This window comes from Pseudomonas sp. ML2-2023-3, assembly GCF_037055275.1.
Classification (GTDB): Bacteria; Pseudomonadota; Gammaproteobacteria; order Pseudomonadales; family Pseudomonadaceae; genus Aquipseudomonas.
In genome coordinates this window covers 3,576,268-3,806,953 of record NZ_CP146343.1, presented here as the reverse complement: position 1 = coordinate 3,806,953, position 230,686 = coordinate 3,576,268, and the positions used below count along the sequence as shown (strand labels likewise).

Sequence of the window (230,686 nt, the reverse complement as noted above, 5' to 3'; positions counted from 1 at the left end):
TCGTCACCGGGGCCCTGGCCGTGGTGCTGGGCGGCGATGTGTTCTGGTCGTTGATCGGCCTGCTGATCGGCCAAGTGCTGGGTGGCACCATCATGGCGTTGCACGCAGCGCAGGGCCCAAAACTGGGATTGCCACAGATGATCTCCAGCCGGGTGCAGTTCGGTGTCTACGGCGCCGTGATCCCGATTGTGCTGGTGTGCCTGATGTATGTGGGCTTTTCAGCCAGCGGTTCGGTACTGGCCGGGCAGGCGGTCGGGCAACTGGTCGGGGTGAGCGATTCGTGGGGGATTTTGATTTTTGCGGCGCTGATCGTGCTGCTGACCGTTCTGGGGTATCGCACCATTCATATGATCGGACGCGTGGCGAGCGTGGTCGGGGTGTTGGCGTTTTTCTACCTGTTCTACACCTTGATTTCACAAAACGACATTGGCCTGCTACTCAGTAATAAACACTTTTCGCTGAGCAGTTTTTTACTGGCGATTTCGTTGTCCGCCTCCTGGCAGATTGCCTTCGGGCCTTATGTAGCGGACTACTCGCGCTACTTGCCATCGAACACCTCTTCGTTGAAAACCTTTTTGGCGGTAGGGTTGGGCTCGGTCGTCGGCTCGCAAATCTCGATGGTCTTCGGTGTGTTCGTGGCGGCGCTGGCAGGGAGCAAGTTTGCCGGGCATGAGGTGTCGTACATCGTTGGTATGGGCGCGAGCGGTGCAATGGCGGCGCTGCTGTATTTCTGCGTGGTGTTCGGCAAGGTAACCATCACCACGCTCAATGCCTACGGCAGTTTCATGTCGTTGGCGACCATTGTCAGCGGCTTTCGCGGTAACCACGACATCTCCAAACCCTTGCGCCTGTTTTACATCCTGCTGATGGTGGGCTTTGCCACCGCACTGGCGTTACTGGGGCAGCATTCGTTTCTCAAGGACTTCTCGGCATTTATCCTGTTTTTGCTGGCGTTTTTCACTCCGTGGAGCGCGATCAACCTGGTGGACTTCTACCTGATCAGCAAAGAGCGCTACGACGTGCCTGCCTTGTCTAACCCGAATGGCCGATACGGGCGCTGGAACCTGCGCGGTATTCTGGTGTACGCCTTTGGGGTGGTGGTTCAATTGCCGTTTATTGCTACCAGCTTCTATACCGGGCCTCTGGTGGAACAACTGGGCGGGACTGATATCTCGTGGATCATCGGCCTGACGCTGCCAGCGCTGGTGTATTACTTCGTGGCACGCACGTCGGGGCAGTCGGTGCCGGATCAACTGATTTTGCCCGTCGAACCCGCAACGGTTTAAGGGCTTTCCAATCAACACAGGTACGCAGTGCTGTTTTTTGTCGGCACTGTTCCTGTAGCCATAGAGGGAGAAACTATGAAGGTGCTGGCCTGTATCAAGCGCGTGGTCGATTACAACGTTAAAGTTCGCGTCAAGGCGGACAACTCCGGCGTTGACCTCGCCAACGTCAAGATGTCGATGAACCCCTTCTGCGAAATCGCTGTGGAAGAAGCCGTACGCCTGAAAGAAAAAGGTGTTGCGACTGAAATCGTCGTCGTATCCATCGGCCCGACCACTGCTCAGGAACAGCTGCGTACCGCGCTGGCACTGGGTGCAGATCGCGCCATTCTCGTCGAGTCCGCCGAAGATCTGACCTCGCTGGCCGTGGCCAAGCTGCTCAAGGCCGTTGTCGACAAGGAACAGCCTCAGCTGGTGATCCTGGGCAAACAGGCCATCGACAGCGACAACAACCAGACTGGCCAGATGCTGGCCGCGCTGACCGGTTTCGGTCAGGGCACCTTCGCTTCCAAAGTTGAAGTGGCAGGCGACAAGGTTGCAGTGACCCGTGAAGTAGACGGCGGTGCGCAAACTGTTTCGCTGAGCTTGCCGGCGATCATCACCACTGACCTGCGTTTGAACGAGCCGCGTTATGCGTCCCTGCCAAACATCATGAAGGCCAAAAAGAAGCCGCTTGAAGTGCTGACGCCAGATGCGTTGGGCGTTTCGACAGCTTCGACCAACAAGACCCTGAAAGTTGAAGCACCGGCTGCTCGCAGCGCGGGTATCAAGGTCAAGTCGGTGGCTGAACTGGTCGAGAAACTGAAAAACGAAGCGAAGGTGCTTTGAATTGGAGAGCCGAATCATGACTATCCTCGTAATCGCAGAACACGACGGCAAAGCACTGGCCCCGGCCACGCTGAATACCGTGGCTGCTGCCGCTAAAATCGGTGGCGACATCCACGTTCTGGTTGCAGGCCAGGGCATTGGCGCAGTAGCCGAAGCCGCCGCTAAAATCGCTGGCGTGGCTAAAGTGCTGGTCGCCGACAACGCGGCTTACGCCCATCAGTTGCCTGAAAACGTGGCGCCTCTTGTCGCTGCTCTTGTTCAAGTGGGTGGGGGGGCCGGTTACAGCCACATCCTGGCGGCTGCTACCTCCAACGGCAAAAACATCCTGCCGCGCGTTGCTGCGCAGTTGGACGTGGATCAGATCTCCGAGATCGTTTCGGTCATCAGCGCTGACACCTTCACGCGCCCGATCTATGCCGGTAACGCCATTGCTACCGTGCAGTCCACTGCGCCGGTAAAAGTGATCACCGTACGTGCGACCGGTTTCGACCCGGTGGCTGCAGAAGGTGGTTCGGCAGCGGTTGAAGCGATTGCAGCGGTTCACGATGCAGGGACTTCGTCGTTCGTGGGTGAAGAACTGGCCAAGTCGGACCGTCCTGAGCTGACCGCAGCCAAAATCGTCGTTTCGGGCGGTCGCGGCATGCAGAACGGCGACAACTTCAAGCATCTATATTCGCTGGCGGACAAACTCGGCGCCGGTGTGGGGGCTTCCCGCGCAGCAGTGGACGCAGGTTTTGTGCCTAACGACATGCAGGTCGGCCAGACCGGCAAAATCGTTGCGCCACAGCTGTACATCGCGGTGGGCATTTCCGGCGCTATCCAGCATCTGGCCGGCATGAAAGACTCCAAGGTGATCGTTGCGATCAACAAGGACGAAGAAGCACCGATCTTCCAGGTGGCCGATTACGGCCTGGTAGCGGACTTGTTCGAAGCTGTGCCTGAACTGGAACAGGCAATCTGACCCCAGAGGTGAGAGATGCAAAAAAGCCCCCGGAGATTGTCCGGGGGCTTTTTGGTACAGCAGGGGTTATCAGCTGTAGCTGTTAACTTTGACCAGTGCAGGCTCTGTTTGAGCCTTTTCCCAGGTCAGGGTCAAGGTTTGCAGGATGCGCGCCATGTAGTCGCTATCGGCGGCAGCCTTCTTGCCCACGTAGCCTTGGCCACGGCGGTACATTTTGAGGTGGGCTCGCATCTGTGGACGGTCCTCCTCGAAACTGGTTTCTTCCTTGCACGAAGTCACTGCATCGATACGAACATCACCGGCGTCACTGATCCACAGAATGTGATCGTTCAGCGTGTCTTTCTGGGCGGCGAAGAGTCGAGCCAGCTCGTTAACAGTCGGTTGGTTATTCAGGTTCATAGCTAACTCCTTGACCACTCGTTGATCTGTCTAATTGATTCGCGCAACTGCACCTGCAGCGCTACGTAGTGTCCATCTAAAGCAGATCTGTCTTGAGTTCGTCATATGTAGTCGTAAAACCCGGCACTACATAAAGAGCGTAAAGCGAGGGAGATCAGCGTGAACCAGGATGCCAGGGTGACATGACGCATCAGCCACAAGCTTCTTGAGGACGTTTCGCTAGCCTCTGTCGTCTTTGACGCGGACGATCAAGCCAGGTCAGCTTCATCAATTCTGCCTTGTGGGCAGTACCTATCCCGGAACAGCCCGACAGCTCGTCGGACATGCTTGCAACAACCCTTTCCAGCGCTTCCGGTGGGGAAGACGTCTGCATAATGCTGGGGGAAAATCGTGTCGTCAATACATATGTAGTGATTATTTTTGCGCACTACATATGTGACTGACGGGTCGTTTTTCAGCATGCCGGTCATCCCGTCAAGCCCGGGCACACGCAGCCCGCGCCGCGATGTTTCGCTGGGCGACGGGCTGCCTGGGGTTAGATCAGGTGGGGTGAGCCGGCGCGTTGAAGCGCCTGCAGAATCAAGCTAGAGGCTGCGCACCCGCCCCGGATAATTCATCACAAACTGCACATGGGCCTTTACGCCCGTGGCCAGGGTTTGGTCATCGGCGGTGAAGTAGGGGCTGTGGTTATTCGCCACTTTGCTCATGTCCTGGTCTTCAGGCGTGGCCCCCAGGAAGACGAACAGCCCCGGCACTTTCTCGGCGTAGTACGAGAAGTCTTCGCTGGGCGACAGGGATGCCTCCAGCCGTTGCACCTTGCCGGGCGCTGCGAGTTCAAGCGCCGGGACCATGGCCGCCGTCAGTTGCGGGTCGTTGGTGGTGACCGGCGCATGGTTGACCAGCAACAGGTTGGCTTCGGTCTCATAGGCGCTGGCAATGCCTTGCACCAGCGGCGGCATTTTTTTCAGCAGGGTGTCGCGCACCGCCGCGCTGTTGCTGCGGATGGTGCCGGTCATTTCCACGGTCTCTGGAATGATGTTGGCCGCCGAACCTGCATTGACGGTGCCGACGCTGATCACCCCCATCCCCTGGGTCAGGTCGGCGCGCCGGCTGACCAGGGTCTGCAGGCCGTTGATGATGCCTGCACTGGCCACCACGGGGTCAACTCCGCTCCAGGGCGCCGAGCCGTGGGTCTGCTTGCCCTTGACGATGATGCGAAAGCCGTCGCTGCTGTTGAGTACGGTACCGGCCTTGTAATACAGGTGGCCGGTGGGATAACCCGCCATCACGTGCACGCCGAAGATGGTTTCGACCTTGGGCGAGTCCAGTGCACCGTCGCGGATCATGGCCTGGGCGCCAATCAAGGCATCGGACTCGAACTCGTCCACGTCCGCCGCGCCTTCTTCTGCGGGCTGGAACAGAAATACGACCGTGCCCGCGACCTGATCACGGTGTTCGGCCAGTACTCGGGCTGCGCCCACCAGCATGGCGGTATGGGTGTCATGGCCGCAGGCGTGCATGACCGGAACGGTTTTGCCCAGGCGGGTACCGGTGGCCGTGCTGGCGTACGGCAGGCCGGTCATCTCCTTGACAGGCAGTGCGTCCATGTCGGCGCGCAGGGCCATCACCGGGCCGGGGAGTCCGCCCTTGAGCACGGCCACCACCCCCGTCTTGCCCACTTGGGTGCGCACCTGCAAACCCAGGCTCTTGAGCTGTTCGGCGACCAATGCAGCGGTCTTGAACTCCTGATTGCCCATTTCGGGGTTCTGGTGAAGGGTATGGCGCAGCGAGATGACCTGGGCGTTGACCGAATCGACGGCGGGATCGACCCAGCTCAGGTCCGCGGCCTGGCTGGCGGTGGCAGTCAGTGCGCTCAATAGCGCGAGGTACAGAGGGGCAGGGCGTAGACGGGCAAGCATTGAGCTTCTCTTGTTTGTTGTTTTTGGGCCGCACAGGGTATGTCGTCACCCATCGGAGTGGTTCGACCGGCTGGCTAAAACCGTTCGATTATCGAACATTGGCCAAGGGTCCAATTGATCTGCACCCATGAGCGGGCCTACTCTGGCGTACGTGACACCCATAAAAATGACAACACCGAGTACCTTGCCGATGGATAGCCGCCTGCTGAGTGAACGCAGTAGCGTGTTCCGACACGCGGACCCCCATGCCGTATCCGATTACGTGAACCTGCATGTGGGTCAGCACTGTATTGGCCTTTCCAGAACCACACGCCCCCTGGCGAGCCTCAATCACCGAAAATTCGCCGAACTTGACCTGTGCCGCATCAGTTACGGCGGCAGTGTCCGCGTGACGTCACCTGCGCTGGAGACCATCTTCCACCTGCAGGTCCTGTTGAGCGGCAATTGCCTGTGGCGTGGCCCGACCCGTGAGCACCATCTGGTGCCGGGCGAGCTGTTGCTGATCAATCCCGACGACCCGGTCGACCTGACGTACTCCCAGGATTGCGAAAAATTCATCCTTAAAATACCGGCCAGCTTGCTTGAATCGGTGTGTGACGATCAGCGCTGGCGGCGACCTGCGGGTGGTGTGCGCTTTATGCGCAATCACTATAGGCTCGATGAGCTGGAAGGCTTTCTCGGCTTGCTGGGCATGGTATGCCAGGAGTCCGAGGCCAGCGACCCGCTGCTGCGGGTGCAGGAGCACTACACGCAGATTATCGGCAGCAAGTTGCTGACGCTGATGCAGACCAACATCAGCCGTGAAAACCTGGCCTCTGCCAGTGCCAGTATCGAGCGCATCCTCGACTACATCGAACGCAACCTGAAGCAGGACCTGAGCGGTGAAGACCTGGCCGCACAGGCGCACATGAGTCCGCGCTCGCTCTACACCCTGTTTGAACGCCAGTTGGGCGTTACCCCCCTGCAATACATCCGCCAGCGCAAGCTCGAGCGTATCCACGCCTGCCTGAACGACCCGAGCTGCACGGTACGCAGCCTCACGGAACTGGCGCTCGATTACGGCTTTATGCACTTGGGCCGTTTTTCCGAAAGCTACCGTTTGCAGTTTGGCGAGCTGCCTTCGAGCACCTTCAAGCGCCGGCATTGCGTCGCCCTGTAGATACTCTGTTGCCAGCCGGCCTGTTCAGAGAAATGTGCTTCGCTAAAAAGGTCGGCCTGTAGGCCGCCTCGGCGGGCAGTTGATCTTGTTTTTGCACTGGTTTTTGATCTGCCTGCCCTTCGGGAGGCCGAGAGGAGGTTCTGCGTAGTGGGTCGACCGGCATGGATGCCGGGAGAGCCGTGTTGGGCCATGGATGGCCCGTCACGGCGTGCCCACGGAGCAGGGCCGGAGCGAGGGCCGTACGCCAGGGCAAGGCCTTTTTGGTTCCTTTTGTGGCTGTTTGACAAAAGGGACTCGCCGTAAGGGCGAAACCATCGTTTCAGTTAACCGCGAATGCTGGATATGTACCCCGTGTGACAGTTGTTTTGCGATGCGCCCGCACCTATGTCGAGTACATATCCATTCGATATGTCACGACTTTCTCGGGTTCCGCCCTTACGGCGTGTCACTTGTGCGCCCAGCATGGGCGCCATCCTAGAGGTGAAAGTCCTCTCTTGAGCTGGCCACAGCGAATGAAGCGAAGCGCAACTGCATGAGGGTGACCAAGTGTGGGAAGGAAGCGTGGAGCATAAACCGCGAGCCGAGGTACACAAACCGCATCTGAGGCATCTCTGGTCAGGGCGAGCAGGCAAGTGACTGCGAAGCTCTTGTGGCCAAAGCACCGGGGATGTAAATGCGGCGGTTGTGCGGTGAAGGATGGCGTTCTTACCTGGGGAGATCTCGCCTCATGCCTGAAAGGGCGACGGCGCAAGCCGGAGCGAGAAGTCAGCAGAGGCCGTAGTAGCTTCGTTGCAGTGAAGGGCCAAACGAGAAGGAGTGAGGTTCACCATGGCGATACAGCAGGCCTTGCATCAGATGCCCGGGAAACCGGGGCGGGACGGAGCTGCGACGGGTGAAACCCGACGCGAAGCGTCCAGCGATGAAGCCGGCGGTCCGCGTCATGACCCGAACCACATGGGGTCAGGACTTCTGCAAGAAGCCCTGACCAGAGAAAACCTGCAATTAGCGCTCAAGCGAGTCCGGTCAAATAAAGGTGCTGCGGGCGTCGACGGTCTTGGGATCGATGAGACGGTCGAGCATCTGTTAACGGCCTGGCCCGTGATACGGGCGCAGTTGCTGGCGGGAACGTACCGGCCAAGTCCGGTGCGTAGAGTTCTGATTCCCAAACCCGACGGAGGCGAGCGCAAGCTGGGCATCCCAACGGTGACGGACAGATTGATTCAACAGGCGCTATTACAAGTTTTGCAGCCTCTGTTGGACCCGGTATTCAGTGATCATAGCTATGGTTTTCGTCCCGGTCGCAGCGCTCATCAAGCGGTATTGGCAGCGCAGCAATATATTGATTCGGGGCGGGACACTGTGGTGGACGTTGATCTGGAGCAGTTCTTTGATCGCGTTGATCATGACCTGTTGATCGCTCGACTGAGCAGAAGGGTAACCGACCGAGGCGTTCTGCGTCTGGTCCGGGCCTACCTGAACAGCGGGACGTTGATCGACGGCATAGTGGTAGCCAGTAAACGAGGGACGCCGCAAGGCGGCCCACTCTCACCATTACTGGCCAATGTATTGCTGGACGAGGTGGACAAGGAGCTGGAGCGACGAGGCCATTGCTTCGTCAGGTACGCGGACGATGCGAACGTTTACGTACGCAGCCTGAAGGCCGGTCAACGGGTAATGGCAGTGCTCCGTCGCCTTTATGATCGACTTAGACTGCAAGTGAACGAGAGCAAGAGTGCGATTGCCAGTGCGTTTGGCCGCAAGTTTCTGGGCTACGGCTTTTGGCTGTCTGCTCAAGGCGAGGTCAAACGCTGGGTGGCAAGCAAAGCGCTACAGGCGTTCAAAAGCCGCATCCGTCAGCTGACTTCTCGTAATGGAGGACGAAGCATGTCGCAGGTGGTGGAAGGTCTGAGACTGTACCTGCTGGGTTGGAAAGCGTACTTCGGTTTATCGCAAACGCCTCGCCTCTGGCACCGGTTCGATGAATGGATCCGCCGACGACTCAGGGCTATCCAGCTCAAACAATGGAGAACCGGAAGGAGGACGTACCGTGAGCTACGCAAACTTGGAGCAGGACCTGACTTGGCAGCGGCGATAGCCAGCAACAGCCACAGGTTCTAGCACAACAGTGTCGGTCTGATCCATGGAGTGCTTACGGTGGCGTGGTCCGACCGGTTGGGTCTACCTCGACTCTGCTGACCTCAACTTCTCGAACCGCCCGGTGCGGACCCGCATGCCGGGTGGTGTGGCAGGGGCGCGGCCAGATGGCCGTCCCCTATGCCGATTTTCCAAACGCCGAAAAAGTAACCAAAAAGGCTTGCCCTACCATTCGGCCGCCTCGCCCAGGCTCGGTGGTTCCCTCACTCCGGCACTGTCATGGGGGCACGCCGCGACGGGCCATCCATGGCCCATCGCGGCTGGCGCGGCGTCCTGCCGCGCCACCCCCATAACAGCACCTGCGTTCGGCCTTCTGTGATGGGCATTCGCGTCGTCTGGACATACGTGTGGCTCCAGCAAAAGCAAAATGCATCGCAGACGCCACAGAGCCTTGCACAAAACGTTTTAGCGCCAACAAACAAGTCGCTGACGAGGAACGAAGGCTGCGATCGGCATGATCGCGGTGCATCTGAAGCATCGGATTGAATGGTTTTGCGGTCGCTGCGTGCCCGATCGCAGCCTCGCGGAGCTCGTCAGCGGCTACGTAGTGACAGAGCTCTGCGCACTAATCGGATAACGATCCGCAGTAAACGGATATTGCTTCTCGAATCGACTCCCTAACCTGACCAGGCCTGAACAATAACAACGGAGGCCCTGGCCATGTCCCTGGGAATCGATTACTTGAATGCCATGCTTGAAGAAGACAAGGACAAGGGCGTCTACCGCTGCAAGCGCGAGATGTTTACCGACCCTGATCTCTTCGAACTTGAAATGACCCACATCTTCGAGGGCAACTGGATCTACCTCGCCCACGAGAGCCAGATCCCCAACGTTAACGACTTTCTGACCACCACCATTGGGCGCCAGCCGATTTTTATCGCGCGCAACAAGGCCGGTGAGCTCAACGCTTTCCTCAATGCCTGCAGCCATCGCGGCGCCATGCTGTGCCGGCACAAGACCGGCAATCGTGCCAGCTACACCTGCCCGTTCCACGGCTGGACCTTCAACAACAGCGGCAAGCTGCTCAAGGTCAAGGACCCGAGCGCGGCCGGCTACCCCGAAGGTTTCAACTGCGAAGGTTCCCACGACCTGACCAAAGTTGCCCGTTTCGAGTCCTATCGCGGCTTTCTGTTTGGCAGTCTCAACCCTGACGTCAAATCCCTGGCCGAACACCTGGGTGAGTCGGCCAAGATCATCGACATGATCGTCGACCAGTCCGCCGATGGCCTGGAAGTACTGCGCGGCGCCAGTTCCTATATCTACGAAGGCAACTGGAAACTCGCCGCTGAAAACGGCGCCGATGGCTACCACGTCAGCTCCGTGCACTGGAACTACGCCGCCACGCAAAACCAGCGCACCCTGCGTGAAGCCGGTGAAGAAATCAAAACCATGAGCGCCGGTAGCTGGGCCAAGAGCGGTGGCGGTTTCTACTCGTTCGACCACGGCCATTTGCTGCTCTGGACCCGCTGGGCCAACCCCCAGGATCGCCCGGCCTACGAGCGCCGCGACGAGCTGTCACGGGACTTCGGCCAGGCCCGCGCCGACTGGATGATCGATAACTCGCGCAACCTGTGCCTGTATCCCAACGTCTACCTGATGGATCAGTTCAGCTCGCAAATCCGCATCGCCAGGCCCATCTCGGTCGACAAGACCGAGATCACCATTTACTGCATCGCCCCCAAGGGCGAAAGCAGTGAAGCGCGCACCAAGCGTATTCGCCAGTACGAAGACTTCTTCAACGTCAGCGGCATGGCCACCCCGGATGACCTGGAAGAGTTCCGCTCCTGCCAGACCGGTTACGGCGCAGGTCGCGGCTGGAACGATATGTCTCGCGGTGCCGAGCACTGGGTCGAAGGTGCCGATGCCGGTGCCCGTGAAATCGACCTCAAGCCCTTGCTGTCCGGCGTTCGTACCGAAGATGAAGGCCTGTTTGTGCTGCAACACAAGTACTGGCAGGAAACCATGCTCAAGGCCACGGCGTGCGAGCCTGGGCTGATCCCCGTGGAGGCCGTGCAATGAACAGCCTCTATGGAATGGTGTGCGAATTTCTGTATCGCGAAGCGCGTTACCTGGACGACGGCCAGTGGGATCAATGGCTGGAGCTGTACGCCGCCGATGCGAGTTTCTGGATGCCGTGCTGGGACGACAACGACACCCTGACCGAAGACCCGCAAAGCGAAATTTCGCTGATCTGGTACGGCAGCCGTGGCGGCCTGGAAGACCGGGTGTTCCGGATCAAGACTGAGCGCTCCAGTGCGACCATGCCCGACACCCGCACCTCCCACAACCTGAGCAATATCGAGATCGTCGACGAGGCCGACGGGCTGTGCCAAGTGCGATTCAACTGGCACACCCTGAGCTTTCGCTACAAGACCACCGACAGCTACTTCGGCACCAGCTTTTACACCCTCGACCTGCGCGGCCCCCAGCCGCTGATCAAGGCCAAGAAAGTAGTGCTCAAGAACGACTACGTGCGTCAGGTCATCGACATCTACCACATCTGATCAACGCTGTGATGCGTGCCTGAAGGTGCCTGCGGGCACCTGCGGCCCGGCATCGCCTGCGAGGTACATTATGAGCTTTCAAATTGCGCTCAATTTCGAAGACGGCGTTACCCGTTTTATCGAAGCCAACAGCCAGGAAACCGTCGCCGATGCGGCTTACCGCCAGGGCATCAATATCCCGCTGGACTGCCGCGACGGTGCCTGCGGTACCTGCAAGTGCTTTGCCGAAGCCGGGCGCTACGAGCTGGGCGACGACTACATCGAAGACGCGCTGAGTGAAGATGAAGTCGAGCAGGGCTACGTGCTGACCTGCCAGATGCGTGCTGCCAGCGACTGCGTATTGCGTGTGCCCGCTTCTTCGACAGTGTGCAAGACCCAGCAGGCCAGTTTTGAAGCGAGCATCAGCGATGTGCGCCAGCTGTCCGAGAGCACCATTGCGCTGTCGATCAAGGGCGAGTCCCTGAGCAGCCTGGCCTTCTTGCCGGGTCAATACGTCAACTTGAATGTACCGGGCAGCGACCAGTCGCGGGCTTACTCCTTCAGCACGCTGCAAAAGGATGGCGAGGTCAGTTTCCTGATTCGCAATGTGCCCGGCGGATTGATGAGCAGCTTCTTGACCGGGATTGCCAAGGCGGGCGACAGCATGACCCTGGCCGGGCCGCTGGGCAGCTTCTATTTGCGCCAGATCCAGCGCCCGCTGTTGCTGCTGGCCGGAGGCACGGGGCTGGCACCGTTTACCGCAATGCTGGAAAAAATCGCCGAGCAGGGCAGCCCGCACCCGGTGCATCTGATCTATGGCGTGAGCAACGACTTTGATCTGGTTGAAATGGACCGCCTGCAGGCCCTGAGCGCCCGCATTGCCAACTTCAGCTTCAGTGCCTGCGTGGCCAACCCGCAGAGTCAGCATCCGCTCAAGGGCTACGTCACCCAGCATATCGAGCCATGCCATCTGAACCAGGGCGATGTCGACGTGTACCTGTGCGGCCCGCCGCCGATGGTGGAGGCAGTCAACCTCTACATCCGTGAGCAAGGCATTACACCGGCCAATTTCTACTACGAAAAATTCGCCGCTGCCGCTTGATTCCTTTTTAACCGAGGTTGCCATGAACAACAGATTCGACAACAAGGTCGTGCTGGTTACCGGCGCAGCCCAAGGCATCGGACGCCGTGTGTGTGAACGCTTGCTGGCCGAAGGCGCGCAGGTCATTGCGGTGGATCGTTCTGAACTGGTTTTCGAGCTGCAGGGCGAGGGCGTGCTCACCCTGACGGCCGACCTTGAACAGTACACCGACTGCGCTCGGGTGATGGCTGAGGCGGTAAAAACCTTTGGCCGTCTCGATGTGCTGATCAATAACGTGGGCGGCACCATCTGGGCCAAGCCGTTCGAGCACTATCAGGTCGAAGAAATCGAGGCTGAAGTGCGCCGCTCGTTGTTCCCCACCCTGTGGTGCTGCCATGCGGCGCTGCCCTACATGCTGGAACAGGGCCGTGGCGCAATCGTCAATGTGTCTTCAATCGCCACCCGCAGTGTCAACCGCGTGCCTTACGGCGCGGCCAAGGGCGGAGTGAATGCACTGACTGCCTGCCTGGCGTTCGAGAACGCCGGGCGCGGTATTCGGGTGAATGCCACCGCACCGGGGGGCACCGAGGCACCGCCGCGACGTATTGCGCGCAATGACGCCGAGCAAACCCCGGACGAGAAAGTCTGGTACCAGCAAATCGTCGACCAGACCCTGGACAGCAGTTTGATGAAACGCTACGCCAGCCTCGATGAGCAGGTCGGCGCGATCCTGTTTCTGGCCAGCGACGAAGCCTCCTATATCACCGGCGTAACCCTGCCGGTCGGCGGCGGCGACCTCGGCTGAAGGGCCGGTATCAAGTACCTGACGGGAAGACTGAAATGAACCAAGTCCTGATTGAAAGCCTGACGACCCTGATCGTCGACCTGCCCACCATCCGCCCGCACACGCTGGCGATGCATACCATGCGCAAGCAGACCCTGGTGATCCTGCGCCTGCGTTGCAGCGACGGCATCGAAGGTATCGGCGAAGCCACCACCATCGGCGGCCTGGCCTACGGGTACGAGAGCCCGGAAAGCATCAAGGCCAACATTGATGCGCACCTCGCGCCAATGCTGGTGGGCAAGCCTGCGGACAATATCAATGCCGCCATGCAGACCCTGGACAAGATTGCCAAAGGCAATACGTTTGCCAAGTCCGGGATCGAAAGCGCGTTGCTGGACGCTCAGGGCAAGCGCCTGGGGCTGCCGGTCAGCGAGCTGCTGGGCGGTCGGGTACGTGACAGCCTGGAAGTGGCCTGGACCCTGGCCAGTGGCGACACCGCCCGGGATATCGCCGAAGCCGAGCAGATGCTGGATGTGCGCCGTCACCGGATCTTCAAGCTCAAGATTGGGGCCAACCCGCTGGAGCAAGACCTCAAGCATGTGCTCGCCATTAAAAAGGCCCTGGGCGACCGGGCCAGCGTGCGCGTCGACGTCAACCAGTACTGGGACGAATCCCAGGCCATCCGGGGCTGCCAGGTGCTGGGTGACAACGGTATCGACCTGATTGAACAGCCGATTTCACGGGTCAACCGCTCGGGCCAGGTGCGCCTGAACCAGCGCAGTCCGGCGCCGATCATGGCCGACGAGTCCATCGAAAGTGTCGAAGACGCCTTTAGCCTTGCGGCAGACGGCGCGGCCAGCGTATTCGCCCTCAAGATCGCCAAAAACGGCGGCCCTCGCGCCGTGCTGCGTACTGCGCACATCGCCGAAGCTGCGGGTATCGCCCTGTACGGCGGCACCATGCTTGAAGGTTCGGTGGGCACGCTGGCATCAGCCCATGCGTTCCTCACCCTCAAGCAACTGACCTGGGGCACAGAACTGTTCGGGCCGTTGCTTTTGACCGAAGACATCGTGACCGAGGCGCCCCAGTACCGGGATTTTGAGCTGCACATTCCGCGTACCCCGGGTCTGGGCCTGATGCTGGACGAAGAACGCTTGGCGCGCTTCAGCCGCTGACACTTGTCCTTTCCAAACCCGCATTAATGATTTTCAAGGAGCCCCCCCCCATGCTTTTCCACGTAAAAATGACCGTGAACCTGCCACTCGACATGGACCCGGCCAAGGCCGCGACGCTCAAGGCCGACGAAAAGGAACTGGCCCAGCGCCTGCAACAGGAAGGCAAGTGGCGCCACCTGTGGCGCATTGCCGGGCACTACGCCAACTACAGCGTATTTGACGTGGCCAGCGTCGAGGCCTTGCACGACACGCTGCTGCAATTGCCGCTCTTCCCCTACATGGATATCGAGATCGAAGGGCTGTGCCGCCACCCGTCTTCGATCCATGACGACGACCGCTAACCCTTTCATTCCCTCGCACAAGAACAAGATAAGGTGAGCCCCATGACCGTGAAAATATCCCACACTGACGGTATCCAGAGCTTCTTCAAAGAAGCCGCCGGCTTTGGCAGCGACAATGGCAGTCCGCGTCTCAAAAGCATCATCCTGCGAGTGCTGCAGGACAGCGCAAAAATCATCGAAGACCTTGAAATCACCGAGGACGAATTCTGGAAGTCCGTGGACTACCTCAACCGTCTGGGCGGCCGCTCGGAAGCCGGTCTGTTGGTAGCAGGCCTGGGCATCGAGCACTTTATCGACCTGTTGCAGGACGCCAAGGATGAGCAGGCCGGTCAGGTCGGCGGCACGCCTCGCACCATCGAAGGCCCGCTGTACGTGGCCGGTGCGCCGCTGTCCGAAGGGCACGCGCGGATGGACGACGGCAGTGAAGAGGGTGTCGCCACTGTGATGTTCCTCGAAGGCCGGGTGTTCGACACCCAGGGCAAGCCGCTGGCTGGCGCCACGGTCGACCTGTGGCACGCCAACACCAAGGGCACCTATTCGTTTTTTGACCAGAGCCAGTCTGAGTACAACCTGCGTCGGCGCATCATCACGGATGCCGAAGGTCGCTATCGCGCCCGCAGTATCGTGCCATCGGGCTACGGCTGCGATCCACAGGGGCCGACCCAGGAATGCCTGGATCTGCTGGGGCGCCACGGCCAGCGTCCGGCCCATGTGCACTTCTTTATCTCGGCCCCCGGCCATCGGCACCTGACGACCCAGATCAACCTGTCGGGCGACAAGTACCTGTGGGACGACTTTGCCTATGCCACCCGTGAAGGTCTGGTGGGCGAAGTGCAGTTTCGCGACGATGGCGCCCGTGATGTGACGGGGCGATATGCCGAACTTGCCTTCGACTTCCAGCTGCAGCAGGCCGCCGCCCCGGCAGCCGAGTTGCGCAGCCATCGCCCGCGGGCGTTGCAGGAAAATTGTTCGTCCAGCAACAGTTGAGCAACACCCAGGCGTGAATCCGGGCACTCCGGAGGCGGGTAATCCCCCCCGGACGAGCCCTGAATCCGGGCCCGCAAGGTGAATCGATACAGCGGCATGGTCTGTGCAATGTTCCTGAAAAAACACTTCAGGAACCACACCCATGCCTGCAACCGCTTCGAACAAACCGCTCATTCGTCGTAGCCGACTCTGGCAAGCCCTGACCCTGGCCGTCGTCAGTACAGGGCTTGCGACACTGGCCAGCGCCGATGACAGCGATGTCCCTTCGCTGGCCGGCAAACGCATCGCCATCAGCATGACGGGCACCAGTCATTATTTCGATGTGAAAGCCTTTGAAGCGCAGGTCGAGGAGGTCAAGCGCCTTGGCGGCACGCCGATCACCCTGGATGCCGGGCGCAATGATAAAAATCTGGTGACGCAACTGCAGACGGTGGTGACGCAAAAGCCGGATGCCGTGATCCAGACCCTGGGCACCCTGAGTGTGATTGACCCGTGGCTCAAGCGCATCAGCAAAGCCGGTATACCGCTGTTCACTATCGACGCACCCTCGCAATACAGCCTCAACAACACCACTTCGGACAATGTCGCCACGGGTAAAAACCTGGCCGGGCAACTGGTGGCAGACAGCGGTGGCAAGGGCAATATTCTGGTGTTCAACGGTTTCTATGGCGTGCCGGTGTGCGCGATCCGTTATGACCAGCTCAAGCTGGCCCTCAAGGATCATCCTGAGCTCAACATCATCGACCCCGAACTGCGGGATGTGATCCCCAACACCGTGCAGGATGCCTACAGCCAGGTCAGCGCGCTGCTCAACAAATACCCCAAGGGCAGCGTCACCGCGATCTGGTCCGCCTGGGATATTCCCCAACTGGGCGCCAGCAAGGCGCTGGTGGACGCCGGGCGCACGGAGATCAAAACCTATGGTGTCGACGGCACGCCTGAAGTGCTTGAGCTGCTTAAGCGCGAGGACTCACCGGTGGGCGCAGTGGTGGCCCAGCAACCGGCACTGATCGGTAAAACCGCCGTGCAGAATGTGGCGCGCTATCTGGCCGGGCAGCATGACTTGCCCAAGGAAACCCAGGTGCCGACGTTGCTCACTACCGCGGCCAACCTTGAGCAGGTGCAACGTCTGCGAGGCGACCAGTGACTCCCCCCGCGCTGCATCTGCAGGGTATCGCCAAGCGCTTCGGGCCTACCCAGGCGCTGGACGGCGTAGACCTGTGGGTCGAGCGCGGCTCGATTCACGGCCTGGTGGGTGAGAACGGCGCCGGCAAATCGACCCTGATCAAGGTACTGGCTGGCATCCACCGGGCCGACAGCGGCACCCTGGCGATCGACGGGCAGCCCTTTACTGCGTTGAGTCCGCGTCAGGTCGAGGCCTTGGGCGTACATTTCATTCATCAGGAGCGTCTGTTGCCCGCCCGTTTTACCGTGGGTGAAGCGCTGTTCTTTGGTCATGAACTCAGGTGCGGCCCTTTTGTCCGGCGCCGCGCCCAGGACCGTGAGGCGGCACGGCTGTTACGTGAGTACTTTGATCTGGAGTTCCCGGCGGGCGCACTCGTCAGCGAGCTGGACAGTGCGCAGCGTCAGATTCTGCAAATTACCCGGGCCTTGCTGGCCAAGCCCAAAATACTGGTGTTCGACGAACCCAGCGTGTCCCTGGTCAAGCGCGAAGTCGATCAGCTGTTGGCAATCATTCGTCGTTTGCGCGATCAAGGCCTGACGATTGTGTATATCTCTCACTACCTGCAGGAAATCGAAAGCCTGTGCGATCAGGTTACGGTGCTGCGCAATGGTCGGGCCGTGGCGGTGGTCGATCCGCGTACCACCTCGACCACGCAGATTGCCCGGCTGATGGTCAATCGCGACGTCGGCGAGATGTACCCCAAAGATGTGGTCAAGCCGGGTGAGGTGGTGCTTGAACTCAAGGGTTTGGGTTTTGGTTCTGCGTATCACGACATCAATGTGAGCCTGCGCCGGGGCGAGGTGCTGGGGCTGACCGGACTGGTGGGGTCCGGTGCCAAGGAACTGCTTAAAAGCCTGTTCGGCCTGGTGCAGCCCGACCGTGGCAGTGTGCACTTGCAGGGGCGCCTTGTGCGCCTCAAGTCCCCCCGCGACGCCGTTCGCAAAGGCATTGCGCTGGTTCCTGAAGAACGCCGCAGCCACGGGGTAGCGCCGCTGCTGTCAGTGCTTGAAAACCTGACCCTGGCCGGGCTTTCGCGGTTCAGCCGCTGGGGGCTGATGAACCCCGCGGCCGAGGCCCGGGAAAGCGAACGACTGATCGCTGAACTGGGTATCAAGACTGCGGGCCGCGACGCCCCGGTCCGGCAACTGAGTGGCGGCAATCAGCAAAAAGTCGCACTGGGTAAATGGCTGGGTCGCGGCTGCGCGGTGTACCTGCTTGACGAGCCCAGTGTGGGGGTCGACATCGGGGCCAAGGTCGAGATCTATCGCCTGATCGGCCGCCTTGCCCAGCAAGGCGCGGCAGTGCTGGTGCTGTCCTCGGACTTGCCGGAGCTGATGGGTATTACCGACCGGATTCTGGTGATGCACCGTGGGGCCCTGGCCGGTGAGTTCGATGCACGCCAGGTCGACAGCGACCGTTTGCTGGCCTGCGCCACAGGGGCCCGTGAGTTGTCCGCCCCGTGCCTTTCTTCCGAGCGGGAGCCTGAACATGCCTTCGTCTGAAATCCTCGCCCGGCCTTTAGTGCGCAGGCTGGGCCTGCTGGTGCTGCGCCGGGGTTCACTGCTGGCGTTCCTGCTGATTCTGGCGGTGTTCGCGGTCAGCGCACCCGACTTTCTCAGCCCGGGCAACATTGCCAACGTGTTTGCCCAGTCGGCGATCCTGGGCATCCTCGCCTTTGGCCTCACCTGCGTGGTGATCGGCGGTGGTTCCAACGTTGTTTCGGGCGGTCTCGATCTGTCCCTGGCGGCCAATCTGGGCCTGTGTGCGGCGGTCTACAGCAGCCTGAACAACGCGGGACTGCAGGCCGGGGAGGCTATTGGCCTGACCTTGCTCTGCGGGCTGGCCGTCGGTGCCCTGAACGGTTTTACCGTGGTGGTGCTGCGCCTGCCGCCACTGCTCGCAACCCTGGCGAGCATGAACCTGATTGCCGGGCTGGAGCTGGTACTGACCCAGAACAGCGTGTTGCCCACCGATTCGGCGTTGCTGGACACCCTGGCCAATGGCGAGTGGCTGCAGGTGCCTGCGCTGGCCTGGGTGCTGCTGGGTGTGGCGTTGTTGCTGGGCCTGCTGATTCAGCACAGTCCTTATGGATTGCGTTTGTACGCGGTAGGCGAATACCCCGAGGCGGCACGGGCCGCCGGGTTGGGGGTGGGCCGCTACGTGTTTTCCAGTTACCTGATCGCGGGGCTGTGCGCCGCCATTGCCGCCTTTTGCTCGGCCGCGTATTTCAGCGGCAGCACCACGGGTTCCGGGGAAATGCTGCTCTCGGTCGTGGCCATCGCTTTTCTGGGGGTGGTGTTTTCAAGGCGGCTGGTGGCGAACATCCCCGGCACGTTGTTGGCGACGCTGTTGCTGGGTTTTTTGATTAACGGTTTCCAACTGCTGAACATCGCCAGCTTCTGGGTCAATGGTGTGCAGGGGGTCCTTATTTTAGTGGTGGTGGCCATGTCCAGCGCCTTGCGCACAGAGGAGGGCGGACAATGACCACGCTCGCTGCAACGCCCGTGTCTACGCTGTTTTTATCCCGCGCATTGCGGGGGATCCTGCCGCTATTGATCGTCGTGATCGTTGGGTTTTTCGCGGCGACAGCGCCGGGGTTCTTGACCCTCGGCAACCTGAGCAGCCTGCTGCTGAACAATTTTGTGCTGCTGGCGATAATTGCCATCGGCATGACCTGGGCGGTGGCGGCAGGGGGGATCGACTTGTCGGTGGGCACGGCGCTGGACTTCGCCAGCCTGGCCTTTGTGGTGGTGCTTAATGGCGGTCATGGCCTGGCCATTGCGATACCCGCAGCCTTGCTCGCCGGGGTGCTGGTGGGCGGCTTCAATGCGGGGCTGATCGCAGGTCTTGGCATTACGCCGTTTCTGGCAACCCTGGGTACGTTGTTTATCGGCATCAGCGTTCAGCAATTACTGTCTGAAGGGGGGCAGCCGATCTACATTGCGCAGAGTGTTTTGCCGGGGCTCACCGGTATGACGTGGCTGGGGGTGCCGCTACCGTTGTGGCTAGTACTGGGCGTGGCGGTGGGGTACGGGGTGATACTGGCCCGAGGGCGACTGGGGCGAGAAATCCTGGCGGTTGGCACCCAGGTGCAACTGGCGCGCTACTCGGGGCTGTCGATCCGCGTGATCAGCCTCAAGGTGTTTATCGCCAGTGCGCTGGCCTGTGCCGTCGCCGGGATTGTGCTCAGTTCCACGGTCAACGCCTACGTGCCGATGTCGGGCAATGCGTTCTTGATCAATGCCATTGGAGCGGTGTTCATGGGCACCACCCTGAGCCGAACCGGGCGCGCCAACATCCCCAGCACGTTGCTGGGGGTGTTGTTCATCAATGTGATTGCCAATGGTCTGTTGCTGATTGGCTGGAACTTCTATTGGCAGCAGGTGGCGACCGGCGCGCTGATTTTGCTGGTGCTGGCGTTCAGTTTCGCCAGCCGCCGCCTGCAGTTGGGGCACTCGTCGTGATCTATCCGGCCTTGAGGCTATTGCCGATCTGCCACACATACAGTGGCTCAGTCCCGTTGACGGCCCAGTCACCGACTATCCGTGCCTTGTATATCCACGGGTTGTGGGAGGCTGCCGTGCGGGCATTGCGCCAATGGCGATCCAGCGCCTTGCTCACACTGACCCCTGAAGCCCCCAGGGCGTTGAACAGATCGCTGGTCGCCCGCAGGATCAACTCCGACACCACGACCTGAGCTTTTGACGTCTCGATTTCGGCATCGATGTTGGCCTGGCGCTCGGCGTCTGTGTCCTGGGCCAGTCGCGCTACATAGGCCCGTTGCAGAGGTTCCGCCGAGCGCAGGGTAGCCGCTTCGGCCGCATACACCTGGGCCGATATCTGCCCGACCACCTGCAGGATCTGGGCGTCGCCACTGGCGGTGTCGGCATTGCCGTGGCTGAACACCCGTTTGCGCTCGCGAACCTCTTGGGCAATATCCCGTTCCACGGCACGGCCAATGCCCGCCAGTACGGCCAGCAGCACCAATTGATAAAACGCCGTCTGGTATTTAAACCGCGTCTCGAAGGGAATCACGTGTTCGGCGCTCAGGGGGACATCCACATACTGCGAGGTGCCGCTGCCGGTGGTGCGCTGCCCGAAGCCGTCCCAATCATCGCTCTGGGTCACGCCGGGATGACTTGCATGCACCAGCGCAATCACGTCGGCGCCGTTGTCGGAGCGTTGGGCGTACACATCGATCCAGTCGGCAAAGATACTGCCGGTGCTGTAGTACTTGGCCCCGTTGAGCAGGTAGTTCTCACCGTGGGGGGTGATTTTGGTGAGGATTTCCCCCAGTTTGACCGCGCCGACCTCGGTCCAGCCATTGCCTACCAGTTCACCTGCCACAAAGCGTGCGAACCAGGCCCCGCGTAACGGGCCAGGAGGTGCATTGAGGCGGTCTTCGACAAACGCAAAATGGCCGCGCAGTGATTGTGGAATGTTGGAGTCGGCTTCGGCCAGCTCGATCAGCAACTGGAACAATTGACCGATGGACGCACCGGCACCGCCATACTCGACGGGCACTCTGATTGCGCCAAAACCGGCCTGTTTCAACCAGCGAATGGGCTCGTAGGGCAGCTCGCGAGCGTGTTCGCGTTCAACATTGCCGGCGGCGATTTTGCGGAACAAGGGACGAAAGCGATTGGCCAGGGTCTCGTAGTCGGTACCCGCGGACAGAGGTGAAGCGGTCATGGCAGTTCTCCTGAAATGGAAGATTCCTGTCATGGGGGATTGCATGGTTTGTGCCGTTGGCGACAAGCCCGCAAAGCCTGGGATTCGCTCAAGCCAACTGACTGCTGGCCAACAGTTAAAAGCCAAGGTGTACGAAAACAGCACAGCCACCCTCACGAATACCCCTGTGGGAGCGGGCTTGCTCGCGGGGGTATCGCCGCGGTTTAACTCAAGGATCGCGGCGCCCGTATCTCGACCAGGCCCGCTCCCGCAGAGCAGGCGTAGAACCGGCACGGCCTGTGCAACAGCGCCTGCAATGTGTAGCGTCAGGAGCAATTCGATGTCCCGTGAAATCCGTTTGAATGCCTTCGACATGAACTGCGTCGGCCATCAGTCCCCGGGCCTGTGGGCCCATCCCCGTGACCGCTCGTGGCAGTACAAGGATCTTGAATACTGGACCGACCTGGCCAGGATCCTGGAGCGTGGCAAGTTTGACGGGCTGTTTATCGCCGATGTGCTGGGGATCTATGACGTGTATCGCGGCAATGGCGATGCGGCGATCCGCCAGGGCGCACAGGTGCCGGTCAATGATCCGCTGCAATTGATCCCGCCAATGGCCCTGGTGACGGAGCACCTGGGGTTTGGCCTGACCGCGTCGTTGTCGTTCGAGCATCCGTACCCCTTTGCCCGGCGCCTGTCGACGCTTGACCACCTGACCAAGGGCCGCGCGGGCTGGAACATTGTCACCTCCTACCTTGAAAGCGGTGCCAAGAACATCGGCCAGCAAACCCTGACCGAGCACGATGCCCGCTATGACTATGCCCAGGAGTATCTGGAGGTTTGCTACAAGCTGTGGGAAGGCAGTTGGGAAGAGGGCGCCATCCTGCGTGACCGTGAACGGCGGGTGTTCAGTGACCCGAGCAAAATCCATGAAATCCGCCACGACGGCAAACATTTCCAGGTTCCGGGCATCCACCTGTGCGAACCCTCGCCGCAGCGTACGCCGGTGCTCTATCAGGCTGGCGCCTCCAGCCGGGGCAAGCAGTTCGCAGCCGAGCAGGCCGAGTGTGTGTTTGTGGCCGCGCCGTCCAAGGTGCTGCTGAAAAAAACCGTCGCCGATATTCGTCGACGTGTCGCCGAGGCGGGGCGCGACCCCTCGAAAATTCTGATTTTCAACCTGCAGACCGTGATCCTCGGCGAGACCGATGCACTGGCCAAGGCCAAGTTCGAAGAATACAAAAGCTATGTCAGCTACGAAGGTGCAATGGCCTTGATCAGTGGCTGGACCGGGATCGATTTCAGCCAGTTCAAGCCCGACGAGCCCCTCAAGCACGTGCACACCAATGCGATCCAGTCCGCCGTCGAAACCTTCTCCACGGCCGATCCGAACACCCTCTGGACCCCCAATGCGCTGGCGGACTGGGTGGGCATCGGCGGTTTCGGCCCGCTGTTTGTCGGCAGCCCTGAAACCGTGGCTGACCTGCTCGAAGAGTGGGTGGCCGAGACTGATGTGGACGGCTTCAACCTGGCTTATGCGGTGACCCATGAGACCTTTATCGATGCCGTGGATTTGCTGGTGCCTGAGCTGCAAAAGCGCGGTGTGTACAAGAAGGAGTACGCCCCGGGCACCCTGCGCGAGAAGTTGTTTGGCGAAGGTCCCCGCCTGGCTGAAGGACACCCGGGGGCGGGCTATCGCAACCTGGGCGAGCTTAATCGGGCCCAGGAAAAACAACGGGCCTGAAGCCCGGCGCTGGACACAGCGGGTGAGCTGAACGCAGCATGGGTGATCGATCCTGCGTTCAGCGCTTAATAACTTCAAGAACGAGTGAGTAACCATGAGTGAGCCGCAAACCGGACAGGCAACTCCTGCCATCCGTGAGGCCGATGTATTGATTGTGGGCGGTGGCCTGAGCGGCACCTTGTTAGCCATGCAACTGCTGCGCTTACCCGGCGCCCGGCGCATCGTGCTGGTGGAGCCCAGGCCCGAGCTGGGCCGGGGCGAGGCTTACAGCGCCACCGAACTGGGGCATACCCTGAACGGTAATGCAGCGCGCATGAGCATCGAGCCCGATGATGCCGATGACCTGACACGTTGGTTGCAGGCCCACCTTGATGACGGCGGCTGGCCGGAGTCGGGTGCCCAGGATCTACCGGCCAGCGAATTGTTCCCGCCCCGCGGGCTGTTCGGTGTGTATGCCCAGCAGCGTCTGGCGCAGGCACTGATCATCGGCGAGGCGAATGGCTCCAGCCTGACCCATGTGCGCGATGAAGTGATCGACCTGCAAACCCTGGAGCACGGCGTGAGGGTCACGCTCAAGGAGGGGGCCCGGTGGCAGGGCGCAGTGGCCGTATTGGCAACCGGCATGTTCCCGGCGGCCCGTACGGCCCAGCGCGAGTCCAGCGGCCTTAACGCCGCGGCACTGGACCCGTGGAATGTCGAAGCATTGCGAGCACTGCCGACGGATGCCCGGGTGCTGATCATCGGCTCGGGGCTGACCATGATCGATGCCCTGGAATCCCTTGACCAGGCGGGTCATCGCGGGCCGATCGACGTGTATTCGCGTCACGGCCTGTTGCCCCATGTGCGCCGTCAGCCGCCCGCCTGGGAGGATTTTCTGAGCCTGTCGCCGGAGCTGCGCAGCCCCTTGCAGTTGCTACGCGAACTGCGTCGTCAATGTGCGCTGGCGCAGGCGCAGGGTATCGACTGGCAGGCGCCGCTGGACACTGTCCGGGTGCACATTCCAAGGCTTTGGAGCCAGGCCAGTGATGCACAGCGCCGTCAATTTGTGCGGCATGCCCGGCCCTGGTGGGAAAGCCATCACCATCGTTCGCCGCCCCAGGGCAATGCCTTGCTGGAACGGCTGCTCAAGGAAGGTCGGCTGACGGTGCGTGCCGCGTCCCTGCAAGGTGTAGACAGTGCCGGCCTTCAAATTCGTCTGCGTTACCGTGGGCAAACTGAAGCGGTGTGGGTGCAAGGGGATGGGCTGATCAACTCCACCGGCATCGAGTACGACTGGCGCCGGGTGGATAAAGCCTTGCCCCGGCAACTGCTGCAGCGTGGGTTGATACGGCCCGGCAACCTGGGGCTGGGCATTGCCGCCGACGCGGGCGGAGCGGTTTTGAATGCCGACGGCGAGCCGGGACAAAGGCTGTTTGCGATGGGCCCGCCGTTGCGTGGCATGTGGTGGGAAAGCACTGCGGTGACCGACGTTGCACTACAAGCCAAGGCATTGGCCAATCGGTTGGCTATAGAGTTTTGACCTGACAGACCGCGTCGGCCGCATTCACTGTCTGGCACAAATACCTGTGGGAGCGGGCTTGCTCGCGATGGCATCTACGCGGTACGGCTGAAAGACCGCGTCCTCAGCATCGCAGGCAAGCCAGCTCCTGCAGGTCTTGCGCTAGCCCCTGAATCTGCGTCCCGGACATAGAATCGGACACGTACAATGGCCATATAAATCCCCTTTTGGCCTGCCTCCCTCTGTGATCGGTTCTGGCTGTCGGCAAGAATCAACCCCACCACTCAAATAACAACAAATCCTTTCGTCCTTACCCTCGGCCTTCTAAAGGCCTCTGCCGTGTACAGAACATAACAACTATCGATCTCACGCCGAACCTGGGGAACTGATCCATGGACACTCTGAAATGCTTACTGGGCGCCACTGTCTGTGGGCTCACGCTGCTGGCCACCAGCGTACATGCCGAACAGCGCGAGTTGCGGGTTTACAACTGGGCGGACTATATCCTGCCGTCCGTTCCCAAGGACTTCGCCAAACAGACGGGCATCAAGGTGACCTGGGATTCTTTCGACACCAATGAAGCCCTTGAAGCCAAGCTGCTGACCGGCAACTCGGGGTATGACCTGGTGGTGCCGTCCAATCAGTTTCTCGATACCCAGATCAAGGCGGGAGTGTTTCAGAAACTGGACAAGTCCAAGCTGCCCAACTGGCAGCACCAGGACCCGGCCCTGCTCAAGTTGCTGGACACCAATGACCCTGGCAACCAGTACGCGGTGCCTTACATGTACGGCACGGTGCTGATCGGCTTCAACCCGGCCAAGGTCAAGGCCGCGCTGGGCGAGAATGCACCGGTGGACAGCTGGGATCTGGTGTTCAAGCCCGAAAACATGGCCAAGCTGAAATCCTGCGGCGTGGCGATGCTCGATTCACCCTCGGAAATCCTGCCGTTGGCGCTGCATTATCTGGGACTGGACCCCAACAGCCAGAACCCGGCCGATTATGAAAAAGCCAAGGAGCTGATGCTCAAGATCCGCCCCTACGTGACCTACTTCAACTCGGCCAAGTACATGACCGATATCGCCAATGGCGACATCTGCGTGGCCATCGGTTATTCGGGCAGTTTCTACCAGTTCGGCAATCGCGCCAAAGAGTCGGGTAACGGTGTCGTGGTCGACTGGCGCTTGCCCAAAGAGGGCGCGCCGATCTGGTTTGACACCTTCGCCATCCCTAAAAGCGCGAAAAATGTCGAAGAGGCCCACGAGTTCCTTAACCACCTGCTGGAGCCCAAGGTCATTGCCGGGATCAGTGATTTCCTTGGCTACCCCAATGCCAACAAGGACTCCCTGGCGCTGATCAACAAGGACATCACCGCCAATCCGAACCTGACCCCAACCAGCGAGGCGTTGGAATCCCTGTATGTGGTGCAGCCGCTGCCGCAGAAAATGGAACGGGTGCGCACCCGGGTCTGGACCAGTATCAAGTCGGACAAGTAACCCCTCTGGGGTAGTGAATGGGGGTTATCGTCAAGTGCCTGCCGGGTTCCTAAACTGGGGGCACTTAATCGAACGACGAGAACAGCACCATGCGTATCCGAGAGCTTGGCATCACTATCGGTTCAGGTACCCCGGGCGTGTACAACGCCATCACCGACGTACCGGGTGTGCGAGTGGGGCATCACACGCTCAATGTTGAAACCGATGGGGTTTCCATCCATTCCGGTGTCACCGTGATTGAGCCCCGGGCCGGAGCCACCCATTTGCAGCCGTGTTTTGCAGGCGTGCATGTGCTCAACGGCAACGGTGACGCCACGGGGCTGGAGTGGATCCGGGAGGCGGGCTTGCTGACCTCGCCCATTGCCTACACCAACACCCACAGTGTTGGCGTGGTTCGCGATGCGCTGGTAGCTGCCGAGCGGGAGATGGGCAAGCAACATACCTACTGGTGCATGCCCGTGGTGCTGGAGACCTACGACGGAACGTTGAACGATATCTGGGGCCAGCACGTGACTGCCGAGCATCTGCAACTTGCCCTGCAAGCGGCCGAGTCCGGGCCTGTGGCAGAGGGCAACGTCGGGGGCGGTACCGGAATGATCTGCCACGAATTCAAGGGCGGGATCGGCACGTCATCACGGGTATTGAGCCCGGAGCAGGGGGGCTGGACGGTAGGGGCGCTGGTGCAGGCCAACTACGGCGTGCGTGAAGCCTTGCGGGTGGGCGGCTACCCGGTCGGCACGGTGCTGGATGACGTGCCATCGCCCTTCAAAAGCGGGGTCAATGTCGGCGTGCCGGGCATGGGGTCGATCGTGATTACCCTTGCCACCGACGCGCCCTTGTTGCCCCATCAGTGCACCCGTCTTGCACAGCGTGCCAGTGTCGGGTTGGCGCGGGTGGGGGGAGGAACCGAGGACTCCAGCGGCGATATCTTCATTGCCTTTGCGGTGGGCAACCAGAACTTGCCAGCGGCCAACTTCGGTCATCCGGGTGAGCCGACAACGGCGTTGCAGATGGTCAACAACGACTACATCTCGCCGCTGTTCGTGGCAGCGGCCGATGCGGTAGAAGAAGCCATTCTCAATGCCATGCTGGGCGCCGATGACCTGACAGGCTGTGGCCATACGGTGCTGGCGCTCAAGCCTGAGCGATTGCTGGCGGCGCTCAGGCAGGTGGGCTGGAAAGCACCTTGAGCCTGTAGTCGCTGCCGAGGCACGAAGGCTGCGAGCCTTTAGCGATATACATCGCAAATCGCAGCCTTCGTGCCTCGGCAGCGACTACGGCCGGGGGCGGGATATTGGTTCAGAGCTTCGGCAATTGCCCGACGCGAGCCATCATTTCGGTGACGATCTGCAAGTCCAGCATGAACTGCTCGACCGTCTTGAACTCGTTGTCGGTATGGCCGGTGTACTTGACGTTGGGCATGGCCAGACCGAACTGCACGCCATTGGGCAGTTCATGGACCGATGTCGCACCCGCCGAGGTGCCGAAGGTGTGTTCCATGCCGAGGTTTTCGCTGGCTACGGCCAGCAGCGCCTTGACCCATTCACCCTCCGGGTTGCGGTACATCGGTTCGGCGATGGTGTAGTCAAACGTCACCGCCACCTGCTTGCTCTTGCTCCAGGCATCCAGCTTCCCGGCAATCTGCTCCTTGAGCACCTGCGGGGACTTGCCCTTGGGCACGCGCAGGTTCACGGCAAGCTTGAGGGCCTTGTCATCCAGCCCGACAAACGTCAGTGACGTGGTCAGCGGTCCCATGAACCCGTCGGCAAAACCAATCCCCAACTTGCCACCTTCGTAGTCCAGGCCCCAGTTCTCGGCGCCATAGTGGGCGGCATCGGTAATGTGGTTGTGCTTGAGGGCGACCTGGCCATCAATGCTGCTGATGAAGTCCAGCATCCTTGCCACCGGATTGACCCCGGACTCGGGCTCTGAGGAGTGGGCAGACACCCCCGTGACGGTCAGCACGACATCCTTGCCGACCACCTTGGCGCTCACTTCGAAATTCCCGCCATTGCGCCTGGCGTAGTCGGCACCGGCTTTATTCAACGTTGCGGCCAGCTCTTCAGGCGTGTCCGTGACCAGGGTGGCGACCGAGGTCGACGGGATCTGATTGGTTGCCATGCCGCCCGTGAGCGAGATGATTTCCGCGCCCTGACCCTCGGCGTTACGCCGCGCAAATGTGGCCATGACCGTGCCGTAGCCTTTCTCGGCGATCACTACGGGGTAGCCGCCATCCAGCGCCAGGTTGTAGTTGGGGACCGGGTTGTTTTCGAAGTAATAGGGGATGGCGTCACCGGAGGTTTCCTCGGTGGTGTCGATCAGCAGCTTGAAGTTTCTGGCCAGCGGCAACTTCTCCTCCTTGATCACTTTCATGGCGTACATCGCCACCACGATGCCGTTTTTGTCATCCTCGGTGCCACGACCGTACATGCGATCGCCAATCAGGGTGACCTTGAAGGGATCGAGTTTTGTGCCGTCCTTGAGCACCCAGTTTTCCGGGGTTACCGGCACCACGTCGGCGTGGGCGTGAATACCGACCACTTCATCGCCACTGCCTTGCAGGGTGACTTCATAGACGCGGTTGTCGACATTGCGAAAGTTCAGGTCGAAGGCCTGGGCAAGGCCCTTGATCTTGTCGGCGATCTTGATGAATTGCGGGTTCTCGTACTGGGGCACGCCGTCCAGGTTGACGGTCGGGATGGCAACCAGCTCTCGCAGGGTCTGGGTGGCCTCCTTGCCGTATTTCAACCGCGTGTAGAGGCCCAGCAGACGATAGATTTCGTTCTGTTGCTCAGGGGTCAATGCCTTGTTGTCGAGAAAGGCGTTGAGGGTCGGCTGCAGGTTGTCGGCCCTGGCAAGGTCGCTCTTGGCCAGCGCACCCAGAAAATGCCTGAAGTCAGTGACCGGGGTTTCACTGAAGGTCTTGAGGATGGTCGCGCTCTGTTGCGGGGTGATGGTGGCGTGGGCAGCGGTGCTGAACGCCGCAAGGCTGGCCATCATCAATGTCGCGGCGGCCAGGTGTTTAAGTGGAAAGTGCATGGTGTGGGGCATTCCTTTGCGGGCAGTGGGGTGGAAATGGAGGCAAATGAAACAAAACATTTCCAAACTTACACTGCAAGGAAGTGCAACGGTAGGTGCTTTTTATTCCTGCGCCTGTAAAAACAGCGAGAACAGTTCGGACTGTGACTTGATTCCCAGCTTGCTGTACATGTGCTTGCGATGCACCTTCACCGTCTCTGCGGAAATCGCCAGTTTTCGGGCAACTTCCTTGTTCGAACAGCCGCTTAGCAGCAATAGCCCCACCTCCATTTCCCGTGCGGTCAAGGGTGTACTCAACTGCTCGGTAGCGGTTTCCAGGCGGCTTTGCCAGTTGGGTGTCAGCTCTGCTGCCTCCCTGGGTTCGCGCTCGAACACCAGGCGCTGGCGCATCAGTGCGGCCACCCAAGGCTGTACCAGCCCCAGCAATGCGGTCTGTTCCAGGCTGAACCGGCACTGGCTGCCCAGTGACAGGCTCAGGGTTCGTTCATTGTCGAGTTGCACATTGATATGCACCTCGTCGGTGACGATATTCAGGCGGAAGTAGCGCTGGTAGTAATCGGTCTGTTCAAAGCATTCCGGGGCCACGTCCTGCAGCCGGAACAGCCCGCTTTTCGGTGATTCGCGGTTGGCAATGTAGAACGGGTCCAGCAGGTACAGGCCCTTGAGATAATCCTGGAACAGTGAATCCATACCGCCGTCTTCGCCGGGGGATTCGGCCAGGACCTGCGGTTTTCCCGCGCTGTAGATCAGCACCACCCAGTTGTCCACGGGCACATAGCGGCCCAGCAAACGCACCAGCGCCGTCCAGAAATTGGGCTGGTCGAGGGTTTCGATCACCCGGCCCACTGCGTCATGCCAAGCCACATCCTGCAACGTCAGATTCATCTCACTACCCATTGGGTGTTACCCCATCGAAGTCATTTAAAGGCGCTGTGCCGCGCACCATACTCGGCTCATCCCTGGGTAAAAGGACCTGAGATGAACATTGAAATGGTGCAACTGGCTGGCCGTGACGGCGACACCGCTTATAACCTGTCGCGCACATTGAATGCCATCGCCACCTGCGCTGGCGATACGGATTTGCTGGTGTTTCCAGAGACCCACCTGACCGGATTTGTCGGCGGCCAACAGCTGGCGCAGGTGGCCGAGCCCCTGGACGGTCCGACTCTGCACGCTGTGTTGCAGGCCGTACGGGAGCGTGGTGTCGGTGTGGTGGTCGGGATTGCCGAGGTCCATGAGGGCACGTTCTACAACACCTCGGTACTGGTGACGCCCGAGGGGATCGCGCTGCACTACCGCAAGACCCATCTTTGGCCGTCGGAACGTGGCGACTTCTGCCCTGGCGACCGTTTTACCACCGTTGTGTGGCAGGGCGTTCGGATTGGCCTGCTGATCTGTTACGACATTGAACTGCCGGAAACCAGCCGGGCCCTGGCGCAACTGGGGGCCGAACTGATCATCGTCACCAACGGCAACATGGATCCCTATGGCCCTGTGCACCGCACGGCAATCATGGCCCGCGCCCAGGAAAACCAGGCATTCGCCGTGATGGTCAACCGCGTAGGGGCAGGGGACGACGGGCTGGTGTTTGCGGGTGGCAGCATGGCGGTCGACCCGTTTGGGCGGGTGCTGGTTGAAGCCGGGCGCGAAGAAAATCGCCAGGTGGTGGCGCTGGATTTTGATCAGCTGAAGGCTGCCCGCCGTGATTACGACTACCTCAAGGATCGCCGTTTGTTGCTGTCGGGCACACAGCTCGAACATGCAGACGGTCGTCGCGAACTGTTGATCGGAGCCTGAACATGAATAATAAAAACGGTATGCGCCTGGCCCTGGCCGCGGTGTTGAGTTGCAGCCTCGCGAGCGCGGTTGCGGCGGAACAGCAGGTGAACATCTACAACTGGTACGACTTTATTGCCCCCGACACGATGAAAAACTTTAAGGCCGAAAGTGGAATCGGCTCGATGTACGACGTGTTCGATAACAGCGATGTGATGCAAAGCAAGCTGATGGCCGGGCGCAGTGGCTATGACGTTGTCGTCGCCACCGGGGATCTGCTGCCCAACCTGATCAAGGCCGGGGTGCTCAAGGAGCTGGACCCCGCGCAGTTGCCCAATCGCTCACACCTGGACCCGGACATCCTGGCCAAGATGCAGAGTAACGATCCGGGTAATCGCTACGCCGTGCCTTACCTGTGGGGCACCACGGGGGTGGGCTATGACGTCGACAAGGTCAGGGCCGTGCTTGGGGCGGATGCGCCGGTCGATTCCTGGGACCTGATCTTCAAGCCCGAGAACCTGAGCAAGCTCAGCCAGTGTGGCGTGGCGATGCTGGACGCTCCCAGTGAAATCATCCCTATCGCCCTGCATTACCTGGGGCTGCCCTACAACAGCACCAACCCCCAGGACTACCAGAAGGCCGAGGCCTTGCTGCTGACGCTGCGGCCTTACATTCGCTACTTTGACTCGTCCAAATTCATCACGGACCTGGCCAATGGCAACGTGTGTGTGGTGGTGGGTTGGGCAGGCGGGGTGCAGGACGCCAAGACCGCCTCCCAAGTGGCCGGCAATGGGCGAAACATCCGTTACAGCATTCCTCGCGAAGGTGCGCCGATCTGGGTCGAAAGCATGGTCTTGCTCAAGGACGCGCCCAACCCGCAGCAGGGCCTGGCATTCATCAACTACATGCTGCGCCCGCAGGTGATTGCGCAGACCTCGACCTACCTCAAATACCCCAATGCCAATCAGGATTCCAGGGCGCTGATAGACGAAAAAATCCGTGACAACCCGGAAATTTACCCCGGCAAGGACGTCATGCAGACGCTGTTCCCGCTTGAGCCGCTGCCCCTGAAACTTGAGCGGGTACGGACACGGGTATGGAGCAAGGTTAAAAGCGGGACGTGAGCCTCACAAAACCAGAGCTTCATCATCACTGTGGGAGCGAGCAAGCCCGCTCCCACAGGAGTGCTACAGAATCGCCGTCTCGCGACAGACTTTGCTCGCCCTCGGCATCGCCGGCAGCACTGCTTCTTGCAAGGTCCGTGCTGCCGGGTGGGTAAAGTGCATCTGCGGGGTAACAGGCATGTCCTCCACCAGCTTGCCTTCGGCCAATACCACCACTCGCTGGCAAAAGCGCTGCACCAGGCTCAAGTCATGGGTAATCAGCAAAAAACCCGTGCCGCAGTCGCGCCTTACTTGTGCCAGCAAATCCAGAATCTGCACTTGCAGCACTCGATCAAGGTTGGACAGGGCCTCGTCGAGAATAATCAGCTGAGGCCCGATCGCCATGGCCCGGGCAATCCCGGCGCGCTGCAGTTGGCCGCCGCTCAGTTGCGCGGGGAGTTTGTCGATGTCCCGGGCCTCCAGCTGGACCTGCTGCAACAGGTGTTCAACCCGGGCCTTGCACGACTCGGTAGACATTGTGCTGAGATGGCGCAGAGGCTCGGCAATGCTCCAGCCAATGCTGCGCTGGGGGTTGAAGGCACTGAGGGCGTCCTGGAATACCATCTGCACGCTTTGCAAAAACGGCGGCTGGCCATTGAACACGATGCTGCCCTGATCGGCGGTTTCCAGGCCCATCAGCAGGCGCGCCAATGTGCTTTTGCCGCTGCCGCTGCCCCCCAGCAGGCCAAGGCTCTGGCCTTGCTCCAGGTCCAGATTCAATCCGTCGAGCACGTGCACTCGATGCCGTTTGCTGAAAAAACCGCCAGCGGTATAACCGTGACTCAGGTCGCGTACTTGAATAAAGCTCATGGCGCGCAGCCCTCCAGGGTCAATGAGTGATGCGCCGCCAGCAGCGTGCGCGCTTCCTTGCTTTGCGGTGCGTTGAACAGCTCATGCACACCGGCATGCTCGACAATCCGCCCGTTGGCCATGACGCTCACCCGGTCGGCGCAGCGCGCGACGACGCCCATGTCATGGGTGATCAGCAGCACGCCCAGGTTGCGTTGTTCCACCAGCCGCTCGAGCAGGTCGAGAAAGCGGGCCTGGGCCACAACATCCAGATCGCTGGTGGGTTCGTCGGCCAGCAAAAAACGGCTGTCGGCCAGCAGGGCCAGGGCAATCATCATCCGCTGCAGCATGCCGCCGCTCAGTTGAAAGGCGAATGAGTCGAGCACCCGCTGATCATCGTGCAAACCCACTTCGTGCAAGGTGGTCTGGATCAGCCGCTCGGCCTCGGCGCCTCCCAGGCCACGGGTCTGCAGGGTTTCGAGTGCGTGCTGGCGCAATGAGCGCACCGGGTTGAAGGCGCTGCGCGGGTTTTGCAGCACCAGCGCCACTTCACGGCCGCGCAAGTGCGTGGCTTCAACCGGGCGCCCGTCCAGCAGCAAGGTTGCGCCGCTGCTGTGGACACCGGGGGGCAATAAATCGAGGATGCCCAGGCTGGTCAGGGACTTGCCGGAACCGCTGGCGCCCACCAGCGCATGCACCTGGCCAGCCTTGAGGGTCAGTTCCACCCGGTCAACCAGGGTGCGTTGCTGGTGCTTGAGGGTCAGGTCGCGAATGGTCAATGTGTGCTTCATTCCTTGATCTCCGCCAGTACGCTTGGGTCGAGCCGGTCACGCAATGCATCGCCCAGCAGGTTGAAGGCCATGACCGAGATAAAGATCATCAGGCCGGGCCAGAGCAGGAGCTGCGGCTGGGTCCAGATAAACTCCTTGGCGTCGTTGATCATCACCCCCCACTCAGGCGTCGGCGGGCTGACGCCCAGACCGAGAAAGGACAGGCCCGAGACGTGCAGCATCATATGGCCGATGTCCATCGACGCCAGGACCAGCAACTGCCCCACGACGTTGGGCATCACGTGCTGGCGCAGGCGGGTCAGGCGTGAAGCACCGGCCAGTTGCGAAGCCAGTACATAGTCGCGATTGCGCTGGGCCAGGACCATGCCGCGTACCATTCGCGCATACCAGGCCCAGTGGGACAGGGCGATCGCGATGATGACGTTGGTCAGGCCGGTGCCCAGCAAGGCAATCAGAAAGAACGCCAGCACCAGAGTAGGGAAGGTCAGGAACATGTCGCAAAGACGCATCAGGAACATGTCCACCTTGCCGCCGACGATGCCCGCGATACCGCCAATGACCACGCCCAGCACCAGCACCAGCCCAAGCACCAGCACCACGCTGCCCAGGGACAGTTGCGTCCCGACGATGAGGCGCGAGAGCACGTCGCGCCCCAGGTGGTCGGTTCCCAGCCAATGGCTGGCGCTGGCGGGCAGCAGGCGGTCGTCCAGATTCACCAGGGTCGCGTCGTAAGGCGCCAGCCAGGGGCCGAGCAGCGCCATCACCAGCAACAGGGCCACCAGTACGTAACCGATGCGCAGGCCGTGTTTTTTGCGGGTATAAGCCGCAGCTATTGCGCTCATGCCATCACCCCCGACAGACGCGTACGTGGATCGAGCCAGGCGTAGCAGATGTCCACCACCAGATTGCACACCACCAGCAGCGTGGTCAGCAGCAGGGTGAAGCACTGCATCACCGGAAAGTCGCGATTGAGCACCGCGCTGACCGCGAAGCGCCCGACACCGGGCCAGGCGAAGATGGTTTCGATCACCAGTGCACCGCCCAGCAACTCGCCGATATGCATGCCCGTGGCGGTCACCAGCGGCATCCAGGCATTGCGCAGGATATGGTCGCGCCACACCCGTTTTTCATTGAGGCCACGGGCCCGGGCGTAAAACACATGACGATGCTGGCGCACGTCGAGCAGGCTGGCGCGCAGCAGGCGGGCGTTGATCGACATCGACATCAGCGCAATGGCCAGGACCGGCATCAGCAGATGCTGCGGGCTGCCCCGGCCCATCGGTGGCAACCAGCCCAGCCACAGGGAGAACAAGGCGATCAGCAGAAATGCCAGCCAGAAATTGGGCATCGACACGCCGATAAAGGTGATGAAACGCACCACCTGATCGGGCCAGCGTCCTTTCCAGCGGGCAGCCGCCAGGCCCAGAGGAATGCTCATCACCAGCGTGGTGAGCAGGGCCAGGCCACCCAGCTGCAAGGTAGCAGGCAGGTAATAGAGGATGTCGTCGAGCACCGGGCGCCCGGTGATATAGGAAATGCCGAAATCGAGATGCAGGGCATTCCACAGCCAGGTGAGGTATTGCTCGGGCAGGGGGCGGTCAAGGCCAAGGGCATGGCGCGCCTCGGCCAGAGCGGTGTCGGTGGGCGGGATCTGCGACAGGCGCAGATAGTCCAGTGCCGGGTCGCCGTTGCCCAGGTGCAGCAGGACAAAGACGATCAACGACACCCCCAGCAGCACCGGGATCAGCAGCACAAGCCGCAGGATGATATAGCGCAGCATGGTTATGGCTTCCCTGTGGTTGGGTGCATGACCTCGAACGGCACGTCAAACAGCGTGCTGCCGAATTGCACGTTGTCGACGTTGTTGCCGCTGACACTGATGGCCGTAAGGTGTGAGATCGGCAGGTACACCGCCTGATCGTGCAGGGTGGTGAGGATTTCGCGGTAATCCTCGGCGCGCTTGCTTTCATCCGTTTCGCCCAGGACTTCGGCGATTTTATGGTCGATGGCGTCCTTCATCGGCAGGCCGCGTTGGGCCATGTAATCCGCGTGGCCTGCGTAGCGCATGGAGCTGACAAATGAGTGGGGGTCATAGGGCGCGCCCCAGGTGTCGGCGAAAATCATGCCGAACTTGCCTTCACGCTGGCGCTGGACCAGGGCGCCGTCTTCTTCGGCGCGCAACTTGACCTCGATACCGACCTTGGCCAACTCCCCCTGAATGATTTCAGCGAGATTTTTTTGCAGGGCGCTGGGGCCCAGAAACACCAGGTCGGTGCTCAGTGGCTTGCCGTCTTTCTCGCGAATGCGTTTACCCGCAGGGACTTTCCAGCCAGCCGCCTCAAGGGTTTTTTTCGCCTGCTCGGGGTCATGGGGCAAAGCCTTGAGGCCAAGATCGGCGTACGGCATGTTACTGGCGAACAGCGCATCGGCACGGGGTTCCTGGCCATGCAGCACCTTGGCGATGATGGTGTCCTTGTCAACGGCCTGATTGATTGCCTGGCGCACCGCCAGTTCATTGGTGGGTGCCAGGCCAGTGTTCATTGCCACGGTGCGAGTGGCCAGTGGTGCGGAAATGGCGGCTTTGAAGCCTGAATCGCGCAGGCGTACGAAAGTGCCCGGCGAAATTTCGCCGTCGGCGCCCTGGATCAGATCGATTTCTCCGGTTTGCAGGGCGATGGCGCGGCTGTCGGGGTCGGAGATGACCTTGACCATGACCGAGTCATAGGCCGGTTTTGGCCCCCAGTAGTGCTCGTTACGGTCGAAGCGGTCGTATTCGCCGCGCCGGGTCTGGGCGAGCACCCAAGGCCCGGTGCCCACCGGCGTGCCCGGCTTGGCGTCGGGTGCGCCAAACCGCAGCGGGCGCACTTGTGCCAGCTCCATCAGGGTCGGGTAATAAGGGTGTTTGAGCACCAGCACCAGCGTGTGCTCGTCCGGCGCTTCGACGCGCTCAAGGGTGGAGACCAGCTCCATCCACTGGTGGCGTTTGCTGTTGGCCAGCACCGCATCAAGGTTGGTTTTGGCGGCACTCGCGTTGAAGGGGCTGCCATCACTGAAGGTTACGTTGTCGCGCAGGGTGAAGGTGTAGGTCTTGCCGTCCGGCGACACGGTCCAGTGAGTTGCGAGCCAGGGTTCCAGGGTGCCCTGTGCCGTGTACCGCACCAGGGGTTCATAGACCATTGCCTGGGCATACATCTGGTTGGGCGAGTAGCCTCGGGGGTCCAGCGGACCAGCATTGGTCGGCCATGAATAGGTCAGCGTGGGGGCCGGGGCGGCGGCCCAGGCAGTCGAGATGCCTGCGCTCAGGCAGGCTCCAATCATCCATAAAGCCAGCTGTTTTTTAGTCCGTGACTGCTTCACACTGCTTCTCCCTCAATTGATGGCTATTGGCCTGATCAGATGCTGGGTATGAAGTCTATGTCAAAAGTTCATAACTGCGAGGCTGATTGGATGCAGAGGGTCACTATTTCGCTGGACGATGATTTGTTGGCTGCCATTGATGCGCGTGTGGGCACCCACGGCTATCAGGGGCGCTCCGAGGCCATACGTGATTTATTGCGTGCCGGGTTGCTGGAACCGGAGCAGGGTGACCCTCAAAGTGCCTGTGTCGCGACCTTGAGCTACGTGTATGACCACGCTACGCGTGAGTTGTCCAAGCGTCTGAATACGGCCTTTCATGAGCACCATGACCTGACGCTGTCGACGTTGCATGTGCACCTGGATCAGGGCAAGTGCATGGAAGTCTCGGTGCTCAAGGGCACGGTGGGGGAGGTGGCGGAGCTGACGCGTCATGTGATGGCCGAGCGTGGGGTTCGGCATGGCAGTGCGCAGATTATTCCGTTGGGCTAGGCGGGCCGGGTACCAAAAGCACTATGTGGCGGCTTGCGCACGACCTGTAGTCGCTGACGAGCCGTGCGAGGCTGCGATCGTCTTGGTGCGCCACTGCGACGTAGCAGTCGTAAAGTCAGCTTCCTCGGTGAATCAGGGATACCGCGTTTACCGGTTTTGCGACCGCTTCGCGCTCGATCGCAGCCTCGTTCTACTCGTCAGCGACTACAAGGGGTAGGTGGCGAACTGTAGTCGCTGACGAGCCGTGCGAGGCTGCGATCGTCTTGGTGCACCACTGCGACGTAGCAGTCGTAAAGTCAGCTTCCTCGGTGAATCAGGGATACCGCGTTTACCGGTTTTGCGACTGCTTCACGCTCGAACGTAGCCTCGTTCTACTCGTCAACTGCTACGTAGAGGGCCGGATACATCGCGTTGCAGGTGTCGCCACACCAGTCGGCCCAGGGTAATGGACCAGTTGCACAAGGCAATCCCCAGGATTATCCAGAGCAGGGTGTGCATTCCGTAGTTAACGATGATCTGCCCGGCCAGCCAGGGGAAACCGAATACCCCGACAAAATACGCCAGGCTGAACAGCACCAGCGACTGTGGCGTCAGCCCGGTAGGTGCTTCGTTGGCAGCCAGGCCGTTGATTACTGAGTACGTCAGGCCGTAGCCGACCCCAAGCACAATGGCTGCCAATAAATAGATGAACCCGGAGCTGACAAAGAACATCAGCATCAACACCGAAACCACCATCAAGGCCGTCAGCAAGCAGGACATGACATAGGGGTCACGCCTGACAATCAACCCCGCAATCAGCAGGCGACAGGTGATTGCGGCACCCATGAAGCCCAGGAAGAAGAGTGAATAGTCCAGCTGGTTGAGTGTCGCGTAAGAGGTTTGAAAACTGGACAACCCTCCGAAGATGGCGCCGCCCAGGCCAACCATCATGATCGCGAACACGGCCTTGGAACGCAGCACCAGCGCAGCAGCCTGCGGCGTGATTTTGCAGGGGGCGACGGAGCCGGGTGTGCTGTGCTGGCGCTTGATTCCTGGGCCGATGACCACAAACATCAGGCCACCCAGCAGGCTGGCAACGGCCGCCACCAGGAACGCCGATTCCACCGGGTAACCCAGTGCCTGGGCTGCACGACCGAGCAAGGGGCCCGTGCCGATGCCGGTCATCATGCTGCCCGAGAGCAAGGCGAAGTGTTTCACCCGTTGCGCGGGCTCGATGAGCATGGCCACGACGATCGGCCCCAGGGTGTAAAACACTCCCCAGCCCAACCCCAGCAGCAAGCCAAAGATCAGCACCGCGGTGCCATGATCGGGCAAGGTAGCGAAACCCAGGCAGGCGGCGGCCAGCAGCAGGGAGCCACAGGCTATGGCCCTGGGAGCGCCGAACAGGTCGGTCAGGTGGCCGGAAAAAATCACTGCCAGGAAGGTACTCAGCATGGCGACCGAGATGATCGTGCCAGCCTGCGACTCACTGCCGCCGTGGGCGCTGAGCATCATGGCCAGTAAAAAAGTGGTGCCATAAGACAACGACAGCAGGTAACTGGCGAGGCAGAAGAGCCCGAAGACGCCCTTGGCCTGTTGGGGGGGAGTGGATGGCATTGCGGGTCGTCCCTGAAGTTCGAGTGTTGTTGTGCGGCACATCGAACGTTAATAACAGACAACCCCTGATCTCAGGATTCAAACCTTTGAATCCTGAGATCGGCAGAACCTAAACAAACACGCTGTCGAGACGCTTCAAGCCACAGAGCGCAGCCTTGGGTTACTGGTCAGCGGCCACAAATCCCGGTTTCAGGCTCGCACTTTGATGGGCGCGGGTAATCACCGTGATGACCGCCAATGCCGCAATGACCAGTCCCGGTGAAGTCGCCAGCAGCACCCCGGTCGTTCCGGCCCCGGCGGCGAGGATCTGACCTGCGGCCAAGGGACCTGCAACCGAACCCAGGCGCCCGATAGCGACCGCAGCGCCGACGCCGGTTGCCCGTACGGCGGTCGGGTACAGTGGCGGAGCCATTGCATACAGCACCAGCTGCGCCGCCATGACAAACAGGCCCACGGCAAAGCCTGCGGTGGCCACGGGCACAATCCCTACCGAAAAGCCGATCCCGGCCAGTGATGCCAGTAGCCCGGCATAGACGCCCAGAACCACCTTGATCGGGTTGCAGCGGTCCAGCAGCAGGCCACCGAGCAAGGAGCCCAAAGCACCGCCTATGTTGAACAGCATTTGCACCATGCCCGCTTGCGGTTTGGTAAAGCCCTGGGCGAGCAGCAGCGTGGGCAGCCAGTTCAGCAGCATGTACATCACGGTCAGGGTAAAGAAGTAACTGAGCCACAACGCCAGGGTCGAACGGCCACGACCTTCACCAAACAGTGCCTGGCCCGTGGACACGCGCAAAGCCTGACTGACGTCCTGGCGGAAAACCCGGGACTCGGGCAGCAGGATGATCATCAGGGGCACTACCAGCAACGGGGCCAGCCCGCCGATGATAAAGGTGGTTTGCCAGTGGTCATGGGAGAACATCGCCACTACCGCTGCCAATGCGCCGCCCAGTGGCACGCCGCAATACATGATGCTGATCGCTGTGCCACGACGGCGTTCGTCTACCGCTTCGGCACACAGGGCGATCAGGTTGGGCAGGGCAGCGCCCAGGCCAAGACCCGTCATGAATCGCACCAGCAGCAAGTGGGAGTAGCTGTCTACATAGGCGGTCAACAGGGAGAAGACGCCAAACAGGATGACCGCGCCGATGAGGATCTTTTTACGGCCGATTCGATCGGCAATCCAGCCGCCGAAGAATGCACCGGGCAGCAGGCCGATGATCCCGGCACTGAACACCCAGCCCATCATTTTCGGGTCCAGGGCAAAGGTTTGACGCAGGCCGGCGGCGGCAGTGCCCGCGGCTTGCAGGTCAAACCCTTCGATAAGCGCAACGATAAAGCACAAAGCGATTGTCAGCGTCGAACGATGCTGTGGAGTGTTCATGGACGAACCTCGTTATTGTTTTTGTAGGGGGGGCTTTCTGCGAGCCAAATAAAGATTAACAAAGATAACTAAAAAAAGAAGCTGAGATTGTTATTGGCTTCAAAATGAGATTTAAGGTGTTTAAGACGGGCTTTTAGCCAGTATCTGCCAGTGAATATCAAAACTAGATAAGAAACATAATGTTCGATTATCGGTCATTTATGATTGACGTTGCTTTGACTTGTTTCCATTCTCTGGCTCAGGAAACGCCAAGAGAGCGTTCTGGTTCTGTCAAAAACAACAATAAATGGACATTCAATATGCATACGCTCAACCAAGGCGCCCTGCGCTTGTTCCCGCTTTCGTGCATTGCCCTGTGTCTGTTCAGCACCCCGGTTTGGGCCCAGGGATTTATCGAAGACAGTCACGGCACCCTGACCTTGCGCAACTACTACATGGACCGTGATTACAAGGACGGTGGCGCCAAGACCGCAGCGCGGGAATGGGCCCAGGGCTTCATTGCCAACATGGAGTCGGGCTTTACCGAAGGTACGGTCGGTTTCGGGCTGGATGTGCGTGGTCTGCTGGGGGTCAAGCTGGACTCTTCGCCTGACCGCAGCGGCACCGAACTGCTGCCGGTCAATAGTGACAAACAGGCTGCGGATGAGTACTCGCGACTGGCCTTCACCGGCAAGCTGCGTTTTAGCCAGACCACGCTCAAGACCGGTGATGTGTCGATTTTTCTGCCGTTTGCCTTTGCCAGCCCGTCGCGGCTGTTGCCCCAGACCTTTCGCGGGACCACCGTCAGCTCCAAAGAAATTGACGGCCTGACCTTCAACACCGGTTATATCGACGCGATCAACAAACGTGACTCCACCAACTACCAGGCCATGACCATCGCGTCCCCCAATGGCCGATTCAAGGGCTCGGCTGAAACCTCGCACCTGGCTTACGGCGGTGGTGATTATCAGGTCAACAAGAACCTGAGCGTGCGCGCCTACCATGTCGAGGTGGCGGATTTGTACAAGCAAAGCACCCTGGCATTGCTGCACGACCTGCCCCTGGGTGACGGCGTGCTGACCACCGACCTGCGCAGTTTTTTCAGTGATGAGGCGGGCAGTGCCAAAGCAGGCAAGGTCGACAACATCAACGCATCGGCGCTGTTGGGTTATCGGCTGGGTGGGCATCGTTTAAGTGTGGGCTACATGCACTCCAGCGGTGATACGGCGACGCCTTACATCTCGGGTACAGAGTTGATGGGCATGAGCGAAATGACCATGAGTTCGGACTTTCTCAATGCCAAGGAGCGCACCTGGCAGGCCATTTACGACTACGACTTCACGGCGGTGGGGGTGGTGGGATTGAAAGGGCGGTTGCGTTATGTGCGCGGTGACAATATCGAACTGGCGTCCTTGAATGCGGATGATCGCAAGGAGCGCGAGTTTCAGATGGAGCTGGGGTACGTGATCCAGAGCGGGCCGCTGAAAAACCTGGGTCTTTTGGCGAGGAAGTCTATTTACCGAAACGACTTCCCGACAGGTGCGGCCTTTCGCGATGAAAACCAGACCCGCTTTCTGGCCATCTATACCTTGCCGATCTGGTAGGGGCGGTTTTGCGACCGCTGCGCGCTCGATCGCAGCCTCGTACTACTCGTCAGCGACTACAACACGGAGAGGGTGGCGAATCTGTAGTCGCTGACGAGCCATGCGAGGCTGCGTTCGGCTACGCAGTGGCTACAGCGCCAGGTTACTCCTGATACACCTTTTTCAGCAGGCGCAGCAGTTCTTCACGCTCGGCGCTATCCAGCGCCGAGGTCGCGTCGATGTCGCTTTGGGCAGCGATGGCCTTGAGCTCTTTGAGCAGGGCTTCTCCGGTCTTGCTCAGGAAGATGCCGTAGGAGCGCTTGTCGGGTTTGCAACGAACCCGTACCGCCAACGCCCGACTCTCCAGTTTGTTCAGCAATGGCACCACTTGCGGGGGCTCAATCGCCAGCGCACGGGCCAGGTCTGCCTGCATCAGGCCGGGATGCTGGTCAATGATCGCCATTGCCGAAAACTGCGCCGGGCGCAGGTCATGGGCCGACAGTCGGCTGATCAGGTTCTGGAACAGCTTTAACTGGGCGCGACGCATGGCATAGCCGATCAGTTCGTCCAGCGCGGTGTCCAGGGGGGCCTGTACGTCCGGGCTTTCAGGCAGGGCCTCTTGGGCGACGACAGGGGTGGCTGACTTGGCCATAAATAGAGGGGTCCTTGCTCGAATGAAGTTAATAAACCTATCTAGTTTGCCGGGGTTGAAGGTTGATAGCCACCGCTGCGTTATTTTACGTGCGGTTGCCGCCAAAAAATTTGGTTAATTTAATTAATGGTTAATTGACATAACTAATTTTGCCGGTTAGTTTTTACTCATCTTCAAGCGAACAACAAGAGAGCAATCGCTATGAGCCAATACGAAGGCCGCTGGAAAACCGTCAAAGTCGAAATCGAAGACAGCATCGCCTGGGTGATTCTCAATCGTCCGGAAAAACGCAATGCCATGAGCCCGACCCTGAACCGTGAAATGATCGACGTGCTGGAAACCCTCGAGCAGGACCCGCAGGCAGGCGTGTTGGTGTTGACCGGTGCGGGCGATGCCTGGACGGCGGGCATGGACTTGAAAGAGTACTTTCGCGAAGTGGACGCCGGTCCCGAGATTCTTCAGGAGAAAATCCGCCGTGAAGCGTCGCAGTGGCAATGGAAGTTGCTGCGCATGTACGCCAAGCCAACGATTGCCATGGTCAATGGCTGGTGCTTTGGTGGCGGTTTCAGCCCGCTGGTGGCGTGCGACCTGGCCATCTGCGCCGACGAGGCAACGTTTGGCCTGTCGGAAATCAACTGGGGCATTCCACCGGGCAACCTGGTCAGCAAGGCAATGGCAGACACCGTAGGCCACCGCCAGTCGCTGTACTACATCATGACCGGCAAGACCTTCGACGGGCGTAAAGCCGCCGAGATGGGCCTGGTCAATGAGAGCGTGCCGCTGGCGCAGCTGCGTGAAGTCACCATTGAACTGGCGCGCAACCTGCTGGAGAAAAACCCGGTTGTTCTGCGTGCGGCCAAGCATGGCTTCAAGCGCTGCCGCGAACTGACCTGGGAGCAGAACGAAGATTACCTGTACGCCAAGCTCGACCAGTCGCGACTGCTGGACACCGAAGGCGGTCGTGAGCAGGGCATGAAGCAATTCCTCGATGACAAGAGCATCAAGCCGGGCCTGCAAGCCTACAAGCGCTAATCTCGCTGTTCAGGGTGCGCCGGTCGCACCCTGTAAATGAATTCCCGATAACGACAATAAAGAGGAATCACCATGTTGGACGTGCCCCTGCTCATCGGCGGAAAGTCGTGCCCGGCCCGTGATGGCCGAACGTTCGAGCGCTGCAACCCGGTGACGGGTGAGGTGGTGTCACGCGTGGCCGCCGCCACCCTGGAAGATGCCGATGCCGCAGTTGCCGCGGCTCAGGCTGCTTTTCCTGCCTGGGCTGCGCTGGCGCCCAATGAACGGCGTACGCGGCTGCTCGCTGCTGCCGAGTTGATGCAGGCACGGGCGAGCGAGTTTATCGAGGCGGCGGGTGAAACCGGGGCCATGGCCAACTGGTATGGGTTCAACGTCAAGCTGGCGGCGGGCATGCTTCGTGAGGCCGCCTCCATGACCACCCAGATCAACGGCGAAGTGATCCCTTCCGATGTGCCCGGCAGTTTTGCGATGGCCTTGCGTCAACCCTGTGGCGTGATCCTGGGCATCGCGCCCTGGAATGCCCCGGTGATTCTTGCCACACGTGCGCTGGCCATGCCGCTGGCGTGCGGCAACACCGTGGTGCTCAAGGCTTCCGAGCTGAGCCCGGCCGTTCACCGGTTGATTGGCCAGGTGTTGCAGGATGCGGGACTGGGCGATGGCGTGGTCAACGTCATCAGCAATGCTCCGGCAGATGCACCGGCGATTGTAGAGCGACTGATCGCCAATCCGGCGGTGCGCCGGGTCAACTTTACCGGCTCAACCCACGTGGGGCGCATTGTTGCCGAACTGGCAGCCCGTCACCTCAAGCCGGCCCTTCTGGAACTGGGGGGCAAGGCGCCGTTTCTGGTGCTGGACGACGCTGACCTTGACGCCGCAGTCGACGCCGCAGCCTTTGGCGCTTACTTCAATCAGGGCCAGATCTGCATGTCCACCGAGCGGCTGATCGTGGACAACAAGGTGGCTGATGCCTTTATCGACAAGCTGGCAACCAAGGTGGCCACCTTGCGCGCCGGTCATCCCCAGGCGGACGACTCGGTACTCGGCTCGCTGGTGGATGCCAGCGCCGGTGTGCGGATCAAGGCACTGATCGACGATGCGGTCGGCAAAGGCGCGCGGCTGGTGGTGGGTGGTCAGGTCGAGGGCAGCATCATGCAACCGGCGTTGCTCGATGGCGTGACCCCGAGCATGCGCCTGTACCGCGAAGAGTCCTTTGGCCCGGTTGCCGTGCTGCTGCGCGGGGACGGCGATGAGGCCTTGCTGAGCCTGGCCAACGATTCGGAGTTCGGGTTGTCGGCGGCTATTTTCAGTCGGGACACCGGGCGTGCCCTGGCACTGGCCCAGCGGGTCGAATCGGGCATTTGCCATATCAACGGCCCGACGGTCCACGATGAAGCGCAAATGCCCTTTGGTGGAGTCAAGTCCAGCGGTTGCGGCAGTTTTGGCGGCAAGGCGTCGATCGAGCAATTCACCCAGTTGCGCTGGATCACCTTGCAGAACGGGCCGCGCCACTACCCGATCTGATCGTCTGCACAAGGCATAACAATAACAAGGAGCCATGCCTGCGCCATGCCGCTTAAGTGTCGGACGGGCAGCGCATGCCTTGATGGAGGAGCATGACGTGAGTTTCGAATTCAATTCCCCGGCCAAGTCCCCTACACCGGCGCCACGTTATCGCGAGGTGGCCATCGGTCACCCGGCGGTCGAAGTGCTGGAGGTCGGCGGCATCTTGCACATGCGCTCCCTGGAAACCCTGGAGCCGATGCCCGAACGTTTGCTTGATCGCCTGGTGCACTGGGCGCAGATCCGGCCCGGGCACACCTTTATCGCTGCACGGGACGCTGATGGCCAATGGCGTCGCATCAGCTATGCCCAGATGCTGGAAGACGTTCGCGCCATTGCGCAAAGCCTGCTGGCCTATGGCCTGGGGGCAGAGCGTCCGCTGGCGATCCTGTCGGGCAACGATATTGAGCATTTGCAGATGGCGTTGGGGGCAATGTATGCCGGTATTCCTTACTGCCCTGTTTCCCCTGCCTATTCGTTGCTGTCCCAGGATTTTGCCAAGTTGCGCCATGTCTGCGACCTGTTGCAGCCGGGCCTGATCTTTGTCAGTGACGCGGCGGTTTATCAGCGTGCCGTGGGCGCGGTATTGCCCTCAGACACGCCATTGGTAGCGGTACGCGGCGAGATGGCGGGACGGCCCCAGGTGAGCTTTGCCAGTTTGCTGGAGCAGCCGGGCGGCGCCGAGGCCCAGGCTGCGTTCATGGCGTCAGGCCCGGACAGCATCGCCAAATTTCTCTTCACTTCAGGCTCGACCAAGCTGCCCAAAGCGGTGATTACCACCCAGCGCATGCTTTGTGCCAATCAACAAATGCTGTTGCAGACCTTTCCGGTTTTTGCCGAAGAACCCCCGGTGCTGGTGGACTGGTTGCCCTGGAACCACACGTTTGGCGGCAGTCATAACCTCGGGATCGTCCTCTACAACGGCGGTACGCTGTACCTGGATGGCGGTAAACCAACCGCTCAGGGCTTTGCCGAAACCCTGCGCAACCTCAAGGAAATCTCGCCTACTGCCTACCTCACCGTGCCTAAAGGCTGGGAAGAACTGGTCACGGCGCTGGAAACCGACAGCGAGTTGCGCGAGCGTTTTTTTGCCCGCATCAAACTGTTCTTTTTCGCCGCCGCGGGCCTTTCGCAAAGTATCTGGGACCGCCTCGACCGGGTTGCCGAGCAACACTGTGGCGAACGCATCTGGATGATGGCCGGGCTGGGCATGACCGAAGCCTCGCCTTCATGCACCTTCACCACCGGGCCGTTGTCGATGGCCGGTTATATCGGTCTGCCGGCGCCGGGCTGTGAGGTCCGTCTGGTACCGGTGGATGGCAAGCTGGAAGGGCGCTTTCGCGGCCCGCACATCATGCCCGGTTACTGGCGCGCCCCCGAGCAGAGTGCCGAGGCGTTTGACGATGAAGGCTTTTACCGCTCCGGTGACGCCATCAAGCTGGCCGATCCTTGCAACCCGCAATGGGGGTTGATGTTTGATGGGCGGCTGGCCGAGGACTTCAAATTGTCATCCGGGGTGTTTGTCAGTGTGGGGCCGCTGCGCAACCGGGCCGTACTCGAAGGTTCTCCCTATGTTCAGGATCTGGTGATCGCAGCGCCGGATCGCGAATGCCTTGGTGCGTTGGTATTTGCCCGGCTGTACGAGTGCCGACAGTTATCGGGCTTGCCTGCCGACGCCAGCGACGCGCAGGTGTTGGCCAGTGAACCGGTGCGCCAGTGGTTTGCTGACTGGTTGCAGCGGCTCAATCTTCAGGCCAGTGGCAATGCCAGTCGCCTGGAATGGATCGCGCTGCAGGATGAGGCCGCGTCGATCGATCGCGGTGAAATCACCGACAAGGGTTCGATCAATCAGCGTGCAGTGCTGCAATGGCGAGCGGCGCATGTGGAGGCGCTTTATCGCGGGCAGGCGCCTTCGATCCTGCGTGCTGGCAAGCCGTCGTGAGCCCTGGGGGGCAGTACTCGGCATTCACCGATGTCGCCATTCTTGAGGCGGCTCGTACCCCGTGGGTCGACCTGGGCGGGGTATTGGCCCAGGTTTCACCGATCGACATGGGGATCAAGGTCGCCCGTGAAGTGCTGGCCCGTGCCGGGCTGGACGGGGGGGCAGTGGACTCGGTACTGGCGGGTTCAATGGCCCAGGCCAGCTTCGATGCGTACATGTTGCCGCGTCATATCGGCCTCTACAGCGGTGTGGCGCAACAGGTGCCTGCCCTGGCGGTGCAGCGTATTTGCGCCACAGGGTTTGAACTGTTGCGCCAGGCTGCCGGGCAGTTGCATGACGGCATGGAACTGGCGCTGTGCGTGGGCACAGAGTCCATGTCCCGCAACCCGATTGCCGCCTACACCCATCGCGGTGGATTCCGCCTGGGGGCGCCGGTCGAGTTCAAGGATTTTCTCTGGGAAGCACTGTACGACCCGGCTCCCGGCGTGGACATGATCGCCACGGCGGAAAACCTGGCCACGGAGTACGGCCTGAGCCGTGAGGCCGTGGACGGCTATGCCCTCAATAGTCACCAGCAGGCACTTCACGCCCAGGCCAGCGGCTGGCAGGGGGATGAAATCGTCACCCTGCGCAATGAAGTGTTTGAGCTGGAAGGCTACCAGCCGCGGGGTATCAGCCTGCCGCGTCGATGTGAGTCGGTCAGCCTCGACAGTCATCCGCGTTCCACCGACGCCGCGGCCCTGGCCAGGCTGGGGGCCATTCACCCGGGGGGTGTGCAGACGGCGGGTAACAGTTGCGCAGTGGTGGATGGCGCTGCTGCCGCGCTGGTCGTCCGTGCATCGGCGGGGCCGCCGGCCCTGGCCAATTTACTGGCGACGGCGGTGGTCGGTGTTGAGCCACAACGGATGGGTATCGGCCCTGTGCCTGCGATTCAGTTGTTGCTCAAACGCAGCGGTTTGGCGCTGGACGCGATTGATCTGTTTGAAATCAACGAGGCGCAGGGCGCACAGATTCTGGCGGTGGCTCAGGCACTGGAACTGGACCGGCAAAAGCTCAATTGCCGTGGCGGCTCCATTGCCCTGGGGCATCCCCTGGCCGCCACCGGCCTGCGCCTGGTGCTGACCCTGGCCCGGCAACTGCGCGAGCAGAATCTGCGTTATGGCATTGCCGCTGCGTGTGTCGGGGGTGGCCAGGGCATGGCGGTACTGATCGAGAATCCGCATTTTTCCACGATTTGAGGTTTTCCCATGTGGCAATACCAGGCGCCGCTGCGCGACATGCAATTTGTGATTGAACACTGGCTTGAGGCCCCACGGGCCTGGGCGCAAACAGAGCGCTTCCAGGACCTCGATCTGGCGCTGGCCCGCCAGGTGCTTGAAGAAGCCGGGCGGTTCAGCGCCCAGGTGCTTGCGCCGATCAACAGCAGTGGCGACCGCCAGGGATGTAGTTTCGACGCGGGCCGGGTGACGACGCCCGCCGGATTTGTCGAGGCGTATCGCGCCTACACCGAAGGCGGGTGGTCAGCCCTGGCGTGCGATGAGGCCTACGGCGGGCAGGGCTTGCCGCAGCTGCTCGACGCGGCGCTGCAGGAAATGCTCTATGCCAGCAATCATGGCTGGGCCATGTACACCGGCATCGCCCATGGTGCCTACCTGTGCCTCAAGGCCCATGCCCCGCAGTGGATCAAGGCGCGTTATTTGCCGCAGATTGTCAGCGGTGAAGTCTTGCCCACCATGTGCCTGACCGAGCCGCAGGCAGGCAGCGACGTCGGCCTGCTGCGCTGTCGTGCCGAACCGCAAGACGACGGCAGTTATCGTGTGAGCGGCAGCAAGCTGTTTATCTCTGGCGGCGAACACGACCTGAGCGCAAATATCCTGCATCTGGTGTTGGCACGACTGCCCGGTGCGCCTGCTGGCAGCCGGGGCATTTCGCTGTTTCTGGTGCCCAAGCTGCTGGACCACCATCAGGTCAACAACGTGCGTTGCGACGGTATCGAACACAAGATGGGGATCAAGGGCAGCGCAACCTGTTCGCTGGTGTTCGAGCAGGCACAAGGCTGGCTGATTGGCGAGGCCAATCGCGGTCTGGCGGCGATGTTCGTGATGATGAACTCGGCGCGGCTGCACGTGGGTCTGCAGGGGCTGGGACACGCCGAAGCGGCGTGGCAGAACGCTCGCGACTATGCCCTGGAACGCAAGCAGATGCGTGCGCCGGTGCGGCCTGTCGGGGTCAGTGCCGACGCCGCCGACCCGATCCATTTTCATCCGGCCATGCGCCGCACCTTGCTGGAGTTGCGCGCCTGCACCGAGGGGATGCGGGCCGTGGGCTATTGGGTGGCGCATCTGCTCGATGAGGCTGAGCACCAAGAGAGCCCGACCGAGCGTCAGCGCGCCCTGCAACTGGCAGAACTGCTGACGCCCGTGATCAAGGCGTTTTTCACCGACCAGGGGTTTCGCCAGGCCAGCAACGCTTTGCAGGTGTTCGGCGGTTACGGCTATGTCAGCGAGTTCGCGATAGAGCAAACCCTGCGCGACAGCCGGATCGCGATGATTTATGAGGGCAGCAACGAGATCCAGGCCAATGACTTGCTGTTGCGCAAAGTGCTGGGTGATGACGGCCGGGCGTTTGCCGAGTTGCTGGCGGTGATGCGCCAGGAGTCCGCGCTGGCCCTGGAGGCCTCGGAGTGTGGCGGTTTTGGCACTGAGCTGGAGCGACTGTGCGACAAGCTTGAAGCGGTGGTGGGCGCAGTTCGTGAGCGCGCTGGCGAGGAGGTCGAGTATCCCTATCGGGTTGCCGGGGACTTTTTGCGGTTGTGCGGGGTGGCCCTGCTGGGGTTTGCCTGGGTACGAGGGGCGCGGGTGTCCCGTTTGCTGCCCGACAGCGACCCTGTACGCGCCGGCAAGCTACAAACTGCGCAGTTCTTTTTTGCCTATGTATTGCCAGAAGCCGACTACCGAATCGCCTCCATTCGTGGCGCACAGGCGAGCCTGGCGTTTGTCGAGTGATACCCGGAAAGCACTGCTTCAGTGGATCCAATAAATCGATTTGCAAGTGACTAATACTGGGTTCGTGGCCAGACATGATTTCTGGCTACGAGATTGGTCGATAATCGAACGCTAAAGTTTAGAGGGTCTTTATAATTCAAAGTGTTGTATTTAAAGGAAAAAATTTATATCTCTGCGCCGGTTTCAGGATCTGAGGGCAGGGGTTCTTGAGATTGTGACAATCCCTCATATTGCCTGTGGATCCATTAACGGGTTGACTAGCGCCCTGGCGATGGCTGGATTCCTTCCTGACCGTCGCCCATAAAAATTACAAAAAAAGGGTCTCGTCATGAAAGGCTTATCCAGAGCACGGAACTGTCAGGGTTCTGTCCGCTTTATGTCTGCGCGCACTGCCGTGTTTTGCGTTTGCCTTGTCCGGGTCGCTTGCGACAGGCAGGTGCAATGATGGGTATCGATCTGAAAGCTCGCGTGGATAACGGTCCGATGGTGCGGTTTCAATGGCTCGCCATCGGGATCTGCATCGTGTTGAACATGATCGATGGCTTTGATGTGCTGGTGATGGCGTTCACGGCGGCTTCTGTGTCGGCCGAGTGGGGCCTGAGCGGGGCGCAAATCGGCATGTTGCTCAGTGCCGGGCTGTTTGGCATGGCGGCGGGTTCGCTGTTTCTCGCCCCCTGGGCAGATCGCATCGGTCGACGCCCATTGATCCTGTTGTGCCTGGTGGTCAGCGGCACGGGCATGCTGCTGTCGGCGTTGAGCCAGACACCGGTGCAGTTGGCGCTGCTGCGCGGGCTTACGGGGCTGGGGATTGGCGGGATTCTGGCCAGCAGCAACGTGATTGCCAGCGAGTACGCCAGCAAGCGCTGGCGCGGCCTGGCAGTGAGTCTGCAATCCACCGGCTATGCCCTGGGTGCCACCCTGGGCGGTTTGCTGGCAGTCTGGTTGTTGACCCATTGGGGCTGGCGTTCGGTGTTTGTCTTCGGCGGGGTTGTGACCTTTGCGGTGATCCCGCTGGTGTTGCTGTGGCTGCCCGAGTCGCTGGACTTTTTGCTTGCGCGCCGCCCGGCCACGGCCTTGCAACGTATCAATAGCCTGGCCCGACGCCTGGGTCAGCCAGCCTTGAACCAGATGCCTGCTGCGGTGGTGAGTCCGGCCGGTGCCAGTACCGGCCTGACCAAGCTTCTGGCGCCCGCCATGCGCCGCACCACGCTGCTGATCTGGCTGTTGTTCTTCCTGGTGATGTTCGGCTTTTACTTTGTGATGAGCTGGACGCCAAAACTGCTGGTGTCGGCCGGGCTTTCGGCGCAACAGGGCATTACCGGCGGCGTGCTGTTGAGCGTGGGCGGGATCTTTGGCGCGGCGCTGATCGGCGGCTTGTCATCGCGCTGGCCGCTGAGCCGGGTGCTGTCGCTGTTCATGCTGATTACCGCGGGCTTGCTGGTGCTGTTTGTCGGCTCTGGGTCTTCGGTCATGGCCGCGTTGGGGCTTGGATTGCTGATCGGGCTGTTTTCCAATGGCTGCGTTGCCGGGCTCTATGCATTGTCGCCAGTGGTGTATGACGCTTCCGTACGAGCAACGGGCGTGGGCTGGGGGATCGGCATTGGGCGTATCGGCGCGATCCTGTCGCCCATTGTGGCCGGTTTTCTGCTGGATGCCGGCTGGCAGCCCCTGCACCTGTATGGCGTGTTTGCCATCGTGTTCGTGATCGCGGCCGGTTGCTTGCTGCTGCTCAAACCGTCGCCTTCGCAGGCACAGCCGGCGCTGGCCCAGGCCTGATTCAACCTTCTGATCAATGCCCGGCCTGGCCGGGCGCATACCCTTATCTATCTGTCTGGGCGGGCTGTATCAGCTGCGGGGAGCGGCTGCGCCCAACAATCGGAGAACAATAATAATGAAGATGCTTACAGGTTTGCTGTCGTTGTCGGTGTGTGCCTCGGCAATGGCCCAGGATGAAGGGTTTTTTGACGGCGCGAAGGCCGATTTGATGCTGCGCAACTACTACTTCAATCGTGATTTTCGTGACCACAGCGCCGGCAAAAGCAAGGTGGATGAATGGGCGCAGGGCTTTATTCTGAAATTCAGCTCCGGTTACACCCCGGGGCCTGTGGGTTTTGGCCTGGAAGGGATTGCCATGCTTGGGGTCAAGCTCGACAGCAGTCGCGTGGCCAGTGGCTCCGAACTGCTGCCGGTGAACAGCGATGGTCGCGCGGCCGATAACTTTGGCCGGGCAGGGCTGGCGGCCAAGGCGCGCTTTTCGGAAACGGAAGTGAAGGTTGGCGAACTGCTGCCGGATGTTCCGGTGTTGCGCTACGACGATGGACGACTGCTGCCGCAGACCTTCCGTGGCGCCATGCTGGTGTCCAGGGAGATTGAAGGCCTGGGGCTGCAGGCGGGGCAATACCGGGCCGTGAGCCTGCGCAATTCTTCGGACATGCAGGATCTGGCGGCGTGGGCTGCGCCGGGCGTGACCTCCGACCGATTCAACTATGCGGGGGCTGAGTACCGTTTCAATGAGCAGCGTACCCAGGTGGGGGCGTGGCATTCGCAGTTGGCGGATATCTATCAGCAAAGCTATTTCAATCTGCTGCACAAACAGCCGGTGGGTGACTGGGTGCTGGGCGCCAATCTGGGTTACTTCATCGACAAGGACGATGGTAGCGCGCGTATCGGTCGGGTCAGCAGCCGCACGGCGTACGGACTGTTCTCCGCGGCTACGGGCGGGCACACGTTGTACCTGGGGTTGCAGCGGGTCAGCGGGGACAGCGGCTGGATGTCGGTGTACGGCAGCAGCGGGCGCACGCTGGGCAACGACATGTTCAACGGTAACTTCAGCAATGCCGACGAGCGCTCCTGGCAAGCGCGTTACGACTACAACTTTGCCGCGCTCGGGGTGCCTGGATTGCTGGCGATGGTTCGCTATGGTCATGGCGACAACGCCACCACCAAACAGGGGACTAACGGCAAGGAATGGGAGCGCGATACCGAAGTCGGCTATACGTTCCAGAGCGGCACGCTGAAGAACCTCAGCTTGCGCGTCAACAACGCCACCAACCGTCGCAGCTTCAACAGCGACTTCGACCAGACCCGTGTGATCGTGAGTTATCCGTTGTCGATGTAGGGGGGCTGCGATGAAGGTCGTGCGGTGTGTCTGCGGAACCGCGTCGATACCATCGCGAGCAAGCCCGCTCCCACAGGGGGGATGTGCCAGGCAGTAGATGCTGAGGGATGTGTGCGCCGCTCAGTCTCTATAGCCGCTCATGCGTTACTATGGCCGCTCACGTTTTCTGGATGCTGCCTGGATGAGCAAACCCGGTCAATTGGTGCTGATTGCACTGCGCAAGATGATTGCCTCAGGCGAGCTTGCCGCTGGCGAGCGCCTCATGGAAATTCCCACTGCCGAGTTGTTCGGCGTCTCCCGCATGCCGGTACGCATGGCCTTTCGCACGCTTGAGCAGGAAGGCTTGCTGGTGCGTTTCGGCGGGCGCGGTTTTCAGGTGCGTTCGGTCAGTGCCAATGACATTGCGGGTGCGGTGGAGGTGCGCGGGGTGCTCGAAGGCCTGGCGGCACGTTTGACGGCCGAACGCGGGCTGTCGGGAGAGGCACGGGCCGCCCTGGAGTTGTGCCTGTTGCAAGGGGATGAGCTGTTCGATAAAGGCTTCGTCACCGAGGACGATCTTGAGGTCTATCACGACCTCAATATGCGCTTTCATCAGGTTATCGTTGAGGGCAGTCACAACCCGGCCATTGCCGATGCCCTGGCACGCAATGATCATTTGCCGTTTGCTTCAGTGACGGCGCTGGCGGTTGATCGCAAGGACATGGCCCGTGAATACCGGCGCTTCAACTATGCCCATATGCAGCATCATTCGGTGTTCGATGCGCTGGTCAGTCGCCAGGGTGCCCGCGCCGAAGCGATCATGCGCGAGCACGCCAACGCGACGTTGCGCTATGCCGAAATCTTCGGCTCGGCCACTGCCAATGAGCGGATGAAAGTGATCCACCGCTCCGATTGAAGTTCAGATATCCAGCACCAGCATGGGCGATTTCGAGCGCGAACAGCACGGAGTGAACTGATCGTTGCAAGCCTGCTCCTCTTCGGTGAGGAACATGTCGCGATGATCCGGAACGCCTTCCAGCACGCGGGTCAGGCACGTGCCGCATACCCCTTGCTCGCATGACATGGGTATATCGATGCCGTGACTTTCCAGGACCTGGACCACGGTTTTGTCCGCTGGAATATCGAAGACCTGGCCGGTGCTGCCCACCTTGACCGAAAAGCTGCCGTCGTTGCTGCTGTCAACCGGGGCGGCGGCGAAGTACTCCCGGTGCAGGGCGTGCTCCTGCCAGTCTTGAGCGCGCGCACTGTCCAGAACATGCTGCATGAAGCCGCCCGGGCCGCACACGTACAAATGGGTGCCGGGCTGCGGGCTGGCCAGCACCTGGGCTGCATTCAGAGCGGTCTCTGGCTGCTCGTCGAAGTGCATGAACACCCGGTCGGCAAAAGGCGAGTTGCGCAGGCGCTCGACAAAGGCCGCCCGCTCGCTGGACCGGGCGCAGTAATGCAGTTCGAAATCTGCGCCGCTGTGGGCCAGGCGCTCCGCCATGCACAGAATCGGGGTGATCCCTATGCCCCCTGCAAACAGCAAGCTGTGGCGGGCTTCGTGGATCAGCGGGAACAGGTTGCGCGGTTCACTGATGCGCAGGCTATCGCCACTCTTGATCTGTTCATGCAGGCTTTGCGAGCCGCCCCGTGAAGCCGGATCCCTGAGCACGCCAATCAGGTAGCGATGCTGTTCATCAGGATGGTTGCACAGGGAGTATTGGCGGATCAGTCCGCCGGGCAGGTGCACATCAATGTGCGATCCGGCACTGAACGCGGGGAGGGCGCTGCCATCGGCGCTGGCCAGCTCATAGGTGCAAATGCCCTGTGCTTCGTTGTTGCGAGATACCACCACCACATCAATCATGCTGCTTCCTCAAAGCGTTGCCATTGAGGGGGCTGGCCCACGTGCGCTCGCCCCCGTCCGGGAATTACTGCGCAGTGGCGATCAAGTGTGGCTCGGGTGTGCGTTCGCTGGCGATGATGCGGTCCAGGACGCGGCGTGACTGCACGCCGCCCGAGTCGATATTGAGCTTGAGCAATGCGCGTTGCGGGTGGTCCAGCAGGTTTTGTTGCTGTTGTTCGAGCATCTCCAGGTCTTCGCTGAAAATCTTGCCCTGGCCCTCGCGGATGGTCGCGGTGAGCGCCTGATCCTGAGGGTTGAAGTTGCGTGCCATCCCCCAGAAGTACCAGATCGAGGTGTCTGTTTCAGGGGTGATGAAATCGACCACGATGCTCGATGCCTTGAACTCGGGGGCTGCGTGGTAGCCGCCTTTGCCCGCGTGAGCGACCCCGACTTCGATCAAGACGTGGCTGGGTGGCGAGAAGCGGCAGATCTGCCAGCGGTCCACCGGCACATCGTCGGCCAGATTATTGCCGCGCAAGGCCATGCGCCAGAACGGCGGGGCCATGATGTTTTCCATGTGCCGCGCCGTGACGACTTCGTTGCCTTCAACCGTGGTGGTCGGGGCGACTTCGTCGATTTCCTTCTGGCCAATGCTGGAGGCGTGTACGTAGGTTTCGTGGGTCAGGTCCATCAGGTTGTCGATCATCAGGCGATAGTCGCAACCGATATGAAACAGGCCGCCGCCATAGGCCCATTCATCGCTCACCGCCCACTCCAGGTGGTGGATCAATGCAGGGTCGGCTTGATCCTGATCGCCGGGCCATACCCAGATAAAGCCGTAGCGTTCGACCACGGCATAGGTCTTGTTGCACGGGAAACCGCGTACCCGCTGTCCGGGCATCTCGACGGTTTTGCCGTCGCAGCCCATGACCAGCCCGTGATAGCCGCACACCAGGTTGCCGTTCTCGACATAACCCAGTGACAGGGGAGCACCGCGATGCGGGCAAAAGTTCTCGACAGCGGCGACTTTGTTTTCGTGGCCGCGATAAAAAACCATTTTCTCGCCGCAAATCTGCCGGCCCAAAGGCTTGTCGGTGATTTCATCGGGGGTGCATGCGACGTACCAGGTGTTTTTTGGGTACATGACCAATCTCCAGATCAGGTGTTATTGCTCTTATGGATCCATTAGGCGGCATTGGTATCTTTCAAGTCAATTTCATGTGGGAGTATTGTTGGGTTTTGCTGGGGGTTTTGGCGATTATCGAACACAAAATGCAAAGATGAGCGATAACAGTGGATCCATTAAATAAATATGCAGGGAGAGCCGATGTTCATCAACAGCTCCCCGAGAAGGCTATAAACTATCGTCTGCGTGGTTCTGGCTCGAAGGGTCTGCAAGGGCGGTCGTGTCATGGGCTTGTTAGATCATCGATAGCGAGTAGTGCATTCTTTAAATGACCAACCCCACTTCTACCTCCAATGCCACCTGGCAGCCGGTCATCGCGCTGGCGCTGGCCGCCTTTGTGTTCAACACCACGGAATTTGTGCCTGTGGGGTTGTTGAGTGCGATTGGCGGCAGCTTTGATCTGTCCACTGCCAAGGTCGGACTGATGCTGACCATCTATGCGTGGGTGGTTTCGCTGGCATCGCTGCCGATCATGCTGCTGACCCGCAACGTCGAGCGCCGCAAGTTGTTGCTCGTGCTGTTCGGGCTGTTTATCGCCAGTCATGTACTGTCGAGCCTGGCGGCCAACTTCGGCATTTTGTTGTTAAGCCGGATCGGGGTAGCGTTGTCTCATGCCCTGTTCTGGTCCATTACGGCGTCACTGGCGGTGAGGCTGGCGCCAGAAGGCAAGGAGGTGCAAGCCTTGGGCCTGTTGGCGACCGGCACGTCGCTGGCGATGGTCATGGGTGTGCCGTTGGGTCGCTTGCTGGGTGAGGCGATGGGCTGGCGCACTACCTTTATCGTGATTGCGGTGCTTGCCGCAGTGCTGGTGTTTTGGCTGGCCAGAACCTTGCCGTTGTTGCCAAGCCAGAACTCGGGCTCCCTCAGAAGCCTGCCGGTATTGTTCAAGCGACCTGCGCTGGTGGCGGTCTATGTGCTGACGGCGGTGGTGATCACGGCACAGTTCACTGCCTACAGCTACGTCGAGCCCTTTGTGCAGGGTGTGGCCGGCATGAGTGGCAGTACCGTTACCCTGATTCTGCTGCTGTTCGGCGGTGCGGGGATTATCGGTTCCCTTTGCTTCAGCTGGTTCCACAAGTACAGCCCACAGGCTTTCCTGTTGATCGCTGTAGGCCTGATCGCGCTGAGCCTGCTGTTGCTGTTGCCGGCCAGCAACTGGATTGAATCCCTGGGGGTGTTGAGCATTATCTGGGGGATGGCGATCATGGGGTTTGGTTTGGCGATGCAGTCCAGGGTTCTGACACTGGCGCCCGATGCAACGGATGTGGCGATGGCCATGTTCTCGGGTATTTACAACATCGGGATCGGCGGGGGTGCGCTGCTGGGCAGTTCGGTGGGCAGCCATTTCGGCTTTGCCTGGATCGGGCTGGCGGGGGGGTCGCTGGCGGGGCTGGCATTGGTGTTCTACGCCTGGACCATGTACCGGTTAAACCGCAGCGCCGCACAGGCCTGACAAACCGGGGTTCTGGCGCAATGCCAGAGCCCCGGAAGGTATTACACGGCGCTCAGATGCTCGTACAGAATCGTGGCGCCCACGATGATCAACACCACTCCGCCCACGATCTCCGCACGCTTGCCGACGAGGCTGCCCAGCGCCCGGCCAAGCATGGTGCCGATAATGACCATGGTCATGGTGGCCAGGCCGATGGCAGCAGCTGCCACCAGGATATTGACGTCCACAAAAGCCAGGCCGACGCCTACCGCCAGCGCATCGATGCTGGTGGCGATGGCCGTGACCACCAGAATCCAGAAAGAGTGTTGCGACGGTTTGTCTTCGGGCTCGTCTTCATCGGGTTTTACGCCGTTGTAGATCATGTACAGGCCCAGACCCAGCAGCAGGATGAAGGCGATCCAGTGGTCCCACTGAGTGACGTAGCTGCTGGCCGCCTGACCTATGGCCCAGCCGATCACAGGCGTAATGGCTTCGATCACACCAAAGATCAGACCGGTGCGCAGGGCTTCGCTGAAACGGGGTTTGTGCAGGCTTGAGCCTTTGCCGATGGCGGCGGCAAAAGCATCGGTGGACATGGCGAAAGCCAGGAGAATCAGGGCAATTGGGTTCAATTCAGTCATCCAGCCGGGCTTGAGACAACGACATAGCACTGCGCGCCCGACTTCAGCACAGGTATGACGTTGGTCTCGCAAATCCGTATGGATGCCATGGCCACGGCAGGTTGCCGAGAATGTTGACCAGAGCGCCGCCACGCAAGTGACGGCCAGCTACTCCCCAAAGAGGGGCGCAGAATAACAGCAAATGATGCAATTAAGGGAAAAGGCTAAATTTTTCGTAGGATTCTTCGTTTATAAGATCGCCTGAAAACCGTGGTCAGCTCCCGCAGGGGGGCATTCAGGCCGACGTGCTGACCATCGACCCCGAGCCGCTGCTGCCCTGGGCTGTCAGTGCCTGCAGCAATGCGGCCGTGGCCGCTTGCAGCGCCGCAGTGGTCGCCGTCACTTGTGCCTGGGCCCCGGCAACGGCAGCGGCCTTGGCGTCCGGGCTCTGGTCGCTGGCCTGAATGCTTTGCAGTGCCTGCATCTGCTGCTGGAGCTGTTTTTGCAGTTGCGCGATCTGTTTTTTCAGCTGCTTGACCGTGTCTGAACTGTCGTCACTGCTGTCTGGCGCAGGTGCCGCATTGGCGCCCCTGGACGCTCGCGGCTTGACCTGTTCGGTGGCCGTGGCGCTGGAGTCACTCACGGCGCTGCTGTCCGGCGCGTTGCTGGATGCAGTGCTGGCCACGCTCTGGATATTCAGGCTGGATGCCAAGGGGTTGATGCTGCCGACCATGTCGATTCGTCCTTTAAACCTTATGCCATTCAAGTCCATCGGCAGGGGGCGCCAGTGCTTTAGGCTGTGGCATGAAATAAGCCGGATCACAGGTCATATGCTTATTCCCTAACGGTATTTAAATTAAATTTCTTATGCCTATAAAGTCATACCCCTGCGTACAGGTCGACCAATCGACGCGCCGCACGAAATGAACCAACACGGGACCTCCGTGAGTTTCTGATCGATCAGCGCGCCATTGGGTGTGCTCTGCGTGGGAGTGATTTATGTCTGCACCGTCTGCCTCTGCGATTGCTGTAAGCATCGCCCCTCAGTCTTTTGAGATCCGCCCGTTCAGCGGTGCCGTGGGAGCCGAAATCATCGGGCTTGATCTGGCGTTGCCGGTGAATGACCAGGATTTTGCGCGCATTCACCGCGCGCATCTGGAGCATCACGTGGTGGTGTTCCGTGATCAGCGCATTACCCCGCAGCAACAGATCGCCTTCAGTCGCCGTTTTGGCATTTTGCAGATCCATGTGCTCAAGCAGTTTCTGCTGACCGGGCACCCGGAAATTCTGATCGTCTCCAATATTATCGAGAACGGCCAATCCATCGGCCTGGGGGATGCGGGCAAGTTCTGGCACTCCGATCTTTCCTATAAAGAGCTGCCGAGCCTGGGCTCAATGCTGCATGCCCAGGAGCTGCCGAGCGAAGGCGGCGATACGCTGTTTGCCGACATGCACAAAGCCTGGGACGGCCTGCCGCAAGCCTTGCGCTGCGCCGTGGAAGGCCGCTCGGCCGCGCATTCGTATACGGCGCGCTACAGCGAAACCAAATTTGAAGGCAACTGGCGCCCGACCCTGACCCCGGAGCAATTGGCCCAGGTCAGCGAGGTGGTGCATCCGGTGGTACGGACCCACCCGGAAAACGGCCGCAAGGCCCTGTTTGTCAGCGAGGGTTTCACGACCCGCATTGTGGGCCTGCCCGAGGATGAAAGCCGCCAGTTGCTGGCAGAGCTATTCGCCCACAGCGTGCTGCCTGAAAACATCTACCGCCATCAATGGCAGCCCCATGACCTGGTGTTCTGGGATAACCGTTCGCTGATCCATCTCGCTGCCGGATGCCCAAGCCATCTGCGTCGCAAGCTCTATCGCACCACCATTCAGGGCAACGCCCCTTACTGATCGTCCCTATTTCAAGGAGCATAGCCATGCCCAAATCATTCAAAACCGTCGCTGCCAGTGTAGGCCTGGGCTTGAGTCTGCTTGCCGGCAGCCTGGTCGCACCCACCGTGGCCCATGCCGAAGGCGAGATCCGTATCGCCGAACAGTTCGGCATTGTCTACCTGCTGCTCAACGTGGTGCGCGATCAAAACCTGATCGAGAAACACGGCAAGGAGGAGGGCATCGACATCAAGGTCGACTGGACTCAATTGTCCGGCGGAGCGGCGGTCAACGATGCCTTGCTTTCCGGTTCCATTGACATTGCCGGCGCCGGGGTTGGCCCGCTGCTGACTATCTGGGATCGCACCCACGGCAAGCAGAACGTCAAGGCCGTGGCATCGCTGGGCAACTTTCCGTACTACCTGCTGAGCAATAACCCGAACGTCAAAACCATTGCCGACTTCTCCGAAAAGGACCGCATTGCCGTGCCTGCGGTGGGTGTTTCCGTGCAGTCACGCTTTTTGCAATATGCGGCTGCCAAGCAATGGGGCGACAAGGAGTTCAACCGGCTGGACAAGTACACCATCGCCGTCCCCCATCCTGATGCCACGGCTGCGCTGATTGCCGGTGGTACAGAGCTGAGCGGGCATTTTTCCAACCCGCCGTTCCAGGATCAGGCGCTGAAAAACCCCAACGTACACGTGGTGCTCAATACCTACGACTTGCTCGGCCCCAACTCACCGACCGTGCTGTTTGCCACCGAGAAGTTCCGTAACGACAACCCTAAAACCTACAAGGCCTTCGTCGAGGCGTTGACCGAGGCGGCCGAGTTTGCCCAGAACGACAAGGCTGCTGCCGCTGACACATACATTCGCGTAACCAAGTCCAAAGTCGATCGCGACGAGTTGCTGAAGATCATCGACACCCCGGAGTACGAGTTCAGCGTGACGCCGAAAAACACTTACCCACTGGCTGAGTTTCTGTACCGCGTTGGCGCGATCAAAAACAAACCCGACTCCTGGAAAGATTACTTCTTCCAAGACGCCAAACCGCTGCAGGGGAGCTGACAGCCATGAACGCCTCCGTGCAAGGCCACACGGCCAGCCACTTGAACGCAACAGGGCCTGCCCTGTTGTCGGTCGATCAGGTAAGCCTTGAGTACCGCACGCCGCAACGTGTGGTGAGGGCGACCCACCAGGTCAGTTTTGAAATCGATCCGGCGGACCGTTTTATCCTGCTTGGCCCTTCGGGCTGCGGCAAGTCGACGTTGCTCAAGGCAGTCGCCGGGTTTCACACACCCTGTGAGGGGCAGATCCGTCTCCAGGGCCAGGCCGTCACCGCACCGGGGCCGGACCGTATGGTGGTGTTCCAGGAGTTTGATCAGCTGCCGCCCTGGAAGACGGTCAAGCAAAACGTGATGTTCCCTTTGCTGGCCTCCAAAACCCTGCCACGGCGCGAAGCCGAGGAACGGGCATTGCATTATCTGGACAAGGTCGGCCTGGGAGCGTTTGCCGATGCTTATCCGCACACCTTGTCCGGTGGCATGAAGGCTCGCGTGGCGATCGCCCGGGCCTTGGCGATGCAGCCGAAAATCCTGTTGATGGACGAGCCCTTTGCCGCACTCGACGCCCTGACCCGGCGCAAGATGCAGGAAGAATTGCTGCTGCTCTGGGAGGAGGTGCGCTTTACCTTGCTGTTTGTCACCCACTCCATCGAAGAGGCGCTGGTGGTGGGCAACCGGATCTTGCTGCTGTCGCCACACCCCGGGCGTGTGCGGGCTGAAATCAACAGCCATCAGTACGATCTGCACAGCCTGGGTGGTACGGGGTTCCAGCACACGGCGCGGCGTATTCATCGGCTGCTGTTCGATGAAACCGATGCAGGCACTGACGAACAACCCCTGAATTTCGCTGATATCCGTATCGCTTATTGAGCCGTGGAGGATTGCCCGATGAGCCAATCATCATCTGTACGCCAGGAGTATGAAGTGGTCCTGGAGCCGTTGCTGACGGTGCCGCTGGAGCGCGAACTGCCCCTTGGCCAGCGTCTCTGGCAGCAGGGCTGGTTACGCAAAAGCCTGATTCTGGTCGTGCTGGCCGTGCTCTGGGAGCTGGTGGCGCGCTACCAGAACAACGACCTGCTGCTGCCCACGTTCTTGCAAACGAGCAGTGCCCTGTATCACGGCCTGATCAGCGGTGAATTGCTGAGTAAGGTGGGCATTTCCATGGTGGTGCTGCTCAAGGGGTACCTGATCGGGATCCTTCTGGCGTTTGCGCTCACCACGCTGGCGGTCTCGACCCAGTTGGGTCGTGATTTGCTGAGCACCCTGACGTCGATGTTCAACCCGTTGCCGGCCATTGCCCTGTTGCCACTGGCATTGCTGTGGTTCGGGCTGGGGCAGAACAGCCTGATTTTCGTGCTGGTGCATTCGGTGCTCTGGGCGTTGGCCCTGAACACGTATGCGGGTTTTCTCGGCGTCTCGGAAACCCTGCGCATGGCCGGGCGCAACTATGGGTTGAAGGGCATCCGCTTTGTGCTGTTTATCCTGATCCCGGCAGCGCTGCCATCGATCCTCGCCGGTCTGAAAATCGGCTGGGCATTTGCCTGGCGCACGCTGATTGCCGCCGAGCTGGTGTTCGGCGCCACGAGCGGCAAGGGCGGTCTGGGCTGGTATATCTTCCAGAACCGCAATGAGCTGTACACCGACAAGGTGTTTGCCGGGCTGGCGGTGGTGATTCTGATCGGCTTGCTGGTGGAGAACCTGGTGTTCGCTACCCTTGAGCGGGTCACGGTCAAGCGCTGGGGCATGCAGCGCTGATGTGCAAAACCCGGAGCGCTTGAAGGCGATCCGGGTCCCGTCATTGTGTTCTTACTAATTCCCGCCGGCCTGATTCTTCAGGCCTTTGTTCTTTTTGGTCCGTACTGGCCGCAAAACGTTGTCGTTTAAACGCAAAAAATTCCCGTTTTTCAAGCGTATGCCTGTGATTGATGGCTATGTGCTACTTATTGCTTGTCATTCATGGCAGGCGTTGGCATGATTTTGACACTAAGGTTATTCCCTAAGTGTTTGCTGTCGGGATCAAGGATCACGCTCTGCTTGATGCAGGCATCATCCTCACCTCGCTGCTTCCTTGATGTATCTCCTGAATTTTCCCGGAATCGCTTGATGGCACTGACGATTGCAGCGAGTTTCAAGCTCGGCCGTTACGTTCAAATCAGTGATTTGGCTTCACGACCTCTTTTTCGGAGCGAACGCCATGCAGTTATTCAAAAAACTGATGAACATTCTGGAGCAGGCTGATCGCAGTCGCGAGCGTACTGGCAATCCTTTATTTGTCCCGCCTGAGTTCGAACACCTGAAACGGGATCTCAACATCGTTGAGCAAGCCCGGCGCCACGGTGAGCAGGGCTATCCCCCTGAGGAAGCAACCCGGCTGACGGCGACGGAAGAGACCATCCGTGTGACCCTTGAGCTGGAGCGGGAAAAGGTTCTGGCGTGGGCCGAGTCGCGGATCGCAGTGGTTCAAAACCGTCTGGATGCTCTGGATATCGGCGCTACGGTGAGCCGCTGTGCTCATGTTGACCAGGATTTCGAACGTGCCATAGACAGCCTGGTGAGCGATTACGCGATACGGCTGCAGCGCCTGGAGTACAGCGTGCGCGAGCGCGAGGCTGAGTTGTGTGCCTACAAGGCAGAGCATCACTCGGGATTCGAAAAACATCAAAAGCGTCGCAATCAAGCGTTGGGGATCTATCAGGACGAGATTGCCGACGTGCGCAATGAACTGATGGCGCTCAAACAGCAGTTCCTTGAAAAGCTTGAGTCGGATGTCCTGGCGTGCAATGAGCAACTGGTCAGCTACCAGTCGGCCCTGGACGAAAAGCGCAATGTGAAACCCCGGCTGGCCAGTGGCCTGAACAAGGCCGAAATGATTTTGGCCGGGCTGGTTCAATGCTATCGCGCCGAAAACCAATTGCATCGCAATGGTCGACGAGTGCCTGCTTACTTCAGTGAGCGTATTGCGCTGAAGGCAATCGCTTTGCCCGACAGCGATATGGCTGAGGATGAAATTCGTCTGGCCTCGCAGCAGCAAGCGCTGGTGGATCTGATTGAACAGCTGGAGCAGATTCGCGGCCGGATTCAGTCCTCGTTCTATCAGAAATACAATCAACTGATGCCGCTATCCTGGCTGCCTGAATACCCGCCTGTGATGGAGCAACGCATCACTGCAAGCCCGGTTTGAGGTGAGTGCGGGCTGGTCACTTACGTCCAGCCCAGCGTGACTGCCGTCAACAGCAGATACCTGGCGCCCTTGGCCAGGGTGACGATCAGCACGAAACTCCATAGCGGTTCGCGCATGATGCCGGCAATCATGGTGAGCGGGTCGCCGATTATCGGCACCCAGCTCAGCAGCAGCGACCATCGGCCATAGCGCAGATAGAACGCGCGGGCCTTGTCGAGTTTTTGCTCGCTGACCGGAAACCAGCGTTTGTGTCGAAAGCGCTCGACCGAGCGGCCCAATACCCAATTCAAGACCGAACCCAGGACATTGCCGAGGGTGGCCACGACCAGCAGTGTCAGGGCGACGTACTTGCCGGACAGCATCATGCCGACCAGCACGGCTTCCGATTGCATGGGCAGGAGTGACGCGGCACCGAATGCCGCCAGGAACAGGCCGAAATAGCTGGTTAATTCAAACACGCGAACTTCCACGAGTGATGGGCGCCGGCCTTGTGTTGTGGGAGCGGGCTTGCTCGCGATGAAGGCGCTGTGGTCTTTCTGGCCAACCGGGTCGATGCTATCGCGAGCAAGTCCGCTCCCACAGGGATCGAGGACAGTTGCTCGCGCAAAGGCGTGGTCAGGCGGCCCTTATCGCAGCCTTTTGCAGCGACTACAAGTTTTGTGATGCCTGCAGGTGGCGCTGTGAGGGGGGGCCGGTTCTCCCAGAGGATCTGATCAACTAGAGGTCGGATTCGCACTTAAAAGCCAAGTCAGAAACCCGCCAATACATTGGTCTCTAAATTTCCGCCGCGCAGGCATGAGCAGATGAATATTCAAGAAATTCGTTATTATCTATCAGTGTGCTGCCTGGTATTAGGCTGCTCAATACCCATCATGGGAATAGTTGTCTGGGGAATAACCGAAGTTTTCCCCCTCGAAGGACGAGCCTTATACATTGCCTACGCGTCAACACTATAGTGTGTTGGTCTTGGTTGGCTTGCGTGTTTACATACCAAAATTAAATCGTGTTGCTTAGTTTTCTCTCGCGCCAAGTACAACGTCAGCAAGTGAGCTCAGTGTTCCGTCAGTCGCTTCTGTAACACTATTTCCGCTTCAATTTTCATCCAGCCTGCTAAGACCCCAATACTGTTTTGAGCATGGAATTTTGCCTTGGACTCCAGCTCGGCGCGCTCGGTCCCGATCTCTTGTAGCCCATTCCCTCATCAACGGCTTGTATAACTTGATTACCGTAGGAGGCAACCATCAATAAAATGTCTGGTACCAAGGTAACAACCGACCGCTTAAATAAATCTTTGACGTTTGCCTGTAATGCTCATGTAACTAAGGCTGGCCAACTCTAACGATCCTCGTTTTTGATAGGCGATCCTACAACCTTGACAGGTAACTTAACTCGACAGTCCTTTTTTTATCCTGAAGAGAATGTGGTATAGGGGCAGGATTGACGCGGCATCGAATGCCACCAGGAACAGGCCACAAACAGCTGGTTAATTCAAACACGCGAACTTCCACGAATAATGGGCGAGGGCCTTGTGTTGTGGGAGCGGGCTTGCTCGCGATACAGGCGCTGTGGTCTTTCTGGCCAACCGGGCTGATGCCATCGCGAGCAATCCTGCTCCCACAGGGATCGAGGACAGTTGCTAGCGCAAAGGCGTGGTCGGGCGGCGCTGTGAGGGGGCAGGTTCGCACAGCGGATCTGATCAACTACAGGTCGGATTCGCACAAAAAAACCGTTCTTGTATCTGTTCGAATGATCCTCAACGACCCGCCTGCCGGCGGCTTCTGATGCTCGATCACAGACAAGGACCCAAGACATGCAAATGCCGAAAACCATCCAGATCAAAAACGGTGAAAAGGTCTCTCCCACGTTCTCGGCCCAGGAGTACGCCAACCGTCAGGCGAAGCTGCGTGCCTATATGGCGCAGAACAATATCGACGCTGCGGTATTCACGTCCTATCACAACCTCAACTATTACAGCGATTTCCTGTACTGCTCGTTTGGCCGCAACTATGCGCTGGTGGTGACTCAGGACAGCGCGGTGACCATCAGCGCCAATATTGACGGCGGCCAGCCGTGGCGCCGGACCATGGGCACCGACAATATTGTGTATACCGACTGGCAGCGCGATAACTACTTTGTCGCGATCCAGCAGGCCCTGCCCAAGGCCGGTCGCATCGGGATCGAGTTCGATCACATGAACCTGCTCAATCGTGACAAGCTCGCCAGCCGTTACCCCCAGGCCGAGCTGGTGGATATTGGCGCGCCGTGCATGCGCATGCGCATGATCAAGTCAGCCGAAGAACACGCCATTATTCGCCACGGTGCACGGATCGCCGATATTGGCGGCGCGGCCATCGTGGAAGCGCTGCGTGATCAGGTGCCCGAATATGAAGTGGCGCTGCACGCGACCCAGGCCATGGTGCGGGAAATCGCCCGTACCTTTCCCGATTCCGAGCTGATGGACACCTGGACCTGGTTCCAGTCGGGGATCAATACCGACGGCGCACACAACCCGGTGACCACCCGCAAAGTGAACAAGGGCGATATTCTGAGCCTCAACTGCTTCCCGATGATTGCCGGTTACTACACGGCATTGGAGCGCACCCTGTTCCTGGACCACTGCTCGGACGAGCATCTGCGGCTGTGGGAAGTTAACGTCAAGGTGCATGAGGCCGGCCTGAAGTTGATCAAGCCCGGCATGCGTTGCTCGGACATCGCCTTGCAACTCAACGAAATCTTCCTGGAGCATGATCTGCTGCAATACCGCACTTTTGGCTATGGCCACTCGTTTGGCACTCTTAGCCATTACTATGGCCGCGAAGCCGGGCTGGAGCTGCGTGAAGACATCGACACGGTGCTGGAGCCGGGCATGGTGGTGTCCATCGAGCCGATGATCATGATTCCCGAAGGTCGTCCGGGTGCGGGCGGGTATCGCGAGCATGACATCCTGATCGTCAACGAGCAGGGCGGGGAGAACATCACTCATTTCCCGTACGGCCCGCAGCACAACATCATCAAGAAGTAGAGTTGCCTTGACCCTGTGGGAGCGGGCCAGCCCGCTCCCACACAATTGCCAAGCTCGATACCAGCGCATGCGTACGCAGATTACGCAGCGTTTTCTGACCTGTTTACCCCTGCCAAAAAGAACACAATGAGGGTATCTGTCATGTCCCGCGTCCCGACGTTGCTTGCCGTTTTCCTGTCCCGCATCTCTTTCCCCGGAGGTGCTCAATGAGTATCCCAAGTGCAAGTCTGGCATTACCTCTGACAACCGAGCAGGAAACCGAGCGTCTCAGCGAGCGCAAGGCGCTGCGCCGTGCTGCCACGGCCAGCTTTATGGGCAACTTTGTCGAGTGGTTTGACTACGCAGCCTATGGCTATCTGGCGACTGTCATTGCGCTGACGTTCTTCCCGCAAACCGATACCACCACAGGGCTGCTGGCGACCTTCGCGGTATTTGCCCTGTCGTTTATCGTGCGCCCCATCGGTGGCCTGGTCTGGGGTCATTTTGGCGACAAGTACGGGCGGCGCAGTGCCTTGTCCTGGTCGATTCTGATCATGACCCTTTCGACCTTTTGCATCGGCATTCTGCCTACCTACAACCATATCGGCCTGTGGGCTCCGGCGTTGTTGCTGTTGATTCGCCTGGTGCAGGGTTTTTCGGCGTCGGGGGAGTACGCTGGGGCCTCGGCCTTTCTGGCCGAGTATGCGCCCGAGGGCAAGCGTGGTTTCTACACCAGCATTGTGCCCGCGAGTACCGCAGCCGGATTGCTGTTTGGCGCGATGTTTGTTGCCGGAATGCACGCGTTGATGACCGTCGAAAACCTTCACGACTGGGGGTGGCGCCTGCCGTTTTTACTGGCGGCTCCCTTTGGTCTGGTAGGGCGCTATATCCGCGTGCACCTGCAGGACTCACCCAAGTTCCTGGAAATGGAACAGCGACTGGAAGCCAAGGAGTGTGCGACCCATGCCCCGGTCCGTGAATTGCTGACTGTGCATCGTCGGGCAGTGATGATCGGGATTGGCGTGACCTGCCTGAACGCCGTGGCGTTCTACCTGCTGCTCAGTTACATGCCGACCTATCTGTCGACTGAAATGGGCATGAGCGAGAGTGATTCGTTTATTGCCTCGACGGTGTCGCTGGCGACCTATATCGGCCTGATTTTTCTGATGGGCACGCTGTCTGACCGTTATGGCCGAAAGACCATGCTGGTCACCGCGTCGGTGCTGTTTTTGCTGCTGACATTTCCGCTGTTCGGGATGCTTGGCAACCCGTCGCTGCTGGTGATTCTGATGATTCAGATTGCCTTCGGGGCGATGTTGGCCATGAACGACGGTACCTTGCCGTGTTTCCTGGCCGAGATTTTCCCGACCCGGGTCCGTTTCAGCGGATTTGCCTTCAGTTTTAACGTGGCCAACGCGGTGTTCGGCGGGACTGCCCCGTTTATTGCCACCTGGCTGATTCATATGACCGGCAACAAAATGGCCCCGGCCTGGTATTTGCTGGCAGCGGCCGCGGTAGCGCTGGTTGCGATGCTGGCCAGTCGCGAGACGGCGCACACCGCGTTGCAAGACTAAACACACCGCTGAAATACGCCTGTGGGAGCGGGCTTGCTCGCGAATGGATCGATGCGTACTGATTGTCAGACCGCGTCAAAGCCATCGCCAGCAAGCCCGCTCCCACAGGTTTTTTTGCCTGTGGGCAGGGCTCAGTGCAACGCCACTTGCTTGCGCTCACCTATCGGCGACACCCCAAACAACCGGCTATAACATTTCGAAAAATGCGCCGCCGAGACGAAGCCGCAGGCGAGGGCGATGTCGCGCACTTGCGACTCGCTGCGCAGCAACAGGCTTCGTGCTCTGGCCAGGCGCAGTTCCAGGTAATACTGGCTCGGTGTGCGCTGCAGGTGTTTGTGAAACAGGCGCTCCAACTGACGCACCGACACCTCGTTCAAGCGCGCCAGGTCTTCAAGGCTGACCGGCTCTTCAAGGTTGGCTTCCATGATGGCTACCACCTGGCTGAGCTTGGGTTGGGAGGTCCCCAGCTTCTGGCGCAGCGGCACCCGTTGCTGCTCCTGCGCTCCCCGCGCCCGGTCACACAGCAGCAGCTCGGCCGCGTGGGCGGCGATTTCCCGGCCACCCGGCTCTCGAGCGATCAGTTGCAGGGTCATGTCCATCGACGCCACGCCGCCCGAGCAGGTGTAGCGGTCGCGATCCAGTTCAAATAGCTGATTGGAAATGATGATCCCCGGGAAATGGTCCTTGAGGGTTTCGATGTCTTCCCAGTGAATGGTGCAACGATAACCCTTGAGCAAACCGGCCCGTGCCAGCCAGTAGCTTCCGGTGCAAATGCCGCCCAGCGCGACCCCTTCGTGTGCCAGCTTGCGCAGCCAGTTGAGCACGGGCCGGCTACTGAGGTGGGACACGATGGGGTTTGAACCCACCACCAGCAAAATATCCAGTTTTGGCCCATCACCCACCACATGGTCGGGCAGGATGCGCATGCCATTGCTGGCAGTGACCGGATCCAGGGTAGGGGCGATGATCACGGTGCGAAACATTTCACAGCGGGCGGCCATGTTGGCCATGCGCAGGGTTTCGATGGCTGAGGCAAAACCGATGGTGGTGAAGTTTGGTATCACCAGAAAGCCCACGGTTTTTACCGTGGGCATGTTGATCGGTGACGCTGTAACAGGCGTTGCCATCCTTACGCTCCTCTAGATGACCCCGGACGCGTTTAGCGTCGGGGTTCACGCAGGTTGTTGCATCTCCAGGCCGGGGCTGGGGATGCAAGGTTCTGTGCTTTGGGTGTAAGGAAGCATTTGTTGTGCCAGCAGCTAACAGCTTGTTATTGCGGAAAAAAATTATCGCCGTCAGAGGCCCGAGGATGCCCGGCGTGTGTGGCCCCGTCCCGCAGAAGGTGTCGGCGACAGGTACCGCCAGCGCTCGCGCAGCCTTGTTGCAACGGCCATGACCCTGGTCAAACGCCCTGACTTTAAAAGCCGGTACAACCCCTTTGTGAGGAGTCAATAACAATACCAGCACGGCCCGTTTCGAGGGGATCACCCCAGATCGACGCCTTAAAGGAATAACGCGATGCTTTCTACCTTCCCACGTCTGGCGCTGGTCGGCCTGACGTTGTTTTGCACTGTTCAGGTGCAGGCCGGTGAGCCGACAACGGCCCCTGTCCCCGAAAAATCCCTGATCGAGCGGGGCCAGTACGTGGCCAGGCTTGGCGACTGCATAGCCTGTCACACCGCCCAGGGAGGGGCTGTGATGGCAGGCGGGCTGGAACTGAAAACGCCGATGGGCACGATATATTCGAGCAACATCACGCCAGACCCCGAGACCGGCATCGGTCAGTACAGCTTTGAGCAATTTGACCGGGCCATGCGCGAAGGAGTGACGCCTGCGGGGCAGAACCTGTACCCGGCCATGCCGTATCCGTCCTACGTCAAGATGAGCGAAGAGGATATGCGCGCGCTTTACGCCTATCTGATGCAGGACGTAACGCCGGTGAAAGTGGCCAATATTGAGGCGGACATGGGCTTTCCGTTCAACCAGCGCTGGGGCCTGGCGCTATGGAACTGGGCCTTTGTCGACCAACAGCCGTTCGTTGCCGACCCTGGCAAAAGTGCCGAGCTGAACCGGGGGGCTTATCTGGTGCAGGGCCTGGGGCATTGCGGTTCCTGCCACACGCCTCGGGGCATCGCCTTCCAGGAAAAGGCCCTGGACGATGGGGGGCGCAGTGGCAAGCACTACCTGGCGGGTGAAACCGTTGAAGAATGGCGCGCCTTGAGCTTGCGCAATCTGTGGACGGTGGGGGACACGGTGCAGTTGCTCAAAACCGGGCAAAACCGGTTTGCCACGGTCTCGGGCAACATGGCCGACGTCATTCATCACAGTACCCAGCATTTCACCGACGCGGATTTGACCGCCATCGCCAGTTACTTGAAGTCGCTGCCACCGGGCAAGGATGATTTGCCGATGCCTGCTGTGGCAATCGAACCGGCCAAGGCACCGGACACGCTGTTTACCAGCCGTGGCGGGTTGGGCTACACGCAGTTCTGCGCCGACTGCCATCGCCCGGATGGAGGGGGTGTCAAAGGCATGTTCCCGCCGTTGAACGGCAATCCGGGGATCGTGGCGGCTAACCCGACCACCCTGTTGCACATCACCCTGACCGGCTGGAAAACCCCGCAAACTGCGACGCACCCACGGGTTTACACGATGCCCGGGTTTGCGCGCCTGGGGGATGATGAAATTGCCGAAATCCTGAGTTTTGTGCGCAGCAGTTGGGGCAATGACGCCCCGACGATCAAGCCCGCGCAAGTGGCCAGCATGCGCAAGCAGCTCAACCCCCTGGTCACTGACGAGAGTGCGTTTGTGACGCCGCGACTGGCCAATCTGCTCAGCGCTGCCAATGCCGACCAGGTGGTGCGCGGCATGCGCTTGCACTTGCAAACCAAGGCATTGCTGGCGGACAACGTTGGCAATGCGCTTAATTGCACCAGTTGCCACCTGAACGCGGGCACCGTGGCTGATGGCTCTCCGTTTGTGGGCGTGTCGGCGTTCTTCCCCGGCTATGCGCCGCGTGCGGGCAAGGAAGTGACGCTGGAGGAGCGGATCAATGGATGTTTTCGCCGTTCGATGGATGGCAAGCCGTTGCCGGTGGCCTCACCAGATATGCAGGCGATGGTGGCGTATTTTGACTGGATGAAAATGAACACCGTCGCGGGCGACAAAGTGGCAGGTCGGGGCGTGGGCAAGGTTGACCCCAACATCAAGCCCGATCCTGAAAACGGCAAGGTGATTTATGCGCAGCAATGTGCGGTGTGCCACGGTGACAACGGCCAGGGCCTGAAGCATGCCGACGGCAGCTTTGTGTACCCGCCGTTGTGGGGGGGCGAGTCGTTCAATATCGGCGCGGGCATGGCACGCACGTACACGGCGGCAGCGTTCGTCAAACGCAACATGCCGATCGGCTTCCATGAAAAATTCCCGCTGGGGCAGGGCGGGCTATCGGATCAGGAAGCGGTGGATGTGGCGCAGTACTTCTCCCATCAGCCACGGCCTGACTTTGTCGACAAGGCCAAGGATTGGCCTGAAGGCGGCAAGCCGGTGGATGCACGGTATTGAGGTAAAAGCCCGCGCCCTCTCACGGAAGGAGAGGGCTGGGGTGCTTTTCAAACATGGGGTGTCGGGTGCGCCTTGACCTGCGGGCTGGCGTATTGCGGTTTGAGCACGCCCTGGTTGTCCAGCAGCCAGGCGTCCATCACTTTGCGCACCACAGGGCCCGCTACCCGGCCACCGGCTTCGCCGTTTTCGATCATCACTGAAATCACGATCTGGGGATCTTCGGCTGGTGCAAAGCCCACAAACAAGGCGTTGTCACGATTGCGCTCGGCGGTTTTGAGGCGGTTGTAACGCTCGCCCTGCTTGATCGCCACCACCTGTGCCGTACCACTTTTGCCGGCAATCCGGTATTGCACACCCTGGGCTGCTGCCCGGGCGATGCCGCGCGGGTCGTGCATCACCAGTTGCATGGCGTGGTTGACCTGATCCCAATCCCGGGGATCACGCAGCACCAGATTGGGGATCGGGTGCTCATCCACCGGCGGCGTACCGTCAACGGTTTTGGCCAGGTGCGGACGGTTCCATACACCTTTGTTGGCAATCAATGCGGTGGCCTGGGCCAGTTGCAGGGGGGTGACCTGCATGTAGCCCTGGCCGATCCCCAGAATGACGGTTTCACCGGGGAACCAGGCCTGGCGGCGGGTGCTGCGCTTCCACTCACGGGACGGCATCAGGCCGGACGATTCTTCAAACATGTCCAGGGACACCTTCTGCCCAAGCCCGAACTCCGCCATGTAGTCATGCATGCGGTCGATGCCCAGTTTGGAGGCCAGGTCATAAAAGTAGGTGTCGTTGGAGCGCATGATTGCCGCGTTCAAGTCCACCCAGCCATCGCCGCTGTGGTTCCAGTTGCGGTACTTGTGATCAACGTTGGGCAGCTGGAAATAGCCCGGGTCAAATACCCGGGTCGAAGCTGAAATCACGCCGCTGTCCAGGCCCGCAATCGCCACTTCGGGCTTGATCGTCGAGCCGGGTGCATACAGGCCACGCAAGGCCCGGTTAAACAGCGGCTTGTCGATGGAATCACGCAGGCTCGAATAGTCCCTGGAGCTGATGCCGGTCACGAACAGGTTGGGGTCGAAGCTGGGTTTGCTGACCATGGCCAGCACTTCGCCTGTTTTCGGGTCCAGGGCAATGATCGAGCCACGACGATCGCCCAGGGCTTCTTCGGCAGCTTCCTGAAGCTTGATATCCAGGCTCAGTACGATGTTTTTACCGGCCACGGCATCGGTGTGGCGCAGTACGCGCATGACCCGGCCCTGGGCGTTGGTTTCGACCTCTTCAAAGCCGACCTTGCCGTGCAGTTCATTTTCATAAAAGCGTTCGATGCCGGTCTTGCCAATGGACTGCGTGCCCCGGTACTGGGTGGCATCCAGTTGTTTGGCTTCTTTTTCGTTGATACGCCCCACATAACCGACCGAATGGGCAAAGTGATCGCCCTGGGGGTAATGGCGCACGAACTGTGCCTCGACATCGATACCCGGCAGGCGGAATTGATTCACGGCCAGCAGGGCAATTTGATCTTCCGTCAGCTCGTACAGCAGGGTAGAGGGATCAAACGGGTGGCGCGCCTGCTTCATGGCCTTGGCAAATACCGCACGGTCTTCGTCAGGCAGGTGCAGGATGCTCATCACCAAGTCCAGCACTTTGGCGGTATCCCCGGCCCGTTCGCGGGTAATGGTCATATTGAAGCTGGGTTGGTTATCGGCCAGCAGCACGCCATTGCGGTCGTAGATAAAACCGCGCTCAGGAGGGATTGGCAGCACGTGTACGCGGTTGTTCTCGGAGACCGTGGAGTTGTAGTCAAACTCGGTGACCTGCAAAAAATACATACGGCCGATCAGCGCGCAACTGATGGCCAGCACCAGCCCCGCGCACGCGATCAGTCTTTTATTGACCAGGCGTTTTTCGCTTTCGTGATCTTTAAGAGGGATCGGTTCGGGCATGTGGTGTGTCTCGCGTGAGTCAACAGATAGCAGCAGCCAGCCAGGCTGCGAAATTCGGCGCACACCTTACCAAGAAGCCTGATGTCGAGTCAGGTTATTGGTTGGCTTGTATATGAAAGCCGACGGACTGTTGTGGCTGTAAACTGCACTTTTTCAAACGGAGCCCCCATTAATGCTGCCCTTGATCAACTGGCACCCCCATGCGCCCTTGCAGCGCCTGCACCTTGACTGGCTGGAACAGGCAGGGGTTGAGGTGGCCGTGCTGCGTCTGGACCTGATCGATCCGCTGATCAGCGGCAACAAGTGGTTCAAGCTCACCGAGCACTTGCTGGCGGCCCATGCAGCGGGGGCTGAAGGGTTGATCAGCCTGGGGGGCGCCCATTCCAATCACTTGCATGCCCTGGCGGCAGCCGGTAAGCGTTTTGGTTTTGTCACCGTGGGGCTGTTGCGCGGTCATCCTCAGCAAACCCCCACCATACTGGACCTTGAGCTTTATGGCATGCAGTTGCACTGGCTGGGTTTTGCCGGTTATCGGGCCCGCCATGAACCCGGCTTCTGGCAGCCCTGGCAGACCATGTACCCGAAGCTGCATCAGGTGCCGGAGGGCGGTGGCGGGGTGGTGGGAGCCTCGGGATGCAAGTCGCTGGTGAGCAGGGTGCGCAGTCAGCTGGCGGATGTGGGCTGGGATGATTACGACGGCTGGTGGTTGGCGGCAGGCACCGGCACGACCCTGGCCGGGCTGGTGCTGGGCGAGGAGGGCGCGCGGTGTGTGTATGGCGCGCTGGCGGTGCCACTGGATCACGGTGTCGCGCCACAGGTGGAAGCCATTTTGCAGGCGGGCGGGGCAACGGAGCGCAATTTTCAGTTGATAGAGGCCAGTCGCGGTGGCTTTGCCAGGGTCGATGACTATTTGCTGGAGTTTATTCAGGACAGCGAAGCGGCCTGTGGCTTGCCGCTGGAGCCTTTGTATACAGCCAAGGCGTTGATGGCCCTGAAACAGGCAGTCAAGGAAGGGGTCGTTGCGCGGGGGATGCGTCTGGTGTTTGTCCACACCGGCGGCTTGCAAGGCCGCCGGGGGTTTGTTCGGCAGGTTTAACCGCGCCCAGGCAGCATGCGCAGCAGGGTGTTGTCCTTGATCAGGTAGTGGTGCGCGAGCCCTGCAACGGCATGCAGGCCGATCAGCCAGTAACCGATGGTGCCGCCCAGTTCGTGCCAGCTCTTGATCTGCTTGGCGAAGTCAGGGTCCTTGGCGGTGAGCGGCAGGATGTCGAAGCCGTAGAAAAACACCGGCTTGTCGTTGTAGCTCAACACCAGGTAGCCCAGTACCGGCATGGCGATCATGAACAGGTACAGCGCCCAGTGCATGAGCGTGGCCAGTGCTGTTTGCCAGGCAGGCGGGGTTGGGGTGATTTTTGGCGCGACGCCCAGGGTTCGGGCCAGCAACCGTAGCCAGACCAGCGCAAAGACGGTCAAACCGAGCATGAAGTGCGCGTCTTTCATCAGGTTGCGACCGGCGCTGTCCTTGGGAAAGATCCCGCGAAACTCAATGGCGGCGTAGATCAAGACAAACAACAACACCATAAGCCAGTGCAGGGCGATGGACATTCGACTGTAGTGATGGGCGGTGCTTTTCCAGGACATGGTGTTTCCTCACAGTTCAGGTCTGAAGCCTCCGTTCTTGTGTGACGGAGTCCCTCTACTTTAAGCGAGTTGGGCGATTTCGCACTGAGATACGTCAGCTTTCTGGGTTGCCCGGCACATTTGGCCAAAGGTCGGACACTAAAAACAAACGTTCGGCTTCTTCCCAGTCGCCCTCACTGTTCTGCACCAGACGGACCAGCAGTTGGGCCGGAGCCTGGGGGTGCAGTTCGGCAAGCCACACGTCGAGCTGTTGCGCCGTCCAAATCCCTTCGGGGCCATAGAGTGCCGGGGCAAGCCAGGCATGACGGGGCAAGGGCTGCCAGCAACCGGCAGGGCTCTGGCGGATAAACGCCGGCCAGTCGCGCTGATGCAGCCAGCTGCCGCGCAGGTGCTGGGGGTTGGCGCCTGCCGGGGCCTGTGCCTTGCCCGGCCACGGATACAGCAGGTAGCCACCGAGCCACAGGTGCGCGCTGAACGTCTGGATATCAAGGTTGGCAAGGACTTCGCGGCTTTCGGGGCGGCTGGACATGGGGAGCTGATGCTGGCTGAAATGCTTGAGCTTGCGGTCCAGCCGGTCATTGCTGCCGGGGCCGAGCCATTGGGCAGGGTCCGTGCAGTCTGCGTCCTGAGGCCCTAGGTAGAGCTTGATTGCCAGTTCCAGGTGATGCACGCCTTCGCGGTCACGCACCAGCAGGTCCAGTTCCCCCAGGGTATGCCCGCCCAGGCGGATCGGCAGGTTGGCCGCAATCAACTCGACGCCCGGCGCGTGCTGCACGGCAAATTGCCACAGGCGCTCGTAGTAACGCCCCAGGCGGCGGGTGGTCGCCAGTGCCAGCCAGTGCTGCAGCGGTTCGCTGCACCGGTCCAGCTCGCGCAGCCAGTGCTCAAGCTGCTCCGGGGCCTGTACCCAGTCGCTGCCTGCCAATGGGTGACGTTGGGGCCAGGGTGTGCGGCTCAGCATCGGTGGGGCGAGAATCACCCACGCCAGGTCGCGCACCTCAGGGTGGCGCAATTGGTGGGGCAGGTTGAGCAAGTCGGGAAAGAGTGTCATTGAGCGAGCATAGCTGTTTGCCAGACCCCGGGGCTGAAAGGGTTTTGTCTATCGTCGTCTTTCGCCCATAATCGTTGTTTTCGCACGCATTGAATCCCGCAGGAGCCCCATGGAGCAATTTCGCAATATCGGCATCATAGGTCGTCTGGGCAGCTCCCAAGTGCTCGACACGGTTCGCCGACTGAAAAAATTCCTGCTTGAGCGGCACATGCACGTGATCCTCGAAGACACCATCGCCGAGGTGTTGCCCGGTCATGGCTTGCAAACCTCGTCGCGCAAAATGCTCGGCGAAGTCTGCGACATGGTGATTGTGGTCGGCGGCGATGGCAGCTTGTTGGGCGCGGCCCGCGCACTGGCCCGCCACAACGTCCCGGTATTGGGTATCAACCGTGGCAGCCTGGGCTTTTTGACGGACATCCGTCCGGATGAGCTGGAAGTCAAAGTGGCCGAAGTACTCGACGGTCACTACCTGGTTGAGAACCGCTTCCTGCTGCAAGCCGAAGTTCGCCGTCACGGTGAAGCCATCGGCCAGGGCGACGCCCTGAATGACGTGGTGCTGCACCCTGGCAAATCCACGCGCATGATCGAGTTCGAACTGCATATCGACGGTCAGTTCGTGTGCAGTCAAAAGGCCGACGGCCTGATCGTGGCGACGCCTACCGGCTCCACGGCCTACGCGATGTCAGCGGGCGGCCCGATCATGCACCCCAAGCTCGACGCCATTGTGATCGTGCCCATGTACCCCCATACCCTCAGCAGTCGCCCGATTGTGGTCGATGGCAACAGCGAGCTGAAAATCGTCGTGGCCAAGGACATGCAGATCTATCCGCAAGTCTCGTGCGATGGTCAGAACCATTTCACCTGTGCTCCGGGCGACACCATCAACGTCAGCAAAAAAGCGCAGAAGCTGCGCCTGATTCACCCGTTGGACCACAACTACTATGAAGTGTGTCGGACCAAGCTTGGCTGGGGTAGCCGACTGGGCGGCAGGGCTGACTGATGCTCGATCCAGCGCGCAGTTACGATCTGATCGGTGACGTGCATGGCTGTGCTCATACCCTTGAGCACCTGCTGGAGCGTCTGGGCTATCGCAAACTCGCCGGTATCTGGCGACACCCGCAACGGATGGCGGTGTTCCTGGGTGACATCATTGACCGCGGCCCGCGCATTCGCGAGTCGCTGCATATCGTTTACGACATGGTCAGGTCCGGTCAGGCCCTGTGCCTGATGGGCAACCATGAATTCAACGCGCTGGGCTGGTGCACACCCGCGCCCGCCGCAAGTGGCAGGCAGTTTGTGCGTGAGCACACCCCGCGCCATGCCCGGCTGATCCACGAAACCCTCGAGCAGTTCGACCAGTACCCTGCTGAATGGCGTGAGTTCGTGCAGTGGTTTTATGACATGCCGCTGTTTGTCGACGCCGGGCGTTTCCGGGTGGTGCACGCCTGCTGGGACGCCGAGGTGATTGCCACCTTGCGGGCGCAATACCCCGATGGCTGTATCGACGAGGCGTTTTTGCAGGCGGCCGGGATGCCGGACAGTTTTGCCAACATGAGCTTCAACCGACTGTTGCGCGGCACGGACATGCGCCTGCCGGGCGGCATGACCCTGACGGGTGGTGACGGCCTGACGCGGGCGTTCTTTCGCACCAAGTTCTGGGAAGACGACCCCAAAACCTACGGTGATATCGTGTTCCAGCCTGACGCGCTGCCTGATCGCGTGGCGCAACAACCGCTGTCCTCCACCGAGAAGAGCGCCTTGTTGCGCTACGGCATTGATGAGCCGCTGTTGTTTGTCGGTCACTACTGGCGCAGTGGTCGGCCTGCGCCGATCCGCCCCAACCTGGCGTGCCTGGATTACAGCGCGGTGCTGTACGGCAAGCTGGTGGCATACCGTCTGGATCAGGAAACCCGGCTCGATCCGAACAAATTCGTATGGGTGAATGTAGATCGCCCAGAGGCCATTCAATGAGTGCTGTAGCTGTTTTACGTTTGCCGCTGTCCGTCGACCTTAGCGGCTTTGTTGCCTTGCTCAGGCGCATGCAGGTCCCGCATCGGGTCAGCGAGGAAGCGGGCGAGCAGGTGTTGTGGGCGCCCGAGGCCATCGCCGATGATGTACGCAGTTTGTACCAGCGTTTTCCTGTGGGTGATCCGGAGCACGAACTGCCCATCGTTGAACGCCCGGCGGCCATGCCCCGGCCGGGTTTTGCCCAGCAACTGCGTGCCAGCCCGGCCACGGCGGTGGTGTTGCTGCTGTGTGTGATCGTGGCTGCAGTGACGCAACTGGGTGATAACCTGTCGGCCCTGAGCGGGCTGACCTTTCTCGATTTCAGCATTCGAGGCCAGTACATCCAGTTTGTCCCGCTGTCCGACAGCCTGGCGTCGGGGCAGTGGTGGCGATTGTTCACCCCGATGCTGATCCACTTCGGCTTTCTGCACATTGCCATGAACGGCATGTGGTACTGGGAGCTGGGGCGGCGCATTGAAATGCGCCAGGGCAGCATCAACCTGATTGGCTTGAGCCTGTTGTTCAGCCTGGTATCCAACTTCGCCCAGTACCTGTTTGGTGGCCCGAGCCTGTTTGGCGGGTTGTCCGGGGTGTTGTACGGGCTGCTGGGGCATGTCTGGATTTACCAGATGATGGCGCCAAACCCCTTGTATCACCTGCCTCGCGGGGTACTGGTGATGATGCTGGTGTGGCTGGCGCTGTGCATGTCGGGGCTGGTGTCGATGATCGGTTTTGGCCAGATTGCCAACGCGGCCCATGTGGGCGGTTTGGTGATCGGGTGCCTGACCGGTTTGCTGGGCGGGCTTTGGGCGCGGCGCAAACAGATGGCTTAATTCTGTAGTCGCTGCCGCAGGCGGCGATGGGCTGCGCAGCGGCCCTGCTTTTTTGAAGGTCCTTTGGGCCTTATCGCAGCCTGCGGCAGCGACTACAGGTTTACTTTTTAGAGTGGAAACGAACCATGTCCTCTTTCAACGAAATGATTCAAAACATCACCCCCGAGATCTATCAGAGCCTGAAACTGGCCGTTGAAATCGGCAAATGGGCAGACGGCAACAAACTCACCGCCGAACAGCGCGAGCTGTCGTTGCAGGCGATGATTGCCTGGGAAGTGCAGAACCTGCCTGAAGACCAGCGCACCGGTTACATGGGTCCGCAAGAGTGCAGCTCCAAGTCGGCACCAGTGCCTAACATCCTGTTCAAGTCGGATGCCATCCATTGATTGAGATTGGCCGTGGTGCAATCAGCAAGATGTCGGCAAACCTTGAAACGCCGACCGTTCAGTATGCGTTTCGTTTGGGCGATACCGAGGTGCCGGTCAATCCGTTGATCGGTACCAAACTGCGTCTGGAATACCTGGGTGAGATCAACTGCACTCACTGCGGGCGCAAGACCAAAAAGAGCTTCAGCCAGGGCTACTGCTACCCGTGCATGACCAAGCTGGCGCAATGCGATGTGTGCATCATGAGCCCGGAGCGTTGCCACTACGAGGCAGGCACTTGCCGTGATCCGTCGTGGGGCGAGCAGTTTTGCATGACCGATCACGTGGTGTATCTGGCCAACTCCTCGGGGATCAAGGTCGGCATCACCCGTGCCACCCAGTTGCCGACACGCTGGCTCGACCAGGGCGCCAGCCAGGCGCTGCCGATCGTGCGGGTTGCAACCCGTCAGCAATCGGGCTTTGTCGAAGACCTGTTCCGCTCGCAAGTGGGCGACCGAACCAACTGGCGTGCACTGCTCAAGGGCGATGCCGAGCCTGTTGACCTGAGTGCCGTGCGTGAGCAATTGTTCGAGAGCTGTGCCGAAGGCATGAAAACCCTGCAGGAGCGTTTTGGCCTGCAAGCGGTCCAACCCTTGTCAAACGTGGAGCCCATTGAGATTCGCTACCCGGTCGAGCAGTACCCGAGCAAGATCGTCAGCTTCAATCTGGACAAGGATCCGATCGTGGAAGGCACGCTGATGGGGATCAAGGGCCAGTACCTGATCTTTGACACAGGCGTGATCAATATTCGCAAATACACGGCCTATCAACTGGCCGTGCATCAGTAAAAGGACTCCAGCATGCGCACCGAACAACCGCAAATGATCTACCTGAAGGACTACCAGGCGCCCGAGTACCTGATCGACGAGACGCACCTGACCTTCGAGTTGTTCGAGGACCACACGCTGGTCCATGCGCAACTGGTGATGCGTCGCAACCCGGCACGTGGCGCGGGGTTGCCGGCGCTGGTGCTGGACGGTCAGCAGCTTGAGCTGCTGTCGGTCAGCCTCGACGACATCGAACTGGCGGATGATGACTATCAGTTGGGCGACAGTCATCTGATCCTGCACCCGACCGCTGAGCAGTTTGTGGTCGACACCAGCGTCAAGATCCACCCCGAGTCCAACACTGCGCTGGAAGGCCTGTACAAGTCCGGCGGGATGTTCTGCACCCAGTGCGAAGCCGAAGGCTTTCGCAAGATCACCTATTACCTCGATCGTCCCGATGTGATGAGCAAGTTCACCACCACCGTGGTGGCCGAGCAGCACCGCTATCCGATCCTGTTGTCCAATGGCAACCCGATTGCCAGCGGTCCCGACGAAGACGGTCGGCACTGGGCAACCTGGGAAGACCCGTTCATGAAACCGGCCTACCTGTTTGCGCTGGTAGCGGGGGACCTGTGGTGCGTTGAAGACAGCTTCACCACCATGAGCAATCGCGTGGTTGCACTGCGCATTTATGTCGAGCCGGAAAACATCGATAAATGCCAGCACGCCATGGTCAGCCTGAAAAAGTCCATGGCCTGGGATGAAGAAACCTACGGTCGTGAATACGATCTTGATATCTTCATGATCGTCGCCGTGAACGACTTCAACATGGGCGCGATGGAGAACAAGGGCCTCAACATCTTCAACTCCAGCGCCGTACTGGCCCGCGCCGAGACCGCGACCGATGCCGCTCACCAGCGGGTCGAGGCCATCGTGGCCCACGAGTACTTCCACAACTGGTCGGGCAACCGCGTGACCTGCCGCGACTGGTTCCAGCTGTCGCTCAAGGAAGGCTTCACGGTGTTCCGTGATTCGCAGTTCTCGGCAGACATGAACTCGCGCACGGTCAAGCGCATCCAGGACGTGGCCTATCTGCGTACCCACCAGTTCGCTGAAGACGCGGGCCCAATGGCTCACGCGGTACGCCCTGACAGCTTTATCGAAATCTCCAACTTCTACACCCTGACCGTTTACGAAAAGGGTTCTGAAGTGGTGCGCATGATCCACACCTTGCTGGGGGCCGAGGGCTTTCGCAAAGGCAGCGATCTGTACTTCGAGCGCCATGACGGCCAGGCCGTGACCTGCGATGATTTCATCAAGGCCATGGAAGATGCCAACGGCGCCGACCTGAGCCAGTTCAAACGCTGGTACAGCCAGGCAGGCACTCCGCGTCTTGCCGTCAGCGAACACTACGATGCCGCGCAGAAAACCTACAGCCTGACCTTTGCCCAAAGCTGCCCGGCCACCCCGGACAAGGTCGAAAAACTGCCGTTCGTGATTCCGGTCGAGCTGGGCCTGTTGAACGCCCAGGGCACTGAAATTGCCCTGCAACTGGCGGGCGAATCAACTGCCGTGGGCACCAGCCGCGTACTGTCGGTGACTGAGGCCGAGCAGACGTTCACGTTTGTCGGTATCAACGAAAAGCCGTTGCCATCGTTGCTGCGCGGTTTCTCGGCACCGGTGAAACTGAGTTTTGCCTACAGCCGCGACCAACTGATGTTCCTGATGCAGCACGATACCGACGGCTTCAACCGCTGGGATGCAGGCCAGCAACTGTCGGTGCACGTGCTGCAGGAATTGATTGGGCAACATCAGCGCGGTGAAGCACTGGTGATGGATTCGCGTCTGGTAGAAGCCTTGCGCAGTGTGCTGGGCAATCAGGCGCTGGATCAGGCCATGGTCGCTGAAATGCTGTCGTTGCCGGGCGAAGCCTACCTGACTGAAATCAGCGACGTGGCGGACGTTGAAGCGATCCACATCGCTCGTGAGTTCGCTCGCAAGCAACTGGCCGACAGCCTGTTCGACGGTTTGTGGGCCCGCTACAAGACTAACCGTGAAGTGTCGAAAGTCACGCCATACGTGGCTGAAGCCGAACACTTCGCCCGTCGTGCGCTGCAAAACATTGCGCTGTCTTACCTGATGCTTGCCGGTAAGCCAGAGGTGCTGGCGGCGGCTCTGGAGCAGTTCGAGCACAGCGACAACATGACCGAGCGCCTGACGGCGCTGGCGGTACTGGTCAACTCGCCTTACGAGGCTGAAAAAGCCGCGGCGCTGGCCAGCTTTGCCGAGCACTTCAAGGACAATCCACTGGTCATGGATCAGTGGTTCAGCGTTCAGGCCGGCAGCACCCTGCCGGGTGGCCTGCAGCGTGTGCGGGAGTTGATGGAACACCCGGCATTCAACCTCAAGAACCCGAACAAAGTGCGGGCTCTGGTGGGTGCGTTTGCCGGACAGAACCTGATCAACTTCCATGCCGCGGATGGCTCGGGCTATCGCTTCCTGGCGGACCTGGTGATCCAGCTCAACGGCTTCAATCCGCAGATTGCATCGCGGCAACTGGCGCCGTTGACCCGCTGGCGCAAATACGACGGCGCCCGTCAGGCGCTGATGAAAGCGGAACTGGAACGCATCCGCAATTCGGGCGAGCTGTCCAGCGACGTGTTTGAAGTGGTGAGCAAAAGCCTGGCGTAAACCTGTTCACATTTCAAATGTGGGAGCGGGCTTGCTCGCGATGGTCGTTAACGAAGACGCGTATTGGCTGAGTAAATACGGTGTTCTGGAGTCCATCGCGAGCAAGCCCGCTCCCACAGAGGCGCAAATCGCTCAAGTGAACAACCGTGGTCTTGAAAAAGGCGCTGCCCGAGTGATCGGGCAGCGCCTTTTTCATGGCGTCGACTTTTGCTCTTGCAGGGTTACCAGGCGCGATACCGGTACCCCGTTAAACACCAGCGTGTAGTTGATGGGCCCCTTCAACGCCTGGATATCGTTATCGACATAGGAATGTTCATGGTCGGTGAGCCGGGCGATGGGCTGGCCGTCGCGGTAAATCTGCACGGGCTTGCCAGTCGGGGTTTCTGTGCGCCAGGACAGGTTGACCTGGGTGCGATCGGGTTGTTGCTGCGCAGTGAGCTGTCTGACACCCAGGGGCCCGATCAGGGGCAGGCCATCCATTGTGTAACGGGTCAGGTCCGGTTTGACGCCAAGCCAGGCCAGCACGGTGGGGGTGATGTCCGCCTGGCTGGCAAAACCGTACAGGCCCTTGAAATCGGGGTTCAGGGGTTTGCCGATGGGAGCCGTCAGTTGTGCGTTGCCTTTCTTGTTCATGGCGATAAAGGTGGTTTTTTCGCTCAGGGTTTGCTCGCCGTGGTCCTTGCCTTCAGGCAAGTGCCTGCCGTGATCGGGCAACACGATCACCAGCCAGTCTTCTTCGGGATGGGCTTTCTCACGGCGTTGGAGGGCCAGGAGTATCTGCCCGACCTGGGTATCTACGGTCTGAATCGCCTGTTGATACTCGGGTGTGAAGCCGAGTCGGTGGCCGGTGATATCGGGTTCGTCGAAGTGGGCGAACAGCAGATCGGGCTGGCCGTTTTCCAGTTCATGACTGACGTTGTCGACGACGCACGGATCAACCCCCGAGCACTTGAAGGCCAGGTCGATGTAGCCCTGGGCAATATCCTCGGCGAAGTTTTCGTGGATCACGTTCCAGCTCACGATGCTGGCCGTCTTGCGGTCAGGGAAGGCCAGCTTGAGCTGTTTGAACAGGCTGGGCGCCTGATTGCGCAGGGCCTCGTCATTGGCGTTGACCTGATGGCGGTCAACCCAACTGCCGGTAAGGATGGTTGTCCAGCCCGGGCCACTGACCGTGGGCTGCTGGGTGGAGGTACCCAGTACCCCGCCGGTGTAACTTTTGTACAGGTGCAAGCGGGCAGTGGTGGGAGCCTTGCCCTGTTGAATGGCCTGTTGCAGCTTTTCGTACTGCATGCCATCCACGCCGATGAGCAAGGCCTTGTGGGTTTTGAGGGTGTCGGCAGCAGGGGCTGCCAGTGCCGTGAATGTGAGGCTCAGACAGACCGTAATCAGGGCACACCTTAGTAACATCATGCTCACCTCCGTGACGTGGATGGTCATCGCTTACATCAGCTTAGTCCTTCTGGTGAGCTGGCTTGCCTGCGATACAGACGCTGCGGTCTGGCAGGCAGGCTGGGTTGATGCCATCGCGAGCAAGCCCGCTCCCACAAAACAAACACAGTTTTGTGCAGGTTTAGAACTTCCAGCTGACCGATGCCGTGACGTTTCGCGGTGCGCCAAAGTTACTCTGGCCGTAACGAACGCTTTGCAGGTATTTCTCGTTGGTCAGGTTGTCCAGGTTGAGCTGGGTGCTCCAGTGCGGATCAATGTCGTAGCTGGTCATCAAGCCCACCAGCGCATAAGCGGCCTGGTTGGCGGCAGGGGCGTCGTCGTTCTCGATTTTGCTCTGCCATTTGAGGCTGCCGCCGACCTTGACCTTCGGCGCCATCGGCAATCTGTAGGTCATGGAGGAGGTCAGGGCATTGCGCGGGATAAATTTACGCCCGCGCTGGTTGTCGGCATCGGTGATGTAGACATAGGTATAGCCGCCGCTGATTTGCAGACCCGGGGCCAGTTCCCCCGAAGCTTCAAGCTCCAGGCCGCTGCTTTTGTACGACATGCCGTCATACAAGTAGCCGCCCAGTGCAGAGTCAAAGCCAGCATAAGTGGCGACGTTGTCCTGTTTGGTGTGGAACACCGCAGCCGAAACGTCCAGTCGCTTGTCCAGCAAATGCCCCTTGATTCCAGCCTCGTAGCTTTTGCCTTCCAGGGGTTCCAGTACCTGGCCCTGGGTGTTGAGGTAGTACTGCGGATTGAAGATCCTGGTGTAGCTGGCATACAGCGAATACTGCGGGGTGAGGTCGTAGACCAGGCCTGCGTATGGCGTGACCTTGCCATGAATCCTCACGTTGCGGCCCGATCCGTAGTTTTCGCCGTCGCTGTCGGCACTGAGCATGCGTGCCCCGGTGATCAGGTGCAGGTCGTCGGTCAGGCTGAAGCGGGCACCGGCGTAGAGGCTTTTCTGGCGGTCCGTGTAGTTGGAGGTTCCGTCGGCATTGGCGATGTTGTAGGTGGGCTTGGGGAGGCTGCCGTTGAGGGCATCTTCCAGCGACACCGGGGTGTAGTACGACGCGCTGCCGTACAGCGACGCCTCCTGGGTGCGCGAGCGTGCCACGTTGGCGCCGAAGGTCAGTTGGTGCTCGCGGCCACCCAGGCTGAAAGGGCCGCTGAACGACAGGTCGCCATCCAGCTCGCGGGTCTTGCCCTTGTATTTGGAAGCCAGGCCCGTGTAGCCAGTGGTCGAGCCATTGTCGCCATAAATGTAGAACATGTCGGTGTCTTCGCGGTGCTCCATGGCCGTCAGGGTCAGCGTTGACTTCCAGTCATTGACAAAGCGGTGCTGCCACTCGGCAAAGGCCCGGGTGGTGCGTACGTCCCAGTACACCCAGGGTTGGGCAATGTTGGAGGAGGTGCTGCTGTAGTGCACCGCATTGCCATTGCTGTCGGTGAGTGGCAACGCGCCCCAGCTGGCACCGTTGGCGTCGCTTTTCTGGTCTTCGTAACCGACGGTCAGGGTATCGTCGTCGGTCAGGTCGAAAGCCAGCATGCCACTGAAAATGTTCTTTTCCCGGGAATAGCGGTCCAGATAGGAATTGCCCACTTCGTTGGCATAGATCACACGCCCGCGCACATTGCCCGAGTCGGTCAGCGGCCCGGAAACATCCAGGTCGACCCTGCGCTTATCCCAGGAACCGGCGCTGACGCTGACCTTGGCTTGCGGCTCATACGTGGGGCGCTTGCGAATGAAGTTGACCGTGGCAGAAGGGTTGCCGGCGCCCGTCATCAGGCCGTTGGCACCGTGCAAAACGTCTACTTGCTCGTAGGGTGCGGTGTCGATATCGCCCACCAGCACGCCACCGGTAAGCCCCATGCCCATACCGTCGTACTGGAAATTGGTGATATCAAAACCGCGGGCGGTGAAGTACGTGCGGTCGGTCTCGACCTTCTGCACGTTCACCCCCGGAGTGCTCTCCAGCACATCGCGAATGCTGTTGAGCTGAAAGTCATCCAGTTGCTCACGCTTGATACTGGTAATGCCCTGGGGCGTTTGCCCGGCGGTGAGGTTCAAGCGTGTCGTCGTGGCACTCGGCTTGGCCTGATAGCCCTGTGGGGCCTCATCGCTGTCTGCCGTTGAGGTGATGCTGGTGGACGGCAGATTCAGGGTGTTTTCATCGGCCAGGGCAGTATTGCAAATACTCAAGGCGAGCAGCGTGAGGGCTGACGCGGGCAGGGTGAACAGTGGGCGCATGATCTGCGAATACTCCGGACGGGAACTGCGTAAACGAGAATTGGTTACAAAGCTTTACATTTGTATTAATGATAATCAATTCTATTTATCAATCTTTATTATTCGTATTTGTGCGCCCGCGCGGTTTACCGTTTTCGATCGCAGATCGGCTAAGGGCAGATTCTGTATTTACATGGGGTGTGTAGTGGCTGACGAGGAACGAAGGCTGCGTCCGGTTTGGTGCGCCACTGCGACGCAGCGACCGCAAAAACTGCCCCCCGGTTTTTCCTGATTCACCGCAACATCCGGGTTTACGACGGCTTCGCCGCCGAACGCAGCCTTCGTTCCTCGTCAGCGACTACAGATTGAGCCGCGCCCCCCCATAACAGCACCTTGCCCGAAACGTTTTAACGCCCACTTACAAGCCGCTGACGAGCAGTGCCCATTCCGCCCTAGAAATCCCAGCGGGTATTGAGCATCACATTGCGCGGGTCGCCGTAATACGCGGTGTTATAGAAGCCGATGTTGGTGTAGTACTCCTTGTCGAACAGGTTGTTGACGTTGAGTGTGGTGGAGAGGTGCTCGTTGACTTGATAGCGGACCATCGCATCAACCAGCCAGTAGGCATCCTGGCTAAAGTCCTGGTATTGGTCCCTGGCGCGGTTGTAGATGTTCTGCCAGCTGCGATTCTGCCAACGCGCACCGCCGCCGATGGTCAAGCGGTCCAGCGGCCCCTTGAACCTGTAGGTGGTGTACACGCTCAACTGGTCCTCGGGCTCCCAGGTGGAGATTTTTTTGTCTTCGCTGTCACGGATGACCTTGTGCGTAAAACCGGCCTGCGCTTGCCAGCCAGGCGCAAGTTCACCGGATATTTCGGCTTCAAAACCCTTGGCTTTGGCCTTGGTGCCGATCGACGCATAGAGAATCGACGGGTTGGTCGGGTCTGCGTTGTATTCGGCATCCGGTTCGGCACGGTTGCTTTCATGTACCTCGAAATAGGCCAGGCTGGTGTTCAGCCTGCCACCATAGAATTCACCCTTGATCCCCACTTCGTAGTTTTTGCCTTCATCCGGCTCGAGCACCTTGTTCTTGCGATCACGGTTGTAGGTCTGCGGCATGAAGATGTCGGTGTAGCTGGCATACGCCGTGAAATGGTCGTTCAGGTCGTAAGTGGCGCCCACATAGGGCACCAGCCGGCCAGTTTCGGTGATGTCGTAATCGCCGGTCAGCCAGTAATTGGCGACCCGTGTACCGAGCAACAGATTCAGCTCATCGGTCAGGTTGAAACGGGCGCTGATGTAGCCTGCGGTTTGTCGCGTGGTGGTGTCGTTATATTGGGTGGGTGCGCCCCAGTTCGGCTCCGTGGTCTTGCCATCGAAGTTCCAGAAATCAATCACGTTGGCACTGAGGAAGGTCGGGTTGCCGTAGTCCTTGCCTTGCCAGTGGGCGGTGGAGGCCGACGCTCCGATGACCAGTTCATGTTCGCGGCCGGCCAGGCTGAAGGGGCCGCTGAAGTAGGCGTCGGCGGCGTCGGTGCGGGTGTTGCCGGTAAATTTGTTGGCATAGATCGATGACAGTCCGGTGGCAGGGAATGGCCCGCTCATGACCGAACCCAGCGGGGCATCGTAGCTGTTGACCTGATGGGTCAACTGCGCCTTGCCGACCCAGGCGTTGGCGAAGCTGTGCTCCAGGGTGGCGAACACGCTCTGGGTGGTCTGCTCCCAGCGGCTCCAGTTGGCGCCGTTGTTGTACGAGCGCTTCACGTCGATGCGTTCGCCAGTGCGGTCGAATAACGGGCGACTGCCTGACCAGCCCGAAGCATGGGGGTCGTTGTTCTGATAGTCGAAGCCCACGGTCAGCAGGGTGTCATCGCTCAGATCGGCTTCCAGAGTGCCGAAATAGACGCCGGTCTTGCGCTCGTAACGCTCCATGAACGAGTTCTTGTCCTGATAGGCCGCCACGGCCCGGCCACGCAGGTTGCCGCTGTCGGTGAGCGGGCCGCTGACGTCGACTTGGGTGCGGTAGTTCTCCCAGCTGCCAGCCCCTGCCTCGATGCTGGCCTTGAAGTCGCGGGTCGGTTTCTTGCGGATCAGGTTGATCGTCGCACCCGGCGCGCCTGCGCCAGTCAGCAGGCCGGTTGCACCCTTGAGGATTTCCACCCGGTCATAGATGGCCATGTCGCTCAGGGTTTGCCCCGAGGAGTAGGCCGAGTTGCGCAGGGTGGGAATGCCGTCGTACTGGAAGTTCTCCACCGAGAAGCCGCGGGCATAGTAGTTGGTGCGCTCGCTGTCAAAGGTCGACACCGTGATGCCCGGGGTGTGGCGCATCACTTCGTCGATGGAGTTGAGGCCAAAATCATCCATGTGCTGACGGGTGATCACCGTGATCGACTGCGGCGTTTCCCGCGGCGTCAGCACCATGCGGGTGGCCGTTGCGATGGTGCCGGGGGTGTAGGAGCCGCTGCCTTCGGTGATGGTGCCCAACTGGTTGGACATGACCTGGGTAGCCTGCAACTCCAGTTGCCCGTTGTTCTGGGGCCCCCGTGCAATAACGCGGTAACCGTCGCCTTCTCTGACCGCTTGCAGGCCCAGAGGCTCAAGGAGTCGCTGCAAGCCTTCACCGACGTCAAAGCTGCCGCTCAGGCCGTCGCTGTGGATGCCGGTGGTCAGCGTCGAATCAACGGCGATCATCACGCCGGCTTGTTGGCCAAAGCTGCCCAGCACCGAGTCCAGACTGCCCGGTGCGATACGGTAGGCGTGCTCGCTGCCCGGTGCTGCGAATGCCCCGTGGCTGGCCGTGGCAATGGATAAACCAAATACAAGGGTGCGCAATGCACCGGCAAGGGGGGTAAGTCGGCTGTGCATAAAAACTGTCCATGTGTGAGAAGGGTAGGCATTGCGCTGTTAATCAGCGTCTTCCCTGAACTTGATGCACCAGATGGGAAAAACTGCCGCCTGTGCTGAAAATAAAAAATCTTCAGGCAGGGACGACGTTGGCCCAGTAGCCGAAAACACGCTGCACACGGATCGGCAGCACGTGGGTGAGCAGGTCGAGGCTGGCGTCCGGACGGTCGATGGAGAACGACCCCGACACCTGCAAGGCGGCCACCGCGGGGTCGCAGCGCACCACGCCAGGTCGATAGCGGTTGAGCTGGGCAATGACCTGGGACAGTGGCATGCGCTCGGCGATCAACAGGCCGTTGACCCAGGCATCGGCACCGGCCGACACCTGGCTGCAAGGTCCGGCGCCATGGCGGTCGAACGTCAATTGTTGACCGGCGCCAAGGTTGAAACGGTCACCCCGTGCCAGCTCGATCGAAGCACTGCCGGTCAGTACCTGCACCCGGGTGCCGTCGATCCCGGGCAGGTTCTGGCTGATGACCAGGCGTGAGCGGGCCGCTGGCAGCACCCGGCCATGGACCGTGCTCAGGCAGACGTTGGCCCCAGTGATCAGTACGCGGCCCAGGTTCAGCGTCAGGTCGGTACCGGTGCCCGTGGTTCGGGCATCGAGGGCGGTGTGGGTGTCCAGCGTCAGCTCGACCTGCCGGGCCAGGGAGAATTGCCTGCGCTCACCGGTGGCGGTGCGGTAGTCGCTGAACAGTTCCGGCAGCAGTATCCGTTCACGCACGCTGAAGCCCGTGGCCAGCGCCACCCCTAGACCGGCAAACCCCTTGAGCAGTGTGCGTCGCGATGTGGCATGGCGTGAGCGCAACAACGTACGCGCTCCTGCGGCGGGGAGCATGCGGGTACTGTCGCGAAAATCAGCGTTCAGCCCGGTCAACCGTTGCCAGGCCATCTCATGCTGCGCAGATTGCGTGCGCCAGTGCTGGCAGGCCTGACGTTCGGCTTCGGTGCTGACGCCCGATTGCACGATAACCATCCACTGCAAGGCCTGCTCGACCACATCATGGTCCAGGCGCTGGGCATTGCAGGGTTCAAACCGGTTCACCCGACGTAGACCGCGCTGTAACAGTGACGATAGGCCTTGAGCATGGCTTTTTGCACGACGTTGACTGTCAGGCCCATGTGCGTGGCAATTTGCGGGTAGGTCAGGCCGTCCAGCTGCGAGAGCAAGAAGATTTCCCGCACCCGGGTGCCCAGGCCATCGAGGACCTGGCCGACAGCGTCAAGGGCTTCGAGCACCAGCAGGCGTGACTCAGGGGAGGGCACATGCTCTGGCTCAAGGGCTGCCAACGACTCCATGTACGCCCGCTCCAGTGCCTGGCGGCGAAAATACTGGCCGCACAGGCGGCTGGCAATGGTGGTCAGGTACGCACGGGGCTCACGTAACACCGGTGGCGTGTCAGTGCGCAGCATCCGCAAAAAGGTGTCCTGGGCCAGATCCAGCGCCTGCTCCTGATTGCCCAGTTTGCGGCGCAGCAATTGCACCACCCAGCCGTGGTGCTGAACGTAGAGTTCACCCAGGGCACAGCGTGTGGAAGAAGGGGACGTGAGCATCGATTGCAATTCCAGAGCAGACACTGACAAGGATGGCAATGATAGCGCTTCTCATTAGCGTGTGCTCGGGAATGTTGCTGGGTGTGTCGAGTGACGAGGTTTGCGATCGTGAATCCAGGTGGCGGGTTTTACGACTGCTTCGTTGCAGTGGCGCACCAAACTGGACGCAGCCTCGTTCTACTCGTCAGCGACTACAGGCGATTACAGGCGATTACTGGCGGCTTACTTGTCGGTCAGGATCTTGGGGTTGGAGTTGCCCCACACCGTGTACAGGTCCGCCAGCAGTGCACCGTTGATGTCTTCAACTTCTGCCTGGGTGATTTCGGTTTTGCCTTGATGCCCGAACAGCACCACTTCATCGCCACTCTTCACATCCGGCGCGTCGGTGACGTCGACCATCAGGGTGTTCATCGAAACCTTGCCCACCACTGGCACACGGTGCCCGTTGATCAGCACGATGCCTTTGTTGGTGAAGGCACGACGGTAGCCGTCAGAGTAACCCACGGTGATGTTGGCCAGTTTCGAGTCGCGGCCCAGGGTGTAGGTGCGGTCGTAACCGACGGTGTTGCCCTTGGGGTAGCTGTTGACCGAGGCAACGTGGGATTTGAACTGCATCACGCGCTTGTAGTCGGTGTGGGACGGCACGGTGTCACCGAACAGCGCGCCGCCAGGGCGGACCATGTCCAGGTGCGACTCGGGCACTTCAAGGGTGGCGAACGAGTTGGCCGCGTGCAGGGTGATCTTGCTGCGATCAAGCTGGGCCGTGTCGATCAACCATTGCGCCTGCTGGTTGAAGGCCTTGAGACCGGCGCGCACGTCATCGGCATCTTCGACCGCGAAGTGGGTCATGATCGCCCGTACTTCAAGGTTCGGTACTTTGGTGATGGCGACCGCATCGCGACGGCCTTCAGCCGTGGTCATTTCCACGCCGTTGCGGCTCATGCCACTGGAGTTCAGCCCCAGGTGAACCACCAGCGGACGACCGTGCTGTTCGGCGATCAGACTGGCCTTGACGGCGAAATCGAGGTTGCCCACCAATTCTTCCATGTTGTACGGCAATGCCGCTTCCAGCTCGCTCAATGCCGCCGTGCGTACGCGAATCAGCTGGCCCTTGAAGCCGCTTTCACGTACGACGCGTGCTTCTTCATTGCTCGCGACGCCCACACACGGCACACCCATGGCGATGATCGATGGCATCAGCAGGCCGATCCCGTGACCGTAGGCATCAGCCTTGAGCACGGCGCAGATTTTCGACTTGCCGGCGAGGGTGGTTTGCAGCACGCGAATGTTGTTTTCGAACGCGGCTTTGTTGATCTCGACCCAGGCATTGCTGTCCTGTGTGTTGACCTGGGCAACGCCGTCGACCATCGACAGGGGCGGCGCAGCAAAGGCCGGGTTTTGCAGTAAAGCCATGCCCAAAGAGAGGGCAAGAAGGGTACGGGTGAAGGGCATTTTCAGAGTTTCCATACGTTTTTTTTATGGGGCGGGGAGTGATGCGCGGCCATACTAGAATCGGCCTGCAGGAATTGTCACTCCCTCGGCCGCGGATCTGTCTGAAAGTGTCGTGTCAGGCTTATCGGCGCCACGCCAGCAGCACCACGCCCACCGTAATCAGGCTGATCCCTGCCCATTGGCGGATATCGAGCTTTTCACCCAGCAGCGTCACCCCCAGCACGGCAACAATCACCACGCTGAGCTTGTCCACGGGGGCAACCAATGAGGCCTGGCCCAGTTGCAGGGCGCGGTAGTAGCAAATCCACGACGCGCCGGTGGCAAGCCCCGACAACACCAAAAACACATAGCTGCGGGCCGATATCGAGCCCAGGGACTGATATTGGCCGGTCGCATACAGGATCAACGCCAGGCTGACCAAGACCACCACGGTCCGCAGCAACGTGGCGAAGTCGGAGTTGATCCCGGTGATGCCGATCTTCCCGAAAATGGCCGTCATGGCAGCAAACACGGCCGACAGCAGCGCCCAGAATGTCCAGCTTGAATAGAACGAAGTGCCCATAAATTTACCTGAAGGGTCAGAAACGCTGGTTGTGTGTCAGTGCATGTCGGTTTTCAGCCAGACCGTAACCCATAAACCGCTGTTGTTGAGCTTATCCGAAAACGTGAGTTCAACCCTGGCGCCGATACGCCCGGCGATGGCCTTGACGATCGAAAGCCCCAGTCCCGAGCCCGTTTCGCCGGAGCCCAGGCTGCGATAAAACGGATCGAAGATGCGGGCCTGTTCGTCGAGGGCAATGCCCGGCCCGGTGTCCTTGACATACAGGTGTACGCTGCCGTGGATCAGCTCCACGCCAAGATCGACCCTGCCCCCTGGCGGGGTGTAGCGAATGGCGTTGTCCGTGAGGTTTTTGACCAGGGTAAACAGGTCCATGTCATTGATCATGAGCTGCACATCTTCGTCGCCTTCCACCCCGATATCGAGTTGCTTGCGCTGCGCCAGGGGCAACAAGTCTTCCAGCACCCGGCGAAACACGTCATGTACTGAAACCCGGGTGCGTGGGCGTTCAGCGGTAAATTGTGCGGCGGCCAGGCTCAGCAACTGGTCGATCAGTTGCCGGCTGCGCTCAATCCCTCGGGACAAGGGTTCCAGGCGCTCGCGGGCCTGCTCCGGCATCTGGGTCGCGGCCAGTCGTTCGGCCTGCAGTGACAGAGCGGTCATGGGCGAGCGCAGTTCGTGGGCGGCGTCGGCGACAAAGCGCCGCTGGCTGTCCATGGACTGCTCCACGCGGGCGAGCAGGCGATTGATAGCCACCACAAAGGGGCGGATTTCAGTGGGTAGATGCTGCTCGTCAATGGGATGCAATGCTTGCTCGGCACGCTGGTCGATTTGCGCGGCGAGGGTCGCGATGGGCCGAAACAGCTTGCGCACCAGGTCACTGACCACCAGGAGCAGCACAGGAAACAAAAACAGGAAGGGCAACACACTGCGCCAGGCACTTTCGCGGGCGTCCTTGTTGCGGGCATCGACCTCCTGGGCGACGGCAATGCGCTCGCCGTTGGCGGTGGTCCTGACCAGCACGCGAAAGGCTTCGCCGCCCACGTCTACCGTGGACAGGCCATCGGCCAGGGTGGTGGGCAATGGCAACGGCAGAGCGTCGTCGGTATTGCCCGGGGCTTTTTTACCATCGACCAGGTATTGAATGATTACCCGGGACTCTTCGTCATCCCCCGCCGGGCCCAGGCCCTGAGGGTAGTGCAGAGTCATTTGCTGGCGATCGAACAGAAGGGCGATCTGATGCAGGTTTTCGTCCTGCAACTCGTGGGCTTCGTCCAGGGCCGAGAAAAAGGCAAACACGCTGGCGATCACGGCCACCAGCACAATGGTCAGTGACAGTGCCGCCGATAGCCTGAGTTGAACCGACTCCCTCAAGCGTTTTTTGAAACCATCCATCCCATTCCCCTGACGTTCTTGATGATGTGGCTGCCCAATTTTCGGCGCACGGAGTGAATCAGGAACTCAATGGCATTACTTTCGACTTCGTTGCCCCAGCCATACAGACGATCTTCAAGTTCACTGCGCGACAGAATCGCTCCCGGACGCATCAGCAACGCTTGCAGCAGGGCGAATTCGCGGCTGGAAAGGGCGACGCCGTCTTGACTCTCGGTAGTGGCCAGTTTGGAGACCGGATCCAGGGACACCACACCGTTACTGAGCAGGGGCAGGGCGCTGCCATCCTTGCGCCGCAGAACCGCACGCATGCGCGCCAACAGTTCAGCCATGTCGAAGGGTTTGAGCAGGTAGTCGTCGGCTCCGCCGTCCAGGCCGCGCAGCCGGTCGTCGAGGCTGTCCCGGGCGGTGAGGATCAGCAAGGGCACCGGGTTGTTGCGGGCACGAATGCTGGCCAGGACTTCAAAGCCATCCTTGCCGGGCAGGCCGAGATCAAGCAGCACCATGTCGTAGCGTTGGGTTTCCAGTGCGCTCAGGGCTTTGAGGCCGTTTTTCACCCAGTCCGCTGCATAACTGGCGTCCGTGAGTGCGCCCTGGATCGCATCGCCAATCATGGGATCATCTTCGACCAGCAATATGCGCATGTGCCGCTCCGGAAAATAAAACAGGCGCTCCGGTTTTCACCATCGCGCCTGTATTGAAGCACCTGTGCCGTGGCTTGTCCGCCCGACGCTTCAGGAATTGCCTTTCATCGAGTCAAATGCCTTGAGCAGGTTGTCCATGGCCGCCTTGCACTCGGTCGTGCTCGGGCTGTCGGCACGCAGGGCATCCAGTGCGTGGTCAATGGCCTTGTCCAGCACATGCCAGTCGCTGGCAGCCCGGGGTTTGATCCCCGCTTCGGCAGAGTCCCAGCTGGTTTCGAGGTCCTTGATACGGGTTTTCGCCCCCGACAGATCATTGTTGGCGACCCGTGCGCTGACGTCAGCGGCGATGCTGTGAAAGGGTGACAGGTCGCCCAGCTTCGAGCCCGTCGTGCTGTGTGTGCTGGCGGTGGCGGCACTCAGATCGGCCGGTTTGTCGGCAGGTTTAGAGCAACCGGCGGTGATGCTCAGCAGCAGGATTGAGGAAGCGATGCCAATACGACGAATCAGGGTTTGAGGGTGGCGCATGGTGATGTCCTTGATGGAAATTTAAAGGTTCAGGCCGTAACGGCTTTGCGGTTGTTCGCATTGAACTGGGCGGCGGCCACCAGCAGCACAATCACGCACAGGAACAGGGCGCTGGTCCAGGTGGCACCCATGCCCAGGCCGCCATAGGTTTTGGCCTGGGTCAGCAAGTCGCCCAGCGAAGCACCAAATGGTCGAGTGAGGATGTAGGCGATCCAGAAGCTCAGGACGGGGTTGGCACCCATGCGCCAGGCCATCAGGGTGAGGGCAATCAAGCCTGCGAAGATCACCGCGCCGAGGGTGAAACCCAGGCCCAGGGCTTCGGTTGCCAGATCACCGGCCGCCGTGCCGAGGGCGAATGTGCAGAGCACCGTGGTCCAATAGAACAACTCACGCCTGGGCGTGACAATCTCGCGGATCGACAGGCTGCGTTCGGTGCGGTACCAGGCCATGAAGTTGATCGCCAGCAACCCGGAAAAAATCGCCGTGCTGGTGTACAGACTCACCTCCAGCTTGTCGGTGAGGATGTCGGTGATTTGCGTGCCGACGATGCTCACCAGTACCACGGTCAGCCAGTAGATCCACGGGGTGCAGGCCTTGGTGCGCAGTTGGCAGAACAACGCAATTGCCAGCAGTGCGGCCATGCCGATACTGGTCCAGCCCGCGCCGAAGCCCGCGTCAACGGCCAGGTAATCGGCGCCGGTTTCGCCCACGGTCGTGGACATGATCTTGATCACCCAGAATGACAGCGTCACCTCGGGCACCTTGTTCAGCCATCGGGCTGCAGTGGCATTCATTTGCGTAACCTCTGTGATGCGCGGTCATTGGCGCAGGACAAAAGGTACGGCACGACACTTAGCTGAGACTGAGGGCGCTCAACTTTTCAGGACATGGGCCTGGCCCACAGTGGTCAGTTGCACCGCGCTGCCAATGGCTGGCGCCATCAAACCCGGGCAATGCACCGGTAACGACCGGCCCGGCTCGAGTGTGCCTGCCACCAATGTGACGCTCAGGGTGCAGGTATTGCCGCCAAAATCGCGCTCGGTGACCACCCCTCTACAGCCTGTGCCATCCGGGGATGCCGGGCTGACCTGCAGTTGTTCGGGCCTGAGCATGATCTGCGCCGTTTTGCTGCGGCCCTGATGGTTGACAGCAATCCGGCCCAGGTCGCACTCGGCCCAGCCGTTATCGATCCTGGCGGGTATGAGCACGGCTTCGCCGAGGAACAGTGCGGTCTGCTCGTCCCTGGGGTGCAGGTACAGCGCCATCGGCTGGCCGGCCTGCACCAGGCAACCCTGGCGCATCACCGCGAGCTGATCGGCAAAAGACAGGGCTTCGCCCTGATCGTGGGTCACCAGAATCGCTGTAACCCCTGCATCTGCCAGCAAGCGTGCGACCATTTTGCGCATGGCGGTACGCAACCCGGTGTCCAGGGCTGAAAACGGTTCATCCAGCAGCATCAGGCTGGGCTGTTGCGCCAGCGCACGGGCCAGCGCCACCCGTTGTTGCTGCCCGCCAGACAGTTCGTGGGGCCAGCGCGTGGCCATGTTTGAGTCCAGGGCCACGCTGTCCATCAGTTCGGCGATGCGTTCATCTCTGGCGTGGCCCTTGGCTGCCAGCCCAAAGCCAATATTGGCGGCCACGTTCATGTGCGGGAACAGGGCGCCATCCTGTGGCACATAACCGATCCGGCGCTGGTGGGCAGGGACGTCCCGGGTACTGTCCAGGAGGACCTTGCCGTTGAGCGAGAGGCTGCCGGAGTCGGGTGATTCAAAACCGGCAATCATGCGCAGCAGGGTGGTCTTGCCTGAGCCGGACGGCCCGACAATGACTGTTCTGCTGCCGGAGGGCACCGCCAGAGTGATGTTGTCCAGGGCGCGCTGAGAGCCGAAGGTTTTACAGATCGCGTTGAGTTCGAGAGCGTTCATCGGCCAGCCGTGCGTTTGGATTGATGGTAAAGAAGCCCGGTCAACGGCAGTGACAGCAGGATCATGATCAGTGCATAGGGCGCTGCCGCCGCATAGTCGATTTCACTGGTCATGGCCCAGAAACCGGTCGCCAGGGTGCGAGTGCCGTTGGGCGCCAGAAGCAGGGTGGCGGTCAGCTCATTGGTAATGGCCAGAAACACCAGCGCGGCGCCTGCGGCCGCTCCCGGTGCGGCGAGACGCAGGGTGATCAGCCACAAGGCCCGGGCCGGGGAGCGGCCGAGGCTGCGGGCCATGTTCTCCAGTTCAACGGGGGCTTGAGCAATGCCTGCGCGCAGGCTCACCAGTGCCCGGGGGATAAACATCAGCAGGTAGGCGAGCAGCACGGTGAGGGTGGTCTGATAGATCGGTCTGGCGAAGTGGATGGTCACGGTCACCAGCGCCAGCGCGACCACAATGCCGGGCAATGAGCTGGTGATGTAGTTGCAGCTTTCCAGCAGGCGTTGCAGGCGTCCGGGGGCGCGAATCGACAGCCAGGCAATCGGCACCGCCGCACAGGTGGTCAGCAAGGCGCCCGCCACCCCCAGAAACAGGGTCTGCTCCAGTGCCGGGAGCAGATCGCTCCAGTGCCATACCTCTCTTCCTCCCGCGATCAGCCATTTGCCGAGGGTCATCAACGGGACACCCAGCGCCAGCAGGCAGGTCGCGCTGCACACCCCCAGGGCAAGCAGTGTGGCGGGACGGCCCAGGGGCACGATCCGCTGTTCGCGGGCGCTGCCCGAGCCCACGCGGGCGTAGCGGGCATGCCCCCTGGCGGCAGACTCGGCGGTGAGCATCGCCAGACAGCACAGCGCCAGAACCGCCGCGAGCATATTGGCCCCCGGTCCGTTGAAGGTGGATTTGAACTGGTCGAAGATCGCGGTGGTAAAGGTATCGAAGCGGATCATCGCGTACAGGCCGTATTCCGCCAGCAGATGCAGGCCCACCAGCAACGCGCCGCCGCAAATGGCCAGGCGCAATTGCGGCACCACTACGCGCCAGAACACGGCCCAGGGCTTGAGCCCCAGGGATTGGGCAACGTCTTCGATGGCGGGATCGAGTCGACGCAACGTTGCGGCGACCGGCAAGTAGAGAAAAGGGAAGTAGGCGATGACCGAGACCAGCACCCCGGCCGGTAATCCATGAATCGATGGCACCAGGCTGACCCACGCGTAGCTGTGCACAAAGGCAGGCACTGCCAGGGATGCAACGGCCAGCAATGACCATGCGCGCCGCCCGGGCAGGTTGCTGCGCTCGGTCAGCCAGGCCAGGGCTGTGCCCAGCAGCACGCACAAGGGAAGGGTGATCAGCACCAGCAATACCGTGTTGACCAGCAGTTCGCCTACCCGTGGCCTGAACACGAGCGCTTCGATCTGTTCCCAGCCGACGTGCCAGGACACGCCGATCACAAAGGCAATCGGCAGTAATGACAGCAGCGACACCAGCACCGCCAGCCCCGTCACCCAGGTGCCGCTGCGGCTCAACAAGCGGCGGCGTGAGCGTGATGCGCAAAGGGCGGGCCCAAGGCCCGCCGGCAGGGTTTCAGGCAACAATTAGAGGAGTCCGGCCTGGGTCATGAGGGCCACGGCTTTTTTGCTGTCCAGGCGAGAGGCATCGACCTTGGGGGCGTCAAGTTGCGTCAACGGGACCAGCTTCGGGTTGGACGGGGCGTTCTGGCCCACGGCGTATTCGAACGAATTGCCCTCTTTGAGAACCGCTTGACCGTCCTTGCCGGTGATCCACTTGAGGAACGCCTGGGCCTGCTCCGGGTGCTTACTGGACGCCAGTACGCCGCCCCCGGAAATGCTGACAAAGGCGCCCGGGTCCTGGTGCTTGAAGTAATGCAGGGTGGTGTCTTTGCTGTTTTCGCCCGTCTTGGCCTGATCGACGAAGCTGTAGTAGTGGTAAATCACGCCGCTGTCGACCTGGCCCGCATTGACGGCTTTGAGCACTGCACTGTTGCCACGGTAGATGGCGGCATTGGCTTTCATCCCCTTGAGCCAGTCGAGGGTGGCGGCTTCGCCCTTGAGTTCGAGCACGGCGGCGACAATGGCCTGGAAGTCGGCCCCTGCAGGCGACGCGGCCCAGCGGCCTTTCCAGGCGGGAGCGGCGAGGTCAAGCAGGGACGCCGGCACCTCGGCTGCGGGGAGCTTGCTCGGGTTGAACACAAATACCGTGGACCTTGCAGCAATCCCCAGCCATTTACCTTGGGCCGGACGATAGGCAGAACCGACCTGTTCGAGAGTGGGGGGGGCTACTGGCGCTAGCAGTCCGGCGTTATCCACCAGAACCATGGCCGGGGAGTTTTCGGTCAGGAACACGTCAGCGGGTGAGGCGCTGCCTTCCTGGACGATCTGGTTGCCCATCTCGGTGTCGTCGCCGTTGCGCACGGTGACTTTGATCCCGGTTTGCCTGGTGAACCCCTCGACCCAGGATTTGGTCAGGCTTTCGTGCTGGGCGTTGTAGACCACAATGCCGTCGTCGGCGTTTGCTCCGGTGACGTGTCCGGCGCTGATCAATGCAGCGCTCAACAGGGCGGTTTTAAACAAAGAAGGGAAACGGCTGACCATGATGTGCAACTCCGGTTTTTATGATGTGCGCGCGGCTGACGACGAAGACAGTGCGTAATGGCTCCAGAATCAATGGGAATCATTAGCATGCTCAGGCGCGGCGAATGTAGAACCGGGAATGAGAAAAAAACGTCAAATAAATGGTTAATTGATGTGATGGGCTTTTTGCTGTGCGGCAGTCGTAAGGTCGGCTTCCACGGTTAGTCAGGCATACCGCATGTACCGGTTTTGCGACCGCTTCGCGATCGATCGCAGCCTCGTTCTACTCGTCAGCGACTACATGCGGTACATGCGGTATATGCGGGATGGGTGCCGAATCTGTAGTCGCTGACGAGCCGTGCGAGGCTGCGATCGGCGTGATGCGGCACCCCGACGTAGCCGTCGTAAAGTCAGCCTCGCTCTAAACCCCTGAGCCCTGCCAGTTGCGAGCCAACATGGCGTAGATATACCGGCTGGTCCATTCGCCGTTGACCCACTGGCTTTCAATCAGGCAGCCCTCCTGTTTCCACCCCAGTTTGCTGAACAGGGTGTATGAACCGGTATTGCGGATATCGATGGACGCATACAAGCGATGCAAGTCGTAGTGTTCGAAAACCACGCCAATCAACGCTGTCAGCGCTTCCGATGCGATGCCTTGCCGGTGAAACGACGGGGCGAATATGCAACCGATCTCTGCCTGTCCGGACGCCTTGCTGGCCATTCGAATCATCACTTCACCGGTCAGGATTCCTTCTGGATGCTTGACTATGGCCCAGCGCACTTCATCCCCGTCATGTTCAGCCTGGGGGTTCAAGGCGCGCTTGAAGCGCTCCCTGATGGCCTGTGGGTCAGGTTGCACCTTAAACAGGTAGCGGTAGGTTTCAGGCAGTAAGTGATAGCCCAGAAAAGCCGGGAAGTCTTGCTCCGTAAAAGGTCTGAGCAAGAGGCGGCTGGTGTAAATCTGGGGCATTTGCGGTGTGTCGGTCATCGTGTCTCCGTGAGTCTTTTTGTTGTTGTGTATCGGATTTCAATGCTTGCGGTAATCCGCAGGCCCGCACGGGCGCGTGTTTACCCCAGCGTCCCGACAATATTGACGCTGACGTTCTCCGGGATTTCATTTTGCGACAGTACGTGCAACCCCGGGCTGAATACCCGCGCATATCGCGCCAGCAGCGGACGCAGTTGCGGCATGACCGTCAGCACCGGCGGATGACCGTCCTTGCGCAGTTTTTCCTTGACCACCGGCATGGCGTTTTGCAGTTGGTTGAGCAGATTCGGCTCCACGGGAATGTTGTCCAGGCTCACCGGGCCCGCTTGCTGAGCAATGCTCAAGGCTCCCAGCAGGGTGTTTTCCAGGGCATTGTCGAGCACGAACACACTGACTTCATCCCGTCGCCCGGTAATGCTCGAGACGATGTTGCGGCGCAAGGCATAGCGCACGTCGGAAGCCAGCAGGACAGGGTCTTTGGTGCTTTCGCTGCTTTCCACCAGTGCCGTGGCCACGGTGACGATGTCGCGCAACGAGATGTTCTCCACCAGCAACTGGCGGTACACCCGGTGCTGCTGGGTATAGGACAGCTGGCCCTTGAGGTTCTCGGTCAGTTTGGGCGCCAGTTCGGTCAGGCGTTGCATCAGGTTGTCGACGTCGTCGTGCTTGAAGATGTCCGCCAGGTTGTCGCGGATCACCTTGTTCAGGTGCGTGGCAATCACCCCGGCGCAGTCAACCACTTGATAACCCAGGTTCAGGGCCCGGCTCTTGTCGACCGGGTTGATCCAGACCACCGGCATTTTGTAGGCCGGGTCGATGCCCAGAATCCCGTCCACTTCGCCGTACAGATCGGCCGAAGGGATCGCCATCAGGTGGTCGGCATGGATTTCGGCACCTTCGATCTGCTCGCCGTTGATATGGATGGAGTAGTGCGCCGCCTTGAGTCGCAGGCTGTCGCGGATCTGGATTTCAGGCAGCAGGAAACCCAGGTTTTCCGAGAGGGTCTGGCGCAAACCGCGCACGCGCTGGGTCAGGGGCGCGCCCGCTGCTTCATTGACCAGCCCCACCAGCTTGTAGCCCAGGGACACTGAAAGCCGCTCCACGTGGGGGATGTCATCCCACGCCAGGCTCTGGCTGCGCTCGTTTTGCATGGCGGCGCTGAGTGCGCTGACCGCTTCAAGCTCAACAGCCTCGGCCGGAGGCTGAAAGCGTGACACGCTCCAGGCCACACCACCGACAATCGCGGCAAAACCCAGGAACGCGATGTGCGGCATGCCGGGCACCAGGCCCAGTACCAGCAGGATCCCGGCCACGGTGTAGAGCAAGGCTGGCGAGGCCAGCAACTGGCGGCGCACCTGGGTGGTGATTTCGGCAGATTCGTTGATCCGCGTCACGATCAAGGCGGCGGCGGTGGACAGCAACAGCGCTGGGATCTGGGCCACCAGGCCGTCACCGATGGTCAGCAGGGCAAATTGCTTGAAGGCCAGCCCGGCGGGCAAGTCGTACACAAACAGGCCGATGGCGAAACCACCAAACAGGTTAATGATCAGGATCAGGATCCCGGCAATTGCATCGCCGCGCACAAATTTCGATGCACCGTCCATGGCGCCGTAAAAGTCGGCTTCCTTGGAGATGGTCTGGCGTCGTTGCTTGGCCTGGTCCTGGGTGATCAGCCGGCATTGAGGTCGGCATCGATGGCCATCTGTTTGCCGGGCAGGGCATCCAGGGTGAAGCGCGCCGTCACCTCGGAAATCCGCTCGCCGCCCTTGGTGACGACCATGAAGTTGATGATCATCAGGATCACGAACACGATCATCCCGACGATAAAGTTGCCGCCGATCACCACTTCACCGAACGATTCGATGACCTTGCCCGCAGCCCCCGTGCCGTTATAGCCTTCGAGCAGCACGATACGGGTCGAGGCCACGTTCAGGGTCAGGCGCAGCAGGGTGGTGATCAGGATCACCGTGGGGAACAGGGAAAAATCCAGCGGGCTTTTGGACGACACGCTGACCATCAGCACCAGCACCAGCACGGCCATGGCGATGTTGAAGGTGAACAGGATATCCAGCAGCAACGGCGGCAAGGGCAGGATGATCATCGCCAGGATCGACAGAATCACCAGCGGGATCCCGATGCGGCCACTGCGCAGCGTCGGGAGGAGGTTGTGCAATACGTTCATGTTTATGCCTTGTTCGCCATGCTTTCGGGTATCGGTAGGTTGTCCGGCAACTGCGGTTTGGCCCGCATTCCGCTCTTGTATGCCTTGAGTTGCAGGATGTAGGTCAGCACATGGGCGACGGCGGCATACAGCGGCGCCGGGATCTGCTGGTTGACCTGGGTGGTGAAGTAAATGGCCCGGGCCAGGGGCGGTATTTCAAGCACTTCGAGTTTGTGGGCGGTGGCCATTTTGCGGATATACAGGGCCATGTCATCGACGCCCTTGGCGATCACGAAGGGCGCCTGGGCCTTGTTGGTGTCGTACTTGATGGCCACGGCGTAATGCTGCGGGTTGACGATCACAGCATCGGCGTCCTGGATCACCTTGCTGATCTGGCGCTGGGAAATCTGGCGCTGGATCTGCTTGATCCGGGCCTTGACCTCGGGGCGGCATTCCTGGTTCTTGTGTTCTTCCTTGCGCTCCTGTTTGGTCATGCGCAGTTTTTTCAGGAAGAAGTAGCGCTGGATCGGAATGTCGATGGCTGCGAACACCACAAATATGCTCATCAGCGCGATCAGGATGTTGAACGTCATGTTGAACGCCGTACCGATGGCCGTGGGCAGGCTGGTGCGCTGCAAGGCGATCAGTTGGGGGACGGCGTCGCTGATCAACAGCCAGGCCACACCGATCAGCACGGCAATTTTGGCCATCGACTTGAGCAGTTCGACCCAGTTCTGTTTCGAGACGATGCGCCCCAGGCCCGTGATCGGGTTGAGCTTGCTGAATTTCGGATAGAAATTCTTGGCCACGAACACCCAGCCCCCCGGGATCAGTGAAAACACCACCACCAGTACGCTGGTGAGCAGCAGGGGGGCGAGTATCTTCACGAACAGGGCCATGTTGTGGCTCAGAATCAGGCCCAGGTCCTCCTGGGTGATTTCACTGGAGTTGAAGTTCAGGAACGAGATCCGGAAGCTTTCTTCAAGCCCGTGGTAGTAGCTGGAAAACACCATCTTGAGGATCAGCAGGGTGGCAATCAGCGACACGGTGGTGGACAGGTCCTTGGAGCGGGTGACCTGACCGTCATCTCGGCTTTTGCGCAGCTTCTGGGGCGTGGCGTCTTCGGTTTTTTCCTGGGCGCTGTTGTTAGACATCCGGCCCTCCTTCGAGCATGGCACCGATGTTGTCCAGCAGGTCGCGGGTCAGGTGCAGGTAGTTTTCCGGCAGGTTGGGCAAGGTCAGGTAGATGCACAGCAAGCTCACCAGAATGGTGATCGGGAACCCCAGGGAAAACAGGTTCATCGAGGGTGAGATACGGTTGAGCAGGCCAAAGCAGAACTGCACCAGCACCACGCAGAACACCATCGGCAGGGTCAGCAGCACGGCGGCGCTGAATACCCAGGCCACGGCCTGGATGAACACGGTGTAGCTCTGGTAGTTGAGCCCGCTGCCAATCGGCCAGTGGCTGAAGCTTTTGAACAGCACGCTGAGGGTCACCAGGTGCCCGTCGATGGACAGGAACAGGAACGCCAGCAACACGAAGTACAACTGGTACACGATCGATGACGACGACACGCCGTTGACCGGGTCGTTGTAGCGCGCCATCGTCATGCCCATCTGCGCCGACACCACTTCCCCGACCACACTGAACACGGTGAATACCAGTTGCAGGCACAGCCCCAGGATCAGGCCGAAGGCGATCTGTTCAAGGGCCAGCAGCGCGCCCCCGGCCGACAGCGGGTTGACCTCCGGCACCGGGGGCAGGGCGCCGCCAATGGCTGCGGTGACCATCAGGGCCAGCAGCACCCGGACCCTCTTCGGCATGGCCTTGTGGTTGAACAGCGGGGCCATGCTGAACACCGCCAGCAGTCGGCAAAACGGCCACCAGTAGCCCTGCAGCGTGTGCAGGTACTGGCTGGCGTTCATCAGGGGTTCGGTCGCGTTCATCGGCTCAGCCCACCAGGGACCCGGCGATCTTGAAGGTTTCGATAAACAGGTCGCTGAGTTTGCGCAAGATCCAGTGACCGGCAAACATCAGCATGCCCAGGGTGATCAGCAGGCGCGGCAGAAAGCTGAGCATCTGTTCGTTGATCTGGGTCGCGGCCTGAAACACGCTCACCAGCAGGCCTCCGAGCAGGCTGGGCACCACCAGCACGCAGACAATCAGGCCCGTGATCAATACGGCGTGGCCCACCAGGCCCACGGCGACTTCAGGCGTCATCATCACGAACCTCCAAAGGGCTGGATGCTGCTGGCCAGGGTGCCCATCAACAGGGCCCAGCCATCCACCAACACGAACACCATGAGCTTGAAGGGCAGTGAAATCATCATGGGTGAGAGCATCATCATGCCCATTGCCATCAAGACACTGGCGACCACCAGGTCAATCACCAGAAACGGCAGAAAGATCATGAACCCCAGCTGGAATGCGGCTTTCACCTCACTGAGCACGAAAGACGGCAACAGCAGGGAGAAGTCGAGGTCCTCAAGGTTTTCGGGCAATGTTTCGTTGGCCAGCGCCACCATGGTCTCCAGGGAGGCCTTGTTGGTTTGTGCGAGCATAAAACCGCTGATGCTCTTTTTGGCCACGTCCAGGCCCTGATCCATGGTGATCTGATCGTTCTGGAACGGCTGGTAGGCATCGTGGTAGACCTCCTGCCACACCGGGCGCATGACCAGCATGGTCAGACACAGCGCGATACCGATCAGAATCTGGTTGGGCGGGCTCTGCTGCAGGCCCAGGGCCTGGCGCAGGATGGCCAGCACGATGATGAAGCGCGTAAAGCTGGTCATCATCATCAACATGGCCGGCAAGAAACCCAGCAGCGTCATCATCACCAGGATTTGCAGCTTGATGCTCAGTTCCTGGCCGTTTTCACCGTCATTGAGGCTGAACAGCGAGATCTCGCCGTTGGCCGCCAGGGCCCATTGCGGTACACACGCCACGAGCATGACCAGAATGCAGAACGCGGCTGGCTTGATCAGTTTCATAACGCCAGGTCACTCAGGCTGGAGCCGCTGAGTTCCACAATCCGCAGGCCGTAGTTGCCATGCACCACGACCACTTCGGCCTTGGCAAACAGGGCGCCGTTGACCTTGACGTCCAGTGGCGCGCCAGCCAGCTTGTCCAGGGCAATCACACTGCTGGCGTCAACGTCCATCAGCTCGCGCAGGGTAATTTCCGTTGAGGCCACTTCCAGGGTGACGGTGACCGGGATCTTGCCGAAAAACTTCAAGTCCTGATGGGGCAGGGGAGCCGCTTCAGGGGGGCTGGGCGCAGGCGCGAGGTCGTCGTCAAAGGCAGGCAGCGTGTCATTGAGAAGGTTGTCGAAGTCGGAATCGGAGATGGAGGTGTTCATTGGCTGTTAACACTGTCGAGAGAGGTTAAAAACAAGGCGCCGTCATCTTCGGAAATGGCCCCGTGAAACAATTTTTGCTGCTTGATATGCACTTCACAGCGCTCCAGCAAACGCACCATCAGGATGTCGTCCACTTGCAACGCCAGCACCTTGCCCAGGGGCATGTGTGCCCGTGCCAGTACGCAGTCCAGGTGTACCGGCAATTCGACGATGGGGTACCCGGCGCCGTCGGACTGGGACGAGGGCTGGTCATCGCTCAGGCGGCGCGTCAGCTCATCGACGGCATGGGCATCCAGAGACAGGAACACCGACGACACCAACTGGGTGGCGGTGCTGCAAAACACGAACTCGATGCAGTAGGCCCAGTGAATCTCTTCATAGGTGCTCACCGAACTGTCGACCGTGCCCAGGGGGATGTCCCCCATCAGGATGCGGGCACAAATGGTCGAGACATCGACACCCAGCCGCGTACGCATGCGGTGTTCCGAGGAACTGACCGGCGGCTCGTCCTGGGCAGGGGGGGTGGAGCCACCGTAGTAACTTTCCAGCAACTCGCTTAATAACGGGCGCTCGATACTGAAACCGATTTTGCCGATAGCGGTCATGTACCTGCATTGCGGATCCGGTTGTTGTGTTTCATGGACAACCACTTCCAGCAGATCGCTGTTGATTCGATAGGTACTTAAAAAGTAATCGCTCAGTGCCTTTGGGTATTTGCCTGCCAGCTCTTTTATATAAATAGGTACTTTGTGATAGTACCGGCCCAGTTTTTCGGGCTTTAAAAACAACAGGTCGTCTGCGGGCACCTGATGTTGAACTTTTCTATAACCAGTCATAGTGAAAAGATCGTTCCTGGAAGTTGTAGCGCGCATCCTTTTGTTTCTCGTGTCTGCCTGGAAGGGGCAGGTGATTCGTTTCCTGGAATCGAGAAGCAGACATCCGCTGCCTGCTGGGGGCGGGGAGCGCCTGGCTGGTGGCGAGTATAGGAACCCGGGTAGAAATTCCTAAATCAAAAACTGTCAAATCGCCGTTTGATAAGGATCAGGACGATTTGATGGTTAATGATTTCAGTTTTGTCGCGACCTTGCCTACAGTTCGAACGGTCACAGGAACGTGAGTCTTTACAGGCTGCTTGAGTGCAGCCAGCACCCGAAACGAACACGCACAGGTATCGCACCGTCATGAACACTTCCCCACGCCGGGTGCCCGCATTCATGCCGACAGACACATGCGATCCAAACCGCAGGTATACACGGTGAGACCGGTTATTAATTCGTATAGTCATCCCGCTACGGCCTCGTTTGAGCCCCGCGCCGAACACCCTCCCGTTATTGTGGTGGGTCACCCGGACAATAAAGGGTATTCAATACTGGTCGACAGTTTGTCTGAACAACATTGTCCTGTGATCTGTGTTGAAAGTTATAGCCAGTTGCACACGCAAGTGTTCAATCAAACCACCCTGGTGTTTGTGTTTGTCAGCGGCTTTTCAGTTCAACTGTTAAATGCCGAGACTGAAAACCTTATTCGTCACGCCCGCCATATAAGTATTGTTCCGGTTGTCGAGTACGCCGAGCAGGAACGTGCAACGGCGCTGCTTGAAAGAGGGTGCGTGGACTACCTGCTGGCGCCGTTCAGTGCCACCCAGATCAAGGCGTTGTTGCAGCGGCATGCGGCGGCGGCCAGTGCCCAGGAAAGCTTTGTGTCGTGTTCGGCAGCGGGGCGCCGTCTGCTGGCGATGGCCCAGCGGGTGGCCGTGACCCGTGCGCCGATCCTGATTACCGGTGAAACCGGCACCGGCAAAGAGATGATGGCGCGCTACATTCACCGTTTTGCCTCCGGCGACAATGCCCCGTTTGTGGCTGTCAATTGCGCGGCCATCCCCGAGCAAATGCTCGAATCCCTGCTGTTCGGTCATGAGCGCGGCGCCTTTACCGGCGCGGTGACGGCCCAGTGCGGCAAGTTTGAAATGGCCAATGGCGGCACCTTGCTGCTGGACGAGATCGGCGAGTTGCCCCTGGGCCTGCAGGCCAAACTGTTGCGCGTGTTGCAGGAACAGCGCGTGGAGCGTCTGGGCGGGCACAAGGAAATCGCCCTGGACGTGCGCATTATTGCTGCAACCAACCGCGACCTGAGCGAAGAGGTGGCCCAGGGGCGGTTCCGCGCCGACCTGATGTTTCGTCTGGACGTGCTGCCGCTGCACATCAGCCCGTTGCGCGAGCGTCAGGACGATGTGCTGGCCCTGGCCCACCGTTTTATCCGCCAGTACGCCCCCCAGGAAGATGCAGATGGCCTGCTCACCGAACAGGCCTGCCAGGCGCTCTTGCAACATGACTGGCCGGGCAATGTGCGCGAACTGGAAAACACCCTGCAACGGGCGCTGATCCTGCGCAAAGGGCTGTTCATCCAGCCGCAGGATCTGGGTCTGGCCGCCACGGCTGGCAGCGCGGTATCGACAGCCTTGGCAAGGGGGCTGCCGGGTTGGTTGCGCTGGTGGAAAAGGTCATCCAGCACGAGTCGGGCGGGCGGGTGGCGGTGGTCTCGCCCAAGGGCGCCCGTGGCCTGATGCAACTGATGCCGGGCACGGCCCGGGAAATGGCCCAGGAGCTGAACCTGCACTACAACGAGCAGCGCCTGACCCGTGATGGCGAGTACAACAAGCAGTTGGGCACGGCGTATCTGGACAAACTGCTCAAGCGCTATGACGGCGCCACGGCGCTGGCGGTGGCGGCGTACAACGCCGGGCCCGGGCGAGTGGATGAGTGGCTCAAGAGCAATGGCGACCCGCGCCAGGGCACGATCAGCGTCAGTCAGTGGGTGGAGCGCATTCCGTTCAAGGAAACCCGCAACTACACCCGTTCGATCCTGGCCGACCTTGGCCAGAGCGGTGTGTCACCCAGAGCGCCGTCCGCTGCTACGCGCAGCGGGAAGATTGATGGCCTGGCATTTAAGTCGGACGCCATTGCGGTCGCCTCAAGCACACAGGACCTCACTACCACCGTCAGCCGTGCAGCCGAACTGAGTTCACCGGCCTTTGCCCAGAACATGCGGGTTGCGCGCAAGGAGATTGAAACATGAGCCTCATGGGCCAGATCGGTTATTCCGGTGTATCGGCGGCGCAAGTCGCCCTGAACGCGGCGGCACAGAACATTGCCAACATCCGCACCCCGGGTTACAGCCGCTTGTCCGTGCAGACGGGCTCGGTCGGCGGGCAGGGCCAGCAGGTGGGGGGCGGGGTCAACGTAATCGGGGTCAAACGCATCAGCGACAGCTTCAAGACCCAGCAACTGTGGCGTGCCACCACCGACATGAACTACTACCAGGCCGGTCAGGACTACTTCAGTTCGCTGGAAGGCGTGATGTCGGGGGAGGGTTCCAACCTGAGCACCGGGCTCAACAACTTCTATGCTGCCCTGAGCGCTGCCAGCAGCAGCCCCGGTGATATCCCGTTGCGCCAGCAGATCCTGTCCGAGATGAAAAATCTCACCCAGCGCTTCAACGGGCTCAACAGCAATATCGACAATCAGCTCAAGGGCCTGCATGAGCAACGCTCGGCCATGGGCACCGAAATCAACGGTCTGAGCAATAACCTGGCGCTGCTCAACCAGAAAATCGTGCAGGCCGAATCCAACGGCGCCGACAGTTCTGCACTGCGCGATCACCGCGAGTCCCTGGTGGGCGAGCTGAGCAAGTACGCCGATGTGCGCGTGAGCGAAAGCCGCGACGGCTCCCTGACCGTGTCCCTGGCCAACGGCCAGCCACTGGTCAGCGGCAAAACCGCGGGCCAGTTATCGATCACCCTCAACGCTGCAGGTGAACAGGAAGTGGCGCTGAATTTTGCAGGCACCAGTTTCCCTTTGCATCAGGACACCCTGGGCGGCGCGTTCGGCGGGCTCTACAACGTCGAGCACAACAGCTTGCTGCCCGCCCGTGAAAGCCTCAAGGAAATGGCCGGGGCCCTGTCGACCCTGGTCAATGACACCCTGGCGACCGGTTTTGACCTCAATGGCAACCCGGGCAGCCCGCTGCTGACATTCGACCCCAGCAGCACCAACGGTCTGTTGCAAATGAATAACGTCAGACCCGAGGAGCTGGCGCTGTCCGGTGTCGCGGGCGAGAGCGGCAACAACCAGGTGTTGCTGGACCTGATCGAACTGAAAAACACCCGGGTCACGGTGGGCGGCAACTCGGTGACGTTGAGCGAAGCCTACAGCGGCATGCTGGGGGATGTGGCCAGTGCCAGCCGACAGAACCAGGCCGACCTCAAGTCTGCCACCACCGTCACCGAGCAGGCCCAGAGCCAGCGCGACAGCGTGAGTGCGGTGAGTGATACCGAAGAAGCCCAGGCGGTGATGGATTACAACAAGGCGCTGCAAGCCAACATGAAGGTCATTCAGACCGCCAACAGTATTTTCGACACCATTCTGGCGGCTGTCTGAAGCCCGGCACATCGACTTGAGTAAAGGCCTGAACACATGCGAATCACCAACGTACACACCTCTGCCCTGATGCACAGCAACATGAACCGCAACGCCGAGGCGATCGGCAAGCTGCAGGCACAAATTGGCAGCGGCCTGCGCATCCAGAAACCTTCGGACGACCCGATTGCCAGCGCCCGCCTGATGCGTATCGAGCGCGAGCAGGCCAGCCTGGAACAATACAACCTCAATATCGGCCGGGTATCGGACAACCTCATGGTGCAGGAAACCTATTTGAAGTCCGGCTCCGACGCCATGCTCGGCGTGCGCGATCTGCTGCTGTGGGCCGGTAACGACAGCAACAGCGGCGAGGATCTCTCGGCCATCGCCGATGAAATGTCGAGCCTGGAACAGAGCATCATGAGCTACTTCAACGCCAAGGACGAAGCGGGCAACTACCTGTTTTCGGGCACGCTCAGCAACACCCCGGCCGTGACCTTTGACCCGGCCAGCGGCACCTACAGCGTGACGGGCAACGACCAGCACCGACAGGCGGTCGTGGGCAATGGCGTGATGATCGATGACAACGTGACGGCCAGGGACATCCTGGGCCCCAATGCCGACCTGCTGAACGATCTGCACAGTCTGGTCGACAGTCTGAAGGCCGCGCCCAACGACCCGGCCACCCGCCAGCAGCTCAAGGACACGCTGGACAGCCTGGACCAGACCCACGGCCGCGTGCTGGGCGGGCTGACCGAGCTGGGCGGGCGCCAGAACACCCTGACCCTGCTGGGCAACGGCAACGCCGATGTGTCGTTGGCCAACCAGAAAGTCCAGGGTGATCTGTCGCAACTGGACATGGGCGGGGCGTTCCTGCAGGTCAGTGGCTACGAGCTTTCAATGCAGGCCAGCCAGAAGGTCTATACCCGCGTAGCGGCCATTTCCTTGTTTGACCTGATGTAAACCAGAACCGGAACACCCGACATGAAAGTTGTAAACGAACGCTCGGCCATTGCTTCTTATGACCTGGGCATGCGCACTCAGGCCCAGCAGCGCGACACCGTGCCCCAACAGCGTGTGCGCAATGCCAGGCCGCCCGAATTGGCCAGCGCCCAGCGCCAGCCGGGGAAAATGGCCGGGCTGAGCCTGCAGTTGAACCAGCAGTCGTCTTCCATTCAGGCCGCGCACCTGTACCTGACCCAGGTCACCGAGCAGTTGAGCAGTTTCAAGCGTGATCTTGGCCGCAGCCTCAACGGCCCGGCCAAGGGCGGTCTCGAAGGTGAAGCCCTGGCCCGTTCTGTCAATCGCCTCAACGACCTGCTGGAGAACCGCAGCCGGTTATCGGCCGCCAGTGTCGATGCCCAGATGGGCCTTAACCTGGACCAGCCGTTGCGCAGCCGTTTCAGCATTCAGGGGCTTGAATCCCTGAACGCGGTACAGGCCTCGGGCAGCGAAACCCTGCTGTTCAGTGCCGGGCGGCACATGCCGGGGCCGATTGCCGTGGTGCTGGACGACGACATGAACGAGCGCCAGATCCTGCGCCGCTTCAACACCAGCCTGGCCCAGGCCGGGTTGCATGCCGAGGTCAACGGCGAAGCGAAATTGCGCTTCTCGGCCACCGAGTCGCAATGGGGCAAGCTCAAGGGCCAGATGTCGATCCAGGGTGAAGACAAACTCTTCGCCCGGGCCAGTTTTACCCCGGTGCACAGCAAGGAGGAAAACCTGCTGGGCGCACCCTTGATTGCGCCCAAAGGTACGGGCCGGGCCGAGCTGCGTCAGTTGATGGCCACGGTGGACAAAGGGCTGGTGCGGGTCAACGGGGTCATCGAGCAACTCAATCAGCGCCAGGGGCATGTCCGGGAGCAGATCGGTCGCCACGAAAGCAAGGATGAAAAGCGCTGGGCCCACGACTTTGCCGGTCGCGTGTTTGAGGGCGAAGCCGGGCAGGGCAGTGACTACCTGAAAGTGGCGCAACTGGTGCAATGCCAGGCCAATGTGTCGCGGCACCGGGTGGTCGGGTTGATGGGCTGAGTCGAGAGGTCAGCTGGTTTGCAGGTCGCCGGCCCGGATGTCGGTGGTGTAAATGCCCCGTGCCGCCCGCATGGGAACCGGGGGCATGAGCGGCCTGATATCGATCAGCTCCCAGGCCAGCCAACCCTCCTCGTAATAGCTTGCACAGGCCGCTGGCACGTCTTGCGGTTCAAACGGGCGTATGGCCTTGACCCGTACGATGGCCACGGCGATGCCCTCGGGGTCTTCATCACCGTCGATATGCAGAAATCGCTTGTTCTCGACAATCAGCAGGTCTTCGGTCGGGGCCAGTTCGGGGTGCCAGCGCCGCACTTCAAGGGTTTTCTCCCCCGAGGCAATTCGGCTGGCGCCGGGGTGAACAATGGACAGGGTTTTGATGGCACTCTCCTTAGTGGCCTGGTTGCCCGAGCAGTGACTGCTCGTAGGCGGCGGTCATGGTCTGCCAGGTTTTTGGATCGGCAGGGATCAGATGCTCGATGCGCAAAGACGTTACCGTGATGTCGAGCGGCATGCCGAAGGTGGTGAACGTGGACATGAAATTCAGCTCGCCCTGAGGGGAGCGGATACGGGTCAGCACCAGCGGTGGCAGCTCATTGCTCACGGCGGCGCAGGACGGCGGGGCATCGAGGGTTTGCAGCAGTTCGGCCAGGGCCGGGTTGTCCAGCGCCTCGCGGGTAGCCCGCTGCCAGGCAATGCTGCGGATTTGCTCGGGGTTGATCAAGTGGTCGCCCAGACCGCCGGGTTGCAGCAGGGTGGTCAACAGGTTCAAGCCCTGCGCCGCGTCGGCGGGCAGCCCCAGCAGATTGAACAGCACCCGGGTGCTGGCGTTGGCTGCCAGCACCTGCCAATGGCTGCCCAGCACGATCGCCGGAGCAGGGTTATTGGCGTGCAGCACATGGCTGATGGCGTCACGCACGGCGTCCATTGCCGGGGAGGACAGCGGGGTGGTTTCGTAACGAGGCGCGTAACCGGACGCCAGGAACAGGCTGTTGCACTGCTCCAGCGGGACCTCCAGGGCCATCAGCAAGTTGTGCAGGGTGCCTGGGCCGGGCCGGGCGCGGCCGGTTTCAATGCAGCTCAAATGGCGCTGGGAAATGCCCGCGATCATGGCCAGGTCGAGCTGGCTCAAGCGGGCCTGACGCCGCAGCAAGCGCAGCTGGGGTCCGGCGGTTGTCGGGGCCGTGGTACGGGGGAAGGGTTGGCTGTTCATGCATCAACTCTGGCAGTGGCCATGATCGGCGTCCATGACCTGTGAGGTCATTGCGGGTGCGGCAAAAGTATCACTAACTGGCGTACCGTCAGCCCCCGCTAAAGGACAGTACATGAACAAACCCTATCTCGCCCTTGCCGCATTGCTGGGCTTCGCCGGTTACACGGGCTACACGATGTGGACGGCGCAGCAGTCGCTGGTGGCTTTCGGCCTGGGCCTGATGTCCAGCCCCGACACGGCTCAGGTCGTGATTGACCTGTACCTGCTTGCGGTTCTGGCCTGCATCTGGATGTACCGGGATGCTCGCGCCAAAGGCCGTTCGTTGGCATCGGTGCTGCCTTATCTGCTGCTTACCGCCGTTTTTGTTTCCGTGGGGCCGCTGCTGTATATCGTGGTCGATGGGTTCAGGTCGGGCGTCAAAACACCTGCTGATATCTGACAACGCCCTGCCAATAGCGACATTGCGACACCTTTTACACATGCACGCTGTTCTGGATTAGATTCAGGCCCTCATAATGCCAGCATTAAAAAGCGTGTCGTCGTGCAGATGAGGTGATGTCTTGTTGAGTGGTGAAAAAAGCTCGGTCGAGCTGAATTGGAACGAAGTCCGGGACGGCTTCAAACAGCTTTTGCCCATTTCCATGTTTGTGGTGGTGTTCGGCATTGCGTTCGGGCTTGCTGCTGCTCAGACGGGGCTGGACGATGGGGCAAGCCTGCTCATGAGTACCCTGGTGTTTGCTGGTGCGTCGCAGTTCGCAGCGCTGGACCTTTGGGGCGCGCAGGTACCTCTTGTTCCGTTGATCGTGACGGTGTTTGCGATCAATGCCCGGCATCTTTTGATGGGGGCAACCTTGTACCCCTGGCTGCGCGAGCTCCCTACGGCCAAGCGCTACGGGGTGATGATGGTGATATCGGATGCCAACTGGGCGATGTCGATGCAGGCATTCAACAGCGGCAAATCGGGCATCGGCCTGATCCTGGGCGGCGGCATTGCGCTGTGGGCGGCCTGGGTGCTGGGCAGTTGGCTGGGCGTGTACTTTGGCAGCGATATCCAGGACCCGGTCAGTCTGGGGCTGGACATGGTGATGGGCTGCTTTCTGCTGGCCATGGTGGTCGGCGGGCAAAAGAACCTGCGCATGCTGGTGATCTGGAGTGTGGCAGCCGTCTCGTCACTGTTGGCGCACCGGTACTTGCCTGAAAACAGCCATGTGGTGGTCGGGGCACTGGCAGGTGGCGTGCTTGGCGCTGTGTGGATGGAGAAGAAAAAGTGAGCATTGATAGCGCAGGTTACGGCACCTTCATCATCATTCTGATCATGGCCGTGGTCACGTTGGTCACGCGCCTGGGGGGCGTTTTCGTGATGTCCTTCGTTCCCATCAACTACCGGGTGCAACAGTTCATCAGCGCCATGTCGGGCTCAGTGCTGGTCGCGCTGCTGGCGCCTCTGGCGCTTAACGGTGACAACGGTGCACGCCTTGCCTTGCTGACCACGGCAGTTGTGATGCTGGTGCTCAAGAAGCCCCTGCCCGCGATCGCGGCAGGCGTGATTGCAGCGGCGGTGTTCAGGCATTTGTGAAAGCACGCATGTGTCGCGGCCTTCTGTAGCCGCTGAGCACTGCGACGTAGCAGTCGTAAAGTCGGCTTTCACGGTTAATCAGGCATACCGCGTGTGCCTGTTTTGCGACCGCTACGTCGCAGTGGCGCACCATCTCGATCGCAGCCTCGTACTACTCGTCAGCGACTACACGCGGGATGGGTGAAGAATCTGTAGTCGCTGACGAGCCGTGCGAGGCTGCGTCCGGCTGCGAAGCAGTCGTGAAATCGGCTTCCACGGTTAATCAGGTGTACCGCGTGTACCGGTTTTGCGACCGCTTCGCGCTCGATCGCAGCCTCGTACTACTCGTCAGCGACTACACGTGGGTTAGACGACGAATCTGAACCGCTGTGGAGCGCAGCTTTACCCCGCCCAATTCACCGAGCATCATGTGCCGCCCGCACCCACGTCCAGGGTGCCGGGTATTGGCGGTTAAAAGGAACTGAAGTTGAACGAACACACATTGTCCATGCGCCTTGAGCGCGTGGCAGCCCATATGCCAGCCGGTGCGCGCCTGGCCGATATCGGTTCGGACCATGGGTATCTGCCGGTGGCGTTGATGCGCCGTGGTGCCATCACGGCAGCAGTTGCAGGCGAGGTGGCGTTGACGCCCTTTCACGCGGCGCAACGCACTGTGCGCGAAAACGGCCTGGAACAGCTGATCACCGTGCGCCAGGCCAACGGTCTGGAGGCCATCGAGGCGGCAGACGAGATCACCGCGATCAGTATCTGCGGCATGGGTGGCGAGACTATCCGCGACATCCTTGAGAGCGGCAAGGCGCGGCTGAACGGGCGGGAGGGGCTGATCCTGCAACCCAATGGCGGTGAGCAGCCTCTGCGCCAATGGCTGATGGATAATCACTACAGGATCCTGTGCGAAGAGCTGTTGCAGGAAAACGGCTTCTACTACGAAATCATCGTCGCCGAGCGCGCCGGGCCGGTGCTGTATACGGCCGAGGAACTGTATTTCGGACCCTTGCAGATGCAGGCGCGCAGCCCTGTGTTTCTGGGCAAGTGGCAACGCATGCTGCTCCAGAAGCAGAAGGTCCTGACCAGCTTTGACCAGGCGCGGCAGGCGGTACCCGAGGACAAGGTGCAGGAAATCGCCCGGCAGGCCCGCTGGATCACTCAATTGCTGGCCTAGGCCCGGGCCGCTGATCTCAAACTTTCGTACGCAGCCATGCCAGCAACTGTGCCTGAGGGCTATCGGCAATCAACGGCTGGGGCGAAAGCAGGCAATAACGCGAACCGTCCTCGACGAACCCCCCAGGCGCAGCCAGTACGCCGCTTTCCAGATCGTCGCGCACCAGATGCCAGGGGCCGATGGCCACGCCCAGGCCAGCAACGGCCGCCTGCAGGCTGAAATAGAAGTGCTCGAAGGTTTGCCCCGGTGCCTCAGGCCAGGCCAGGCCTGCCGCTGCGGCCCATTCATGCCAGGCCCCCGGCCGCGTGCGCGTGTGCAGCCGAGGTGCGTCGGCCCGCAATTGCGGACTGGCGTCCTCTGCACAAAACCACTGGGCAACTTTTTCCGGGCGACATACCGGGCCGATTTTTTCCGCAAACAAGGGCTCTGCATGATAACTGTCGGCCCAGGGGAAGTCGTCACGGCGGATGGCCAGGTCGATATCACTGGCAAAGCTGAACGGCCCTCCACCCGCGACCAGATGTACGTTTATCTCCGGATGCCGGGCCTGGAAATCAGGCCAGCGCGGGATCAACCAGCGCATCAGCAACGTAGGCTCGCAAGACAGCACCCAGGCCGGTTTCTGGCGGGCGTTGGCGCGCACTGTGTCGATGGCCTGGGCCATCAGCCCCAGTCCATCGCCCACCGCTTTGGCCAGCACGCGGCCGGCATCGGTGAGAAACACCCGGCGGCTGCGGCGCTCGAACAGCTCCACACCCAGCTCGTCTTCGAGCAGGCGCACGGCGCGGCTGACTGCGCCGGGGGTCAGGTGCAGTTCGCTGGCGGCACGACTGAAGTTCTCCTGACGTGCTGCAGCCTCAAAGCAACGCAAGGCCAAAAGGGAAGGCAGCCGCCCATGACTGATTGGTGAGTCAGACTCACTATTGTTGTCAGATATCATCGTTATTCATCTGCGGTCTGTGCCAATAGCATGGCGTCTGTTCGTTAACAGTCGACAGGATACGCCATGACCGAATTGATAGCTGTAATCACAATAACTCTGCTGGCCATCATCAGTCCGGGGCCCGATTTTGCGATGGTGACGCGCAACAGTCTGATGCTGTCGCGCCGCGCCGGGGTGCTGACCGCCCTGGGCATAGGCCTGGGGGTGATGGTGCATGTGACCTACACCCTGGTGGGTGTGGGCCTGCTGATCCAGCAGTCGCCCTGGGTGTTCAGCACCATCAGGCTGGTGGGCGCGGTTTACCTGATCTATTTGGGTGTGAAGATGTTGCGTGCCAATCCCGGCAGCAGGTCAGCCGAAAGCCCGGTGGCACCATTGTCGGATCTGGCGGCGCTGCGCACGGGCTTTCTCACCAATGCACTCAACCCTAAAACCACACTGTTTATCGTCAGCCTGTTTATGCAGGTAGTACGCCCGGACACACCGCTGGCCGTGCAGATTGGCTATGGCGGCTTCATTGCAGTGGCCCATATGGCCTGGTTCGCTCTGGTCGCGCTGTGTTTCTCGGCGGGGGCCGTGCAGGGGCGCTTGCTTGCCGTGCGTCACTGGATCGACCGCGTCTTCGGTGGGCTGCTGGTTGGCTTCGGGATCTTGCTCGCGGTTCTACGCTGAACAGGGGCAATGCCCTCTCCTTGAAGTGTTTTTTTTCACCCAGTGGGAAGCCCGGAATCAGAGCTGACGCTGTACAAAAGTCAGTTACAAATAATAAGATGAGAAGAATTATCATTAACATCAAGCGAATCTCACATGTCTCACGACAGAACCGTCTCGCCCGTCGAGCAGCTGTATGCGAATCATCATGGTTGGCTGCGGGGCTGGCTTCATCGGCGACTGGGGCATCGCGCCGATGCCGAGGACCTGGCACACGACACGTTTATCCGTGTACTGCGTTCAAAGCACGATGCGCAGGCGTTGCGTCAGCCCATGGCGTTTCTTGCAACCATTGCCAACGGTCTGCTGATCAACCGCTGGCGGCGTCAGGCAATCGAGCGGGCTTATCTTGAGGCGCTGGCTGCCCGACCGGCAGGCGAGGAGCCTTCCCCCGAAGACCGCTACCTGACGATCGAGACCCTGCTGCAACTCGATTCGCTGTTGATCGGGTTGTCTGCCCGGGTGCGGCAGATTTTCTTTTTGTCCCAGCTCGATGGCTTGACCTACCCGCAGATCGCCGCGCAGTTGAGCCTGAGCGTGGCCCAGGTGCAGCGGGCCATGAGCAAGGCCTTCAGCGTCTGCTACGCGAGCCGTTTCGAATGAGCGGCGTTTCTGTCAATCCCCGTGTACGGGATATGGCCATCGACTGGATTGTGCGCATGCAGTCCGGGCTCATGGGGGCGGCTGACCATCAGGCCTTGCAGCAATGGCGTCAGGCGAGCGCTGAACACGAATGTGTCTGGCAGCGCGTCAGTAGCCTGGCGCTGTTGCTGCAGCCCGGGGCCGCGCTTTTATCCGATGCCACAGCGCGCAGGGCGCTTGAGTCAGCCGGGGCAGACCCTCAGCAGCGCAGGCAGCTGCTCAAGTGCTTGTTGGCACTGGGCCTGTTTGGCGGGGTTTCCTGGCAAGGTGCGCAATCGACCGTGGTGCGCACAGCCCTGGCCACTTACCGCACCACAACGGGCGAGCGTCGTCAGTGGCGGCTGGCCGACGGCACTTCCTTATGGTTGAACACGGCCAGTGCGGCCAACGTGGAGTGGCGAGAAGACCAGCGCCATGTGCAGTTGATCGAGGGCGAACTGGCCCTGAATGCACAGGCCGAATCAGGTTCGGTGCAACTGGTCACGCCCGATGCCGTGTTGCGTGGCCGTGGGGCCAGCCTGCTGGTGCGCCATGATCGCCAGGGCACTCAGGTGACGGTATTGCGCGGCCTGGTGCAGGTGAACTCGCCTTACAACCGGGCGCCATTGTTGCTGGAGGGGGGTTGGCGAACGCGGGTGGATGCCGGGGGCATTCATCCGGCAAGCCTCACCGATGTGTTTCTGGCCCAGGCGTGGCTGCGGGGCATTTTACCGGCCGAGCGCATGCGCCTGGATGCTTTGCTGGCCGAGCTGTCACGCTACCGGCCCGGTATTTTGCGCTGCAGCGAACAGGTGGCGGCCTTGCGCGTGACGGGCAGTTTCCAGCTGGATGACACGGACGCGGCGCTGGCGCTGGTCGCCCATGCATTGCCAGTCCGTATCGAGCGGCGGACCCGCTATTGGGTCACGGTGGTGGCGGTCTGAATTATTTTTCGTTCTGCGCGACAGTTTTTCGAAACTGGCGGGGCCTATAGGAATAACCCACCGAAACAGGTGGGCCTTCACCTTCAGGAGCCCTGCATGATTTCCCCCGCACGTGTTTTATGCGCCCGCACCTTTGGCCTGCTTTTACTGGGCCTGCAACCGCTTTACAGCGCAGCCGTTTTCGCTGCTGATGAGCGTCAGCACTTCAATATCGATGCCGGCCCCCTGGATCAGGTGCTTTCGCGTTTCGGTGTGCAGGCGCGAATCAGCATGGCCGGGAGTTCGACACTGACGGCGGGCAAGAGCAGCAAGGGGTTGCAGGGCGACTTCAGTACCGAGGCGGGCCTGACACGACTGTTGTCGGGCACCGGCCTGAGCTATCAGCGCCGGGCGGACGGCAGCGTCGAACTGTTTCAGGGGGCAGGGGCGGTCGTGCTGCCCTCGCAGAAGGTCACAGGGGAAGATCCCGCCCTTGAAGAGGTCTATCTGGCGCCTCGATCCACCGTGTATATCTCCAGCGAAGAGATGCAACGTTTTGGCGTGATCTCGGTGGGCGATGTACTCAAGGGCCAGCCGGGTGTGCAGGTAGGGGACAGCCGTAATGGCGGTGGCCTGGATGTGAACATTCGTGGCATCCAGGGGCAAAGCCGGGTAGCCGTCACGGTCGATGGCTCGCAACAGGCGCTGGATGTGTACCGCGGCTATGCCGGTACGCAGCAGCGCAGCTACATTGACCCTGACCTGATCAGCGATATCACCATCGACAAAGGCCCGAGCCTGACATCGAGTGCCATCGGCGGCACGGTAAAGATGCGCACCATCGGCGTAGACGACATTTTGCGTGACGGTCAAACCGTTGGCCTGCGCCTCAAAGGCGATGTGTGGAACAACGGCGTTGCTCCCGCTTCCCGTGACGGCCATTCGGCCACTGAGACCCTTTACTCCGAACCGCACCGGGACCGTGGCGGCCTGTTCGGTTCAGAGGCCCAGTCCGGCAGTGCTGCGTTTGCCTGGACCCACTACTACTTCGATGTGGTGGCAGCGTACGCGCATCGCAATCAGGGCAACTATTTCGCTGGCAAGAAGGGTCAGGACCGCTACCGCACGTTTAACCGTTATGGGCGCGAGAACATGACGGTCGCCACGACGTACAACCCCGGTGAAGAGGTGCTCAACTCATCGGCAGAGACCGACTCGTACCTGATCAAAACCACCATTCGCCCGGCCGACGACCATACGCTGGAGTTGGGCTTCAGGCGGTACGACGGCCATATTGGCGAGATCATGCCTTCGGATATTTTCCGGTTCGGCACCGGGGGCATCTACCAGTACCCCCTGAGCCACACGAAAATCGACACCTATACCGCCCGCTACAATTACCTGCCAGACGCCAACCCGTTGGTGGACCTGACGGCCAGCCTGTGGATGACGGACGCTCAAACCAGCAACCTGACGTCGGTGCTGGCGCCGGCTTCGCAGCGTTATCGCTCGGATCGCAACTGGACCCGACAGGCCGACCGGCGCATTGGCGGCGACCTGGCCAATACCTCGCGGTTCACTACGCGCTACGGCGATCTGAAGCTGGATGTGGGCAGCGGGTTCCAGATCGAGGAACTGCGCCCGCAGAAAGGCGTGGTCACCAATCAGGATGACATCAATGCCAACCGCAGCCTGCGCGATGGCTCCCGGCAGGAGTTCAGCCTGCACAGCAAGCTGGAGTACCAGCCGGTCGACAGGCTGACGCTCTGGGGGGGCGGTCGTTATACCTATTACCGCACCAAGGATCACGTTGCCCACTCGACGGCGCTGCGCGAGGAGCGCGAGTTGAGGTACCTGAGGGTCTTTAGCCCGCAGAGCTACGGCAACATGATGTGGTTCCCGGATCAGAACGGCCGGTACACCAACGCCACGGACCCGCGGTTGAACAACGGTATCGTGTTCAACAACACCAACTTCCCTTTCGAGGGCACGCGCTACAACGACTTCGGCGCTACCGAGTCGACGGTCTATCCGTCCCAGGTTGGCGAGGTGGTCAGCGGTTACGCGTACTCGGGCAAACAAAGCGACAGCGGCGGTGCTTTTGCGCCTGCCATTGGTTTCAACGTCGAACTGGCGCCGGACACGTTCTTCTATGCCTCATACACCCAGGGCCTGCGCATGCCTTCGCTGTTCGAAACCAGCCAGGGCGTCTTGCAGACCATGCCCGGCAAAGGCCTTAAACCCGAGCGCTCAAGCAACTGGGAGATCGGTGCCAGCACGCTGCATAAAAGCCTGTGGGTGGACAATGACTCGGCGGACATCAAGCTTGCCTACTTCAATACCAACATCAAGAACTACATCACCCGCTATTACGATCCAAGCCCGGGGTTGATGGGCCTGATGCAGTTCAGCAATACCGACAGCTTCAAAACCAGCGGCCTGGAGTTGCAATCGCATTACGACGCGGGTCGCGTGTTTGCAGATTTTTCGTCCACTTACTACCTGAAAACCGAAACCTGCGACTCGACCTTCGCGGCACGCTTGCGAGCCAGCTCCAACCCCTATCAGGACTTGAGCAAAACGCCGAACTGCACGCCGGGCAGCTTCATGGGTTCTTACTCCAACACCCAGAACCCGCCACGCTTTGCGGCAAACCTGACCACGGGCCTGCGCTTTTTTGACCAGACGCTCACCGTCGGCGGCCGTGGAACCTATACCTCAGGCCCGACCGTCAAGGCCGACAATGAATGGCAAACCGGTGCCACCACGCCGCAACTGGTCTATGAACAAGTGGCGTTGTTTGATCTGTTCCTCAACTACAAGCTCAAGGACCACACGCAGCTCAATGTGTCGTTGCAGAACCTGACTGACCGCTATTACCTCGACCCGCTGGCCCAGAGTTTCATGCCTGCGCCTGGGCGTACGTTGCGCGTGGGTGTGCAGACCACGTTCTAGTCGGCCCGTTGGCTGGCGCTGTCGAACATGGCGATAAAACGGTTGATCAGCGGTGACGGGTTGTGGGCATGCCAGCTCATGTACAGCCCGATGGCCGGGTTGGCAGATTCTGCCACCGGGCGAATCGGGCGAAACACCACCTTGTCGCGCATGTTCGAGCCGGCAATGGACTCAGGCACCAGCGCCACGCCAAAACCGCAACTCACCAGGCCGATCAGGGTATGGATCTGTGCGGCTTCCTGTACCACCCTGGGGTAAAAACCGGCGGCTTCGCACAGGGCGATCAATTGGTTGTGATAGCCGCTGCCCAGGGCCTGCGGGGTGAACACGAAGTCTTCGTCGGCAAAATCCCGAAGCTCGATCGGGCCTGACTGCGCTTTTGGATGATCAAGGGGCAGCGCCATGACGATGGCTTCTTCGAACAACAGGCGCGATTCGATGTTCTGCGTCGAATGCGGCAGTTTGCGCATGAACGCGATATCGGCTTCTGCGGCCAGAATCGCCTTGGCCTGGCTGGAGGAGGGCATCTCCCTGATGACCAGCTGGACATCGGGAAAGCGTTGGCGAAACCGCCTGAGGGTGCTGAGCAATGGCTCGTAGTACGCGATGGAGACAGCAGTCACCGTGAGGGTGCCCGCAATGCCTTCGGACACCTGGCGAGCGTGTTCAATCCCCCGTTCCAGCGCCTTGAGTGTTTGATAGGCAGCCTGCAAAAAGACAGTGCCTGCGGGTGTCAGTTTGACCTCTCGCTTGTTGCGGGTGAACAGGCTGAAACCCAGTTTGCCTTCCAGCCGATTAATGGCCTGGCTCAGGGGCGGTTGAGCTATATGCAGGCGAATTGCAGCTTTATGAAAGTGCAGCTCTTCAGCCACCGCGATGAACTGCCTGAGCAGTCGGGTTTCGATCATTTCCAGCGTTCCTTGATTTGAACTGATCACTGTTGCCGGAGCAGGGTAACAATTAATTCTATATAAGGCTTGATTACTCATCGGCTTTAAAGAGGCCGCGTGATAGGCGCAGCGTATCAACTGAGTGCCTGTTTAGTATTAAACAACTTGGCGTCCGATTGATAAGGTGAGGTGATTATCACGAGGAACTACCCATGAACTTTTCCGGAAAAACCGCCATTGTAACGGGTGCTGGCCGTGGGCTGGGTTTGAGTTATGCACGTGAGTTGGCAAGGTTGGGTGCCAATGTCGTGATCAGTGACAGTGGCGCAGACAAGACGGGTGCAGGCACGGATGCCGCCGTTGCCCTCGATGCCGCCCGAACACTTGCAGCCGAGGGATTCAGCGTGATCGGCCATCATGGCGACCTGGCTGGCGAGCAGGGGTGTCGGCAATTGATCGAGACAGCCATCAATGGGTTCGGGCAACTGGATATTGTGATCCACAACGCGGGCTGGGTTGGTTATCAGTCGATCGAAGAAACGCAACCGGCGTTTATTCAGCGGGCGCTGGATATAAACATCTACAGCCCGATCTGGCTCTGCAAGCATGCCTGGAAATACCTCAGGCACTCTGCAGCTGCACGGGTGGTGCTGACGTCTTCGGACCGCGCCATGTATCAGCAGTATGCGCAGCCGGGGCTGACGGCCTATGCCGCGGGCAAGATGGCCCAGCTTGGGATCATGAATGCACTGAGCATGGAAGGTGCGGCCGATGGCATTCTGGTCAACGCCGTATCGCCGGTGGCCAAAACCCGCCTGTGGGGCGTGAGTGGCGAGCCGGACAACCTGAAACCTGAATGGGTCACTCCCGGCGTGATGTTTCTGGCTTCGCCGTTGTGCCAGGACACGGGCTACATTCTGCGGGCCAGCAATGGCCAGTTCAGCGCGACGCGATTTGTCGAGAACCCGGGAGTCGACTATCCCCTCGACCTGGCGCGGGTCAAGGCCTCAAGCGCCGAGCAGGTTGCCCGGTTGTGGGACCAGATCAAGGAGTGCTGAGGTGCTTGCCCGCGATCATTGAGGAGCATCCGACTTGCAGACCCATGTTTCAAGTGAGCAGAAGGACTGTTAATTGTGCCTATAACTTAAGTATGGGCAGGGAGCAGGGCACGGATAAAACCCTTGTGCAGGTTGATGTTCGTGGCGTTATAAGCGGTTATTACAACTTGAGCATTAGTCCTTAAGTTGGGTCGCGGCGGTGCTATATAGAGTGTTAATACCAAGTTGTGAATTGTGTGTTGAAGCCTATGGAGTTGTTATGTCCTTACGGATGGAATGTCCCTTGATATCAGAACAGGGGGCCTTCGAACTTAAGCACAGCAAGCTCAAGGGAGTTGATGATGAACACTCAACCAAGGTTGAAAACGAGCACCGCTTTATTTTTGGTGATGACCGCCGGCCTGGCGGGTTGCAGCAGCGGTGGAGGTGGCTCCAAGACCACCATCAGTACGACAAACACTACGCCTCCTGTCACCACCACCACGACTACGCCGTTGGTGACAGGCCAGGTCGCCAATGAAGTGGGTACCGGACTGGGCGGTGTCGGTGTACTGGTCAGTGATGTGGGCACTACCCTGACCAAAGTTCCAGTGGTCGGCGCAGCCGGTGGGCTGGTGGTTCACACCGGTGACGCCGTGTCGTCCATTACCGACGGCGTGACCAATGGCCTGGGTTCCTTGGGCACTGATAAAAACTCGCTGGGTATCACCGTTGCCGGTGTCACCAACGGGGTCAGCGACGTCGGCAAGGGTGTTTCGTCACTGGGCACTGGTGTCAGCGGTTTGGTCGATAACACACCGATCAGCCAGATTCCGCTCGTGGGGGGCGTTGTGGGCAAAGTCACCGACACCACGGGTGGTCTGGTGAACAAGGTCGGCACCACCGTCACCATGCTCGGCAATACGCTGACGACCAACGTCACCAGCGGTCAATTGGGCAAGGCGACCGGGGGCCTGAATGACAAAGTCGTAGTGCCCGTGATTTCACTGGTCGAGAACGTAACGGGCAAGGTGGGTACAACAACAGGTTTGGGCAAACCAGTGGACGGTTTGCTGAAACAGGTTGGCGGTGTGGTAGGGGGGCTCGGTGACAAAGTGGCGGATACAGGCAATAACCCGGTAACAAACCTGGTCGGGGGTGTGCTGGGTGGTGTGGGCGGCGTGCTGGATAAATCCGGCGGTTATGTCAATCCGCCAGCAGGTGCAGGCACCGGTACAAACACGGGCGGCCTGGGTGGCTTGCTGGGTCTGGGCGGCAATGGTGGCTTGCTTGGTGGCCTGGGCGGTCTGGGCGGGGCAACGGCCTCGACAGGTGGTCAGGTAAACACCGGCACTACGGGTGCGGGCACTACCACCGGTGGCTTGGGTGGTCTTGGCGGCCTGCTCGGCGGTCTGGGCAACCTGGGCAAGAAAAACTAGGCATTGACCCTCTCCAGGAAGTCTTCGCGAGACGACAGCGCCATGGCTTCGCTCGCGTGGGCCCTGAGGTGCGATTGGGTGAGCTACCGTGCAATGTGCCTGAGTGCAACGCCAGGCATCCCGCGGCCGGAACGTCGGGAATAAGCGCGGTGACGATGGCGGTCCCGGCATGCAGGTGTGAACCTGACACTACAGCTGTGCCGCCATTGCCTGCGTTCATGTGTTGAAGCGGTATCCTCTCCCGGACCAGTTCCTGCTCCCCCGATCAGATCCTTGATAACGGCATAGCCACACGTGGCAAATGTCACAATCCCGAGTTCACGTCAGACTCCGTTTCCCGGATGCCCAGTGTGTAAAGCGCATGAGCCTGATCGAACGCGTGCAACGCGAGAAGAGACCGCTGGCGCCTTCAGACGGGCCCGCGCGTTGGGGTTGTGGCCGATACACGTCTGCTTTAGGTTATTGAAGGTCACCGTATCTCCCTCATCAACAAGGAAAAATGCAATGAAAGGAAGCTGTGCCTGCGGGGCCGTCGGGTATGAAATTGACAGTATCGACATGCCGGCGAGCCACTGCCATTGTCACTCGTGCCGCAAAACCCATGCCGCAGCATTCGTGACCACGGCGGGTGTTTTGCGTGAGCACTTTCGCTGGACGAAGGGGCAGGAACACCTGAGCAGTTACGAGTCTTCCCCCGGGAAATTGCGTCGCTTTTGCTCGCTGTGCGGCTCTCACCTTGTGGCAGAGCGAACCGCAGCACCGGCTGTGATTGTTCGTGTCGCGACGCTGGACGAGGACCCGGGTGTGCGTGTGCAATATCACATTTGGGTTGATCATGATGCTCCATGGCTCAACCATGAGCATCTTGCGATGCACCCGCAATGGCAGCCGGGGCGCTGAGGTTGTTTTGATGTGCCCAGGCGTTTGAAAAATGGAATTTCATTCAGTATCCAGGAGGCAGGCTTTGGCTTTCACATCACCTGTTCGCACGCTTCGAGAAGTGTCTGAACTTGATTACCACGACAGCAGATCGGTCCAGCTACCTGCACCCATCACGGCGCTGAAGCCTGGAACCTCATGACGGCCGAACAGGGGCTGCCCATGCGCCTGGCTTTCCGGACCCGGGATGCCATTTCCTCCCTGTTTGGCGTGAAGCGCATCGGTGGTTTCTCCGGCACCCGGCGAGAGGCCGTGCAAGAGGGCGACCATCTGGATTTTTTCTGGTGGAGCACAGTGCTCCCCAGATGCTGGTGCTGACTGAACGTGACCGGCATCTGGATGTGATGATTTGCCTCTCGATAACCACCGATCATGTGCTGGTGGTTACATCCTCGGTCGTGACCCACAACGCCTATGGCCGTCTCTACATGTTGCCGGTGGGCCCGGCGCACAAGCTCATCGTCAACAGCTACCTCAGGCAAGTGAAACGCAAACTCGCACAGAGGGCTTGAACACCGGTGCGCCAACAGGCTGCATTCAGCCGGGGATCAACTCATTTGTTCTTGCAGGCTTGTTTCTATCAGTTCGGCCAGCAGCCTGGCGGCAGGCGTGAGGTGCTCGTTCACAGCATGCAGCACATACCCCAGGGTCGGAACCGCGGGTAACCCGCGAATAATCGCGAGATGACTCGGCAACCCGATGCGGGTGCGCAGGGTCACTCCCAGTCCGGCGGCAACGGCCGCCCAGATCCCCCCCACGCCAGGGCTGGTCAGTGCAATCCGCCAGGCAATTTTTGCTTCATCCAGCGCCTTGATCGCCACGCTGCGCATGACGCATGGGGCGTCGAACAGGATCAAGGGCAGTGGCGCGTCGCCAGGCATGTAGCGGGCCGGTGTGTCCCGGGACCCGATCCAGTGCATTTGCGCTTCACCCAGGCGCGTAGCACAGGCGGATGGCTGCCCGGTGTCCCAGGCCAGTGCCAGGTCAAGCCCGTCGCTGTCCATCAGGGCCAGCAGCTGGGCATTGCGTGCGATCCTGACTTCCAGGTTTACCAGGGGATAGCTCATGGCGAACCGGCGCAAAATGTCGCTTAGAAAGTGCTCGCCAAAGTCTTCTTGAAGCCCGAGGCGCACAGTTTCTGGCGTCTGGTGTTCATTTAGCGTCTGGAAAATGCTGTCGTTGAGTTCCAGTAGCCGACGGGCATGAGTCAGCAAGGATTCGCCCATTGGCGTCAGTGCCAGGCCCCGGCCGGATTTGAGCAGGACGGGCGTGCCGATCTGCTCTTCAAGTTTCTTGAGTTGTGCGCTCACGGCAGAGGTCGAACGGCCCAGGCGGCCTGCCGCCTTGGCAAAACTGTTGAGCTCCACGCCGGTCACGAAGGTGCGCAGTACATCGAGGTCGAAGACAGGGCGTCGCATTTGATCATCCACAATTTTGGAACAATGGGCGTCATTTAATCTGATATTCCCAATGGTTGCGACTTGATAGATTTCTCCGGTCAACACTTCACAGGAGCAATGCGTCATGCCGTTTGCACGTATCTCGTTGCACCGGGGCAAGTCTGCCGAGTATTTGCAGGCCCTTTCACAGGGGCTGCACGATGCGTTGGTCGAGAGTTTCGAGGTGCCGCTGGCTGACCGGTTCCAGGTCATTGACCAGCATGAAGCAGGCGAGCTGATTTTCGATCCGGGCTACCTCGGCGGGCCGCGCAGTCATGACTTTGTCTTGATCGCCATAACGGCAGGGCGCCCGCGTTCGACACTGACCAAGCAGCGCTTTTATCAAGACCTGGTCACCAAACTGAACCGTGCCACAGGCCTGGACCCTGAGGATGTCATGGTGATCGTGACCACCACAGAGACCGAGGCCTGGTCATTCGGGGGCGGGCGGGGCAACTGAACAATGCTGAGGTGGGGCGGGCTTGCTCGCGATGGCATCGCCCCCGCCTCAGAGCCTGCTCAAGGCACTGTTTTCATCTGCACAATCGGCTCATTGCGCGCACGTGCCACGCTCAATCCCAGCAGCCCGCCGATCACCAGGGCGCCGGCCATGAAATACATGGCCGCCTGGGTGTTGCCGGTTAGCTGGGTCAACCAGCCCACCACGATCGTGCTGAAAAACCCGGCGACATTGCCCAGCGAGTTAATCAGTGCGATCCCGGCCGCCGCCGCTGCGCCCCCCACCACGGCGGTGGGCATGCCCCAGAACACCGGCAGACTGCTGATCATCGCCGCGGTGCCGACAGTCAGGCCGATCATCGACAACCACAGGCTGGCCCCGAACAGGGTGCCGAACACCACGCCGCCAGCGCCGATGAACGCGCAGATCGCGAGGTGCCAGCGATACTCGCGAAAGCGGTCGCTGCTGCGCCCGACCAGCACCATGCTTACGGCCGCGACGGAGTAGGGAATGGCGCTGAGCACGCCGATTGCCCAGGGCTCGGCTACACCGTTGTTGCGGATGATGGTCGGCATCCAGAAGCTGATCACGTATTGCCCCAGCACCAGGCAAAAGTAGACCGCCCCCAGCAACCAGATTTTCGGGTTCAGCAAGCCATCGCGCACTGAATGGTGGGCTTTTGCCTTGGCTTCGCGATCCAGCGCGGCCTGCATGCCGCGTTTTTCCTCGCTGCTGAGCCAGTGGGCATCTGCAATGCGGTCGCGCAGCAGGAAGAACACCGCGCCACCCAATGCCACTGCCGGCAATCCTTCAATCACGAACAGCCATTGCCAGCCGGCGTAACCTGCCACGCCATCGAGTGTTTGCATGATCAAACCGGAAATCAGCGAGCCGAGCATGCTGGAGATCGGCAAGGCGGCGATGAACAGTGAAATCATCACCCCGCGACGATGGCTCGGGAACCAGGTGGTGAGGTAGAAAATGATCCCGGGAAAGAAACCGGCTTCAGCGATGCCAATCAGAAAACGCAGCAGGTAGAAGCTCATGGGCGTTTCGACGAACATCATGGCTGCCGACAGCAGGCCCCAGGTCATCATGATCCGGGCAATCCAGCGCCGGGCGCCGAATTTGTGCAGCGCGATATTGCTGGGGATCTCGAACATCAGGTAACCGACGAAGAACACCCCGGCCCCCAACCCGTAGACCGCTTCGCTGAACTTCAAGTCATCGAGCATCTGCAACTTGGCGAAGCCGACATTGACCCGGTCCAGATAAGCGACCAGGTAACAGACCATCAGCAACGGAATGACCCGCCACGCGGTTTTACGGTAGGCCGAATGCAGTGCGTGGTCCGGCATGTCACCGGGGAGCGGCGATAAGGTGTTCATCTCGAGCCTCTTTCTTGTTGTTGTAGGGGCGATGTTGAAATGGCATGGCTTACGGATCGAGTGCACGACCTCCTGGCCAGTCACCGTTCTGGCACATGCCCCCCACGATTTCGCGGATCAGCTCGCTGATCAGGGTTTTAAGATGGCTGGCGGGCATTGAGGCACAGCTGCAGATGCCCAGGATCCGGGACACCCCTTGAGCGGCAATCCGGTGGGCGACCAGGCGGCCGTCCCCGATCTCTCGCATGGCCAGGTTCAGCGGCATGATGGTGTGGCCAATACCGGCCTCGACTGCACTTTTGAGGATGTGTACGGAATTGACCTCCATTGCGATTTGTCCCGCTGCCAACCCGCGCTGTTTTACCGCGTGTTCGACCACGGTGCGGGTGCAGTGACCGTGGGCCTGGCTGGGAAACACCAGGGGGCGGGCCAGTGCCTGCTCCAGAGAGACCTCCCCGGCGGGTGGTGCGTCAGGCGCATTGGCCCGGTGTATCAGGTAAAAATCTTCTTCGATCAACGCGCTGAACAGCACCTGCGGGGGCAAATCAAGGGAGGTAAACAGGGCCAGGTCAACCCGACCGTGGAGCAGTTGGTCCATGACGTTCCCGGTCAGCTCTTCGTTGAGATGGAACGCCACTTGTGGGTAACGGGCCGCCACGGCGCGCATCAGCGGCATTGCCAGAATGGTTGCGACACTTTGTGGCAATGCCACCGTAATCGATCCGCTGACTTGATCCTGACTGCTGCTGACGGCAGCACGGGCGTCGGTCAAATGTTTGAGCATGCCCTGGGCATATTCGTAAAAGACCTTGCCGGCTTCGCTTGCGACGACGCCGTTGTGGCTGCGATGGAACAACTGCACCCCCAGATCATCCTCCAGCGCGGACATCTGCTTGCTCAACGCCGATTGCGCCACATGCACCTGGCGTGCGGCCCTGGACAAGCTGCCGCAATCGATGACGGCGACAAAGTATTTGATCTGGCGGATTTCCATTGAGGCGCTTCCTGCAGGGCTCGAATGTACGGGGGCCGAAGATGGTACAGCGCGTCAGCCTGTCGAGTGCCCGCGAGGGAAAATCTTCCCGGGGTTCATCAGTTGCTTGGGGTCCAGTGCTGCCTTGATCGCCTGCATGACGCTCACGGCGTTGGCTCCGTGTTCGACTGCCATAAAGTGTTGCTTGGTCAGCCCTATGCCGTGCTCGCCGGTGCAACTGCCTTGCATGGCAATCGCCCGCTCGGCCAGTCGATGGGCCACCGCTTCGGCGCGCTCGACTTCGTCCGGGTTCAGGGGGTCGACCAGAATCAGCGCGTGGAAGTTGCCATCGCCCACGTGGCCGAAAATCGGGGCGAGAAAACCATTCTCGGCAAGGTCCGCAGCAGTGGCCTCAATGCATTCGGCCAGTCGTGAAATCGGCACCACCGCATCGGTGGTCAGGGAGCGGCAACCGGGACGAAGGGCCAGGGAGGCGAAATAGGCGTCATGCCGTGCCTGCCACAAGCGGCTGCGATCTTCGGGATGGACCGCCCATTCAAAGTCCAGCCCCTGGTGCTCGTCGGCGACCATGCGCACCGTCTCGATCTGCTCCTTCACGCCCGCTTCAGAACCATGCAGTTCAAAGAACAGGGAGGGCGCTTCGCGCAGTTGCGTGCTGCTGTAGGCGTTGAGCGCTCGCATCGTCAAGGCGTCGAGCAATTCGATGCGGGCGATTGGCACGCCCAGCTGGATGGTCTGAATGACCGCGCGTACGGCCAGATCGACACTCGGAAAACGGCACACGGCGGCCGAAATGGCTTCAGGAATCGGGTGCAGCTTGACCGTCAGCTCGGCGATGGTCGCCAGCGTACCGCCCGAGCCCACCAGCAAATGGGTCAAGTCGTATCCCGAAGAAGACTTGCGCGCACGTCCACCGGTATTGATCACTCGACCATCGGCCAGCACTGCAGTCATGGCCAGCACGTTTTCACGCATGGTGCCGTAGCGTACGGCGTTGGTTCCGGAGGCACGCGTGGCTGCCATGCCGCCCAGGGACGCGTCGGCGCCGGGATCGATCGGAAAGAACAACCCGGTGCCATGCAGCGCGGCATTCAACTGCTTGCGCGTCACGCCCGGCTGTACGGTGGCGTCCATGTCGTCGACCCGGATATCGATAATCCGGTTCATGCCTGACACATCAATGCTCACGCCGCCGTGGGACGCCTGCAACCAGCCTTCCAGAGAGGTGCCGCTGCCATAGGCGATCATCGGCACATCGTGGCGATAGCACGCGGCGCTGATGTTGACGATATCTTCCAGGCTGTTGGCGTAGGCCACGGCATCCGGCGGCATGGGGTCGAGTGCGGAAATATCGCTGCCATGATGCTCGCGCACGCTGGCCGAAGTGGAGAATCGTGTGCCGAGCAAGTCGCTTAATTGATCGCGCAACATTTCGGGCAGGGGCGGGTGTTCGCAGGCAGCAGGAAGGGACATCAAGCACTCTCCGGTTTTTGTGCGCCGCGTGAAGCTGGCGGCATTTGTAAGGAGTCATGACTTATCTTAGGCAGCCTTTGGTACACACTTGTAGTGCTGATTTCAGATGGTGCCATCTCTTTTGGATATGGTTGATTTACCGCTTGTTGTGCTGTGCCCGCCCGGGCAGATACCCTTTGGCGGATGATAGACAAGGAGCCGTTCATGGAAACGACAGTCAGAATCGCCAATCAGGCAGACATCAGCGCCATCTTTGATATTCGAACCAGTGTCACGGAGAACCACCTCTCCCATGATCAGTTGAGCGAAATGGGCATTACGCCCCAAGCCATACGAGAGGCTATCCAGGCTTCGCCGTGTGTGTGGGTGGCAGAGGTTGAGGGTGTGCCTGTCGGGTTTTCCATGGCTGACGCTGAAGATGGCTGCGTGTTTGCCGCGTTTGTCCGGCCTGGGTTCGAGGGGTGCGGATTAGGTAGCCGCCTGATGGCCAGGGCCGAGGAATTCCTGTTCCAGCACCACCGCACCATATGGCTTGAAACCGCTGAAAACAGTCGTGCCAGCGGCTTCTATCGAAGCCTGGGCTGGCAGGTGGTGGAGAAACTGCCTGAGGGTGATGTGCGTTTTGAAAAGTCATTGAGCGAGTATCGGCCTGGGCTTTGTGAACCCGTAGCAGGAAAGGACATGGTCATTCGCTTGACGCATACCAGGGACTGGATGCTTTTGAAGCACGTACGCCTTGCAGCGCTTTTGGACGCACCCACAGCGTTTGGAGTGAGCCATGAAACGGCGGCCAATGACACCGATGCCCAGTGGCAAGAGCGCGCTTCGTCAGAAGTCGGGACGAAATTCTGGTTGGCCATCAAGGACGGCAAGCCGGTTGGCATGATCGGGGCCGTGATCCAGGGCCACCGTTACAACGTGATCGCCATGTGGGTCGCACCTGACTTTCGCGGTTCTGGCGCAGCCGCTCAACTGGTGGGCGCTGTCAAACGCCAGGCGTTGCAGGACGGGCATGAGTTCATTTATCTGGACGTATCTGCGGACAACGCAAGGGCCTCCAGCTTCTACCTGAAACACGGTTTCATCTTTATGAATGAGTGGGAAACTTTAGAAAGCCACCCCCATATAAAAGTCCAGACCATGACGTGCGCGGTGCGCAAATAACCGCACTTGCTTCAGTCAAATGAATACTTGGATTTAATTAAAGTATTCATTTGAATTGAAGTTTTTAATTGAACAGTTCGTCAGCAACTTATGCTGTTTTACGTCATGCCCATGTGCAAACCATTGTCAGGGCGAGTGAGCGTAAACGCTTTCATCAATCATGTTTTGCAGGCTCACACTGTTGAGCTGTTTACAGGCGTCTTCAGCGTCTCCTCGGGCTGGATAGCTCTCGGGCAGCCTGCACAGGGCCTCACAGTCATAAATGTTGAAACCTATCGGGCCGGTGGTGCAATAAAAGCGCGATCCAATGCGCATTGATCCCGTCTCCTTGGGCACGGCGGGGACAACCACGAATCTAGGCATCACGGTATTCCTGTTTTTTATTTTTTATGTTGGCAGTTGTAAGGAATAGCGCTGCTTTGTAAGTAGATCAAGTAAGCACTTACGGGATCCGATGAGTAACCTTTGCTACCGATAACCATTCTATTTTGCCAATGCGACTCTGACTCGACAGTGCTGTGATGGAGTGTCTTGGAGTGGCCGTTTAAAGTTTGGCGTCAAGTACGCAGGCCGGTTCTGATAACCCACAAAGTTGCCGATTGCAATCCGGTTTACCTGACCACGTTAAAGCGGCAGACCTGCCCGCCACGCACCATGCATTCAAGATGCTCTGCCTTGCCACCGCCCAGGGCACCGATCAATGCCAGGTCCAGTTCGCACACCACGGGATGGGCTTTGGCCAACTGATGAAAAATGCAGTTGTGGGCCACAATCTCCGGTTCGCCCGATGATCTGAAGAACACCTGCGCTTCGTATCCCGAGTGGTTCATGTACTGAACGATGCGCGCTTCATCGACAACTTCAGGTTCAAGATCGCTGGCCAGCTTGCGGCCCAGGCCCTGCATCAACTGGGACAGCGCCTGCTCTCCGAGCAGACCTGCGACCTGATCGATCAGCAAGTTGGCCAGCAGCGGGTATTGGCGCGGGAACAGCTCCTTTGCGTGGTCGGTCAATTGGTGGAGCTGTTCGGGGCGCCGCCCGGTGGGCCTGGTGGCGCCCCGCATGACCAGACCGTCGCGCTCCAGCGCAGCAAGATGCTGGCGAATCGCAGTGCGTGTCACCCCCAGACTGTGGGCAAGCTCATCAATGCTCATTCCCGCAGGTGAGTACAGCAATGCCTTCAACAAGTCCTGTTGGGTTCGCCCCATTCCTTCCAGCATCTGTCCGGCTCCTGCTTGCAGTCAAAATTTATCGGGGAATTGCTTGATCAAGCCCGCCGTCAAGGCATCAGCAAGGGCAAGGATGTGTGTACGCATCATGCCCCAGGTCTGGGCCTCACCCTTGTAATCCTTGGCGGCCAGCTGTTCGATCTGTGTCACATGGTGAGCGCCGTGGGCACTCAGCATGGCTTGCAGCGTGGGCTCGGGCAAATAGGGATTGGCCTTGGCCAGAAAGGCGGCCAACGACTTGGCATTCGCAGACAACTCAGCGATTGCGGCCTGTTGACCGGCTTTGTCGTTGGCGACCCGTGCATCACTGTAGTGTTTTACCGCCCCCCAATGCCCGGCGAGGAGTGTGAGCAACTGGTCGGCCGCCGGTTGCCCATAAAGTGGGGCAATGCTGTTGGCGATGGCCTTGGCATTACTGACGACCTCGTTTTGGGCTATGGCGGCTTGTGCCGCATTGCCGTCCTGATTGGCTATCGCATAATTTCTGATCCCGGCGTTTTTCAAGGTACTTGTCGCGTCAACCATCCAACTATGCCGCTCTTTTCTCGGCCTGCTGCTCCCGATCCGGGTTCAGCATCACCGTCCCTATTGGCTCCCAGTTACGCGTCTGACCTGACCAGCGTTCCGGGCTTTTCTTCCGAGCTCGTTCGTACAGGTCATGCCGCCGAGCCAGGATCTGATGATCCAACCCACGATGGCGCTCTGACGGCGTGACGAAGCGGATCCGGCTATGCCGATGCTCGTTGTTATACCAGCGCATAAAATCCCTCACCCAGACCCGTGCGGCATCCAGGCTGGCGAAGCCTGCCTGCGGCCATTGCGGGCAATATTTCAGCGTTCTAAACAGTGACTCCGAGTACGGATTGTCATTGCTCACTCGCGGCCGACCACGGGACGGCGTAATGCCCAGGTCGTACATCTTGCTCAACAGCGTCAGCGATTTCATCGGTGCTCCATTGTCCGAGTGCAGCACCAGCGGCTCGTATAAACACTGCTCGCCGATCACGCTGCGCTGCAGCAGCGCAGCGGCTTTTTCGCCGCTTTCTTCTTCGTAAACTTCCCAGCCCACGGCCTTGCGGCTGTAAATATCCTCGATCAAATACAGGTAGTAATACTTGCCCCGTATCGGCGACGGCAAGTACGTGATGTCCCACGACCACACCTGGTTGGGCGCTTGCGCAGCGTGCGTTGTCGGTGCTGCGTAGCGCCGGGGACGCTGGCTACGGCCTCGATGCTGTTGCTGGCCCGCCGCTCGCAAGATGCGATAAAACGTGGCCTCCGACGCCAGATAACGTGCTTCGTCAGCCAGACGCGGAACGATCTGGCTCGGAGGCAGATGGGCGTATGCCGGGCTGTTGCACAGCGTCACGATGGCTTGCCGCTCGATCTCGCTCAAGGCATTACGCGGCGTAGGCCGCACGGTGGTCGTGCGGGCATCGGCTTGAAGCACCTGCGTTTCGGTCCACCGTTGCAAGGTTCTGAGCGACAGCCCTACCTCTCGGCATGCCAGGACTTTTCGGGCCCCGGCCACCACTGCTTCGACCAGCCAAGCTACGAGCAACTGCCGTTCCGGCAAAGAGGTCAGTTGTCCTCGCTGTCGATCCCCCAGTAATCGTTGAGCTTTTTTCGCAGCACCAACAGCGCGGCGGTTTCGGCCAGCGCCTTGTCTTTGCGGCGCAGTTCACGCTCAAGTTCCTGGATGCGTTTCTTGTCTTTACGCGCTTGTTCGCGGTCGTCTTTTTGCTGGGACTTTTCAGACTTTTGGCCGCTGATAAATGACTGTCGCCAGGTGGCGATCTGTTCGGGATAAAGTCCTTTGCGGCGGCAATATTCTCCCAGGTCGATTTCGGCCAAACCGGCGGCTTCAAGGACAATGGCGAACTTGGTTTCGGCTGACCAGTTCTGGGATGACGGCTTGGTTTCGGACACTACATTCCCTTCGGATCTGAACTGTTTGCGCCAGTTGGACAAAGACATTTCGCTGACCCCTTCGCGCCGGGAAACCTCGGCCATCGTCAGGCTCAGCGGGGGAAGCAGCATCTTGAGCAATGCGGCTCTACGTTCAGATGAATAATACGGCACGACCAGTCTCTTTCCGCCCCCGATATGCTTTTTCAGGAAAAATCGGAGAGGCGACAACTATCCTGACACCGGGGGATCCAGAAAATATGTTCCACCCACAGGTCGCGAAGGGCCATTTGGGTAGTGAGCGCCGTTGCACTGGTGGCGCTGGCCTGGGGCGGGTTGCTGGCCTGACTCCAGGCCGGTTGGGCAAGCAGGGAAAGCAAGAGCACTATCGCAATCTTGATGTTCATGGCAGGACCCTCTGAGTCGAATAATCCAACAATATTAATTTAAGCATCAAAATATGCTTTTATTGGATTTGCAGTGCGATTCCGATCGATGGTCGCGGGGACTCATGTAGCCGCTGACGAGTAGAACGAGGCTGCGATCGAGATGGTGCGCCACTGCGACGTAGCGGTCGCAAATCCGGTACACGCGGTATGCCAGATTAACCGTGGAAGCCGACTTTACGACTGCTGCGCAGCCGAACCCAGCCTCGCATAGCTCGTCAACTGCTACGGAGTGGGGCAGGCGTTTGATGATCAATGAATGCTGGAGGCCAGTTCGAAAATCGGGATGTACATCAAGATCACGATGACCCCGATCAGCAGGCCGATGAAGGTCATCAGCAGGGGCTCGAACAGGCGTACGAACCATTCGATCCAGCGACCGACTTCTTCGTCATAGAAGTCGGCGCTGCGCTCCATCATCTGCCCCAGATTACCGGACTGTTCACCCGCCCTCAGCAGGCGCAGGGAGACTGGCGTCACCAAGTGGTTGAGCTCCAGCGCCGCCGATAGCGACTGACCTTCGCGCACCCGTTCGCAGGCCTGATCCAGGCGCTGGCTGGACGCCACCGTCAGCAGACCACGGACCATTCCCATGGCCGTCACCAGCGGAATGCCGCCTTGCAGCAAAATGCCCAGGGAGCGATAAAATCGCGCCAGTTCGTACATGACGATGCGCTGATGGACCGCCGGCACTTTTTCGATCAATCGGCCAACTGCCCGACGAAAGGCCGGTCGGCGCTGGAGGAAGGAGATGGCAACGATGATTGCCACCACGGCACCGAAAAACTCGCCCTGATGGGCGTGCAGGAACATCCCGCCATTCATCAGCACCTGCGACAACCACGGTAAATTCTCGCCCAGGCCTTCGAACACTAGGCTGAAGCGGGGCACCACGTAACCCATCAAGAACAGCACCACGCCACTGCCCACCACCAGCAGGAGGAGAGGGTAGATCGATGCACTGACGATCTTCTGCCGAACCTCGTCCATGCGCTGCCGGTAGCTGACATATCGCCCCAGCGCCTCACCCACGGCCCCGGTTTTCTCGCTCGATTGCACCAGGGCAACGTACAGCGGAGGGAACACCGCCGACAATTGGGCCAATGCCTGTGAGAAGGATTTGCCCTCGTACAGCAGGCGAACCAGCTCACTCAGGGTTTTACGGGCCTGGGGGGCGTTTTCCTTTTCGGCCAGGCTTTCCAGCGCATCGATCAACGGCAGACCGGCGTTGAGCAAGGTGGTCAACTCCTGGCTGAACAACACCAGGTTGAAGGTCTCGCGCTGATGCAGATGCCACGCCCGCCAGCGGCGCTCGGCCTGCAGGCTGACCACGCGCATGCCCTGATCCTCGACCATGCGCCGGGCTTCGCTATCGCCCTGAGCTTCGACGGTCATCGAGACCACACCGGTTTTGCCCACTGCCTTGAGATGAAAGCGCATGGTTGCGACTCCCGTCATTGCCAGCTGGTGATTTCGGCGTTTTCGCCTTCTCCACCGGGTTGTCCGTCCTTGCCCAGGGACAGCAGGTCGTACTCACCGTTTTCACCGGGGTAGCGGTAGGTGTAGTTACGTCCCCATGGGTCCTGGGGCAGCTTTTTCTGCAGGTACGGGCCTGTCCAGCGGGTTTCATCGCTGGGCGCTGTGACCAGTGCCTGCAAGCCCTGTTCAGTGGAAGGGTAATGGCCGACTTCCAGTCGGTACAAATCCAGAGCCTTGCCCAGGCCCTCGATTTGCGCCTTGGCCACTTTCACTTCGGAACGGCCCAGCTGGGCGAAATACTTCGGCGCGACGATGCCCGCCAATAGCCCGAGGACCACCAGTACCACCAACAATTCGAGCAGGGTGAACCCGTGCTGGGTTCGCGGTGCATGACACATACGCTGATTCATGATGACCTCACTCAGTGGGCAGCACAGTCGCCAGCAAGGCTTATGCAATTGCCATGCTCAGACCTCCCGACCTGGCTGTAACCCCCGTGTACCGGCCCTTGTGCGTTACGGCGCGGTGCTTGCATAGGGCTACCTCGCGATCACCCATTGGGGCATTACCCCCATTTTCAGGGGCCGGTCGGGGGAGGTAGAAATGACCAGGACAATGACCACGACACTGCTTGGCGCATTGCTGATGAGCGCTGTCGTACACGCCGATGTGTTTGTATCCCGGGATGCCAATGGCAGCTACGTGCTGTCCAACGTTCACCGCCCCGGGCGGCATTATGAACGTGTGATTCGCGAGTCGGCAGAGGTCCAGGCCCAGACCGGCATTGATCAACAGCCGCAGATGATTGCCGCACAACCCTATGCCGAGATGGTGCTGGCGGCAGCGGCTGCCAATGAGTTACCGGCTGCGCTGTTGTCCGCAGTGATTCAGCACGAGTCCAACTACGACCCCAGGGCAACATCACCCAAAGGTGCGGGCGGGTTGATGCAGTTGATGCCCGATACAGCCCGGGAGATGGGGGTCACGGACGTCTACGACCCCCAGTCCAATATTCAGGGCGGGGCCAAGTACCTCAAACGCATGATGACCCTGTTCGGCAACGATATTGCCCTGGCCGTAGCGGCCTACAACGCCGGGCCGCAAGCCGTGCTCAGTCGTGGCGGAGTGATTCCTCCGTTTGCCGAAACCCAGCGTTATGTGCCCAGCGTCCTGCGCCAGTACCGGCGTTTGCAGGGTCTGCCTGCGGACTCGCCGCTGTGAGCCCGGTGTCGGGTCTGTGTCCCCGATTGTTGGGTCGCCCAGGCACAGCAGAATGTGGGGAAAGAGTGGGGAATTTCCCCCGAATTCTCGGATTCAAAGCGTAAGCAATTGAAAGTTAATACAAATTTTTATGGCATGGCCTATGCAGTACCAGCTTTAGCGAACATCACTCCCTGAGCACTAACAGTGAGATCAGTGATCATGAACGGCATTCCCCACGCTCATCACTTGTTAAACCTGCTGTTACTGGTCACGCCGCTGATCGGCATTGAAACGGCCCAGGCGGCAGCACGTTGTGAACGCAATCTGGTCGCCAATATCGTCGCACTGGACCAGCCGCTGATGTTCAACCGCCTGGGTGCGCAGAACGTCAACGGCATGATGTTCGCCCTGCGCCGTGATGTGGTTGATGACCATGACCAGCCACTGAACATGGGCGGGGCGGCAGTTCCGGGCAAGGTCTCGCTGCGACCCGACAAGCGCCCGCGTCCGCTGGTGTTGCGGGTTGCCGCCGGTGACTGCCTGACCATCAACTTGCAGAACCTGCTGGCTTACCAGGCCAACCCCGGCAGCCCGGAAGACGGGGACGAGGGCGAGGTAGAAGGCGAAGTTGAAGTCGAAGCCGGCAACAACAACTTCAAGGTTGACGAACAAGTCGCTGACCGCCATGTGGGGTTCCAGGTCAACGGCCTGCAAGCGGTCAACAGTATCGACGATATTTCCTCCTACACCGGACGCAACGCCAATACCCTGGTTGCCCCCGGAGCGACCCGCACCTACATGCTGTATGCCGAGCGCGAAGGCGCATTCGCCGCCAGCAGCCGTGGCGCCACATTCGGTGGTGAAGGGGATGCAGGCAACGTGGCCAACGGTCTGTTCGGGGAAGTGGTGGTGATGCCCAAGGGCGGTCGCAACTATCGCAATACCGTGACGGAAGAAGAAATGCGCCTGGCCTCCAGCGGGCGCACGCCGACTGGCCAGCCGATTGTCGATTACCAGGCCCGCTACCCGCAGCGCGAACCCTGGATCCGTGAAGGCAAGGCGGGTACGCCGATCATCAACATGGTCGATGGCAATGAAATCATCTCCAGCGAAAGCGATGCGATCGTGATGGGCAGCAATGCCGACGGCAGTTTCCCGCCTGCGACCTATCCCCTGGAGTCCATTGGCAAACGCAATCCGGCGTTGCCCAACCGTCTCGAACCCTTCCGTGACTTTGCCTCGCAGTTCCAGGACGAAACCGCTGTCACCCAAGCCTTTCCGGCATATTGGGCAGACCCGGTCATGGCCCACGTACTTGAGCCAACCCGGGACTCGTTCATGATCAACTATGGCTCTGGCGGCATGGGGGCCGAAGTGGTCGCCAACCGGCTCGGGGTCGGGCCGATGCACGACTGCCTGTCTTGCGCGTACGAAGAGTTTTTCCTGAGTTCGCACACCGTCGGCGACGTGGCGATGCTGGTGGACGTACCGGCCAACGTCGGGCTGGAGAACATCCGTCCCGGCGAAGTGCCCCGTGCCGAGCAAGTCGGGGTCAAGGCGAGCATGGCGCTGTACCCCTCCGAGCCGTCCAACGTCAACCACAGCTACATCGGTGACTTCGTCAAGTTTCGCAATACCCACAACGGGCATGAGCAACACATCTTCCACTTGCATGGCCATCAATGGCTGTTCAACCCCAACGATGACAACTCCGACTATGTAGACGCCCAGGGGATTGGCCCGGGCGCCGGTTACACCTACGAAATTGCCAACGGTGGCTCGGGCAACCGCAACCGTGTTGCCGGTGATGCAATCTATCACTGCCATTTCTACCCGCACTTTGCCCAGGGCATGTGGGCCATGTGGCGGGTGCACGATGTGTTCGAAGAAGGCACCCGGCTGGAAGTGTCACAACAGGGCAGCGACGGTTATCACACCAAGCCTTTTGCCTTGCGCAGCGGCAAACCCGCAGCCGGTGCCCGTGCATTGCCCGATGGAGAGATCGTGGCGGGTACCCCGATTCCTGCCGTGGTGCCGTTGCCCGGCAAGGCCATGGCGCCGATGCCAGGCAAAGTGGCTGTGGTACCCAGAATCAGCGAGACCCTGGTCGCTGCCGGGGACGATGACGATGATGACTACGGCGTGCATCGCAGTGGCGGCGCCCAGGCCATTGGTTCTCTGGCCCTGGTGGATCGCAGTGAAGCCAACCGCAATGCTGACGGCAGCCTGAAAAACCCCGGCTATCCGTTCTGGATCGGCGGCATGGAAAGCTCGGTCGGCCAACGCCCACCGACCCCGCCACTGGACATGCTCGATGCGGGCAAGGCCCAGACACTGAAAAACAGCGGCAAGGCGTTGTGGGCCAACCTCGACCCGGCTCAGTCGGGCGGCTGGGACGGCGGCCTGGGACGACACTCCCTGGCCGGCTTCTCTGCCGGAGGCAAGGCCCACACCGTGACGACCTCGCTGGATTTTTCCAAGGAAGTGACACGGGCCAAGCCGATCTACATGCCTGAGGAGGGCACCGAGGTCGAACAGGCCGCCATGGCCTTCCACGCGAAAAAAGACCACCCCAGCTTTGCCCTGTTGCCCGGCAAGCAAGTCGTCGCGCGCAACTTCCGCACCAACGGCGCGTTGCCCATTGCAGGCGCGCCGTATTACGAACCGTGCATGGATGATCGGCAAAAACGCCTGACCAGCGCCGCCGGGACCGGCGAGTTCAATAGCGGCGAGCGCATGGACGGCATGTCGTTCACCGGCTCTTCGACCTTTACTGCGGATCGTCCACGGATCTACAAGGCAGCCAATATTCAGTTCGACGCGGTGTACAACAAGGTTGGCTACCATTTTCCGCAAGCGCGCATTCTGGCCTTGTGGGAAGACGCCTGGCCGGTGATCACCAAGCAGCGTCCGCCAGAACCTCTGGTGATGCGCATGAACACCTTTGACTGCGTGCAGTACCAGCAGACCAACCTGGTGCCGGCCACCTATGAGATGGACGATTATCAGGTCCGGACCCCCACCGACGTCATTGGCCAACACATCCACTTGCCTAAATGGGACCTGACTGCCGCAGACGGCTCGGCCAACGGCTGGAACTATGAAGACGGTGTGCTTTCCCCCGGCGCCGTGCAGGAACGCATCCATGCCATCCGCACGTTCAACCAGTGCACTGGGGCCGATGTGCGTGATGGCACCCCAGCCTGTCCGAAAGCCAAAAATCACCCGTACTTCGGCCAGTTCGGCCGGGCTGACTGGGTGGGTGCGCGCACAGCGATGCAACGCTGGTTTGTCGACCCTGTGGTCAATATCAAAGGCATCGACCGTGGTCTGGGCACCATCTTTACCCACGACCATCTGGGCCCGTCGACCCATCAACAGATTGGCCTGTACGCCACCGTGCTGGCCGAACCGGCCGGTTCCACCTGGTTCCACGCCGAAACCGGCGAGCCCCTCTACAGCGGCGCGCGTCAGGACGGCGGGCCGACCTCGTGGCAAGCCGTGGTGTCCACCGGTGACCTGGACGGCGATGGCAAGAACGACAGCTTCCGTGAGTTCTTCCTCGAATACAGCGATTTCCAGCACGCCTATGAAGCCGGTGTGTATGTGGGCGCAGGGCCCAATGGCGTGCCCAATCCCCAGGCGTTTCCGGCCACAGCGGACAGCTTCCGCTACGCCATCAACCCGCCGGTGCGCAGTAATGCCAGCAGCTTGCTCGAAGGCATTGTCGAAGTGCAGGGTGGACGGGTCGCGGGTTGCCCAACTCGTCCATGCCCACAGGCCATCTCCGTGGATGACCCTGGCATGTTCGTGATCAATTATCGCAATGAACCGCTGGCGTTGCGGGTTTACGACCCGAACAAGGTCGGCCCCGACGGCAAGCGTGGCATGCAGGCGGACGGCCTGGGCGGCGACCTCTCGTATGCCCTGCAAAGCCGCACCGACCGGGCGATTCCGGCCATGAACCTGGCGCCCAACCTGATCACGTCCGCCACCGGACCAACCGGCGGCACCACCCTGTTTCCGCCGCACATCAACCGGGGTGGCGCCGAACCGGGCGACCCGTTCACACCAATGCTGCGTACTTACACGGGTGACAATGTGCGGCTGCGGGTACATGCCGGTGGTCATGAAGAAGAGCACAACGTGACGCTGCACGGCGTGAAGTGGCTGCAAAGCGGCTCGGGCTTCGGCAGCAGTTCCAACTCCGGATGGCGCGCTTCGCAGATGATCGGGATTTCCGAGCAGATGGGCTTTATCGCACCGATCTCGATGTTGTCCAGTTCGGCGGCGACCACCGGGGATTACCTGTACTCGATGGACGCTTCGATCGAAGGTTACTGGAGCGGGATCTGGGGTGTGATGCGCAACTACACCGCCCAGCGTACCGACCTGTTTGCGCTGCCGAACAACCCGAAACCGGCCGGTATGCGCAACACCGTGGCCTTCGACGGCTCGTGCCCAAGAATCAGCGCCAACCCCAATGGCATCGGTACCCGTCCCACTGTGCAGCGCAACTATGAAGTCGTCGCCGCACTGGCCAACGACATCCTCGGCAATCCGTTGGGGCTGACCCTCGGCGATCCGGCAGGCATTGGCCAGCATGTGGGCGGGCCGTTGAAACCCGCTGGCGGGACCCTGGTGTACAACTCGCGGCCGGTGAGTATCCCCCGTGTCACTGTGACCGATCCCGAGGACGGGGTAACCATGACCATCGGCGGCCAGAGCGGCCCGCTGCATGACCCGACCGCCATCCTCTATGTACGCAAGGCCGACCTGGACCCGGTCAGCGGCAAGCTCAAACCCGGCGTTCCCGTCGAGCCGCTGGTGTTGCGCGCAACGGCCGGGGACTGCATCAACATCACACTGGAAAACCGTCTGCCGAGTGTCATGCCCGACCTGACCCAGACCGCCGTGATGCAGGGTGTGGTCAAGCGTGATCGAAATGGCAGTGACGGCTCGAGCACCTTCAGCAACAACCTGATGCGTCCGTCCAGCCATGTTGGTCTGCATGCGCAACTGCTGGCGTATGACATCACCAAGTCCGATGGCGCCAACGTGGGGGCGAACCCGGTGCAGACCGTGGCTCCCAGGGCTGGCAACAGCGGTGCCTACCCGACCCGCACCTATCAGTACTACGCCGGTCACCTGGAGCGTGAAGGCAAGCCGATCACGCAACTGGGGCGCAGTGTCGACAACATCAACGCCACGGCCGTGGAGTTTGGCGGGCTGAATTTCACCCCGTCGGATGTGATCAAGCAGCCGCAGAAAGGCCTGGGGGGTGCCATGAGTATCCTGCCGGTGGGGGCCACCTGGGTTGACGATATCCGCAAGGTCAATGCCAGCGTGACTGCGCCGGGCCAGGCTGTTTATCGCGACTTTGCGATGGTCTGGCAAAAAGCCCTGAATATCCGCTGGGCGGGTGGCCGGCCAGTGGAAGGTATTGCGGCTGAAGGCCTGGGGGTACCTACGGATCCGCAGGACAACTCCAGCATGGCGATCAACTACAAGGCCGAACCGCTGTGGTACCGCTTCGGGCTGGCCCCCGATGCACCGTTCGGCCACGCAGAGGGCGGTGGCTACGCTGACGTGCCCAATGCGCACATGGCGTACAGCAACGCCCTGGTGGGAGGCGATCCGCAAACCCCTGTGCTCTATGTGAAACCGGGGCAACCGTTCCGCACCCACATCCTGATGCCTACCGGCGGCAGTCGTGGCAGCACGTTCCAGCTGGACGGACACGTGTGGTCAGTCAACCCGTTCCAGTCGGAAAAAAGCGACACCGGTGGCTATCCGATGGGTACGCCTGGCGTGGGCTCGGTACGGTTTGGCCTTAACCCGATGTCGATGTACATCGGCGCCCATGAAAGCGTCCTTCCGGCGGCGCACTTCAGCTTCATGCACCCAAGTGCCGGGGGCATCAATGCAATACCGGGGGACTACCTCTTCCGGGATTACGCCGCCTACGGCAACACCGCCGGGTTGTGGGGATTGTTACGGGTATCCAATGAGCTGGAACCTGCGCCGACGCCTTGACGGGCCGTGCGTATCAGCAGGAGCGAGCAAGCCCGCTCCTGCTGTTCAGGGGGGGCGGCATGCGGGAACTTGACGGGGAGAAAGACAATGAACAAGGCCATTGGAACCGGTGTGTGTGGGTGGATGCTCGCAACAACACTGTGCGCCCTGGGGGGCGTGTGCTGGGCGGCCGAACCACAGGCTAAGGGCGAACAAAGGCTGGTGCGTGACGGTGTGACGGTCACCTTGAATGTACACCCCTTGGCCAAAGACGGCGTACTGCGTGAAGGTGAGTTCGCCGATGTGCGTTTCCGGATCACCGACGCCACGTCTGGCCAGCCTCTGGCGGGTGTTGCACCGGGTGCCTGGCTCGACCCCCAGGCCGTTGCCGCCGACCTGGCCCAGGGGCGTGAGCACAGCTGCAAGTCGCGAGTCGGGGTGTTTCTCAAGTCGAGCATCGGCGCCCGGCCGCTGCTGGATCTCAACAGCTATTTCCTGATGGTGATGAATCGTGATGCCAGTGTGTCGGTGGTCGACCCGCAAGTGTCTGTGGGGGGAATCACCAGTACGTTATCGCGCATCGACCTGAAACAGCCGCCCATGGACTGGATCACGCCCAGAGACAATAAGCGGGTGTTTGTGTCCATGCCCAAGGCCGATGCAGTGGCGGTGATCGACAGCGAGCAATTCAAGCTGATCGACTCGGTTGCGGCGGGCAGCAACCCGGTGCGCGTGGCCCTGCAACCGGACGAGCGCCTGCTGTGGGTGGGCAACAACGCCAAGGCCCGCGAGCAGTCCGGGGTCACGGTGATCGATGCGCAGAGCCTCAAGCCACTCAAGTATTTGGCAACTGGCGCCGGTCATCATGAGATCGCGTTCAGCAAGGACAGCCGGCATGCGTTTGTCAGCAACCGCGATGACGGCACGGTGAGCATCATCGACATCGCCAGCCTGACCCTGAGCAAGCAGCTCAAGACGGGCTCACACCCGTTGTCGATCGCCTTTTCGCCACTGTCCCAGGCCGTCTATGTAGCGGATGGCAAGGACGGTACGGTCACGGTGGTCGACACCCAAAGCCTGGCGGTGCGCCGGGTCATCAGGCTCAAGCAGGGCCTGGGGCCCATGGGTTTCAGCGCCGACGGACGCTTTGGCATTGTGCTCAATACCCTGGAAAACCAGGCGTCGGTTATTGATGCCAGCAACGATTCGCTGATCCATGACGTGGCGGTGTCCGCCGAACCCTATCAAGTGGTGTTCACCAAGGCCTATGCCTACATCCGGGGCCTGGCGTCGGCCAAGGTCACGATGATCAACCTCGCGTCGCTCGGGGAAGGGCGTACCCCGATCACCCAAGGCTTCGAAGCAGGCCCACAGGCGCCGCGCCTGGCCGGTGACTTGCCCCTGGCTTCAAGCCTGGCGGTGTCGCGGGACGACAATGCGGTGTTCGTGGTCAACCCGGTGGACAACACCACCTACTTCTACGCCGAGGGCATGAATGCCCCGATGTCCGGCTACCCCAACCGCGGGCAAGTGGCGCGGGCCGCGCTGGTGATTGACCGCAGCCTGCGTGAAGTCTCGCCGGGGCTCTACAGTGCGCGGATCAAGCTGCCCCCCGCCGGACGTTTCGATGTGGCCTTCCTGCTCAACCAGCCGAACATCATCCACTGCTTCACGGCGGATGTAGAACCGGCGACAGAGGCGAGCCGGGTGGCGGGTGTGCCCAAGGTCGAGTTCATGCTCGATACCTCCACGACGCCCCTTGGCAGCCCTTACGTGGTGCGTTTTCGCATTGTTCAGGGCAAGCAGAAAACCCGGCGCAGCGGGGTCGGGGATGTCCAGGTGCGCTACTTCCTCGCGCCGTCCTCACGGGCACAGGCGGTGGCGGCGCGGGAGGTGGGAGAGGGCGTCTACGAAGTCCCGCTGACCCTCGATCAGCCAGGTGCCTGGTACCTGCATGTGCGCGCAGCCTCCCTTGGCGCGGGCTTCGACGACAAGACTTTTGCCAGCGTGCGGGTACTTCCCGGCGCTGCTCATTGAAGAGGAAATCGACATGAACCGATTTGCCCATTGTGCTCTAACGACCCTCTGGCTGCTGGCCTGCGGTATCGGCCAGGCCCAGGCCCATTCGGCGGATGAACATGCCGGCCATGACATGACGGCGACCCCCGCCAGCACCCAGGGCGCCCCAGTCAGTTTTGCCGACGTCGCGCTGGTTGATCAGAACGGCAAGTCGGTCCATCTGGAGCCGGATCTGGTGGCCAACAAAATCGTGGTCATGAGTTTCATCTACACCAGCTGCACCACGGTTTGCCCGGTGGTGTCCTCCATCATGGGCAAGGTGCAGAAACAGCTGGGCGCGCGGGTGGGCAGCGAAGTGCAACTGGTCTCCATCAGCATCGACCCGCAGCGTGACGACAGCGGCCGGTTGAATGAATACGCCCGTGCCTTTCAGAGCGGGCCGGGCTGGAGCTGGCTGACGGGTTCGACCCAGTCGGTCAATGACACGCTCAAGGGGTTGGGTACGTTCGGCGGCGACTTGAAAAATCATGCACCGCTGATTCTGGTGGGCGACGGCAATAGCCGGCACTGGACCCGTTTTTACGGTTTCACTGACCCGGCGGTGCTGATCCATGAAGTGGAAAAACTCAGGGGTCAGCGCGGTGCCCATGCCAAACACACCGCCGTTGCAATGGAGCAGCAGCCATGAAAATCCTCGACCGCATGGCCTTGAGTGTGTGCTTTTGCCTGTTCAGCAGCGTGACGCTCGCCCACGAAGGGCACTCGCAATCGGCCTCTGAAGCACCTGCGGCGGTCGCCGCTGTAGCCCCTCCGACCACGGGCACCCGTGATGCCAAAACCTGGTTTACCGACACCCCCTTGCTGGACCAGAACGGTCAGACCCTGCGCTTCTACAGCGACGCCCTGGAAAACCGTGTGGTGTTGCTGAACGTGATATTCACCAGTTGCAACGATGCCTGTCCGTTGATTACCCGCAAGCTCAAGGAGGTGCGTGAGGTGTTGGGGGACAAGGCCGATGGCATTACTTTCATTTCCCTTACCAGTGATCCGCTGCGTGACACACCGGCGGTGCTCAAGGCTTACACCTTGAAACAAGGGGTCGACGATCCCCACTGGCTTTTTTTGACCGGCAACAAGGCGCAGATGGAGCTGGTACTGGGGCGCATTGGCCAGATCGTGCCAACCCCCGAGCAACACTCCACGCAACTGATTGTCGGTGATGTGGCCAACAAACGCTGGAGCAAGATCCGCCCCGATGCCCCGGCGGCGGCCATTGCCCAGCGCTTGCAGCTGCTGACAATGCCTGTAGCCGGGCGTTGAGCGTGCCCCATGAAAACCTCACTCGCCCTTGCGATGTTGCTGTTCACAGGCGCAATTGCCTGTGCCCAGGCATTGCCTCTGACCCCCACTGAAAGTGCCGGCAAGCGCCTGTACCGTGAAGGGGTGTCGGCGAGTGGTGAACCGATCATGGCCAGGGTCGGCGCCGCCGGTATGTTGTTGCCCGCCACCAGCTTGCCGTGCGCCAACTGTCACGGCACCGACGGGCTCGGGCGCCCGGAGGGGGGTGTACGACCGCCAGACCTGAGCTGGTCGCGCCTGAGCAGCATTCATGGCCAGCAGCAGATCAATGGCCGCAGCTACCCGGCGTACTCGGACGGTGCGCTGGCCCGGGCCATTCAGGAAGGCCGTGACCCCGGCGGCAATCGGCTCGACCCGGCCATGCCGCAGTTCGTCCTGTCGATCAACGACCAGCGCAATCTCACGGCTTATCTCAAGCGCGTGGCGGACGATCGTGATCCCGGCCTCGAGGGCGACAGCATCACCCTGGGTACGTTGCTGCCCTCCGAAGGACCGCTGGCCGAAGAGGCCGCCACCATCGCCGGGGTGCTCAATGGCTCAGTGAAGCGAATCAACCAGGCGGGGGGCATTCATGGTCGCCAGTTGCGCCTGACCATCCTCGATCCCGGGCCGGATCGCGCCAGTGCCGGGCAGGCGCTGGACCGGCTGATTGATCAGGAGCAGATCTTCGCGTTGATCGCGCCCCTGGCCCCGGCACTCGACACCGAGCTTGCACGCCATCTGGAGCAGGCCGGCGTTCCACTGATAGGAGCGTTGTCGCTGCTCGGTACGAGCCAGTCCAGCAGGCTGATTTTCGAGCCCTTGCCGGGGTTGCGCGAGCAGTTGATTGCCTTGGCCGACTTCGCCAGCCAGGAGCTTGTGGCGTTGCAGGGGCCAACGTGGGTCCTTTACTCCGGTGCGCCCGGACAGCAGAAGGCCGCGGACGAGCTTGGCCTCTATTTACAGGCTCACGCCTGGCAGGACGTTCATGTGCAGGCCTACGACCCTGCGCAAGAGCCGTTTCCCTCGGGGTGCCGTTCGGTTTTCTACCTGGGCAGCGGTGGCGGTTTCAGCAGCCTCGCCAACCGTTTTCAGGAGGCAGGGCAGGCGCCTTATCTGTTTGCCACGGCGCAGCAGGTGGCGGGGGACCTGTTCCAGGTACCCGTCGAGTTTTCCCGCCGGGTGTTTATTGCCTACCCCTTCATACCCAGTGACTGGACCCCGGCCGGACGCCTGGCGCTGACGCAGGTGCGCGATTCCGAGGCCCTGGGTGGGCAGCATGCCTTTGTGCAAGTAGGCGCCTTCAGCTCGATGCTGTTGTTCGCCGAGGGCATGAAGCAGGCCGGAAGGGATGCCAGTCGCGAAAAGCTGGTCAGTGCCCTGGAAGGGCTGCATGACTTTGCCACCGGGCTGACGCCGCAGATCAGCTTCGGCCCCGGCCGCCGCCTGGGCCTCAATGGTGCCCATGTGGTCGCACTGGAACTGCCGGACCAGCGTTTTTACCTGGTAGCCCCCTATAAACCCGTTGCTGCGATGCCCTGACCGGAGACCCCTTATGAAACTCAATAATTGGTTGATCCTGCTGACCCTCTGGGGCCCCGCGGCGCTGTGCAGCAACGAGCCCGTCGTGGCACGGGTCAATGGCGAGGAAATTCCCGCATTTCGCCTCGAGCGTTATTTCGCCGAGTACCTGGAAGACCAGGGGCGGGCTGTGGGCAATATTCGCAACCCCAAGGCGTATCAGCAATTACGGCGAAAGGCACTGGACGCCCTGATTGACAAGGAATTGCTTTGGCAGGAGGCCGTCAAGCGCGACGTTGTGATCAGTGATGCGGTGGTGAACGACCAGGTCGAGAAGACGCGCACTGCGGTGGGTGGATCCGAAGTGTTTGCGCGCAGGCTCAACGACGCGGGTTTCGACGAGGCCAGTTATACCGAGTACACCCGCCGCGAACTGGCGGCCCAGAAGGTGTTTGCCGAACTGACAACCGTCGGTGCGCCGGATGAGCAGCAGGTCCGCGCTTTTTATGAGGAACACCGCAGCGAGATGAATCGGCCGGAGCAAGTCCATGCCCGGCATATCCTGATCAAGGTGGCTCAGGGTGCTAGCGCCGCCACAATTGAGGCTGCGCGTCTACGCTTGGTAGAGGTACGTCGGGAAATTACTCAGGGCGCTGACTTTGCAAACGTTGCCAAAAGCCGTTCCGAAGGTTCGTCCGCCAGCGAAGGCGGTGATCTTGGCTATTTTCCCAAGGGGCGCATGCTGCCCGAGTTCGACGCGGTGGCCTTTGCCATGGCCGTTGGCGACATCAGCCAACCGGTACGCACGGCGGTGGGCTGGCATCTTATTTATTTGCAGAACCACTTGGATGCAGTTGATGTCACAGAGGAACAGGGATTTGCAATGGTTCGCACTTACCTCGCCCAACAGCAACAGTCGCAAGCGCGCCTTCAGGTCCTGGAGCAGCTACGGTCGCGCAACCGCATTGAGCGCACTGACAATTACTGAAGCTGGCCCCAAAAGTGGGGAAAAGCTTCAAGCCACACCCGTACACGTCCCCGCCTTTGGGGGATGGAGTAACAGGGATAATTTTTTATGATGAGTATCAAGCAGTTACAGCGGCTCTAAGGCCTGCCGCTGCTTGGCATGAAGTGTGCTCAAGCCTAAGTAAGGTGAGCACTCCGTCAGGCTTGATATTCGGACCTGCTGTTACGAGGAGTCCACCTTGGTGAACAAAATACTGGTTGTTGATGACGAACAGCTGCTTGCGCAAAACCTGCAGGATTATCTGCAGGCGCAGGGGCTGGAAGTCCAGATAGCGCACGAAGGTGCCAGGGCCATTGGTGTAGCCGAGGGTTTTGCACCCGATGTGGTGGTGTTCGATTACCGCTTGCCCGATATGGAAGGTTTTGAAGTTCTCGATACCGTTCGCCAGAACAGGACATGCCACTTTGTACTGATTACCGGGCACCCCACCACTGAAGTGTGTGATCGGGCCCGCCAGCGTGGGGTCAGTCATATCCTGTTCAAACCGTTTCCATTGGCAGAACTGGCACGGGCAATTTTTGACCTTTTAGAGGTGAAGGACCAACCGGGCACCAGCCACCCACGCGCTGAAGGATTCGTCGAACGACGCAAGAACAGGAATCAAAGTTTCCCGCTGCAGCTGTACGACGGCAGTTGGGTGCTGGAGGATCGCCGACGAACACCGGCCTCCCTTGCCCAAGACGACGAACGCTTGCTCACCGGGAAGTAGTGGCGCGACAAGCCGTTCCGGTCCAGGCCGCAATTGCTCGCCGCGTCGACAGGGCGTCAAGCCCCCGGCGTTGGAGAGCAAGCCATGGACCGTCTATCCCTTGCCGTGGAACCGGCACTGCTGGACTGCGTACCGCCTCCCTTCTCCAGTGAACAACTGGCCCAGGCCCGCGCCCTTGCCGTCACTTCAGGCGAACGGGTGCTCGAAGCCCTGGGGGTACTCTGTGAACTGGCCCCCATGCCTTTCATCGAATGCCTCGGCCGCACGTTGCACTACCCCGTTCTGGATACCGACACCCTGTTCAAGGCCACCCCGATTTTCGATCGGGTCACGCTGGCCCAGTGCCTGAAACGCGAATTCATGCTGCTGCGCCATGACGAAACGGTCATTGGCGTGTTTGCCGATCCCTTTGATACTGCGCGCCTGGCCTGGATCGATGATTGCCTCCACGGCGCGCCGCTGTACCTGGTGCATGCCGATGACCTCAAGGCCTACCTGGCCCGTCATGAAGAAAGCTTTCATGCCGTGGAATCGCTCAACGCCCAGGCCGATGCCCATGTCGAAAGCGACAACCTGCAAAGCCTGTCCCTGACCAGCATCAGTGAAGATGCCAGCGTGGTGGTCAAGCTGGTCAACTCGACCCTGTATGACGCGCTGAAAATGCACGCCAGCGATATCCACCTGGGCACTACCGGGGCCGGCCTGGTCATCAAGTACCGGATCGACGGGGTGCTGAACAACATCAGCAAGATTCAGGGCAGCGAGTTCGCCGAACAGGTGATCTCCCGGGTCAAGGTCATGGCCGAACTGGATATCGGCGAAAAGCGTGTGCCTCAGGATGGTCGCTTCAAGATTGGCATCAGTGGCCGCCAGATCGACTTTCGGGTGTCCATCATGCCGAGCATTTTCGGCGAGGACGCGGTGCTGCGGGTGCTGGACAAGCAGGACCTGGCCGACAAGGTCAGCGGCGTACAGTTGCAGGCCCTGGGCTTCGCCGATGAAACCCTGCGCCAGCTGCGGCGGCTGGCCGCCGAACCCTACGGCATGGTGCTGGTCACCGGTCCCACCGGCAGCGGCAAGACCACCACCCTCTACGCCATGATCACCGAGATCAACCACGGCGTGGACAAGATCATCACCATTGAAGACCCGGTGGAATACCAGCTGCCGGGCGTCCTGCAGATTCCGGTCAACGAGAAAAAAGGCCTGACCTTCGCCCGGGGCCTGCGCTCGATTTTGCGCCATGACCCGGACAAGATCATGGTCGGTGAAATCCGTGACCCCGATACCGCGCAGATCGCCGTGCAGTCAGCCCTCACCGGGCACCTGGTGTTCACCACCATCCACGCCAACAACGTGTTCGACGTGATTGGCCGATTCACCCAAATGGAAATCGATCCCTACAGCCTGGTCTCGGCCCTTAACGCGGTGCTCGCCCAGCGGCTGATCCGCCTGGTCTGTGCCACGTGCAGCACGCCGTATCAGCCCAGTGCCGATGAGCTGCAACTGTCCGGCCTCGATCCACAGCAGGTGGCTGCCTACAACTTTGTCCACGGCAAGGGGTGCGGCCATTGCCGGGGCACCGGTTATCGCGGGCGCACGGCCATTGCCGAGTTGCTGCACCTGGACGATGAACTGCGCCAGATGATCGTCGAGCGTCAGCCTGTTGCAAAAATCAAGGCCGTGGCCTGTAGCCGTGGCTTGCGCCTGCTGCGCGAGTCTGCCCTGGAACTGGTGATGGAAGGGCGGACCACGCTCGAGGAGATCAATCGTGTCACTTTTATCTCGTGATCAGTATGTGGCCGTGGTCGGCGCCAGTGGTGTCGGTCTGGGCCAGTGCCTCGGCGGCGAAACCCGGTGGCTGAGCAGCGTCGGCTTTATCGACGAGGGTTTTCATGCCTGGGCGGTAGCCCTGGAAACCCTCGACCGTCTGCTGGGCGAACATGCGGCGAGCGGGGCTCAATTGCGGGTGGTGATTTCCGGGCACTTCAGCCGCTTTTGCCTGGTGCCCTGGAGCGAGCAGATCAGCCGTCCCGATGAACTGCTGGGGTTCGCCAAACTGTGTTTCGAGGACCTCTACGGCGCCCAAAGCCAAGCCTGGAGCCTGGTGCTGTCAGCCGAACCGGCAGGCTACGACCGGATTGCGGCCGCCTTGCCTCAAGCACTGCTGGAGCGTTTGCGCAGCCTGGTCGCCGGGCGTGGCCTGCGCCTGAGTTCGGTCCAGCCGTACTTGATGGCCGCGTTCAATCACTTCGATAAACGCCTGGGTACGGATGATTTCCTTTTTGTCGTGGCCGAACCGGTGCGCAGCGTGTTGCTCCTGGCGCGAGAAGGGCGATGGGTGTTGGTGCGTTCGGTGGGCAGCAGCGACAGCGATGCCGCACTGAGTGCGTTGATCAGCCGTGAAATCCAGCTGCAAGCCTCCAGCAATGAGCGACCACTGAACGTTTACCTGCATGCACCAGCACGCCTGGATTCTGCGCCCGAGGTGCCGGGTGTGCTGCTCTGTACCCTGGATGAGGACCGTACGGGCGTGCGTGACAGCCTGCATGCCATGTCCCGGGCGGTGGCCTGACATGCGCGCGCTCAATCTGGATTTTCAGCCGCCTCGCCGTTCGAGCCCTCTGGGCTGGAGCCTGCTGGTGGCCGGTGTGTTGCTGGCAGCGGGCTGCCTTGTGGGGCAGCAGCATTTCAGTGCCCAGGCCCGACAACAGCAAGGCGACCTGCAGGCCACCCAACACGTGTTGACTGGCAACAGCGGCGCCAAGGGTGGCCTGACGCCAGCGCAAACCCGAGAACAGGCGCAGAACCTGGCAGAGATGCGCAAGGTTTCTCAGCAATTGCGCCGCCCGTGGGAGCGTCTGTTTGCCACCCTGGAAAGCCTGCCGCTGGACAACATCGCTTTGCTGACCCTGACCCCGGATGCACGCAAGGGCCAGGTGCGCATCAGTGCCGAAGCCCGTGACCTGGAAGCCATGCTCGACTTTCACCGGCGCCTTGAGGCCAGTGACGAGCTGTCCGATGTGTCACTGCTCAGTCACGAAATCGTCGCCAACGTGCCGGAACACCCGGTGCAATTCAACCTGTCGGCAACCTGGGAGATAGGCGATGCAAATCCCTAGACTGATCATTTACGAGTACCTGCAACGCCTGGGCGTTCCCGGCCTGGCCGGAGCGGCGCTGGTGCTGGTCGCGCTGGTGTATGGCCCGGCCGTGCTGATGCCCGACTGGCAAGCGCTGCAGCAGCTCAATCAACAGACCCGTGAAGCCAGCGAGTACCTGGCCCGTGTCGAAGACGGCAGCGTGGCGGCTCCGGCCGGACCACAACGTCAGCTCGACGATTTTCGCAGCAAGCTGCCGTCCCAGCCCCAGGCAACCGTGGCCATCGACAAGATCTACGCGCTGGCCGCCCAGGAGCACATCACCCTGGCCCGTGGCGAATACTCCCTGGGCATCGACCCCAAGACTCACCTGGCGCGTTATCAGATTTTGCTGCCTGTACGCGGCAGTTATCCGCAACTGCGCCGTTTCCTTCACGCCTTGCTGGGGCAGTTGCCTGCGGTGGTGGTGGAGGACGTGGAGTTTCAACGTAAAAAGATCGCCGACACCGACCTGACTGGCCGGATCCGCATGACCCTTTATCTGTCGAGGTCATGATGAACACTAAACGCGTGGTGGGCTGGGCAGGATTCTTCGCCGTGGCTGCGGCGCTGACCTGGGGCGCCGGGTACCTGCAACCGGCAGAGGAGAGTGACGATCAGCTCGTGGTCGCCACCCCGGGGGGCAAGAGTCCTTCCACTCTGCGGGGAGCCTTGCCTGCCGCACCGGCCACGGTCAAGGCAGCACCGATTCGCGACCTGAGCCCGGTCGGCGACCTGTTTTCCGCGCACAGCTGGAAAGCTGCAGCGGTCCTCGCCACGGTCATCGAACAACCCGTTGACGTGACCCCGGTCGAACAAGCCCCGACCGTACCGCCCATGCCCTTTCAATTTGTCGGCAGGCTTGATGATCGTCGCGACCTGCAAGTGTTCTTGCAGGACGGAGAAAAAATATACGTCGTGCGCAAAGGCGACGTAATCGACAAGACGTGGCGGATCGAGGGCATTTCCGATGTGGAACTGAGCTTCGTGTACCTGCCGCTGCACTTGTCTCAGACACTGTCTGTGGGGAGCTCGCAATGAACCGATCCCGTTTGATGATGAGCCTTGGCTTATGCGCCGCGCTCGTCGCGTGCAGCACCGCAAAGGTCGCACAAAAGGAGGCGAACGAGTTGATCGAGGCGGGCCAGTACGAAGCTGGCCTGGCGCGGATCGAGGACGGATTGCGCGAGAACCCCCGCGACACCGAATTGCACCTTGCCTTGAGCCATGGTCGCGCCCGTTCCATTACGGCGCTGATGACCGAAGCCGACCAGGACCGCGCCAAGCGCAGCTTTGCGGCAGCCCGCATGGGCTACGGCCGCGTCTTGACCATCGAGCCGAACAACCGGCGTGCCCAGGACTCCCTGCGCCAACTGGACTACCTGCGCAGCATGGATGAGAAACTGGAACTGGCCCGTGGCGACCTGCGTCGCGGCGACATTTACGGCGCCGACCGTCAGGTCAAACAGATCCTGGAACTGGACCCGACAAATGACGGCGCCCTGGAACTGCAAGGCAACATTCGCCTGGTTCAGAGCCGCAATGTCGTGCAGTACCCGCAACTGCGTACCCGTCTTGACCGGCCGGTGACCCTGGAGTTTCGCGATGCCAACCTCAAGACAATCTTCGAAGTGCTGTCCCAGGTTGCCGGTCTGAATTTCATCTTCGACAAGGACCTGCGCCCGGACATGAAAGCCACCATCTTCGTGCGTGACGTGCGCATCGAAGACGCCGTGGCCTTGCTGCTGCAGCAGAACCAGCTGCACCAGAAAGTGGTGAACGAAAACACCTTGCTGATCTACCCGGACTCGCCGCAGAAGCTCAAGGACTACCAGGAGCTGGTGATGCGCACCTTCTACCTGACCAGCATCGACGCCAACACCGCGCTGAACATGATCAAGACCATGCTCAAGACCCGCGATGTGTTTGTAGACGAACGCCTCAACACCCTGACCATGCGCGACAGCGAAGATGCGGTTCGCATGGCGGAGAAACTGCTGCAATCCCAGGACCAGTCCAACCCTGAAGTGGTGCTGGAAGTGGAAGTCATGGAAGTGGCCCGCCAGCGCATTCTCGACCTTGGCCTGCAATGGCCGAACACCTTCGGTGTATTGAACAGTGCGGGCGGGGACGTGACGGTACTGGATCAACTCAAAGGCATCACTTCCAGCCGGATCAGCATCTCGCCATCGCCCCAGGCCAAGATCAACGCTCAGGACAACGACATCAACACCCTGGCCAGCCCGGTGATCCGGGTCAGCAACCGCGAACAGGCCCGTATCCACATCGGTCAGCGCGTCCCTATCATCAGCGCCACGGCAGTGCCCTCGACCCAGGGCCCGGTGATCACCGAGAGCGTCACCTACCTGGATGTCGGCCTCAAGCTCGAAGTCCAGCCCACCGTGCACCTGAACAATGAAGTGGCGATCAAGATCGCCCTGGAAGTCAGTAACGCCACGCCGCTGCAACCCACCCGCCAAGGCACGATTCCGGTTCAGGTCGACACCCGCAACGCCCAGACCACGCTGCGCCTGCATGACGGTGAAACCCAGATTCTTGCCGGGCTGGTGCGCAACGACCATGGCGCCAGCGGCAACAAAATCCCCGGGCTGGGTGACATTCCCTGGCTGGGCCGGCTGTTCGGGAGCAACAAGGACACCGTTGGCCAATCGGAGCTGGTGCTGTCGATCACCCCACGCATCGTGCGCAACCTGCCGTACCAGAGCCCTTCGGACATGGAGTTCCCGACAGGCACCGAGACAAGCATGCACATACAGGCCCCTGAACGTGGGATGGAACCGGCGACCCGGACCGAAATCATCAACAGCCCGATGGCTGCCTCCACCCAAGTTTTCGTAGAGAAGCCTTGATCATGAACGCCTCGCAACGTGGTTTTACCTTGATCGAAGTCGTGGTGACGCTGGCCCTGATCGGCCTCCTGGCCGGCATGGCGGCGCCGCTGACCGAGACCGTGGTGCGCCGGGGCAAGGAGCAGGACCTGCGCACGTCCCTGTACCAGATTCGCGATGCCATCGACGCCTACAAGCGTGCGTTCGACGCCGGTTACATCGAGAAGTCCCTGAACAGCAGTGGCTACCCGCCGAACCTGCAAGTGCTGGTGGACGGAGTACGTGATGTGCGCAGTGCCAAGGGCGCCAAGTTCTACTTTCTGCGGCGAGTGCCCCATGACCCGATGACCTCCGTCAAGCGCGACGACGAGGGCGGTTGGGGGCTGCGTTCCTACGACAGCTCGGCGCAAAGCCCGCGTGAAGGTGAGGACGTGTTTGACGTGTACTCCAAGGCCCGGGGCAAAGGGCTCAACGGCATTGCGTACCGGGAGTGGTGAGCTTATGCGCCGGGAAAAAGGCTTTACCCTGCTGGAGCTGATGGTGGTCATGGCAATCATCGCCACCTTGATGACCATCGCCTTGCCGCGCTACTTCAACAGCCTTGAGGCCTCCAAGGAAACCACGCTGCGCCAGAGCCTCTCGGCGATGCGCGAAGCCCTGGACCACTACTACGGCGATACCGGGCACTACCCCGAATCCCTTGAGCAATTGGTGGAACAGCGCTACTTGCGCAATTCACCCATGGACCCGATTGCCGAACGCAAGGACACCTGGGTTTTGGTTCCACCTCCAGAAGGCGTGGCGGGTGGGGTGGCAGACATCAAGAGCGGTGCTACAGGGAGGGCGCGTGATGGCAGTCTTTATTCCGAGTGGTAAGCCGTCGGGCGAGGGCGGGTTCACCTACCTGGGCGTCTTGTTCCTGATCATGGTCATGGGCATGGGATTGGCCAGTGCTGGCCAGCTGTGGTCGACCGCCGCGCGCCGCAACAGCGAGCGCCAGTTGCTCTGGGTTGGCACTCAATATGCCCAGGCGTTACGCAGCTACTACCGCGCTTCTCCGGGCCTGGCCCAGTACCCGAAAGCCCTCGAAGACCTGTTGCAGGACGAGCGTTTTCCCAACGCCAAACACCATATCCGCCAGCTCTATCCAGACCCGATCGGAGGCGGCGAATGGACCCTGCAGCGCGGTTTCGACGGTCGTATCACGGGGGTCAGCAGCCCCTCTACCGTCAAGCCGCTCAAGCAGGCGGACTTTCCCAGCCAGTGGTCGGACTTCAACGGCATGGCCAGTTACAAGGACTGGCAGTTTGTGGCCGAAAAAGCCTTTCTCGACGGTACCCCACAGCGGGCCAAGGGGCAGTCCGGCGGCCTGCAGGGGGTGCAGCCATGAACTGTCGCACATTGGCCGCCGTGGTCATGGCTCTGTTAATGCCGCTTTCTGCTGCCAGGGGAGACGAAGAAATGCTCGGCTTTATCGTGGATGACACGATTTCACACATTGGCCATGACTTTTACTACTTGTTCAGTGAACGCCTGCGTGCCACCAGCCCGATGGATTTCAACCTGGTGGTACGCGAGCGACCTTCGGCGCGCTGGGGCAGCCTGGTCACGGTGGAATATCAGCAACGCCTGGTGTATCGCCGCTTCCTGGCTCCCAACACTGTGGAACTCAAGGACGAAGCCTACGAGGCCGCCGACCTGGTCCGCATGCAGATTGTCCAGCGCAAGCTGGAAACCTTGTTGCAAGACACCACGGACCTTGAGAGGGACGAATTATGAAAACAAAATCACGTTCGCAGCGTGCCTGCCTCTGGCTGTTATGCCTGGGAGGGTGTGGCCTGGCCCAGGCCACAGAGCTGGTCTACACGCCCATCAACCCGTCGTTTGGCGGCAACCCGTTGAACGGCACCTGGTTGCTGAACAATGCCCAGTCACAGAATGACTTTGACGATCCCGACATCAAGGCGCGCATCACGCCTGTCGGGACCTCGGCCCTTGAACGCTTTACCAGCCAATTGCAGTCGCGGTTGCTGGGGCAGTTGCTGGACAACATCTCCACCGGCAACACGGGGAGCCTGTCCACTGACGCTTTTATCGTCAACGTTACCGATGATTCCGGTGCACTGACCATTGTCGTGACCGACCGGGCAACCGGTGAAATCTCGGAAATCCGGGTTAATGGCCTCGCTCCCTGATGGGGCTTTGGGGCGATGGGGAGTAATGGACATGAAGACAATACTGATGCTGGGGCTATTGTGTGTTGCGTTGCAGGGTTGCAGCCTGCGTGACACGGTATCGGCCGAACAGGACACCGAGGCACCGACCCTGACACCCCGGGCGTCGACCTACTACGACTTGCTGAAAATGCCCCGGCCCAAAGGTCGCTTGATGGCGGTGGTTTACAACTTTCGCGATCAGACCGGGCAATACAAACCGACTCCGGCCAGCTCGTTTTCCACGAGCGTCACCCAGGGTGCGGCGAGCATGTTGATGGACGCCATGCAGTCCAGTGGCTGGTTCGTGGTGCTTGAGCGTGAAGGCCTGCAGAACCTGCTGACCGAGCGCAAGATCATTCGTGCCTCGCAGAAAAAAGCCGACACCCCGGTCAATATCCAGGGTGAGTTGCCCCCCTTGCAGGCGGCAAACCTGATGCTCGAAGGCGGCATCATTGCCTACGACACCAACGTGCGCAGCGGCGGGGAGGGTGCGCGGTACCTGGGCATCGATATTTCCCGTGAATACCGGGTGGATCAGGTGTCGGTCAACCTGCGGGCGGTGGACGTGCGCAGCGGCCAGGTGCTGGCGAATGTCATGACCAGCAAGACCATCTACTCGGTAGGCCGTAGTGCCGGGGTGTTCAAGTTCATCGAATTCAAGAAACTGCTTGAGGCCGAAGTGGGTTACACCACCAACGAACCGGCGCAGCTGTGTGTGTTGTCGGCCATTGAATCGGCGGTCGGGCACCTGGTGGCCCAGGGCATTGAGCGCAAGATGTGGCAAGTGGCGGGGGACAGTTCAACCCCATTGCAGAACGAGACACTGGGCCGTTACCTGACCCAGAACAAAGTCGACCCTGACGCTGAATGACCGAACTGCAGATGGTACAGCCGCAGTGAGCCAGGAACACTGCGGCGTCAGCCTTGCAGGCAAGCCATCTCCCACAGGTTTCAAGGTGCTCACAGCATCCGCGCCCTGACACAAACCCACCTGCTGTGGGAGCGGGCTTGCTCGCGAAGGCCTCACCTCGATGAGCCTGAAACACCGCGGCGTCAGCCTCGCAGGCAAGCCATCTCCCACAGGTTTCAAGGTGCTCACAACATCCGCGCCCTGACACAAACCACACCTGCTGGCCATGGCAGGCACTCTGTTCGCACAGCCATAAAAAAACCGCGGCCCTGTATGAAGGGGGCCGCGGTTTTTTTACCTCGGGCTTATTGCTGAAACACGGTCGCCTGGTTGGCCGAGCCGGATTGCTGCACGGTCGCCAGTTGCGTCACCCCACTCTGGTCGACACGGGCGATGTTGCCTGTCCCGCCCTGGGTCACGTAAGCCACGTTAAGAGTGTCGGCCTGTTTGACCGTGATCTGGTTGTCACTGCCATACAGCTGTGCGGTGAACGCCTGGTTGCCACTGCCGGACTGCTCGAACGTGGTGCTGTTGCCGTTGCCGTTGGAGAAGCCCTGGGCCAGGTTGGTGGTGCCGCGCTGGTCTGCGATGAGGATGTTGTCGCTGCCGTTCTGATCAAAGTACAGCTCGTTGTAGTTGTCGGCCTGGTTGATGGTGGTTGCGTTGCCAGTGCCTGACTGATGGGTCGTCATGATGTGGCCGACGCCGTCCTGGGTGAAACTGGCCACGTTGCCACTGCCCACCTGGTTGACCGTTGCCCGTTGGTCCTTGCCGAACTGACCTCCTGTTTGCGGGCCTTTCCAGTTGCTGGCGTAGACTTTGTTGTCGCTACCCAGGGAGGTGGCGGTCAGCACCTGGTTTTCACCGGCCTGATAGGTGAAGTGCACGTTGCCCGTGCCTTCCTGGTACAGCGCCAGTGTCGAGTTGACCGATTCAAACTGGTCGGCGTAGATGGCATTCAGATCACCCACCTGCAGGATCTGGGCAAAGTTGTTTTCGCCAAAGCTCTGGTCGACCACCGCTTCGTTGCTCAGTCCGTACTGATTGATGGTGGTCAGGCTGCCGGTCTGGGTCTCTTGCCAGACTTCGGTGCCGTTGTAATCGCCATACTGGTTGACCGTCACGTTACCACCCAGGCCGTTGCGCTGATCGGCGTAGGCGTAGTTGCCATCGCCTGCCTGGTTGATATCGATCTGGCCGGCGGTGTGGAACACTTGCTCAGCCGTGCCGTAGTTGGTGTTGCCGTACTGGATGACCAGGGCGTTGTTGGCGACGCCCGGAGAAATCTGCTCGATATAGGCTTCGTTGCCGTCACCGAACTGCAGGGTTTTGCCGGTGGTACCGTCCTGGCTGTCCTGATAGATAAACGAAAAGTTGCCGACGCCTTGCTGCAGTTGCAGCGCGACGCTGCCCCCTTCGCCGATCGACTGGCTGGCGTGGCTGACGTTGAAGGATCCGAGCTGTTGCTGGGTGATGGTGCTGGAGCTCTCGTACAGTTGCTCGCCGTACGCTGCGTTGTAATCACCTTCCTGATGTTGCTCGATGGGGCTGGTCGCGTGGTCCTGTACGGCGGCAGCGTCGTTGCCCTGGCCTGACTGCTGCTGGTTGGCTGTGCTGAACGGGGCCTGGCTTTGCTTTACATCGGCAATGTTGGCCGTCCCGTACTGGTTCTGGGTGGACAGGCTGTCGTCAGCCATGGACTGGGCACTGACAATGACCAGGATGGCGGCGGTGAGGGGCGTCAGTTTGAACATGATGAAACCTCCAGGTAGCGCAGTGCTTTAACGATATTGTTTGACTGAAACGCTCATGCCATTACCTGCCTGGTTGACGGCGCTTTGCAGCCCCGTACCGGCCTGATCGATGGTGGCGTCGTTGTTGTTGCCGTTCTGGGATATCTGCGCACGGTTGTGACTGCCGCTCTGGCTGATGTCAGCGCTGTTGCCACTGCCTTGCTGGGTGATCATTGCCATCAGGTCGTTGCCCTGTTGCAGGATGAAGGCTTCCTGATTGCTGCCGGACTGCACAATGGTGCCCAGCAATGACTGGCCGTTCTGTTGCACGTTGGCGGTATTGGCCTGTCCGTACTGCTGGATCAATGCCTGCTGGCCAACCGGCGCGGGCAACTCGCCAAGGTCGGATGCGGCGCCGAGGTCGTCGTTTTCCATCAAGTCATCGGCCTGCGCGCCCGCGCCGCAACCCAGCGCAAGCATGCAGAGCAGGACGACGGTTGAAGTGTTCATGGGGTGTCCTCTGGCAGGAGTTGCGCCCCATCAGCGCACGGCTGATGGGGCACAGGCTCAGTTCGCGGTAACCGACACGGTACGTACGGTGCCTTGGGACGAGGTGATGGTCGCGGTCGGGTTGGCCGACGGCGCCACGGTGGTGATGTTGTTCACCGTCAGGCGCCAGCGCCCGGTCACCGGTACCGTGGTAGTGCCCAGTGTTGCCAGCCCGGTCGGGGTGCTGACCTGGATGGTGATGGTATTGCCGGTGACCACCGATGATGTACCGGCAAAGTCCCAGGTGAAGCGGTTGTTGGAGCGTGCCGAGACGGTTGCCGTGGTGACGGTAAAGGTTTCCGCCGCCGGTCTTGGCGAGACTTGCACGGTTACCGTGGCGGGTGCGGTAGCGACCGCTCCCAGGCTGTCCCGTGGGGTGTAGGTGAAGGTCGTGGTAAAGGCCGCTGTCACCGTGGCGGGCGGGGTGTACGTGAGTACCGTGCCATTGCTGGTGACTGTGCCGCGACCCGCTGCCGGTTGGGTGAAGCTGGCGACTGCCAGCGGCAAGTTGCCTTCCGGGTCGGTGTCGTTGGCCAGCACACTGATCGGAATGGCGACACCCAGGGTCGCGACGGCATCGTTGACGCCGACTGGAGGCCGGTTTGGCGCAACGGTAATGCTGACGGTGGCTGCCGTGGTCGAGGCGAGGCCTTTGATGTCCTGTGCCTTGTAGGTGAAGGTGGTGGTCAGCGGTGCATTGACCACTGCCGGTGGGGTGTAGATGACCGCGGTACTGCCGCTCAGGGCCACTGTGCCTTGCCCGGCAGGAGGCTGGGTCAATGCGGTGATGCTGAGCGGTATGTTGCCATCCGGGTCACTGTCGTTGGCCAGCAGGTTGAGGGTGATCGGCACGCCGGAGCTGGTACTGCCGGTATCGGCAATGGCGATCGGCGGCTGATTGGCGCCGATGTTCGGCGCAGTCCCCACAACCACCACGGGTTCGGTGTCACTGCCCCCCGCTGCAGATTTGACGGTTACACTGGCTGGAGGTTGAACCAGGCCGGCGACGGTTATCTTCTGCAAGGTACCGGTTTTGGACAGGCGTCCGTAGCCTTGGGCAACCATGTCTGGAATGGCCACTTCATCGGTTGAGGTGGCCTCGATCACCAGGCTTTTGTTGTCCCAGCTATAGCGCGCAGTCTGGATTTTCACCAGGTCGGTCAGCTTGCTCGACACCGAGGTCGGGCGTGTGGTGCCGGTGGGGTTGGTGGCCGTCACCACCACGACCGGTGGCACGGCTCCGGTGAGCAAGCGTTGCCCGAAGAAGAGGCCATTGTTGTCGCCAATCAGGTTGGTCTGGCAAGGCGACTGGGGTGGCCCGGCGACCAGGGCAATGGATTCGCGAAAGCACACGGACGAGGTGTTCGCGCCCTTGGCGAACACTTCGACACGAGTATTGCTGCCAGCGCCGGCAGTGGTCCGTCGGTAGGTCGCGCGTGAAATTTCGACTGGCGTTTGCGCCCGGTTGTCGAGCACCTTGCCAGCGACACTGAAAAGGCTGGTCTGGATAGTGCCCGTCGGCCCGGTGATACGCACGAAGTTGGTGTTGTTGGGGCTGCCGGTCACTAGTTCGGTGAGGTTGGGGTCACCCACGAAGGTTTCGACGGCGCCGGTGTCCGGGTTCACTTCGGTATAAGGCCCGTTGACGCTGCGCAGGAACGGCCCGATGGCACCGTTTACCGCGCCGCTGAAGTTGCCCGGCGCCCCGATGCCGACGTCGCGGGTAATGTTGATTGCCCTGCGCCCCGGTGTGGTCACGTTGACGGTTTCCACGCCATAGGGGTGGGTAATGGTGTAGACCCCCGCAACGGGAACCGAGACCCGGATGCGGATGCGCGCAAAGCTCTGCTGGTCGCCGTCCACCGGGTTTTCCGAGGCGAAGGCGGCTTCGATCCCGGCCACGTAGGCGTCCATTTCAAAGCCGCTGTTACCCACAGCGGGAATGGTGGCTTCGGCGAGGAACCAGAAGGCTTCTGGTGGCCAGTTGTCCGGAAACACCATCGGCTGGGTGTCGTCGTAAATGCCCGGCTCCGGCAGCAGCGTGCACATGTAGGCCGGTGGCACGCTGACCGCTACCCGCGAGCTGGCTGCCCGGGACTGGCACAGTTCCATCGACAGCAGGTTTTTGTCCTGATACCACATGGGGAATTTCCCAGTGGCAAAGGTGTAGGGGCCAGGGTCGACGGCTGCGAGTTGAGCGAATGCGCTGCCGGTCAGCGATAGAGTCAGTCCCAGGGCGTTGAGCGCCAGGCGTGGCCAATTGTTCATGATGCCTCCTGATGGGGGTCTGGGCATGTGAGCGTTCATTGCACAATGACCACTTCTTCGATATCGCTGCCGCCATTGGATGACGTCACGCGGACTTTGGCTGGCGGGATCGGCGAGATGCCCGTGGTCAGCGTTTTCACCGCTGCGCTGCCACTCAATGCGCCGATGGCAGCACCGGTGCCGGACGTGGCGGTAAGGGCCGGCGGCGAGGTTTCATCGCTGGTCGTGGCCACGAGAGTCAGTTGCCCGGAACTCAGGCTGTATTCGGCACGCTGGATCACCACCAGGTCGGTCAGTGCCATGGGCAGGGTGGTCGGCGTACTGCTGGCAATTGCCAGATGGTTGTCGGCCGTGACTTGCAAGGTGGTTGGCAAGGTCGGATTGACCGGGTTCTGGACATACCAGCTCCCGGTGGTGTCGGCTTCGGTCAGTTTCAGCGCCGGGGTGCTGCTGCTAAGGGAAACAGTGGCCGGAGGCGGAGGTGCCAGGACAAACACGTCCTGCTGGGCGATGGGGGCGCTGGCACCCTGTTTGCGTGAGTAGGTGCTGCGTTGGGTGATCAGCGGTGTTGGCCGTACCACGGTGGACAATTTGCCCGAGACGGCAAACACCGTGCTGCGCAAGTCCAGCCCGCCGGGGCCTTCGATGCGGATGTAGTTGGTGTTGAACGGACTGCCGGTCACGGCTTCGGTGAGGTTCGGGTCGCCGATGAACTGTTCGGCGCCACCGCTCACCGGGTTGGTTTCGGTGTAGGGGCCGTTGACGCTGCGCAGGAACGGCCCGATATCGCCCTTGAGGGCGCCATCGTAGGTTTTGGGGGCCCCGATGCCGATGTCCCGGGTCATATTGATTGCCCGGCGCCCCGGGGTGTCGACGGTGAACACCTCGATACCGTAGGGGTGGGTGATCACGTACGTACCGGCAGTGGGTACATCGACGCGAATCCGCACGCGGGCAAAACTGATCTGGTCACCCTCGATCGGCTCATCGGCGGCGAAGGCCGCTTCGATCGCCGAGCCGTAGGCCAGGTTGATCCCCCTGGCGGCATCGACGATGGTGCCGTCAGCAGTGAACCAGAACGCTTCGTCAGGGAAGTTGGTGGGAAACACCACGGGCTGTGCATCATCGAATACGCCGGGGGTTGGCAGCAGGTTGCACATGTAGGTCGGTGCACCCGGTGTGCCGGGCACCCGGGAACTCACCGCTTTGGACAGGCACAAGTCGAGGGTACGGCCGTGGCTGTCCTGGTACCAGGCGGCAAAGCCGCCGTTGGCAGGTGTGTAAGGCCCGGTGTCGACTGCAAACAGCGCTGCCTGGGAAATGCTTTGGGCCAGGGCGCTGACGGCCAGAACGGCCGCCGTTTTGGACAGTAAAGGGTGCATGTGTATTCCCTCTAATGGAAACCTGCCCCTCGGAGGTGGGCCAGTTAGGAGGGTTTTGGCAAATTCCATACCAACAGCCCGTAATGTCCCTGAAAGCCCCGGCTACAAGCGCCTCGCGCCGTTGAACAGCGGATCAGCCAGGTTTTCAGGGCGGGCATCTGTCCCCACACCTGGGGTCAGTTGGGGGGCAGCGGGGGGATGGCGGTGAGTCACACCCGGAGTCGGGCAAACGCCCATAAGTGGGCTATAACCCTAGAGGGGACAATGTTGGAAGCAACGTCTATGAGTGTGCTGACTAAAACACTTCGGGTCGTCCAGGCCAATGAGCGCAAGGGCTCACGCAAGCCAGCGTTCAACATGCTGCGCTGGTACTCGCTGATCAGCCTCGCAGTGATCGGCACAGTCGCGGCAGTACTGGGCGCCGTTTCGACCCAGTTCGTGATTGCCGAGAGCGTCCACCGCGATGGGTTGCTGACCTCCCAGTTTATCCAGGCGATTGCCTCGGCCGAGGTTCGCCATGTATCCATCCCCAATGTCAGAACCATGGGTGAGTTGCTCGATCCGCGCCAGGACAAGGACTTCCCCGACGTCGACCCCAAGGCACGCGCCAGCGCCCGAGGTGAATTCCTGGATCATATCGAGCACTTGCCGGACGTGATCCTTGCCAACATCTATGCCCCTGACCGCACCGTCATCTGGTCAACCAACCCGGAGCTGATCGGCACCACGATCCACGCCGACGAAGACCTGGACCTGGCCTTCAACTCCAAGACGCCCGTGTCGGCCAGGTATCACAATGTCGATGAAGCCCGTATGGAACAGAAGTTCTTAGTCCCGCCGAAATACGTCTTTATCGAAAACTACATTCCGTTGTTCGATGCCGATGGCGACAAGGTCACGGCGATGGTCGAGATCTACAAGGAGCCCAGCGACCTGATCGACCGCATGGTCCGGGGATTGCTGCTGATCTGGCTGGCCACTGCCGTGGGCGGAGGGCTGATTTACCTGGGCCTGTACTGGATCGTACGCCGGGCCGCCATGCTGCTTGAGGCACAGCAGAAACAGCTGGTGACCAACGAAACGTTTGTCGCCCTGGGGGAAATGTCCTCGGCGGTTGCCCACAGTCTGCGCAATCCGTTGGCGACCATACGTTCCAGCGCCGAGCTGGCGCTGGAGTTCGACGGTGGCGCCGCCCACAAGAACATAAACGACATCGTGCTGCAGGTTGACCGGATGTCCAAGTGGGTTCGCGAATTGCTGCAGTCCCTGCGCCCGCTCAGCGGTGAACCCGAACCGGTGAATCTGGTGGCGGCGTTGTATGAAAGCCTGGTGGCTTTCGAGCAGCAGATAGCCAAGGCCTCGATCCGGGTTGAATTCGAGCCGCACTCCACACCGCTGGTGCTTAGCCAGCAGCTGCAGTTGAACCAGATTCTCAACAGTGTGTTGTCCAACGCTCTGGACGCGATGGACAAGGGTGGAACCTTGACCATTTTGCTGGTTTCAAACGATGCCGGCAGCGTGAGCGTGGTGTTGAGTGACAACGGCAGAGGCATGAACGAGGAGCAGCGCAGTATGGCGTTCCGTCCGTTTTTCACTACCAAGCAAGGCGGGCTTGGGGTGGGGCTGGTGCTGGTCAAGCGGACCATGGAGCGTTACGGCGGCTCGGCAAGCCTGCAAAGTTCAAAGGGCGAGGGGACGTGTGTGCACCTCACTTTCAAGTTAATACCCCAGTAAACGGGTGTGAATTTTCCCCATTAGCGGGTGCATCCCCGGATGGATGCACTCGATTCTTTAAATGATATGTGAGCAAGCAATTGTTTTTAATGATTTTATTTTATTTGTAAGTAATTGTTTAAAATTGGCCGACTCCTTGCACCGTCCCCATTACCCCCTTTATGACTTCGAGGCGGCTGGTGATGGACATAAAATCGCGATTCCCTTCCAAGTGGCTCGGTGTGCTTGCTCCGCTGAGCGTTCTACTGACCATGATCATGGGCATCACGCCTCTGCATGCCAGCCCCATTGACGACGAGCGACAGCCCGAACCGTCAGACCCATCCGCTTTTGTAGATGAACCGGCGGATGAGCAGGCAGCGTTGAATGCCATCCTGACCATGCCGGAAGCCAACCAGGACTCCTTCGACCTGCCCAATGGGGTCAAGGGCACCCGCGCAACCGAGCGTCAGGAGAACGCCTTGCCGCCCGCGCAGCAGACCAGCTTCAATTACCCCACCAACGGCAAACCCAGCCCGTTGTTCGGGGCCCAGCCGTTTACCCAGCAGTTGGTACTGTTCGAAGAGTTCGGTCCGGAAAAACTGGACCCCACGACACCGGCAGCGCCCCTGGGATTTCCGCCCGCGGCGATTGGCCCGCTGCCGCAACAGGATCCCGCCAGCGTGGCACGCAGTGCGCCACCCGGTGCGGCCCTCGACGCCTTCCTGCGCCAACCGGGGCTGACCCCGTTTCCAAGCCAGTTTTCCAATGTCGTGGATCGCAATCCGTGGCAGGCGCAGATCGAGTTCTTTCTCAACCGGCGAATAGGTTCGTCTGCAGAAGGGCGTCCGCCAGGAAAGGGCTGGTCCCATCAGCGCTGGAACGAGTTTTACCCGCAACTGGCCTACAAGACAGTGCAGACCGGGGCGCGTGTCAACGGCGGCCTGCGGGACAGTCGGCAGATGCACGGCTATGCGCTGGGCGAGTTCGGCCCCGGCGGCCTGTACCACAACGTGGCGGGCGTACCGGCCACCGATGGCACAGCCAAAGGCGTTGATGCACGCTTTCACCCGAGCATGCCGGTGCAGAACCACAACTCGGTGTGGACCTTCGACGGCACCTTGCCACCGAAGCTGTTGATGGTGCGCTACGGTCAGCCGGTGCTGATGCGGCACTACAACGGCTTGCCGATCGACCCGTCGGCCAACATGGGCTTTGGCCTGCATACCATCAGCACCCACGAACACAACGGGCACGCGCCAGCGGAAAGCGACGGCTATGCCAACGCGTTCTTCTTCCCCGGTCAATATTACGACTATCGCTGGCCGATCCAGCTGGCCGGCTACGACAGCATCAACACCGACGCCCATGATCCTCGGGCCGCGTTCCCGTGTTCGCCCGGTGAAACCCTGTGGACCAACGATATCAAGCCCAGTCGCAAGACCTGCGAAAATGGCACGATCAAGATCCGTGGCGACTGGCGCGAGACCATGAGCACCCATTGGTTCCACGACCACATGCTCGATTTCACCGCGCAGAATGTCTACAAGGGCAACGCGGCCATGATGAACTACTACAGCGCCCTGGACCGTGGCAACGAAGCGGTGAACGACGGCGTCAACCTGCGTTTGCCCAGTGGCAGCGCGCTGGCGTGGGGCAACCGTGACTACGACGTCAACCTGGTACTCGCCGACAAGGCCTGGGACGCCAATGGTCAGCTGTGGTTCAACCCGTTCAACACCGATGGTTTCATCGGCGACCAGATGCTGGTGAACTGGCAGTGGAAGCCGACGCTCGACGTGCGTGCCCGCAGCTACCGCTTCCGGATCCTCAATGGTTCGGTGTCGCGCTACTTCAAACTGGCCATGGTGCGTGAAATCAAAGGCACCAGCGGCGAGTTCCAGGGGCCAAAAGGCTCTGGTGTCTCTTATGCCCGCGTGCCGTTTCACATGATCGCCAACGACGGCAACATCATGGAGCACAGCGTTCCTTTTGACGGCTCAATGGATCTGGATGCGGACGGCGACAAGCAAAATCACAACGCAATCCTGCCGACCCAGGGCATTGCCGAACGCTTTGACATCATCGTCAATTTTTCAAAAAACGGTATCAAGCCAGGGGACAAGCTGTTCCTGGTCAATCTGCTGGTGCATGACGATGGCAAGGGCCCCAAAGAACCTGTAGCACTGGGCGATGTGCTCTCCGAAAAATACCTGGCGGTGATCAAGCAGTCGAGCAAAGGCCCGCAGTGGGACAAGGGGGATCCGGCGGTGGGCAAGGTGTTGCAGTTCAACGTCAAGGCTTACACCGGCCAGGATTTGGCCATGGACCCCGCCGCTTATGAACCGGCGAAGCCGGGCAAGGCAGAAGGCCTGGTCATGATCCCGCTCAAGCTGCACCGCGACAATGCGGCAGACAAGGCCCTGCTGGCCAAGGCCCGCCACCGGACGTTCATCTTCGGCCGCTCTGACGGCACCGACGAAGCGCCCTGGACGGTCAAGACCGATGGCGGCTTCGGCTACCACATGGACCCACGGCGGCTCAATGCAGCCACCCAGTTGGCCAGTGGCCCCACCGATGCAGGCACTACCGGGTTCGGCACGCTTGAGGTGTGGAACATCAAGGCTGGCGGCAAGGGCTGGAGCCATCCGGTGCATGTGCACTTCGAGGAGGGGATCATTCTCAGCCGGGGCGGCAAGGCGCCACCTGAATGGGAAAAATGGGCCCGCAAGGACGTGTACCGTATCGGCTCGGAAAAGGACGGCCTGGACAGCGTCGAGATGGCGATCAACTTCCGCGAATTTGCCGGCACCTACATGGAGCATTGCCACAACACCCAGCATGAGGACAACTCCATGCTGCTGCGCTGGGACATCGAGAAACCGGGGCAATTCCAGTTGATGCCAACGCCGTTGCCGAGCTGGGACGGGGTGCGCTATGTGAACTCGGCGGCATTGCCTACTTTCCGCAAAGGCGATGGCGTGGGCCCTCAAGTGCAGGTGACCAAATGAGCCTTGGAGGAGCCGACGCAGCCCTCTGCCGCGCACTGCGCATGCACCTGATGTTGCTGGTCACCTGCCTGCTGGGGACCCAGGTGTGTGTGGGCCACGAAGCCGAGCCGGCAGCGGTCAGCGAACAGGTAACGCCCTGGGGCGAAGACTACTTCCCCAACACCCTGCTGACCGACCAGGACGGTCGGCAGGTGCGTTTTTTTGATGACATGATCAAGGGCAAGGTGGTGGTGATCAATTTTATCTTCACCTCGTGCAGTGACTCCTGTCCGCTTGAAACGGCGCGCCTGCGCCAGGTGCAAAAATTGCTGGGTGATCGGGTAGGCCAGGATATTTTCTTCTACTCCATCAGTATCGATCCATTGAGCGATACCCCCCAGGTGCTCAAGGCATACGCGCAACGCTTCAAGGTAGGGCCAGGCTGGCAGTTTCTCACCGGCGAGTTCGACGCGGTCACCGAACTGCGGCACAAGCTCGGGTTGTTCATTGACGGTGTGGACAATGGCCGGACCAAGGATCACAACCTCAGCCTGATCGTGGGCAATCAGCAAACCGGTCGCTGGATGAAGGCTTCGCCCTTTGAAAATCCGTGGATTCTGGCCGATCAGTTGGCCAATACCCTGCAAAACTGGAAGCAGCCCAGCTCCGAAGAAAGCTATGTCGATGCCCCTGAAATTCGTCCCCCAAGCAACGGTGAAGAGCTGTTTCGTACACGTTGTGCCTCGTGCCACAGCCTGGGCATGCAGGACGGGCAAGGTATCGGCATGCGCAGTATCGGGCCTGACCTGATCGGTGTGACACGACAGCGCGACCCGGTCTGGCTGAGTCGCTGGATTCGCGAGCCGGACCGCATGCTGGCGCAGAAGGACCCCGTGGCGCTGGAACTGTTCGAGCGTTACGGCAAGATCCCGATGCCCAACCTGCGGCTGGATGAAAACGCGGCACAGGCCATTATTGGCTTCCTGCAGGAAGAGACGGATCGACAGCAGTCTCTGGCTGCACAAGCGCCGTAGAGGCAAAATAGCATCATTGTATCGCCCGTCTTGAAAATGGGCGCCTACACTGACTCTGAACTCGAATGCAAAGGCTCAGAACAGCAACCGGGGAACACCCATGCAGTTACCCGAAAAAATAGAAGCCGATCCCAATGAGCAACTGTTAAAACGTGGGCAGTTCAACCTCCTGCGCTGGTTTTCGCTGGGCAGCTTTCTGATCATCGCCGCCGTCGCTCTGGGGCTGGGCCATATCTCCACGCGTTTTTTGGTCGAAGAGAGTATTGAACGGGACTCGATCCTGACCGCGCAATTTATCCAGGCCATTGGCGCGGCAGAAATCCGCCATGCCTCGATTACGCCTGGCCGTACCATGGGTGAAATGCTCGACCCGCGCCAGGACAACGCCTATCCGGATGTTCCGCCCGAGACGCGGGCGACTGCGCGCATCGAGTTTCTTGACCATGTGGAGCACTTGCCGGATCTGCTTTTGGCCACGGTTTATGCCCTTGATCGTACGGTGGTGTGGTCAACCAACCCTGAACTGGTGGGCGTGCGTATCGAAAATGATGATGAGCTGGATCAGTCCTTCGAAATGAAGGAAGCGGTATCCACCAGCTATCACCAGATTGACGATGAGCGTCCTGAACAACGGCTGCTGCACGAACCCGATTACCTGTTCGTCGAGAACTACATCCCGATGTTCAACGCCGACAAAAGTCACGTTATCGCCATGGTTGAGATTTATAAGGAACCTACGGATCTGGTCGCGCGCATTCAGCGCGGTTTCAAAAGCATCTGGCTGGCGACGATTCTGGGCGGGCTGGTGATCTACCTGGCGCTGTTCTGGATTGTGCGCCGCGCCGCCCGGTTGCTCGAAAGCCAGCAAAAGCAGCTGATCGCCAACGAAACGTTTGTCGCCCTGGGGGCCATGTCTTCGGCCGTGGCCCACAGCCTTCGCAACCCGCTGGCAAACATCCGCTCAAGCGCCGAACTGTCCCAGGGCCTTGCCAGCCAGAGCGCACAGAAAAACATCGGGGATATCATCAATCAGGTCGACCGCATGTCGCGCTGGGTCCGTGAGCTGCTGGTGTCTTTGCGCCCGGCCACGGAAGAGTCCGAGGCTGTGGATCTGGTGCTGGCGCTCGAAGACACCTTGAGCGCTTTCGAACCCCTGATCCGCAGTTCGAATGTCGAAGTACGGTTCAACGCCCCGGCGTTCGAGCCGGTAGTCAGTCAACAAGTGCTGCTCACGCAAATCCTCAACAGCCTGTTTGCCAATGCCCTGGAGGCCATGCCCAAGGGCGGCGTGCTGACGATCGACATCGAATCCTCGCAGCCGGGGCAATTGAGCATGACCTTGAGCGATACGGGTAAAGGCATGAGCCCTCAGCAGCAACAGATGGTTTTCAAACCGTTTTTTACCACCAAGCAAGGCGGCCTGGGTGTCGGCCTGGCGTTGGTTAAAAGAATCATGGAGCGCTTTGAAGGTTCGGTCGAACTGACCAGCCGAGAGCAGGAAGGAACCCGCGTGCGACTCAACTTTAAAGTGGCAACGGGAGAAGAATATGGAACACAGCATTCTGCTGGTCGAGGATGACGAGCTTTTAGCCGAGAATATTCAGACTTATCTGGAGCGTAAAAACTTCGAGGTGACGATCTGCCATTCGGCTGAAGAGGCGCTGGAAAAAATGACGGCCTTCACCCCGGACGTGGTGTTGACCGACAACTCGCTGCCGGGCATGAGTGGTCATGACCTGATCCAGAAGCTGCGCGACAGCGCGCCGGATGTGAAAGTGATCATGATGACCGGTTACGGTAACGTCGAGGATGCGGTCATTGCGATGAAGGAGGGCGCCTTCCATTACGTCACCAAACCGGTTGCCCTGGCCGAGCTCAAGCTGTTGTTGGACAAGGCCATGGCGACGGACCGCATGGAGCGCACCCTGTCGTTTTACCAGGACCGCGAGGCGCAAAAATCCGGGGTCCAGGCATTGATCGGCGAGTCGGCGCCCATGCAGTATCTCAAGGGCACCATTACCCAGTTACTCGACGCCGAGCGCCGCATGGCCAACACCGACCTGCCGCCGGTACTGGTGGAAGGTGAGACGGGCACAGGCAAGGAGTTGGTGGCGCGGGCGCTGCATTTCGACGGGCCGCGCAGCAAAGGCCCGTTCATTGAATTCAACTGTGCGTCGATTCCGTCCAACCTGGTGGAGTCCGAGCTGTTTGGTCATGAGAAAGGTGCCTTTACCGATGCAAAGGACCGTCGAGTGGGGCTGGTAGAAGCGGCCGATGGCGGTACGCTTTTTCTCGACGAAGTAGGCGAAATGGACCTGCTGCTGCAAGCCAAGCTGCTCAAGTTGCTGGAAGACCGGACCATCCGCCGTGTGGGCTCGGTCAAGGAGCGCAAGGTCGACCTGCGGGTGATCAGCGCCACCAATTGCAACCTGGAACAGATGGTCCAACAGGGTAAATTCCGTCGCGACCTGTTCTTTCGGCTGCGCATCATTTCCATCAAGGTGCCGCGACTGTACAGCCGGGGTCAGGACATTCTGTTGCTGGCGCGGCACTTCCTCGCCAGTCACGGCAAGCGCTACGGCAAGCCGCTGCTGCATTTCAGCCACCAGGCCGAAGAACTGCTGCTCAGTTACAGCTGGCCGGGCAATGTGCGTGAACTGCGCAACATGCTTGAGCAAACGGTGTTGCTGGCCCAGAGCGACACCATTGCTGCGAATCAACTGAACGTGTGCCTGAGCCTGGTGGATGAGCCGCCGATGCAGCACGAGGTGCAGCATCAGGAACCACGCCCGGTGTATAACGGTATGGAGTCGATGAACCTGCCCGAAGTAGAGCGGGACATGGTGCGCAAGATGCTGGACAAGACCGACTGGAACGTCACCAAGTCGGCCCGTCTGCTGGGGCTGAGCCGGGACATGTTGCGCTACCGGATAGAAAAGCTTGGCCTGGAACGCCCGGACAAACGCCAGTGGTGAGTGCAAAGCCGGGCAATACTATCTGTGGCAGCTGACTTGCCTGCGATGCGGGTGCTGCGGTCTGCCAGGCACGTCGCGGTGATGCCATCGCGAGCAAGCCCGCTCCCACAGAGGCGCTGTTTGTTTGGGTGATCGCTGAATCGAGGCCGGGTCATTTCAGGCATTGCGCGCCGGCCCTGGCCACTTGCGCATCATGTTCGGCCTTGACCCCGGACACACCGACGGCACCTATCACGTGCCCATCGACGATGATCGGCACGCCACCTTCCAGGGAGGTCAGCAGAGGTGCTGACAGGAAGGCGTGGCGTCCGCCGTTGACCATTTCCTCATACCCCTTTGACTCGCGCCGACCCAGCGCCGAGGTTCGGGCTTTTTCGGTGGCAATGTAGGCGCTTATGGGCGCACAGCCGTCGAGGCGCTCAAGGGCCAGCGGATGACCGCCGTCGTCGACAATGGCGATGGTGACGGCCCAATTGTTGTTCTGAGCTTCGCTACGGGCCACGGCAAGGATTTTGCTGACTTCTTTTTGGCTCAGTACGGCTTTGGTTTGCATGGAGGCTCTCCTGGTTGGGGCAGTGCGGCTTCGAGCAGTTCGATCCAGTGACGGACCGGGGTTCTGCCTGCACTGTCGAGATGGGACTGACAACCGATATTGGCCGTCACAATAATGTCGGGGTGTCCGCTTTCCAGGGCATTGAGTTTGTTGTCGCGCAGTTGCCGGGACAGTTCAGGCTGGGTCAGCGAATAAGTGCCCGCCGAGCCGCAGCACAGGTGGCTGTCGGGAACCGCCGTCAGGTTGAATCCAAGGCCGGTCAGAAGGGTTTCCACCGCGCCGGTCAGCTTCTGCGCGTGCTGCAAGGTGCAAGGGCAGTGGAACGCCAGACGTTGATCGCTGTGTATGCCGAGCTGTTCCAGCGGCTCGCCGCGCAGTACTTCAACCAGGTCCCTGGCCAGCGCGCTGACCCTGGCCGCCTTGCGGGCATAAACCGGATCGCGGCTGAGCAGGTGGCCATAGTCCTTGATAAAAGCGCCACAACCGCTGGCGGTTTGCACAATGGCCTCGGCACCGTCTTCAATGCCGGGCCACCATGCATCGATGTTGCGGCGAGCGCGATCCAGCCCCGCCGACTGGGCGTCCAGATGATAGTCCACGGCTCCGCAGCAACCGGCTTCCCGGACGGGCATGACGCTGATCCCCAGCCTGTCCAGGACCCTGGCGGCAGCAGCGTTGGTGTTGGGTGACAGGCTGGGCTGCACGCAGCCTTCGAGCATCAGCACGTGTCGGGCATGGCGGCTGGTCGGTCGGGGTTTTGCTGAGGGCACATGGCGGGGCACCTTTGCTTGCAGGGGGGCAGGCAGCCAGGGGCGCAGGACCTGTCCGCTGCTGACCAGCTTTCTGAACAGGCCCGTACTTGGGACAACACTGCGCAGGCCTTCACGCAACAAGCGCTGGCCAAGCGGCCGTGGCACTTGAGCGTCGACCACGGCCCGGCCGATATCCAGCAGGTTGTGGTAATCGACGCCGGAAGGGCAGGTGGTTTCACAATTGCGGCACGACAGGCAGCGGTCCAGATGCTGCTGGGTCTTTTCGGTCGCCTGGTGGCCTTCGAGCACTTGCTTGATCAGGTAAATGCGTCCCCTCGGCCCGTCCAGCTCATCGCCGAGCAACTGGTAGGTCGGGCAGGTGGCGTTACAGAAACCACAGTGCACACAACTGCGCAGGATGCTTTCGGCCTCCAGGGCACGGGGCAGCTGGCGGGCTTTTTCGCTCAGGGTGGTCTGCATGGTTCAACACTCCGCGTACAGGCGACCGGGGTTGAAGATGCCCCGTGGATCGAGTTGTTGTTTCAGCGTGCGGTGGTAGCGCATCAGTACAGCGGGCAGGGGCTGGAACGGGCTGTCGACAAGGCCGTGCCGGTAGCAGGTCGCATGCCCGCCGACTGCTGTCACTGCATGGCGAATGAGCGTTGGATCGGCATCGGACTTGAGCCAGCGTTGTGCGCCGCCCCAATCGATCAGTTGACTGCCGGGCAGGACCAGATTCGGGGTGTTGTTGGGCAAGGACAGTCGCCAGAGGGGCTGGGTTTCATCGAAGAAACTCAGTTGGTGTTCGTTGAGATCGGTCCAGTACGAAGCGTCCAGCCATTCGCCCCCCAGCCGTTCATGGGCCGCCGCCACCGAGCCTTCCCCCCCTTCAAGCCTCACGTGCAGGCGCTGGCCGTCATGGCATGCCGCACTGATCGGCAGCGGTTGCTGGCCCCACTGCGCCAGGCGCAGCAAGGCGCCAGCAGCATCCAGTTCCAGGCTGATACTCAGGCATTGTCGCGGTTTGGGCAGTACCTTGAGCGACACTTCGGTCACAACCCCCAGGGTGCCGTAGCTGCCAGCCATCAAGCGCGACAGGTCGTAGCCGGCGACGTTTTTCATCACTTCGCCACCAAAGCGCAAGTGTTTACCGTGCCCGGTGATGACCCGTGTACCGAGTACGTAGTCCCTGACCGAACCCGACCAGGGCCTGCGGGGGCCCGATAACCCGCTGGCAATCATGCCGCCTACCGTGGCGTCACCGAAGGCGGGGGGCTCGCAGGGCAGCATTTGTCGGGATTGATCCAGAACGTGGGCCAGCTCCGACAGTGGGGTGCCACAGCGGGCCGTGATCACCAGCTCGGTCGGGTCATAGCTGACGATGCCCCGGTGGGATCTTGTGTCGAGCACTTCGCCCGCTACCGGGCGACCCAGGAACATCTTGCTGTTGGAGCCCTGAATACGGAGCGGGGTCGCGTATTGGAGAGCCTGCTCGACCTGTTCCAGCAGGCGGTGACTGTCATCCCTGTCGTGTTCACTGCGCATCAGAAACGCTCCAGTTCAGGGAAAGGCAACTGCCCCATATGAACATGCATGGCGCCAAACTCGGCGCAGCGATGCAGGGTCGGAATATTTTTTCCGGGGTTGAGCAGGCCACCGGGATCGAAGGCCGCCTTGACCGCGTGGAACAGGGTCAGCTCATCACTGTTGAACTGCGCGCACATCTGATTGATTTTTTCGCGACCCACACCGTGCTCGCCGGTAATGCTGCCGCCGACCTTCACGCACAATTCAAGGATCTTGCCACCCAGGGCTTCGGCGCGATCGAGCTCTCCCGGCTGATTGGCATCGAACAAAATCAACGGGTGCATATTGCCGTCACCGGCGTGAAACACGTTGGCTACCCGCAGGTCGTACTCGACCGACAACGCGGCAATGGCTTGCAGCACGCCCGGCAGCTCACGGCGCGGGATGGTGCCGTCCATGCAGTAGTAATCGGGTGAGAGGCGACCCACGGCCGGGAAGGCGTTTTTGCGCCCGGCCCAGAAACGCACCCGTTCAGCTTCGTCTTTTGCCTGGCGCACTTCGGTGGCACCGGCCTGCTCCAGCACAAGGCGTACGCGGTTGCAGTCGTCATGTACATCGGCTTCAACGCCATCGAGTTCGCACAGCAAAATGGCTTCGGCGTCGACGGGGTAGCCTGCCTGGATGAAGTCTTCGGCGGCGCGGATGGCCAGGTTGTCCATCATCTCCAGGCCGCCGGGGATGATACCTGCACCAATGATGTCGCCCACGGCCCGACCCGCTTTCTCCACCGAATCGAATGCTGCCAGCAGTACTTTGGCGGTCTGGGGCTTGGGCAGCAGTTTGACCGTGACCTCGGTGATGACGCCGAGCATGCCTTCGGAGCCGGTAAACAGCGCCAGCAGGTCGAAGCCTGGGGAGTCGAGCGCGTCCGAACCCAGGGTCAGGGGGTCACCTTCTACGGTAAGAATGTCGACCTTGAGCAGGTTGTGTACGGTCAAACCGTACTTGAGACAATGCACGCCACCGGCATTTTCCGCGACGTTGCCGCCGATTGAACAGGCGATTTGCGAGGAGGGATCGGGGGCGTAGTACAGGCCAAACGGTGCTGCCGCCTGGGAAATCGCCAGGTTGCGTACACCCGGCTGCACCCGTGCAGTGCGGGCAGCAGCGTCGATGTGCAGGATCTTGTTGAAACGGGCCATCACCAGCAGCACGCCTTTTTCCAGCGGCAGTGCGCCCCCGGACAAACCGGTGCCGGCCCCGCGTGCGACGACCGGGACACGTAATTCATGGCAGATCTGCAGCACACCCTGCACCTCGTCGAGGTGACGAGGCAGTACCACCAGCAGGGGCGTGGTGCGGTAGGCGGACAGTCCGTCGCACTCGTAGGGCTTGAGTTCTTCACGCTGATGCAGGACTTCAAGGTCCGGCAAACGTGCCTGCAAGGTGTGCAGCAGCAGGGCTAAATCGACGTCGGGCAGGATGCCATCGACGCGTTCATCGTAAAGGATGTTCATGGCGGCTCACGACACTCGATTGTTTTTATTAGAGGTCTGTATCCGGATGCAGCGGTCCATCATTGGACTCGGGCGCGCTCCTGTCCATGTAATGTTTGGCGGGTGGAACCGGTTTTGTAAAGGTTGCGATGGCACAATCAAGCCCGTCGCAGGGCAACGTGCAGGTCTGTGGGGTGAGGGTAGTCGCTGTCCGGTCAGCGCCGGATACGATTTTTTTGCCAGCTCAGATCGCTGTGAAACGTTCCCGTATCACCGCGCATCACGTAGAGGGAGGCCCTGTAGGCCGATGACAATCGGGAACATTGCAGACCGCGAATCTTGCTGTATGCCCATATCCAGCCGTGGGTTGTCCTGGTGCTCATCCTTCATCCTGCTTGTTCATCACCTGACCCCTGAAATCTGCATAATCAATGACTTGAGCCTGTTTGGACCGGCTCTGGCCCAGTAGTTCCCCAGCTCATTTCAGGCGGTAGATCCAGGGAGGGGCTGTCGGGTGGTGTGAAGGCAGAGCAAGGCGGGATGATCTGGCCACTTTACCGCCTGTTGGCGGCAAGTGGGCCGGAGCATCTCTGGAGCAGGCAGTGACGCCTAGAGCAGTTGGTCAATCAGGACCGCATTGGTGTAGATCAGGCTACCGTCGCTCGATTGATGCCCGACCAAATGGAACTGACCACGGTCGAGGTGCAAATAGACGCGCATCTGGCAGTCCGACAACGGGCCATAGTCTTGGGGCAGGGTCAGATCCAGTGTGCTCATGTCGACGTCGACCATGACTTCAGGCTCCTGGGTTTTCTGCAGGCGTTCCTCTGCTTGTTCCATGCGTCGATGGAGGGGACCGTCGACGTAGAAATGGATCTCGCCGACGGGGATGGGACTTTCGCCGGGACTGTTTTTGCACCAGCCTTCAATCGTCAGGGCACTCATGACAACACCTCCACTGTGGATGGCTGACTCTTGGCAGCGCTTGGCGCGCTGCTTGCCATAACGTGTCTGACCTTCACGCTCAGGCCGGGTTCTTCTTTTATGACCAGCGGTGAAAGCTGATACCTGTACGAGCGGGTCGTGACCCACTTCAATGCAGGGCGAGGCGGGTGTCAGGTCGCAGGGAAGGCAGGCACAGCACAAATGCCAGGGACAACCATGCCACGGGCAGGCCTCCTGGCATCTTGTAGCGGGATTGCGCATGCAGGTCGGGCCGTGTTTTGCGATAAGCAATATAGGACGCCAGGATGGTCGACCAGGTAAAGATCACCAGGATGGCCGACACCGTCGACACGATTGTAAAGTCGGTCACGACTTCAGGGATGCTGAGCAGCAGCAGTACGCCCACCAGCATCAGGAATGTGGTGAAGGCCAGGCTGGTGAGAGGAACACTGTTTTTCGAGAGCCGCTTGAAGATGCGGGGCGCATTACCCAGGTCGGCCAGGCCGATTCTTGATGTTATTCGGGGAAGGTACCAGGTGGATTTCTTCACCGAGGGCATACTTGCGGGCCTGGTCATGTAAATAACGAAGCGAAGAAAAATCTTCAAGGGCAATGCCTACAGAGTCGAACACCGTGACTTGGGTATCGCTTTCGCGTCCAGGTCCGTTGTCCCGAACAATGCGGAAATATTCGATGACCGGAAAATCAGGTGCCAGTTGCTGAATGTCACAGCCGTGTGGCTATCGCGGGGCAGGCCACGAAGTAACACCGGGCAGTTACCGGCGGAGACGGATTTTCTGATAAGTGCGGTTGTTATAAAAAGTGCCTGTATCGCCTCGAAGTGCATACAGCGTTGCTCTGTAGGCAGAGGACAGCGGCGGGCACAACAGGCTGCGCATCTTGCGATATGCCCACATCCAGCCATGTCCGGGTACGTTGGTCATATAGCTGCCTCAATGGGATGGGATTCGCCTGATACATAATGCGTCAGGTGGCAGGAATGAGGGGTGTTTGCAGAGTCCATAAGCCCGTCCATGGTTGTAGTTGCATTGGCGTTGTTTTTTAGGCGGGTAAAACAGTGTTCATTACGAGGGTGTTCTACTAATAAGGATGTTAATTAATGTCTTGTTTTGTTCGGCGCCAGGAAGCGTGGCGTGCTCTTCGAGTTAATGGTTTTCAGAAAGGCAGGTGTGCAGTGCCGGACAAGAAGCCGGGTTGATGATAATACTAAACTTGCTGATCTGTAACCTGCTTGACGGTTATCTATTGTTTTATGTGTTTGAATTGACGGGTTGTTGGCGCCATTCAAATGTCTTATTGATGTCCCGTGGCCGGATTTTGTTTTATATGGCTTTTCTTTTGTTTTATTTTTTTATAGATTAGCCGTTATGGCACCATGTTTTGTGTGGACTCCTGACCGATTAAGGACTGATTGAACAGCTTTTGCGGGGTGTTGGGACCCTTGTTAACAATAAAAGCACAGTGGGCAGCCGCTTTTGTGGCTAAATGTCAGGCCATCCTGCAGGGCAGGTTGCTCGATGCTGACGGCGATCATTATTTTTCGTCAGACTACTTGGGGCAGGTGGGTGAAGCGCTGGTTTACCGTGGCATACAGTAAATCCAACTTCATGTCTCAGTGACTAAAGTCGAACTAAGTTAATCAGGGGTATCGGTTAAGCTTATTGGTTATCCCTCGCTTTACAGAGTGTTCATGCTTCACACAAGGAAGGAATGAAGAGAATGGAGGGCGGACATTTTGTACAAGTTATCGCCGTTACAAGCGGCAAGGGGGGCGTAGGCAAGACCGTTGTAGCGGTTAACCTCTCATTGGCGCTGGCAGAACTCGGCAAGCGGGTTGTATTGCTGGAAGCTGACTTGGGATTGTCGAATATAGGTGTTCTGCTGGGGCTTAACCCGCGGTACACCCTTGCCGATCTGATCGAGGGCCGCTGCGAGTTGACCGATGTGTTGATGCGGGGGCCTGGCGGGGTGCTCATTGCCCATGCCGCGTCAGGTGATCAGAGCCTGGCGCATTTGTCTGCAGCTCAGTATGCAGGCTTGATTCAGGTCTTCAGCGACATAGCTGACACGCTCGATGTGCTGGTGATTGATACCGCTTCGGGTATCGGTGAATCGGTAGTCAGCTTCGTTCGGGCTGCCCGGGAAGTCTTGCTGGTGGTGTGTGACGAGCCGACCTCGATTACCAACGCGTATGCGCTTATCAAGCTGCTTAATCGAGACCATGGCATCAGCCGTTTTCGGGTCTTGGCCAATATGCAGCACCATCCCATGGACGGCCAAAGGCTGTTCGCAAAGCTGGTCAAGATTACGGATAACTTTTTAAGCGTAACGCTGCAGTATGTGGGGGCCATTCCGTACGATCAGGAGGTCCGCAAGGCTGCGCATATACAACGAGCCGTCTACCGAAACTTTCCGCGTTCCAAGAGCGCAAAGGCATTCAGGGCTATTGCTCAAAAGATCGATGCCTGGCCAATTTCAAACAGTCCGCGAGGACACATAGAGTTCTTCATAGAGGGACTGGTGAGTAACTCTATGAGATGAGGTTGTTGTTTGGCCGTTGAGTGTTAACTGTTTTTTTGTGTCTGTTGATACAGGTAGTTGTAGTTTCCTGTTTCAAGCGGGCGCAAGCGTTATTGATTTCAGGGGTGTCAGGTGTCGTGAGTCACTGTCACATACACTTCGGGTGTCGATCACGAAAATCATTACTTGAAACAGCAGGGACCAGGGGGAGTTTCCCCCTTGACCTGTCACGTCACCGTATTTATCCAGAGAGCATAAGCCAATGTCTAAAGTTGCCAGATACCGGGACCTCGAACGCCAGATCATTGAACAACAGCGGGTCCTGGAGGCGCTCAAGAACGACAAGTCCTTTCAGGTAGAAGCCGAGTTTGAACACAAGTTGCGCACACTGATGGAGGCGTACGGGGTCAACCTCCATCAGATCGTGGCTTTGCTTGAACCGGTCGATGCTCGTGCAACCGACAACGGCGCGGGTGTGACCAAGGCCCCGCGCACTCCCCGGGTTCTCAAGCGTTACCTGAACCCGCACACCCATCAAGTCGTCGAGACCAAGGGGGGCAATCACAAGATGCTTCAGGCCTGGAAAAAGGAGCATGGCCCGGATCAGGTCGGAAGCTGGCTACTGACATAAGTCATGGACGGATCGAGCACGTGAATCTCAGGCGTCTCTTCAAGGCCCGTGACCCAGTGGCAAAAGAGGGAATTACGCCTCATTGAGCCAGAAACGCGACACCCACATTGAGCTGAAACTTTGGCTGATGTAGAACTCCCTGGCGTGTTTGTCCAAGTTGTTCAATCCTCGTGGTACGGGCCAGAAAATGAAAATAAAAACCAATCGAACGCTAGCCACACCGTTGCTCATCTCGCTTCTGATGCTTCAGGGAACACAAGCCTTTGCCGAAGAGAGCAGCGCTGCTCCTTCCAATCTATTGACTGCCGCAGTCGCCTGGAAGCAAACGGCTGCCGAGTTCGAAGCGCTTTACTATCAAGGCTTCAATGTAGCGAGGATGCAACTCGATCGAGCACTCCAGGCTCACAAGAAGGGGGATCGCCCTTTGGCTGTCATCAGCGATGTCGATGACACCGTTCTGGGCAGCAACAGCTACTGGGGTTACATGATCAACTCGGGAAAAGAGTTTTTTGATGACGGTGCGTGGGACAAATGGGTTGCTGACAATGGCCCTGTTGCCACACCCGGAGCGTTGGAGTTTCTGAACTACGCACACTCCAAGGGGGTAGAGGTTTTCTATGTCACGAGCCGTGATCAAGGTGAAAATACCTTTCAATATGCCCTGGAAAATCTCCGTAAAAACAAACTGCCTTTTGCCGACGATAAGCACCTGACGGTTTATCGCGACAGCTCCAACAAAGAACCCCGACAGCTGGAGATCGCCAAGGATTTTGACGTGGTCGTGATGCTGGGTGACAACCTCAACGACTTCAAGCGCAAGTATTACGTTGCCGACGTCAAGCAACGCCTGAACCTGATGACTGAAGATAAAGAGCAGTTTGGTCGCAAGTTCATCATCTTCCCGAACCCTACCGACGGGCATTGGCTCAAGGCGATATTTGGCGACTCTGAACCGCCTGCAACGGCTGAAAACCGCAGCAAGTTCAAGGCGGCGGCGGGTTCAACCGCCTGGCAGCCCAAGGAGTAACACACAGATGTACCTGCGCTCGCGGCCAGAAAGATCCTTGATGGATGGAGGGATAACGAAGGGCAGCGCAGGTAATCCCTCAAACAGCGCCCTGGGTGGCGATGTTGCAATATTGCCCTTTGAAATACAGCAGTGGCTGCGTAACTGGAGTTGCTTGCAGGCTTAACGCTTTCACTTCGCCAATCACGATCAGGTGATCACCGGCGGCATGTTCGGCGTGAATTTCACAATCCAGCCAGTGCAGGCTCCCGGCAATGATCGGATTACCCAGCGGCGATTGTTGCCACTCGACGGCGTGCCACTTGTCCGTGCCTTTGCGAGCGAACTGGTTGGAGATCCCGACCTGCTCACCCGACAGGATATTGACTACGAATCGGCCAGCCTGGCGAATTTTTGGATAGCTGGCCGAACTGGCCATGACGCTGAATGACACCAGCGGCGGGCTCGTCGACACGCTATAGAACGACTGGCAGGTGAAGCCAATCGGCTCGCCATCAAGGTGTGACGTAATCACCGTGATACCGGATGCGTAGTGCCCGAGCGCTTCGCGAAAGCTCAATGGCTCGATAGTCGTGTTGGGAAGTGACATGGCAAGTCCTGAAAATGGGGTGCAACCCGAGCGTGAGAAAAGGCCTGAAGTAGCCGTGAATGTCGGCTGACTTGAGCGGTGCCCAGTGCTGGAAGCGGGCCCGACAGTCCGCTTCCCGTACGCCACTTGCGGCTTTAACTCAGCGCTGGTTCAAGAGTTCTCTTCGAACGATGTCTGCGCCTGCACTTAATGCGTTCAGCTTGCCTCTTGCTACCTGGCGAGGCAGGGGGGCCATGCCGCAGTTGGTGCAAGGATAGAGCTTGTCGGCGTCGACGAACTGAAGTGCTTTGCGCAACGTGTTGGCAACTTCCTCGGGTGTTTCAATGATATGGCTGGCCACATCAATGGCCCCGACCATCACTTTCTTACCGCGAATGAGTTCAATCAGGTCCATGGGGACATGAGAGTTGTGACACTCCAGCGAGATGATATCGATACTGGATTTTTGCAGCTTGGGAAAGGCTTCCTCATACTGGCGCCACTCGGACCCCAGGGTTTTTTTCCAGTCGGTATTGGCCTTGATGCCATAGCCATAGCAAATGTGCACAGCCGTTTCACATTTAAGGCCTTCAATTGCTCTTTCCAGGGTCGCCACCCCCCATTCATTCACTTCGTCAAAGAACACGTTAAAGGCAGGCTCATCAAACTGGATGATGTCGACACCGGCAGCTTCCAATTCCCTGGCTTCTTCATTGAGGATCTTGGCGAATTCCCAAGCCAGTTTTTCGCGACTTTTGTAGTGATTGTCATAAAGCGTATCGATCATGGTCATGGGGCCCGGCAGCGCCCATTTGATAGGTTGACTGGTTTGCTGTCGCAAGAACTTGGCATCGTCGACAAAAACCGGCTTTTGGCGAGCAACCGCGCCCACGACCGTCGGTACGCTCGCATCATAGCGATCACGAATCCTGACGGTTTCACGCTTCTCGAAATCAACACCGCTGAGGTGCTCAATAAAGGTGGTGACGAAGTGTTGGCGCGTCTGTTCACCATCACTGACTATGTCAATGCCCGCGTGCTGTTGTTCCTGAAGTGCCAGTCGCAAGGCATCTTGTTTGCCTTCGACTAACTCCTCATCTTGCAGTTTCCAGGGAGACCACAGTGTCTCGGGTTGTGCAAGCCAGGCGGGTTTAGGCAAGCTGCCAGCTGTTGAAGTGGGTAGCAATTTTTTCATGTTAGAAGACCTTGAATATGTTAGGTGTCAAAGAGAGTAATTAGCCGACCACTGCTCAAGTACTGCCTGATAGGGTTTGATAAAGTGCTCTTCAACAAACTTGCCCTGCTCAACAGCCAGCTGGCTACGTTCTTCTCGGTTGTAAACAATTCGAGTCAGTGAATAGTCCTGGTGCTTCAAGCTGGGCTGATAGGATTTCCCGGCGGCCGAATTCGCATTGTAGATTTCAGGGCGGTAGATCTTTTGGAACGTGTCCATCGTACTGATGGTGCTGATGAGTTCAAGGTTGGTGTAATCACCCAGCAAGTCGCCCGAGAAATAAAAAGCCAAAGGCGCCACACTGTTGGCCGGCATGAAGTAGCGGACTTTCAACCCCATTTTCTTGAAGTATTCATCCGTTAAAGAATATTCATCCTGCTGGTATTCAATGCCCAGTACGGGGTGCTGGTTTTCAGTGCGATGGTAGGTTTTGGTGTTCGAGACGCTCAGGCATATAACGGGTGATTTGTTGAAGTTATCCGTGTAGGTGCTTGAATTCACGAAGCACTTGAACAGATTCCCGTGGAGGTCGCCAAAATGCTCAGGTGTGCTGAATTTGGACCGGCCCTCATTGTGCCCCGGCAACGCCACGCTGAAGTCGTAGTCACGCACGTACGAAGAGAAGTTATTCCCGACCATGCCGTCAACGCGTTCATTGGTTTTTCGATCAATGATGCAGGTCTTCAGGAGTTCAATCAAAGGGATGGCAGTGCTGCTGTTTTCACTGTCGATGTTCATCTCGACGGAAATAATGTCGAGTTCAACCGTGTAGCGATCGCCTTTAGGGTTGTCCCAGTGGGCCAAGGCATTGAAGCGGTTGTCGATCATCTTCAACGTGTTGCGCACATTCTCCTGGCGACTCTTTCCTCTGGCCAAATTAGCAAAATTGGTCGTGATGCGCGTATTTTCGGAGGGGTGATAGTCTTCGTCGAAACGAAGGCTCTTGATCGTAAATGAGAACGCGGTGTTCATTGTAATTTGCCATCCTGATGTCTGAGATAAGTCCTGAATGTGTTTATTATTCTTCAGTGTTTTCCACTGTTATTTTCTGGTTTTTTTCTCAGTAAAATGTAGAGTGCCTGTCATTAAGACGTATTTTAAGCCGGGCGATAGATTGAGCGACAATGAATTGATTTCACTAAATCGTTAGTCCTGTTCATGATGGGATTTACGTTTAATTGCAGGCATTACTGTCTGGAAGAATTTAATGCGTTGGCTCGACTTTAATGGCGCCCATTTCATTTAATCGCGGCTAACAATCCTCCCTCTTGTTTAAAAGACCACGCTGCTGGGCAATGACAGGTGTTTGCGAGCCATCAGTCGCTTTTGTGTGCCGTCAGGCAAAGCGTGGGCTCTAAACCGTCTGCGGGCTGGAATAAACGGCGATTCTTTGCTTGAGTTTATCTACTGCTACACACGTCGACCCATAAGGGGCCGGTCCTGGAGAATGCAATGAGCCCTCGATCTCTTCGTTCCGCCGCACTGGCTGTTACTGTGACCCTCGGTTTTTTCCCCGGCGCGGATGCCGCCGAATACAGCAGCGTAAATCCCGCGGCCAGCACCCTGAGTTTTACCTTCAACCAGATGGGATCGAGGGTCTATGGCACCTTTGGCAAGTTTGTCGGGACTCTCGAATTCGACACCGCACACCCCGAGGCGGCCCGGGCCAGGCTGACCATCGACCTCGACAGCATCGACGCCGGTAGCGAAGACGCCAACACCGAGCTGCAAAAGCCTGCCTGGTTCGATACCACGGCTTATCCCGTGGCGATCTTTGAGTCGACCCGCATCAAGGACATGGGAAACAATCGTTACCAGATTACGGGCAACCTCACACTCAAGGGAGTTACCCGGGAAGTGACAGTGCCGGTGCTGCTGAAGTCAGATCGAACCATTGGCATTTTCGACGCCGAGCTGGTGCTCAAGCGCAGTGACTTCAAGGTCGGTGCCGGGGAGTGGTCCGACAGCCTGGTTTCCGATGACATCGACATACGCTTTCGGATGGTTGCGCCGGAGCACTGAGAGTATTGGGTGTTTGGGGGCCGATGGTTCGTGCTGAACGCTGGATGGAAAACTATACAACCGGCGGGTAACGTTCATCCAGTGATGCTCGGCGTGGTTCAAATCACAATGGCATGGTGAGCGAAAACGGAATGCGCAGCGCCTCGACAGGCCCTGCATCCCGGCCGCACATTTCGTCGTGCACGCATTGCTGCACCAGTACGCAAGGAAATGCCGGTACGGCGTGCAGCAATTCTCGCAGGTGGGCGATCGAACGCAGGTGCATTGGCTGGGCCGCATCATCCAGCAAGGTGAACTGGCCGTGATCCTGACGGACCCGTGCCAGATAAAATCCACCTTCGATTGACAGCAGCTCCAGCTCGCGTATTTCGCTGTTGGCCGCACGTTCGGTGAGGGTTTGCAGGTTCATGTTTCACTCCTTGCCTACCAGGGCAGGCGTTCTCCATCGTAGGCAAAGAAATGGCCGCTGTCGGCCGGCGTCAACTGGTCAATCAAGGTCAGTAATTGGGCAGCGGCAACCTCTGCCGGACGGGCGTTGCAGGCTCCGCGGAAAGGTTGCGACAACCCTGACACAACCGTGCCCGGGTGCAGGCTGAGCAAACGGCTCTGCGGGCGAGTGCGGGCCAGTTCAATGGCGGCGGTCTTGATCAGCATGTTCAGCGCCGCCTTGGAGGCGCGATAGGCGTACCAGCCGCCCAAACGGTTGTCGCCAATGCTCCCGACCTTGGCCGAAAGCATTGCCATCGCTCCCCGAGGTTCGAGCAGCGGCAGAAAGTGGCGCAATACCAGCGCCGGGCCCAGCGTATTCACTTGAAAGACGGCCTGCAGCGCCTCCTGTTCGATCGCGCTGAAGCTTTTTTCCGGCTTTATCCGGTCGCGATGGAGCAGGCCGGCAGCGTGCACGATCAGTTGATAGGGCGCTTCGGCTGCCAGTTCGGTGGCGGCGCTGGCAATCGTGTCGGGGCGCTCAAGGTCCAGTTCGGGAACGGTCTGGCGCCCCAGGGCGCGAACTCCGGCACAGCGCGGATCCTGTCTGAGCTGTTCGCAAAAAGCCGTGCCAAGGGCCCCACTGGCGCCGATGACCAGCGCGCGATAACCGTCGCCGAGGGAGGCCATGGTCCAGGGCCGGTTCATTGGCTCGCTCCCGTGCCCTGGCGACGGAAGAATAACGTCACCTGGCCGACCTCTACCCCGAACTTGGACATAGTGGTGCGGTTGATCAGCGTGTCCTCGTCCATCAAGTACATCCAGTCGTCCATGCTCATTTCGTAGGTTGAGTCGCCGACTGGCAGGTTCAGGCGATAACGCCAGTGCAAGGTGTTTCCAGCGACTTGGCCCTTGGCGACACCCACCACATCATCCGCACGACCGCTCCAGCGCCCTTGGCCCTCAGGGGTGAGGACCCACACGCGGCGCTGGCGAGTACCGTCGCTGTAAAGGAAGCGCTCGTCGAGAATCAGGTTGTTGCCCTCGCGTCGGCTGGCGATGTTGACCTCGAAACGCTTGGCAACCTCACCGCTGCGTTTCTGAAACATCCCCCAGGCTTTGACGGGCTGGCTGAAAAAACGCTCCAGATCCAATGCCGGTTGCTGATCCGTATAACGGGCGACATCCACACTGGAGCAGCTCGCGACGCTGAGTGCCAGGGCCAATAACAGCAGAAATCGGGTCATTGCCTTACTCCCTGAAGTTCACAGGTGGTGAAGGTGAAGTTTCGAACCAGAGCCCTGTACGGCTGGCAGCCCGCGTACAGGTTTGTCGTCGTTGCAAGAGCGGCAGGAATTCCTGCCGCGTCGTCGACTATCACCCAAGGCGCCCGGCATTACAGAGGAAGCCATGACCGAATTCATCTCTATAGCCAAATACCTATACGCGATAAATATTTTGTATAGGTTTTGATCAAGATAGGCTGAAAAAAAACACCTGACAATGAATCAATAATCTTTTTTGTGCGCACGCGAAAACCTCACAACGCAGAGATGTGAGGTTGCTCGGATAGCTGATTGTGCTGTGTGGGAGCTTTAGGATGAGCGGCTCAGAATCGCCCACTAATACCCAGCAACGGCCCCTTCTGGACAATGTCGTAGACAAAGCCGTCATGACGATAATTAACCCCCATCGCCCGGTAACCGGCCACCGCCGAAAACCCGGGGGAAAACTCCCAGCCTGCCAGCGCTGCCAGGTCCCAGTCTTCCCGGGACTGCCCGGCGCCCGCCATCCCCCAGGATGACAACCAGAATCGATCGTTCACGGCATAGTGCCCGCGCAGGCCTGCCATCGCGTCTGCCCATGTCGCATTGTCAGAGCCCGACAAGCCACCAAGGGGGCCACCATGGAAGGTGAGGGTGGTGCCGCTGTACCAGACACGCACGCCACCGGCGACATCCAGTCGACGATTATCATCACCCAGCACTGTGTAGCCGCCACCCAGGAACCCGGAGGCTGTCTTGCTTTCTACCTCAAGTTTGGCGCCCCCAGGCAGGTGGTTGCGGGTGTCGGTGTCGATGTACATCAGGTCGGCGAGCACGCTGTAGGGGCCTCGACGCGCCTCACCCATCAGCATCACCGACATATCGACCGTCTTGGCGATGTCGGAGAAATCGGATTTGATGAACTGGGTGCCAGTACTGCCATGACCCACGTGTCCACGAATGCCAGCACCCCATAGGTAAGGTCCGCCGTTGAACGTCCAGTCTTCGTTGTCTGCCGCCATCGCGGGCCCGGCTGCGATGAAGGCGCCAGCCAGTAGTGCCAGACGTGCGTGCTTGCGCCGCAAAGCCGAGCGGGTGTTGTCACTGTACATGATGGTGTTTTCCCGATCAGTGCTGGGTCAGCGAGAGCGCCACGGCCTCGGCCGCACAGTCCTGTGCAGGCTTCAAACCGGCTTTTTGCGCGGCCTTGACCTCTTCCTTGGCGGCCGCCATATCCGCCAGGAACGTCGGATTGCTGTGCAGGCTCGCCACCGTCGCAGCGCCCATGATGCGGCCTGCATCGACGTCGCTCTGCCAGTGAGCGTCGCAGATGACCCGGCTCTGGCCGAATGACAACCCGCGGGTCATCAACTCGGTTGCACGCGCAGGCTGTATCTCGGCCAGCAACAGCCCCCAGGCCCAACCGGCTGCGGAGTGGCCGGAAGGCCAGGAGCCATCCGTGCGCAGCAGCGGTTCCATGTCTTTGCGGCAGGTTCCTTCGTTGTGTGCCACGAATGGTCGGGTGCGGTTGTAGGCATTCTTCCCGGCATAGGTGGAGCCGCCCGCATCCGACAGGGTGCGCTGCATCAAGGTATAAAGATGCGGTGTGTTTTTCTCGGTGATCGGCGTACCCATCGCGCAGGAGAATGCGTTGGCCGGGCCCGGGAATGACAGCTCCGCATCCGTCGCAGCGAGTTTCTCCCGGGCCGTACCGCGTAGCGACAGCGCTGCTCGCCGTGCTTCCTCATCCCGTGCCAGCGCCGCAGAGTCGGGCTTTGGCGGGGCGCCCAGCAACGCCAGGCCCAGGGGCAGGTCTGCTGAAGGTAGATAGCCTGGGGCCAGCTTGAAGTGAGGGTCCGTGACCTTGGTGGCAGCATCGTCGGCAAGCACCAGCCCCGACCAGAGCAGGCCCGCCAGCCCCAGTTGCTTATGTACTGTTTTCATCGAGTGTTCCCTTATCAAAACCGGTAAAGGGCATTCAGATAGGCGCCTGCGCCCACGCTCTCACCCGTCAGCGGGCTGTTGCGGGCGTCGGAGACCAGGGCGTAGGTCTTGATGCCGCCTTCCAGCGCCAACTGTGGTTGCCATTGCCACGTGAGGCCCAGCTTCAAGGTCACGTCCCGCATGCCACCACCGGGGTGGTATTCGTCGAAGCCGGTTCGCGCCGCTTGTTGGGCGGTGACGCCGAAGCGCGCCATCATGTCTTTCTCATTGCTCCAGGTGCCGTACAGGGTCGAGTCCAGGGTCAATGTTGAAGACAGCGCGTAGGTTGTGGCGAAACCGGCTTCCAGGAACGCGGTACGCCCAAGGCTTTCGCCACCGTAATTGCGGCTCTGGCTAGCTTGCAGGCCACGAACAAACAGACGACCGCCCGGCAAGACCCAATACGCTTCCGCCCCGACAAGCGCAGTGCTGTCCAGATTACCCATTCCCCTCAGGTAGTCATCGCGACCGCCCAGCGTGTGGATTCTTTCCTTGCGACCCTGGTCGTAACCCAGCAACAGGGCGATCCCGAAAGGGGACAATCCTGGCAAGTCCCAGCGCAGGCCGTCCGGGAATGAGGCGGTAAACTTGCCCCAGTTTTCAGTAGGCAAAACCGCCTTGAGTTTTAGGGACGGGAACGCGGCGTAGTGTGAAGAGCCTTCGTACAAGGGGCCGACGGCGAGTCCGCCACCGACTGTGACAGACGGCTCGCTGCCTGAGTCGTCGGCGTGTGCAGGCAGTGCCATCGCGAGGGCGAGGGTCGCCCCCGTTATGAACTGAGCTGGATGCTTGAAAAAGCTTGAACCACCGATGGTCGTCATTGATTGTTTCCTTTGGTGCAAGACGTCAGAACTTTTAGTTAATGGCTGATTTAGAGGGCGACGGGCTGCGGTTTTGGGAAAAGCCACTGGCCGTTCAATATCGGGTCACTCGGTTGATAAAGACGGACCGTATAGTTCCAGCCGGGCGGAGTAGGCAGGCAGTTAGGGATCTTTCCGTCACAGCCACCGAACTGGATGACAATCGAGCCGTCATCATTTTTCTTGGCCGTTAAGTTGTTCAGCGAATAAGCCTCGTAAGGGTTTTTCTGGAAGTAACCCTCTGCGTTGTAAACACTGACAGACCAGAAACCGTTGACGGGGACATCTCCCACGTTGAGCCGGTAAATGGTTTTGCCATCGTTCTCAGGCATCACGCCGCCAAGGTAAATGGCGTCTTTGGCCGGGTTGCCGCCCCACCCTGTGGCAGTGCCGATAAGGTGGTGAACGGGATTGACCGTGCCCTTGGGACCAAAGGACTGGTTGTAATCGGGAATAGTCGAACCCAGGACCTCCAGGGCATCACGCACTTTTGTCTGGCTGGCCTGGTCCCACTTCGGAACCACGAATTCCCCCACCTTGGCCTGGCTGACGGTGATTGCGTCTTGCAGCGCATGTACCTTTTCAAGGTCTTTGCGATCCGTGGGATCGAAGAACGTGCGCACAGCGACAAACACATAACGTGTACCGACTGCCTCTTTCGTCAGTGTCTGGCGGCCGGCGCCGTAAGTGACGATAGGAACGTAGTGATCTTCATTGACCACCGCCATCGACATGAACCGTCCGGCGGCCTCAGGCAAGATGATCGTGACGGGGCCTGCATCGAGATCGAAAACCGCAGACGAATAGAGCGTGTCCCGATTCATCCGGACCACATTCTGGGCGTCGATGGGCACCGCTTCGCGGGTATGAACAAACCGGCCCAAACTGCCAGTCGCGACCATTTTCCCCAAGTAGAGGTCGGACTCGGCACGGGCAAAATTATCTACACCCACCGGTATCGACGCATCCGAGTGCGACTGTGCGTTGGCACTTCCGAACGCTGCCAGCGCTATTGCGAAGATGCAGGCCGTGGACGAATGGGACATTTAAACCTCTTGCTTTTATAAGTGGGCGTTAATTTTTCGACTGTATAAGAACGCCTTGACCCAAACTTGCCATTTGGTGCCAAAAACAAAGTGAGCAGGCACGCGAACGCGCCTTTGGAAAGGGGAGGAATATTTAGGGGAGGGGGGTTAGAGGTCTTGTTTCAACAGGGCGCGATAACGCGACGGCGGGCTCCCGGTCCAGCGCTTGAAGGCCCGCGTAAAGTGCGCTGGATCGCTATAGCCGACCATATAGGCAACTTCAGTCGCGCTGTATCTGCCGGTGGCAATCAACTTAAGGGCTTCACTGCGACGTGTCTCGTCACGCAGAGCATCGAAGTCGATGCCGCAATGTTCAAGTCGACGCTGCAAGGTTCGAACAGACAACCCGATCTTTCTTGAAATAGTCGTCAGCTTGGAGAGTTCCTGATCCGCTATCTGCCGGGCGAGCACGTCAGCGGCGTCAGCGGTCGACTTCAAGGCCTGGGTGATTTTCCAGGCGACATCTTTTACAGGTTGCAGGGGGATTTCGAGCAACTCACGATCGAATTCGATCATGTTGTACTCGGCGTTCATGACGAGGTTCGGGCCCAGGTATTCTTCCAGCGCCTCGTCGCCGCGCTCTCTCGGGTTTTTCAGATGCACGCGTATGGCACCAGCCGCACCGGACATGAGCGGCACTTTTCGAAGTACCGCCAGTGTGCCGAAAATGACCTGCTTGGGATCAGCCCCGTGGTGCCCGGTAAAGTGCTGGATCAGTTTCGTCGTGCGGCCTTCGGTGATAATTCTGACTTCGCTTCCCTGATGTAACAAATCCGTATGGACTGCCGCAGCTGCACAAGCCTGAGCGAGGTTGGTCGAGCCCAATATCAACTCGCCCCACATGCCGGTTGAGCGCACATCTGTGAGGTGCCCGATCATCCCCCCGCCGAAGGGATCCTGCGCGATAGCGGCCATTTTGTTGGCAATATGAAAACAGTCCGCTCGCGGTACCCAGGCTTCAGGGTTTTGAAAAACATGGGGGGAAATACCAAAACGCCGAAAGAACTCCAGCGGCGAAACCCCGCGCATGCTCAGGTAGGGGGCTATTTGCCTAAGTGTGCTGAGTCTGATGGCCGGCCTGGCATTCGTCATTGGTATCCGCACCTGTTTTTAAAGGCAATGCACTTGAGAACCGTTTTGGGACGCATGTAAAAGCGGGCAAACATTTTGCCAAAGTCGCGCTGTTGACAGTACAGGAGCCACGACTTTCGATCATCGATTTTCGACATTCACACCGCACCGTAGCGCGTGCAGACGGGTTTCAAGCAGCAAGCATCGCCAAAGAGAAAAAGGCGGCTGTGCGAACTGAATCGCTCCGTTTTTTTAACTCAAAAGACATGCCACCTTCTCAAATTGAACGCTGGTTAACACGCGCCATCAGTTGCTCAGCCGATTCTTTGCGTTCCGAGTAGCGATCTACCAAAAAATCTTGCCGATCGCGCAGCAGAACAGTGAACTTCACAAGCTCTTCCATCACATCGACGACGCGGTCGTAGTACGCAGAGGCTTTCATCCGTCCGGCCTCATCGAATTCCATATACGCCTTCGGAACTGAAGACTGATTGGGGAGGGTGAACATGCGCATCCAGCGACCCAGCACGCGCAGTTGATTGACCACGTTGAACGACTGCGAGCCGCCGCACACCTGCATCACCGCCAGTGTCTTGCCCTGGGTGGGTCTTACGGCGCCAAGCTCCAGCGGGATCCAGTCGATCTGCGCCTTGAACACCGCCGACATCGCGCCGTGACGTTCCGGCGAACACCAGACCTGGCCTTCGGACCATAACACCAGATCGCGCAGCTCCTGCACTTTGGGATGGTCGACTGGCACATCGTCAGGCAGGGGCAGACCGGACGGGTTGAAGATGCGCGTTTCGGCACCGAAGTGTTCGAGCAGGCGTTCGGCCTCTTCGACCAATAGGCGACTGAAAGAGCGCTCTCGGGTCGAGCCGTAGAGAAGCAGGATGCGCGGTTTGTGCCCCTCGATCAGCAATGGCCCGGAATGATCGAACAGGGTGGAGTCGAGGTTAGGCAGATGTTCGGACATATATCCTCCTTAAAGCACGCCGATGCGGTCGAGCTCGGTTTTCAGTTCGTCGCGGCTGAGACGGGTAAACGGTAGATCAAGAAAGGCCCGGCATCGTCGTTCGATGTGCGCCAGGGTGGCGCGAAAGGCAGCGTCAATTGCCGCTTCGTCAGCCGTCACTTCGGAGGGATCCTCTAACCCCCAGTGGGACTTTAGCGCCGGGCCGAAATACACCGGACAGGTTTCACCAGCGGCTTTGTCGCAAACGGTAATGACGATGTCCGGCGGATTGCCTTCGAAGGCGTCATTGCCTTTGCTGTGCAGGCCGTCAATCGAGATACCGGCCTGTTGCAAGGTAGTCAGGCTGCGCGGTAGTACCTGGCCTTTGGGGAAGCTGCCAGCACTCACCGCTTCGAATCCCGGCGGTGCCAGGTGATTGAACATGCCTTCTGAAAGGATGCTGCGGCAGCTGTTGGCGGTACACATAAACAGGACTCGCATGGGGTTTTCCTTGCGCATTGGGCGGACATCAAAGACTGAGGCGCAGGGCCAGCGCCGACAGGGTAATCAGCAACACCGGGAGGGTAAGCACGACGCCGACCTTGAAGTAGTAACCCCAGGTGATGCGCAGGCCTTTGCGCTCCAGCACATGCAGCCAGAGCAACGTGGCCAGACTGCCGATGGGGGTGATTTTCGGGCCCAGGTCGCAGCCGATGACATTGGCGTAGATCATCGCTTGGCGAATCAGCCCTTGCGCATCGCTGGCCTGAATCGACAGCGCGCCGATCAGCACGCTGGGCATGTTGTTCATCACCGACGACATCAGCGCAGACAGCAGCCCCGTGCCGAGGGTGGCGCTCCATATTCCCTGTTCAGCGAGGCGGTTGAGCAGTTCGGAGAGAAGGTCCGTCAGTCCGGCATTCTTCAGGCCATATACCACTAGATACATGCCCAGTGAAAACACTACGATCTGCCACGGAGCATCCCTCAGCACGCGACGTGTCGAGATTTTGTGGCCCTTGGCGGCGACGCCTAACAGGATTGCCGCACAGACCGCAGCCACAGCGCTCACCGGGATGCCCAGCGGTTCCAGGGCGAACAGCCCTACCAGCAGGATCAACAGCGTCCAGCCACCGACGATGAACGTCGCGCGATCGCGGATCGCTGCTTTGGGTTCCTGTAACGCATCCGTCGCATAGTGGTGCGGCAGGTCTTTGCGAAAGTAGACAAAGAGCACCAGCAAGGTCGCGGCGACACTGGCCAGGCTTACCGGCACCATCACCGACGCGTATTCGGCAAAGCCCAGTTTGAAATAGTCAGCGGAGACTATGTTCACCAGATTGGACACTATCAGTGGCAGGCTCGCGGTGTCGGCAATGAAGCCTGCAGCCATAACGAACGCCAGGGTTGCGGCAGCTGAAAAGCGCAGTGCGATCAGCATCGACATGACGATGGGAGTGAGGATCAGCGCCGCGCCGTCGTTGGCAAAAACCGCCGACACTGCCGCCCCGAGCAGTACACAAAACGCGAACAAGCGGTAACCACTGCCTTTCGCCCAGCGCGCAACATGCAGCGCAGCCCATTCGAAGAAGCCGGCTTCATCCAGCAGCAGACTGATGATAATCACCGCGATAAACGTGGCGGTCGCGTTCCAGACGATGGCCCACACCGCAGGAATGTCATGTAGCGAGACGACACCAACCGCCAGCGCTGTCATTGCGCCGAGGGTAGCGCTCCAGCCGACGCCGAGGCCTTTGGGTTGCCAGATGACCAGCACGAGTGTGAAGACGAAAACAGCGATAGCGACAAACATTCAAGACTCACTTGATCCGGGGTCAGCAGCAGGTCGCTTCGCGAACCGGACGGCCATCCATGTTTTGTAGACGGGCGGCGTTATCCTTGAGCCAATCGGCGTTGGCCCTGGACGTCACTTGCAAGATGTCGTGAACCCAGGCCGGAAAATCCGGATTGAGGCGGTAATAGACCCATTGGCCCTGACGACGATCAAGCAGCAAACCATTGCTGCGCAATTGCGCCAGGTGGCGGCTGATTTTTGGCTGGATTTCATCAAGGGCGCACATCAATTCACACACGCACAACTCACCTTGATCGGCAATCAGCAGGGTCGCGCGCACGCGGGTTTCATCGGCCAGGCTCTTGAAGAGTTCGGTGGGAGTGATCATGAGAGGCTCGCTACATATGGAATACCGAATATACGTATATCCATATATAACTAGCAAGAAAAAAACTTCTTACGGTCTGATTTTGGCCGTAAGCAGCCTGTCACTGAGGGCTGCTTACGGCCGATTTTGTTGAAAAAGTAGCTCCCCTGACTGGCCTGCGGCAAAATCTCTGCATTGGCCGGAGGGGGATCACACAGCATGATGGGACAGTTATCGAGTGGGCAGGAGCGACTGTTTTACTCGTTCAACCTTGAAGATCACATCCCAGCCAATCACCTTCTGCGCAGCATTGATCGGTGTCTCGATCTGAGCGACCTGCGCCATTACCTCGCCGATTTCTATAGCCCGATTGGACGTCCGTCGATTGATCCTGAACTGATGATCCGCATGCTGATCGTCGGCTACTGCTACGGCATCCGCTCCGAACGGCGGTTGTGCGAAGAGGCCCATTTGAACCTGGCGTATCGCTGGTTCTGCCGATTGAGCCTTGAAGATGAAGTCCCCAATCACTCGACCTTTTCCAAAAACCGACACGGCCGTTTTCGGGACAGCGATCTGTTTCGCTGGCTGTTCAATGAAGTGCTGCGTCGTTGCATGGACGCAGGCTTGGTCAAAGGTGAAGGCTTTGCCGTGGACGCCAGCATCATCAAGGCGGATGCCAGCCGGCAGCGCGGTGTACCGGGTGATGAGCCGGTCAACTGGAGCGATCCGGCCCTGAGCACCCGCGCCGTGCGCGAGTACCTTGATGCCCTCGATGAAGAGGCTCTGGCCGAAACGCTACCGAAGCGCCTATCGCTGACTGATCCTCAAGCCCGCTGGACCGCAGCACCAGGTGGCCCAGCGTTCTACGCTTACTCCACGAATTATCTGATCGATACCGAGCACGGCGTGATCATGGATGTGGAACCCACACCGGCTCATCGAACCGCAGAAGTCGAGAGCACCAAGACGATGATCGACCGGGTCGAAGCGCAGTTCGACATCAAGCCGGAACGCCTCATTGGCGACACCGCTTACGGTACCGCGCCGATGCTGGCCTGGATGGTGGAGGAAAAAGACATCGAGCCGCATGTGCCGGTGTGGGACAAAACCGAGCGCAAGAACGACAGCTTTTCGAGTAACGATTTCTACTGGAATGAAGAGGCTGAGGAATACCGCTGCCCAGCCGGCAACCCATTGCGCAGCGAATGGCGAGCCTTCAAGAATGAGCGTTCACACGTCACCAAAGCCAACACCATCATCTTCCGATCCCGGCAGACCGATTGCGCTACGTGTCCGATGAAAGCCAAGTGCTGCCCGAACACTGCGTTCCGCAAGATCGCTCGCAGCGTCCATGAAGCCGCTCGCGATGTGGCTCGGCGCATTGCAGCAACGCCGGCATATCAGCGCTCTCGCCACGAACGTAAAAAGGTCGAAATGTTGTTTGCCCACCTCAAGCGCATCCTGAAATTGGATCGCCTGCGGCTACGTGGCATGAGTGGCGCGACGGATGAATTCACGCTGGCCGCTGCGGTGCAGAACCTGCGACGGCTGGCCAAATTTTCATCTCAAGGGCCACCAGTCACGGGATAGGTGCACCTGCACCAAGCAAAAAACCTCAAATTAACCCAATAACAGAGCAGCAAAGGTCACCGAAGGGCCGAAAAACCACTCAATGTGGTGAGTAGGTTCTCCGGTGGTTGTCGTGCCTGAGTTCAGGCCATTAGAAAATCCGACTTTTTCAACAGAATCGGCCAACAGCGGACGTTCGCTCCCGGCTGCTGACGACCCATACGTCCGTGTTGTACCCGAGCAGAACGCATCTTGCTCCGCAGGTACATGCTTTGTCGGCTGGGTAAGTCAGCGGTTTGCGCTTATTTATCCTGCGTGGCTTGAATAAAAGAGTACCGGGGATCAGGCGCGCAGTTCGCAACTACAGCCTTTGGCCAAGACACTGCAGCTGTGATGTGCGAGCCACTATGGCAGGCGTTACCTTCGCTCAAGACAGCGCAAAGCCGACGGTAACTCGTTAAACAGTTTCTGATATTCCAGGGTGAAATAACTCGAGTGGCCAAACCCCCAACGTTCGGCGATATCGGCAATGCTTGCATATGGGTCCTCTTTCAATGCGCGGCGCGCACCGTTCAAGCGAACCGACCGCAGATACTGCACAGGTGTAACCGCGGCCACCGACTGAAAACTATATTGAAGTGTGCGTCGTGACACCTTCAAACGTCGACAAAACTCAAGCACGTTCGTTGGCGTTGCGGGTTCTTCAATCAACCACTGATGACAGCGTTCAACGATGTAATTGTGGGTACCAGGCCGCGGCGTTTCCTGAGGTGCATCAGTCACTCGCTCCAACCACTCTACGGCCATGAGAGTCAGCGACTGCCATGTCGAGCTGGTCGGCGAGCCCTCCATCAAAGCCTTGAACATCACTATGCCAGGGGCCATGCGGTGTGTTCGCAGGCACACGCGTTTCGGCCGATCCAGTTGCATCAATGCATCGAGCACCGCTTCGTCCAGCAGCCCGCGTAACGTTGCATAGGGAATCGACATGCACAGCACATCCATGCCAGCGGGTGTGAAGACGCGATATTCGTCGTTCGGCAGCAAAACTGTTGCGCATTTTTCCGCCATCGTCCCTTGATAATCCACAGCAGGCCAAGCCAGCGGAAACAATATGTTGACCGCATTGCGCGGTAGACAGATGTGCTGGATAACCTGCTGATTGAGACGCTCACGAAACAGCTGAACTTCACCCGCCTGGATCACATCCAGCCAACCTTGGAGGCGGCCGCAGCTGAGCTGGTCATAGCGCTGACGCCAGCCTGGCAATGCGTTGGCATGCTCGAAAATATCGGTTGTATGAAGGGATTGACGCACGCGGAACCTCTACGGGCAGGACTCTGTAACGGGTGAATGTTACAAATTGTTAGCAAGCGTTATGCCAATAAAATCCCCCCCCAATACGTGCTGAAGGACCAAGTAGTGCCATTTAAAGCACCAACTTGCAGCATGCCTGCGTCAAGTTAGTGCGCCGCTCTGGCGCAACTATCACTGCCGGCCCCTGGCGTGATGAATTGCCAATTTGTGTTAAAGGACGCCAACAACTTCGCCTTACAGTGATTGTGCCTGCTGGCTCCCGACTACTTCGCTCTCATGCATAGAACGCTGTTTGGCTCGCCCGCAAAATTGAACAAGAAAACCGTTGGCGAAAGAAACATGCCTCATTACTTTACTGGGCACTTTAAGGACTTCACTGATGAGTCATACACTCAAACGCCGTCAATTTAATTTAGCTCCGCTGGCCTTGGCTTTAGCCCTTGCCGGCCTTGCCTCGACCGCCCATGCACATGGCGGCGCAGCGCAGATGGTGCCCCTGAAGTCGACCCTGGAAAATTTTGGGGCCACTGTGAAATGGGACGACTACGCCAATCTCTTCGTTATTTCCAAGGATGGGGCATATATCAAGGTAAAGCCGAACAGCAAAGTGGCGATGCTTAACGGCAAAAGACTGGAGCTTAGCGTTCCGGTGGTTTTCAAAAAAAATACTGCACTGATGTCGAATAACTTCATCAATGAAGTATTCCAGTCGGGCCTGGATAAAACGTTTAGCGTCGAAACCCGGCCTCATCCACTTAATGCTTTGAGTGCAGACGAAATCAAGTTGGCGGTCGAGGTGATCAAAGCTTCGGAGCACTCTAAAAAAGACTTCCGGTTCACGGCAATATCGCTCCGGGGGCCGAAAAAGAGCGAAGTCTGGGACTTTATCTATACCGGAAAGCCCGTAAGCCAATCTCGCGAGGCCGATGTGACCGTGCTCGATGGCAGGCACGTCGTCGAAGCCGTGGTCGACCTGGGCAGCAAAAAACTCCTGAGTTGGGAACCGACCAGGAATGTTCACGGGATGGTCTTGCTGGACGACTTCGCGACTGTGCAGTCTGTCATAGAAGGCAGCACTGAATATGCTCAGGCGCTGGCCAAACGTGGCATCAAAGACGTCAAGAAGGTCGTCACTACGCCGCTCACTGTGGGCTACTTTGATGGCAAAGACGGCCTTGTTCAGGACCAGCGTCTGCTTAAGGTGGTCAGCTATCTGGATGTTGGCGATGGCAACTACTGGGCTCATCCGATCGAAAACCTGGTGGCCGTCGTCGACCTGGAAACCAAGAGCGTGATCAAGATCGAAGATGGAGTGATAGTGCCGGTGCCAATGAAACCTACGCCTTACGACGGGCGAGGGCGTAAAGCGGCGACCGTCAAGCCACTGGAGATCATCGAACCCGAGGGCAAGAACTACACGATCACCGGCAACAGCATTCACTGGCAAAACTGGGACCTGCATTTGGCACTCGATTCGCGGGTAGGCCCGGTGATTTCCACGGTCACCTATAACGATCAGGGCAAGAAGCGCAAAGTCATGTACGAAGGGAATCTGGGCGGCATGATCGTGCCCTATGGAGATCCAGACGTGGGCTGGTACTTCAAAGCCTATCTCGATTCCGGAGACTACGGCATGGGGACTCTCACTTCCCAGATCCAGCCTGGCAAGGATGCGCCTCAGAACGCGGTGTTTGTTGACGCGACCATCGCCGACTATGCCGGATCGCCCGTCAATATCCCCCGCGCGATGGCGATATTCGAACGCTATGCGGGACCTGAATACAAGCATCAGGAAATGGGCCAACCCAACCTCAGCACCGAGCGCCGGGAACTGGTCATTCGATGGATCAGCACCGTCGGCAATTATGACTACATTTTTGACTGGGTCTTCCAGGAGAACGGTGTGATCGGTATCGACGCAGGTGCAACTGGCATCGAGGCAGTCAAAGGTGTGAAGTCCAGCACCATTCATGACGCCACTGCCAAAGAGGACACTCGCTACGGTACCTTGATCGACCACAACATTGTCGGCACCACTCACCAACACATCTACAATTTCCGCCTGGACATGGACGTAGATGGCGAAAACAACTCGCTGGTCGAACTTAATCCCGTCGTTGCCAAAAATGACCGCGGCGGGCCGCGCTCCAGCACCATGCAGATTGACCAAAAGGTGGTCAGCACTGAGCAGCAAGCTGCACAAAAATTCGATCCCGCGACTATTCGCCTGATCAGCAACACGAGTAAGGAAAACAAGATGGGATACCCGGTGTCCTACCAATTGATCCCTTATGCAGGTGGGACTCACCCTGTGGCCAAGGGCGCCAATTTCGGTAGCGACGAATGGCTGTACCATCGACTGAGTTTCATGGACAAGCAGATATGGGTGACCCGTTACGATCCTCTGGAGCGCTATCCAGAAGGTAAATACCCGAATCGCTCTGCAACGGATACCGGTCTGGGCCTATTCACAGCCAACAACCAATCGATCGAAAGCAGTGACAATGTGGTGTGGCTTACCACTGGTACCACTCACGTGGCTCGCGCAGAGGAGTGGCCGATCATGCCAACCGAATGGGTGCACGTACTGCTCAAGCCTTGGAACTTCTTCGACGAGACACCCACACTGAACCTCAACTCACCGAAATAAGCGCAGCCTCTGTAGCCGTTTTCAGCTACAGAGGTTTCCCCCTGGTTGTGGTCGTCACAGGTAATCCTTACCCAGCCAGATTGTTGCGGCGCGTGCTGAGGCCTCACGTACGTTTTCACTCTTGCCAGATATTCAATTAAATGGCGCCAACATGGTGCAACTCATAACTCTTTGCACCACCGTCTCGCATGAAAAACCCGACCGAAAATCGCAAAGATCAAGTATGTCCGTTAGGCGATACATTATGACCTTCCAGGGATAGATGTCCTGTATTCATAACTATAATATTAAAACCCTTCATGATTTATTATTAAGTGCCTGTTTGATTTTTATTTTCTGCGGCGATAGCGGAATAATTAATTGTGCCTGCTAATTATTAAGTGTCAGGCGAATGGCTTTTATATCTCGGCACTTAAAGCTTTTGGCATGCGGTTTGCTCTCAATCATTGTGACATTAACTTAGTTGCGAGTGCGGTCCAATGAATAGAGAACAATACTTAGCAGAAAGCACCAGGGTTGAGTTATTCAGTGCCCGTGGCTATCAGTTGGTCATTGGTGTTATTTGTATGATGGCTATTTCCAGCCCGCAATATGTCTGGACACTTTTCACCGCCCCCCTCACTGAAAAACTGGGTGTTTCGCTGGCGCAGGTTCAAATAACCTTTTCATTATTGATTATCCTGCAGACCTTCTTTTCGCCAGTACAGGGTTATCTGGTCGATCGTTTTGGTATTCGTACACTCGTGGGTCTCGGTTGTGCGCTGTCGGGCCTCAGTTGGATTCTGGCCAGCCAGGCCTCGTCGCTGAGCATGCTTTACCTGAGCTACGGAGTGGTCGGGGGCCTGGGTACCGGAATCGTTTATGTCGGCATCATCGGCCTGATGGTGCGCTGGTTCCCTGATCGCCGCGGCCTTGCCGCCGGGGCTGTGGCTGCCGGGTATGGCATGGGCGCCATGATCACCACCTTTCCTATCAGCAACAGTCTGAAAAGTGCAGGCATGGAAACCACAATGCTGACCTTCGGTCTGGCGTTAGGGCTTGTGGGGCTGGTGGCATCGCGCTTTCTGCGCCAACCCCCGACATCGCAGAGTGATGATCCACTGCCGAAAACGAAACAAATCGTAGTCGATGTGCCACCGCGCGAAGTGCTCAAGACACCTGTGTTCTGGCTGATGTTTGCCATGTTTACCATGATGTCGACGTCAGGCCTGATGGTCACTTCGCAAATGGCCAGTTTCGCCGAGGACTTTGGAATGACGTCCGTGATGGTGATGGGTATGGCTGCCTTGCCACTAGCCCTGACCATCGACCGGATATGCAATGGCCTGACACGGCCGCTGTTTGGCTGGATCTCCGACCGCTACGGCCGCGAGAACACCATGGCCTTCGCGTTCTTCTTCGAAGGTATCGCCATGACCCTTTGGCTGCTGACCAGCGATAACCCAGTGCTGTTTGTCCTGCTCTCTGGCGTTGTGTTCCTGGGCTGGGGCGAAATTTTCTCGCTGTTTCCTTCGACCCTGACTGACACCTTCGGTACACGTCACGCCACCACCAACTATGGCTTCCTGTACATGGCGCAAGGAATCGGTTCGATTTTTGGTGGCCCGGTTGCTGCGCTTCTGCACCAAAGTACCGACAGCTGGTACCCGGTTTTTGCTGTTGCCATCAGCTTCGACATCATTACCGCCGGGCTCGCCTTTTTCGTCCTTAAACGCATGCGCGCCAATTGGATCGCCAAGCACGCTATGAAGTCTTGAATAAAGGATAAATCGTATGTTGAACACTACCCTTGCTGCCCGCGGAATAGCCGTAGCCCCTCATAGTCTGGCGGCACAATCAGCCCTGGCCGTTTTGCGCGAAGGCGGCAACGCCATCGAGGCCATGGTCGCAGCGGCTGCCACGATCGCCGTGGTTTATCCTCATATGAATAGCCTTGGGGGCGACGGTTTCTGGTTGATTGTGCCAGCTCAAGGCGCGCCACTCGCAATCGACGCCAGCGGCCCGGCGGGTAGCCTGGCGACGCTCTCTCGATACGACGGCATGAGCAAGATCCCGACACGTGGTGCCGACGCCGCAGTCACCGTCGCGGGCACCGTTGGCGGTTGGCAGGAAGCGCTGGTCGTAGCGTCTGAGCTGGGTGGAAAAATCCCGTTGCCACGCCTGCTGGAGGATGCCATCCACTACGCGTACGCCGGGATCCCCACCACCCCGTCGCAGCATCTGGCTACTTCCAGCAAACAAGCCGAACTGCAAGGCATCCCGGGATTTGCCGAAACCTTTTTGCACAACGGTGCTGCACCTGAGGCAGGTAGCCTGTTCAGGCAGCCGCGCCTGGCAGCCACCTTGCTCACACTCGCCGAAACAGGTCTGGACAGCTTCTACCGGGGTACATTGGCCGACTCTATAGCCAAAGACTTGAGCGCGCTGGGCGCACCGGTCACCCGTGAGGATTTGGCCAACTACCGAGCCAGGCGCGTACGCCCTCTGGAGTTGGAGCACAGTGCTGGCACCGTCTACAACCTGATACCGCCCAGCCAGGGACTGGTATCGCAACTGATCCTGGGCATTGCCGACCATGCCGGTCTTGGTCATTACTCTGCGGACGGGGCTGATCATGTCCATACCTTGGTCGAAGCGACCAAATTGGCCTTTGCTGTACGCGACGCCCATATTACCGATCCTGAGCATATGACGATCGACCCGCAAAGCTGTCTCGATCCAGCCTACCTGCAAGCACTTGCGGCACAAATCAACCCTCAGAAAGCCGCGCCTTGGGGCGAAGGCAAAGGCCCCGGCGACACCGTCTGGATGGGTGTGATCGATAACGACGGGCTAGCCGTATCGTTCATCCAGAGTATTTATCACGAATTCGGCAGCGGCATCGTGCTGCCAGAATCTGGGCTGAACTGGCAGAACAGGGGGGCTTCATTCAGCCTGGATCCGCAGCACCTTTTGACCCTGAAACCCGGAAAGAAGCCTTTCCATACCCTCAATCCTGCTGCAGCACGCCTGAAGGATGGAAGCACCATGGTTTACGGCACCATGGGCGGTGATGGACAACCGCAGACGCAAGCTGCTGTGTTCAGTCGCTACGCCGTATTTGGTCAGCCGTTACAGCAAGCCGTGACGGCACCGCGCTGGTTGCTAGGGCGTACCTGGGGTGAAAGTTCCGACACATTGAAAATGGAGTCGCGTTTTAACGATGAAGTTTTGAATGAGCTCAAGCGTCGAGGGCACGAAGTAGAGGTATTGAATCCTTTTTCCGAGACCATGGGCCACGCGGGAGCAGCGGTTCGGCTCGTTAATGGATCATTTGAAGGTGCATTTGACCCGAGGGGCAATGGAGCTGCTGCCGGTTATTGACAACTGAATGTGGGTTAGCGAAAGCCAGCGACTGAAGCATGGCGCGACGAGGTTGATTTTTCTATTAGATAAATTTACAAATCTATCGCGCACTGATTAAAATAAATAAAAATTTAAAAATCATGCCTTGGGTGAGCTCGTGAAAAGTATTTTGATTGCATCTGTCTTGTTAAGCTCCGTGCTTTCTTTAAAGGTTTTGGCGAGTGGGTTAGAAGTCGAGCATAAACTAATTGAGCAGCGCTGGTATACGTTCGAAGACGTGATAAAAAAGAGAAGCACATATAACAGGGTAGATATTTCTCGAGGGTACATCGAATACTATTTCGAGGGTGATAAATATACCCCCCCAGTATCCAGAAGAGAAATTGTCACCGCGCCAAAAATTCTATTCCAATCATGGCAGCGTTGGAGCCTATGCGATTGCTGATTATGAGACCGAGCTAGACAGGGCGTGCATAGATGTTGTCTCTGGTTCTTTAGGGGCATTTATAGGTGACTATGAAACCTCCAAAAGATCTGATAGACAACAATATAAGCGAGTCGTAGTCGGCATAAGGTCTTTGACGTACAAAGGCCCTGAGTATAACTTCAAGAGCCCTTCATCTTGGTCGCCTGTAGCGTTACCCAAGGACAATAGAAGTCTTCTTTGTGATATTTATGAAGTCAATAGCAAAGAGAGTGATATGAAATACATTGTTTATGCTGCTTCAGAGGCTACCGCTATGTTTGACGAAATTCATGCGATCCCACTGCCTGACAAGAAGGTCGAGTAATTAAAACTCTTCGCACTCATGCTGCGGCCCCCATTGCTGTGGCATTAGCTGGATCAACCTTGAAGCGGTGAACTGAATAATGGGTTTTGAACAATTGGCTCAGCTAAGTGACCGACTTCGGGCTGGAAAGGAGCAAGAGCTGTCTGGCACGATGGGCGGCAATTGGCCGAGAGCTGGCCTCCGTGACGGGCTGCTATTTGTAGTGGTCAACTCATCCCGGACACGGTTTTGAGTTTTTCTTCCGTTTTCGCTGGGGCCAATCCATCGTTAAATTGATGAGGTCGGATCCAGTTGTAGTGATGCATCAGGTACTGGCTAATATCTCTCTGAGCCTGGTGGCCGGTCATGTAGCCAGTGGTTGGTATCCACTCTGTTTTCAAGCTGCGAAAAACCCGCTCCATCGGCGCATTATCCCAGCAGTTTCCTCGGCGGCTCATACTCTGACGCATGCGATAACGCCACAGCCGCTGGCGAAAGTTGCGGCTGCCATATTGGGATCCCTGGTCTGAGTGAAATAGCAGGCCTTGCGGCTTGCCACGCTGCTCGTAAGCCACATCCAACGCCTTGATCACCAAGTCTGCATCCGGCTTTTCTGATAACGCCCAGCCCACCACTCGGCGAGCGTAAAGATCCATGACAACCGCAAGGTAGTGCCATTTCCCCTGTGCCCAGATGTAGGTGATGTCGCCGCACCAGACCTGGTTGGGCGCTTCGACATCAAATTCTCGGTTCAATATATTTGGGATATCCGGCCGCTCGACTGTCGCCTTTTTATAGGCGTGTGATCCTGGCTGCTTGCTGACCAACTCCAGCTCACGCATCAGCCTGCGTACCTTAAACCGTCCAATTTGCTCACCTTCTTCTTGCATCATCAACGTGATGCTTCGACTGCCGGGAGCACTTCGGCCCTGGGTGAACAACTCGCTCACTCGGCTACGCAGCCTGAGCCGCTCAACATCTGGTGTTCGCCGCCTTAGACGATGCGCGTAGTACCCCGAACGAGCGACCTCAAACGCCTCGCACAAGCAGTCAACAGGCTCATGGACGCTTAGCTGATTGATCAGCGCGTACGCTCGAGATCTTCCGACATCAAGAGCGCGGTAGCCTTTTTTAATATTGATTTCTCGCGCTCGAGGCGAGCAATCCGAGCTTCCAACTCCTGGATTTTTTGCTGCTCTGGTGTCAGGGCCTTGCTCTGGGGCGTGACGCCGGTGCGCTCTTGCTGAAGCTGGTCGACCCAGCGGCGCAGCGCCGACTCACCAACACTCAGTGAACGACTGGCTTCGATGAAGCTGTAGTTTTGCTTGAGCACGAGGTCGGCAGCCTCGCGTTTGAATTCAGCGGAAAAGGTACGGCGTTGTTTGGTCATCTGACACCTCGATCTGGCGAGTATTCTCGCCTAAAAGGGTGTCCGGTTTCATTAGACCACTACAATTGGCCACCGCCGGACGGATACAGATTATCGAGTTGGTGCCGCATGGATGGGCGCCGGTTTAACCATGCAAGGTCTTTTGGGCGGATGTTTGCTTTCCATGACCTGGCCAGAAGGCTTTAGAAAATGCTTAAGGGGGCTTGAAACTTAAAGCAGGCTGCAGCTTCCGAAGCTCTAGATGCTGACCGTTCAGTTGGAAGAGTTGTTCAACTGCTGAAGCTCAAGTTGTTTGGCAGCACTGGCTTCGAGGTTTGCACGCTCTTCATCCAGGTACCGATAAATACTTTGAAGGTTGGCGATTTTCTGTTTGACTTCTGCCATCTTTTTTTCAATTAGCTTGGCCCCGTCAGCACAATCGATCAGCTTATTCCGCTGCGCATCCAGAATCTCGCCTATTTCCCCCAAGGAAAACCCCATGCTTTGCGCGCGCTTGATAAAGTCCAGATCCTGCAGAGTTTGCGCTGTGTAATCGCGATAGTTGTTAGTTCGCCGCTGCGGTGAGATCAGGCCGATTTGCTCGTAGTAACGTAGCGTATGGCGGCTGGCACCGCTGCGGGCCTCGAGTTCGCCGATTTTCATGAAAACACCGCTTGACCATAGAGTTTGGTCGATAGTTTACGCTTGGTTCCTCAACTTGAACAAGGAACAGGGAAATGAGCGTGGAGTGCTTTGTCACGGGGGGTACCGGTTTCATCGGTCAACATTTAGTGGCGTACCTGAGTGCAAAAGGTCACACCATTAGGGTGTTGATGCGCCGCCCGGAGCGACTAGTTGAACTGCGGGAGAAAATCGACAAATTGGGCGGGTGTGCGACCCGGGTATTTGCCGTAGCTGGCGATCTGGAACGGGACGAACTAGGGCTGAGCCTTGCTGATCGAGAAGTGCTAAGGCACGCCAGCGTCGTATTCCACCTGGGCGCACACTTCGCTTGGGGGCTTTCAGTCGAGCAATCTCGTGCGGTGAACGTAGAAGGGGCAAAGCGCGTTGCGCTGCTGGCGGCTGAGCAAAAGAGCCGGTTAGTGATGATCGGCGGCTACATGCTGAAAAACCATGAACATCTGCAACGAATCGGAATTGATCCTCGTTATCCGGAGCGGACGAATTGGCCTGCCGTCTACCTGCATGTCGGTGGTTACGAGGCGAGCAAGCTGGAAGCGCATTTTGCGACCTTGGAAATCATGTCCGCCCTGGGTGGGGAGATTACCGTTGTCCACCCCTCGACGGTCTGTGGGCACAGCCGCACGGGGCATATCGTTGACGGTCAGCCGCTAGTGGAGCTGATACGCAACCTTGTGCAGGGAAAGCTGACTGCAGTGCCTGGTACGGCCAAGCATTGGCTGCCACTGGTCACCGTGGATTACCTGGTTGAACTGGTGGCGGTTTGTGCTTTTGATCCTGCCATGGTTGGTCAGGAACTACTGGCGCTTGATGACCAAACGCCCAATTTGCGAGAACTCTTGGCACAGTTGGCACAGCCTTTGGGCATAAAGTCTCCCAAACATCATATTTCACTCCGATTGCTGAAGTTACTACTGAGAATTCCTCCCGTCGCGCGGATGTTGAATACAAAGCCCGAAGCCTTGGATTTCATTCAGACCACTCGTTTTGATACGGCGGCGGTCGAGCAATTTGCCAACAGGTATGGAATAGCCAAGCCAGATATACGTCAGTCTTTGCAGCACACTGCAACGTTCGTCAACTCATATTGCATAGCCAAGGGCTAAGCCCTCTGACTTATCCTTTGGGGGACGACATAGTTCTCAGCCCCAATTAAATGGACCTTTCTAAGGTAAGTAATGCGGATTCATCAACTTGGAAGTGCAACCATCGTGCTTGAAGTCGGCCCTTGTCGAGTCATGTGGATACTATGCTGTGAGAGCAGGGTGCATCGTCGCCTCTAGCTTGAGGGGATGTTTAACTAACGCTCAAATGCCTCAATAAACACTTGGGTTGGTGGGATCATTCGTAATGACGGGCGCCGCACATGGCTGGGGCCTGGCAAGGACGGAGCGCCGAGCAGTTTCGAGGCCGAATAAATTGGGGTTAGCCTGACCGGCAAGAGCGCTCCCGTCCTTGCGTAAAACATTGCAGTCACGAACCATAAGCTCTGCTTCGTCTGGCGCTGACGATTTGGGCCAGCTGGCCTGAGCTCATGAAACGAAAAGGTAGTGACGATGCATAAAGTAATCTGGACGAAGCGTAATCGCGGATGGTTGATTTCCGTCGTTTGCCTCATCCTGGCAATCGCTTTTGTAGTTCTCTCGCGTCTTGACACTTATGGGCTGGATCGCAGAGTAAGTGAGCCTTTTAGATTCGAAGCCAATGGACTGCTCCTGGCGGGAACGCTCTGGCTTCCTGACCAAACTGCAACTGCGGCAGTCGTTCTGGTTCACGGGGATGGCCCGCAAGATCGCACATCGCAGCAGGGTTACGATCCACTCATCAACGCTCTTCTTGATGCAGGCATTGCGGTTGTATCGTGGGATAAACCGGGCATTGGGGATTCGCAGGGGAACTGGCTCAATCAGTCGATGGCTGACCGCTCTGTTAACGTGCGCAGCGCGATTTCTACCCTGCGCAACAAGTTACAAGGGATCCCTGTTGGTGCTCTTGGGTTTTCGCAAGCCGGTTGGGTACTACCCCGCCTTACGACGAATAGTGCGGACTTTCTTGTACTGGTTGGAGGCGCCGTATCCTGGCAACGGCAAGGAGACTATTACACCAGGACGCGGTTGCAGCGCTCAGGGATGCCTGAGCCTGACATTGAACGAGTGATGGCGGAGATGGCCGCAGATGACGAACGTTTGTTTGCCTCTTCACAAGTGCCGCCAGTAGCCCTTCCGGGCGGTATGAGCCCGGAGCGGTGGGCTTTTGTGCGCCGAAGTCTTCATGAAGATGCAACCCATGATTTGAAAGAACTCGAGATTCCAGTGCTTGCGTTGTGGGGGGCGGACGATCTGAATGTAAATCCTGAAGTCAATGCAGATATTTACCGAAAGACTGTAGGGGGCAACCATCCCGCAAACCGGATTGAAGTCATACCGGATGCAAGTCATGGACTCCTGAGGGCGGTTCCCTACAACACGCAACTAACCAGCGAATGGCCCTGGCTAACCACGCTGAGATTCCTGATGGAAGGCCGTCATGCCTACGCCCCTGGTGCCCTTGAAACGATAACCGAGTGGGTTCATGCAAGAGCGGGCGTAACTGAGGCACGCTAAAAAGCGGATACGCTACTCATTTAGTGGGGGCCTGAAATGAATCGCCCCGGGTTTCGTAGACACTTCCATGCCTTAAACTGAGGCCAATCAGGAGGTGCCATGAGCAACCCACGTTATCCCGAAGAATTCAAAATCCAAGCGGTCAATCAAGTGACCGAAAAGAAGCTGCCTGTCGCTGATGTGGCGGCGCGTCTTGGCGTGTCGACGCATAGCCTCTATGCCTGGATAAAGCGCTACAGCAAACCTCAGGCAAAACGGCAGCAAGACGACGATCAGCACGCTGAACTGCGTCGTCTGCGAGCGGAACTCAAGCGGGTCACTGAAGAGCGAGACATCTTAAAAAAGGCCGCCGCGTACTTTGCCAAGGAGTGCGGCTGAAGTACGCCTTTATCAAGCAGCGCGCGGGCGACTATTCCATTCGACGGCTTTGCCTGACGCTGAAAGTCCATCCCAGTGGTTATTACGCTTGGTTGTCTGAGCCGCAATCTGCACGCGCTAAAGACGACCAGCGATTGCTGGGTTTGATCAAGCACTCGTGGCTGGAGAGCGGCGGAGTTTATGGCTATCGCAAAATCCATGACGACCTGCGCGAGGTCGGTGAAGCTTGTGGTCGGCATCGTGTGGCGAGGCTGATGCGTCTTGAAGGTCTGCGCTCTCAGACAGGGTATCGACGCCGTCCTGGCAAATACGGCGGTAAGCCAGCGGTCGCCTCACCCAATTTACTGAAGCGCCAGTTCGATGTCGTAGAACCTAACAAAATTTGGGTCACCGACATCACCTACATTCGTACGTATGAAGGTTGGTTGTATTTGGCGGTGGTGCTGGATCTGTTTTCTCGTCAGGTCATTGGCTGGTCAATGAAGGCGCAGATGACCAGTGATTTGGCCATTGATGCGTTATTGATGGCGGTTTGGAGGCGAAAACCGAAACAAGAGGTGATGGTTCATTCCGACCAGGGCAGCCAGTACAGCAGCTCCGATTGGCGCAGTTTTTTGAAGGCAAACAATTTGGTTGCCAGCATGAGCCGCCGAGGCAATTGTCATGACAACGCCGTGGCCGAGAGCTTTTTCCAGCTTCTGAAACGGGAACGGATCAAGCGAAAAATCTACACCACGCGGGAAGATGCTCGCAGTGATGTGTTTGATTACATCGAAATGTTCTACAACGCAAAACGCCGCCATGGTTTCAACAATCAGCTGTCACCGGTAGAGTTTGAAAAACGTTACGCAATGAGCTTGCAAGGTGTCTAGAGAACCCGGGGCGATTCACTACTCCTACGTTGAAAAAGGTCTGAAGCTGCACCGTTACTGGAGTTCGAAATGCCAGGGCTGCGCGCTGAAGTCGCAGTGCACACCGAGCACGGAGCGACGGGTCCGACGTTGGGAACATGAGGCCGTACTGGAAGAAATGCAGGACAGGCTGCGCAATGCGCCGGATATGATGCGAATCCGTAAACGGACGGTGGAGCATCCCTTCGGGACGCTTAAACAATGGATGGGTGCAACGCATTTCCTGACGCGAAAGCTGGCAGGGGTAAGTGCAGAGATGAGCTTGAACGTTCTCGCCTACAACTTGAAACGGGTCATGAAAATCATGGGGGCTAATGGTTTGATGAAGGCGCTGTCGGCCTGAAAAGGTTCGTTCTGGACGATCTAGGGAAACTCCGAACAAGTCTCCAAGTATGCTGAAATACAGCCTCACCACCTGCCCCGAGTGCGTCATGAGCCAGATGAGCTTTTCCGATTTCGAATACGCGGGCAAGCGCAAGCAAACACGCCGCGAACGGTTCCTCGCCGAGATGGATCAGGTCGTGCCCTGGAGCGGTTTACTGGCGTTGATCGAGCCGTATTATCCGAAGGCTGGTGGTGGCCGAAAACCGTATCCGCTGGAAACCATGCTGCGCATTCACTTGCTGCAAAACTGGTTCTCGCTGAGCGATCCTGCCATGGAAGAAGCGCTGTATGAAATCACGCCCATGCGCCAGTTTGCGCACTTGACCCTGAGCGCGCCGATCCCTGAAGACACCACGATCATGAACTTCCGACACCTGCTGGAGAATCATAAGTTGGCGCCGGCGATCCTGGCGGTCATCAACGGTTATTTGCAGGAGAAAGGCCTCTCGCTGCGCCAGGGCACCATCGTCGATGCGACGATTATCCACGCGCCCAGTTCGACTAAAAACGAGCACGGTAAACGCGATCCAGAGATGCATCAGACGAAGATGTATGGTCAGCCCACCTCCCGCAAGCCAGCGTGATGAACGGTAAAACATGCTTGCGCTAATGTATCCGGGCTCATTGTGAGCACGGTCATTAGTGCTCGGCCCTTGATGAGAAGTCGCTCCCAACAGTCCTTGATAAAAGGATCAGCTACGAAAAAAGCTATCTTCGTCTTCAGGTTTTCAGTCGGGATGTTTGCCGTTTATCGTCATCATCACTGTCGTCGCAAAAGCCGGTGGTAATTCGGTTAGATCAAGCCGTTTGTTCCACGTTGTAGCTACCGCCTCGGGCTAACACAGCCCAGACGATTCTTGCCATTTTGTTGGCTAGCGCACAGGCGACCTTGTTCGGCGGCTTGCGAGCCAAAAGCTTTCTTACCCAGGCTCCGAGCGCATCGTTTCGCTTGTCGATTCGGATCATCAGTGCGTGAGCGCCTTGCACCAGTAGGCTGCGCAGATACTTGTCGCCGCGTTTGCTGATGCCGAGCAAGCTCGTCTTGCCACCGGTTGAATACTGTCGAGGCACCAACCCGAGTGAGGCGGCAAAGTCGCGCGAGCTTTTGTAAGTCGAAGCGTCGCCGACATCGGCCAGCAGCGCGCTAGCGGTGAGAGGGCCGATGCCGGGGATGCTCAACAAGCGCATGCCGGCTGCGTCCTCGGACAGTTGCTGTTTGATCTCGACATCGATGGTTTTGATATCTCGAGTCAGGCGTTGAATATCGAGCAGCATTCGCTCAACCGCATTGCGCAGTCGAATCGGCAGTTCGTGGTTTTCCATTAACGCCGGTACCTGCTCCAGAGCCGCATATCCAACGGGGAAAATGATGCCGAACTCCAACAGAAAGCCGTGCACCTGGTTGATGATTCCCGTGCGATTATCCACCCAAGACTTGCGCAGCTTGTGCTCGGTCGACAGGATCTGCTGTTCAAGGGTCTTTACCGGAACCGAGTGGGTTCTGGGTCGCGACGCTGCTTCGCAGATGGCCTCTGCATCGATAAAGTCATTCTTGTTGCCGGTGACGTAGGCCTTTACATGCTGCGCCGCGATTAATTGCACTCGATGGCCTAAGCTTTCGATCTGCCTAGCCAGCCACTGCGAGCCGCCGCAGGACTCCATGGCAATTTTGCAGGTTGGCAACTGCGTCAGATACGGCAGCAATTGGCTACGATTGAGCTTCTTGCGCAAGAGCTGGTTTCCTCTGGCGTCCTGGCCATGCAAGTGGAAGGTATTCTTGCCGATATCAATACCCAGAAGCGTCACGGTATTCATGAGAGATCCTCCTTCGGTAAAGAGAGAAACCCAGTAAGTCTAGACTCACTGGGTTTCTCGAGCAGGGCTGACCATCTCATTAAAGGTAATCAATATTTCTTCGGAATGAAGGCCCATATTGGTGCCGACGTTGAGTCGGGGCTGGTTCACCACGTTCACGGCACCGCGGCGAATGTAGCCGATGTCACTCAGGTTGCCGAACTGCTGCACGGCGAGGAAAACGCGGTCTACGCTGATGCTGGTTACACCGGTGTCGAGAAGCGCGAAGAGCATGAAAACCGTGAAGTGGTTTGGCAAATCGCCGCGCGACGCAGCACCTATTCCAAGCTGAACAAGCGCAGCGTGCTGTACAAAGCCAAGCGCAAAATCGAGTACCTCAAGGCCCAGACACGTGCCAAGGTCGAACACCCATTTCGGGTGATCAAACGTCAGTTCGGTTATGTGAAAGTGCGCTTTCGCGGCCTGATGAAAAACACCGCTCAATTGACCACGCTGTTTGCCTTGTCCAATTTATGGATGGCTCGAAAAAAGCTGATGGGTATGGGCTAATTACGCACGTAACACGGAGAAATGGGCTGACAAGCTCGCCAAGGTGGCGCGTACGGGATATTTCGCGGTCAATAGCGCCAAATTCAGCGGGATTTTCAACTTACTGCGCGGTTGCGGCAAGTTGATCGGAGCTTCCTTAGGGAAACTCTGAAAAAGACTTCCATCTCTGGTGAAATACACGCCTCACACGAACTGAACGGCTGAGCCCCGATGAAACAGATGTCCTTCGCCGATGCCGAGTACGCCGGCAAACGTAAGCAGACCCGCCGCGAGCGTTTCCTGATCGAGATGGATCAGGTCGTGCCCTGGAAGGGTTTGATTGCCTTGATCGAGCCGCATTATCCGAAGGGCGACGGTGGTCGTCCGGCGTATCCGTTGATGGCCATGCTGCGGGTTCATCTGATGCAGAACTGGTTCGGCTACAGCGATCCGGCGATGGAAGAAGCACTTTACGAGACGACGATTTTGCGCCAGTTTTCGGGGCTGCATCTGGATCGGATTCCTGACGAAACCACGATCCTTAACTTCCGACGTCTGTTGGAAAAACATGAGCTGGCCGGCGGGATTTTGCAGGTCATCAACGGCTATCTGGGCGACCGTGGTTTGATGCTGCGCCAAGGTACGGTGGTCGATGCGACGATCATTCATGCGCCAAGTTCGACCAAGAACAAGGACGGTAAGCGCGATCCCGAAATGCACCAGACGAAGAAAGGAAATCAGTATTTCTTCGGGATGAAAGCGCATATCGGCGTTGATGCCGAATCCGGCTTAGTGCATAGCCTGGTGGGCACGGCGGCCAATGTGGCGGACGTGACGCAGGTCGATCAGTTGCTGCATGGCGAGGAGTCTTACGTGTCTGGCGATGCCGGTTACACCGGCGTGGACAAGCGTCCTGAGCATCAGAATCGCAAGATGATCTGGTCGATTGCGGCGCGGCCCAGCAGCTACAAAAAGCACGGAAAACAGAGTTTGATCGGTAGTCTGCGGCGCAAGATCGAATACGCCAAGGCCCAAGTACGCGCCAAGGTTGAACATCCGTTTCGGGTCATCAAGCGTCAGTTTGGCTATACGAAAGTGCGCTTTCGCGGCCTGATGAAAAACACCGCGCAACAGGCCACGCTATTTGCCCTGTCGAACCTGTGGATGATGCGAAAACGGCTGCTGGCTGCGGGAGAGGTGCGCCTGTAATGCGGGAAAAGCGCCTTGAAAAGGCGTTGTTCAAGGGTGAAACGATGAGTTAAGAACAGGAAAGGTCTGATTTCTGACCAAGCCAGCGTTTTTTGAACCTCAACCAAGGAGGGCATCAAAAATCGCTGACTACTTCAGACCTTCCTTAGCTCTACTTGTAACTTGAAGTTTTTGGAATATATGCAGTATATGTGTCTTTGCCGTCGGCAACTCCATGTCAAGCTGGGAAGCTATAGTTTTATTCGGCTCGCCCGCAAGCATCAACTCTGCTACCGCTCTCTCTTTAGGTGTGAGCTTGTATCGTAACTCCAGATCACTATTTAAGTTTAAGAGGCGAACTGCTGGCAGAATGGAAAATGTATACTGTAGATAATTGCAAGTCTCTCTGATGTAGGGGGAGTTCAATTTTCGCCCATTTTCTTGTTGAAGTAATGCGGCGGAAGCAACAACGGTTCCACCGGCCCGAAAAATCAAATCCATTTCCTCATGGATATTATATTTATGAAGAAATGGTTGATATTCTTCAAGAAGATATTGGTCGTGGGCCTTTTTGGCATCGGAAAGAGTTTCAAAACTGCTGGAGCTCCGAATTAATAATTCAGCACGTAAAGGATCTGCGTTGTGATAGCGATCATAATACTCGGTGATCATGCGTTCATCAGCACCAGCTTGTACATGGGGGGGCTTGGTTTTGTGAGTCTCATACCAGGTAAAGACGACGGCGGTGCAACCACTCGTGTTTTTCAGGAAAGAGACAGTGTTCTGAGCAAAATCACGACACCTTGTACCTAGCTCTACGTTCTGCATTCTAATTTCTCAATAAGTTGCACTGTTTTAGGGCGCGACGCTAGCGCTTGCTTTATTGTGGAGCTTAAATGCTCCTTTATTAATTGAAGCTTCTAGCTTACATGGGGCGAAGCACAACCCGTGCCACCCCGCGAGTATTAATATTGCGCCCTCATACTTTAGGTTGATGCGTCACGTCATCTATTCGCATAGGCTTATGTAACTCATGTAATGATTCAAATGTGCGCCAACTTAGAATGTCGGAGAAGTTATGACTCTTATCCACCTCCCTGCAAACTGTTCCATTGACGAGGTTGTAAGCTGTTTAGATTCGGATGGGTATTGCATCATCGATAATGCCGTAAGCGATGATGTCGTAGATGCTGTTAATGATCAAATCCAGCCGTATTTAGACCGCACGCCAGAGGGGGAGAATAATGCTTTAGGCAAGCTCACGCGTCGCTGTGGTGCCGTTCCAGGAAGATCGACAGCATCTCACGCGATGGTCATGCACCCCATCGTACTCGGAGCAACTAGGAAGTTTTTGTGCAGAAACTCTTCCAACATCCAACTCAATCTTACACAGGTTATTTGCATAGATCCTGGACAGAAAGCGCAGTTTTTGCACCGAGATGAGGGCGCGTGGGACTGGTATGATCATTTCCCAGTGAATTTCCATATTGAAGTAAGTACAATTTGGGCAATGGACGATTTCACCGAAGAGAATGGCGCCACTCGGGTTATACCTGGTAGCCATAAGCATAGCTTGCTTCCACTTAGCTTTACACAAGCTGACTCGCTTGCTGCCGAGATGAAGAAAGGCTCTGTATTGATTTATACCGGCAAAACTATTCACGGGGGCGGAGAAAACAAATCCAAGGGAAGTCGCCGGGCGTTGAATATTGATTATTGCGTCGGCTGGGTTCGTCAAGAGGAGAACCAATACCTTTCAATTCCAATAGAGGTTGCTAAGACCTTTCCCGATGAGCTTCAGCGGTTAATTGGCTACGAAATGGGGGCTGCAAGTATGGGCTACGTCAGGGAGTTTGAAGATCCACGTGTGGCGCTTTATCCAGAAGAACCATTTGATCAGAAATTTTTTATTGAGCTTCTGGAGAAAAGCTCACGGTTTTCGAATATTGCGAAAAGCGTATATAATTACGTTAAAAAATAATCAGTCGTTAGTAGTCGTTACGCTATCCAACCGCACCGGCTGAACTCGGTTGCCAAGGCACTTGGTCAAGCCGCTTTTATTAGCGGCTTACTGTTATCCAGTAATTATTTAGACCTGCGCTCCCATGGCCTATCGTCGGCTGATTCCATTTCTAGCCAGCATCCGTTCAGGCGCTGTTAACTGCGGATGCGCCAGCGGCGCTTAATCCCGTCCCTCAGAACATGACATAAATCTCAACCTGACTTTCCGCCCTCCGCGTGAGGTTGAATGGGATATCTTGTTGAGGCGTCAATCCGCTCAACCATTCAGGGAAGTCAATGCTGAGCTCACTCGTATCAAATGGTCAGCAACCTGCGTCCTGCCGATCAGAACTGGCGGTGCCGTGGTGGAGCTTTACCAAGACCCTCCTGGCCGCTACCGCTCTGTCTTTGGTGCGTGATGGACGGCTCGGACTGGACGCCCCGGTTCGTGATCAACCGTTCACATTACGCCAACTGCTTCGACATGAGGCAGGGCTCGCCGACTATGGTGAGCTTGCGGATTATCACGCCGCTGTCGCTAACGATGAGGCTCCATGGTCAGTAGACGAAATGATGCAGCGCCTTGAGGGTGCCCGGCTTCGATATAGCCCCGGAACCGGATGGCGTTACTCCAATGTGGGTTACCTGCTTGTAGGCAGACTTATTGAGCAGGTGACCGATCTGTCGCTTGAAGAGGCAGTGGCTCGATACGCACTGATGCCTACGGGGCTTTCCAATGTTTATTTCGCTAAAACGCGAGCAGATTTACGAGACTCCTGCCTTGGAAATCAATCAAATTACGACCCTGGCTGGGTCTATCACGGCTTGCTGATCGGCCCCATTTCGCAAGCAGCGCTATTCCTCGACCGACTTCTCGCGGGGCATCTCCTCCCTGCGGGCTTGCTCCAGGAAATGCAGGAAGCAAAAACTTTGGGCAGCCCGATTCCAGGACGCCCATGGATTACACCGGGGTATGGTCTGGGTTTGATGCTGGGTCCGATTGAAGGGGGCTTTACCCTCTGCGGACACACAGGTTGCGGGCCTGGTGGCGTCATTGCCGTTTACCGTATCTGCGACGGCGACGCATCGGCGTGTTGTGCTGTTTTTGACGAAGGTAGCAGTGAAGGATCCGTCGAAACCCTCGTTGTCGATAAGCTGTTACAGGCTTTGGGGTAGTGGGGTGGTGTCACGCCAACGTCAATTCACTGTCCTTGATATTCGCAATCGGCCCAAGGATCGAGGGGTCGAATTCGTCCAGGGCAGTATGGGTTGCCAGGCGGTGGGGAAGATCGGGGTTGGCCAGGGCGGCCTTGCCCAGCGCGATCATATCGGCGCCGTCTCGTAACACCTGCTCGGCGCGTTGCGGAACATCCAGGCCACCATTGGCGATGATCGTCACTTGTGGCGCATACCGGCGAGCCAACTCAACCAGGCTTGCATTTCCCTCTGCGAACGCCGGTTTCCAGGCCTCAAATTCCGTCACATGGATGAAGTCTATGCCAGCGTCCTTGAGCGACCCAAAAATGACCTCGGCGGCTGCTTCGCCTTCAGGCCATTTATGTTCGTAGTCATTCACTTTGCTCTGTGAAATACGTACCCCGATGGGGGCAAGCGTGCCGATGGCCGCTCTGACTGCCTTGATGACTTCCAGTGTCAGAGCAATCCGGCCAGCGACGTTACCGCCCCAGCGGTCGTCTCTCTGATTGGTGTAGCCGGTCAGGAATTGATCCAGTAGATAGCCGTTCGCCCCATGGATTTCAACACCGTCGAAGCCCGCGGCACGGGTTGCCAGCACCGCCGCTTGTGCGAATCCCGCGATGGCATCGGCGATATCCTCATCACTCATCGCTTGGGGTAGCGGATACTGTCCCTCACCGTAATAGAACTTCATCTGCGTTCCTTTCGGTCGAACGGGCGAGGGTGCAGCGGTGGCCGTTTTAAAGCGGTTGCCCTGATTCAGCGCTCCAGCGTGCATGAGTTGTGCGAATATCGCGCCATGCCGGGCATGAACACGATCGGTCACACCACGCCAGGCCTGAGCCTGTTCAACATCGCTGATCCCCGGTTGGAAGGGGTAACCCTGAGCATACTTCTGATCGGTGTACAGCCCTTCGGTAATGACCAGACCAAAGCGGCCTTTTGCGAATCGCTCGTAGTAACGCGCCATCTCAGCGGTCGCCAGGCCCGCCTCGGTAGCACTGACACGGGTCATGGGTGCTACGGCAAGGCGATTCCTCAATCTGAGGCGGCCAATATCATACTGAGTTAAAATCCGCTGATCGTAGTCATTCATGCAGTCAGTCCTCGTTCATCCAAGATGCTTTTAAATAGCGATGTAGAGGACGATAAACCTGGCTTGAAACGCTGAGAAGCCAGCAAAAACGATAAGCCGCTTTATCAAAAATGGATGTAATGATGCAAATTCCAGATGTGGAAGTGTTCAGCGCCATTGCCGAAAGCGGCAGTCTTTCGGCAGCCGCTCGACGACTCGGCCTGGCGCCCATGACAGTGTCTCGCAGGCTGGCATCGCTTGAAGGTGAACTAGGCGTTCGACTGTTTCATCGAACAACGCGCTCCGTCTCACTGACGGCCGAAGGCGAAACATTTCTCCCCTTTGCAACGACGCTGTTGGAAGCCAGTGAGGGGGCGAGGGTCAGTTTGAAATCCAATGCCGGAGCTGCCAGCGGTGTCTTGAAGGTAACTGCTCCCACCGTGTTCGGGCAGGCAGTGATCATGCCGCTGATTCCCGCTCTCCTGGCAGAACACCCGGCGCTGCGGGTTGATCTGACACTATCAGACAGCATTGTGGACATTGTCGGTCTCGGGATCGATGTCGCGGTGCGCATCTCGACCCTGCGAGACTCGACTTTAATCGCGCGTCCCCTCGCACCGAACCCTAGAGTGCTGTGCGCCAGTCCGTTGTACCTGGAGCGCCACGGCATACCCGCTACGATGGACGCACTGTTGAGCCACCGCCGAATAGCGTTGCATGGGATGCCTTTCTGGCCGTTCATGCGTGACGGTGAAGCGGTTTCCATGCGGGCGGAGGGCGTTTTTTCGGCCAACAGTGTCGAGGCGGTGCGCACGGCGAGCAGGCAAGGCTTGGGGGTTGCGATGCTCACGTACTGGGACATCCGTGATGATCTGGCTGCTGGAAGCCTTTGCGTGGTTGAATTGGAGGATGTTGACCCGGAACAACTGTTCATCACCGCACTATTGCCCACTCGTCAGCACGTGCCCCATAGAGTAGGAGTGTTCCTTCAGCGCCTGGAGGCGGTGCTCAATCCCCGCGACTAATGTTCCGCGAATGCGTCGCCCGCAGCCTGATACCCACTCGCAGAGAGCGATAACAATCAGCGTTGATGGAGGCAGTAGAGGTGCACGTTCAGCCAGCGCACTGCGAATAAATCCGCTCCTGCAACAGCGCGAGTGACCGCCGACAAAGCAGAACAGCTATCTTGGACTAGTTTTATCTGGATCACTGAAGCCTCCGACCCCAATTCAACCAGGCCAAAGTTCGTAATGCTCAAAAAAATCGATTTGACGATCACCCACGATTACCTCAATCCATTTTCCTCGCCGGACGCCCCCAAACTAAGCCCGGAGCTGGTGGACTACCTGTTGGAGAGTGCCTGGTACTACCCCAAGCTGTGCCTGCAGATCAACTGCCCCGAAAATGAGCGAGAACGCCTGCAGCAAGCCATCAGCAATACCTTTGCAGAAAAGAGCGAGCAAGTCAGAGGGGATATTCTCATCCTGCGGTTGGAAGCGCTGACACTCCTGGGCATGGCACTGGTGGTGGGGCTGATAGGCAATGCGCTAGGCATTGAAAGCACCATTCCGGTGGCAGTATTTACCGTTACGGTGTGGATGCTGCTCTGGCGCAGCGCAGAGATATTTTTTCTGGATATCCGCAGCGCTTATCGGGAGTTGCGTAAGTACCGGCGCATAGCCAGCGCAACAAAGCAGTATTGATTGAAAGTGTTGAGTCGCCGCTGATTTAACAAGTGCCCTCGAAGACCCGCTCTTGGCAGACAGAAACGATACCATCAAGCAGTCCACGAAAATGGGAGTGACTTTTTATGGTCGCTTACGGTCTCTAGCAAAGGGCTGCTATCGACCGACTCTGTTGAAAAATCAGGGTCGCCCAAACAGCCTGGTCATTGACTGGTTACAACGTCTTTTTTGCACACCGCTACCCAACTTTGCGCAACGCATTGGCAACCAGCGTAAATGCGGGTGAGGGTTGTCGACGACTGGGGTAATACAGATAGTATCCGGGAAACGGTGGGCACCAATCTTCCAGCACCCGCATCAGCCTGCCTTCCCGAAGGTGCGGTTCAAACTCTTCTTCAGGGAGGTAAGCAATCCCCAGCCCGGCCAGTGTCGCATCCACGATATGGCTCGAGGTGTTGAAAATCAGTTGGCCGTCCACTCGAACGTTCACCTGGTTATCCAGCTGCTCAAAGTCCCACACATAAAGCCCGCCTGAGGTCTGCATGCGTTGATTGATACAGCTATGGCTCATCAAGTCGCGCGGGTTTTCGGGAACTCCACGGGCGGCAAAGTACGCTGGCAAGGCCACCACGGCCATCCGCAATGGCGGACCTATCGGCACTGCAATCATGTCTTTGTCGATGGTGTCACCCAGGCGCACGCCTGCATCAAAACGATCCGCCACGATGTTCCTGAATCCGTAATTGACGTCGAACTCAACGTTGATGTCCGGGTATTCGTGCAGCAGCGCAGTGAGTTTGGGCAGCAACGTTGTGCGCAGCACATGATCGCCGCAGGTAATGCGCACGGTACCCGCAGGCTTGTCGCGCATTTGCGTCAGAATATCCAGTTCTGCCTCGATTTCATCGAAGCGATTACCGATCGCTTGCAATAGCCGCTCGCCCGCGACGGTCGGCGAGACGCTGCGGGTGGTGCGCGTCAGCAACCTGATTTGCAGGCGTGCTTCCAGGCCGCTGATGGCCTGACTCAACGCAGACTGGGTAACACCCAGCACCCCGGCGGCGCGGGTGAAGCTGCCTTCGCGCGCCACTGTCACGAAAGACAGCAGATCGTTGAGGTTTCTTTTAACCATGGGGCGAAGCGCCTTTTGCAGCAATTGATTAGCTGCACTTATAGCCCTGTTAAGTATTAATTAGCTAGTCCCGTGAGTGTTCGTTCGTCACCATTGCCGACATGAATACGAATGACGGTGAGGCACTGATGAACACGGTTTCAACCAGCAGCGAGGCGCCGGCTTACTGGGGCGGTGTCTTTGCAATGACGCTGTGTGTGTTTGCCCTGATTGCTTCTGAGTTCATGCCTGTCAGCCTGCTGACGCCGATCGCCAGTGACCTTCAGGTTACGCAGGGGATGGCCGGGCAGGGCATTGCGATTTCAGGGGCATTTGCCGTACTGACCAGCCTGTCGATCTCGTGGGTTGCCAGAACCCTCGATCGCAAGACTCTGCTGTTGGCACTGGCCGGGCTGATGGCTGTCTCGGGTGTGATCGTCGGGCTGGCCCCTGACTATCTGACCTACATGGTCGGCCGTGCGCTCATCGGTGTGGTCATCGGCGGCTTCTGGTCGATGTCTGCGGCGACGGCCATGCGCCTGGTACCCGCCCCGCAGGTGCCGAAAGCACTGGCCATCTTCAACGGCGGCAACGCGCTGGCTACCGTTATTGCCGCACCGCTGGGCAGCTACCTGGGCTCGATGATTGGCTGGCGCGGCGCTTTTTTCTGTGTGGTGCCCGTCGCGGCGGTTGCTTTCATCTGGATGTACATCAGCCTGCCGCCCATGAGGGTGGAATCACGCATTCCAGGCTCCGGGAACGTGTTCAAACTGTTCAAGAGTCGAACCGTGGCGCTGGGTATGGCCGGATGCGGAGCCTTTTTCATGGGGCAGTTTGCGCTGTTCACCTATCTGCGGCCTTTCCTTGAAACGGTCACGCGGGTCGATGTATCCACGTTGTCGCTGATCTTGCTGGTGATCGGGGCCGCAGGCTTCATCGGCACGCTGATCATCGGCCGGTTTCTAAAGCGCAGCCTTCTGCGGACATTGATAGCAATTCCAGTCTTGATGGCGTTGATCGCCCTGGCACTGATCCCTTTTGGCCGCTCGACCATTGTGGTTGCTGTGCTGTTGGGTTTATGGGGGCTGTTGGCGACTGCGGCCCCGGTGGGCTGGTGGAGCTGGATTGCTCAAGCATTGCCAGGTAATGCCGAGGCTGGCGGCGGCCTGATGGTGGCCGTGATTCAACTGGCCATTGCGCTGGGCTCTACCGTTGGCGGGTTGCTGTTCGACAGTCGCGGCTATCAGACCACTTTTGTCGCCAGCGCAGCCGTGCTGCTGCTGGGCGCAGCGGTGACCCTGCAGGCGTCACGCTCGACATCTTCTGCGTCGCACCTGGCACAGGTGCCAAGTCGGTAAACCGTGCAAATCACGTTCTTTCAACACTGATGACTGCGCATAGAGGGAGATCCAATGAAAAAGCTCATTGTTTTAATCACGTTACTGGTCAGTTCACTCTCAGCGACAGGAGCCGATATGTCCAACGGCGCGGATAACTTCTACACCAGCGATAAAGTGACCGTGCAAAAGGTCAGTTTTAAAAATCAGTATCAAATGAATGTGTCGGGCAATCTGTTTATCCCCAAAAACCGCGACGATACAACCAGGAGCCCAGCGATTGTTGTTGGCCATCCGATGGGGGCGGTCAAGGAGCAAAGCGCTAACCTGTATGCCACGAAAATGGCCGAAAAAGGCTTCGTGACGTTGTCCCTGGATCTTTCATTCTGGGGTGAAAGCGAAGGGCTGCCGCGTAATGCAGTCTCGCCGGATATTTATGCCGAGGACTTCAGCGCGGCAGTGGATTTTCTTGGCACACGCCCTTTTATCGACAAGGAGCGTATTGGTGCACTCGGCATCTGTGGCAGCGCCAGCTTCGTCATCAGCGCGGCCAAGATCGACCCGCGCATGAAAGCCATCGCAACGGTCAGCATGTATGACATGGGCGCCGCCAATCGCAATGGTTTGAAGCATGGGCAGACGCTTGAGCAGCGCAAAGAGACTATCGCTCAAGCCGCTCAGCAGCGTTACGTAGAGTTCACGGGCGGTGAAACCCTTTATACCAGCGGCACGGTGCACCAACTGAATGAAAATACTCACCCGATCCAGCGTGAGTTCTATGATTTCTATCGCACACCCCGCGGCGAATACACACCCGCCAGCTCGACCAAAGAGCTGACCACGCACCCGACGCTTACCAGCAATATCAAATTCATGAACTTCTATCCGTTCAACGACATCGAGACGATTTCACCTCGTCCGATGCTGTTTATTGCTGGAGCGGATGCGCACTCGAGAGAGTTCAGCGAAGAAGCTTACAAGCTCGCGGGTCAGCCCAAGGAGCTGGTCATTATTCCTGGAGCGGGTCATGTTGACCTTTATGACCGCGTCGACCTCATTCCTTTTGACACCCTGGCGAGCTTTTTTCAACGTCATCTGTAGCCGCTGAGGAGCGCAGCGAAGCAGTCGTAAAGTCAGCTTGCGCGGTTAATCAGGGATACCGCGTGTGTCGGTTTTACGACCGCTTCGCGCTCGATCGCAGCCTTCGTTCCTCGTCAGCGACTACACGCGGGATAGGTGACGAGTCTGTAGTCGCTGACGAGCCGTGCGAGGCTGCGATCGGCTGCGAAGCAGTCGTAAAGTCAGCTTGCGCGGTTGATCAGGGATACCGCGTGTACCGGTTTGGCGACCGCTTTGCGCTCGTTCGATCAGTCTTCGCAAAACCTGATCCGGTTACCGAACGGGTCATGGACTTCCAGTACCTTGCCCCAGCCCTGC

199 protein-coding genes and 9 pseudogenes (2 of these 208 running past the window's edge) are annotated in these 230,686 nt (G+C 59.2%); 115 read left to right on the top strand and 93 right to left on the bottom strand.

Annotated features, from left to right (window positions below; translation table 11 throughout):
- The 3 genes from V6P94_RS17440 to V6P94_RS17430 all read left to right on the top strand — a co-directional run.
- Positions 1 to 1,286, top strand: partial view of a cytosine permease gene (locus V6P94_RS17440; RefSeq protein WP_046809888.1) — the 3' portion only. It extends 142 nt beyond the left edge of the window; only the last 1,286 of its 1,428 coding nucleotides appear in the window; its start codon lies off the left edge, out of view; its stop codon occupies positions 1,284 to 1,286.
- Between the two features lie 75 nt (positions 1,287 to 1,361).
- Complete coding sequence (locus tag V6P94_RS17435; RefSeq protein ID WP_326397774.1) at positions 1,362 to 2,111, top strand: electron transfer flavoprotein subunit beta/FixA family protein; 750 nt, start codon at positions 1,362 to 1,364, stop codon at positions 2,109 to 2,111.
- A 16-nt stretch (positions 2,112 to 2,127) separates the two neighbouring features.
- Positions 2,128 to 3,072, top strand: a complete 945-nt coding sequence (locus tag V6P94_RS17430; protein ID WP_326397775.1) for an FAD-binding protein — start codon at positions 2,128 to 2,130, stop codon at positions 3,070 to 3,072.
- A gap of 69 nt (positions 3,073 to 3,141) precedes the next feature.
- Here V6P94_RS17430 and V6P94_RS17425 read toward each other — a convergent pair whose 3' ends face one another.
- Together V6P94_RS17425 and V6P94_RS17420 are read right to left on the bottom strand one after the other, a co-directional pair.
- Complete coding sequence (locus V6P94_RS17425) at positions 3,142 to 3,471, bottom strand: hypothetical protein (RefSeq protein WP_219262702.1); 330 nt, start codon at positions 3,469 to 3,471, stop codon at positions 3,142 to 3,144.
- Between the two features lie 584 nt (positions 3,472 to 4,055).
- Positions 4,056 to 5,390, bottom strand: coding sequence for an amidohydrolase (locus tag V6P94_RS17420; RefSeq protein WP_326397776.1), 1,335 nt, complete (start codon positions 5,388 to 5,390; stop codon positions 4,056 to 4,058).
- A gap of 190 nt (positions 5,391 to 5,580) precedes the next feature.
- On the opposite strand from V6P94_RS17420, the gene V6P94_RS17415 reads away from it, so the two are divergent.
- The 13 genes and pseudogenes from V6P94_RS17415 to V6P94_RS17355 all read left to right on the top strand — a co-directional run bounded on the left by V6P94_RS17415 (position 5,581) and on the right by V6P94_RS17355 (position 20,204).
- The gene (locus tag V6P94_RS17415) at positions 5,581 to 6,549 is read left to right on the top strand and encodes an AraC family transcriptional regulator (protein WP_326399053.1); all 969 of its coding nucleotides are present in this window, start codon (positions 5,581 to 5,583) and stop codon (positions 6,547 to 6,549) included.
- Positions 6,550 to 7,377: 828 nt separating this feature from the next.
- Positions 7,378 to 8,745: pseudogene (ltrA, locus tag V6P94_RS17410) on the top strand (group II intron reverse transcriptase/maturase).
- A gap of 618 nt (positions 8,746 to 9,363) precedes the next feature.
- Positions 9,364 to 10,722: a benzoate 1,2-dioxygenase large subunit gene (gene benA, locus V6P94_RS17405; protein ID WP_133078506.1), complete on the top strand. Its 1,359-nt coding sequence runs from the start codon at positions 9,364 to 9,366 to the stop codon at positions 10,720 to 10,722.
- Positions 10,719 to 11,207 carry a benzoate 1,2-dioxygenase small subunit gene (benB, locus tag V6P94_RS17400; RefSeq protein WP_133078507.1) on the top strand — a complete coding sequence of 163 codons (489 nt, stop codon included), beginning with the start codon at positions 10,719 to 10,721 and terminating at the stop codon, positions 11,205 to 11,207. Before benA ends, benB begins: the two co-directional genes overlap by 4 nt.
- A gap of 70 nt (positions 11,208 to 11,277) precedes the next feature.
- Positions 11,278 to 12,288: a benzoate 1,2-dioxygenase electron transfer component BenC gene (gene benC, locus V6P94_RS17395; protein WP_219262703.1), complete on the top strand. Its 1,011-nt coding sequence runs from the start codon at positions 11,278 to 11,280 to the stop codon at positions 12,286 to 12,288.
- A 22-nt stretch (positions 12,289 to 12,310) separates the two neighbouring features.
- Positions 12,311 to 13,072, top strand: coding sequence for a 1,6-dihydroxycyclohexa-2,4-diene-1-carboxylate dehydrogenase (locus V6P94_RS17390; protein ID WP_133078509.1), 762 nt, complete (start codon positions 12,311 to 12,313; stop codon positions 13,070 to 13,072).
- A 35-nt stretch (positions 13,073 to 13,107) separates the two neighbouring features.
- A complete protein-coding gene (locus tag V6P94_RS17385; protein ID WP_219262704.1) occupies positions 13,108 to 14,226 on the top strand; it encodes a muconate cycloisomerase family protein in 1,119 nt (372 codons plus the stop codon).
- 50 nt (positions 14,227 to 14,276) lie between these two features.
- Positions 14,277 to 14,567, top strand: coding sequence for a muconolactone Delta-isomerase (catC, locus tag V6P94_RS17380; RefSeq protein ID WP_133078511.1), 291 nt, complete (start codon positions 14,277 to 14,279; stop codon positions 14,565 to 14,567).
- Positions 14,568 to 14,609: 42 nt separating this feature from the next.
- Positions 14,610 to 15,554, top strand: coding sequence for a catechol 1,2-dioxygenase (catA, locus tag V6P94_RS17375; protein ID WP_326397777.1), 945 nt, complete (start codon positions 14,610 to 14,612; stop codon positions 15,552 to 15,554).
- A gap of 142 nt (positions 15,555 to 15,696) precedes the next feature.
- A complete protein-coding gene (locus tag V6P94_RS17370) occupies positions 15,697 to 16,701 on the top strand; it encodes a sugar ABC transporter substrate-binding protein (RefSeq protein ID WP_326397778.1) in 1,005 nt (334 codons plus the stop codon).
- Positions 16,698 to 18,242 carry a sugar ABC transporter ATP-binding protein gene (locus V6P94_RS17365; RefSeq protein WP_326397779.1) on the top strand — a complete coding sequence of 515 codons (1,545 nt, stop codon included), beginning with the start codon at positions 16,698 to 16,700 and terminating at the stop codon, positions 18,240 to 18,242. Before V6P94_RS17370 ends, V6P94_RS17365 begins: the two co-directional genes overlap by 4 nt.
- Positions 18,229 to 19,224 (top strand): ABC transporter permease, encoded by a 996-nt coding sequence (locus tag V6P94_RS17360; RefSeq protein WP_326397780.1) that lies wholly within the window; start codon positions 18,229 to 18,231, stop codon positions 19,222 to 19,224. Before V6P94_RS17365 ends, V6P94_RS17360 begins: the two co-directional genes overlap by 14 nt.
- Entirely contained in the window at positions 19,221 to 20,204 is a 984-nt protein-coding gene (locus V6P94_RS17355; protein WP_326397781.1) for an ABC transporter permease, read from the top strand. The genes V6P94_RS17360 and V6P94_RS17355 overlap by 4 nt, the downstream gene beginning before the upstream one ends.
- A gap of 1 nt (position 20,205) precedes the next feature.
- Here the strand turns inward: V6P94_RS17355 and V6P94_RS17350 are convergent, their stop codons facing one another.
- The gene (locus tag V6P94_RS17350; protein WP_219262708.1) at positions 20,206 to 21,432 is read right to left on the bottom strand and encodes an acyl-CoA dehydrogenase family protein; all 1,227 of its coding nucleotides are present in this window, start codon (positions 21,430 to 21,432) and stop codon (positions 20,206 to 20,208) included.
- Positions 21,433 to 21,751: 319 nt separating this feature from the next.
- Between V6P94_RS17350 and V6P94_RS17345 the strand changes: the two genes are divergently transcribed.
- From V6P94_RS17345 to V6P94_RS17330, 4 genes are all read left to right on the top strand, one after another.
- Positions 21,752 to 23,152 carry an LLM class flavin-dependent oxidoreductase gene (locus tag V6P94_RS17345; RefSeq protein WP_133078516.1) on the top strand — a complete coding sequence of 467 codons (1,401 nt, stop codon included), beginning with the start codon at positions 21,752 to 21,754 and terminating at the stop codon, positions 23,150 to 23,152.
- Positions 23,153 to 23,246: 94 nt separating this feature from the next.
- Positions 23,247 to 24,671 (top strand): FAD/NAD(P)-binding protein, encoded by a 1,425-nt coding sequence (locus V6P94_RS17340; RefSeq protein ID WP_133078517.1) that lies wholly within the window; start codon positions 23,247 to 23,249, stop codon positions 24,669 to 24,671.
- 371 nt (positions 24,672 to 25,042) lie between these two features.
- The gene (locus V6P94_RS17335) at positions 25,043 to 26,143 is read left to right on the top strand and encodes a polyamine ABC transporter substrate-binding protein (protein WP_133078518.1); all 1,101 of its coding nucleotides are present in this window, start codon (positions 25,043 to 25,045) and stop codon (positions 26,141 to 26,143) included.
- A gap of 89 nt (positions 26,144 to 26,232) precedes the next feature.
- Positions 26,233 to 27,333: a P1 family peptidase gene (locus tag V6P94_RS17330; RefSeq protein ID WP_133078519.1), complete on the top strand. Its 1,101-nt coding sequence runs from the start codon at positions 26,233 to 26,235 to the stop codon at positions 27,331 to 27,333.
- Positions 27,334 to 27,442: 109 nt separating this feature from the next.
- Here V6P94_RS17330 and V6P94_RS17325 read toward each other — a convergent pair whose 3' ends face one another.
- Together V6P94_RS17325 and V6P94_RS17320 are read right to left on the bottom strand one after the other, a co-directional pair.
- Positions 27,443 to 29,182, bottom strand: a complete 1,740-nt coding sequence (locus V6P94_RS17325; RefSeq protein WP_133078520.1) for a dipeptidase — start codon at positions 29,180 to 29,182, stop codon at positions 27,443 to 27,445.
- Positions 29,183 to 29,284: 102 nt separating this feature from the next.
- Positions 29,285 to 30,067 carry a response regulator transcription factor gene (locus V6P94_RS17320; protein WP_133078521.1) on the bottom strand — a complete coding sequence of 261 codons (783 nt, stop codon included), beginning with the start codon at positions 30,065 to 30,067 and terminating at the stop codon, positions 29,285 to 29,287.
- A gap of 93 nt (positions 30,068 to 30,160) precedes the next feature.
- Between V6P94_RS17320 and V6P94_RS17315 the strand changes: the two genes are divergently transcribed.
- Positions 30,161 to 30,979 (top strand): carbon-nitrogen hydrolase family protein, encoded by an 819-nt coding sequence (locus tag V6P94_RS17315; protein ID WP_133078522.1) that lies wholly within the window; start codon positions 30,161 to 30,163, stop codon positions 30,977 to 30,979.
- Positions 30,980 to 30,981: 2 nt separating this feature from the next.
- A complete protein-coding gene (locus V6P94_RS17310; RefSeq protein ID WP_133078523.1) occupies positions 30,982 to 32,082 on the top strand; it encodes an extracellular solute-binding protein in 1,101 nt (366 codons plus the stop codon).
- 63 nt (positions 32,083 to 32,145) lie between these two features.
- On the opposite strand, the gene V6P94_RS17305 is transcribed toward V6P94_RS17310, so the two are convergent.
- From V6P94_RS17305 to nikA, 5 genes are read right to left on the bottom strand one after another with little or no spacing between them, the layout of a single operon-like run.
- Entirely contained in the window at positions 32,146 to 32,931 is a 786-nt protein-coding gene (locus tag V6P94_RS17305) for an ATP-binding cassette domain-containing protein (RefSeq protein ID WP_133078524.1), read from the bottom strand.
- The gene (locus V6P94_RS17300) at positions 32,928 to 33,701 is read right to left on the bottom strand and encodes an ATP-binding cassette domain-containing protein (protein WP_133078525.1); all 774 of its coding nucleotides are present in this window, start codon (positions 33,699 to 33,701) and stop codon (positions 32,928 to 32,930) included. The genes V6P94_RS17305 and V6P94_RS17300 overlap by 4 nt, the downstream gene beginning before the upstream one ends.
- Entirely contained in the window at positions 33,698 to 34,543 is an 846-nt protein-coding gene (gene nikC / locus V6P94_RS17295) for a nickel ABC transporter permease subunit NikC (RefSeq protein ID WP_219262716.1), read from the bottom strand. Before nikC ends, V6P94_RS17300 begins: the two co-directional genes overlap by 4 nt.
- Positions 34,540 to 35,481: a nickel ABC transporter permease subunit NikB gene (gene nikB / locus V6P94_RS17290; protein ID WP_133078527.1), complete on the bottom strand. Its 942-nt coding sequence runs from the start codon at positions 35,479 to 35,481 to the stop codon at positions 34,540 to 34,542. Before nikB ends, nikC begins: the two co-directional genes overlap by 4 nt.
- Positions 35,482 to 35,483: 2 nt before the next feature.
- Complete coding sequence (nikA, locus tag V6P94_RS17285) at positions 35,484 to 37,058, bottom strand: nickel ABC transporter substrate-binding protein (protein WP_133078528.1); 1,575 nt, start codon at positions 37,056 to 37,058, stop codon at positions 35,484 to 35,486.
- A 90-nt stretch (positions 37,059 to 37,148) separates the two neighbouring features.
- Between nikA and nikR the strand changes: the two genes are divergently transcribed.
- Positions 37,149 to 37,547, top strand: a complete 399-nt coding sequence (gene nikR / locus V6P94_RS17280) for a nickel-responsive transcriptional regulator NikR (protein WP_133078529.1) — start codon at positions 37,149 to 37,151, stop codon at positions 37,545 to 37,547.
- Positions 37,548 to 37,925: 378 nt separating this feature from the next.
- Here the strand turns inward: nikR and V6P94_RS17275 are convergent, their stop codons facing one another.
- Positions 37,926 to 39,143 (bottom strand): MFS transporter, encoded by a 1,218-nt coding sequence (locus V6P94_RS17275; protein ID WP_133078530.1) that lies wholly within the window; start codon positions 39,141 to 39,143, stop codon positions 37,926 to 37,928.
- A gap of 160 nt (positions 39,144 to 39,303) precedes the next feature.
- A complete protein-coding gene (gene mhpT, locus V6P94_RS17270) occupies positions 39,304 to 40,524 on the bottom strand; it encodes a 3-(3-hydroxy-phenyl)propionate transporter MhpT (RefSeq protein ID WP_133078531.1) in 1,221 nt (406 codons plus the stop codon).
- A gap of 299 nt (positions 40,525 to 40,823) precedes the next feature.
- Between mhpT and V6P94_RS17265 the strand changes: the two genes are divergently transcribed.
- Positions 40,824 to 42,107 (top strand): OprD family porin, encoded by a 1,284-nt coding sequence (locus V6P94_RS17265; protein WP_326397785.1) that lies wholly within the window; start codon positions 40,824 to 40,826, stop codon positions 42,105 to 42,107.
- 142 nt (positions 42,108 to 42,249) lie between these two features.
- On the opposite strand, the gene V6P94_RS17260 is transcribed toward V6P94_RS17265, so the two are convergent.
- Positions 42,250 to 42,738: a MarR family winged helix-turn-helix transcriptional regulator gene (locus V6P94_RS17260; RefSeq protein ID WP_019822411.1), complete on the bottom strand. Its 489-nt coding sequence runs from the start codon at positions 42,736 to 42,738 to the stop codon at positions 42,250 to 42,252.
- Positions 42,739 to 42,939: 201 nt separating this feature from the next.
- On the opposite strand from V6P94_RS17260, the gene V6P94_RS17255 reads away from it, so the two are divergent.
- From V6P94_RS17255 to V6P94_RS17220, 8 genes are all read left to right on the top strand, one after another.
- Complete coding sequence (locus V6P94_RS17255; protein ID WP_019822412.1) at positions 42,940 to 43,770, top strand: p-hydroxycinnamoyl CoA hydratase/lyase; 831 nt, start codon at positions 42,940 to 42,942, stop codon at positions 43,768 to 43,770.
- A gap of 72 nt (positions 43,771 to 43,842) precedes the next feature.
- Entirely contained in the window at positions 43,843 to 45,291 is a 1,449-nt protein-coding gene (locus V6P94_RS17250) for an aldehyde dehydrogenase (RefSeq protein WP_338647862.1), read from the top strand.
- Positions 45,292 to 45,388: 97 nt separating this feature from the next.
- Complete coding sequence (locus tag V6P94_RS17245) at positions 45,389 to 47,272, top strand: feruloyl-CoA synthase (RefSeq protein ID WP_405046695.1); 1,884 nt, start codon at positions 45,389 to 45,391, stop codon at positions 47,270 to 47,272.
- Positions 47,269 to 48,510: a thiolase family protein gene (locus V6P94_RS17240; protein WP_338647860.1), complete on the top strand. Its 1,242-nt coding sequence runs from the start codon at positions 47,269 to 47,271 to the stop codon at positions 48,508 to 48,510. The genes V6P94_RS17245 and V6P94_RS17240 overlap by 4 nt, the downstream gene beginning before the upstream one ends.
- A gap of 9 nt (positions 48,511 to 48,519) precedes the next feature.
- Entirely contained in the window at positions 48,520 to 50,277 is a 1,758-nt protein-coding gene (locus V6P94_RS17235) for an acyl-CoA dehydrogenase (RefSeq protein WP_133078534.1), read from the top strand.
- Positions 50,278 to 50,721: 444 nt separating this feature from the next.
- Positions 50,722 to 52,053, top strand: coding sequence for an MFS transporter (locus V6P94_RS17230; protein ID WP_133078535.1), 1,332 nt, complete (start codon positions 50,722 to 50,724; stop codon positions 52,051 to 52,053).
- A gap of 115 nt (positions 52,054 to 52,168) precedes the next feature.
- Positions 52,169 to 53,395, top strand: a complete 1,227-nt coding sequence (locus V6P94_RS17225; protein ID WP_133078536.1) for an OprD family porin — start codon at positions 52,169 to 52,171, stop codon at positions 53,393 to 53,395.
- Between the two features lie 181 nt (positions 53,396 to 53,576).
- A complete protein-coding gene (locus V6P94_RS17220) occupies positions 53,577 to 54,290 on the top strand; it encodes a GntR family transcriptional regulator (protein WP_133078537.1) in 714 nt (237 codons plus the stop codon).
- A gap of 3 nt (positions 54,291 to 54,293) precedes the next feature.
- On the opposite strand, the gene V6P94_RS17215 is transcribed toward V6P94_RS17220, so the two are convergent.
- Both V6P94_RS17215 and V6P94_RS17210 read right to left on the bottom strand, forming a co-directional pair.
- Positions 54,294 to 55,244 carry a 2Fe-2S iron-sulfur cluster-binding protein gene (locus tag V6P94_RS17215; protein ID WP_133078538.1) on the bottom strand — a complete coding sequence of 317 codons (951 nt, stop codon included), beginning with the start codon at positions 55,242 to 55,244 and terminating at the stop codon, positions 54,294 to 54,296.
- A gap of 64 nt (positions 55,245 to 55,308) precedes the next feature.
- The gene (locus tag V6P94_RS17210; protein WP_133078539.1) at positions 55,309 to 56,367 is read right to left on the bottom strand and encodes an aromatic ring-hydroxylating dioxygenase subunit alpha; all 1,059 of its coding nucleotides are present in this window, start codon (positions 56,365 to 56,367) and stop codon (positions 55,309 to 55,311) included.
- A gap of 310 nt (positions 56,368 to 56,677) precedes the next feature.
- Here V6P94_RS17210 and V6P94_RS17205 point away from each other — a divergent pair, with 310 nt between their 5' ends.
- Positions 56,678 to 57,862 carry a sugar transporter gene (locus V6P94_RS17205; RefSeq protein WP_133078540.1) on the top strand — a complete coding sequence of 395 codons (1,185 nt, stop codon included), beginning with the start codon at positions 56,678 to 56,680 and terminating at the stop codon, positions 57,860 to 57,862.
- Positions 57,863 to 57,903: 41 nt separating this feature from the next.
- On the opposite strand, the gene mntP is transcribed toward V6P94_RS17205, so the two are convergent.
- Together mntP and V6P94_RS17195 are read right to left on the bottom strand one after the other, a co-directional pair.
- The gene (gene mntP, locus V6P94_RS17200; protein WP_133078552.1) at positions 57,904 to 58,473 is read right to left on the bottom strand and encodes a manganese efflux pump MntP; all 570 of its coding nucleotides are present in this window, start codon (positions 58,471 to 58,473) and stop codon (positions 57,904 to 57,906) included.
- A 283-nt stretch (positions 58,474 to 58,756) separates the two neighbouring features.
- Positions 58,757 to 59,194: a hypothetical protein gene (locus tag V6P94_RS17195; RefSeq protein ID WP_133078541.1), complete on the bottom strand. Its 438-nt coding sequence runs from the start codon at positions 59,192 to 59,194 to the stop codon at positions 58,757 to 58,759.
- A 266-nt stretch (positions 59,195 to 59,460) separates the two neighbouring features.
- On the opposite strand from V6P94_RS17195, the gene V6P94_RS17190 reads away from it, so the two are divergent.
- From V6P94_RS17190 to V6P94_RS17170, 5 genes are all read left to right on the top strand, one after another.
- Entirely contained in the window at positions 59,461 to 60,357 is an 897-nt protein-coding gene (locus V6P94_RS17190) for a TauD/TfdA family dioxygenase (RefSeq protein ID WP_326397788.1), read from the top strand.
- 26 nt (positions 60,358 to 60,383) lie between these two features.
- Entirely contained in the window at positions 60,384 to 61,403 is a 1,020-nt protein-coding gene (locus V6P94_RS17185) for an ABC transporter substrate-binding protein (RefSeq protein ID WP_133078543.1), read from the top strand.
- Between the two features lie 5 nt (positions 61,404 to 61,408).
- Positions 61,409 to 62,269 carry an ATP-binding cassette domain-containing protein gene (locus V6P94_RS17180; protein ID WP_133078544.1) on the top strand — a complete coding sequence of 287 codons (861 nt, stop codon included), beginning with the start codon at positions 61,409 to 61,411 and terminating at the stop codon, positions 62,267 to 62,269.
- A gap of 18 nt (positions 62,270 to 62,287) precedes the next feature.
- On the top strand, positions 62,288 to 63,154 hold the full coding sequence (locus tag V6P94_RS17175; RefSeq protein ID WP_133078545.1) for an ABC transporter permease: 867 nt from the start codon (positions 62,288 to 62,290) through the stop codon (positions 63,152 to 63,154).
- A gap of 439 nt (positions 63,155 to 63,593) precedes the next feature.
- Positions 63,594 to 64,580 carry a hypothetical protein gene (locus V6P94_RS17170; RefSeq protein WP_219262728.1) on the top strand — a complete coding sequence of 329 codons (987 nt, stop codon included), beginning with the start codon at positions 63,594 to 63,596 and terminating at the stop codon, positions 64,578 to 64,580.
- A 20-nt stretch (positions 64,581 to 64,600) separates the two neighbouring features.
- Here the strand turns inward: V6P94_RS17170 and V6P94_RS17165 are convergent, their stop codons facing one another.
- Positions 64,601 to 65,038 (bottom strand): YqaA family protein, encoded by a 438-nt coding sequence (locus V6P94_RS17165; protein WP_133078547.1) that lies wholly within the window; start codon positions 65,036 to 65,038, stop codon positions 64,601 to 64,603.
- Positions 65,039 to 66,390: 1,352 nt separating this feature from the next.
- On the opposite strand from V6P94_RS17165, the gene V6P94_RS17160 reads away from it, so the two are divergent.
- Together V6P94_RS17160 and V6P94_RS17155 are read left to right on the top strand one after the other, a co-directional pair.
- Positions 66,391 to 67,602 carry a M24 family metallopeptidase gene (locus V6P94_RS17160; RefSeq protein ID WP_133079228.1) on the top strand — a complete coding sequence of 404 codons (1,212 nt, stop codon included), beginning with the start codon at positions 66,391 to 66,393 and terminating at the stop codon, positions 67,600 to 67,602.
- A 311-nt stretch (positions 67,603 to 67,913) separates the two neighbouring features.
- On the top strand, positions 67,914 to 69,155 hold the full coding sequence (locus V6P94_RS17155) for an MFS transporter (protein WP_405046754.1): 1,242 nt from the start codon (positions 67,914 to 67,916) through the stop codon (positions 69,153 to 69,155).
- 131 nt (positions 69,156 to 69,286) lie between these two features.
- Here the strand turns inward: V6P94_RS17155 and V6P94_RS17150 are convergent, their stop codons facing one another.
- Positions 69,287 to 70,282, bottom strand: a complete 996-nt coding sequence (locus V6P94_RS17150) for a GlxA family transcriptional regulator (RefSeq protein ID WP_133079230.1) — start codon at positions 70,280 to 70,282, stop codon at positions 69,287 to 69,289.
- A gap of 391 nt (positions 70,283 to 70,673) precedes the next feature.
- On the opposite strand from V6P94_RS17150, the gene V6P94_RS17145 reads away from it, so the two are divergent.
- Positions 70,674 to 72,716 carry a c-type cytochrome gene (locus V6P94_RS17145; RefSeq protein WP_338647848.1) on the top strand — a complete coding sequence of 681 codons (2,043 nt, stop codon included), beginning with the start codon at positions 70,674 to 70,676 and terminating at the stop codon, positions 72,714 to 72,716.
- Positions 72,717 to 72,763: 47 nt separating this feature from the next.
- On the opposite strand, the gene mrdA is transcribed toward V6P94_RS17145, so the two are convergent.
- Complete coding sequence (mrdA, locus tag V6P94_RS17140) at positions 72,764 to 74,659, bottom strand: penicillin-binding protein 2 (RefSeq protein ID WP_133079232.1); 1,896 nt, start codon at positions 74,657 to 74,659, stop codon at positions 72,764 to 72,766.
- Positions 74,660 to 74,831: 172 nt separating this feature from the next.
- Here mrdA and V6P94_RS17135 point away from each other — a divergent pair, with 172 nt between their 5' ends.
- Positions 74,832 to 75,755 (top strand): pyridoxal-phosphate dependent enzyme, encoded by a 924-nt coding sequence (locus tag V6P94_RS17135; RefSeq protein ID WP_133079233.1) that lies wholly within the window; start codon positions 74,832 to 74,834, stop codon positions 75,753 to 75,755.
- Here the strand turns inward: V6P94_RS17135 and V6P94_RS17130 are convergent.
- Positions 75,752 to 76,300: a cytochrome b gene (locus tag V6P94_RS17130; RefSeq protein ID WP_133079234.1), complete on the bottom strand. Its 549-nt coding sequence runs from the start codon at positions 76,298 to 76,300 to the stop codon at positions 75,752 to 75,754. The genes V6P94_RS17135 and V6P94_RS17130 overlap by 4 nt on opposite strands.
- A gap of 94 nt (positions 76,301 to 76,394) precedes the next feature.
- Positions 76,395 to 77,351, bottom strand: a complete 957-nt coding sequence (locus V6P94_RS17125; protein ID WP_338647845.1) for a DUF1853 family protein — start codon at positions 77,349 to 77,351, stop codon at positions 76,395 to 76,397.
- 109 nt (positions 77,352 to 77,460) lie between these two features.
- Between V6P94_RS17125 and V6P94_RS17120 the strand changes: the two genes are divergently transcribed.
- From V6P94_RS17120 to pepN, 6 genes are all read left to right on the top strand, one after another.
- Positions 77,461 to 78,351, top strand: a complete 891-nt coding sequence (locus V6P94_RS17120) for an NAD(+) kinase (RefSeq protein ID WP_095000386.1) — start codon at positions 77,461 to 77,463, stop codon at positions 78,349 to 78,351.
- Positions 78,351 to 79,322: a metallophosphoesterase gene (locus tag V6P94_RS17115; RefSeq protein WP_133079236.1), complete on the top strand. Its 972-nt coding sequence runs from the start codon at positions 78,351 to 78,353 to the stop codon at positions 79,320 to 79,322. The genes V6P94_RS17120 and V6P94_RS17115 overlap by 1 nt, the downstream gene beginning before the upstream one ends.
- A complete protein-coding gene (locus V6P94_RS17110; protein WP_133079237.1) occupies positions 79,319 to 80,191 on the top strand; it encodes a rhomboid family intramembrane serine protease in 873 nt (290 codons plus the stop codon). The genes V6P94_RS17115 and V6P94_RS17110 overlap by 4 nt, the downstream gene beginning before the upstream one ends.
- 125 nt (positions 80,192 to 80,316) lie before the next feature.
- Positions 80,317 to 80,577 (top strand): YeaC family protein, encoded by a 261-nt coding sequence (locus V6P94_RS17105; RefSeq protein ID WP_016780738.1) that lies wholly within the window; start codon positions 80,317 to 80,319, stop codon positions 80,575 to 80,577.
- Positions 80,574 to 81,404 carry a DUF2797 domain-containing protein gene (locus V6P94_RS17100; protein WP_133079238.1) on the top strand — a complete coding sequence of 277 codons (831 nt, stop codon included), beginning with the start codon at positions 80,574 to 80,576 and terminating at the stop codon, positions 81,402 to 81,404. The genes V6P94_RS17105 and V6P94_RS17100 overlap by 4 nt, the downstream gene beginning before the upstream one ends.
- A 12-nt stretch (positions 81,405 to 81,416) precedes the next feature.
- Positions 81,417 to 84,074, top strand: coding sequence for an aminopeptidase N (gene pepN / locus V6P94_RS17095; protein ID WP_133079239.1), 2,658 nt, complete (start codon positions 81,417 to 81,419; stop codon positions 84,072 to 84,074).
- Positions 84,075 to 84,266: 192 nt separating this feature from the next.
- Here the strand turns inward: pepN and V6P94_RS17090 are convergent, their stop codons facing one another.
- From V6P94_RS17090 to V6P94_RS16985, 22 genes and pseudogenes are all read right to left on the bottom strand, one after another.
- On the bottom strand, positions 84,267 to 85,484 hold the full coding sequence (locus V6P94_RS17090; protein WP_133079240.1) for an alkaline phosphatase family protein: 1,218 nt from the start codon (positions 85,482 to 85,484) through the stop codon (positions 84,267 to 84,269).
- Between the two features lie 160 nt (positions 85,485 to 85,644).
- Positions 85,645 to 87,759 carry a TonB-dependent siderophore receptor gene (locus V6P94_RS17085; RefSeq protein WP_133079241.1) on the bottom strand — a complete coding sequence of 705 codons (2,115 nt, stop codon included), beginning with the start codon at positions 87,757 to 87,759 and terminating at the stop codon, positions 85,645 to 85,647.
- A gap of 431 nt (positions 87,760 to 88,190) precedes the next feature.
- The gene (locus V6P94_RS17080) at positions 88,191 to 90,602 is read right to left on the bottom strand and encodes a TonB-dependent siderophore receptor (protein WP_133079242.1); all 2,412 of its coding nucleotides are present in this window, start codon (positions 90,600 to 90,602) and stop codon (positions 88,191 to 88,193) included.
- A gap of 112 nt (positions 90,603 to 90,714) precedes the next feature.
- Complete coding sequence (locus tag V6P94_RS17075; protein WP_133079243.1) at positions 90,715 to 91,686, bottom strand: DUF4880 domain-containing protein; 972 nt, start codon at positions 91,684 to 91,686, stop codon at positions 90,715 to 90,717.
- Entirely contained in the window at positions 91,683 to 92,195 is a 513-nt protein-coding gene (locus tag V6P94_RS17070; protein ID WP_133079244.1) for a sigma-70 family RNA polymerase sigma factor, read from the bottom strand. The genes V6P94_RS17075 and V6P94_RS17070 overlap by 4 nt, the downstream gene beginning before the upstream one ends.
- Positions 92,196 to 92,417: 222 nt before the next feature.
- Positions 92,418 to 93,647: an alanine racemase gene (alr, locus tag V6P94_RS17065; RefSeq protein ID WP_133079245.1), complete on the bottom strand. Its 1,230-nt coding sequence runs from the start codon at positions 93,645 to 93,647 to the stop codon at positions 92,418 to 92,420.
- A 121-nt stretch (positions 93,648 to 93,768) separates the two neighbouring features.
- On the bottom strand, positions 93,769 to 94,209 hold the full coding sequence (locus V6P94_RS17060) for an EamA family transporter (RefSeq protein WP_133079246.1): 441 nt from the start codon (positions 94,207 to 94,209) through the stop codon (positions 93,769 to 93,771).
- Between the two features lie 36 nt (positions 94,210 to 94,245).
- Positions 94,246 to 95,601 (bottom strand): ATP-binding protein, encoded by a 1,356-nt coding sequence (locus V6P94_RS17055; protein ID WP_338647838.1) that lies wholly within the window; start codon positions 95,599 to 95,601, stop codon positions 94,246 to 94,248.
- Positions 95,577 to 96,242 (bottom strand): response regulator, encoded by a 666-nt coding sequence (locus V6P94_RS17050; RefSeq protein WP_133079248.1) that lies wholly within the window; start codon positions 96,240 to 96,242, stop codon positions 95,577 to 95,579. Before V6P94_RS17050 ends, V6P94_RS17055 begins: the two co-directional genes overlap by 25 nt.
- A 90-nt stretch (positions 96,243 to 96,332) precedes the next feature.
- Positions 96,333 to 96,767: a hypothetical protein gene (locus V6P94_RS17045; protein ID WP_133079249.1), complete on the bottom strand. Its 435-nt coding sequence runs from the start codon at positions 96,765 to 96,767 to the stop codon at positions 96,333 to 96,335.
- A gap of 29 nt (positions 96,768 to 96,796) precedes the next feature.
- Positions 96,797 to 97,561 (bottom strand): hypothetical protein, encoded by a 765-nt coding sequence (locus V6P94_RS17040; RefSeq protein ID WP_133079250.1) that lies wholly within the window; start codon positions 97,559 to 97,561, stop codon positions 96,797 to 96,799.
- A 78-nt stretch (positions 97,562 to 97,639) separates the two neighbouring features.
- Complete coding sequence (locus tag V6P94_RS17035) at positions 97,640 to 98,692, bottom strand: ATP-binding cassette domain-containing protein (RefSeq protein WP_133079251.1); 1,053 nt, start codon at positions 98,690 to 98,692, stop codon at positions 97,640 to 97,642.
- Positions 98,689 to 100,281 carry an ABC transporter permease gene (locus tag V6P94_RS17030; RefSeq protein ID WP_405046694.1) on the bottom strand — a complete coding sequence of 531 codons (1,593 nt, stop codon included), beginning with the start codon at positions 100,279 to 100,281 and terminating at the stop codon, positions 98,689 to 98,691. The genes V6P94_RS17035 and V6P94_RS17030 overlap by 4 nt, the downstream gene beginning before the upstream one ends.
- Positions 100,282 to 101,298, bottom strand: coding sequence for an iron ABC transporter substrate-binding protein (locus tag V6P94_RS17025; protein WP_133079252.1), 1,017 nt, complete (start codon positions 101,296 to 101,298; stop codon positions 100,282 to 100,284).
- Positions 101,299 to 101,698: 400 nt separating this feature from the next.
- Positions 101,699 to 102,265, bottom strand: coding sequence for a GNAT family N-acetyltransferase (locus tag V6P94_RS17020; protein ID WP_338647834.1), 567 nt, complete (start codon positions 102,263 to 102,265; stop codon positions 101,699 to 101,701).
- A gap of 80 nt (positions 102,266 to 102,345) precedes the next feature.
- Positions 102,346 to 104,447: pseudogene (locus V6P94_RS17015) on the bottom strand (flagellar biosynthesis protein FlhA).
- 2 nt (positions 104,448 to 104,449) lie between these two features.
- Positions 104,450 to 105,580 carry a flagellar biosynthesis protein FlhB gene (gene flhB, locus V6P94_RS17010; protein WP_338647832.1) on the bottom strand — a complete coding sequence of 377 codons (1,131 nt, stop codon included), beginning with the start codon at positions 105,578 to 105,580 and terminating at the stop codon, positions 104,450 to 104,452.
- Positions 105,573 to 106,373 carry a flagellar biosynthetic protein FliR gene (gene fliR, locus V6P94_RS17005; RefSeq protein ID WP_338647830.1) on the bottom strand — a complete coding sequence of 267 codons (801 nt, stop codon included), beginning with the start codon at positions 106,371 to 106,373 and terminating at the stop codon, positions 105,573 to 105,575. The genes flhB and fliR overlap by 8 nt, the downstream gene beginning before the upstream one ends.
- Before the next feature lie 4 nt (positions 106,374 to 106,377).
- Positions 106,378 to 106,650, bottom strand: coding sequence for a flagellar biosynthetic protein FliQ (locus tag V6P94_RS17000; protein WP_133079257.1), 273 nt, complete (start codon positions 106,648 to 106,650; stop codon positions 106,378 to 106,380).
- A complete protein-coding gene (gene fliP / locus V6P94_RS16995; protein WP_405046753.1) occupies positions 106,650 to 107,378 on the bottom strand; it encodes a flagellar type III secretion system pore protein FliP in 729 nt (242 codons plus the stop codon). The genes V6P94_RS17000 and fliP overlap by 1 nt, the downstream gene beginning before the upstream one ends.
- Positions 107,379 to 107,413: 35 nt before the next feature.
- Complete coding sequence (locus tag V6P94_RS16990) at positions 107,414 to 107,785, bottom strand: FliM/FliN family flagellar motor switch protein (protein ID WP_133079259.1); 372 nt, start codon at positions 107,783 to 107,785, stop codon at positions 107,414 to 107,416.
- Positions 107,782 to 108,621, bottom strand: a complete 840-nt coding sequence (locus V6P94_RS16985) for a FliM/FliN family flagellar motor switch protein (protein ID WP_133079260.1) — start codon at positions 108,619 to 108,621, stop codon at positions 107,782 to 107,784. Before V6P94_RS16985 ends, V6P94_RS16990 begins: the two co-directional genes overlap by 4 nt.
- 605 nt (positions 108,622 to 109,226) lie before the next feature.
- On the opposite strand from V6P94_RS16985, the gene V6P94_RS16980 reads away from it, so the two are divergent.
- From V6P94_RS16980 to V6P94_RS16960, 5 genes are read left to right on the top strand one after another with little or no spacing between them, the layout of a single operon-like run.
- Positions 109,227 to 110,348, top strand: a complete 1,122-nt coding sequence (locus tag V6P94_RS16980) for a sigma-54 dependent transcriptional regulator (RefSeq protein ID WP_338647825.1) — start codon at positions 109,227 to 109,229, stop codon at positions 110,346 to 110,348.
- Positions 110,276 to 110,860: a lytic transglycosylase domain-containing protein gene (locus tag V6P94_RS16975; protein ID WP_326397794.1), complete on the top strand. Its 585-nt coding sequence runs from the start codon at positions 110,276 to 110,278 to the stop codon at positions 110,858 to 110,860. The genes V6P94_RS16980 and V6P94_RS16975 overlap by 73 nt, the downstream gene beginning before the upstream one ends.
- Positions 110,857 to 112,221: a flagellar hook-associated protein FlgK gene (flgK, locus tag V6P94_RS16970; RefSeq protein WP_133079261.1), complete on the top strand. Its 1,365-nt coding sequence runs from the start codon at positions 110,857 to 110,859 to the stop codon at positions 112,219 to 112,221. Before V6P94_RS16975 ends, flgK begins: the two co-directional genes overlap by 4 nt.
- A 36-nt stretch (positions 112,222 to 112,257) precedes the next feature.
- The gene (flgL, locus tag V6P94_RS16965) at positions 112,258 to 113,163 is read left to right on the top strand and encodes a flagellar hook-associated protein FlgL (RefSeq protein ID WP_326397795.1); all 906 of its coding nucleotides are present in this window, start codon (positions 112,258 to 112,260) and stop codon (positions 113,161 to 113,163) included.
- Positions 113,164 to 113,184: 21 nt separating this feature from the next.
- Positions 113,185 to 114,231: a hypothetical protein gene (locus tag V6P94_RS16960; RefSeq protein WP_326397796.1), complete on the top strand. Its 1,047-nt coding sequence runs from the start codon at positions 113,185 to 113,187 to the stop codon at positions 114,229 to 114,231.
- Between the two features lie 9 nt (positions 114,232 to 114,240).
- Here the strand turns inward: V6P94_RS16960 and V6P94_RS16955 are convergent, their stop codons facing one another.
- Together V6P94_RS16955 and V6P94_RS16950 are read right to left on the bottom strand one after the other, a co-directional pair.
- On the bottom strand, positions 114,241 to 114,594 hold the full coding sequence (locus tag V6P94_RS16955) for an ASCH domain-containing protein (RefSeq protein WP_338649454.1): 354 nt from the start codon (positions 114,592 to 114,594) through the stop codon (positions 114,241 to 114,243).
- Between the two features lie 25 nt (positions 114,595 to 114,619).
- Positions 114,620 to 115,441: a helix-turn-helix domain-containing protein gene (locus V6P94_RS16950; protein WP_133079265.1), complete on the bottom strand. Its 822-nt coding sequence runs from the start codon at positions 115,439 to 115,441 to the stop codon at positions 114,620 to 114,622.
- A 112-nt stretch (positions 115,442 to 115,553) separates the two neighbouring features.
- Between V6P94_RS16950 and V6P94_RS16945 the strand changes: the two genes are divergently transcribed.
- The 4 genes from V6P94_RS16945 (at position 115,554) to V6P94_RS16930 (ending at position 118,179) form a co-directional block, all read left to right on the top strand.
- The gene (locus tag V6P94_RS16945; RefSeq protein WP_219262754.1) at positions 115,554 to 115,880 is read left to right on the top strand and encodes a DUF2834 domain-containing protein; all 327 of its coding nucleotides are present in this window, start codon (positions 115,554 to 115,556) and stop codon (positions 115,878 to 115,880) included.
- Positions 115,881 to 116,001: 121 nt separating this feature from the next.
- Positions 116,002 to 116,712 carry an AzlC family ABC transporter permease gene (locus V6P94_RS16940; RefSeq protein WP_219262755.1) on the top strand — a complete coding sequence of 237 codons (711 nt, stop codon included), beginning with the start codon at positions 116,002 to 116,004 and terminating at the stop codon, positions 116,710 to 116,712.
- Positions 116,709 to 117,017 carry an AzlD family protein gene (locus tag V6P94_RS16935; RefSeq protein ID WP_133079268.1) on the top strand — a complete coding sequence of 103 codons (309 nt, stop codon included), beginning with the start codon at positions 116,709 to 116,711 and terminating at the stop codon, positions 117,015 to 117,017. The genes V6P94_RS16940 and V6P94_RS16935 overlap by 4 nt, the downstream gene beginning before the upstream one ends.
- Positions 117,018 to 117,483: 466 nt before the next feature.
- A complete protein-coding gene (locus V6P94_RS16930; protein ID WP_326397797.1) occupies positions 117,484 to 118,179 on the top strand; it encodes a tRNA (adenine(22)-N(1))-methyltransferase TrmK in 696 nt (231 codons plus the stop codon).
- Between the two features lie 16 nt (positions 118,180 to 118,195).
- Here the strand turns inward: V6P94_RS16930 and V6P94_RS16925 are convergent, their stop codons facing one another.
- A complete protein-coding gene (locus tag V6P94_RS16925) occupies positions 118,196 to 119,119 on the bottom strand; it encodes a LysR family transcriptional regulator (protein WP_326397798.1) in 924 nt (307 codons plus the stop codon).
- A gap of 66 nt (positions 119,120 to 119,185) precedes the next feature.
- On the opposite strand from V6P94_RS16925, the gene V6P94_RS16920 reads away from it, so the two are divergent.
- The 4 genes from V6P94_RS16920 to V6P94_RS16905 all read left to right on the top strand — a co-directional run bounded on the left by V6P94_RS16920 (position 119,186) and on the right by V6P94_RS16905 (position 124,332).
- Complete coding sequence (locus V6P94_RS16920) at positions 119,186 to 119,794, top strand: LysE family transporter (RefSeq protein WP_326397799.1); 609 nt, start codon at positions 119,186 to 119,188, stop codon at positions 119,792 to 119,794.
- A 135-nt stretch (positions 119,795 to 119,929) separates the two neighbouring features.
- Positions 119,930 to 120,436 carry a sigma-70 family RNA polymerase sigma factor gene (locus V6P94_RS16915; RefSeq protein ID WP_338647816.1) on the top strand — a complete coding sequence of 169 codons (507 nt, stop codon included), beginning with the start codon at positions 119,930 to 119,932 and terminating at the stop codon, positions 120,434 to 120,436.
- Positions 120,433 to 121,398, top strand: a complete 966-nt coding sequence (locus tag V6P94_RS16910) for a FecR domain-containing protein (protein ID WP_338647814.1) — start codon at positions 120,433 to 120,435, stop codon at positions 121,396 to 121,398. Before V6P94_RS16915 ends, V6P94_RS16910 begins: the two co-directional genes overlap by 4 nt.
- Before the next feature lie 96 nt (positions 121,399 to 121,494).
- Positions 121,495 to 124,332 (top strand): TonB-dependent receptor domain-containing protein, encoded by a 2,838-nt coding sequence (locus V6P94_RS16905; RefSeq protein WP_326397802.1) that lies wholly within the window; start codon positions 121,495 to 121,497, stop codon positions 124,330 to 124,332.
- On the opposite strand, the gene V6P94_RS16900 is transcribed toward V6P94_RS16905, so the two are convergent.
- Entirely contained in the window at positions 124,329 to 125,240 is a 912-nt protein-coding gene (locus tag V6P94_RS16900) for a LysR family transcriptional regulator (RefSeq protein ID WP_338647811.1), read from the bottom strand. The genes V6P94_RS16905 and V6P94_RS16900 overlap by 4 nt on opposite strands.
- Positions 125,241 to 125,434: 194 nt before the next feature.
- Here V6P94_RS16900 and V6P94_RS16895 point away from each other — a divergent pair, with 194 nt between their 5' ends.
- The 4 genes and pseudogenes from V6P94_RS16895 to V6P94_RS16880 all read left to right on the top strand — a co-directional run bounded on the left by V6P94_RS16895 (position 125,435) and on the right by V6P94_RS16880 (position 129,149).
- On the top strand, positions 125,435 to 126,280 hold the full coding sequence (locus tag V6P94_RS16895; protein WP_338647809.1) for an SDR family oxidoreductase: 846 nt from the start codon (positions 125,435 to 125,437) through the stop codon (positions 126,278 to 126,280).
- A 341-nt stretch (positions 126,281 to 126,621) separates the two neighbouring features.
- On the top strand, positions 126,622 to 127,698 hold the full coding sequence (locus V6P94_RS16890; protein WP_326397805.1) for a collagen-like triple helix repeat-containing protein: 1,077 nt from the start codon (positions 126,622 to 126,624) through the stop codon (positions 127,696 to 127,698).
- 504 nt (positions 127,699 to 128,202) lie between these two features.
- On the top strand, positions 128,203 to 128,598 hold the full coding sequence (locus V6P94_RS16885) for a GFA family protein (protein ID WP_326397806.1): 396 nt from the start codon (positions 128,203 to 128,205) through the stop codon (positions 128,596 to 128,598).
- A gap of 31 nt (positions 128,599 to 128,629) precedes the next feature.
- Positions 128,630 to 129,149: pseudogene (locus V6P94_RS16880) on the top strand (DUF2867 domain-containing protein).
- Positions 129,150 to 129,185: 36 nt separating this feature from the next.
- Here the strand turns inward: V6P94_RS16880 and V6P94_RS16875 are convergent.
- Entirely contained in the window at positions 129,186 to 130,055 is an 870-nt protein-coding gene (locus V6P94_RS16875) for a LysR substrate-binding domain-containing protein (RefSeq protein WP_326397807.1), read from the bottom strand.
- Between the two features lie 106 nt (positions 130,056 to 130,161).
- Between V6P94_RS16875 and V6P94_RS16870 the strand changes: the two genes are divergently transcribed.
- The gene (locus V6P94_RS16870; protein WP_326397808.1) at positions 130,162 to 130,536 is read left to right on the top strand and encodes a tautomerase family protein; all 375 of its coding nucleotides are present in this window, start codon (positions 130,162 to 130,164) and stop codon (positions 130,534 to 130,536) included.
- 59 nt (positions 130,537 to 130,595) lie between these two features.
- Here V6P94_RS16870 and V6P94_RS16865 read toward each other — a convergent pair whose 3' ends face one another.
- From V6P94_RS16865 to V6P94_RS16855, 3 genes are read right to left on the bottom strand one after another with little or no spacing between them, the layout of a single operon-like run.
- Positions 130,596 to 131,924, bottom strand: a complete 1,329-nt coding sequence (locus V6P94_RS16865; protein WP_219262768.1) for an MFS transporter — start codon at positions 131,922 to 131,924, stop codon at positions 130,596 to 130,598.
- A gap of 49 nt (positions 131,925 to 131,973) precedes the next feature.
- A complete protein-coding gene (locus V6P94_RS16860; protein WP_219262769.1) occupies positions 131,974 to 132,918 on the bottom strand; it encodes a LysR family transcriptional regulator in 945 nt (314 codons plus the stop codon).
- Between the two features lie 54 nt (positions 132,919 to 132,972).
- Positions 132,973 to 134,391: an FAD-linked oxidase C-terminal domain-containing protein gene (locus V6P94_RS16855; protein WP_326397810.1), complete on the bottom strand. Its 1,419-nt coding sequence runs from the start codon at positions 134,389 to 134,391 to the stop codon at positions 132,973 to 132,975.
- Positions 134,392 to 134,574: 183 nt separating this feature from the next.
- Here V6P94_RS16855 and V6P94_RS16850 point away from each other — a divergent pair.
- Both V6P94_RS16850 and V6P94_RS16845 read left to right on the top strand, forming a co-directional pair.
- Positions 134,575 to 134,979, top strand: a pseudogene (locus tag V6P94_RS16850) (GNAT family N-acetyltransferase); the annotation flags it as partial.
- 93 nt (positions 134,980 to 135,072) lie between these two features.
- The gene (locus tag V6P94_RS16845; protein WP_219262780.1) at positions 135,073 to 135,555 is read left to right on the top strand and encodes a GNAT family N-acetyltransferase; all 483 of its coding nucleotides are present in this window, start codon (positions 135,073 to 135,075) and stop codon (positions 135,553 to 135,555) included.
- Between the two features lie 126 nt (positions 135,556 to 135,681).
- On the opposite strand, the gene V6P94_RS16840 is transcribed toward V6P94_RS16845, so the two are convergent.
- The 7 genes from V6P94_RS16840 to gspG form a co-directional block, all read right to left on the bottom strand.
- The gene (locus tag V6P94_RS16840; protein WP_326397811.1) at positions 135,682 to 135,870 is read right to left on the bottom strand and encodes a hypothetical protein; all 189 of its coding nucleotides are present in this window, start codon (positions 135,868 to 135,870) and stop codon (positions 135,682 to 135,684) included.
- Positions 135,871 to 136,166: 296 nt separating this feature from the next.
- Positions 136,167 to 136,775, bottom strand: coding sequence for a metalloregulator ArsR/SmtB family transcription factor (locus tag V6P94_RS16835; RefSeq protein ID WP_219262771.1), 609 nt, complete (start codon positions 136,773 to 136,775; stop codon positions 136,167 to 136,169).
- Between the two features lie 21 nt (positions 136,776 to 136,796).
- Positions 136,797 to 137,309 carry a hypothetical protein gene (locus V6P94_RS16830; protein WP_338647798.1) on the bottom strand — a complete coding sequence of 171 codons (513 nt, stop codon included), beginning with the start codon at positions 137,307 to 137,309 and terminating at the stop codon, positions 136,797 to 136,799.
- A gap of 4 nt (positions 137,310 to 137,313) precedes the next feature.
- A protein-coding gene (locus V6P94_RS16825; protein ID WP_326397640.1) for an IS3 family transposase occupies positions 137,314 to 138,866 on the bottom strand; the annotation gives its coding sequence in 2 pieces (ribosomal slippage) (positions 137,314 to 138,404 and positions 138,404 to 138,866; 1,554 coding nt in all).
- A gap of 32 nt (positions 138,867 to 138,898) precedes the next feature.
- Entirely contained in the window at positions 138,899 to 139,099 is a 201-nt protein-coding gene (locus tag V6P94_RS16820; RefSeq protein ID WP_338647795.1) for a hypothetical protein, read from the bottom strand.
- A gap of 291 nt (positions 139,100 to 139,390) precedes the next feature.
- Complete coding sequence (locus V6P94_RS16815) at positions 139,391 to 140,578, bottom strand: type II secretion system F family protein (protein ID WP_219261730.1); 1,188 nt, start codon at positions 140,576 to 140,578, stop codon at positions 139,391 to 139,393.
- 14 nt (positions 140,579 to 140,592) lie between these two features.
- Positions 140,593 to 141,027, bottom strand: a complete 435-nt coding sequence (gspG, locus tag V6P94_RS16810) for a type II secretion system major pseudopilin GspG (protein WP_133079427.1) — start codon at positions 141,025 to 141,027, stop codon at positions 140,593 to 140,595.
- 193 nt (positions 141,028 to 141,220) lie between these two features.
- Here gspG and V6P94_RS16805 point away from each other — a divergent pair, with 193 nt between their 5' ends.
- From V6P94_RS16805 to V6P94_RS16710, 20 genes are all read left to right on the top strand, one after another.
- Positions 141,221 to 141,838 carry a lytic transglycosylase domain-containing protein gene (locus V6P94_RS16805; RefSeq protein WP_133079428.1) on the top strand — a complete coding sequence of 206 codons (618 nt, stop codon included), beginning with the start codon at positions 141,221 to 141,223 and terminating at the stop codon, positions 141,836 to 141,838.
- 201 nt (positions 141,839 to 142,039) lie between these two features.
- Positions 142,040 to 147,856, top strand: a complete 5,817-nt coding sequence (gene mnxG, locus V6P94_RS16800; protein ID WP_338647792.1) for a manganese-oxidizing multicopper oxidase MnxG — start codon at positions 142,040 to 142,042, stop codon at positions 147,854 to 147,856.
- A gap of 87 nt (positions 147,857 to 147,943) precedes the next feature.
- Entirely contained in the window at positions 147,944 to 149,872 is a 1,929-nt protein-coding gene (locus V6P94_RS16795) for a cytochrome D1 domain-containing protein (RefSeq protein WP_326397814.1), read from the top strand.
- A 13-nt stretch (positions 149,873 to 149,885) separates the two neighbouring features.
- Positions 149,886 to 150,542, top strand: coding sequence for an SCO family protein (locus tag V6P94_RS16790; protein ID WP_133079431.1), 657 nt, complete (start codon positions 149,886 to 149,888; stop codon positions 150,540 to 150,542).
- Entirely contained in the window at positions 150,539 to 151,174 is a 636-nt protein-coding gene (locus V6P94_RS16785) for an SCO family protein (RefSeq protein WP_326397815.1), read from the top strand. Before V6P94_RS16790 ends, V6P94_RS16785 begins: the two co-directional genes overlap by 4 nt.
- Positions 151,175 to 151,183: 9 nt before the next feature.
- On the top strand, positions 151,184 to 152,734 hold the full coding sequence (locus V6P94_RS16780) for an ABC transporter substrate-binding protein (RefSeq protein ID WP_326397816.1): 1,551 nt from the start codon (positions 151,184 to 151,186) through the stop codon (positions 152,732 to 152,734).
- Between the two features lie 13 nt (positions 152,735 to 152,747).
- A complete protein-coding gene (locus tag V6P94_RS16775; protein ID WP_219261736.1) occupies positions 152,748 to 153,701 on the top strand; it encodes a peptidylprolyl isomerase in 954 nt (317 codons plus the stop codon).
- 217 nt (positions 153,702 to 153,918) lie between these two features.
- Positions 153,919 to 154,449 carry a response regulator gene (locus V6P94_RS16770; protein ID WP_326397817.1) on the top strand — a complete coding sequence of 177 codons (531 nt, stop codon included), beginning with the start codon at positions 153,919 to 153,921 and terminating at the stop codon, positions 154,447 to 154,449.
- Between the two features lie 84 nt (positions 154,450 to 154,533).
- Positions 154,534 to 156,240: a GspE/PulE family protein gene (locus V6P94_RS16765; protein ID WP_133079436.1), complete on the top strand. Its 1,707-nt coding sequence runs from the start codon at positions 154,534 to 154,536 to the stop codon at positions 156,238 to 156,240.
- Positions 156,221 to 157,024, top strand: a complete 804-nt coding sequence (locus V6P94_RS16760; protein WP_326397819.1) for a hypothetical protein — start codon at positions 156,221 to 156,223, stop codon at positions 157,022 to 157,024. Before V6P94_RS16765 ends, V6P94_RS16760 begins: the two co-directional genes overlap by 20 nt.
- Position 157,025: 1 nt before the next feature.
- Positions 157,026 to 157,571, top strand: coding sequence for a PilN domain-containing protein (locus V6P94_RS16755; RefSeq protein WP_326397820.1), 546 nt, complete (start codon positions 157,026 to 157,028; stop codon positions 157,569 to 157,571).
- Complete coding sequence (locus V6P94_RS16750; RefSeq protein ID WP_219261740.1) at positions 157,558 to 158,106, top strand: GspMb/PilO family protein; 549 nt, start codon at positions 157,558 to 157,560, stop codon at positions 158,104 to 158,106. The genes V6P94_RS16755 and V6P94_RS16750 overlap by 14 nt, the downstream gene beginning before the upstream one ends.
- Positions 158,106 to 158,630, top strand: a complete 525-nt coding sequence (locus V6P94_RS16745; protein ID WP_326397821.1) for a hypothetical protein — start codon at positions 158,106 to 158,108, stop codon at positions 158,628 to 158,630. The genes V6P94_RS16750 and V6P94_RS16745 overlap by 1 nt, the downstream gene beginning before the upstream one ends.
- Entirely contained in the window at positions 158,627 to 160,459 is a 1,833-nt protein-coding gene (locus V6P94_RS16740) for a secretin N-terminal domain-containing protein (protein ID WP_133079441.1), read from the top strand. Before V6P94_RS16745 ends, V6P94_RS16740 begins: the two co-directional genes overlap by 4 nt.
- A gap of 2 nt (positions 160,460 to 160,461) precedes the next feature.
- Positions 160,462 to 160,935, top strand: coding sequence for a type II secretion system protein (locus V6P94_RS16735; RefSeq protein WP_219261743.1), 474 nt, complete (start codon positions 160,462 to 160,464; stop codon positions 160,933 to 160,935).
- Between the two features lie 4 nt (positions 160,936 to 160,939).
- Positions 160,940 to 161,314, top strand: a complete 375-nt coding sequence (locus tag V6P94_RS16730) for a type II secretion system protein (protein ID WP_219261744.1) — start codon at positions 160,940 to 160,942, stop codon at positions 161,312 to 161,314.
- Complete coding sequence (locus tag V6P94_RS16725; protein ID WP_326397822.1) at positions 161,289 to 161,828, top strand: type II secretion system protein; 540 nt, start codon at positions 161,289 to 161,291, stop codon at positions 161,826 to 161,828. Before V6P94_RS16730 ends, V6P94_RS16725 begins: the two co-directional genes overlap by 26 nt.
- Positions 161,829 to 161,854: 26 nt before the next feature.
- Positions 161,855 to 162,217 (top strand): curli production assembly/transport protein CsgE, encoded by a 363-nt coding sequence (gene csgE, locus V6P94_RS16720; RefSeq protein WP_257622883.1) that lies wholly within the window; start codon positions 161,855 to 161,857, stop codon positions 162,215 to 162,217.
- Positions 162,214 to 162,633: a curli assembly protein CsgF gene (locus tag V6P94_RS16715; RefSeq protein WP_133079446.1), complete on the top strand. Its 420-nt coding sequence runs from the start codon at positions 162,214 to 162,216 to the stop codon at positions 162,631 to 162,633. The genes csgE and V6P94_RS16715 overlap by 4 nt, the downstream gene beginning before the upstream one ends.
- A gap of 31 nt (positions 162,634 to 162,664) precedes the next feature.
- Positions 162,665 to 163,525: a CsgG/HfaB family protein gene (locus V6P94_RS16710; protein ID WP_133079447.1), complete on the top strand. Its 861-nt coding sequence runs from the start codon at positions 162,665 to 162,667 to the stop codon at positions 163,523 to 163,525.
- Positions 163,526 to 163,869: 344 nt separating this feature from the next.
- On the opposite strand, the gene V6P94_RS16705 is transcribed toward V6P94_RS16710, so the two are convergent.
- Genes V6P94_RS16705 through V6P94_RS16690 form a run of 4 tightly spaced genes read right to left on the bottom strand, consistent with a single transcriptional unit; the run spans position 163,870 to position 169,496 of the window.
- On the bottom strand, positions 163,870 to 165,318 hold the full coding sequence (locus V6P94_RS16705) for a curlin (protein ID WP_326397823.1): 1,449 nt from the start codon (positions 165,316 to 165,318) through the stop codon (positions 163,870 to 163,872).
- 27 nt (positions 165,319 to 165,345) lie between these two features.
- On the bottom strand, positions 165,346 to 165,807 hold the full coding sequence (locus tag V6P94_RS16700) for a curlin (RefSeq protein WP_219261748.1): 462 nt from the start codon (positions 165,805 to 165,807) through the stop codon (positions 165,346 to 165,348).
- Positions 165,808 to 165,864: 57 nt separating this feature from the next.
- Positions 165,865 to 168,114 (bottom strand): Ig-like domain-containing protein, encoded by a 2,250-nt coding sequence (locus tag V6P94_RS16695; RefSeq protein ID WP_219261749.1) that lies wholly within the window; start codon positions 168,112 to 168,114, stop codon positions 165,865 to 165,867.
- Positions 168,115 to 168,149: 35 nt separating this feature from the next.
- Positions 168,150 to 169,496, bottom strand: a complete 1,347-nt coding sequence (locus tag V6P94_RS16690) for a hypothetical protein (protein WP_219261750.1) — start codon at positions 169,494 to 169,496, stop codon at positions 168,150 to 168,152.
- Positions 169,497 to 169,778: 282 nt separating this feature from the next.
- Between V6P94_RS16690 and V6P94_RS16685 the strand changes: the two genes are divergently transcribed.
- The 5 genes from V6P94_RS16685 to V6P94_RS16665 all read left to right on the top strand — a co-directional run bounded on the left by V6P94_RS16685 (position 169,779) and on the right by V6P94_RS16665 (position 178,208).
- Positions 169,779 to 171,230 carry a sensor histidine kinase gene (locus V6P94_RS16685; RefSeq protein WP_219261751.1) on the top strand — a complete coding sequence of 484 codons (1,452 nt, stop codon included), beginning with the start codon at positions 169,779 to 169,781 and terminating at the stop codon, positions 171,228 to 171,230.
- Positions 171,231 to 171,412: 182 nt separating this feature from the next.
- Positions 171,413 to 174,220: a multicopper oxidase domain-containing protein gene (locus tag V6P94_RS16680; protein ID WP_326397826.1), complete on the top strand. Its 2,808-nt coding sequence runs from the start codon at positions 171,413 to 171,415 to the stop codon at positions 174,218 to 174,220.
- On the top strand, positions 174,217 to 175,233 hold the full coding sequence (locus V6P94_RS16675; protein ID WP_326397827.1) for an SCO family protein: 1,017 nt from the start codon (positions 174,217 to 174,219) through the stop codon (positions 175,231 to 175,233). Before V6P94_RS16680 ends, V6P94_RS16675 begins: the two co-directional genes overlap by 4 nt.
- Positions 175,234 to 175,333: 100 nt before the next feature.
- A complete protein-coding gene (locus tag V6P94_RS16670; RefSeq protein WP_219261754.1) occupies positions 175,334 to 176,812 on the top strand; it encodes an ATP-binding protein in 1,479 nt (492 codons plus the stop codon).
- Entirely contained in the window at positions 176,781 to 178,208 is a 1,428-nt protein-coding gene (locus tag V6P94_RS16665) for a sigma-54 dependent transcriptional regulator (protein ID WP_219261755.1), read from the top strand. The genes V6P94_RS16670 and V6P94_RS16665 overlap by 32 nt, the downstream gene beginning before the upstream one ends.
- A gap of 151 nt (positions 178,209 to 178,359) precedes the next feature.
- Here V6P94_RS16665 and V6P94_RS16660 read toward each other — a convergent pair whose 3' ends face one another.
- The 7 genes and pseudogenes from V6P94_RS16660 to V6P94_RS16630 all read right to left on the bottom strand — a co-directional run.
- The gene (locus tag V6P94_RS16660; protein WP_219261756.1) at positions 178,360 to 178,761 is read right to left on the bottom strand and encodes a heme-binding protein; all 402 of its coding nucleotides are present in this window, start codon (positions 178,759 to 178,761) and stop codon (positions 178,360 to 178,362) included.
- Entirely contained in the window at positions 178,740 to 179,993 is a 1,254-nt protein-coding gene (glcF, locus tag V6P94_RS16655; RefSeq protein WP_338647769.1) for a glycolate oxidase subunit GlcF, read from the bottom strand. Before glcF ends, V6P94_RS16660 begins: the two co-directional genes overlap by 22 nt.
- A gap of 3 nt (positions 179,994 to 179,996) precedes the next feature.
- Positions 179,997 to 181,058, bottom strand: coding sequence for a glycolate oxidase subunit GlcE (glcE, locus tag V6P94_RS16650; RefSeq protein ID WP_219261758.1), 1,062 nt, complete (start codon positions 181,056 to 181,058; stop codon positions 179,997 to 179,999).
- Positions 181,058 to 182,557 (bottom strand): glycolate oxidase subunit GlcD, encoded by a 1,500-nt coding sequence (gene glcD / locus V6P94_RS16645; protein WP_338647766.1) that lies wholly within the window; start codon positions 182,555 to 182,557, stop codon positions 181,058 to 181,060. Before glcD ends, glcE begins: the two co-directional genes overlap by 1 nt.
- A gap of 588 nt (positions 182,558 to 183,145) precedes the next feature.
- On the bottom strand, positions 183,146 to 183,481 hold the full coding sequence (locus V6P94_RS16640; RefSeq protein WP_338647764.1) for a hypothetical protein: 336 nt from the start codon (positions 183,479 to 183,481) through the stop codon (positions 183,146 to 183,148).
- A 154-nt stretch (positions 183,482 to 183,635) separates the two neighbouring features.
- Positions 183,636 to 183,986, bottom strand: a pseudogene (locus V6P94_RS16635) (amino acid permease); the annotation flags it as partial.
- A pseudogene (locus V6P94_RS16630) lies at positions 183,967 to 184,209 on the bottom strand (ornithine cyclodeaminase); the annotation flags it as partial. The pseudogenes V6P94_RS16635 and V6P94_RS16630, both read right to left, overlap by 20 nt.
- A gap of 1,012 nt (positions 184,210 to 185,221) precedes the next feature.
- On the opposite strand from V6P94_RS16630, the gene V6P94_RS16625 reads away from it, so the two are divergent.
- From V6P94_RS16625 to V6P94_RS16615, 3 genes are all read left to right on the top strand, one after another.
- Positions 185,222 to 186,043, top strand: a complete 822-nt coding sequence (locus V6P94_RS16625) for a P-loop NTPase (protein ID WP_133078632.1) — start codon at positions 185,222 to 185,224, stop codon at positions 186,041 to 186,043.
- Between the two features lie 241 nt (positions 186,044 to 186,284).
- Positions 186,285 to 186,653: a histone-like nucleoid-structuring protein, MvaT/MvaU family gene (locus tag V6P94_RS16620; protein WP_338647761.1), complete on the top strand. Its 369-nt coding sequence runs from the start codon at positions 186,285 to 186,287 to the stop codon at positions 186,651 to 186,653.
- 187 nt (positions 186,654 to 186,840) lie between these two features.
- Complete coding sequence (locus V6P94_RS16615) at positions 186,841 to 187,680, top strand: 5'-nucleotidase, lipoprotein e(P4) family (RefSeq protein ID WP_133078634.1); 840 nt, start codon at positions 186,841 to 186,843, stop codon at positions 187,678 to 187,680.
- A 79-nt stretch (positions 187,681 to 187,759) separates the two neighbouring features.
- On the opposite strand, the gene V6P94_RS16610 is transcribed toward V6P94_RS16615, so the two are convergent.
- The 3 genes from V6P94_RS16610 to V6P94_RS16600 form a co-directional block, all read right to left on the bottom strand.
- Complete coding sequence (locus V6P94_RS16610) at positions 187,760 to 188,269, bottom strand: flavin reductase family protein (protein ID WP_338647759.1); 510 nt, start codon at positions 188,267 to 188,269, stop codon at positions 187,760 to 187,762.
- 139 nt (positions 188,270 to 188,408) lie between these two features.
- The gene (locus V6P94_RS16605; protein WP_338647756.1) at positions 188,409 to 189,443 is read right to left on the bottom strand and encodes a methionine synthase; all 1,035 of its coding nucleotides are present in this window, start codon (positions 189,441 to 189,443) and stop codon (positions 188,409 to 188,411) included.
- A 27-nt stretch (positions 189,444 to 189,470) separates the two neighbouring features.
- The gene (locus tag V6P94_RS16600; protein ID WP_338647754.1) at positions 189,471 to 190,454 is read right to left on the bottom strand and encodes a DUF1852 domain-containing protein; all 984 of its coding nucleotides are present in this window, start codon (positions 190,452 to 190,454) and stop codon (positions 189,471 to 189,473) included.
- Positions 190,455 to 190,934: 480 nt separating this feature from the next.
- Here V6P94_RS16600 and V6P94_RS16595 point away from each other — a divergent pair, with 480 nt between their 5' ends.
- The gene (locus V6P94_RS16595; RefSeq protein WP_338647752.1) at positions 190,935 to 191,504 is read left to right on the top strand and encodes a YceI family protein; all 570 of its coding nucleotides are present in this window, start codon (positions 190,935 to 190,937) and stop codon (positions 191,502 to 191,504) included.
- Positions 191,505 to 191,607: 103 nt separating this feature from the next.
- Here the strand turns inward: V6P94_RS16595 and V6P94_RS16590 are convergent, their stop codons facing one another.
- The 12 genes from V6P94_RS16590 to V6P94_RS16535 form a co-directional block, all read right to left on the bottom strand.
- Entirely contained in the window at positions 191,608 to 191,913 is a 306-nt protein-coding gene (locus V6P94_RS16590) for a DUF6482 family protein (RefSeq protein WP_219261769.1), read from the bottom strand.
- Positions 191,914 to 191,927: 14 nt separating this feature from the next.
- Positions 191,928 to 192,638, bottom strand: coding sequence for an SDR family NAD(P)-dependent oxidoreductase (locus tag V6P94_RS16585; protein ID WP_133078642.1), 711 nt, complete (start codon positions 192,636 to 192,638; stop codon positions 191,928 to 191,930).
- Positions 192,635 to 193,177, bottom strand: coding sequence for a DUF3833 domain-containing protein (locus V6P94_RS16580; RefSeq protein WP_326397837.1), 543 nt, complete (start codon positions 193,175 to 193,177; stop codon positions 192,635 to 192,637). Before V6P94_RS16580 ends, V6P94_RS16585 begins: the two co-directional genes overlap by 4 nt.
- 362 nt (positions 193,178 to 193,539) lie before the next feature.
- On the bottom strand, positions 193,540 to 194,307 hold the full coding sequence (locus V6P94_RS16575; RefSeq protein ID WP_405046692.1) for a hypothetical protein: 768 nt from the start codon (positions 194,305 to 194,307) through the stop codon (positions 193,540 to 193,542).
- 16 nt (positions 194,308 to 194,323) lie between these two features.
- On the bottom strand, positions 194,324 to 195,139 hold the full coding sequence (locus V6P94_RS16570; protein ID WP_219261772.1) for a phosphatase PAP2 family protein: 816 nt from the start codon (positions 195,137 to 195,139) through the stop codon (positions 194,324 to 194,326).
- Between the two features lie 14 nt (positions 195,140 to 195,153).
- Positions 195,154 to 195,999, bottom strand: a complete 846-nt coding sequence (locus V6P94_RS16565; protein ID WP_326397839.1) for a MipA/OmpV family protein — start codon at positions 195,997 to 195,999, stop codon at positions 195,154 to 195,156.
- A 50-nt stretch (positions 196,000 to 196,049) separates the two neighbouring features.
- Positions 196,050 to 197,084 (bottom strand): DUF1254 domain-containing protein, encoded by a 1,035-nt coding sequence (locus tag V6P94_RS16560; protein WP_326397840.1) that lies wholly within the window; start codon positions 197,082 to 197,084, stop codon positions 196,050 to 196,052.
- A gap of 147 nt (positions 197,085 to 197,231) precedes the next feature.
- Entirely contained in the window at positions 197,232 to 198,215 is a 984-nt protein-coding gene (locus tag V6P94_RS16555; RefSeq protein WP_219261775.1) for an AraC family transcriptional regulator, read from the bottom strand.
- Positions 198,216 to 198,471: 256 nt separating this feature from the next.
- Entirely contained in the window at positions 198,472 to 199,170 is a 699-nt protein-coding gene (gene arsH / locus V6P94_RS16550) for an arsenical resistance protein ArsH (RefSeq protein ID WP_133078648.1), read from the bottom strand.
- Positions 199,171 to 199,179: 9 nt separating this feature from the next.
- On the bottom strand, positions 199,180 to 199,650 hold the full coding sequence (locus V6P94_RS16545; protein WP_326397842.1) for an arsenate reductase ArsC: 471 nt from the start codon (positions 199,648 to 199,650) through the stop codon (positions 199,180 to 199,182).
- Positions 199,651 to 199,678: 28 nt separating this feature from the next.
- A complete protein-coding gene (locus V6P94_RS16540) occupies positions 199,679 to 200,962 on the bottom strand; it encodes an arsenic transporter (RefSeq protein ID WP_326397843.1) in 1,284 nt (427 codons plus the stop codon).
- 22 nt (positions 200,963 to 200,984) lie between these two features.
- Positions 200,985 to 201,332: a metalloregulator ArsR/SmtB family transcription factor gene (locus tag V6P94_RS16535; protein ID WP_326397844.1), complete on the bottom strand. Its 348-nt coding sequence runs from the start codon at positions 201,330 to 201,332 to the stop codon at positions 200,985 to 200,987.
- A gap of 198 nt (positions 201,333 to 201,530) precedes the next feature.
- Here V6P94_RS16535 and V6P94_RS16530 point away from each other — a divergent pair, with 198 nt between their 5' ends.
- A complete protein-coding gene (locus V6P94_RS16530) occupies positions 201,531 to 202,904 on the top strand; it encodes an IS1182 family transposase (protein ID WP_338647741.1) in 1,374 nt (457 codons plus the stop codon).
- A 396-nt stretch (positions 202,905 to 203,300) separates the two neighbouring features.
- On the opposite strand, the gene V6P94_RS16525 is transcribed toward V6P94_RS16530, so the two are convergent.
- The gene (locus V6P94_RS16525) at positions 203,301 to 204,200 is read right to left on the bottom strand and encodes a helix-turn-helix domain-containing protein (protein ID WP_338647738.1); all 900 of its coding nucleotides are present in this window, start codon (positions 204,198 to 204,200) and stop codon (positions 203,301 to 203,303) included.
- Between the two features lie 379 nt (positions 204,201 to 204,579).
- Here V6P94_RS16525 and tynA point away from each other — a divergent pair, with 379 nt between their 5' ends.
- The 4 genes from tynA (at position 204,580) to V6P94_RS16505 (ending at position 210,986) form a co-directional block, all read left to right on the top strand.
- Complete coding sequence (tynA, locus tag V6P94_RS16520) at positions 204,580 to 206,850, top strand: primary-amine oxidase (RefSeq protein WP_219261780.1); 2,271 nt, start codon at positions 204,580 to 204,582, stop codon at positions 206,848 to 206,850.
- A 479-nt stretch (positions 206,851 to 207,329) separates the two neighbouring features.
- Positions 207,330 to 208,607 carry an oxalate/formate MFS antiporter gene (gene oxlT, locus V6P94_RS16515; protein WP_219261781.1) on the top strand — a complete coding sequence of 426 codons (1,278 nt, stop codon included), beginning with the start codon at positions 207,330 to 207,332 and terminating at the stop codon, positions 208,605 to 208,607.
- Positions 208,608 to 208,623: 16 nt separating this feature from the next.
- Positions 208,624 to 210,213 (top strand): gamma-glutamyltransferase family protein, encoded by a 1,590-nt coding sequence (locus tag V6P94_RS16510; RefSeq protein WP_219261782.1) that lies wholly within the window; start codon positions 208,624 to 208,626, stop codon positions 210,211 to 210,213.
- A 365-nt stretch (positions 210,214 to 210,578) separates the two neighbouring features.
- Positions 210,579 to 210,986: a hypothetical protein gene (locus tag V6P94_RS16505; protein ID WP_338647734.1), complete on the top strand. Its 408-nt coding sequence runs from the start codon at positions 210,579 to 210,581 to the stop codon at positions 210,984 to 210,986.
- Positions 210,987 to 211,192: 206 nt separating this feature from the next.
- Here the strand turns inward: V6P94_RS16505 and V6P94_RS16500 are convergent.
- Both V6P94_RS16500 and V6P94_RS16495 read right to left on the bottom strand, forming a co-directional pair.
- Positions 211,193 to 212,355 (bottom strand): IS3 family transposase gene (locus tag V6P94_RS16500; protein ID WP_095019831.1). Its coding sequence is split into 2 segments (ribosomal slippage): positions 211,193 to 212,100 and positions 212,100 to 212,355, totalling 1,164 coding nucleotides; the frame shifts between segments, so codons are not numbered across the junction.
- Between the two features lie 252 nt (positions 212,356 to 212,607).
- Positions 212,608 to 212,997, bottom strand: a complete 390-nt coding sequence (locus V6P94_RS16495) for a MerR family transcriptional regulator (protein WP_219261784.1) — start codon at positions 212,995 to 212,997, stop codon at positions 212,608 to 212,610.
- 74 nt (positions 212,998 to 213,071) lie between these two features.
- Here V6P94_RS16495 and V6P94_RS16490 point away from each other — a divergent pair, with 74 nt between their 5' ends.
- The 5 genes and pseudogenes from V6P94_RS16490 to V6P94_RS16470 all read left to right on the top strand — a co-directional run.
- Positions 213,072 to 214,142, top strand: coding sequence for an SDR family oxidoreductase (locus tag V6P94_RS16490; protein WP_219261785.1), 1,071 nt, complete (start codon positions 213,072 to 213,074; stop codon positions 214,140 to 214,142).
- A 450-nt stretch (positions 214,143 to 214,592) separates the two neighbouring features.
- On the top strand, positions 214,593 to 215,639 hold the full coding sequence (locus tag V6P94_RS16485; RefSeq protein ID WP_338647731.1) for an alpha/beta fold hydrolase: 1,047 nt from the start codon (positions 214,593 to 214,595) through the stop codon (positions 215,637 to 215,639).
- A 99-nt stretch (positions 215,640 to 215,738) separates the two neighbouring features.
- Positions 215,739 to 216,889 (top strand): IS3 family transposase gene (locus V6P94_RS16480; RefSeq protein WP_338647729.1). Its coding sequence is split into 2 segments (ribosomal slippage): positions 215,739 to 215,973 and positions 215,973 to 216,889, totalling 1,152 coding nucleotides; the frame shifts between segments, so codons are not numbered across the junction.
- Between the two features lie 19 nt (positions 216,890 to 216,908).
- Positions 216,909 to 217,271: pseudogene (locus V6P94_RS16475) on the top strand (transposase); the annotation flags it as partial.
- Between the two features lie 88 nt (positions 217,272 to 217,359).
- Positions 217,360 to 217,872 (top strand): annotated as a pseudogene (locus V6P94_RS16470) (IS5 family transposase); the annotation flags it as partial.
- A 238-nt stretch (positions 217,873 to 218,110) separates the two neighbouring features.
- Here the strand turns inward: V6P94_RS16470 and V6P94_RS16465 are convergent.
- Positions 218,111 to 219,127, bottom strand: a complete 1,017-nt coding sequence (locus V6P94_RS16465) for an IS110 family transposase (protein WP_169863150.1) — start codon at positions 219,125 to 219,127, stop codon at positions 218,111 to 218,113.
- On the opposite strand from V6P94_RS16465, the pseudogene V6P94_RS16460 reads away from it, so the two are divergent.
- Positions 219,032 to 219,676: pseudogene (locus tag V6P94_RS16460) on the top strand (IS5 family transposase); the annotation flags it as partial. The gene V6P94_RS16465 and the pseudogene V6P94_RS16460 overlap by 96 nt on opposite strands.
- Before the next feature lie 210 nt (positions 219,677 to 219,886).
- Complete coding sequence (locus tag V6P94_RS16455; RefSeq protein ID WP_338646790.1) at positions 219,887 to 220,864, top strand: IS5 family transposase; 978 nt, start codon at positions 219,887 to 219,889, stop codon at positions 220,862 to 220,864.
- 129 nt (positions 220,865 to 220,993) lie between these two features.
- On the opposite strand, the gene V6P94_RS16450 is transcribed toward V6P94_RS16455, so the two are convergent.
- A complete protein-coding gene (locus V6P94_RS16450) occupies positions 220,994 to 221,671 on the bottom strand; it encodes a helix-turn-helix transcriptional regulator (protein WP_338647724.1) in 678 nt (225 codons plus the stop codon).
- A gap of 250 nt (positions 221,672 to 221,921) precedes the next feature.
- On the opposite strand from V6P94_RS16450, the gene V6P94_RS16445 reads away from it, so the two are divergent.
- Complete coding sequence (locus V6P94_RS16445; protein ID WP_219261793.1) at positions 221,922 to 222,824, top strand: phytanoyl-CoA dioxygenase family protein; 903 nt, start codon at positions 221,922 to 221,924, stop codon at positions 222,822 to 222,824.
- 317 nt (positions 222,825 to 223,141) lie between these two features.
- Positions 223,142 to 224,020, top strand: a complete 879-nt coding sequence (locus tag V6P94_RS16440) for a serine hydrolase domain-containing protein (RefSeq protein ID WP_326397846.1) — start codon at positions 223,142 to 223,144, stop codon at positions 224,018 to 224,020.
- A 10-nt stretch (positions 224,021 to 224,030) separates the two neighbouring features.
- On the opposite strand, the gene V6P94_RS16435 is transcribed toward V6P94_RS16440, so the two are convergent.
- The gene (locus tag V6P94_RS16435; protein ID WP_338647720.1) at positions 224,031 to 225,137 is read right to left on the bottom strand and encodes an NADH:flavin oxidoreductase; all 1,107 of its coding nucleotides are present in this window, start codon (positions 225,135 to 225,137) and stop codon (positions 224,031 to 224,033) included.
- 122 nt (positions 225,138 to 225,259) lie between these two features.
- On the opposite strand from V6P94_RS16435, the gene V6P94_RS16430 reads away from it, so the two are divergent.
- Together V6P94_RS16430 and V6P94_RS16425 are read left to right on the top strand one after the other, a co-directional pair.
- Positions 225,260 to 226,141: a LysR family transcriptional regulator gene (locus V6P94_RS16430; protein WP_326397848.1), complete on the top strand. Its 882-nt coding sequence runs from the start codon at positions 225,260 to 225,262 to the stop codon at positions 226,139 to 226,141.
- Between the two features lie 225 nt (positions 226,142 to 226,366).
- Positions 226,367 to 226,819: a hypothetical protein gene (locus V6P94_RS16425; protein ID WP_219261940.1), complete on the top strand. Its 453-nt coding sequence runs from the start codon at positions 226,367 to 226,369 to the stop codon at positions 226,817 to 226,819.
- Positions 226,820 to 227,039: 220 nt separating this feature from the next.
- On the opposite strand, the gene V6P94_RS16420 is transcribed toward V6P94_RS16425, so the two are convergent.
- The gene (locus V6P94_RS16420) at positions 227,040 to 227,933 is read right to left on the bottom strand and encodes a LysR family transcriptional regulator (protein WP_219261797.1); all 894 of its coding nucleotides are present in this window, start codon (positions 227,931 to 227,933) and stop codon (positions 227,040 to 227,042) included.
- A gap of 128 nt (positions 227,934 to 228,061) precedes the next feature.
- On the opposite strand from V6P94_RS16420, the gene V6P94_RS16415 reads away from it, so the two are divergent.
- Together V6P94_RS16415 and V6P94_RS16410 are read left to right on the top strand one after the other, a co-directional pair.
- A complete protein-coding gene (locus V6P94_RS16415) occupies positions 228,062 to 229,270 on the top strand; it encodes an MFS transporter (protein ID WP_326397849.1) in 1,209 nt (402 codons plus the stop codon).
- A 54-nt stretch (positions 229,271 to 229,324) separates the two neighbouring features.
- Positions 229,325 to 230,350, top strand: a complete 1,026-nt coding sequence (locus tag V6P94_RS16410) for an alpha/beta hydrolase (RefSeq protein ID WP_326397850.1) — start codon at positions 229,325 to 229,327, stop codon at positions 230,348 to 230,350.
- A 266-nt stretch (positions 230,351 to 230,616) separates the two neighbouring features.
- Here the strand turns inward: V6P94_RS16410 and V6P94_RS16405 are convergent, their stop codons facing one another.
- Positions 230,617 to 230,686, bottom strand: partial view of a glyoxalase superfamily protein gene (locus tag V6P94_RS16405; RefSeq protein ID WP_326426950.1) — the 3' end only. Its footprint extends 461 nt past the window's final position; the window shows 70 of its 531 coding nt (coding positions 462-531); its start codon lies off the right edge, out of view; its stop codon occupies positions 230,617 to 230,619.

Excerpts from the sequence above, each read along its gene's own strand:
- V6P94_RS16755 (WP_326397820.1), top strand. The coding sequence starts at position 157,026 with ATGCGCGCGCTCAATCTGGATTTTCAGCCGCCTCGCCGTTCGAGCCCT.
- V6P94_RS16545 (WP_326397842.1), bottom strand. The coding sequence starts at position 199,650 with ATGCGAGTCCTGTTTATGTGTACCGCCAACAGCTGCCGCAGCATCCTT.
- V6P94_RS16565 (WP_326397839.1), bottom strand. The coding sequence starts at position 195,999 with ATGACGACCATCGGTGGTTCAAGCTTTTTCAAGCATCCAGCTCAGTTC.
- V6P94_RS16615 (WP_133078634.1), top strand. The coding sequence starts at position 186,841 with ATGAAAATAAAAACCAATCGAACGCTAGCCACACCGTTGCTCATCTCG.
- V6P94_RS17180 (WP_133078544.1), top strand. The coding sequence starts at position 61,409 with ATGAACGCCTCCGTGCAAGGCCACACGGCCAGCCACTTGAACGCAACA.
- V6P94_RS17350 (WP_219262708.1), bottom strand. The coding sequence starts at position 21,432 with ATGACCGCTTCACCTCTGTCCGCGGGTACCGACTACGAGACCCTGGCC.
- V6P94_RS16660 (WP_219261756.1), bottom strand. The coding sequence starts at position 178,761 with ATGCAAACCAAAGCCGTACTGAGCCAAAAAGAAGTCAGCAAAATCCTT.
- V6P94_RS16680 (WP_326397826.1), top strand. The coding sequence starts at position 171,413 with ATGGACATAAAATCGCGATTCCCTTCCAAGTGGCTCGGTGTGCTTGCT.
- V6P94_RS17435 (WP_326397774.1), top strand. The coding sequence starts at position 1,362 with ATGAAGGTGCTGGCCTGTATCAAGCGCGTGGTCGATTACAACGTTAAA.
- V6P94_RS17265 (WP_326397785.1), top strand. The coding sequence starts at position 40,824 with ATGCATACGCTCAACCAAGGCGCCCTGCGCTTGTTCCCGCTTTCGTGC.
- V6P94_RS17305 (WP_133078524.1), bottom strand. The coding sequence starts at position 32,931 with ATGAGCTTTATTCAAGTACGCGACCTGAGTCACGGTTATACCGCTGGC.
- V6P94_RS17315 (WP_133078522.1), top strand. The coding sequence starts at position 30,161 with ATGAACATTGAAATGGTGCAACTGGCTGGCCGTGACGGCGACACCGCT.
- V6P94_RS16865 (WP_219262768.1), bottom strand. The coding sequence starts at position 131,924 with ATGAACACCTTATCGCCGCTCCCCGGTGACATGCCGGACCACGCACTG.
- benB (WP_133078507.1), top strand. The coding sequence starts at position 10,719 with ATGAACAGCCTCTATGGAATGGTGTGCGAATTTCTGTATCGCGAAGCG.
- mhpT (WP_133078531.1), bottom strand. The coding sequence starts at position 40,524 with ATGAACACTCCACAGCATCGTTCGACGCTGACAATCGCTTTGTGCTTT.
- V6P94_RS16740 (WP_133079441.1), top strand. The coding sequence starts at position 158,627 with ATGAACCGATCCCGTTTGATGATGAGCCTTGGCTTATGCGCCGCGCTC.
- pepN (WP_133079239.1), top strand. The coding sequence starts at position 81,417 with ATGCGCACCGAACAACCGCAAATGATCTACCTGAAGGACTACCAGGCG.
- V6P94_RS16700 (WP_219261748.1), bottom strand. The coding sequence starts at position 165,807 with ATGAACACTTCAACCGTCGTCCTGCTCTGCATGCTTGCGCTGGGTTGC.
- V6P94_RS17160 (WP_133079228.1), top strand. The coding sequence starts at position 66,391 with ATGCAAATGCCGAAAACCATCCAGATCAAAAACGGTGAAAAGGTCTCT.
- V6P94_RS16610 (WP_338647759.1), bottom strand. The coding sequence starts at position 188,269 with ATGTCACTTCCCAACACGACTATCGAGCCATTGAGCTTTCGCGAAGCG.
- V6P94_RS16450 (WP_338647724.1), bottom strand. The coding sequence starts at position 221,671 with ATGCAGAACGTAGAGCTAGGTACAAGGTGTCGTGATTTTGCTCAGAAC.
- V6P94_RS17420 (WP_326397776.1), bottom strand. The coding sequence starts at position 5,390 with ATGCTTGCCCGTCTACGCCCTGCCCCTCTGTACCTCGCGCTATTGAGC.
- V6P94_RS16895 (WP_338647809.1), top strand. The coding sequence starts at position 125,435 with ATGAACTTTTCCGGAAAAACCGCCATTGTAACGGGTGCTGGCCGTGGG.
- alr (WP_133079245.1), bottom strand. The coding sequence starts at position 93,647 with ATGCCCTTCACCCGTACCCTTCTTGCCCTCTCTTTGGGCATGGCTTTA.
- V6P94_RS16710 (WP_133079447.1), top strand. The coding sequence starts at position 162,665 with ATGAAGACAATACTGATGCTGGGGCTATTGTGTGTTGCGTTGCAGGGT.
- V6P94_RS17190 (WP_326397788.1), top strand. The coding sequence starts at position 59,461 with ATGTCTGCACCGTCTGCCTCTGCGATTGCTGTAAGCATCGCCCCTCAG.
- V6P94_RS16685 (WP_219261751.1), top strand. The coding sequence starts at position 169,779 with ATGAGTGTGCTGACTAAAACACTTCGGGTCGTCCAGGCCAATGAGCGC.
- V6P94_RS16675 (WP_326397827.1), top strand. The coding sequence starts at position 174,217 with ATGAGCCTTGGAGGAGCCGACGCAGCCCTCTGCCGCGCACTGCGCATG.
- V6P94_RS16900 (WP_338647811.1), bottom strand. The coding sequence starts at position 125,240 with ATGATCGAAACCCGACTGCTCAGGCAGTTCATCGCGGTGGCTGAAGAG.
- V6P94_RS16875 (WP_326397807.1), bottom strand. The coding sequence starts at position 130,055 with ATGCGACGCCCTGTCTTCGACCTCGATGTACTGCGCACCTTCGTGACC.
- V6P94_RS16795 (WP_326397814.1), top strand. The coding sequence starts at position 147,944 with ATGAACAAGGCCATTGGAACCGGTGTGTGTGGGTGGATGCTCGCAACA.
- V6P94_RS17125 (WP_338647845.1), bottom strand. The coding sequence starts at position 77,351 with ATGACACTCTTTCCCGACTTGCTCAACCTGCCCCACCAATTGCGCCAC.
- mnxG (WP_338647792.1), top strand. The coding sequence starts at position 142,040 with ATGAACGGCATTCCCCACGCTCATCACTTGTTAAACCTGCTGTTACTG.
- V6P94_RS16960 (WP_326397796.1), top strand. The coding sequence starts at position 113,185 with ATGAAAGTTGTAAACGAACGCTCGGCCATTGCTTCTTATGACCTGGGC.
- V6P94_RS16910 (WP_338647814.1), top strand. The coding sequence starts at position 120,433 with ATGAGCGGCGTTTCTGTCAATCCCCGTGTACGGGATATGGCCATCGAC.
- V6P94_RS17390 (WP_133078509.1), top strand. The coding sequence starts at position 12,311 with ATGAACAACAGATTCGACAACAAGGTCGTGCTGGTTACCGGCGCAGCC.
- V6P94_RS16585 (WP_133078642.1), bottom strand. The coding sequence starts at position 192,638 with ATGAACCGGCCCTGGACCATGGCCTCCCTCGGCGACGGTTATCGCGCG.
- V6P94_RS17150 (WP_133079230.1), bottom strand. The coding sequence starts at position 70,282 with ATGGCAACGCCTGTTACAGCGTCACCGATCAACATGCCCACGGTAAAA.
- V6P94_RS16540 (WP_326397843.1), bottom strand. The coding sequence starts at position 200,962 with ATGTTTGTCGCTATCGCTGTTTTCGTCTTCACACTCGTGCTGGTCATC.
- V6P94_RS17110 (WP_133079237.1), top strand. The coding sequence starts at position 79,319 with ATGAGTGCTGTAGCTGTTTTACGTTTGCCGCTGTCCGTCGACCTTAGC.
- V6P94_RS17080 (WP_133079242.1), bottom strand. The coding sequence starts at position 90,602 with ATGCACAGCCGACTTACCCCCCTTGCCGGTGCATTGCGCACCCTTGTA.
- V6P94_RS17000 (WP_133079257.1), bottom strand. The coding sequence starts at position 106,650 with ATGATGACGCCTGAAGTCGCCGTGGGCCTGGTGGGCCACGCCGTATTG.
- V6P94_RS16410 (WP_326397850.1), top strand. The coding sequence starts at position 229,325 with ATGAAAAAGCTCATTGTTTTAATCACGTTACTGGTCAGTTCACTCTCA.
- V6P94_RS17415 (WP_326399053.1), top strand. The coding sequence starts at position 5,581 with ATGGATAGCCGCCTGCTGAGTGAACGCAGTAGCGTGTTCCGACACGCG.
- V6P94_RS16870 (WP_326397808.1), top strand. The coding sequence starts at position 130,162 with ATGCCGTTTGCACGTATCTCGTTGCACCGGGGCAAGTCTGCCGAGTAT.
- V6P94_RS17255 (WP_019822412.1), top strand. The coding sequence starts at position 42,940 with ATGAGCCAATACGAAGGCCGCTGGAAAACCGTCAAAGTCGAAATCGAA.
- V6P94_RS17085 (WP_133079241.1), bottom strand. The coding sequence starts at position 87,759 with ATGCGCCCACTGTTCACCCTGCCCGCGTCAGCCCTCACGCTGCTCGCC.
- nikB (WP_133078527.1), bottom strand. The coding sequence starts at position 35,481 with ATGCTGCGCTATATCATCCTGCGGCTTGTGCTGCTGATCCCGGTGCTG.
- glcD (WP_338647766.1), bottom strand. The coding sequence starts at position 182,557 with ATGAACATCCTTTACGATGAACGCGTCGATGGCATCCTGCCCGACGTC.
- V6P94_RS17090 (WP_133079240.1), bottom strand. The coding sequence starts at position 85,484 with ATGATGTTACTAAGGTGTGCCCTGATTACGGTCTGTCTGAGCCTCACA.
- V6P94_RS17040 (WP_133079250.1), bottom strand. The coding sequence starts at position 97,561 with ATGAATGCCACTGCAGCCCGATGGCTGAACAAGGTGCCCGAGGTGACG.
- csgE (WP_257622883.1), top strand. The coding sequence starts at position 161,855 with ATGGCTCTGTTAATGCCGCTTTCTGCTGCCAGGGGAGACGAAGAAATG.
- V6P94_RS17205 (WP_133078540.1), top strand. The coding sequence starts at position 56,678 with ATGACCAACCCCACTTCTACCTCCAATGCCACCTGGCAGCCGGTCATC.
- V6P94_RS16560 (WP_326397840.1), bottom strand. The coding sequence starts at position 197,084 with ATGTCCCATTCGTCCACGGCCTGCATCTTCGCAATAGCGCTGGCAGCG.
- V6P94_RS16915 (WP_338647816.1), top strand. The coding sequence starts at position 119,930 with ATGTCTCACGACAGAACCGTCTCGCCCGTCGAGCAGCTGTATGCGAAT.
- V6P94_RS16715 (WP_133079446.1), top strand. The coding sequence starts at position 162,214 with ATGAAAACAAAATCACGTTCGCAGCGTGCCTGCCTCTGGCTGTTATGC.
- V6P94_RS16820 (WP_338647795.1), bottom strand. The coding sequence starts at position 139,099 with ATGAACATCAAGATTGCGATAGTGCTCTTGCTTTCCCTGCTTGCCCAA.
- V6P94_RS17235 (WP_133078534.1), top strand. The coding sequence starts at position 48,520 with ATGTGGCAATACCAGGCGCCGCTGCGCGACATGCAATTTGTGATTGAA.
- V6P94_RS17370 (WP_326397778.1), top strand. The coding sequence starts at position 15,697 with ATGCCTGCAACCGCTTCGAACAAACCGCTCATTCGTCGTAGCCGACTC.
- V6P94_RS17055 (WP_338647838.1), bottom strand. The coding sequence starts at position 95,601 with ATGGATGGTTTCAAAAAACGCTTGAGGGAGTCGGTTCAACTCAGGCTA.
- V6P94_RS17155 (WP_405046754.1), top strand. The coding sequence starts at position 67,914 with ATGGGCAACTTTGTCGAGTGGTTTGACTACGCAGCCTATGGCTATCTG.
- V6P94_RS16485 (WP_338647731.1), top strand. The coding sequence starts at position 214,593 with ATGCATAAAGTAATCTGGACGAAGCGTAATCGCGGATGGTTGATTTCC.
- V6P94_RS16445 (WP_219261793.1), top strand. The coding sequence starts at position 221,922 with ATGACTCTTATCCACCTCCCTGCAAACTGTTCCATTGACGAGGTTGTA.
- V6P94_RS16570 (WP_219261772.1), bottom strand. The coding sequence starts at position 195,139 with ATGAAAACAGTACATAAGCAACTGGGGCTGGCGGGCCTGCTCTGGTCG.
- V6P94_RS16665 (WP_219261755.1), top strand. The coding sequence starts at position 176,781 with ATGGAACACAGCATTCTGCTGGTCGAGGATGACGAGCTTTTAGCCGAG.
- gspG (WP_133079427.1), bottom strand. The coding sequence starts at position 141,027 with ATGAATCAGCGTATGTGTCATGCACCGCGAACCCAGCACGGGTTCACC.
- V6P94_RS16690 (WP_219261750.1), bottom strand. The coding sequence starts at position 169,496 with ATGCACCCTTTACTGTCCAAAACGGCGGCCGTTCTGGCCGTCAGCGCC.
- V6P94_RS17115 (WP_133079236.1), top strand. The coding sequence starts at position 78,351 with ATGCTCGATCCAGCGCGCAGTTACGATCTGATCGGTGACGTGCATGGC.
- V6P94_RS16925 (WP_326397798.1), bottom strand. The coding sequence starts at position 119,119 with ATGATATCTGACAACAATAGTGAGTCTGACTCACCAATCAGTCATGGG.
- V6P94_RS17430 (WP_326397775.1), top strand. The coding sequence starts at position 2,128 with ATGACTATCCTCGTAATCGCAGAACACGACGGCAAAGCACTGGCCCCG.
- oxlT (WP_219261781.1), top strand. The coding sequence starts at position 207,330 with ATGAATAGAGAACAATACTTAGCAGAAAGCACCAGGGTTGAGTTATTC.
- V6P94_RS17210 (WP_133078539.1), bottom strand. The coding sequence starts at position 56,367 with ATGTACCCAAAAAACACCTGGTACGTCGCATGCACCCCCGATGAAATC.
- V6P94_RS16490 (WP_219261785.1), top strand. The coding sequence starts at position 213,072 with ATGAGCGTGGAGTGCTTTGTCACGGGGGGTACCGGTTTCATCGGTCAA.
- V6P94_RS16695 (WP_219261749.1), bottom strand. The coding sequence starts at position 168,114 with ATGAACAATTGGCCACGCCTGGCGCTCAACGCCCTGGGACTGACTCTA.
- tynA (WP_219261780.1), top strand. The coding sequence starts at position 204,580 with ATGAGTCATACACTCAAACGCCGTCAATTTAATTTAGCTCCGCTGGCC.
- V6P94_RS17060 (WP_133079246.1), bottom strand. The coding sequence starts at position 94,209 with ATGGGCACTTCGTTCTATTCAAGCTGGACATTCTGGGCGCTGCTGTCG.
- V6P94_RS17325 (WP_133078520.1), bottom strand. The coding sequence starts at position 29,182 with ATGCACTTTCCACTTAAACACCTGGCCGCCGCGACATTGATGATGGCC.
- V6P94_RS16415 (WP_326397849.1), top strand. The coding sequence starts at position 228,062 with ATGAACACGGTTTCAACCAGCAGCGAGGCGCCGGCTTACTGGGGCGGT.
- V6P94_RS16420 (WP_219261797.1), bottom strand. The coding sequence starts at position 227,933 with ATGGTTAAAAGAAACCTCAACGATCTGCTGTCTTTCGTGACAGTGGCG.
- V6P94_RS17130 (WP_133079234.1), bottom strand. The coding sequence starts at position 76,300 with ATGTCCTGGAAAAGCACCGCCCATCACTACAGTCGAATGTCCATCGCC.
- V6P94_RS16595 (WP_338647752.1), top strand. The coding sequence starts at position 190,935 with ATGAGCCCTCGATCTCTTCGTTCCGCCGCACTGGCTGTTACTGTGACC.
- V6P94_RS16620 (WP_338647761.1), top strand. The coding sequence starts at position 186,285 with ATGTCTAAAGTTGCCAGATACCGGGACCTCGAACGCCAGATCATTGAA.
- V6P94_RS16990 (WP_133079259.1), bottom strand. The coding sequence starts at position 107,785 with ATGAACACCTCCATCTCCGATTCCGACTTCGACAACCTTCTCAATGAC.
- V6P94_RS16555 (WP_219261775.1), bottom strand. The coding sequence starts at position 198,215 with ATGACGAATGCCAGGCCGGCCATCAGACTCAGCACACTTAGGCAAATA.
- V6P94_RS17355 (WP_326397781.1), top strand. The coding sequence starts at position 19,221 with ATGACCACGCTCGCTGCAACGCCCGTGTCTACGCTGTTTTTATCCCGC.
- flgL (WP_326397795.1), top strand. The coding sequence starts at position 112,258 with ATGCGAATCACCAACGTACACACCTCTGCCCTGATGCACAGCAACATG.
- V6P94_RS17250 (WP_338647862.1), top strand. The coding sequence starts at position 43,843 with ATGTTGGACGTGCCCCTGCTCATCGGCGGAAAGTCGTGCCCGGCCCGT.
- V6P94_RS16950 (WP_133079265.1), bottom strand. The coding sequence starts at position 115,441 with ATGAACAGCCAACCCTTCCCCCGTACCACGGCCCCGACAACCGCCGGA.
- V6P94_RS16430 (WP_326397848.1), top strand. The coding sequence starts at position 225,260 with ATGCAAATTCCAGATGTGGAAGTGTTCAGCGCCATTGCCGAAAGCGGC.
- V6P94_RS17275 (WP_133078530.1), bottom strand. The coding sequence starts at position 39,143 with ATGCCATCCACTCCCCCCCAACAGGCCAAGGGCGTCTTCGGGCTCTTC.
- V6P94_RS17025 (WP_133079252.1), bottom strand. The coding sequence starts at position 101,298 with ATGGTCAGCCGTTTCCCTTCTTTGTTTAAAACCGCCCTGTTGAGCGCT.
- V6P94_RS16855 (WP_326397810.1), bottom strand. The coding sequence starts at position 134,391 with ATGTCCCTTCCTGCTGCCTGCGAACACCCGCCCCTGCCCGAAATGTTG.
- V6P94_RS16730 (WP_219261744.1), top strand. The coding sequence starts at position 160,940 with ATGCGCCGGGAAAAAGGCTTTACCCTGCTGGAGCTGATGGTGGTCATG.
- V6P94_RS17215 (WP_133078538.1), bottom strand. The coding sequence starts at position 55,244 with ATGATTGATGTGGTGGTGGTATCTCGCAACAACGAAGCACAGGGCATT.
- nikC (WP_219262716.1), bottom strand. The coding sequence starts at position 34,543 with ATGAGCGCAATAGCTGCGGCTTATACCCGCAAAAAACACGGCCTGCGC.
- V6P94_RS16670 (WP_219261754.1), top strand. The coding sequence starts at position 175,334 with ATGCAGTTACCCGAAAAAATAGAAGCCGATCCCAATGAGCAACTGTTA.
- flgK (WP_133079261.1), top strand. The coding sequence starts at position 110,857 with ATGAGCCTCATGGGCCAGATCGGTTATTCCGGTGTATCGGCGGCGCAA.
- V6P94_RS16750 (WP_219261740.1), top strand. The coding sequence starts at position 157,558 with ATGCAAATCCCTAGACTGATCATTTACGAGTACCTGCAACGCCTGGGC.
- V6P94_RS16905 (WP_326397802.1), top strand. The coding sequence starts at position 121,495 with ATGATTTCCCCCGCACGTGTTTTATGCGCCCGCACCTTTGGCCTGCTT.
- V6P94_RS16425 (WP_219261940.1), top strand. The coding sequence starts at position 226,367 with ATGCTCAAAAAAATCGATTTGACGATCACCCACGATTACCTCAATCCA.
- V6P94_RS16455 (WP_338646790.1), top strand. The coding sequence starts at position 219,887 with ATGAAACAGATGTCCTTCGCCGATGCCGAGTACGCCGGCAAACGTAAG.
- V6P94_RS16600 (WP_338647754.1), bottom strand. The coding sequence starts at position 190,454 with ATGAACACCGCGTTCTCATTTACGATCAAGAGCCTTCGTTTCGACGAA.
- V6P94_RS16985 (WP_133079260.1), bottom strand. The coding sequence starts at position 108,621 with ATGACTGGTTATAGAAAAGTTCAACATCAGGTGCCCGCAGACGACCTG.
- V6P94_RS17310 (WP_133078523.1), top strand. The coding sequence starts at position 30,982 with ATGAATAATAAAAACGGTATGCGCCTGGCCCTGGCCGCGGTGTTGAGT.
- V6P94_RS16830 (WP_338647798.1), bottom strand. The coding sequence starts at position 137,309 with ATGGTTGACGCGACAAGTACCTTGAAAAACGCCGGGATCAGAAATTAT.
- benA (WP_133078506.1), top strand. The coding sequence starts at position 9,364 with ATGTCCCTGGGAATCGATTACTTGAATGCCATGCTTGAAGAAGACAAG.
- V6P94_RS16885 (WP_326397806.1), top strand. The coding sequence starts at position 128,203 with ATGAAAGGAAGCTGTGCCTGCGGGGCCGTCGGGTATGAAATTGACAGT.
- V6P94_RS16535 (WP_326397844.1), bottom strand. The coding sequence starts at position 201,332 with ATGATCACTCCCACCGAACTCTTCAAGAGCCTGGCCGATGAAACCCGC.
- V6P94_RS17185 (WP_133078543.1), top strand. The coding sequence starts at position 60,384 with ATGCCCAAATCATTCAAAACCGTCGCTGCCAGTGTAGGCCTGGGCTTG.
- V6P94_RS17145 (WP_338647848.1), top strand. The coding sequence starts at position 70,674 with ATGCTTTCTACCTTCCCACGTCTGGCGCTGGTCGGCCTGACGTTGTTT.
- V6P94_RS17425 (WP_219262702.1), bottom strand. The coding sequence starts at position 3,471 with ATGAACCTGAATAACCAACCGACTGTTAACGAGCTGGCTCGACTCTTC.
- V6P94_RS17070 (WP_133079244.1), bottom strand. The coding sequence starts at position 92,195 with ATGCTCACGTCCCCTTCTTCCACACGCTGTGCCCTGGGTGAACTCTAC.
- glcF (WP_338647769.1), bottom strand. The coding sequence starts at position 179,993 with ATGCAGACCACCCTGAGCGAAAAAGCCCGCCAGCTGCCCCGTGCCCTG.
- V6P94_RS17320 (WP_133078521.1), bottom strand. The coding sequence starts at position 30,067 with ATGAATCTGACGTTGCAGGATGTGGCTTGGCATGACGCAGTGGGCCGG.
- V6P94_RS17225 (WP_133078536.1), top strand. The coding sequence starts at position 52,169 with ATGAAGATGCTTACAGGTTTGCTGTCGTTGTCGGTGTGTGCCTCGGCA.
- V6P94_RS17170 (WP_219262728.1), top strand. The coding sequence starts at position 63,594 with ATGCAGTTATTCAAAAAACTGATGAACATTCTGGAGCAGGCTGATCGC.
- V6P94_RS17050 (WP_133079248.1), bottom strand. The coding sequence starts at position 96,242 with ATGCGCATATTGCTGGTCGAAGATGATCCCATGATTGGCGATGCGATC.
- V6P94_RS16765 (WP_133079436.1), top strand. The coding sequence starts at position 154,534 with ATGGACCGTCTATCCCTTGCCGTGGAACCGGCACTGCTGGACTGCGTA.
- V6P94_RS16705 (WP_326397823.1), bottom strand. The coding sequence starts at position 165,318 with ATGTTCAAACTGACGCCCCTCACCGCCGCCATCCTGGTCATTGTCAGT.
- arsH (WP_133078648.1), bottom strand. The coding sequence starts at position 199,170 with ATGTCCGAACATCTGCCTAACCTCGACTCCACCCTGTTCGATCATTCC.
- V6P94_RS17385 (WP_219262704.1), top strand. The coding sequence starts at position 13,108 with ATGAACCAAGTCCTGATTGAAAGCCTGACGACCCTGATCGTCGACCTG.
- V6P94_RS16835 (WP_219262771.1), bottom strand. The coding sequence starts at position 136,775 with ATGCTGGAAGGAATGGGGCGAACCCAACAGGACTTGTTGAAGGCATTG.
- V6P94_RS17195 (WP_133078541.1), bottom strand. The coding sequence starts at position 59,194 with ATGGTCGGCAGCATCAACCCCTTGGCATCCAGCCTGAATATCCAGAGC.
- V6P94_RS17260 (WP_019822411.1), bottom strand. The coding sequence starts at position 42,738 with ATGGCCAAGTCAGCCACCCCTGTCGTCGCCCAAGAGGCCCTGCCTGAA.
- V6P94_RS16890 (WP_326397805.1), top strand. The coding sequence starts at position 126,622 with ATGAACACTCAACCAAGGTTGAAAACGAGCACCGCTTTATTTTTGGTG.
- catC (WP_133078511.1), top strand. The coding sequence starts at position 14,277 with ATGCTTTTCCACGTAAAAATGACCGTGAACCTGCCACTCGACATGGAC.
- V6P94_RS16945 (WP_219262754.1), top strand. The coding sequence starts at position 115,554 with ATGAACAAACCCTATCTCGCCCTTGCCGCATTGCTGGGCTTCGCCGGT.
- V6P94_RS16605 (WP_338647756.1), bottom strand. The coding sequence starts at position 189,443 with ATGAAAAAATTGCTACCCACTTCAACAGCTGGCAGCTTGCCTAAACCC.
- V6P94_RS16790 (WP_133079431.1), top strand. The coding sequence starts at position 149,886 with ATGAACCGATTTGCCCATTGTGCTCTAACGACCCTCTGGCTGCTGGCC.
- V6P94_RS16495 (WP_219261784.1), bottom strand. The coding sequence starts at position 212,997 with ATGAAAATCGGCGAACTCGAGGCCCGCAGCGGTGCCAGCCGCCATACG.
- V6P94_RS16530 (WP_338647741.1), top strand. The coding sequence starts at position 201,531 with ATGATGGGACAGTTATCGAGTGGGCAGGAGCGACTGTTTTACTCGTTC.
- V6P94_RS16510 (WP_219261782.1), top strand. The coding sequence starts at position 208,624 with ATGTTGAACACTACCCTTGCTGCCCGCGGAATAGCCGTAGCCCCTCAT.
- V6P94_RS16575 (WP_405046692.1), bottom strand. The coding sequence starts at position 194,307 with ATGTACAGTGACAACACCCGCTCGGCTTTGCGGCGCAAGCACGCACGT.
- V6P94_RS16745 (WP_326397821.1), top strand. The coding sequence starts at position 158,106 with ATGAACACTAAACGCGTGGTGGGCTGGGCAGGATTCTTCGCCGTGGCT.
- V6P94_RS16580 (WP_326397837.1), bottom strand. The coding sequence starts at position 193,177 with ATGACCCGATTTCTGCTGTTATTGGCCCTGGCACTCAGCGTCGCGAGC.
- mrdA (WP_133079232.1), bottom strand. The coding sequence starts at position 74,659 with ATGCCCGAACCGATCCCTCTTAAAGATCACGAAAGCGAAAAACGCCTG.
- V6P94_RS16840 (WP_326397811.1), bottom strand. The coding sequence starts at position 135,870 with ATGCGCATTGGATCGCGCTTTTATTGCACCACCGGCCCGATAGGTTTC.
- V6P94_RS17105 (WP_016780738.1), top strand. The coding sequence starts at position 80,317 with ATGTCCTCTTTCAACGAAATGATTCAAAACATCACCCCCGAGATCTAT.
- V6P94_RS16640 (WP_338647764.1), bottom strand. The coding sequence starts at position 183,481 with ATGAGTGCCCTGACGATTGAAGGCTGGTGCAAAAACAGTCCCGGCGAA.
- V6P94_RS17335 (WP_133078518.1), top strand. The coding sequence starts at position 25,043 with ATGGACACTCTGAAATGCTTACTGGGCGCCACTGTCTGTGGGCTCACG.
- V6P94_RS17360 (WP_326397780.1), top strand. The coding sequence starts at position 18,229 with ATGCCTTCGTCTGAAATCCTCGCCCGGCCTTTAGTGCGCAGGCTGGGC.
- V6P94_RS16465 (WP_169863150.1), bottom strand. The coding sequence starts at position 219,127 with ATGAATACCGTGACGCTTCTGGGTATTGATATCGGCAAGAATACCTTC.
- V6P94_RS17340 (WP_133078517.1), top strand. The coding sequence starts at position 23,247 with ATGAGTGAGCCGCAAACCGGACAGGCAACTCCTGCCATCCGTGAGGCC.
- V6P94_RS16860 (WP_219262769.1), bottom strand. The coding sequence starts at position 132,918 with ATGGAAATCCGCCAGATCAAATACTTTGTCGCCGTCATCGATTGCGGC.
- V6P94_RS17045 (WP_133079249.1), bottom strand. The coding sequence starts at position 96,767 with ATGCGCCACCCTCAAACCCTGATTCGTCGTATTGGCATCGCTTCCTCA.
- glcE (WP_219261758.1), bottom strand. The coding sequence starts at position 181,058 with ATGCGCAGTGAACACGACAGGGATGACAGTCACCGCCTGCTGGAACAG.
- V6P94_RS17135 (WP_133079233.1), top strand. The coding sequence starts at position 74,832 with ATGCTGCCCTTGATCAACTGGCACCCCCATGCGCCCTTGCAGCGCCTG.
- V6P94_RS17220 (WP_133078537.1), top strand. The coding sequence starts at position 53,577 with ATGAGCAAACCCGGTCAATTGGTGCTGATTGCACTGCGCAAGATGATT.
- V6P94_RS16920 (WP_326397799.1), top strand. The coding sequence starts at position 119,186 with ATGACCGAATTGATAGCTGTAATCACAATAACTCTGCTGGCCATCATC.
- V6P94_RS16805 (WP_133079428.1), top strand. The coding sequence starts at position 141,221 with ATGACCAGGACAATGACCACGACACTGCTTGGCGCATTGCTGATGAGC.
- V6P94_RS17175 (WP_133078545.1), top strand. The coding sequence starts at position 62,288 with ATGAGCCAATCATCATCTGTACGCCAGGAGTATGAAGTGGTCCTGGAG.
- V6P94_RS17345 (WP_133078516.1), top strand. The coding sequence starts at position 21,752 with ATGTCCCGTGAAATCCGTTTGAATGCCTTCGACATGAACTGCGTCGGC.
- V6P94_RS16785 (WP_326397815.1), top strand. The coding sequence starts at position 150,539 with ATGAAAATCCTCGACCGCATGGCCTTGAGTGTGTGCTTTTGCCTGTTC.
- V6P94_RS16590 (WP_219261769.1), bottom strand. The coding sequence starts at position 191,913 with ATGAACCTGCAAACCCTCACCGAACGTGCGGCCAACAGCGAAATACGC.
- V6P94_RS17020 (WP_338647834.1), bottom strand. The coding sequence starts at position 102,265 with ATGACCGACACACCGCAAATGCCCCAGATTTACACCAGCCGCCTCTTG.
- V6P94_RS17035 (WP_133079251.1), bottom strand. The coding sequence starts at position 98,692 with ATGAACGCTCTCGAACTCAACGCGATCTGTAAAACCTTCGGCTCTCAG.
- fliP (WP_405046753.1), bottom strand. The coding sequence starts at position 107,378 with ATGCTCGTGGCGTGTGTACCGCAATGGGCCCTGGCGGCCAACGGCGAG.
- V6P94_RS16780 (WP_326397816.1), top strand. The coding sequence starts at position 151,184 with ATGAAAACCTCACTCGCCCTTGCGATGTTGCTGTTCACAGGCGCAATT.
- V6P94_RS16775 (WP_219261736.1), top strand. The coding sequence starts at position 152,748 with ATGAAACTCAATAATTGGTTGATCCTGCTGACCCTCTGGGGCCCCGCG.
- V6P94_RS17300 (WP_133078525.1), bottom strand. The coding sequence starts at position 33,701 with ATGAAGCACACATTGACCATTCGCGACCTGACCCTCAAGCACCAGCAA.
- catA (WP_326397777.1), top strand. The coding sequence starts at position 14,610 with ATGACCGTGAAAATATCCCACACTGACGGTATCCAGAGCTTCTTCAAA.
- V6P94_RS16440 (WP_326397846.1), top strand. The coding sequence starts at position 223,142 with ATGCTGAGCTCACTCGTATCAAATGGTCAGCAACCTGCGTCCTGCCGA.
- V6P94_RS16435 (WP_338647720.1), bottom strand. The coding sequence starts at position 225,137 with ATGAATGACTACGATCAGCGGATTTTAACTCAGTATGATATTGGCCGC.
- V6P94_RS16735 (WP_219261743.1), top strand. The coding sequence starts at position 160,462 with ATGAACGCCTCGCAACGTGGTTTTACCTTGATCGAAGTCGTGGTGACG.
- nikR (WP_133078529.1), top strand. The coding sequence starts at position 37,149 with ATGCAGAGGGTCACTATTTCGCTGGACGATGATTTGTTGGCTGCCATT.
- flhB (WP_338647832.1), bottom strand. The coding sequence starts at position 105,580 with ATGTCTAACAACAGCGCCCAGGAAAAAACCGAAGACGCCACGCCCCAG.
- fliR (WP_338647830.1), bottom strand. The coding sequence starts at position 106,373 with ATGAACGCGACCGAACCCCTGATGAACGCCAGCCAGTACCTGCACACG.
- V6P94_RS17120 (WP_095000386.1), top strand. The coding sequence starts at position 77,461 with ATGGAGCAATTTCGCAATATCGGCATCATAGGTCGTCTGGGCAGCTCC.
- V6P94_RS16815 (WP_219261730.1), bottom strand. The coding sequence starts at position 140,578 with ATGCGCTTTCATCTCAAGGCAGTGGGCAAAACCGGTGTGGTCTCGATG.
- V6P94_RS17330 (WP_133078519.1), top strand. The coding sequence starts at position 26,233 with ATGCGTATCCGAGAGCTTGGCATCACTATCGGTTCAGGTACCCCGGGC.
- V6P94_RS16625 (WP_133078632.1), top strand. The coding sequence starts at position 185,222 with ATGGAGGGCGGACATTTTGTACAAGTTATCGCCGTTACAAGCGGCAAG.
- V6P94_RS16725 (WP_326397822.1), top strand. The coding sequence starts at position 161,289 with ATGGCAGTCTTTATTCCGAGTGGTAAGCCGTCGGGCGAGGGCGGGTTC.
- V6P94_RS16845 (WP_219262780.1), top strand. The coding sequence starts at position 135,073 with ATGGTCATTCGCTTGACGCATACCAGGGACTGGATGCTTTTGAAGCAC.
- V6P94_RS17230 (WP_133078535.1), top strand. The coding sequence starts at position 50,722 with ATGGGTATCGATCTGAAAGCTCGCGTGGATAACGGTCCGATGGTGCGG.
- benC (WP_219262703.1), top strand. The coding sequence starts at position 11,278 with ATGAGCTTTCAAATTGCGCTCAATTTCGAAGACGGCGTTACCCGTTTT.